This is a genomic window from Mariniflexile sp. AS56 (genome assembly GCF_030552475.1).
Lineage (GTDB): Bacteria > Bacteroidota > Bacteroidia > Flavobacteriales > Flavobacteriaceae > Mariniflexile.
On the sequence record NZ_JAUPED010000007.1, the window covers coordinates 1 to 230,686 of the forward strand.

General features: G+C 33.6%; 165 protein-coding genes, 1 tRNA gene and 5 pseudogenes (1 of these 171 cut by a window edge). 108 read left to right on the plus strand and 63 right to left on the minus strand.

Going from position 1 to position 230,686, the window contains the following annotated elements; genetic code table 11:
• Positions 1 to 1,711 precede the first annotated feature (1,711 nt).
• Both Q5N74_RS09750 and Q5N74_RS09755 read left to right on the plus strand, forming a co-directional pair.
• On the plus strand, positions 1,712 to 2,122 hold the full coding sequence (locus tag Q5N74_RS09750) for a BfmA/BtgA family mobilization protein (protein WP_304388604.1): 411 nt from the start codon (positions 1,712 to 1,714) through the stop codon (positions 2,120 to 2,122).
• A complete protein-coding gene (locus Q5N74_RS09755; RefSeq protein WP_304388605.1) occupies positions 2,122 to 2,811 on the plus strand; it encodes a hypothetical protein in 690 nt (229 codons plus the stop codon). Before Q5N74_RS09750 ends, Q5N74_RS09755 begins: the two co-directional genes overlap by 1 nt.
• A 4-nt stretch (positions 2,812 to 2,815) precedes the next feature.
• Here Q5N74_RS09755 and Q5N74_RS09760 read toward each other — a convergent pair whose 3' ends face one another.
• A complete protein-coding gene (locus Q5N74_RS09760; protein WP_304388606.1) occupies positions 2,816 to 4,012 on the minus strand; it encodes a site-specific integrase in 1,197 nt (398 codons plus the stop codon).
• Positions 4,013 to 4,684: 672 nt separating this feature from the next.
• Here Q5N74_RS09760 and Q5N74_RS09765 point away from each other — a divergent pair.
• From Q5N74_RS09765 to Q5N74_RS09935, 36 genes and pseudogenes are all read left to right on the plus strand, one after another.
• Positions 4,685 to 4,819, plus strand: coding sequence for a hypothetical protein (locus tag Q5N74_RS09765; RefSeq protein WP_304388607.1), 135 nt, complete (start codon positions 4,685 to 4,687; stop codon positions 4,817 to 4,819).
• 842 nt (positions 4,820 to 5,661) lie between these two features.
• Positions 5,662 to 6,672, plus strand: coding sequence for a zinc-binding alcohol dehydrogenase family protein (locus Q5N74_RS09770; protein WP_304388608.1), 1,011 nt, complete (start codon positions 5,662 to 5,664; stop codon positions 6,670 to 6,672).
• A 6-nt stretch (positions 6,673 to 6,678) separates the two neighbouring features.
• Positions 6,679 to 8,331: a UxaA family hydrolase gene (locus Q5N74_RS09775; protein WP_304388609.1), complete on the plus strand. Its 1,653-nt coding sequence runs from the start codon at positions 6,679 to 6,681 to the stop codon at positions 8,329 to 8,331.
• Between the two features lie 28 nt (positions 8,332 to 8,359).
• Positions 8,360 to 9,853 carry a tagaturonate reductase gene (locus Q5N74_RS09780; protein WP_304388610.1) on the plus strand — a complete coding sequence of 498 codons (1,494 nt, stop codon included), beginning with the start codon at positions 8,360 to 8,362 and terminating at the stop codon, positions 9,851 to 9,853.
• On the plus strand, positions 9,843 to 10,670 hold the full coding sequence (locus tag Q5N74_RS09785; RefSeq protein WP_304388611.1) for an amidohydrolase: 828 nt from the start codon (positions 9,843 to 9,845) through the stop codon (positions 10,668 to 10,670). Before Q5N74_RS09780 ends, Q5N74_RS09785 begins: the two co-directional genes overlap by 11 nt.
• 1 nt (position 10,671) lies before the next feature.
• Positions 10,672 to 11,463, plus strand: coding sequence for an SDR family oxidoreductase (locus tag Q5N74_RS09790; RefSeq protein ID WP_304388612.1), 792 nt, complete (start codon positions 10,672 to 10,674; stop codon positions 11,461 to 11,463).
• A gap of 34 nt (positions 11,464 to 11,497) precedes the next feature.
• The gene (fucP, locus tag Q5N74_RS09795; protein ID WP_304388613.1) at positions 11,498 to 12,835 is read left to right on the plus strand and encodes an L-fucose:H+ symporter permease; all 1,338 of its coding nucleotides are present in this window, start codon (positions 11,498 to 11,500) and stop codon (positions 12,833 to 12,835) included.
• Positions 12,825 to 13,169, plus strand: a complete 345-nt coding sequence (locus Q5N74_RS09800) for an L-rhamnose mutarotase (RefSeq protein ID WP_304388614.1) — start codon at positions 12,825 to 12,827, stop codon at positions 13,167 to 13,169. The genes fucP and Q5N74_RS09800 overlap by 11 nt, the downstream gene beginning before the upstream one ends.
• Positions 13,170 to 13,865: 696 nt before the next feature.
• Positions 13,866 to 15,752, plus strand: a complete 1,887-nt coding sequence (locus Q5N74_RS09805; RefSeq protein ID WP_304388615.1) for a glycoside hydrolase family 97 protein — start codon at positions 13,866 to 13,868, stop codon at positions 15,750 to 15,752.
• A gap of 29 nt (positions 15,753 to 15,781) precedes the next feature.
• Positions 15,782 to 17,266, plus strand: a complete 1,485-nt coding sequence (locus tag Q5N74_RS09810; RefSeq protein ID WP_304388616.1) for a sulfatase — start codon at positions 15,782 to 15,784, stop codon at positions 17,264 to 17,266.
• 21 nt (positions 17,267 to 17,287) lie between these two features.
• Positions 17,288 to 17,416: an alpha-L-fucosidase gene (locus tag Q5N74_RS18970; RefSeq protein ID WP_369686027.1), complete on the plus strand. Its 129-nt coding sequence runs from the start codon at positions 17,288 to 17,290 to the stop codon at positions 17,414 to 17,416.
• Positions 17,394 to 18,710 carry an alpha-L-fucosidase gene (locus Q5N74_RS09815; protein WP_369686028.1) on the plus strand — a complete coding sequence of 439 codons (1,317 nt, stop codon included), beginning with the start codon at positions 17,394 to 17,396 and terminating at the stop codon, positions 18,708 to 18,710. Before Q5N74_RS18970 ends, Q5N74_RS09815 begins: the two co-directional genes overlap by 23 nt.
• A gap of 19 nt (positions 18,711 to 18,729) precedes the next feature.
• The gene (locus Q5N74_RS09820) at positions 18,730 to 20,601 is read left to right on the plus strand and encodes an alpha-L-fucosidase (protein ID WP_304388618.1); all 1,872 of its coding nucleotides are present in this window, start codon (positions 18,730 to 18,732) and stop codon (positions 20,599 to 20,601) included.
• 46 nt (positions 20,602 to 20,647) lie between these two features.
• Positions 20,648 to 22,930, plus strand: a complete 2,283-nt coding sequence (locus Q5N74_RS09825; protein ID WP_304388619.1) for a right-handed parallel beta-helix repeat-containing protein — start codon at positions 20,648 to 20,650, stop codon at positions 22,928 to 22,930.
• Between the two features lie 62 nt (positions 22,931 to 22,992).
• Positions 22,993 to 24,588: a sulfatase gene (locus Q5N74_RS09830; RefSeq protein ID WP_304388620.1), complete on the plus strand. Its 1,596-nt coding sequence runs from the start codon at positions 22,993 to 22,995 to the stop codon at positions 24,586 to 24,588.
• Between the two features lie 335 nt (positions 24,589 to 24,923).
• Positions 24,924 to 27,941 (plus strand): T9SS type A sorting domain-containing protein, encoded by a 3,018-nt coding sequence (locus Q5N74_RS09835; protein ID WP_304388621.1) that lies wholly within the window; start codon positions 24,924 to 24,926, stop codon positions 27,939 to 27,941.
• Positions 27,942 to 28,237: 296 nt separating this feature from the next.
• On the plus strand, positions 28,238 to 29,668 hold the full coding sequence (locus Q5N74_RS09840) for a sulfatase (RefSeq protein ID WP_304388622.1): 1,431 nt from the start codon (positions 28,238 to 28,240) through the stop codon (positions 29,666 to 29,668).
• A gap of 49 nt (positions 29,669 to 29,717) precedes the next feature.
• Complete coding sequence (locus tag Q5N74_RS09845; protein WP_304388623.1) at positions 29,718 to 32,129, plus strand: right-handed parallel beta-helix repeat-containing protein; 2,412 nt, start codon at positions 29,718 to 29,720, stop codon at positions 32,127 to 32,129.
• 147 nt (positions 32,130 to 32,276) lie between these two features.
• Complete coding sequence (locus Q5N74_RS09850; RefSeq protein ID WP_304388624.1) at positions 32,277 to 34,721, plus strand: right-handed parallel beta-helix repeat-containing protein; 2,445 nt, start codon at positions 32,277 to 32,279, stop codon at positions 34,719 to 34,721.
• 156 nt (positions 34,722 to 34,877) lie between these two features.
• Positions 34,878 to 36,299 carry a DUF1080 domain-containing protein gene (locus tag Q5N74_RS09855; protein ID WP_304388625.1) on the plus strand — a complete coding sequence of 474 codons (1,422 nt, stop codon included), beginning with the start codon at positions 34,878 to 34,880 and terminating at the stop codon, positions 36,297 to 36,299.
• A gap of 17 nt (positions 36,300 to 36,316) precedes the next feature.
• Complete coding sequence (locus Q5N74_RS09860) at positions 36,317 to 38,230, plus strand: c-type cytochrome (protein WP_304388626.1); 1,914 nt, start codon at positions 36,317 to 36,319, stop codon at positions 38,228 to 38,230.
• A 63-nt stretch (positions 38,231 to 38,293) separates the two neighbouring features.
• Positions 38,294 to 39,778, plus strand: coding sequence for an alpha-L-fucosidase (locus Q5N74_RS09865; protein ID WP_304388627.1), 1,485 nt, complete (start codon positions 38,294 to 38,296; stop codon positions 39,776 to 39,778).
• 126 nt (positions 39,779 to 39,904) lie between these two features.
• Positions 39,905 to 42,361, plus strand: a complete 2,457-nt coding sequence (locus Q5N74_RS09870; RefSeq protein ID WP_304388628.1) for a glycoside hydrolase N-terminal domain-containing protein — start codon at positions 39,905 to 39,907, stop codon at positions 42,359 to 42,361.
• 101 nt (positions 42,362 to 42,462) lie between these two features.
• On the plus strand, positions 42,463 to 43,938 hold the full coding sequence (locus tag Q5N74_RS09875; protein WP_304388629.1) for a sulfatase: 1,476 nt from the start codon (positions 42,463 to 42,465) through the stop codon (positions 43,936 to 43,938).
• Positions 43,939 to 45,143: 1,205 nt separating this feature from the next.
• Positions 45,144 to 45,338, plus strand: a complete 195-nt coding sequence (locus tag Q5N74_RS09880; RefSeq protein ID WP_304388630.1) for a hypothetical protein — start codon at positions 45,144 to 45,146, stop codon at positions 45,336 to 45,338.
• A 167-nt stretch (positions 45,339 to 45,505) separates the two neighbouring features.
• A pseudogene (locus tag Q5N74_RS09885) lies at positions 45,506 to 46,297 on the plus strand (sulfatase-like hydrolase/transferase); the annotation flags it as partial.
• A gap of 1,064 nt (positions 46,298 to 47,361) precedes the next feature.
• On the plus strand, positions 47,362 to 48,240 hold the full coding sequence (locus Q5N74_RS09890; RefSeq protein WP_304388631.1) for a T9SS type A sorting domain-containing protein: 879 nt from the start codon (positions 47,362 to 47,364) through the stop codon (positions 48,238 to 48,240).
• Between the two features lie 541 nt (positions 48,241 to 48,781).
• A complete protein-coding gene (locus Q5N74_RS09895; protein ID WP_304388632.1) occupies positions 48,782 to 50,638 on the plus strand; it encodes an FISUMP domain-containing protein in 1,857 nt (618 codons plus the stop codon).
• 44 nt (positions 50,639 to 50,682) lie between these two features.
• The gene (locus Q5N74_RS09900; RefSeq protein WP_304388633.1) at positions 50,683 to 53,835 is read left to right on the plus strand and encodes a TonB-dependent receptor; all 3,153 of its coding nucleotides are present in this window, start codon (positions 50,683 to 50,685) and stop codon (positions 53,833 to 53,835) included.
• 13 nt (positions 53,836 to 53,848) lie between these two features.
• Positions 53,849 to 55,633, plus strand: coding sequence for a RagB/SusD family nutrient uptake outer membrane protein (locus tag Q5N74_RS09905; protein ID WP_304388634.1), 1,785 nt, complete (start codon positions 53,849 to 53,851; stop codon positions 55,631 to 55,633).
• A 25-nt stretch (positions 55,634 to 55,658) separates the two neighbouring features.
• Positions 55,659 to 58,643, plus strand: coding sequence for a SusC/RagA family TonB-linked outer membrane protein (locus tag Q5N74_RS09910; protein WP_304388635.1), 2,985 nt, complete (start codon positions 55,659 to 55,661; stop codon positions 58,641 to 58,643).
• A gap of 17 nt (positions 58,644 to 58,660) precedes the next feature.
• A complete protein-coding gene (locus tag Q5N74_RS09915) occupies positions 58,661 to 60,364 on the plus strand; it encodes a RagB/SusD family nutrient uptake outer membrane protein (protein WP_304388636.1) in 1,704 nt (567 codons plus the stop codon).
• A 46-nt stretch (positions 60,365 to 60,410) separates the two neighbouring features.
• Complete coding sequence (locus Q5N74_RS09920; protein ID WP_304388637.1) at positions 60,411 to 61,331, plus strand: DUF1735 domain-containing protein; 921 nt, start codon at positions 60,411 to 60,413, stop codon at positions 61,329 to 61,331.
• A gap of 272 nt (positions 61,332 to 61,603) precedes the next feature.
• Positions 61,604 to 62,020: a sulfatase-like hydrolase/transferase gene (locus tag Q5N74_RS09925; protein WP_304388638.1), complete on the plus strand. Its 417-nt coding sequence runs from the start codon at positions 61,604 to 61,606 to the stop codon at positions 62,018 to 62,020.
• 98 nt (positions 62,021 to 62,118) lie between these two features.
• Entirely contained in the window at positions 62,119 to 62,400 is a 282-nt protein-coding gene (locus Q5N74_RS09930; RefSeq protein WP_304388639.1) for a sulfatase-like hydrolase/transferase, read from the plus strand.
• A gap of 172 nt (positions 62,401 to 62,572) precedes the next feature.
• Positions 62,573 to 63,004 carry a hypothetical protein gene (locus tag Q5N74_RS09935; protein WP_304388640.1) on the plus strand — a complete coding sequence of 144 codons (432 nt, stop codon included), beginning with the start codon at positions 62,573 to 62,575 and terminating at the stop codon, positions 63,002 to 63,004.
• A 597-nt stretch (positions 63,005 to 63,601) separates the two neighbouring features.
• Here Q5N74_RS09935 and Q5N74_RS09940 read toward each other — a convergent pair.
• On the minus strand, positions 63,602 to 67,690 hold the full coding sequence (locus Q5N74_RS09940) for a two-component regulator propeller domain-containing protein (RefSeq protein WP_304388641.1): 4,089 nt from the start codon (positions 67,688 to 67,690) through the stop codon (positions 63,602 to 63,604).
• A 605-nt stretch (positions 67,691 to 68,295) separates the two neighbouring features.
• Here Q5N74_RS09940 and Q5N74_RS09945 point away from each other — a divergent pair.
• From Q5N74_RS09945 to Q5N74_RS10010, 14 genes are all read left to right on the plus strand, one after another.
• A complete protein-coding gene (locus Q5N74_RS09945; RefSeq protein WP_304388642.1) occupies positions 68,296 to 70,779 on the plus strand; it encodes a glycoside hydrolase family 3 N-terminal domain-containing protein in 2,484 nt (827 codons plus the stop codon).
• A gap of 39 nt (positions 70,780 to 70,818) precedes the next feature.
• The gene (locus Q5N74_RS09950) at positions 70,819 to 72,282 is read left to right on the plus strand and encodes an alpha-L-fucosidase (RefSeq protein ID WP_304388643.1); all 1,464 of its coding nucleotides are present in this window, start codon (positions 70,819 to 70,821) and stop codon (positions 72,280 to 72,282) included.
• Positions 72,283 to 72,430: 148 nt separating this feature from the next.
• Positions 72,431 to 74,767, plus strand: coding sequence for a right-handed parallel beta-helix repeat-containing protein (locus tag Q5N74_RS09955; protein WP_304388644.1), 2,337 nt, complete (start codon positions 72,431 to 72,433; stop codon positions 74,765 to 74,767).
• Positions 74,768 to 74,803: 36 nt separating this feature from the next.
• On the plus strand, positions 74,804 to 77,005 hold the full coding sequence (locus Q5N74_RS09960) for a right-handed parallel beta-helix repeat-containing protein (RefSeq protein ID WP_304388646.1): 2,202 nt from the start codon (positions 74,804 to 74,806) through the stop codon (positions 77,003 to 77,005).
• Between the two features lie 76 nt (positions 77,006 to 77,081).
• A complete protein-coding gene (locus Q5N74_RS09965; RefSeq protein ID WP_304388647.1) occupies positions 77,082 to 78,206 on the plus strand; it encodes an alpha-L-fucosidase in 1,125 nt (374 codons plus the stop codon).
• 2 nt (positions 78,207 to 78,208) lie between these two features.
• Complete coding sequence (locus Q5N74_RS09970; protein WP_304388648.1) at positions 78,209 to 80,179, plus strand: alpha-L-fucosidase; 1,971 nt, start codon at positions 78,209 to 78,211, stop codon at positions 80,177 to 80,179.
• A gap of 41 nt (positions 80,180 to 80,220) precedes the next feature.
• Positions 80,221 to 82,662 carry a glycoside hydrolase N-terminal domain-containing protein gene (locus Q5N74_RS09975; RefSeq protein ID WP_304388649.1) on the plus strand — a complete coding sequence of 814 codons (2,442 nt, stop codon included), beginning with the start codon at positions 80,221 to 80,223 and terminating at the stop codon, positions 82,660 to 82,662.
• 396 nt (positions 82,663 to 83,058) lie between these two features.
• Entirely contained in the window at positions 83,059 to 86,529 is a 3,471-nt protein-coding gene (locus tag Q5N74_RS09980) for a carbohydrate-binding protein (protein ID WP_304388650.1), read from the plus strand.
• Positions 86,530 to 86,568: 39 nt separating this feature from the next.
• The gene (locus tag Q5N74_RS09985; RefSeq protein ID WP_304388652.1) at positions 86,569 to 87,261 is read left to right on the plus strand and encodes a hypothetical protein; all 693 of its coding nucleotides are present in this window, start codon (positions 86,569 to 86,571) and stop codon (positions 87,259 to 87,261) included.
• Between the two features lie 330 nt (positions 87,262 to 87,591).
• A complete protein-coding gene (locus Q5N74_RS09990; protein ID WP_304388654.1) occupies positions 87,592 to 89,892 on the plus strand; it encodes a right-handed parallel beta-helix repeat-containing protein in 2,301 nt (766 codons plus the stop codon).
• A gap of 50 nt (positions 89,893 to 89,942) precedes the next feature.
• Complete coding sequence (locus Q5N74_RS09995) at positions 89,943 to 90,176, plus strand: hypothetical protein (protein ID WP_304388655.1); 234 nt, start codon at positions 89,943 to 89,945, stop codon at positions 90,174 to 90,176.
• Positions 90,177 to 90,740: 564 nt separating this feature from the next.
• Positions 90,741 to 90,920, plus strand: a complete 180-nt coding sequence (locus Q5N74_RS10000) for a hypothetical protein (RefSeq protein WP_304388656.1) — start codon at positions 90,741 to 90,743, stop codon at positions 90,918 to 90,920.
• 93 nt (positions 90,921 to 91,013) lie between these two features.
• On the plus strand, positions 91,014 to 91,439 hold the full coding sequence (locus tag Q5N74_RS10005; RefSeq protein WP_304388657.1) for a hypothetical protein: 426 nt from the start codon (positions 91,014 to 91,016) through the stop codon (positions 91,437 to 91,439).
• Positions 91,440 to 91,660: 221 nt separating this feature from the next.
• Complete coding sequence (locus tag Q5N74_RS10010) at positions 91,661 to 93,016, plus strand: hypothetical protein (protein WP_304388658.1); 1,356 nt, start codon at positions 91,661 to 91,663, stop codon at positions 93,014 to 93,016.
• Between the two features lie 378 nt (positions 93,017 to 93,394).
• Here the strand turns inward: Q5N74_RS10010 and Q5N74_RS10015 are convergent.
• The 4 genes and pseudogenes from Q5N74_RS10015 to Q5N74_RS10025 all read right to left on the minus strand — a co-directional run bounded on the left by Q5N74_RS10015 (position 93,395) and on the right by Q5N74_RS10025 (position 95,446).
• A pseudogene (locus Q5N74_RS10015) lies at positions 93,395 to 94,441 on the minus strand (transposase).
• 44 nt (positions 94,442 to 94,485) lie between these two features.
• The gene (locus tag Q5N74_RS10020) at positions 94,486 to 94,671 is read right to left on the minus strand and encodes a tyrosine-type recombinase/integrase (RefSeq protein ID WP_369686025.1); all 186 of its coding nucleotides are present in this window, start codon (positions 94,669 to 94,671) and stop codon (positions 94,486 to 94,488) included.
• 29 nt (positions 94,672 to 94,700) lie between these two features.
• A complete protein-coding gene (locus tag Q5N74_RS18975) occupies positions 94,701 to 94,922 on the minus strand; it encodes a hypothetical protein (protein WP_369686029.1) in 222 nt (73 codons plus the stop codon).
• Positions 94,923 to 95,323: 401 nt separating this feature from the next.
• The gene (locus Q5N74_RS10025) at positions 95,324 to 95,446 is read right to left on the minus strand and encodes a hypothetical protein (RefSeq protein WP_304388659.1); all 123 of its coding nucleotides are present in this window, start codon (positions 95,444 to 95,446) and stop codon (positions 95,324 to 95,326) included.
• A gap of 270 nt (positions 95,447 to 95,716) precedes the next feature.
• Between Q5N74_RS10025 and Q5N74_RS10030 the strand changes: the two genes are divergently transcribed.
• The 3 genes from Q5N74_RS10030 (at position 95,717) to Q5N74_RS10040 (ending at position 100,966) form a co-directional block, all read left to right on the plus strand.
• On the plus strand, positions 95,717 to 98,044 hold the full coding sequence (locus Q5N74_RS10030) for a T9SS type A sorting domain-containing protein (protein ID WP_304388660.1): 2,328 nt from the start codon (positions 95,717 to 95,719) through the stop codon (positions 98,042 to 98,044).
• A gap of 369 nt (positions 98,045 to 98,413) precedes the next feature.
• A complete protein-coding gene (locus Q5N74_RS10035) occupies positions 98,414 to 99,502 on the plus strand; it encodes a glycoside hydrolase family 105 protein (RefSeq protein WP_304388661.1) in 1,089 nt (362 codons plus the stop codon).
• Positions 99,503 to 99,847: 345 nt separating this feature from the next.
• Positions 99,848 to 100,966, plus strand: a complete 1,119-nt coding sequence (locus Q5N74_RS10040) for a hypothetical protein (RefSeq protein WP_304388662.1) — start codon at positions 99,848 to 99,850, stop codon at positions 100,964 to 100,966.
• Positions 100,967 to 101,310: 344 nt separating this feature from the next.
• Here the strand turns inward: Q5N74_RS10040 and Q5N74_RS10045 are convergent, their stop codons facing one another.
• From Q5N74_RS10045 to Q5N74_RS10055, 3 genes and pseudogenes are all read right to left on the minus strand, one after another.
• On the minus strand, positions 101,311 to 103,170 hold the full coding sequence (locus Q5N74_RS10045; protein ID WP_304388664.1) for a glycoside hydrolase family 36 protein: 1,860 nt from the start codon (positions 103,168 to 103,170) through the stop codon (positions 101,311 to 101,313).
• 10 nt (positions 103,171 to 103,180) lie between these two features.
• Positions 103,181 to 103,849: pseudogene (locus Q5N74_RS10050) on the minus strand (trehalase family glycosidase); the annotation flags it as partial.
• A 12-nt stretch (positions 103,850 to 103,861) separates the two neighbouring features.
• Positions 103,862 to 104,518: a hypothetical protein gene (locus tag Q5N74_RS10055; protein WP_304388666.1), complete on the minus strand. Its 657-nt coding sequence runs from the start codon at positions 104,516 to 104,518 to the stop codon at positions 103,862 to 103,864.
• Between the two features lie 836 nt (positions 104,519 to 105,354).
• Here Q5N74_RS10055 and Q5N74_RS10060 point away from each other — a divergent pair.
• The 20 genes and pseudogenes from Q5N74_RS10060 to Q5N74_RS10155 all read left to right on the plus strand — a co-directional run bounded on the left by Q5N74_RS10060 (position 105,355) and on the right by Q5N74_RS10155 (position 128,905).
• Positions 105,355 to 108,666: a DUF5107 domain-containing protein gene (locus Q5N74_RS10060; RefSeq protein WP_304388667.1), complete on the plus strand. Its 3,312-nt coding sequence runs from the start codon at positions 105,355 to 105,357 to the stop codon at positions 108,664 to 108,666.
• Positions 108,667 to 108,806: 140 nt separating this feature from the next.
• Entirely contained in the window at positions 108,807 to 110,015 is a 1,209-nt protein-coding gene (locus Q5N74_RS10065) for a glycoside hydrolase family 88 protein (RefSeq protein ID WP_304388668.1), read from the plus strand.
• 10 nt (positions 110,016 to 110,025) lie between these two features.
• Complete coding sequence (locus Q5N74_RS10070; protein WP_304388669.1) at positions 110,026 to 111,648, plus strand: hypothetical protein; 1,623 nt, start codon at positions 110,026 to 110,028, stop codon at positions 111,646 to 111,648.
• Between the two features lie 38 nt (positions 111,649 to 111,686).
• The gene (locus Q5N74_RS10075) at positions 111,687 to 113,177 is read left to right on the plus strand and encodes an alpha-L-fucosidase (RefSeq protein ID WP_304388670.1); all 1,491 of its coding nucleotides are present in this window, start codon (positions 111,687 to 111,689) and stop codon (positions 113,175 to 113,177) included.
• A 10-nt stretch (positions 113,178 to 113,187) separates the two neighbouring features.
• The gene (locus Q5N74_RS10080) at positions 113,188 to 114,531 is read left to right on the plus strand and encodes a BNR-4 repeat-containing protein (protein WP_304388671.1); all 1,344 of its coding nucleotides are present in this window, start codon (positions 113,188 to 113,190) and stop codon (positions 114,529 to 114,531) included.
• A 61-nt stretch (positions 114,532 to 114,592) separates the two neighbouring features.
• Positions 114,593 to 115,987 carry a sugar porter family MFS transporter gene (locus Q5N74_RS10085; RefSeq protein ID WP_304388672.1) on the plus strand — a complete coding sequence of 465 codons (1,395 nt, stop codon included), beginning with the start codon at positions 114,593 to 114,595 and terminating at the stop codon, positions 115,985 to 115,987.
• A gap of 248 nt (positions 115,988 to 116,235) precedes the next feature.
• Positions 116,236 to 118,473, plus strand: coding sequence for a c-type cytochrome (locus Q5N74_RS10090; RefSeq protein ID WP_304388673.1), 2,238 nt, complete (start codon positions 116,236 to 116,238; stop codon positions 118,471 to 118,473).
• A gap of 397 nt (positions 118,474 to 118,870) precedes the next feature.
• Positions 118,871 to 119,056, plus strand: coding sequence for a sialidase family protein (locus Q5N74_RS10095; protein ID WP_304388674.1), 186 nt, complete (start codon positions 118,871 to 118,873; stop codon positions 119,054 to 119,056).
• Positions 119,053 to 119,301, plus strand: a pseudogene (locus Q5N74_RS10100) (UDP-glucose 4-epimerase GalE); the annotation flags it as partial. The gene Q5N74_RS10095 and the pseudogene Q5N74_RS10100, both read left to right, overlap by 4 nt.
• A 649-nt stretch (positions 119,302 to 119,950) precedes the next feature.
• On the plus strand, positions 119,951 to 120,178 hold the full coding sequence (locus tag Q5N74_RS10105) for a hypothetical protein (RefSeq protein ID WP_304388675.1): 228 nt from the start codon (positions 119,951 to 119,953) through the stop codon (positions 120,176 to 120,178).
• Between the two features lie 63 nt (positions 120,179 to 120,241).
• Positions 120,242 to 120,586: a single-stranded DNA-binding protein gene (locus Q5N74_RS10110; RefSeq protein WP_304388676.1), complete on the plus strand. Its 345-nt coding sequence runs from the start codon at positions 120,242 to 120,244 to the stop codon at positions 120,584 to 120,586.
• A 77-nt stretch (positions 120,587 to 120,663) separates the two neighbouring features.
• Positions 120,664 to 121,044: a DUF6876 family protein gene (locus Q5N74_RS10115; RefSeq protein WP_304388677.1), complete on the plus strand. Its 381-nt coding sequence runs from the start codon at positions 120,664 to 120,666 to the stop codon at positions 121,042 to 121,044.
• An 11-nt stretch (positions 121,045 to 121,055) separates the two neighbouring features.
• Positions 121,056 to 121,253 carry a hypothetical protein gene (locus Q5N74_RS10120; protein ID WP_304388678.1) on the plus strand — a complete coding sequence of 66 codons (198 nt, stop codon included), beginning with the start codon at positions 121,056 to 121,058 and terminating at the stop codon, positions 121,251 to 121,253.
• Between the two features lie 428 nt (positions 121,254 to 121,681).
• On the plus strand, positions 121,682 to 122,062 hold the full coding sequence (locus Q5N74_RS10125) for a BfmA/BtgA family mobilization protein (protein WP_304388679.1): 381 nt from the start codon (positions 121,682 to 121,684) through the stop codon (positions 122,060 to 122,062).
• 11 nt (positions 122,063 to 122,073) lie between these two features.
• Complete coding sequence (gene mobB / locus Q5N74_RS10130; protein ID WP_304388680.1) at positions 122,074 to 123,105, plus strand: MobB family relaxase; 1,032 nt, start codon at positions 122,074 to 122,076, stop codon at positions 123,103 to 123,105.
• A gap of 9 nt (positions 123,106 to 123,114) precedes the next feature.
• On the plus strand, positions 123,115 to 124,695 hold the full coding sequence (locus Q5N74_RS10135) for a type IV secretory system conjugative DNA transfer family protein (RefSeq protein WP_304388681.1): 1,581 nt from the start codon (positions 123,115 to 123,117) through the stop codon (positions 124,693 to 124,695).
• Positions 124,696 to 124,914: 219 nt separating this feature from the next.
• On the plus strand, positions 124,915 to 125,859 hold the full coding sequence (locus tag Q5N74_RS10140; protein ID WP_304388682.1) for an SMEK domain-containing protein: 945 nt from the start codon (positions 124,915 to 124,917) through the stop codon (positions 125,857 to 125,859).
• Positions 125,856 to 126,359, plus strand: a complete 504-nt coding sequence (locus tag Q5N74_RS10145; protein WP_304388683.1) for a hypothetical protein — start codon at positions 125,856 to 125,858, stop codon at positions 126,357 to 126,359. The genes Q5N74_RS10140 and Q5N74_RS10145 overlap by 4 nt, the downstream gene beginning before the upstream one ends.
• On the plus strand, positions 126,347 to 128,266 hold the full coding sequence (locus Q5N74_RS10150) for a hypothetical protein (RefSeq protein WP_304388684.1): 1,920 nt from the start codon (positions 126,347 to 126,349) through the stop codon (positions 128,264 to 128,266). Before Q5N74_RS10145 ends, Q5N74_RS10150 begins: the two co-directional genes overlap by 13 nt.
• A gap of 129 nt (positions 128,267 to 128,395) precedes the next feature.
• Positions 128,396 to 128,905 carry a hypothetical protein gene (locus Q5N74_RS10155; protein WP_304388685.1) on the plus strand — a complete coding sequence of 170 codons (510 nt, stop codon included), beginning with the start codon at positions 128,396 to 128,398 and terminating at the stop codon, positions 128,903 to 128,905.
• A 49-nt stretch (positions 128,906 to 128,954) separates the two neighbouring features.
• Here the strand turns inward: Q5N74_RS10155 and Q5N74_RS10160 are convergent.
• From Q5N74_RS10160 to Q5N74_RS10195, 8 genes and pseudogenes are all read right to left on the minus strand, one after another.
• Positions 128,955 to 129,124, minus strand: a pseudogene (locus Q5N74_RS10160) (IS110 family transposase); the annotation flags it as partial.
• A 52-nt stretch (positions 129,125 to 129,176) separates the two neighbouring features.
• Positions 129,177 to 129,539, minus strand: coding sequence for a hypothetical protein (locus tag Q5N74_RS10165; protein WP_304388686.1), 363 nt, complete (start codon positions 129,537 to 129,539; stop codon positions 129,177 to 129,179).
• Between the two features lie 7 nt (positions 129,540 to 129,546).
• Positions 129,547 to 130,404: a DUF4138 domain-containing protein gene (locus tag Q5N74_RS10170; protein ID WP_304388687.1), complete on the minus strand. Its 858-nt coding sequence runs from the start codon at positions 130,402 to 130,404 to the stop codon at positions 129,547 to 129,549.
• 31 nt (positions 130,405 to 130,435) lie between these two features.
• Positions 130,436 to 131,365, minus strand: a complete 930-nt coding sequence (gene traM / locus Q5N74_RS10175; RefSeq protein WP_304388689.1) for a conjugative transposon protein TraM — start codon at positions 131,363 to 131,365, stop codon at positions 130,436 to 130,438.
• A gap of 29 nt (positions 131,366 to 131,394) precedes the next feature.
• Entirely contained in the window at positions 131,395 to 132,009 is a 615-nt protein-coding gene (locus Q5N74_RS10180) for a conjugal transfer protein TraK (protein WP_304388690.1), read from the minus strand.
• Between the two features lie 11 nt (positions 132,010 to 132,020).
• Positions 132,021 to 132,863: a hypothetical protein gene (locus Q5N74_RS10185; RefSeq protein ID WP_304388691.1), complete on the minus strand. Its 843-nt coding sequence runs from the start codon at positions 132,861 to 132,863 to the stop codon at positions 132,021 to 132,023.
• A gap of 3 nt (positions 132,864 to 132,866) precedes the next feature.
• Positions 132,867 to 133,436 carry a conjugal transfer protein gene (locus tag Q5N74_RS10190; protein ID WP_304388692.1) on the minus strand — a complete coding sequence of 190 codons (570 nt, stop codon included), beginning with the start codon at positions 133,434 to 133,436 and terminating at the stop codon, positions 132,867 to 132,869.
• A 4-nt stretch (positions 133,437 to 133,440) separates the two neighbouring features.
• Positions 133,441 to 135,843 (minus strand): TraG family conjugative transposon ATPase, encoded by a 2,403-nt coding sequence (locus Q5N74_RS10195; protein ID WP_304388693.1) that lies wholly within the window; start codon positions 135,841 to 135,843, stop codon positions 133,441 to 133,443.
• 122 nt (positions 135,844 to 135,965) lie between these two features.
• On the opposite strand from Q5N74_RS10195, the gene Q5N74_RS10205 reads away from it, so the two are divergent.
• Positions 135,966 to 136,097: a hypothetical protein gene (locus Q5N74_RS10205; RefSeq protein WP_304388811.1), complete on the plus strand. Its 132-nt coding sequence runs from the start codon at positions 135,966 to 135,968 to the stop codon at positions 136,095 to 136,097.
• 47 nt (positions 136,098 to 136,144) lie between these two features.
• On the opposite strand, the gene Q5N74_RS10210 is transcribed toward Q5N74_RS10205, so the two are convergent.
• Positions 136,145 to 136,432, minus strand: coding sequence for a hypothetical protein (locus Q5N74_RS10210; protein WP_182205393.1), 288 nt, complete (start codon positions 136,430 to 136,432; stop codon positions 136,145 to 136,147).
• A gap of 188 nt (positions 136,433 to 136,620) precedes the next feature.
• On the opposite strand from Q5N74_RS10210, the gene Q5N74_RS10215 reads away from it, so the two are divergent.
• On the plus strand, positions 136,621 to 137,253 hold the full coding sequence (locus Q5N74_RS10215; protein ID WP_304388694.1) for an N-acetylmuramoyl-L-alanine amidase: 633 nt from the start codon (positions 136,621 to 136,623) through the stop codon (positions 137,251 to 137,253).
• Between the two features lie 103 nt (positions 137,254 to 137,356).
• Here Q5N74_RS10215 and Q5N74_RS10220 read toward each other — a convergent pair whose 3' ends face one another.
• The 7 genes from Q5N74_RS10220 to Q5N74_RS10250 all read right to left on the minus strand — a co-directional run bounded on the left by Q5N74_RS10220 (position 137,357) and on the right by Q5N74_RS10250 (position 143,070).
• Positions 137,357 to 138,019 (minus strand): ATPase, encoded by a 663-nt coding sequence (locus Q5N74_RS10220; RefSeq protein ID WP_304388695.1) that lies wholly within the window; start codon positions 138,017 to 138,019, stop codon positions 137,357 to 137,359.
• Complete coding sequence (locus Q5N74_RS10225) at positions 138,003 to 138,752, minus strand: hypothetical protein (RefSeq protein WP_304388697.1); 750 nt, start codon at positions 138,750 to 138,752, stop codon at positions 138,003 to 138,005. The genes Q5N74_RS10220 and Q5N74_RS10225 overlap by 17 nt, the downstream gene beginning before the upstream one ends.
• Before the next feature lie 3 nt (positions 138,753 to 138,755).
• Entirely contained in the window at positions 138,756 to 139,040 is a 285-nt protein-coding gene (locus tag Q5N74_RS10230; RefSeq protein ID WP_304388698.1) for a helix-turn-helix domain-containing protein, read from the minus strand.
• 306 nt (positions 139,041 to 139,346) lie between these two features.
• Positions 139,347 to 140,183, minus strand: a complete 837-nt coding sequence (locus Q5N74_RS10235) for an RteC domain-containing protein (protein ID WP_304388699.1) — start codon at positions 140,181 to 140,183, stop codon at positions 139,347 to 139,349.
• Positions 140,184 to 140,431: 248 nt separating this feature from the next.
• Positions 140,432 to 141,355, minus strand: a complete 924-nt coding sequence (locus Q5N74_RS10240; RefSeq protein ID WP_304388700.1) for a response regulator transcription factor — start codon at positions 141,353 to 141,355, stop codon at positions 140,432 to 140,434.
• Positions 141,356 to 141,499: 144 nt separating this feature from the next.
• Complete coding sequence (locus tag Q5N74_RS10245; protein ID WP_304388701.1) at positions 141,500 to 142,747, minus strand: site-specific integrase; 1,248 nt, start codon at positions 142,745 to 142,747, stop codon at positions 141,500 to 141,502.
• A 238-nt stretch (positions 142,748 to 142,985) separates the two neighbouring features.
• Positions 142,986 to 143,070 (minus strand) — tRNA-Ser (locus Q5N74_RS10250).
• 144 nt (positions 143,071 to 143,214) lie between these two features.
• Between Q5N74_RS10250 and Q5N74_RS10255 the strand changes: the two genes are divergently transcribed.
• Both Q5N74_RS10255 and Q5N74_RS10260 read left to right on the plus strand, forming a co-directional pair.
• On the plus strand, positions 143,215 to 143,844 hold the full coding sequence (locus Q5N74_RS10255; RefSeq protein WP_304388702.1) for an NAD(P)H-dependent oxidoreductase: 630 nt from the start codon (positions 143,215 to 143,217) through the stop codon (positions 143,842 to 143,844).
• 121 nt (positions 143,845 to 143,965) lie between these two features.
• Complete coding sequence (locus tag Q5N74_RS10260) at positions 143,966 to 145,159, plus strand: DegT/DnrJ/EryC1/StrS aminotransferase family protein (protein WP_304388808.1); 1,194 nt, start codon at positions 143,966 to 143,968, stop codon at positions 145,157 to 145,159.
• Positions 145,160 to 145,249: 90 nt separating this feature from the next.
• Here the strand turns inward: Q5N74_RS10260 and Q5N74_RS10265 are convergent, their stop codons facing one another.
• The 9 genes from Q5N74_RS10265 to tpx all read right to left on the minus strand — a co-directional run bounded on the left by Q5N74_RS10265 (position 145,250) and on the right by tpx (position 155,738).
• Positions 145,250 to 145,489 (minus strand): acyl carrier protein, encoded by a 240-nt coding sequence (locus Q5N74_RS10265; protein WP_304388704.1) that lies wholly within the window; start codon positions 145,487 to 145,489, stop codon positions 145,250 to 145,252.
• Positions 145,490 to 145,493: 4 nt separating this feature from the next.
• On the minus strand, positions 145,494 to 146,990 hold the full coding sequence (locus Q5N74_RS10270) for an AMP-binding protein (RefSeq protein WP_304388705.1): 1,497 nt from the start codon (positions 146,988 to 146,990) through the stop codon (positions 145,494 to 145,496).
• 21 nt (positions 146,991 to 147,011) lie between these two features.
• Positions 147,012 to 148,112 (minus strand): hypothetical protein, encoded by a 1,101-nt coding sequence (locus Q5N74_RS10275; protein ID WP_304388706.1) that lies wholly within the window; start codon positions 148,110 to 148,112, stop codon positions 147,012 to 147,014.
• Between the two features lie 346 nt (positions 148,113 to 148,458).
• Positions 148,459 to 149,604, minus strand: a complete 1,146-nt coding sequence (gene ribB / locus Q5N74_RS10280; RefSeq protein ID WP_304388707.1) for a 3,4-dihydroxy-2-butanone-4-phosphate synthase — start codon at positions 149,602 to 149,604, stop codon at positions 148,459 to 148,461.
• Positions 149,605 to 149,635: 31 nt separating this feature from the next.
• Positions 149,636 to 151,603 (minus strand): LptF/LptG family permease, encoded by a 1,968-nt coding sequence (locus Q5N74_RS10285; protein ID WP_369686026.1) that lies wholly within the window; start codon positions 151,601 to 151,603, stop codon positions 149,636 to 149,638.
• 81 nt (positions 151,604 to 151,684) lie between these two features.
• Entirely contained in the window at positions 151,685 to 152,326 is a 642-nt protein-coding gene (locus tag Q5N74_RS10290) for an outer membrane lipoprotein carrier protein LolA (RefSeq protein ID WP_304388708.1), read from the minus strand.
• Between the two features lie 10 nt (positions 152,327 to 152,336).
• A complete protein-coding gene (locus Q5N74_RS10295) occupies positions 152,337 to 154,739 on the minus strand; it encodes a DNA translocase FtsK (RefSeq protein WP_304388709.1) in 2,403 nt (800 codons plus the stop codon).
• Between the two features lie 110 nt (positions 154,740 to 154,849).
• Positions 154,850 to 155,218, minus strand: a complete 369-nt coding sequence (locus Q5N74_RS10300) for a diacylglycerol kinase family protein (protein ID WP_304388710.1) — start codon at positions 155,216 to 155,218, stop codon at positions 154,850 to 154,852.
• A 16-nt stretch (positions 155,219 to 155,234) separates the two neighbouring features.
• Positions 155,235 to 155,738 (minus strand): thiol peroxidase, encoded by a 504-nt coding sequence (gene tpx, locus Q5N74_RS10305; RefSeq protein WP_304388711.1) that lies wholly within the window; start codon positions 155,736 to 155,738, stop codon positions 155,235 to 155,237.
• Positions 155,739 to 155,962: 224 nt separating this feature from the next.
• On the opposite strand from tpx, the gene Q5N74_RS10310 reads away from it, so the two are divergent.
• Entirely contained in the window at positions 155,963 to 156,490 is a 528-nt protein-coding gene (locus tag Q5N74_RS10310) for a fasciclin domain-containing protein (protein ID WP_304388809.1), read from the plus strand.
• A gap of 208 nt (positions 156,491 to 156,698) precedes the next feature.
• Positions 156,699 to 158,903 carry a catalase/peroxidase HPI gene (katG, locus tag Q5N74_RS10315; protein WP_304388712.1) on the plus strand — a complete coding sequence of 735 codons (2,205 nt, stop codon included), beginning with the start codon at positions 156,699 to 156,701 and terminating at the stop codon, positions 158,901 to 158,903.
• A gap of 79 nt (positions 158,904 to 158,982) precedes the next feature.
• On the opposite strand, the gene Q5N74_RS10320 is transcribed toward katG, so the two are convergent.
• The 4 genes from Q5N74_RS10320 to nhaC all read right to left on the minus strand — a co-directional run bounded on the left by Q5N74_RS10320 (position 158,983) and on the right by nhaC (position 161,961).
• Positions 158,983 to 159,240: a hypothetical protein gene (locus Q5N74_RS10320; protein ID WP_304388713.1), complete on the minus strand. Its 258-nt coding sequence runs from the start codon at positions 159,238 to 159,240 to the stop codon at positions 158,983 to 158,985.
• Positions 159,241 to 159,320: 80 nt separating this feature from the next.
• On the minus strand, positions 159,321 to 159,629 hold the full coding sequence (locus tag Q5N74_RS10325) for a co-chaperone YbbN (RefSeq protein WP_304388714.1): 309 nt from the start codon (positions 159,627 to 159,629) through the stop codon (positions 159,321 to 159,323).
• A gap of 7 nt (positions 159,630 to 159,636) precedes the next feature.
• Positions 159,637 to 160,281 (minus strand): peroxiredoxin, encoded by a 645-nt coding sequence (locus Q5N74_RS10330; protein ID WP_304388715.1) that lies wholly within the window; start codon positions 160,279 to 160,281, stop codon positions 159,637 to 159,639.
• 210 nt (positions 160,282 to 160,491) lie between these two features.
• Positions 160,492 to 161,961, minus strand: a complete 1,470-nt coding sequence (gene nhaC / locus Q5N74_RS10335; protein WP_304388716.1) for a Na+/H+ antiporter NhaC — start codon at positions 161,959 to 161,961, stop codon at positions 160,492 to 160,494.
• A 92-nt stretch (positions 161,962 to 162,053) separates the two neighbouring features.
• Here nhaC and Q5N74_RS10340 point away from each other — a divergent pair, with 92 nt between their 5' ends.
• The gene (locus Q5N74_RS10340) at positions 162,054 to 163,076 is read left to right on the plus strand and encodes a metal-dependent hydrolase (RefSeq protein ID WP_304388717.1); all 1,023 of its coding nucleotides are present in this window, start codon (positions 162,054 to 162,056) and stop codon (positions 163,074 to 163,076) included.
• 19 nt (positions 163,077 to 163,095) lie between these two features.
• On the opposite strand, the gene Q5N74_RS10345 is transcribed toward Q5N74_RS10340, so the two are convergent.
• Positions 163,096 to 164,298, minus strand: a complete 1,203-nt coding sequence (locus Q5N74_RS10345; protein ID WP_304388718.1) for an aminotransferase class I/II-fold pyridoxal phosphate-dependent enzyme — start codon at positions 164,296 to 164,298, stop codon at positions 163,096 to 163,098.
• A 159-nt stretch (positions 164,299 to 164,457) separates the two neighbouring features.
• Here Q5N74_RS10345 and Q5N74_RS10350 point away from each other — a divergent pair, with 159 nt between their 5' ends.
• The 5 genes from Q5N74_RS10350 to Q5N74_RS10370 all read left to right on the plus strand — a co-directional run bounded on the left by Q5N74_RS10350 (position 164,458) and on the right by Q5N74_RS10370 (position 168,375).
• A complete protein-coding gene (locus Q5N74_RS10350; RefSeq protein WP_304388719.1) occupies positions 164,458 to 164,916 on the plus strand; it encodes an Lrp/AsnC family transcriptional regulator in 459 nt (152 codons plus the stop codon).
• A gap of 1 nt (position 164,917) precedes the next feature.
• Positions 164,918 to 165,544, plus strand: a complete 627-nt coding sequence (locus Q5N74_RS10355) for a CPBP family intramembrane glutamic endopeptidase (RefSeq protein ID WP_304388720.1) — start codon at positions 164,918 to 164,920, stop codon at positions 165,542 to 165,544.
• A gap of 72 nt (positions 165,545 to 165,616) precedes the next feature.
• A complete protein-coding gene (locus Q5N74_RS10360) occupies positions 165,617 to 166,123 on the plus strand; it encodes a hypothetical protein (protein ID WP_304388721.1) in 507 nt (168 codons plus the stop codon).
• Between the two features lie 3 nt (positions 166,124 to 166,126).
• Positions 166,127 to 166,891: a hypothetical protein gene (locus Q5N74_RS10365; RefSeq protein WP_304388722.1), complete on the plus strand. Its 765-nt coding sequence runs from the start codon at positions 166,127 to 166,129 to the stop codon at positions 166,889 to 166,891.
• Positions 166,892 to 167,556: 665 nt separating this feature from the next.
• On the plus strand, positions 167,557 to 168,375 hold the full coding sequence (locus tag Q5N74_RS10370) for a sensor histidine kinase (RefSeq protein ID WP_304388723.1): 819 nt from the start codon (positions 167,557 to 167,559) through the stop codon (positions 168,373 to 168,375).
• Between the two features lie 101 nt (positions 168,376 to 168,476).
• Here Q5N74_RS10370 and Q5N74_RS10375 read toward each other — a convergent pair whose 3' ends face one another.
• The 4 genes from Q5N74_RS10375 to Q5N74_RS10390 form a co-directional block, all read right to left on the minus strand.
• The gene (locus Q5N74_RS10375; protein ID WP_304388810.1) at positions 168,477 to 169,859 is read right to left on the minus strand and encodes an aldehyde dehydrogenase; all 1,383 of its coding nucleotides are present in this window, start codon (positions 169,857 to 169,859) and stop codon (positions 168,477 to 168,479) included.
• Positions 169,860 to 169,881: 22 nt separating this feature from the next.
• Complete coding sequence (locus Q5N74_RS10380; RefSeq protein WP_304388724.1) at positions 169,882 to 170,583, minus strand: RluA family pseudouridine synthase; 702 nt, start codon at positions 170,581 to 170,583, stop codon at positions 169,882 to 169,884.
• A 41-nt stretch (positions 170,584 to 170,624) separates the two neighbouring features.
• Positions 170,625 to 171,443: a 3-methyl-2-oxobutanoate hydroxymethyltransferase gene (gene panB / locus Q5N74_RS10385; RefSeq protein ID WP_304388725.1), complete on the minus strand. Its 819-nt coding sequence runs from the start codon at positions 171,441 to 171,443 to the stop codon at positions 170,625 to 170,627.
• 90 nt (positions 171,444 to 171,533) lie between these two features.
• Positions 171,534 to 172,958, minus strand: a complete 1,425-nt coding sequence (locus tag Q5N74_RS10390; protein ID WP_304388726.1) for an L-serine ammonia-lyase — start codon at positions 172,956 to 172,958, stop codon at positions 171,534 to 171,536.
• A 346-nt stretch (positions 172,959 to 173,304) separates the two neighbouring features.
• On the opposite strand from Q5N74_RS10390, the gene dnaK reads away from it, so the two are divergent.
• A complete protein-coding gene (gene dnaK / locus Q5N74_RS10395) occupies positions 173,305 to 175,212 on the plus strand; it encodes a molecular chaperone DnaK (RefSeq protein WP_304388727.1) in 1,908 nt (635 codons plus the stop codon).
• Between the two features lie 106 nt (positions 175,213 to 175,318).
• Here dnaK and Q5N74_RS10400 read toward each other — a convergent pair whose 3' ends face one another.
• Positions 175,319 to 175,843: a hypothetical protein gene (locus Q5N74_RS10400; RefSeq protein WP_304388728.1), complete on the minus strand. Its 525-nt coding sequence runs from the start codon at positions 175,841 to 175,843 to the stop codon at positions 175,319 to 175,321.
• A 168-nt stretch (positions 175,844 to 176,011) separates the two neighbouring features.
• Positions 176,012 to 176,695, minus strand: coding sequence for a Crp/Fnr family transcriptional regulator (locus tag Q5N74_RS10405; RefSeq protein WP_304388729.1), 684 nt, complete (start codon positions 176,693 to 176,695; stop codon positions 176,012 to 176,014).
• A 250-nt stretch (positions 176,696 to 176,945) separates the two neighbouring features.
• On the opposite strand from Q5N74_RS10405, the gene Q5N74_RS10410 reads away from it, so the two are divergent.
• A complete protein-coding gene (locus Q5N74_RS10410) occupies positions 176,946 to 177,893 on the plus strand; it encodes a nitronate monooxygenase family protein (protein WP_304388730.1) in 948 nt (315 codons plus the stop codon).
• 2 nt (positions 177,894 to 177,895) lie between these two features.
• Here the strand turns inward: Q5N74_RS10410 and Q5N74_RS10415 are convergent, their stop codons facing one another.
• Positions 177,896 to 178,261: a hypothetical protein gene (locus Q5N74_RS10415; RefSeq protein ID WP_304388731.1), complete on the minus strand. Its 366-nt coding sequence runs from the start codon at positions 178,259 to 178,261 to the stop codon at positions 177,896 to 177,898.
• A gap of 153 nt (positions 178,262 to 178,414) precedes the next feature.
• Here Q5N74_RS10415 and Q5N74_RS10420 point away from each other — a divergent pair, with 153 nt between their 5' ends.
• Positions 178,415 to 179,401 carry an aldo/keto reductase gene (locus Q5N74_RS10420; RefSeq protein ID WP_304388732.1) on the plus strand — a complete coding sequence of 329 codons (987 nt, stop codon included), beginning with the start codon at positions 178,415 to 178,417 and terminating at the stop codon, positions 179,399 to 179,401.
• 5 nt (positions 179,402 to 179,406) lie between these two features.
• Here Q5N74_RS10420 and Q5N74_RS10425 read toward each other — a convergent pair whose 3' ends face one another.
• Complete coding sequence (locus Q5N74_RS10425) at positions 179,407 to 181,467, minus strand: DUF3857 domain-containing transglutaminase family protein (protein ID WP_304388733.1); 2,061 nt, start codon at positions 181,465 to 181,467, stop codon at positions 179,407 to 179,409.
• Between the two features lie 109 nt (positions 181,468 to 181,576).
• Positions 181,577 to 182,149, minus strand: a complete 573-nt coding sequence (locus Q5N74_RS10430; RefSeq protein WP_304388734.1) for a GNAT family N-acetyltransferase — start codon at positions 182,147 to 182,149, stop codon at positions 181,577 to 181,579.
• Between the two features lie 110 nt (positions 182,150 to 182,259).
• Here Q5N74_RS10430 and Q5N74_RS10435 point away from each other — a divergent pair, with 110 nt between their 5' ends.
• The 14 genes from Q5N74_RS10435 (at position 182,260) to Q5N74_RS10500 (ending at position 200,248) form a co-directional block, all read left to right on the plus strand.
• Positions 182,260 to 182,685, plus strand: coding sequence for a PaaI family thioesterase (locus Q5N74_RS10435; RefSeq protein ID WP_304388735.1), 426 nt, complete (start codon positions 182,260 to 182,262; stop codon positions 182,683 to 182,685).
• A gap of 3 nt (positions 182,686 to 182,688) precedes the next feature.
• Complete coding sequence (locus Q5N74_RS10440) at positions 182,689 to 183,804, plus strand: chorismate-binding protein (protein WP_304388737.1); 1,116 nt, start codon at positions 182,689 to 182,691, stop codon at positions 183,802 to 183,804.
• Positions 183,805 to 183,855: 51 nt separating this feature from the next.
• Positions 183,856 to 185,616, plus strand: coding sequence for a 2-succinyl-5-enolpyruvyl-6-hydroxy-3-cyclohexene-1-carboxylate synthase (gene menD, locus Q5N74_RS10445; protein WP_304388738.1), 1,761 nt, complete (start codon positions 183,856 to 183,858; stop codon positions 185,614 to 185,616).
• Positions 185,617 to 185,718: 102 nt separating this feature from the next.
• Positions 185,719 to 186,057: a DUF2853 family protein gene (locus tag Q5N74_RS10450; RefSeq protein ID WP_304388739.1), complete on the plus strand. Its 339-nt coding sequence runs from the start codon at positions 185,719 to 185,721 to the stop codon at positions 186,055 to 186,057.
• 251 nt (positions 186,058 to 186,308) lie between these two features.
• Positions 186,309 to 187,139 (plus strand): S1 RNA-binding domain-containing protein, encoded by an 831-nt coding sequence (locus tag Q5N74_RS10455; RefSeq protein ID WP_304388741.1) that lies wholly within the window; start codon positions 186,309 to 186,311, stop codon positions 187,137 to 187,139.
• Positions 187,140 to 187,142: 3 nt separating this feature from the next.
• Positions 187,143 to 188,540 (plus strand): tRNA uridine-5-carboxymethylaminomethyl(34) synthesis GTPase MnmE, encoded by a 1,398-nt coding sequence (gene mnmE, locus Q5N74_RS10460; RefSeq protein ID WP_304388743.1) that lies wholly within the window; start codon positions 187,143 to 187,145, stop codon positions 188,538 to 188,540.
• A 435-nt stretch (positions 188,541 to 188,975) separates the two neighbouring features.
• Positions 188,976 to 189,218 carry a helix-turn-helix transcriptional regulator gene (locus Q5N74_RS10465; RefSeq protein WP_103191856.1) on the plus strand — a complete coding sequence of 81 codons (243 nt, stop codon included), beginning with the start codon at positions 188,976 to 188,978 and terminating at the stop codon, positions 189,216 to 189,218.
• On the plus strand, positions 189,190 to 189,507 hold the full coding sequence (locus Q5N74_RS10470) for a HipA N-terminal domain-containing protein (RefSeq protein ID WP_304388744.1): 318 nt from the start codon (positions 189,190 to 189,192) through the stop codon (positions 189,505 to 189,507). Before Q5N74_RS10465 ends, Q5N74_RS10470 begins: the two co-directional genes overlap by 29 nt.
• Entirely contained in the window at positions 189,504 to 190,448 is a 945-nt protein-coding gene (locus Q5N74_RS10475) for a HipA domain-containing protein (protein ID WP_304388745.1), read from the plus strand. Before Q5N74_RS10470 ends, Q5N74_RS10475 begins: the two co-directional genes overlap by 4 nt.
• A 186-nt stretch (positions 190,449 to 190,634) precedes the next feature.
• Positions 190,635 to 193,805 carry a DEAD/DEAH box helicase gene (locus Q5N74_RS10480; protein ID WP_304388746.1) on the plus strand — a complete coding sequence of 1,057 codons (3,171 nt, stop codon included), beginning with the start codon at positions 190,635 to 190,637 and terminating at the stop codon, positions 193,803 to 193,805.
• On the plus strand, positions 193,805 to 194,572 hold the full coding sequence (locus Q5N74_RS10485; protein WP_304388747.1) for a DUF4391 domain-containing protein: 768 nt from the start codon (positions 193,805 to 193,807) through the stop codon (positions 194,570 to 194,572). Before Q5N74_RS10480 ends, Q5N74_RS10485 begins: the two co-directional genes overlap by 1 nt.
• Positions 194,573 to 194,597: 25 nt before the next feature.
• Positions 194,598 to 196,463 carry a site-specific DNA-methyltransferase gene (locus Q5N74_RS10490; RefSeq protein WP_304388748.1) on the plus strand — a complete coding sequence of 622 codons (1,866 nt, stop codon included), beginning with the start codon at positions 194,598 to 194,600 and terminating at the stop codon, positions 196,461 to 196,463.
• 3 nt (positions 196,464 to 196,466) lie between these two features.
• On the plus strand, positions 196,467 to 199,496 hold the full coding sequence (locus Q5N74_RS10495) for a type III restriction-modification system endonuclease (protein WP_304388749.1): 3,030 nt from the start codon (positions 196,467 to 196,469) through the stop codon (positions 199,494 to 199,496).
• Positions 199,497 to 199,888: 392 nt separating this feature from the next.
• A complete protein-coding gene (locus Q5N74_RS10500; protein ID WP_304388750.1) occupies positions 199,889 to 200,248 on the plus strand; it encodes a hypothetical protein in 360 nt (119 codons plus the stop codon).
• 148 nt (positions 200,249 to 200,396) lie between these two features.
• Here Q5N74_RS10500 and Q5N74_RS10505 read toward each other — a convergent pair whose 3' ends face one another.
• The 5 genes from Q5N74_RS10505 to Q5N74_RS10530 form a co-directional block, all read right to left on the minus strand.
• Complete coding sequence (locus tag Q5N74_RS10505) at positions 200,397 to 202,466, minus strand: toll/interleukin-1 receptor domain-containing protein (RefSeq protein ID WP_304388751.1); 2,070 nt, start codon at positions 202,464 to 202,466, stop codon at positions 200,397 to 200,399.
• A gap of 655 nt (positions 202,467 to 203,121) precedes the next feature.
• Positions 203,122 to 205,047 carry a S9 family peptidase gene (locus Q5N74_RS10515; protein WP_304388752.1) on the minus strand — a complete coding sequence of 642 codons (1,926 nt, stop codon included), beginning with the start codon at positions 205,045 to 205,047 and terminating at the stop codon, positions 203,122 to 203,124.
• 157 nt (positions 205,048 to 205,204) lie between these two features.
• Positions 205,205 to 206,380 carry a serine hydrolase gene (locus tag Q5N74_RS10520; protein ID WP_304388753.1) on the minus strand — a complete coding sequence of 392 codons (1,176 nt, stop codon included), beginning with the start codon at positions 206,378 to 206,380 and terminating at the stop codon, positions 205,205 to 205,207.
• Between the two features lie 102 nt (positions 206,381 to 206,482).
• On the minus strand, positions 206,483 to 207,409 hold the full coding sequence (locus tag Q5N74_RS10525; RefSeq protein ID WP_304388754.1) for a hypothetical protein: 927 nt from the start codon (positions 207,407 to 207,409) through the stop codon (positions 206,483 to 206,485).
• Positions 207,319 to 207,708, minus strand: a complete 390-nt coding sequence (locus tag Q5N74_RS10530) for a hypothetical protein (RefSeq protein ID WP_304388755.1) — start codon at positions 207,706 to 207,708, stop codon at positions 207,319 to 207,321. The genes Q5N74_RS10525 and Q5N74_RS10530 overlap by 91 nt, the downstream gene beginning before the upstream one ends.
• A gap of 364 nt (positions 207,709 to 208,072) precedes the next feature.
• Here Q5N74_RS10530 and Q5N74_RS10535 point away from each other — a divergent pair, with 364 nt between their 5' ends.
• The 4 genes from Q5N74_RS10535 (at position 208,073) to Q5N74_RS10550 (ending at position 211,096) form a co-directional block, all read left to right on the plus strand.
• Positions 208,073 to 208,816 carry an SOS response-associated peptidase gene (locus Q5N74_RS10535; protein WP_304388756.1) on the plus strand — a complete coding sequence of 248 codons (744 nt, stop codon included), beginning with the start codon at positions 208,073 to 208,075 and terminating at the stop codon, positions 208,814 to 208,816.
• Positions 208,817 to 209,231: 415 nt separating this feature from the next.
• A complete protein-coding gene (locus Q5N74_RS10540) occupies positions 209,232 to 209,861 on the plus strand; it encodes a LysE family translocator (protein ID WP_304388757.1) in 630 nt (209 codons plus the stop codon).
• Between the two features lie 132 nt (positions 209,862 to 209,993).
• Positions 209,994 to 210,653 (plus strand): DUF4172 domain-containing protein, encoded by a 660-nt coding sequence (locus tag Q5N74_RS10545; RefSeq protein ID WP_304388758.1) that lies wholly within the window; start codon positions 209,994 to 209,996, stop codon positions 210,651 to 210,653.
• Positions 210,578 to 211,096: a Fic family protein gene (locus Q5N74_RS10550; protein ID WP_304388759.1), complete on the plus strand. Its 519-nt coding sequence runs from the start codon at positions 210,578 to 210,580 to the stop codon at positions 211,094 to 211,096. The genes Q5N74_RS10545 and Q5N74_RS10550 overlap by 76 nt, the downstream gene beginning before the upstream one ends.
• Before the next feature lie 346 nt (positions 211,097 to 211,442).
• On the opposite strand, the gene Q5N74_RS10555 is transcribed toward Q5N74_RS10550, so the two are convergent.
• The 10 genes from Q5N74_RS10555 to Q5N74_RS10600 all read right to left on the minus strand — a co-directional run.
• Positions 211,443 to 213,656, minus strand: coding sequence for a GH92 family glycosyl hydrolase (locus tag Q5N74_RS10555; RefSeq protein WP_304388760.1), 2,214 nt, complete (start codon positions 213,654 to 213,656; stop codon positions 211,443 to 211,445).
• The gene (locus tag Q5N74_RS10560; RefSeq protein ID WP_304388761.1) at positions 213,657 to 215,321 is read right to left on the minus strand and encodes a hypothetical protein; all 1,665 of its coding nucleotides are present in this window, start codon (positions 215,319 to 215,321) and stop codon (positions 213,657 to 213,659) included.
• Between the two features lie 10 nt (positions 215,322 to 215,331).
• Positions 215,332 to 217,629, minus strand: a complete 2,298-nt coding sequence (locus tag Q5N74_RS10565; RefSeq protein WP_304388762.1) for a family 20 glycosylhydrolase — start codon at positions 217,627 to 217,629, stop codon at positions 215,332 to 215,334.
• A gap of 2 nt (positions 217,630 to 217,631) precedes the next feature.
• Positions 217,632 to 219,785: a right-handed parallel beta-helix repeat-containing protein gene (locus tag Q5N74_RS10570; RefSeq protein WP_304388763.1), complete on the minus strand. Its 2,154-nt coding sequence runs from the start codon at positions 219,783 to 219,785 to the stop codon at positions 217,632 to 217,634.
• Positions 219,770 to 222,238 (minus strand): prolyl oligopeptidase family serine peptidase, encoded by a 2,469-nt coding sequence (locus tag Q5N74_RS10575; RefSeq protein ID WP_304388764.1) that lies wholly within the window; start codon positions 222,236 to 222,238, stop codon positions 219,770 to 219,772. Before Q5N74_RS10575 ends, Q5N74_RS10570 begins: the two co-directional genes overlap by 16 nt.
• Positions 222,239 to 222,251: 13 nt before the next feature.
• Positions 222,252 to 223,553 carry an alpha-L-fucosidase gene (locus tag Q5N74_RS10580; RefSeq protein WP_304388765.1) on the minus strand — a complete coding sequence of 434 codons (1,302 nt, stop codon included), beginning with the start codon at positions 223,551 to 223,553 and terminating at the stop codon, positions 222,252 to 222,254.
• Between the two features lie 20 nt (positions 223,554 to 223,573).
• Positions 223,574 to 225,907, minus strand: coding sequence for a GH92 family glycosyl hydrolase (locus tag Q5N74_RS10585; protein WP_304388766.1), 2,334 nt, complete (start codon positions 225,905 to 225,907; stop codon positions 223,574 to 223,576).
• 22 nt (positions 225,908 to 225,929) lie between these two features.
• Positions 225,930 to 227,417, minus strand: a complete 1,488-nt coding sequence (locus tag Q5N74_RS10590; protein WP_304388767.1) for an arylsulfatase — start codon at positions 227,415 to 227,417, stop codon at positions 225,930 to 225,932.
• A gap of 91 nt (positions 227,418 to 227,508) precedes the next feature.
• Positions 227,509 to 229,401 (minus strand): beta-N-acetylhexosaminidase, encoded by a 1,893-nt coding sequence (locus tag Q5N74_RS10595; RefSeq protein WP_304388768.1) that lies wholly within the window; start codon positions 229,399 to 229,401, stop codon positions 227,509 to 227,511.
• 8 nt (positions 229,402 to 229,409) lie between these two features.
• Positions 229,410 to 230,686, minus strand: partial view of a hypothetical protein gene (locus Q5N74_RS10600; protein WP_304388769.1) — the 3' portion only. It continues 154 nt past the right edge of the window; 1,277 of the gene's 1,431 nt are visible here — the last part of the coding sequence; its start codon lies beyond the right edge, outside the window — the gene reads right to left on this strand; its stop codon occupies positions 229,410 to 229,412.

Sequence of the window (230,686 nt, forward strand, 5' to 3'; positions counted from 1 at the left end):
AAATTAATAAATAAAAAAATCTCAGATTAAAATTTAACCTGAGATTTTAAAACTTACACAGTTTATGAGATACTGCCCTTATTACATGGTCTAGGCGTGTACTTACTTAATATTTTTGCCATTCCTTTCTAATTTACAACAATTTCCTTATAAATAGGATTAGAATATTTTAAACACTCCTCCTAAACAGTTTATACTTTTCAATTTGTTCTACCGCAGGCTCATTTTCCTTATATGCACTTTACGCAAGAATAGATGCTAGAGTTGAACATAAACTTAGATTTATAGCAAATAAAATGGATTTTATTCTGGGGTACTTAACGGGCGTAGTTGGAATTGGTAATTTCATTTTTATTCTCTACTTTATTTAAGTTATAAATTATTGAAAATTGTTACGCCACAGTCAGATTACTTTTAGCATGTAGGTACTTTCGAATAATTAGCTTGAAAACTCATCTATTTTTCTCAGCAACAGATTTAATTTTCAAACTCTTCTGAACAGATAATTATTCCTATTATTTATTAAAATTGTAATTCGGGTCTATAAGACATTCAGCACATTCCCCTGCATTTCGCGAAAGGCTATATTTCAGGAAAAGAGCTTCATTAACAGACGTCTTGGACACAATCCCCACTTTTGAATTTTCATTCCGGTTACCCTTTCCGCTCCGCTGGAAAGGAACACTATATTCCAAGTAAAAAGTGTGAATAAGTCCGCCTGAAATACTACTAAAAGAGAGTGACCCATTTTCACAACACGTTCAGCACATTACCCTGCATTACGTGAAAACTTCATTTCGGGAAAAGAGCTTCATTTAAAAAGTCTTGGACACAATCCCAAAGTTTTAGATTTCCACTTCGCTTTTTCCTACCGTAGAAGGCAAGAACGCTCCGTTCCCAATATAAAAATTTGAAATAGCGTCCGCTTAATACGTAAATGTAATTGTGTTTTGTAACACTTCCTAGGCTTTTGTATTTCACAAAGACTTTAGATCCACATACCAAACCAACACTGCTATACCTTTTTTTGACACCAAAACAATAATATTCAGTTTTGAACGACAGCATAATCAGGCTCATGCTTCGCACTTTTTATATGTCTACACAAACCTGAATATTGAAGGAGACCAAGCAACAAAAAAAGGTAACGTGACGGCACTATGGGAAGTAAATGGAATTAAATGAATTGCACGTTCATTGTTCTGATACAGTTGTTTAAAAATGGTTTTTAACATTAAAATTCTGTTTAATTAAGTTCATTTAAAAAGGAAAACGCTCTGGATATAATAAGTATATGGATATATGCCATTATAGCAACCAATTGACAGCATTTTAAATCAAATTATATGGCGTAAATATTGTGCTGTTTTAAGTAAAGGAAATGAAATTATAATCAATTCTTCGTCAGTTTTATTGAGGATAGCTTAAAAAAATAATATTAGTCCTGTTAAAAAATGGATTGTTACCAATCATCCAAATTTGGCTATTTAGCTTTTGGTAAAAAGTATGAAAGACCGAAATGAAATGAAGGAATGGAATAGCAAGAGGGTAACACGCTAACGCGATGTTACGTTTATTCAATTTTGTTGTAAACACATTGTTTATAGGGGTTTACAAGGATTTGTCCTTTTTTGGAGTTTGAATAAAAACGTCACTTTTTACTAAAAACATGTGGTAACCGCCGTAAATAGGCATTTTTTTTACTAAAATTATGGATAAAGCATTTAAAAAAGAGGAATTTGAGACATTAAAGATCAAAAAGTCTGTGGCTATTGAATTTAGAAAATTTAGTAAAATGCTATCGAAATCGCAATCGATGACATTGCTATTAATGATGGACTTTTTTAATGAAAACGGAATTTGCCCAACGGAGAGCTTGGGACCTAGAATGGAAACTCTGGAAAAAAGAATTTCTGTACTAATCAAAAAACGGATGAACGGAATGATTGCTATTATGAAGGGTATCGAAAAGACCCAAACCAAACCTACGGTAGCCATGCTGCAATCTCTTTTTGAACAAGCTGAACCGCCTAAAAAGAAATTGTTTCTAGAAAAAAATCCTCCAGAAAATACAGGAAATGTGCGTTTCAGAGAAATAAAAAACTTGGAAATTGATAAATAATGGAGACAATAAACTATATAACACATCTCAATACTATCTTGGAAACGTTTAATAACGATGAACGAATCAAGCAAGGACATATCACTTTGTATCTGGCATTCTTTCAGTTATGGAACAGAAAGTTTTTCGAAGAGACCTTAACTATAAATCGTGAGCTAATAATGGAACGTGCAAAAATCAAATCAAAAACAACTTATCATAATCATGTGCGCGATCTCGATGCCTGGGGATATCTTATATATTATCCATCAAATCATCCCTCAAGGGGTTCTAAAATTAGGATGGCCAGAGCTTGTCCCAAAAATGGTACAACTACTGGTACACAGGAGGTTCAAAATCTGGTCAACTCCGTTCCAAAACCTAGCCAAAATTTGGTATCTTCTTATAAACTAAAAACAAAAGAAAACTTTAATAAACTGGCAAGGCCAAAAAATGAACTAGTTGTTTTAGAGTTTTTTAAAGAAAACAATTGGCCAGCTATTGAAGGAAAAAAATTCTATGCATTTTATGAAACAAAAAATTGGAAACTTAGTAGAGGACTAAACATTCAAAACTGGAAAGAGAGCGCTAAAAATTTTGTTGAAAAAGGTTTTATAATAAAGGCGAAATACACTAGTCCATTTTCTGACTATGAGGATAATTTGCGAAAATATGATAATAGAGATAAAGATTATGGGATACCTCTTTAATCTCTCATTTGAATTTTGATCGCAAAATTGCCATGTCCTTACTAACTTTCATATCCAGAATTTTGGCGTAATGCTGTGTGGTTTTCAAATTGGTGTGCCCAAGCATTTTACTAACCGATTCAACAGGAACACCATTAGATAGTGTAACCGTTGTTGCAAATGTATGTCGGGCTAAATGGAACGTCAAATTTTTTTTGATACCACAGAGGTCTGCAATTTCTTTTATGTAGGCATTCATCTTTTGATTGCTCAGTACTGGCAATACCAGATTTTTTATTTTCATCGGCTCATTGTCTTTATATTTTTCAATAATCGTTTGAGCAATAGGCAAGATTGGGATATTACTTCGGGTATCGGTTTTGGTACGTCTTGTCTTAATCCATTGCTCACCATCAACACCTATAACAACATCATCTTTGGTAAGTTTCTTGACATCTGCATACGCCAGACCAGTAAAACAACAAAAAATAAAAATATCACGAACTTGATCCAAACGTTCCATTTTCAGTTCCCTATCAATTATTTTTTGAATTTCTTCTTGCGTTAAAAATTCGCGCTCTACTATTTTTAGTTTTCCTTTCCAATGGAGGAAAGGGTCTTTGTCGATCCAATCATTGGCATGCGCAATTCGAATAATCTTCTTGAAGTTCGTTATATACTTAATAGCAGAGTTATGCGCACAATTTCTTGTGGTTTTAAGGTAGTATTCAAGCCCTGAAATGAACTTATGGTTAACATCCTTTACAGGAATGTCATTTTTCTTGTATTTCATCTTAATGAATGCTCCAACGTGTTTTTTGCAAGTTCGGTACCGTTCAGCTGTTCCTGCGGAAAAATCTTTTCCAATCAAACTTTCAACTTTGTCGTTGTGTTCTTGAAAGATTTCGAGAAGCATCATTTTAGTTTTATCTTTTCCTAGTAGAACATCCCTAAGGTCTGTCGCCGTATATGATTCATTATCACGTTCGAAATTTTGCTGGATGGAGTAAACCTTGTTTTTTATAACACTTAAGTGCCTGTTGATTTCTTGAGTTTCAGCAGAATTTCCAAGAGCAAGTTGAGATTGAGTGTTCCACCAATCTAGTTTGATTTTACGGTGAACACTAAATTCGCAGCGATGACCATCAAGTGTTATTCTAAGGAAAATAGTGGCCTTTCCAGAGGAATTTAGAGCGCAGTTTAGAGGTGTCAGAGATGTCAAGTTCTTTCTCTATAGATTAACTAAATTATATGCATAATTTATACGGCTCCCCAGAAATATGACTTGATCCAGAATTAACTTTACTTTTTTTGATAAAAAATAGAAGGGAAAGTGATAGTGACATAATTTTTACGTTTTGATGTTACTCCAATGTAGTAAAAATATATGACTTCTTAATAAAGCTAAGTAACTAATATACAGTTAATTGTATTTCTCTGGTGGACCTTTTGAAAAAGTTACAAAGTCCACCGAATTAGCCCCTTTTTGTACGATATCATATGATACCATATGATATCGTATAAAATTAAAAACCCTGTAAATCAATAATTTACAGGGTTTTTGTTGTCGTTTGTAGGACTTTTCGCGGAGAAAGAGGGTTTAACCAAATAAAATTAAAGTATTGATATATAGCATTTTATATTTGTTTTTAAAAAAATACGCACCTAATTACGCACCTCTTAGCTAATATTTACATATTATAGCAAAATTTGAACTTTACTGATTAGTATTTGTACTATTCGATATTCTTATATAAGCAAAGTCCAATAGATTGAATTTTTAGTTCAATTTTGACCTCTGGATTATGCATTTAAAGCGTCCCAAATTTATTAGGTAGTCCAAATACCTTTAAAACTCATTAAAATCTGGGTTTGAGGTTTTATTTAAATCTAAATGAAATCAATTAATATTATAGAATTTTTAGTAGAAAATAGATGGGAAGAATCGTATATTTATTTTAATATCGATTATTATGGCATCAGTAGCACCTTTTTGCCAAACGACCTCCTCTTAAAATTAGAATTATGAAATCATCGTATATCTAATAAGTTGAAACATTGGGATGCCAAAAATCGACTATTACGAAAATCACACCCAGATCATTTAGAAATTAATCAAAGGATACTATCAAAACTATCTTTAGCTAACAGAAGTTTTGATTAATGCAGAGACTGAAGAGCTGAATTTATATTCAGAAAAGACAAAAAATCAAATTTGATCGGAATATGATAACGATTTTTTTAAAGTAGCCGAAAGTTACTTGATAAGCATAAGAAATAGAAAGTCGGTTCATACATTGGATATTTTAGCTGTTTTTAAAGAATTTCTAAAAAGGGATCAACTCCATTTTAAATATTTAAATCCTAAAATATTTTGAACATTTTCTATTAGGTAAAAGAAATTTGGCTTCCCGAACGGTGGCTAATTAAATGGTATCACTTCTAACTATTTATAAATAGGGAATTAGTGAAAATATTATTTAGAAAGGATCTTACCATTTTAGAAAAGTAAAATTTCATATAAAAATCCCTGAAACCAAAAATATAGGATTAAATAGAAAAGAATAAAAATTTTAGAGCATTTAACAGGGTTTATGAAAGCTCAATAATATATTTTATTTGCATGGTTAATTAGTTTTTACTTTGCTGGATTTGGAATAAGTCATGTACTGCAACTAAAGTGGTCAGATTTTTATGATAACCATATACATTACAGAATGGGTAAATATAGCTATTGTATAAAGTTTTGAACTATATGACCACCTAAATAAGCTATTTCTCCTCCATTATGTCACATAAAAATGAAATATTTGCTTAATATTAATTTTCATAAACTAGAATAGTTAGAAGATTTATTTTTAATACTTACACATGAAATACATAGTTTGCGAACATCCCGGAGAGTTTCAATTAAAAGAAAAAGCAGCTCCAATCAGAAAAGAAAACGAAGCATTATTACAAATCAATAAAGTTGGTATATGTGGTACCGATTTACATGCCTATAGTGGCAACCAAGCATTTTTCACCTACCCACGAATTTTAGGTCACGAATTGGCTTCAGTGGTTCTGGAAATTGGCAAAAATGACAAGGGTATTAAAGCAGGTGATAAAGTAGTTGTAATGCCTTATGTAAGTTGCGGTACGTGCATTGCTTGTATAAACGGAAAAAACAATTGTTGCACCAATATCAAGGTTATTGGGGTACATATAGACGGTGGTATGCAGGAACAAATTACCGTACCAAGTAATATTCTACTATTAGCAAATGATTTATCCGACGACCAAATGGCCATCGTAGAGCCTTTAGCCATTGGCGCACATGCCATTAGAAGAGCCAATATTTTACCAGGAGAAACCATTGCCGTGGTTGGTTGTGGTCCCATAGGAATCGGCATCATGAAACTAGCACAAATAGCAGGCGCAAAAGTAATTGCTATTGATATGAACGAACAACGATTAGCATATGCCAAAGAAAAAATTGGCGTAGATTATATCGTAAAAGCAGGAGAACATGCTGCAAGCAAAATTTCTACAATTACCAATGGCGATTTATGCACAGCAGTATTTGATGCTTCTGGCAATAAATTTGCCTTAGAGGCTTGTCCCGATTATATGTCACACGGCGGACGTTTTGTATTAGTAGGGCTTTCAAAAGGCGAACTTACCTATACGCATCCAAAAATACATGCAAAAGAAATGACTCTCATGTGCAGCCGAAATGCCACCACTGAAGATTTTGAGCATGTTATTAGTGTTTTAGATCAATTTCCAACAGAATCCTTCATAACACATAGCGTTCCTTTTACCGAAATGATATCAAATTTCGATAATTGGTTAAAACCAGAAACAGGCGTTATAAAAGCAACCGTAAATTTCAACTAGAAACCCATGTCTAAAAGTTGTGTACAAATAGACCCGAAAGACAACATTATTGTTGCCATTACGCCCTTACCCAAAAACACTTTTATAGACGTGGCTGGTGAAACATTCACCTTACAAGGGGATATCAAACAAAAACATAAATTCGCTTTATATGATTTTAAAGTGGGTGACGAAATTTTTATGTATGGCGTTTTAATAGGAAAAGCAGTACTTCCCATTCAACGAGGAACGGCTATTACCATTGAAAATGTAAAACACGCTTCCGCGGAATTTAATGATTCTAAAGAAAAATTTACGTGGACAGCCCCCGATGCTTCCAATTTTAAAGGACGTACTTTTAACGGGTATCACAGAGAAGATGGTAAAGTAGGAACCGCAAATTATTGGTTGGTTATTCCGTTAACCTTTTGTGAAAACAGAAATATTGACGTTTTAGAAGGTGCACTTTCAGAAAAATTAGGTTACGAAACCAAAAAAGATTTTGCTGTAGATACCGATGCGTTAATACAGCAATATAAAGCAGGTGTTTCAGAAGAAGACATCATGAATACACCTATTATCACAACCAAGGAAGACATCGAAAAAAACAGAGTCTTTCCAAATGTTGATGGTATTAAGTTTTTAAAACACGATGGAGGTTGTGGCGGAATCCGTCAGGATTCTGAAACCTTATGCAAATTATTAGCTGGTTATATTACAAACCCCAATGTTGCTGGTGCTACGGTTTTTAGTTTAGGATGCCAAAATGCCCAAATAGACATGTTACAAAAAGCGATTGATGCTATCGCTCCCAATAACAAAAAACCAATACATTATTTAGAACAACAACGTAGCGAAAGCGAACGTAAACTTATAGAAGAAGCTGTAAAACTTACCTTTTTAGGTTTAATGGAAGCTAACAAAATTGAACGCAAACCAGCGCCCTTAAGCAAACTTGTTTTGGGCTTAGAATGTGGCGGATCGGATGGGTTTTCAGGAATTTCTGCAAACCCCGCTTTAGGTTATGCATCCGATTTGTTGGTTGCTTTAGGCGGCTGCCCAGTACTTTCAGAATTCCCAGAATTAAATGGTGTCGAACAAGAAATTATAAACCGATGTGTGACTGATGAAGATTCTAAGAGATTTTATGGGCTCATGCGCGCTTATTCCGCAGCAGCGGTTGCCGTTGGCTCGGGGTTTGAAAACAACCCTTCTCCAGGAAACATTAAAGACGGTTTAATTACCGACGCTATGAAATCGGCAGGTGCCGCAAAAAAAGGAGGCACCTCCCCTGTTGTCCAAGTTTTAGATTATACCGAACAGGTTACAAAACCAGGTTTAAATTTATTATGTACCCCAGGAAATGACGTGGAATCTACTACTGGTTTGGTGGGTTCGGGATGTAATGTGGTGGTTTTTACCACAGGTTTGGGAACTCCTACAGGAAACCCCGTTGCACCTGTTTTAAAAATGTCTAGCAATACTAATTTATTTGAACGGATGAATGACATTATCGACATCAATGCAGGAACTGTAATTACTGGTGAAGACACGATAGAAACCATGGGAGAAAAAATATTAGATCATATTATTAAAGTGGCAAGTGGGGAAATACCTTCAAAAGCCGTTTTACACGGTAATAACGATTTTATTCCTTGGAAACGTGGTGTTTCTTTGTGATGCCTTTCAGATATTAAAAATTTAGAAGATGATAGAAGAACAATCAATAAAATTGAAAACATTAGATAGAGTCACAGCCAACAGACCCACGGTTCATCCTGTGCGCGTTATGCAGTTTGGTGGCGGTAATTTTTTAAGAGCATTTTGTGATTGGATCTTTGATGTTTTGAATAAAACAACCGATTTTAACGGCAGTGTTGCCATTGTAAAACCAACTAAAAGAGGTGATTATTCTGAATTAAGATCCCAAGACGGTTTGTTTCATGTAGCTTTGGACGGCGTAAGAAATGGCAAATTGGTTTCTGAAATAACTTTAGTAGAATCGGTTAGTCAGGTAATTCAACCTTATACCCAATGGGAAGATTATTTGGCTTTAGCAGAACAACCTGCCATGCGTTTTATTGTATCCAACACAACGGAAGCAGGTATTAAATTCTCTAACGCGGACAAACAAACAGATGTCCCTCCTCAAGAGTTTCCTGCCAAATTAACTTTATGGCTATATCACAGGTTTATTCATTTTAATGGTGAAGCAAACAAAGGCTGTATTTTATTGCCTTGTGAACTTATAGAAAACAACGGAGATGCTTTAAAAGAAAGCATTTTAGAATATGCTAAACTTTGGAATTTAACTGAAGAATTTCAAACTTGGATTATAAACCATAATTATTTTTGCAGCACTTTAGTGGACCGCATTGTATCTGGTTTTCCTGATGTGAGAAAATCTGAAATCTCAAAACAGATTGGTTTTAAAGATGATTTATTAGTCGCAGGTGAAGATTATCACAGTTGGGTGATTAAAGGACCTGCTTTAGTTCAAGACGAACTGCCTTTTTCTAAAACCGATTTAAACGTTCAATTTGTAAATGATTTATCGGATTACAGAGAAATGAAAGTTCGTGTTTTAAACGGAGCCCACACCTCACTAGTACCTGTTGGATATTTAGCAGGATTACGCACGGTAAAGGAAAGCATGGATGATGAAGTTGTAAAAAATCATGTATTGCAAGTTTTATCAACTGAGGTAAAACCAACTTTGATTAATTTTTCAGATAGTGATATTGATACCTTTATTGCTTCAGTTATTGATAGGTTTAAAAACCCTACATTAAAACATTATTTATTAGCCATTTCGTTAAATAGCACCTCTAAATTTCAGGCACGATTATTACCTGCTTTTAGAGAATATACTGCTCTAAAAGGAACTTTTCCGAAGCGTATTGCGTTTTCATTAGCGTGTATGATTCGTTTTTACAAAGGAGAATTCAATAATGAAACCATTGCCGTAAACGATGATCCTAAGGCTTTAGAATTCTTTCAAAACCAATGGGATAAAGTAGATTCAGGAGCGCAAAATTTGGCAGAATTGGTTGAAAATATTTTGACCAACGAAATCATTGTAGGCGATGATTTATCAACCTATAATGGATTAGTTCCTTTTATTACAAGCACGATTAAAGATATAGAAACTAATGGCATAGCAGCTGCTTTAACAACTTTGAACAACTCCTATGGTAATTGATTCACATCAACATTTTTGGCATTATAGCCCTGTAAAACATGACTGGATAGATGATGGTATGTCGGTTATTAGAAGAGATTTTACACCTTCAAATTTAAAGACCGTTTATAATGAAAATGGTATAGATGGTTGTATCGCAGTTCAAGCCGATCAAACATTAGATGAAACCGAATTTTTACTCGATTTGGCTTCAAAAAACGATTTCATCAAAGGCGTTGTGGGTTGGGTAGATTTAAGAGGTGAAGACATTGAAGATGTTTTACAAGAATACAGCCGTTATCAAAAAATAAAAGGATTTAGACATGTCGTTCAAGGCGAAGCAGATAATAATTTTTTATTGCGTCCTAACTTTTTACGAGGTATTTCAGCTTTAGAAAAACATGGTTTTACTTATGATATTCTCATATTTCCACATCAATTAGGAGCGGCTATCGAGTTTGTAAAGGAGTTTCCTAATCAGAAATTTGTAATCGATCACATCGCTAAACCCTATATTAAAGATGGCTTTTTTGAAGGATGGAAAGTTTTAATAAAAGAAATCGCAAAACATGAAAATGTATTTTGCAAATTATCGGGCATGATTACCGAAGCTGATTTTAAAACATGGACACCAATACAAATAGAACCCTACATGCAGGTGGTTTTAAATGCTTTTGGAAGCAAAAGAGTTTTATTTGGTTCCGACTGGCCCGTTTGTTTAGTTGCGGGAAATTACAAACAAGTTAAACATTTAGTAACACATTTTATAGCAGAATTAAGCACCAGCGAACAAGCCGATATTTTGGGCCAAAATGCTATAAAATTTTATAATTTATAATATGGATTTAGGATTAAAAAACAAAGTTGTTGTGGTAACAGGCGCTGCTGGAATTCGAGGAAGCATTGGGGAAACCATTGTTCAATCATTAGCGAATGAAGGTGCTATCCCTGTAATTGTTTGTAGAAACGACAGAGGTTTTACTTACGAGAAAGAATTACAAGACAGGGGCATTGATGCGCTATTTGTAAAAACAGATTTGTCTGATTACACGCAAATAGAAGCTGCTGCAAAGGTAATAGAAAAAAAATACGGTAAAATTGATGCCTTAATAAATAATGTGGGTGTTAACGATGGTGCTGGTTTAGATGCCTCGGTAGATGATTTTATGTATTCATTAAAATTAAATATGGTAAGTTACTTTGCTATGACTAAGTATTGTTTACCCATGCTAAAAAAAGCTAAGGGAAACATTTTAAACATTGGTTCTAAAGTGGCGCTAACAGGTCAAGGTGGTACTTCTGGGTACGCTGCTTCAAAAGGAGGTGTATTTGGGTTAACACGCGAATGGGCGGTTGATTTAATTAGCTTCGGCATTCGTTCTAACGCTATTGTTATTGCTGAAAGTTGGACACCAGCTTATGAAAACTGGATTAAAACATTAGATAATGGTGAAGAAAAACTTCAAGCTATTGTAAAGAAAATTCCATTAGAAAACAGAATGACGATGCCAAATGAAATTGCAGACCAATGTTTGTTTACTATTTCAGAAAAAGCATCACATACTACTGGGCAATTTCTTACCGTAGATGGCGGCTATGTTCATTTAGACCGGTCATTATTAACAGAATAATTCAAGCTTAAACCAATCAAACAAAAACTATAAAATGAGTCTTCCAAAGAAAATTCCAATTGTTAGAAAAGAACTTATACTTCCTTTTGTAATCATTACCTCATTATTCGCTTTATGGGGTATTGCCAATGATTTAACCAACCCCATGGTGTCTGCATTTAAAAAAGTGATGCCCGAATTATCCAATATGCAAGCCTCTTTAGTGCAGTTTGCATTTTATTTTGGATACTTTTTTATGGCGTTACCTGCAGCATTATTCATTAGAAAATACAGTTACAAATCAGGAATTATTTTAGGCTTGTCTTTATACGCCATTGGCGCTTTTTTGTTTTATCCAGCCGCAGCGAACCAAGAATTTAATTACTTTTTAATTTCCTTGTGGATCATCACCTGCGGATTGGCTTTTTTGGAAACCACATCAAACCCATTAATTTTAATGCTTGGTGATAAAGAGACGGCGACACAACGATTAAACTTAGCACAGGCCTTTAACCCAATAGGGTCGTTAACAGGAATGATAATCGCTCAGGTTTTTATTATTGGTGCTTTACGTTCCGATGATTATACTGTCGAAGCTTACAATGCACTAACATCCCAAGAATTAGCAACAATTCGAGAAAACGATTTAAGCATTATAAGTATTCCCTACATTGCATTAGGTGTTTTGGTTTTAGCAATTATGGTGATTATTATATTTACAAAAATACCAAAAACAGCTACCGAAGACAAAATGGGGCTTTCAGAATCTTTTAAAAAACTCTTTGCTAATAGAAATTATAAGCATGGCGTTATAGCTCAAGCTTTCTATGTAGGTGCACAAATTATGTGTTGGACCTATATTTTTCAATATGTAGATCATTTAAATGCTGCACTTGGTTTGGAATTAACAGCTACTTATTACAATGTTACTGCCATGGTTTTATTTTTAACTGGCAGATGGATTGGAACCGCATTAATGAAAACAATAAACCCATCTAAAATATTAATGCTCTTTGGAATTGGTGGGGTTGTTTGTTCCGCTGGAGCTATCCTGTTGTCTGGTATGGCAGGTCTGTTTTCATTAGTTGGCATCTCTATTTTTATGTCCATCATGTTCCCTACTATTTATGGTATTGCACTTAAAGATATGGGTGATGAAGCTAAGATTGGTTCTGCTGGTTTGGTTATGGCTATTGTAGGTGGCGCTCTAATGCCTGTTCTGCAAGGTGGTATTTTAGATATGGGTGGTTCAGGGTTTGCCGATGTTCAAATTTTAGGTTTTATACCAGAAGTGAAATTCTCTTTCATCCTGCCATTAATTTGTTTAGCCGTAGTAGCTCACTATGGGTTTGCTACTTATAAAACTTCTAATAAAACCACACATGAGTACTAAAAGACACTGTTTTTCTTGCGATTTAAAAGACGACTCCAAGTTGATTGCTGAATACAAAGCTTACCATGCTAAAGGAAAAGCTTGGCCAGAAATAACCAAAAGCATCAGAGACGCTGGCATTGTGGACATGGAAATTTACCTTGTAGGTAATCGTATGTTTATGATTATGGAAGTTGATGAAACTTTCGATCCAGCTAAAAAAGCCAAAATGGACACTAATAATACAAAAGTACAAGAGTGGGAAAACCTGATGTGGAACTACCAACAAGAACTTCCTTGGGCTAAAAATGGGGAGAAATGGATGGCTTTGGAACGGGTGTTTAAGCTAGGGTAAATTAATTCTAGGCTATTATAGGAATAGCTTAAGTTATAATGAGCTGTTTATAATTAGAATTAAAATTGAGTGATTTTTAGTTGATTTAAGATAATGTGATTTGACATATGTTTAGCAAGAAAAATGAAATACAGAAAGTAATGAGGAAACAAACTAGTATATTATTACTATCTATGTTGTTTTTTTGTATGGGATTGCAGAGTCAATGTACATCCAAAATGAGGAAAATGGGATGATGTTACTGAAAGTCCTAAAACAAGTGTTTTTAAAAATGCGAAACATTTTTTAGGGAAACCAATTTCAATATTATCAGCATCATTAGCCTTATAATATTCAACAATTAGCTATCGGAGATCCATTGTTTAAAAACTTATGGCGAGATATGGTTCAAAAAATACAGTTGAAGCAAAGGAATGCGAAAAAATCAAATAAAATAAAAATTTAAATAGAACCCAAAAATTAGTTTAATCATTATTTTGGATAAGTCCTTAGTTTATAGCGTATTTCAAATTTAATTAATGGATATATATTATAATTTCTATTACCTAATCTTCAATATGAACTATTTGTCTATTTTAAAAAACGATTCTTGCTCTTTAAAATCAGGTAAAAAATGAATATTTGTTACCAGAGTTGTTCTTCCAATGTGAAGAATAGATTTAAAAGTTAATATCAAAATTAATAAACCATATGAAAATGAAGATTACATTACCCGTATTAACAGTGCTTTCATTATTCCTTTTTATGTCTTGTAAAGAAGAAGGGCAGATTGTTTTAAAAAGTCCTAATAGTGAATTAACTTTCTTGTTAGATGTCAATGATGAATCCAAAATATCTTATTCAGTTAAATATAACGAGGTGGAGGTTATAGCACCTTCAGGATTAGGATTTGATATTGAAGGAGTAGAGGCTTTAGGTAATGGTATAAAAATAGGAAAGGTATCCAAAAAATCGGTTGATACTTCATGGGAACCATTTTATGGTGAAAAAAATGAATATTCAGACATCTATGAGGAAGCATTAATTCCTTTAGAAGGTAACGGAGCATTATTTAATATACGTGTTAGAATGTATAATGAAGGTATTGCGTTTCGATATGAATTTAAAGAAGATAAAAGCATTACAATAAATAAAGAATTAACAGAGTTTTCATTGCCAGATAAAGCAGAAGCGTGGGCGTCATCACTGGCTCAAAGTGAAATTGTTAAACGGCCTGTATCAGAGATAAAGGAATCTGTAGAAAGACCTTTGTTGGTTGAGTTGTCTAAAGATTTGTACGTTGCGTTAGGAGAAGCTGCCTTGGTAGATTATGCCCGTATGATGTTTATAGGTCACGCGACTAAATCAGGAACTTTAGTGTCTAATCTTAGTAGCGAAGTTAAAAAAGATAAAGCATTTAATACTCCATGGAGGTTTGTAATGGCAGGGGAGAACCCAAGTACATTATTACAAAACAATGGATTTATACTTAATTTAAATGAGCCTAACAAAATTGAAGACACTTCCTGGATTAGACCAGGAAAAATAATACGTGAAAGTACATTAACGACTCAGGGCGGTATAGCTTGTGTTGATTTTGCTGTTAAACATAATCTTCAATTTATTGAATTTGATGCTGGATGGTATGGTAACGAATACGATGATGCCTCTGATGCAACAACGATAACCATTGATCCAAAACGATCCAAAGGCCCTTTAGATCTTCACGGCGTTATTAAATATGCTAAAAGTAAAGGTATCGATGTTGTTCTTTACGTAAACAGACGTTCACTGGAAAAGCAGTTGGATGACGTGTTGCCACTTTTAAGTTCTTGGGGTGTTACAGGATTAAAATATGGGTTTGTTAATGTGGGGCCACAAGAATGGACAACTTGGTTACATGATGCAGTTAGAAAAGCGGCAGATTACAATTTAATGGTAGATATTCATGATGAATATAGACCAACAGGCTACTCAAGAACGTATCCTAATTTAATGACGCAAGAGGGTATTCGTGGGGATGAAGAATCTCCTGAAAATGCTATGGTAATTAATACGTTGTTTACTAGAATGATTGCAGGAGCAGGAGATCAAACAAACTGTTATTTCGCTCCCCGAGTTACTGAAAAGATGGGCTCTCATGTGTCTCAATTAGCCAAAGCAGTTTGTATTTATAGTCCTTGGCAATTTTTATATTGGTATGACCGACCAGAAGGGTCGCACGCTGGTGAAGAAGGAGCAGGAGGTACACAAACGTTTATACAAGAAGTGCCTGAATTGGCTTTTTATGATGCCTTGCCAACGGTATGGGATGATACAAAAATTATTGATGGTTATCCTGGAGAGTTTGCAATTGTAGCAAGAAAGAGTGGAAAGGATTGGTTTGTTGGTGGACTTACAGGTAAAGTGGGGCGCGAATTAAGTGTATCATTAGATTTCTTAGATAAAGGCAAGACCTATGAAGCTACTATTTATTCTGATGACCAAAGTATGGGTACAAAAACCAATGTTAAGATTGAAAAAATTAGAGTATCAAGTGATGGTGTCATTAGTAAAAAACTAATTGAACAAAATGGATTGGCTATTCATATTCGATCAATCTAAACAGAAAGAGACTTTAAATTTATTTAATTATGAAAAATATATTCATACCCATTTGTAGCCTATTTTTTTTATTAGGATGTAAAGGAATTAAAAAGGACGATGTTGTTCAAAATTCAACGCGTAGTCATCAAGAAAGTAAGAGGCCTAATATTGTATTTATTTTAGCCGATGATTTAGGTAATTCGGATTTAGGATTTACAGGTAGTGATTTACATCAAACTCCTAACTTAGATAAATTGGCAAAAGAATCGATGTATTTTGACCATGGTATGTCAGCGCATCCAACCTGTCAGCCTAGTCGTATCGCTATTCAAACGGGTAAATTTCCAGCACACGTAGGGGCCGTTAGTCATGGTGATTTACGTCAGGTTACTGGTAACGGGAATGAGTTGCCAAAAGAAGAGGTAACCATTGGAACTGCTTTAAATATGGCGGGTTATAACACTGGTCATATTGGGAAATGGCATGTAGGAACAGGTGAAAATAGCCCGGAAAATCGTGGATATGAAGTAGATATTGCTTCTAATCAATTTTGTTGTCCACCTAATTATTTCGCTCCATTCATAACTACAGCTCATGGTGACTATCGCGATGAATTGGCTAATATTCAAGGCTTGGAAGAATATCCGGATGGTTTTAATTTAACGGATGCCTTATCAATGGAAGCTGCTAAATTTATTAAATCTCAAAATGGTGAAAAGCCTTTCTTTTTGAATTTGGCATTTTATGCTGTTCATACACCAATACAAGGTAAAAAGAATTTAGTCGATAAATATAAAAAGCTTATAAAGCCAACATCAAGACATCGTAACCCTACTTATGCCGCTATGGTAGAGACACTGGATGATGGTGTAGGTCGAGTTCTTAAAGCATTAAAAGATGCTGGTTTGGAAGATAATACAATTGTAGTTTTTACAAGTGACAACGGTGGAGCCAACTATATGAATATTACTGATAATTATCCATTACGCGAAGGAAAAGGATCTTCGTACGAAGGTGGTTACCGTGTGCCAGTAATTGTAAAGTGGCCAGGTGTAACTAAGCCTAATTCTATTTCTCATGAAAGGATTATTGGATATGATTTTTACCCTTCCTTCCTTTCGATTGCACATGCCGAGGGTAATAAAAAATATAATGAAGAACTTGATGGAATCGATATAACGCCAGTTTTAATTAATCCAGCTTCCAAATTGGCTACGCGAGAGTTTCACTTCCTTAAATACCTGTCACTTATTCATTATAAAATTCCAATTGTAGATCGCAATCGTTGTGTTGAAACAGTAATAAATGGAGATTGGAAATTAATGGAGTTTTTACCTATGCCTGATAATTATGAAGGACATTTTGAACTTTATAATCTGAAAAATGATCCAGCAGAAACAACCAATTTGGTTTCAATACATCCGGAGAAAGTAGAAGAGTTAAAAGCTTCAATGGAGGAGTGGAAAGTTAGAATTGATGCACCCCGATACGATATGGAAAAATTTTATGGGGAGAACAAAACTAATGACTAGTAATTTATTTACTAAGCAACAATAGAATCCTTAAAACAGTATGAATGTCCCGAATGGTTTCGCGATGCAAAGTTTGGTATTTATTTACATTGGGGAACTTATTCAGTTGCGGAACAAGGCGAATGGTATGTATGCCCGACGATTGTATGAACAGGGACGTCCGGAATATGAACATCATTTAAAAACATATGGACACCCTTCAGAGTTTGGTTATAAAGATTTTATACCCATGTGGAAAGCAGAGAATTTTAGTCCAGATGCTTTAGTCGGATTATTTAAAAAAGTAGGAGCTAAATATTTCACACCCTGTGCCGTACATCATGACAATTTTGATTTGTGGAATTCTAAATATCATAAATGGAATTCTGTAAATATGGGGCCTAAAAAAGATTTAGTAGGTATGTGGCGCGATGCTACTTTAAAAGCGGGGTTACGTTTTGGGGTTACCACACATTTATCTCGAAGTTATAGTTGGTTAAATTCAGCCAACGGATCCGATAAAGAAGGGCCAATGAAAGGAGTTCCTTATAAAGGAGCACAGGTAGAAGATAAAGGGCTGTATCCTCCAACACATGATGATACACAAGCAAGGGCTCCTTATAATGTACCTAAGGCGTGGCGTGATTTATGGGCAAATCGGATGAAAGATTTAATTTATAATTACAATCCCGATTTGTTGTATTTCGATTGTGCGATACCTTTTAGAGGCGATGACGAAGGTAAGACAGGAATGGATGTTATTAGTCATCTATATAACCACAACACCGAAATTCATAATGGAAAAAATGAAGCTGTAATGACAATCAAAGACCGCCCATGGCAGAGGATGTACGCCGATGGGGTTGCAACTTTAGATTTTGAAAGAGGAAAATCCAATAGTATCCTTAATGAACCTTTGCAAACCGATGATAGTATGGGGTCTTGGGGATATGACATAAACAAACCCTACACAACCAGTGGATTATTAATAGATAAACTCATAGACATTGTAAGTAAAAATGTAAATTTATTACTGAATGTGCCTATTAAGGCCGATGGGACTTTAGATAAAACAGCCATATCTATTTTAGAAGATATGGGTAAGTGGTTGGCAGTATATGTAGAAGGGATTTATGGAACAAGACCTTGGTATAAATTTGGTGAAGGCCCTACAAATGAAATTCCTCATTTTACAGTAAAGTCACCTTTCGGAAAAAAAGATATTAGGTTTACTGATAAGGATAATTATGTATATGCTTTTGTTTTAGATTGGTCAAGGGCTAACAAAGAAGTGTTAATAGAACAGATTACCAAATTAAATACGCGTGTAGGCACCATTAAATCCATTAAACTTTTAGGGTATAATGGTGATATTAAGTGGGAAGCACATCCAGATGGTTTAAAAATAACAACACCAGAAAAAAAGCCTAATGATTTTGCTTATACTTTTAAAATTGAACTTTAAAAAACAAAAACAAAAAATTATGAGAAAATATTTTTTAATTATAATGTCCATTGCCTCCGTTTTTTTTGTCAATGCACAAAATGAATCCAATAAGCCCGAAATGAGTTGGGAAACATTGAGTCAACACGAAGTGCCGGATTGGTTTAAGGACGCTAAGTTTGGTATTTATGCCCATTTAGGGGTGTATTGTGTCCCTGCTCATGAAAACGAATGGTATCCTAGATATATGTATACTAAAGATCATCCCGTACAAAAATATCATGAAGAGACCTATGGGCCGATAAGCGAATTTAGCTATCATGACTTTATACCTCAGTTCAAATTAGAAAAATTTAATGCCAAAGAATGGGCTGATTTATATAAAAGATCGGGAGCAAAATTTGCCGGTCCTGTAGCTGAACACCATGATGGGTTTTCCATGTGGGATAGTAAAGTAAACCGTTGGAATGCTAAAGATATGGGGCCTCAACGAGATGTTGTAGGCGAACTGGTAAAAGCCATTCGCAAGAATGACATGAAAGTAATTACCTCGTTTCATCATGGCTTTAATTTAGAAGGTTATTATCCTACAATGGAAGGAATGGCAACTGCAGATCCTAAATATGGCGACTTATATGGGAAGTTTGAAAACATGGAAGATGGTTACAATCGCTGGTTCCAAAAACTTAAAGAAGTTATAGATAACTATCAACCCGATCAAATTTGGTTCGATTGGGGGCTAAGAGCCATCCCGATGGAATACCGTCAAAAATTTGCATCATACTATTATTCTAAAGAAAAAGAATGGAATAAAAAAGTTATTATTACTCGAAAATTAGATCAATTACCTGATGGGGTAGGTGTGCTTGATTTTGAAGGCGGTAGTGCACGTGATGTAACTCCTTTTATTTGGCAAACCGATCAATCTACAGGAGGGCATATATGGAGCTGGAGAGACGGTATAAAAATACGTTCACCACGAAGTGTATTGCATGAACTAATAAGTGTCGTTAGTAAAAATGGTGTGATGCTTTTAAATGTTTGTCCCAAAGCAGATGGAACCATCTCAGATGACCAAAAAGAGATGTTGTACCATATGGGAGATTGGCTAAAAATAAACGGAGATGCTATTTATTCTTCACGACCTTGGAGAGTAAGTGGCGAAGGCCCTTCTATGTATGGTAATCGTGGGTATTATATGGATTACAGTACGGCGCCTCAAAAAAATTCAATAAATATACGTTATACCAAAAAGGGCAATACCGTGTATGCTATTTGTTTAGATTGGCCAGAAAAAGGACTCACTTTTGATAAAATTCAGGTGAAAGGAAAAACGGATAAATCTAAAATAACGCTATTAGGTTATGGAGAGGTTCCATTTCATGTCGACAATGAATCGTTAACAATAGAAGCACTTTCAATTAAAAAAGAAGATTTTGAAGTAAAAGATGCTTATGTTTTTAAAATTGAAGACTTTAACTTAGAAGCCGATCCGTTCTCAAAATTAGAGGTTATTACTTTGAATGCTCGAAATGCCACCCCAACAGGACAAATAGTAGTACGTCCTAAGAATGAAAAAATTAAAGACGAACGAGATTATTTATACCAATGGGCAAACCCAAGTGATAAAGTGTATTGGTTGGTTAATGTAAAAGAGGCTGGTGAGTATCAAGTACGTGCTGAAATAGCAACTAGATTTAAAGCAGCGAGAATGATTTTAAGTAATGGGGAAGATCAATTGAAAATGGTGACCGAGCCACGTGATAAGTATGGAGAAAGTGTTTTAAAAGATTACGGTATTATCCGTTTCAATAAAACTGGTTTGTATCAAATGGAGTTGAAAATTGAAGATCTGAATGATTTTCCAGGAGTTCAAGCTCTTAAAGAAATTGAGTTGGCGCCAGTTAAGTAATGTATTTTAAAAAAAAAATAATAAGAAGAGTATGCGAAAAATTAGTTTGATAATATTTATAATGTTGTGTGGCATTGTTGTAAATGCTTTAGAAATTTATACATCTCCAAGTGGAGGAACCAACAATAAGGGGACAAAAGAAGACCCAGTGTCGTTTGAAACAGCTATAAAACGAGTTTCAGAACAATTAAAACAAAGTGGATTACCTGATGGAGGTGTCATTATAAATGTTATGGGAGGTTTGTATCGCTTTGATGTACCTATTGTTTTAGGAGAAGAATTTACAGGAACAGCCCAAAACCCAATTATTATTAGAGCTGTTGAAGGAGAAAAGGTATTGTTTGATGGTAGCATGCTTATTCCAGCTAAAGGATTTTCAAAAGTAAAAGATAAAGAAGAACGTAATCGTGTGCCAATTTCAGCAGCCGATAATATTGTTGTTACTACCATTACAAACAAAACGATGTTGAAACGTTTTTCTGAAAATCTTATGCTTAATTTAAGTTTTAATGAAGTAGAGTATTTACCATCGGTTTTTCCAAATGAGGGGTACGCTTTTTTTAAAGAAGAAACAGTAGCGTCGGAGGTGTCACCACCAGGTGTACCTGTGGGTAAAGAGGCCCATGGGGTTCGTGCGGGAGCAGTTCCGTTTTTAGAACCAGGAAGAGAAAGAGGTTGGAAGGGTTCTTTAGAGGAACCTCGTGGTGCGCAAGCAGGATTTTCTGAAAAAGAAAGCGAAATGGCTGGTACATGGTATCAATGGGAAAATGAAATAAAACGAAATAACAAACGTAATCAACTTACTGGTTTTATTGAGGCCAATTGGTTACTAAGTTCACAACCTATTTATTCAGCAAATGGTGTAACTAAAAGTGTTCATCTGTCGAGAGCACTTTCTTATGGCTGGGCATGGAAAAAGAACGATAAACCATTTCGTGTATTTGGATTGTTGTGTGAATTAGATCAACCAGGTGAATGGCATTTTGATCCAATGACCAACCGCCTTTTCCTTTATCCACCAGAACCAATTAATAAAAAATCAAAAATAAGTCTCTCTGTAGCTGAGGGTTTTGTGCATCTTAAAGGTGCCAGCTACGTTCAAATTGTCGGCTTGTCTGTAAAAAATGTAGGTGGTGGTACTATTTATAATATAGAAGGAAGTCATAACCTTGTAGCCTCGGCTACCATTAGTAATTCTACAGCAAATGGAGTTAGTATAGAAGGTCAATTTAATAATTTAGAAGGTTGTAATCTCGTAGATTTAAATTCGCATGTAAGTTTGGCAGGTGGTCATAGAGGGCCTAATGAAATTGTGGAAGGACATAATTTGGTGCAGAACTGTCATATTTATCAAAAGAAATATAAACATGAAAAAGTAAATATAGGCATGTCCGGTGCAGGGAATACGTTTAGAAATAATCTGGTACATAATTCATTAGGACAGGCAATGGTTGTAAATGGGAATAACCAGGTAATAGAATTAAACGAGTTTTTTAATATTGGTTACGATGAAGGAGACGGTGGTGCTGTGTACTCTGGAGCCGATTTAGCAGGGTACGGAAATGAATATCGAAATAACTTTTTTCATCACTTAATGCATAGCCCAGGTAAAGTTGAGCGATCTGGAATTCATTTAGACGATGGACAATCGGGCGCAACATGTGTTGGTAATATTTTCTATAAATCAGCAGGGAAAGGGTTGTTTGCTTTTGGTGGATCAGGCCACACTATGACTCATAACGTGTTTCTTGAAGGGTATAGAGGTGCTTATTTTGTTAGAAGTTTAGGAGATAAAATGCAAAACATAGAAAAGGAGATTCGTGTCGATAAAAATCACCATAGAAGAGGGACTAAAGAAGATTATGTAGGCAGGGTTGAAGCTAGCATTGGAGAAAATGGTTGGGCCAATTCTATGTGGGTAGAAAAATATCCAACTTTTAATAAAGTGATGAGCGATACTGCTAGATTTGGACGCTTTTGGCCAATTAAGTATGTTGTTAAAAATAATTATTCATACAATAATAAAATTACGGCTATTGCAGATCCTAGAGTTGAACCAGAAGCTCTTTTGAAGTCTGAAGTTGAACAATATAAAGAAGTTGAACCTAATGATTTTGAGGATTATGATAATTTAAATCTTCAGTTTAAAAACACTCAAAAATTTCCTAATATCCCTTTCAATAGTATTGGATTAAAAAAAGACAAGTATCGCCATTCGGTTCCTGATAAAGAACATTATAGAAGAGGTGTGAAAGATTTTTTTGAAGGAATAAGTAGTATGCCTGGAACAAAAAAAATTATTGATACCTCTATATTAGTTGAAGAGTAGTTTTTTTAGAAGAAAAATTACTTTAAAACTTTAAATAAGATTAATCAAGAATTATAATAGCAATGAAAACACCTTTTCTCACATTAACCGTTACGGTTATATTTTGTATATCCTTTTGTAACGCTCAAAAAAGCAATAAAAAACCAAATGTTATTTATATCATGACCGACGACCATGCAGCTCAAGCAACTGGGCTGTATGGAGGGCGTTTGGCAAACCTAAACTTAACACCTAACATAGATAAGTTAGGCAAAGAAGGGATGGTTTTTGAAAACTGTTTTGTTACTAATTCCATTTGTACACCTAGTAGAGCATCCATTATAACTGGACAATATAGTCAAACCAATGGTGTTTTAGATTTATGGGGAGACTTAGATGTTGAAAAGCAATACTTGCCAATGGAAATGAAAAAAATGGGGTATGAAACAGCTATTATAGGTAAGTGGCATTTACATAACGAACCTGTTGCATTCGATTATTATAAAGTGTTGCCAGGGCAAGGGAAATATTTTGATCCTGAGTTTAGAGAAAAAGGCAAAGGAACTTGGCCAGATAATATCGTAAAGTATCAAGGTCACGTTACAGATGTGGTTACAAACAATGTGATTGAATGGTTCGACAATAGAAAAGAAACAGAAAAACCATTTTTCTTAATGTATCATTTCAAAGCACCTCATGATATGTTTGAGTTTAATCCAAAATATGCTAATTATTTAAAAGATGTGCATATTCCGGAACCCGAAAGTTTATACAATCAACCCTTTTGGGGATCTGAAGCAACACGAGGTAAAAATGATAGTTTGATTCATGATATAGGGTCGTCAATTTCATCCAGACATAGAAATCGAAATTATGTAGATATCTATAAAACTGGGGATAGACCAACAGAAAAGGAAGCAACGAGTGCTGCTTATCAAGAGTATTTAAAACGCTATTTACGTTGTGTTAAAGGAGTAGACGATAATTTGGGAAGGTTTTTTGAGTACTTAAAAAATAACGGATTATGGGAAAACACGATTATTATATATACCTCCGATCAAGGTATGATGCTGGGCGAACATGATATGGAAGATAAACGCTGGATGTATGAAGAATCTATCCGTATGCCTTTTATTGTTCATTACCCTAAGATGGTAACGGCAGGAACCAGTTCTGATGAATTAATAAATAATACCGATTTTGCTCCAACTATTATAGACATGGCAGGAGGAAAAGTACCGGATTATATGCAAGGAAAAAGTATGGAAAGGATAATAAAAAAAGGTAAAGACAAACATTGGCGTAACTATACTTATTACCGCTATTGGATGCATATGATACATCATGATATTCCTGCTCATTTTGGCTTACGAAGTAAGGACTACAAACTCATTTTTTATTATGGAAAGTATCATGATTTAGAAAAAGAAGGATCACTTACCATGTACTGGAATGATGAAGACCATTCTAACAAAGTGCTACCTACACCTGTAGCTTGGGAATTTTATGATCTAAAAAACGATCCATATGAATTAACAAACGCCTATAAAAATGCTAAATACAAAAAGGTTATTGCAGAAATGAAAACGCAATTAAAAATTGAAAGAAGAGTTTTAAATGAAGAGGATGAGAAATATCCATTTCTTCAAGAAATTATTGAAGGGCACTGGAATGATTAGGTATTTATAAGTATTATTATAAATAAATTATGTTTTAAAGACTCAGGATTGGCCTCAATCCTAAGTCTTTTTGGTTTATTTGTATTCTTGTTTTGTATATTCAGTATGTTTTTTTTTTAATAGAAGTATTAGCTCAATAGAAAATTATCCAGTTCAAATTGAACAAATTATCCGCTTATAAAAACAAATTGCCAACCAATAAAAGTGCATTAGATTGTACATTGTGATCATGAAAATTGAGGTTACTATTAGTAATAGATCAAATAATATAGAATCTCTTTAGTTTTTTACGTATAAACACTTTATAACTTAAACTAATAACCAAAATCAAAATTATGAATCAAAAAAAAAATGTAAAACGGGCGTTATTATTCTATGCCTTTTTATTTTGTTTAATGGCTCAAGCACAAACAGAGTTATACATAGCTCCAAGCGGCAGTGATTCAAACAATGGAACTATCAGCAGTCCTTTAGGAACACTAATAGGAGCTAGAGATAAAGCAAGACTGACAGGGGCTAAAACCGTTTGGATTAGAGGAGGTCGTTATGATTTTGATGCAACATGCTATTTAGGAGCGCAGGATAATGGAGTTACTTTTAGCGGTTATAACAATGAGACTGTTATTTTCGACGGAAGTAAATTTGTAGAAACACAAAATTTTGAAACCGTAACCGAGCAATCCAAAATAGATAAATTGAACCCCACTGCAGTTGGTAACGTAAAATCTTATAAAATTACAGACCCCCAAATCATTGAGTTATTAACAAAACCTACTGCACAAATTTCTATTAATGACGAAATGAAAACGTTGGCTCGTTTTCCTAATGTTGGTTTTGCACATGTTAATACAAGTACAGTTAATACAAGTCAAGAAGTAAAAAATACGACTGGTACTTACGATAGCCCAGTTGGAGCTACTTTTAAAATGATTGAATCTATAAATATTCAAAAATGGAATGCAGAAATTAATAGAACTAAACGTGTAGAAACCAATGGGTATATCTCTGCCGTATGGTTAAAAGAAATCAATAGAATTCAATCTATTGATGCTTCTGGAAATGTTCAATTTGTAGATGGAACTAAATATGGTTTAAGTAATGATGTTAGTAAGCCAAAACGGTTTTTTGTATATAATATGTTATATGAATTAGATGAACCTGGTGAGTGGTATTTTGATACGCAAGATTCTAATTTGTATGTATGGTTCGATAATCCTATTGACAGTGATACAACAATAGGTATCTGGGCTGGGCCTCAGTTGTTTGAAGTTCGTGATGCTAGTGATATTATAATTAAAAAGATGACTGTTCAAAATATAGGCAAAGGGGTTAATGGTGATGGTGCAATAAACATTATAGGAAGTAGCGATAATATTGTTGTTGCGGGAGTACGTTTTAGATTTATTGCAGCGCCTATAACAGCTGCTAATATTTGGCACGATGTGACAAATAGTAGCATACAAAGTTGCGATTTTTATGACATTCCAAATAGTACAAGACTTTATGGGGGAAAAGTAACCTCTACTTCTATTAGTTATGGAAACAATAAAATTGAGAATTGTCATTTTACTCAAATATTTTCAAAAGATTTTTACGGTAAAGCCTGCGGAATGAATGGTGCAGGAAATATATTTAGAAATAATGTAATTCATAACATGAATGGGCAGCCACTAACCCATGCTGGTGTAGACCATATTCTTGAATTAAATGAAGTTTTTAATGTTGGTATAGAAGAAGGTGATGGCGGCGCTTTTTATACAGGAAATTCTATATGGTCTTACGGTAATACCATTAAACACAATTTTGTACATCATATTATGAGTGTGCCAGAATTATTAGGGCGTGCTGGTTTTTTCTCTGATGATTTTGATGGCGGAGAATCAATTATCGAAAACGTATTGTACAAAGGAGGATGGGAAGCAATTAAAATGAATAAGGGTGCGGGACATTCCGTGTTTAAAAATGTGCTTTTAGATTGTTATACAGGTATTAAGAACTCAGATGATAGTGGTAGTAGTTATCAAACTGCTATGGGGTATATCACTAACAATAATGTTTTATCAAATGATAAAAATAACTATATCGGTAGAATGTTAAAAGCTATAGGCGTACCAAACTGGCAATCTGGTTTAACAGTCGATAATTGGAGCGAAAGGGCAGAACCTTTTTGGACAGATAGATATCCGTATATGAAAACAGTTTTTAATAAATACAATGAGAACAATACAATGCGAGCGTTTGAATGTCGTTTTTACGATAATATGTTTTGGAGTAACAATAATAACGTAAGCAGTGGCAGCACTGTAACGGTAAGTGATAGTAAAAACGTAGATTTAAATTTATTTAAAGATCCCGATAATCTTAATTTTAAATTTAACGAACCACGTCCAGCTTATGCTCCAGATATTCCTTTTGATAATATAGGTCTTTATTTAGATCAATACCGTTGCGCTGTTCCCAACAAAGATATCTATAGACGAAATATTAAATTACGTTTTGATGGTCAAGCATGTCATACTAGTGATAATTACAGTTATTCTAGTATCAATGATAGACTTTATTACAATACGGGAAAAATGGTTTATGAAACAATACCTTGTGCAGATGTTTTGCCAGAAATAGCTGAAGAACATCAATATAAATTTGATTTAGGGTCTCCAAACTCTAAAGTTTTTGCTGGGTATACGCGTTTGTCTAATATTACCAGTGGTATAAATTATGGTTGGGTTAATACCACATCATTAAGGTCAGAAGATCGAGGTTCAGATTCAGGAGTAAACGATTTAAATAGAGATTTTATTTATTCAGATGATGTAAAACTATTTGAAGCACGAGTACTTAATGGTAATTGGGAGGTTTTAATAACTTTTGGAGACAAAGATTTAGCTCATGATAACATGCAAGTAAAAGCTGAAGGAAACATCATTTTTAATAATGTTGATACAGAGCCTAGTAAATTCTTTAATAAAATAGCAGATGTAGATGTATTGGATGGTAAACTTTCATTAGAGTTTTCAGATTTAGGAGGGAGTAATTCTTCGTGGCAAGCTACAAGAATTATATTAACTCGAAAAGGGGAAGCTTTATCTACAGATGTGCAGGTTTTAAATTCACAAATAAAAACAATGCCTAATCCTACCAATGGTAATTTTGAAGTTTTATTTGCCTTACCATTGAATCAAGTTAGTATCGATATTTATAATATGTACTCTCAATTAGTGTCATCAAATGAATATGTTATTAAAAATAATAAAGTGCAATTAGACTTGAAAAATAAACCGGATGGGGTTTATTTAATACATATTAAAATAGATAATATTAGAAGTAAGACAATAAAAATAATTAAAAAATAAATAAGATAGATTTCAATTAATTCGTTCTTTTTCTTAATACGACAGGTTAGGAAGAGGAGCGGTTTTTGTGTTTTAAAACTGTAGTAATATTTTAATAGAAGTATAATACGGTTTATTAGTATTAGGTATTTATCAACTAGAACTTAATATGTTTAAATAAAACATAGGATTGAACAATTTACAACCTTAATATGATTATTTTATTGGTAATCATCAAAGAACAAATAAAGTAATTTTAACAAAAAAATATTATACATATGTTAAAAAAAAATGTGTTCCTTATTAAAGATGTTAGCATGATTAACACTTTTCTATTTTTGTTATGCTTTTTTGTGTCTCATCCAAATCAAGCACAAAATTCTGAAAAACCAAATATCGTATTTATATTTGCCGATGATTTGGGATTTGCAGATTTAGGTTTTACAGGTAGCGATTCTCATTTAACACCTCATTTAGATAAACTAGCTAAAGAGAGTGTGTATTTTGATAATGCATATTCATCGCATCCAACATGTTTGCCAAGTAGACTTTCTTTAATGACAGGAAAATACCCAGCTAGAATAGGGGCTGTTAGTCATGGCAAATTTGGTGGAGTCACTTCAGGCGATAATTCTTTGCCTTGGTCAGAGGTTACTATAGCACAAGCGCTTAAAAATGGCGGATATTATACAGGACACATAGGGAAATGGCATATAGGTAAAGGAGATAACAACCCACATACTCGTGGGTTTGACGAAGATATAGCCTCAAATGAGTTTTGTTGTCCGGGCAATTATTTCTACCCTTTTGAGTCTCATCAAGAATGGCAGAAAGAAATGTCTAAGGTTCCAGATTTAGAAGATCACAAACCTGGAGACCATTTAACCGATGCTCTTGGAGAAGAAGCTGTTAAGTTTATATCAAAACAATCAAATAAAAAACCTTTTTTCTTGAACCTGTCGTTCTATGCTGTACATACACCTTTAGCGGCTAATAAAGAAAAAATTGAAAAATACAAGGCATTGATAAATGAGAATACACGCCAAAATAATGCAGTGTATGCTGGGCTAGTAGAGCATTTAGATGATGCCGTTGGTAATGTGTTAAAAGCTTTAAAAGAGTATGGCTTCGATAATAATACCGTGGTTATTTTTACTAGTGATAATGGTGGAGAAATTACTAATAATATAACAGATAATTACCCGTTGCGAGCAGGAAAAGGGTCTTCTTATGAAGGAGGCATTCGAGTGCCTTTATTGGTGAAATGGCCTGGTGTTACTCCAAAGGGGCGTGTTAGTAATGAACGTATAATAGGTCTCGATTATTACCCTACCTTATTGTCTATATCTGGAGTTAAGGGCGACGCCAATCACAACAAACATATTGATGGTTTAAATTTTTCAGGGTTACTTAAAAATCCGAATAAAAAATTAAAAAAGAGAGATTTACATTGGTTAAAATATATTTCTTTAATTCATTTAAAATATCCAGTTGCTGATAGGAATAGATGTGTGGAAACTGTAATAAGTGGTGATTGGAAATTAATGCAATTTTTTCAAATGCCAGATAATTATCCGGGTCACTTTGAATTATACAATTTAAAGGAAGATCCTTCTGAAACTACCAATTTAGCCAATAAATTTCCAAATATGGTAGATAAATTATCTAAATCCATGAGAGACTGGGAAAAAGAAGTTGATGCTCCTTTGTATGATATGGAAAAATTTTATGGTTCTACTCAACCTTAAAAGGTATCAATTAAATAGAGGTTCAAAAATTAACAAGAATATATATTAAATGAGAATAAATACAATTTCGTTAAAAACTCTAATATTAGCCATGGCTTTTATTAATCAAGTTTATGCCCAAAAAGAAGGCGTAGCGCCTAAACAATTTGCACATTCTTTTAAAGAATATAGTGCTAAGTATACTAACAATCAACTAGCGCCTATTTTAAAACCTGCTATAGAAATTTATGTTTCTGTAAAAGGAAATGACAAAAATAGTGGGACTAAAAAATCACCTTTTAAAACTATAGAAGCTGCTAGAAATAGTATAAGAACATTAAAGTCAACGAAAGGCTTGCCTAATGGAGGTGTACAAGTTATATTATTAGATGGCACTTATCATATTGATGAAACCATTAATTTTAACAAGGAAGATTCTGGTACGAATAAGGCACCAATCGTATACAAAGGTGTTACTTCTAGTGGAGTTGTTTTATCCGGTGGTTTAAGTATCGATACCAATGAATTTAACGTTGTAGATGATAAGGAACTGATTGAAAGATTAAACCCAAAAGCAAAAGGGAAAGTTATTAGTCTCGACCTTTCTAATAACCGTAGTATAGCAAATTACTTTCAAGGCTTTGGGGATTATGGTCAAATCTCTATGGATGGTTATATGTTGCAATTAGCACAATGGCCTAATAGAGGTTATAACCAAATAGGGGAAATTATTGAAAGTGGCCCAACAACACGATGGTTAAAACCAGGGGAAGAGCCAATGCCTTTTAGTAGGGAAAACCCTACTGGCGGACAATTTGTTTTTAAAGAAGCTTTATCTCCTCTAGTTCAAAAAGAATTTGAAAGAACGGCAGACATGCAAGCTCAAGGATATTTTCATAATGATTGGTATTTTCAAGACGAACCAATAGGAGCAATTATAGAAAACTCTATTCAATTATTACATCATACTAGATACGGTATTTTAGACAAAATTAATAGTTTGCCACGCCGTGTTAGACTTTTTAATGTTTTAGCAGAATTAGATGAGCCAGGAGAATGGTATTTTGACAAAATAGAGAAACGTCTTTATGTTTGGCCAATAGATGGTTTTAAACGGGGAAAATCTACGTTAACTGTTATTGGGAGGCAACTAGAAGAAGGCGATAACCGTGGAGGCGAATTATTAAAATTAGAAAATACATCCTATTTAACGTTTCGTGATTTAATATTTGAAAATACCGATGATTTGGCTGTTAATATTAACGGTGGAGAATATAATTTATTAGCTAGTTGCATTTTTCGAAATGGAGATAGAAGTGGTGTGCGAATAAATAACGGAAAATATAATGGGATTTCAGGATGTGATTTTTACGACTTATACAATGCTTTTAGCATTACAGGCGGTGATTTTAAAACTTTAGAAAACAGTTACAATTTTGCTACTAATAATATTATTAGAAACTGCCGTTTGCGCGGTTATGGCGTCATTGGACTTTCGGGAGTAGGTTTATACTTCGCAAATAATTTATTACACAGCATGAATGGTGCAGTAAGTTATAATACCGTAAATCTTTTAATGGAATACAACGAGTTTTATAATATAGGCTACGAAATGGGTGATTTTAATGTTGCTTATTGTGGAGCACAATGGTACACAATGAATAACGTCGTGCGTTATAATTTTGTACATCATTTGTTTGAACCAGGCGGGCATCCAGTAATGGCATTTCGTAATGATGACAACGGCCAAGGAATGAAAGTTTATGGGAATGTTTTTTATCGTTCGGGTAGAGGAAGCGTACAATTTGACGGGGCATTAAACGATTTTCAAAATAATATTAGTCTAGATGTTCCTGTAATGTGGTGGACTTTAAAAAAGAAAAGCACTCGCGAAGCGATTGATGCACAATGGGGTGAATTGTCAAAATTCGGTAAAGAACTTCCTAGCGGTGACAAAGGAGATTACTTATATATTACTGAAAAACTTATAGGAGAAAAAGGTTGGGAAAAAAGTCCTTGGATCGACACATTTCCAGAAATGAAGCTTACAATGGAAACTAATCCGTTCTCACAAACATACTGTAATGTAAATCTTAATTATGCCTATAAGGTACGAGAAGAGTTTCATATACATGGAGGTTCAGGCACTGTTGAAGGCATGGAAAGTAAAGCTGTGGGAGAATTTGATGATCTTCCAAAAGAAGGTGAATTTAGGTTGCCTAAAGCCATTTCCCTAAACGACTTTAAAGATATTAAGTCGTTAGATTTTAATTTTAATAAGAATTTTAAACCCATGGATGGTTTTAAAACGATCCCGTTCGATAATATAGGTCTAATTGATAATGATTTTCGTGTTACTCCTTTTAATACGAAGGAGAACAGAAAATCAATATATAAACGTTTTGAAAATGAAGTTTCAGGAAGATATAACCCAGAAGTAGTTAATGCGAGGTATCCTATACCAGGATATTTAAATCGCTAGTTAATAATAAATAATAGGACAGGTTTGGAGCTTGAAAACCGAATAGAAGAATGAATATGTTTGTATCTATCATAAGGTTTTTTTGTAGACAGTTAGATGTCATAAATTATAAATAAATAAATAAATAAATAAAAAAGTAACTTGAATATGAAATTATACGCAACAGGTTTGTTAGGAGCCTGTATGGTAATTATACTAGGAGCTACAAAAGCAGATGCTCAAGTAAATGTAGCAAACTTGAAAAATAAACCCCATTTTTATGAAGGGTATAGTGATACCTATACTAAAAATCAATTAGCTCCCATTTTAACACCAGGAAAAGTATTTTATGTTTCTGTAAATGGGAAAGATAAAAATAAAGGAACAAAAAAATCGCCTTTTAAAACAATTGAAGCCGCAAGAAATGCTATAAGAATATTAAAGGCTTCAACAGGATTGCCTAAAGGCGGGATTCATGTGGTGCTATTCAATGGAACATACAGAATAAATAAAAGTATAATATTTACAGATGAAGATTCTGGAACCAAGGAATCTCCAATCGTTTATCAAGGACTAGAGCAAGGAAAGGTTGTATTAACTGGAGGGTTAGAAATAAATACAGAACAGCTAAAAACGGTTTCAGAGAAAGCATTAATCAATAGATTGCACGATAAAGCCAAAGGACATGTTATGAGCATTGACCTTTCAAATGAAGGTGTTTCATCTTATTTAAAGGGTGATGGTAAATACGGACAAATAGCTATGGATGGACATATGTTACAATTGGCACAATGGCCTAACCGAGGATATAATCATATTGGAAAGATTGTGGAAGAAGGCCCAACCACCCGTTGGTTAAAACCCGGAGAATCCGCTATGCCGTATACTAAAGAAAACCCAACAGGGGGTAAATTCACCTTTAAAGAAAGCTTATCGCCTAAAGTTTTAAGTGAGTTTAAGCGAACAGGAGATATGCGTGCACAAGGCTATTTTCATAACGATTGGTATTTTCAGGATGAGCCAGTTGGAAAAATCGATGATAATATAGTTCAGTTATTACATCACATGCGTTACGGCATTGTAGATAAAATTAAAACGGTTCCACGTCGGGTTAGACTTCTCAATGTTTTAGCAGAATTAGATGAGCCCGGAGAATGGTATTTTGACACAAGTGAAGAGCGTTTATATGTTTGGCCCATAGAAGGTTTTAATACTAAAAGCTCATCATTAACGGTTATAGGTGAAAGTGAAGAGTCTATAGATAAAAATTTAGAATTGCTTTTAGAAAGCACTAAGCCACCAAAAATACAGGCACTTATTAGTTTAGAAAACACCGCGTTTTTAACGTTTCGTGATTTTGTATTAGAAAATACCGGCGAGTTGGCTTTTAGCATATCGGGAGGCCAATATAATCTATTGGCAGGAAGTGTTATACGAAACGGATTGGGCAAAGGCGTTTCCATTAGAGGCGGACAGTATAATGGTATTTCAGGATGCGATTTTTACGATTTATACTCGGCCTTTAATATTGATGGAGGCAATTTAGTGTCGCTTGAGTGGAGTTATAATTTTGCTACCAATAATAATATACATCATTGTAGATTACGAGGTTATGGGGTTATAGGCCTTTCGGGAGTTGGTATTTATTTTGCTCATAATTTAATACATGACATGAATGGCGCTGTAAGCTATAAAACAGTAAATCTGTTAATGGAATATAATGAGTTCTATAATGTAGGTTATGAAATGGGCGATTTTAACGTGGCGTATTGCGGTGCACAATGGTATACGATGAATAACGTATTACGTTATAATTTTGTACACCATTTAATAGAACCAGGAGGTCATCCCATTACAGGATTTAGAAATGACGATAATGGCGCGGGCATGAAAGTATACGGAAATGTGTTTTACCGTTCCGGAAGAGGAAGTTGCATTTTTCATGGCTTCTTAAATGATTTTCAAAATAATATAAGTATGGATTCATCAATAATGTGGTGGACGCTTAAAAAGCCAATCACCCCAGAAGGAATTCAAGAAAGATGGGATGGCTTATCTCAGTTTGGCACCGATTTACCAAAGGGAGATAAAGGCGACTATATATACATTATGGAACAGGTTATAGGAAAAGAAGGCTGGAAAAAAGGCGCATGGAAAGAACAATTTCCAGAGTTAGAAGCAGCTATAGATAAAAACCCATGGGCACAAACGTTTTGTACGGTTGCAGATAATTACGCATTTGATATTAATAAGCCTATATATATTCACGGTGGTTCAGGAACTGTTGAAGGTTTAGAGAGTAAAAAAGTTGGTGAATTTAAAGATTTACCAAGTGATGAGATTTTTGAATATCCACAGCGTATTGATATGGATGCTTTTAAAGATGTTAAAAGTTTAAATTTTAGTTTTAAAGATGAATTTAAACCAATGAAAGGCTTTAAAACCATTCCATTTGGCGAAATAGGATTAAAGAAAGATTCATTTAGAACTCAAGTGCCTAATAAAGAGGATTACCGAAGCAAAGTTTACGATCATTTTAAAAATGATAAAGGAGGGAATTACAACGCAGAAGTTGTTAATGGTAGATACCCAAAACCAAGTTATTCTAATTAATTAAAAATAAATTATGCTGCTGCGATTGTTTATTCCGTTTGGGACATAATAATTTAAATGTCTAACAATTGTAGTGGCTGTATTTTTAAATTATTAGGTAGTGTTTGGTTTTAAAAATGGGATTGAAAATATAATTACTTTAAAAATGTTAAATAAATGAAATTTTTAAAAATACACCAAATTCGTTTGCTTCTCATGTGTTTGGCCACTTTCAATCTGTCCATGGCGCAAGAAGCGGAGCTTAGCAATCTTTCATTAAATGACCTAAATGCCTTTGATAGTCCAGGGGAAAATTGGGAGATTACTTCAGCCTTTATTTCAGATTTCGCTAAGCCTTGGGGTATTAAAAAATTAGATAAAGGCAGCGGTGTACTTGTGAATAATTTAACTAAAGTTCACCGGTCTCATTTAATTACTAAAAAAGAATTTGGTGATATTTATCTCGAATTAGATTTTATGATGGATAAAGGCTCCAATGCGGGGGTTTATTTACAAGGACGCTATGAAATACAATTATTAGATAGTTGGAGAAAAGAAGATCCCATTTTTTCAGATTGTGGAGGAATTTATCAACGTTGGAATTCAACAGCAGAAGTAAAAGGCTTTGAAGGTGTCGCTCCTTTACAAAATGCAACGCGTGCCCCTGGATTATGGCAACAGCTTCGTATCCGTTTTCGTGCACCGCGTTTTAATTCTGATGGAAAAAAAATAGCCAATGCTCGTTTCGAAGAGGTTTACCTTAATGATGTTCTAGTTCAGCAGCAAGTGGAAGTTTTAGGACCAACTAGATCTGCTAAATTTGGTGATGAAAAATCAATGGGGCCTTTAATGATTCAAGGAGATCATGGAAAGCTCGCAATTCGTAATATAAAATATAGTGACTTTACATACGACGTGCCAAGTAATAATAAAAGAGCTAATGGCTTAATTATTTTAAATCCAGATAAAAAACCTTATTTATTAAGGAGTTTTCTTGATTATCAAGGTGAAAAGTTAAACTATGTGGTGTCCATTGGAACACATGAAGGTATTCATTATTCTTACGATGTTTCTCAAGGGTCTTTGTTACAAGTTTGGAGAGGACGCTTTATGGATGTGACCGATATGTGGCATAGTCGCGGTATTTCGCAGGTAGCAATGCCTTTAGGAAGTGTAGTTCCGCTTTTTAGAGGACCTTCAATAGCTTATTTATCAAATAAAGATGCTGAGTGGCCAGAAAACGTTAATTTGGAAGATATGCACGATACGAGCTATATACTCGATCAAAAAGGAATTCCTACGTTTAAATATAAGTTAAAGGGTGTTTCTGTAAGGGATAAAATTGAGTTAGAAAATAACGGAGAATCCTTAAGAAGGAATTTGGCTATAGAAAACTCTACAGAAAATTTGTATTGTAGAGTAATTTCTGCAAAACAATTAGAACTTGTTAGCAAAAATTTATATCGAGTAAACGGTATGTATTATGTGCGCTTAAATCAAAACTCTAGTCCTATAATTAGGGAAACAGCAAAAGGGCAAGAGATGCTTTTAACTCTTGGTAAGTACGAAAAATCATTCTCTTATTCCATTATTTGGTAATTAAAAACCTAAACTTAATGACTACAGATACGAATATGTTTTGTAAAAAAACAACATTATTATGGGTGAGTATCTTAACGATTGCAATGACATTCGTTGGACAAGCTCAAGATAAAAAAGATCTTCCAGTTGAACCAATGGAAGATGATTATTATAAAATTAATAGTATTCCAATCCCAGAAGGTATGATGTTGGGAATTGGTGGTATTGCTTTGTTGCCAAATGATAAATTGGCAATAAGTACACGTCGAGGTGAAATTTGGACAATCTCTAATCCGTATATGAAAAACGGACAAAAACCTAGTTTTAAACTCTTTGCAAAAGGATTGCACGAGCCTTTAGGTTTAGCTTATCGTAATGGAGCGCTTTATACCGCACAACGTCCAGAACTAACCAGATTAAAAGACTTGGATGGAGATGGGGTAGCAGATGAGTACAAAACAGTTTACTCATTACATCTATCTGGAAATTATCATGAGTATGCGTATGGTCCTGTATTCGATAAAGATGGTAATATGATAGTTACGCTTAATTTAGCTTGGAATAAAGGCATGCAAAGTTTGGTGAAATGGCGTGGTTGGATGCTTAAAATTTCAGAAGAAGGAAAAATGGAACCTTTTGCTACTGGTTTACGTTCTCCGGCAGCATTTGGACTTAATAAGGATGGAGATATTTTTTATGCTGAAAATCAAGGTGGTTGGATTGGTTCTGGCTACATAACAGCGTTGGAGAAAGGAGATTTTGCGAGTCACCCAGCAGGGTTAAAATGGTCGAGTGAACCAGGATCTTCTGTTAAATTAAAAGTAGAAGATATTCCTGATACAGGAAAACCACAATTTGAAGTAGCAAAAAATATTGCAGGTATTAAAACACCTTCTGTATGGATTCCTCATGGAAATATGGGGGTTTCAACTTCCGGTATGCTGTTGGACAGTCGTGGAGACTTTGGACCTTTTAAAGATCAAATTTTTGTTGGTGATCAGGGAAGAAGTTTAATTAATAGAGTATTTCTTGAAAAAGTACAAGGCGTATACCAAGGAGCTGTATTTTCTTTTGTCAAAGGTTTTGCTTCAGGAGTATTTCGTATGTGTTGGGGTTCTGATGGAAGTATGTTTGTTGGTATGACCGCAAGAGGTTGGGGCTCTACCGGTGGTGATATTTATGGTTTACAAAGACTGGTTTGGAATGGAAAAGTGCCTTTTGAAATAAAAGAAATGCGCGCGATGCCAGATGGTTTTGAACTTGAATTCACAAAGCCAGTAGATAAAACTACAGCATCTGCCATAGCGTCTTATACTTTTAACAATTTTACTTATAAATATCATAAAACCTATGGAAGTCCTGTAATACATAAAGGGGATTGTAATGTTACGGCAATTAAAATTTCTGATGATGGAACTACAGTGCGTATAGCCATTGATAATATGAAAGAAGGTTTTATTCATGAAGTTAATGTAAACGGAATTCGCTCGGAAGATGAAAAACATCCGGTACTTCATCCAGTTGGTTATTATACATTAAATAAAATACCAGATGGAAACAAATTGGAAACTCAGATTTTTAAAGCGGCAATACAAAAAAACAAGCTACACGTAGTTGACAAGAAAGAAAATAATACGAAAACGAAACAGGTTTCTGAAATTAATAAAAAGAAAAACTTAAAAGAAAACAATACAATAACACTCGAACAAATTCGGCCATTACTCATAAAACATACTTGTGTAGCCTGTCATGATACTGACAAAAAACAAGTAGGACCATCATTTAAAGAAATCGCTAAACGTAAGTATTCCGCAGATAAGATGGCAAAACTTATTTACGAACCACAGCCAGAAAACTGGCCAGATTACGCAACACCTATGCCTCCGATGACTCATGTTCCTAAGGAAGATGTGGACAAGATTGTGTCGTTTATAAAATCTTTAGAGTAAATTTTAATATGGAACCCGTTAGTATTGCTGAAAAAAATAAAACTGAATAATAAATCGAAAACTATGAATTTAAACAATATTAAAAAAGCAGCTATTAATGTGTTAGCTATATGTATGTTAGTATCGTGTAGCGACTCTAAAGTTAATAAGGATTTACCACAAGCCAATAATGAAAATGAATCCACTAAAACTTTAGCCGAACTACAACATGAGTTTGTAAATACTAGATATCAGGCATATTTTCATTATAACATGGCTACATTTAAAAACTTAAACTCTGATACTTATCAAGGTAGGGCAGATGGTACAGAGCCTGTGTCAATGTTTGCTCCAACTGGGTTAAATATAGATAATTGGGTAAAAGCAGTTAAGGTCGCACGCATGGAAGGTGGTTGGTTAACCACAAAGCATCACGGTGGGTTTTGTTTGTGGGATAGTGAATTTACCGATTATGATGTAGCGTCATCAGCAGTTAAAACGGATATCGTTCGTGAGTTTACTACTAAATTTAGAGAGGCAGGCTTAAAAGTAGGTTTATATTATTCTATTTTAGATTATCATCATAGCGTTGAAAATGGCAAAACTTCAGTCAAGGACGTGCAGTTTTTAAAAAATCAAATAACAGAGCTTTTAACCAATTATGGTAAAATTGATTATATCAATTTTGATGGATGGAGTTCATGGCCAACCACACCAAATTTTGATGATGTTCAATACGGAGAAATTTTGGCTTTGGTAAAAAAAATACAGCCAGAGTGTTTAATTATTTCGCATACTTATGAGTCCAACTTGTCTCATGCCGAAGTGCCATTTGCAGATGCAGCAGGTCGAGATTACCCGTATCACCCAGATTATTTACGTCCAACCGCGGCATCAGATTTTTTACAATACGATTGGTGGTGGGATAATTCCGATGAAATGGGAGTTAGAAAAAGTGTAGACTATATTTTAGGAAAATTAAATAGTTATAACTCTCATAATTCGGTTTACATTCTTAATATATCTCCAAATATAGCAGGTGATATTGATGATGACGTGTTTGTCCGTTTAAAAGAAGTTGCTAATGTTTGGGAGAAACCAGAAGATATTCCAATGGATGCCAATTGGGGGTATCAATACGATACCACAAAAAATTTGGCATTTATGAAACCGTGCGAACAGTCTAGCATGAATAAATTTGTTCGTGATAAACGAGCTTATCCACGTGCTGAAATTGCTGTAGATGGTGTAACTGAAGGTAACGCTATGATGGAACAAACTTCTTGGACGCTTGAAGAAGACACTCCATGGTGGCGTGTAGATTTAGGGGATCATCACGTCGTTAATGAAATAACTATTTATAATCGTACAGATATCGATGCCAATCAATTAAAAGATTTTACGGTGTCACTACATGATGCTGCAGGTAATGTCGTATGGAAATCGGTTCAGAGGCAAGTTCCAACTCCTTCAGTTAAAATCCCAGTAGAAAGTAAAAAAGGACGTTTTGTGAAAGTACAATTAAATGGAACTGGTGCTTTGGCCTTGGCGGAGGTTATTGTGAAATAGCTGATTGAGTTATTCAGAAATAAAAATCCGAATTAAATTTTTTCGAATAGAGGGATATTCGAATTAAAGTTTCTTATGATTTACAGGTTATAGTTTTTGAAATAGAAAATGATATAATATTAATAGATGGCAATAATAATGAATTTTAAAGTTTTAGGTTTAATTTTTTTAGGCTTATTGATATCGTGTTCGGCATCAAAACCCAAAGATGTTTTATTGATAAGTAAAGAACCGGCCCAAAAGTGGCAAGATGGACTTGTTGCGGGAAATGGAATACAAGGAATAATGGTTATGGGAGACCCCCTTAACGAATCCATAATTCTTAATCATGAGAGATTATGGGTACCCGCTCAGGATGTAGCTTTTGACGTGCCTGACATGACTAGGGTTGTTGATGAGGTTAGGGAGATGGCTAAAAAAGGAGATTTTGACCAAGCAGGAACTAGGTTATATACTGCTTTTGGAGAGGAGAATGCTAAACTGTTCCCAGAGACTGCTTTCAAAAGAATAGGTGGTAAACAAAGCCCTCGTTTTGGAATGAACTATGTACACCCAGGGGCCTATCTTAAAATTAACATGACAAAAAATGGGGAAATATCTGATTATACACGCTCTGTTAATTTAAGTAATGGAGAGATTACTGTCCGCTGGAAGGACGATAAAGGTTTTTGGTCTAGAAACGGTTTTGTTTCCAGAAGTGATGATGCTACCATCATGAAAATTAAAAATGAGAGTGGAGCTAAAATTAGTTGCACTTTTTCAATTAATGAAGTCCCTGGCTATGATATAAAAGATATTAATAAACCACAAATAGTTGTGGATGTTGATGGAATTTATTTTCATACAAGTTATAAAAACAAGTATTGGCTTGATGAACCTGAAGGGTATCATATTTTAACAAAAATTGATGCTCAGGGTGGAACAGTGATTGTAGAAGATAATCAAATTATCGTTGAAGGAGCGGATGAAGTTGTTTTAAAAACAATCACTGACTTTCTTCCTAAGTATTCTCTAAAATCAAGAACGGCATTGAGCGATAAATTGGATGCAGTATTGTCTTATGATAAAAGTTTATTAAGTCATGATAAAATTCACCGAGAATTATTTGAACGTGTGGGTTTCAGATTAACAGATCATGAAAATCAGACATATTATAGCGAAGAGTTAATTGAAAATGCGAAAAATAACGGCCCTTCACCTGAGTTCTTAGAGGCTATTTTTGCAGTAGGTCGATATGCGCTTATTTCCTCTTCAGGTGAGTTGCCACCATCGTTAATGGGGATTTGGGGTAACACTTGGGAGCCCGCATGGTGGGGCCATTATACCAATGATTCTAACGTAAATTTAGCAGTTTCCCATGGTAATACTGGTAATTTACCGGAGATGATGGAGTCATATTTTTCATGGGTTGAATCGCTTTATCCGTATTGGGAACGTAATGCAGAAAGATTATATGGGGCTAGAGGTTATATGGGGGCGATCGCACATGATTGGCGACATGGACTCGCAATTGCCGGCTGGCACGAATGGACTGGTAGCGCAGGCTGGCTTGCTGCATATTTTATTGAAAATTATGCTATAACTAATGATGAAATATTTTTAAAAAATAGAGTAGTCCCTTTACTTGAAAATATTGCTTTGTTTTATGAAGACTTTTTACAAGGTATGGAAGGTGATGATGGGTATTATTTAATATATCCAAGTGTGTCTCCAGAAAATAGGCCCTCTAATATGGGTGGTATACCTGAATTTAGAACGGCTCCTAATGCAGCTTCCGAAATAGCGATAATCAGACAGACTTTGGTAAGTTTAATAGAAGCATATGAGGTATTGAATATTAAAGATGAACGAATCGCTGTCTTGCAGTCAATTATTAATAAGTTGCCTCCATATCGCATAAATAAAGATGGGGCAATTGCAGAGTGGAGCCATCCTGATATTGCTGACAATTATAATCATAGACATAATTCACATCTTTATGCAGTTTATCCAGGAATTGATATTAATCCTGCAACTCCAGAGTTGTATGATGCTTCAAAAATAGCTATTAAAAAACGCCTAGAGACAGGTCAAGGTGATAGATCAGCACATGGTTTTATGTATCAAGGTTTTTTTGGTGCCCGCTTGCAGGACCCTTCCATTCCTTGGAATTCATTTAATACCATAGCAAAAGAATCATTTTTGTTTTCTAGTTTTATCACATCACACAATCCCAATCATAAGGTTTATAATTTGGATGCGACTTTATCAATGCCCGCTATTTTAAGTGAAATGTGTGTTTATTCCCGTCTTGGCGTTTTGAATATTTTACCGGGAATTCCGTTAGACAAAATACCTACGGGAAAACTAACTGGTCTGCTTGCTAGAAATGCAATAGTTGTTGATGAATTATCATGGAATGACCTTGATAAACAGGTGATTATGAAGCTGAGAAGTTCTATTGATCAATCTGTAATTATAGAAAGTAGACTAGATATTTCTAACATTAAAGGAAATGGAGTAAGTCTTAATGAGGCTGGTTGGTCTATTAAATTAGATAAGAATAAATTAACAACTATTGAAATTTTATATTTAAATAAGTAGATTATTTTTAATAGAACAGGTAGTATTATGTTTAAAATAAGAAAACACTTATTAATGATGGCGTTAATAAAGTACACTTTAATTTAATAAATATCATATATATGAAAACAACAAACAAAAACAAATTAATTATCTTATTAATACTTGTGGCTCAATTTGGATTTGCAACTAACAGCATAGAGAAACCTAAACCTAAAAAAAAGCCCAATATCATTATGATTTTGGCCGATGATTTAGGTTTTACAGATCTAGGTTTTACAGGTAGCGATTTATACCTAACTCCTAATATTGATAGATTAGCCAAAGAGGGCATGTATTTTTCTAACGCTTATTCTTCACATCCTACATGCCAACCTAGCCGTTTGGCATTGCAAACAGGGAAATATCCCGCACGTATTGGTTGTGTTAGTCATGCCGCACTTGGAGGTGTGTCTGGAGGACCTCTTGAAATACCTAAAGGTGAGGTGACTATTGGCGAAGCCTTAAAAATGGATGATTATACAACTTGTCATATAGGAAAATGGCATATAGGTATGGGGGATAATGCTCCAGGAAAAAGAGGGTATGACTATGATATAGCTTCCAATGATTTTTGTTGTCCTGCAACGTATTTTTATCCCTATAGTGATCCTAATCACAGAAGAAATAATCTAGCAGCTGTACCCGATTTAGAAGATTATCCTGTAACTACCATTTTGGGAGAAGCCGTTTCAAACGAAGCAGCGAAATTTATAGAAAGTCAAAAAAATAAAGAGAAACCTTTCTTTTTAAATATGGCTTATTATGATGTGCATACGCCCATTGAAGCACAAAAAGAAAAGGTGGATAAATATAAAAAGCGACTTAAACCAGGATTGATGCATAAGAATCCAACCTATGCCGCCATGGTTGAAAACCTTGACGAAGGAGTAGGTAAAATTCTAGCAACTCTTGAAAAAAATGGGATGTTAGAAAATACAATAGTAATCTTCATGAGTGATAATGGAGGTGAAGCCGATTTAGGAATTACAACAAACGGAAAACTAAGAGACGGAAAAGGATATGCTTATGAAGGAGGGGTACGTGTGCCATTAATTGTTCGTTGGCCGGGTCAAGTAAAACCAAATACAGTAAACAATCAACGTGTAATTGGTTTTGATTTATATCCTACGATTCTTAAAATGGCAGATGCTAAAGGAGATAAAAAACATAATAAGAATGTTGATGGGTTGGATTTAACACCTTTGTTAAAAAATCCAAATTATAAATTACCTAATCGCAAACTTCATTTTCTTAATTTTCTTTCATTGGTTCATTATAAATTACCTATTTCTCATAGAAATAGATGTTTTGAATCTGTAATGAAAGACGATTGGAAATTAATTGAATTTTTTGATATGGGTGCTGATCTTGTACATTATTATGAATTATATAATTTAAAAGAAGACCCATCTGAAAAAAACAATTTGGCACAAAGTATGCCTACAAAGGTCGAAGAATTAAAAAAATCGATTGCAAGATGGAACAAAGAAGTAAACGCACCACCTTATGATTATGAGAAATTTTATGGCAATGCAAAATCAATAAAAAACGATTAGTTTTTAATTATCTAACAATATATATATGCGTTGACTATTAATGGGTTGACGCATTCGTGTTTTATAAATATGTTGTTGACTATAAAAGCAATACCTCCTTGAAAAAATATTAAAAGAATTCAGAAATAAATATTGACCATTATAAAAAGATTATATTTAGTTTCATTGCTATCTTATTTTCTTGGGAATATATTATTCGCCCAACAGAAAAGCAGAAACATTATTATAGACATTCAGGAGGAAAAAGGATTTTTAATCAATGGATTAAAGAATATACTAGTGGCGCATGTGTAAAAGGACCCTAAAAATAAAGCAACTAAATGTTTTTATTAAAGAGGAACTATTTGTAATCTAATAGAAATGTTTGTTGACTTAGTAAAAAAAAGGGATTTATTATTTTGGATTTCATCAGAGTATTAAGACGATTTTAAAGTTCTGCATATAATGTTTGCAGCTTTATTTTAAGTAAAAGCAAGTCATAAATTAGCTTACTTCTTTTTATATTAATTTAATAAAGAATACATATTAGAGTGAAATTAAACAGAATGGATGTTTAATAAATTAAAATTATCATTACTAAGTTTGGTTTCATACTGCAGGTCCATGGCGTGTTAAGCAATGGCAATAAAATTGAAAATAGCTTGAAAAAATAGGATTTTTATTCCGTTGAATCTAGACTTGAGGATTGTATTGGTTTTTCATGGTTTTAATCTTTTTGGTAATTGGAATTGGCTAAACCAAATTAGATTACTGGGTTTTAGTAATTTGTTAAAGGTGTTTGAAAGTTATTCTTAAAATTATTTAGAAATCAAGAAACAGCATAAGAGAATTAAAACCGTCTAACGATTTATTGTGAATACAAAAATTAAAATAATTTAGATATATATATATAAATAGTTCGGCTTTTTATAGAAGTTTAAAAGTATTATTAGGTTGTGTGTTTCTTTTACTATTAATTGTGATGTTTTCTGCCCATTCAAAATTAAACAACATTCAAAAGCCAAATGTGTTTTTCCTTATTGTTGATGATTTGCGACCAGAATTAAATTGATTTGGGAAGACTCAAATTATTTCCCCAAATATAGATGCACTTGTCAAAGATACCATGGTTTTTAATAGAGTTTTTTGTAATGTTTAAGTATGTGGAGCATCAATAGCAAATTTGTTAACTGGGCTGTACCCAACCTAATCGATTTACTAATTATGTGGCGAGAGTGGAAAAGGATGCACCAGGCATTATTACTTTACCCGCACATTTTAATAACAATGGGTATTTTACTACGGCAATAGGTAAAATTTTTCATCACCCTGATGATGCACTTCAAAGTTGGTCTGAAATGACTTATCGTTCCGATTATCCCAATAGCTTAAAACAGCAGGAACTATGGCGTGATTATTAGTCTCTCGATAATAATTGGACAAAAGAAAAAGATCTTCCTCTGGGTGCTGCAGGTCCAGCTTGGGAAGCAGCTGATGTGGCAGATACTATATATTACGATGGTAAAACTACCAAATTGACACTCAATAGGTTGAGAGAGCTTTCTAAATCTAAACACCATTTTTCTTAGGAGTTCGTTTTATTAGACCACATTTGCCTTTTAATGCACCTAAAAAATATTGGGATTTGTATGAGAAAGAAAATATTGAATTCGCAGAAAACCCTTTTATGCCTGTAAATTCACCTCGTGATGCATGGTTTAATTATAGAGAGCTACGCGGATATTCAAATATTAGAAAAGATACATTGCCCATACCAGATGACCAGGCCAAAATGCTACGTCATGGGTATTATGCATGTATTAGTTATATTGATGAACAAATAGGTCAGATTATTAAGGCGTTCAAAAAACTCAAATTATACGACAACACTATAATTGTTGATATTGGCGATCATGGTTGGAGTTTGGGCGAACACTCATTATGGTGTAAGCATTCCTGTTTTAGTAATGCTTTGCGTACACAGCTCATTGTTAAATCTACCAATACCAATGCCGGAAAAACAGATGCAATGACTAGTTTTGTCGATATTTACCCTTCATTATGCGAATTGGTTGGTCTTGAGAAACCATCTCATCTCGATGGTCAAAGTTTTATTCCAATTTTAAAAAATCCGAAGATAGAAGTAAACAAGTATATTTTTTGCAGATGGGAAAATGGAGAAACTGTAAAATCCGATAAGTTTATTTATACCGAGTATTTCGATAAAAAGGGAAATGTTAGATCGCAGATGCTCTATAATCACGAAAAAGATCCAAATGAAAATGAAAATGTTGTTGATGATGGAGAAAACATAGAAATAGTGAAAGAATTAAAGAATGTATTGTCTAATCATTTTCAGAATAGATGCATTTATAGGTAAATAAAGAGAATTGTTCTTATGAAAATAGGTACACAAAACTGTCTTTTTTATTTTGTAAAACGATAATAATTAATGCACAAAACAACCCACGTGATCTAAACGCTTTGTTGGCCGCCAACGCTACTTCATGAAATTGGGGAGATAAAAACATTGGATTGTATTCATCATTCCATGTCCTTTGTTCGGGAAGCTAGCTATTCAGAAAATGAATGATTACCAATTTTTCTTTTTATTTCATCAAATAGTGGTACATAAGAGACAGACTATGGCAGTGTATTATCATTTGATAAATTAAACCAACAAGTATGCAATGCATGGGCTCCAGAGTGCATATTTAAAAATGAAATATGCTATTTTTTTTTACAGTGAAGAAAATGGGAGTATTAAATCTCGATATGACAATTTTAAAAGAATAAGATGTCGTGAATTTTTACGATGTTGCACCAATTCCTTTTAAATATTATGGAGGGCTCCTCCTTTTTTAACGATACGAACATTATTATTGTGTTTGTTCTTCGGTGGGATGAAAAAATTAAATCTATTATACGAGTGATAATCCGCTTGGGGAGTGGAACTATAAGGAAATCTTTAAGGAACCAATTTCACAACCAGCGAAGAATATTCCTCGTTCCATAGTATAATTTAAGGAAAATGGATATTGTTTTATCATCTTATGGTTGTGGTAAAGCACGTAAAAAATACAGCGATTATCTTTAATTTAATGATGATGGTACTATAAAGGAAGTACAAAGAACCAATTGGCAGATTTCTTTTAAGAGATATTGTTTGATTTTAAAAAACATAAACTTAATTCTGTATAGCGCATTTAAAATCAGTCTGTAAATACATTTTGAATAAAGGGAGTTGTTTTTATAACAAAAAATGTAATAAAAAACGACACTATTAATGTTAAATAATACTATTCATGTCAATAGAACGGTTTATGCACCTATTAAGAACATTTTGAGGACTATAAATAGCGTGATATTTTATCAAATTTGTTAAGTAGTTTTTAATGAAAAAGAAACTATTTATTAAAATTCAACTAATCTAAAAACAAAATCATGAAAAAACCATTACACAAATTAACTTTAATTTTAACTGTATTATTAGCAGCTCAAATTTCTTTTGGGCAGCTGGTAAATGTGACTTTGGATAATGCAATAGCTGGAACGGCTCATTACACGGTCGCAGGCAAGCGAGATAATCCAAATAATGCTATTAATGACACATTTGGTGGAGTTGGTTACGACCCAACGGCTCCAACAAATAATTATCCAGATTGTGAAGGAAGTGGTCTTGCTAATTATTTTTTGCCAAAAGCAAATAGGGATGAAAATTATTGGGGTTGTTATGTCTCAATTCCTGCAACAAAGTCTTTAAAATATCTTGATTTTTATGCGACTGAAGGCGTGCAGACAAGTAGTGGGGCATGGGATAGATTTAGAGATTTAACAATTACATTGTCAGATGGTGTTAACACAGAGGATCATTATTGGGAAGGTGTTTCGCCAGTACTAGCACAAGATGCTGATCCTCACAATTATGCTCGAATGGATTTTGTCGAACGTGGTTTTTCTGCTGGTATGCTCGCAAGTGCGACTTCTATACGTATAGATCATTCGAATGCTGATTCTGATGCTTTTTTACAATTTATGGAATTACGTTTAGCTGCAGATAATACGCCTACAGCCGGAATTAATGATTTAAAAGCTGCTAAATTATTAGTAAGTCCTAACCCATTGCAAGAGGGGGAATCATTAAAAATAGATTTTACGAATGCTACCACTAATTCAGTGCAGGTATACTCTATTCTAGGAGAATTTGTATATGAAGAGATGTTGACAGGAGTTGAAGTGTCAATAAATTATAATATATTTCCTTCATCAGGGATTTACATTGTAAAAATTGGGTCTTCAGTTTCTAAAGTCGTAATTAAGTAACGATAATAGCATTAATATACGCTTCTTTTTCGTGAACAATAAAGGAGCGTAATATTTTTTTAGTCTTTATTTTAGTCCAGATTACTTTCTACATTATCGTCTTATTTTAAAACTAAATGAAACAAGAAAGAAATTTAAAATATATAAATTAATTAGGAAGTCACGTTGTAAGTTTTATTTCCAAAATACAGTAATACGTTGATTTCATGAGGGCTTTGAACAAAATTTTAACGAAAAAGAAAGATATGTTATACTGGTAATTGAATAAAAATAGCATCTTTGAAGTAACTAAATGTTAAGATTCTGTTAAGCCAATCTTATATTTGAATTTAATTTTTAAAAAAAAAACATCACATAATAAAAATAATATTAACTAAACTAAACAAAAATGAATTTGAAAAAAAAAGATACGTTCTTACAGAGAACGTGTGTAAAAAGGAAGGCTACAATGAAGCCCTTTGGGAGTAATATTTCTAAACTTCCATAAATTAAAATAGTATTAACCAAAATCAATTAAAAAGAAATTAAATACAGAAAAATTATGAAATACGTCAAAAAGTTCTTCTTGCTATTTGTGGTTTTTATGCCCTTGATATCATGTGATGAAGAGGATGCATTTGTTGATAAAAAACCAAATGTAACCCTACTTTCACCAAGTGATAAAACAAGTGGAGTAGATATTGCGCCTTCATTCGAATGGCAGGGCTCAGACCCAACTGGAAAAGAATTAACCTACGATTTTTATTTAGGTTTAGATAGTACCAAATTATTTATAGAAGCAAAAGGGTTAAAAGAATCTAATTACAAACTTGCAGACTATAAATTACGTAAAGATGTCACGTTTTATTGGAAAGTTGTTGTAAGTAATGGCATTCAAGAAAACGAAAGTGATATTTGGAGTTTTATGTCTATTCCAGCACCTGCGGCTCCTAACTTAGTAGCGCCAGAAGCCAATGTATTTATTCGTGAGAGTTTAGTCTTGGAATGGGAAGCAGTACCTGCAGGAGAAGGAGAAACCATAAGCTATAATGTGTATTTAGGTAAAGATAAAAACCCTAAAGAATTAGTGGGTACGGTTGATGATGGAAGTACCTCTTTAACTATTGATGCTTCACCTCTAGAGGTTGGTGCTAATTACTATTGGAGAGTGGATGCCACCGACTTAATTAATAGCTCTTCTAGTGAAGTGCGTACTTTTAAAAAGCTGGCATTAGGATCACCTGATGAGCCCATGCTTGTAGCTCCTTTAGACAGAACAGGCGTACCATCTGGTGTAGTGCTAGATTGGACGGATGTTCCCGATCCAGAAGGAGACCTCGTAAGTTATGATGTGTACATGGATAAAAGTAATACCCCAACAACGTTGGTAAGTAGTTCTAACGCCAGTCAATTTACAACTTCAAATTTAGATGTTAACGCGGCTTACTACTGGTATATTATTGCTAAGGATCCAGCTGGAAATAGTACAAAATCTAAAACCTATGGTTTTTCTGTTACAGGAGTGGGTGTTGGCTTTCCAAATATTCACAATTTTGAAGTAGAAGATATGTTGTCTTTAGATGAAAAATTGGTCTGGGATTCAGCTTCAGGAGCGACTTCTTATGACGTTTATGTGGGTACATCAAATCCACCTGTTAATAAAATAGCAAGTGATATTACTGAAACGGAGTTTCAAATTAAGAATGCTGATATTCCAAGTGATATTACAGATGTTAAAACTTACTACGCCCTTGTTGTAGCTAAAGATGGTACTGGTGGAGAAACAAACTCCTTTCCTGTAGCATTTACACCACAAATGACAGGAACTGTAACTGATGTTAGAGGTGGAGTTAGTGAAGATTATACATGGGTTCGAATTGGAACTTCCATTTGGATGTCCCAAAATTTAAGAACCAAAAAACTATCAAATGGAGACGATTTATCTTTAATTATAAATGATAATTTAGGGCTTGCAACTGATATGTATTATGATGAGCATCCTGAAAATTTACCTGGATTTACACCTAATTGGTCTGAAGTTCATGGGCGCGTTTATTGTAGTGCACTTGTAGCCAATTCTCAAATGGCTCCTGAAGGATGGCATGTTATGGAGACTGAAGATTATAAATACTTGGAAAGTTATGGAACAAAGAAAACTGGAGATTTCATGGGTAAATGGCATGATGGTGGTTTAGATACCTATGGTTTAAATTTAGTTACCGCTGGATATCGTTATGAGTCTAAGTCTAAGTTTGAGAATGGTTTTAGAACAAGTCTTGAAAAATCTAGATTAGAAATATGGGTTAATGATGGTATACCAAGTGTTTGGGAACTTAATAATAGCTATAATAAAAAATTCAGAATTTTTAATAATCAAGCTAATAAAATGTTTGCAATACGTTTAGTAAAAGATGAATAGTACGATGAAATTTTATTTTAAAAACCGATAACTAAATATAACATATGAAATATAAAATAGCATTTTTCTTTAGTTGCTTTATTTTTCTAAGCCAATCCATAAGTGCTCAGAACATTAAAGTATCTGGAAAAGTAACCGACGAAAATGGTGCGCCATTAATTGGAGCTAACATTATAAGTACCGACTCAAGTAATGGTGTAAATGGAACTGTTGCAGATTTTGATGGTAATTATACTATTAAAACGAGTGCTGGTAGTAACTTAGAAATCACTTATGTAGGATACATTACCCAAAATATTGCTGTTAATGGAGAAAGCACTATTAATGTGATGTTATTACCTAATCAAGAAGCTCTAGACGAGATTGTAGTAACAGGATATAGTAAAACCAAAAAGGCTAATATTATTGGAGCTGTAGCCACAGTAAAAGGTTCTGAATTAATGGAAACAGGCGTTACAAATATGTCTCAAGCCATTCAGGATCGTTTACCAGGTGTTTATACCGAAATCCCTTCAGGACAACCTGGAGCAGATGACGCGAAAATCACCATACGTGGTGTGTCTACTTTTAATGGTGATAATTCACCTTTAATATTAATAGATGGTGTAGAGGCTGCTGGTGGATTCTCTCAATTAGATCCAGGTGAGATTGCTAGTATATCTGTATTAAAAGATGCAGCATCTACTGCGGTTTATGGTAATCGTGGTGCCGATGGTGTTATCCTTATTACTACTAACCGTGGTAGTGAAGGTCCTGCCAAAATTAGTGTAGGGGGAGGTGTTACAGCTAAAACCATGTCTGGAAGAGCTGATAAGTTATCATCTTATGAAGTTTTAATGCTGGGGCAGGAAGCTATTAAAAACTCAGGTGATTATACAGGGCTTAGACCTCAAAGTTATATCGATAATTTTTTAGATCCTAATAGAGACCAAATGCTATATCCCGATGTGGATTGGTATGATACTTTAATTCGCGATATTGGATGGGAAAATAACGCTAGAATAAACGTTTCTGGAGGGACTAGTTTTGTAAAATACTTTAGTTCTTTTAGTGTAAACCATGTGGGAGACATTTTAAAAACTGAAAAAAGTGATAATGGATATTATGATCCTTCATTTTCTTATGACAAAATGAACTTTAGAACCAATTTAGATTTTAATCTTTCTAAAACAACACAATTAACTGTTGATATTTCTGGACGTTCAGAAACAAGAAAAACACCTAATACTGATGTGGGAAGTAATGATTTTGGCAATATATTTAAATTTTTAGATGAAGCAACAGCATACTCGTATCCTGTATATTATACTGAGGAATTTGTAGCAGCGCATCCAGATCCATTATCTCCATACCCTGCGAGTATACGTTATTCTGGGGCTGATAAGGAAAACCCGTATCAATCTAACCCTTATACGAAATTAAATACTTCTGGTATGAGAAAGTACCGTAAAGATGTTGTAGATATTAGAATAGGTTTAACACAAAAGTTAGATGTTATAACTAAAGGATTAAGTTTTTCTGGGAAATATAATTACAGTACGGCTTTCGATTATACCAAAACAGAAGGGTTAAATACTCAATATTGGTTGTATGATGTGTTGGCAAAAGAATGGAGGCCTCAATCTGACCAAAACTATAATTCATCTCAAGGACTATTTCATTCATCGGGAGGCGAGAGTTATAGTGATGCGTTAAGAAATACATTTTACCAAGGTCAGTTAGATTATAGTCGTGGTTTTAATGGGCATAATGTTAGTGCTTTAGCGGTTTTTAACAGAACAGAACGTAATACTGGAGCAGGAGGCTTACCATCTTATAGTGAAGACTGGGCTGGTCAAGTTAACTATGATTATAAAGGTAAATACTTAATGAAGCTTACAGCAGGATACAATGGATCGGAGAAATTTGCTCCTGGAAAACGTTTTGGTTTCTTTCCTGGATATGCTGTAGGATGGAATATTGCTAAAGAGAAGATTATGCAAGACAATTTACCATGGTTAAATACCTTAAAAGTGCGTTATAATTATGGTGAATCTGGAACAGAAAATGCGGCTAGATTTTTATATTTAGGTGGTTACGCTTCTAAAGGAGATAAGTTTTCACATGCTGTGTTTGGTCTTCCTGCAGGATCAGCAGGAAGTAGATGGGCAGAAACAAAAATAGGAAATCCAGAAGCTACTTGGGAAACAGCAACAAAACACAACTTAGGTTTCGATATCGATTTATTTAATTATGAGCTTACTTTTGGCTTAAACTTATATAAAGAGCATAGAGAAAATATTTTTGTAAATATTCCAGTTCCGTCTTATTATCATCCAAGTTTTGGGAGCTTGTCTGGAGGAAGTATAACGCTTCCAAAAGTTAATTTAGGAGAGGTTAAAAATCATGGATTTGAGGTTGAAACCAATTATAAACATACTACAGTAAATGGTTTACGTTATTCCATAGGGGGTAGTGTTACTGTTGCCGATAGTAGAGTAATATATCAAGGGGATAAAGTTGGAACTCCAGATTATCAAAAAAATGCAGGAAAACCAATTGGCTGGTTACAAGGTTATCAAAGCAATGGGTATATTAATACTTTTGAAGAAGCTATAAATTCTCCCGAAATAGCTAAGGGGAATAGACCAGGGTTGTATTCTTATGCCGATTTTAATGGAGATGGTGTAATAAATAGTAATGATAATGTTGTTTTAGATGGTACAAGTCAACCTCAGTTCATTTATGCTTTCAACGGGAGTTTAAGTTATAAAGGTTTTGATTTAAGTGCACGCTTTTTTGGTAAGGAAGGTGTTATATATAAGGAAAGTAGTTTGTTTCCAAATTTTAACACATCATTGTTAGAAGGTAAGACTGCTCATTTAGATACTTGGAGTCCAGATAATCAAAATGCAGCTTTCCCTGCTTTTGGAAATACTTCAAATTCACAAGGTTATCAGGCTAGAAGTAGTGCTACAACCATTAACTCTTCGTACTTAAAATTACAAAGTTTGAGCTTAGGGTATAGCATCAAATCTGAACTACTAAAGAGAGCTTTAAGAATTCAAACAATGAGATTGAACCTTTCAGGATATAACCTGTATTCATGGTCTAAAGCACCGTTTGGAGATCCAGAAGGGGGGAATGGTACCTCTGGTGGTTATGGACAATACCCACTTGTGAAACGCTTTATATTTGGTGTAAATATTGATTTTTAATAAAAAAAATATTATGATGAAAAATAAATATATAATACTTTTTCTTTCAGTCTTATTGTTTATGAGCTGTGAAGACTATTTGGATAAACAAGATCCAGAAAATGATTATGCCACCGAAGATGAAGTTTGGCAGGACAAAAATAAGATAAACAGTATGGCATTTAGGTTGTATGATACCACAGAGTGGATGTTTGAAACCCGCTATGATTATGGAGGAAGGCAAGGTGCTGGTCCAGGAAAAAATTATGGTAATACGATGGCATTTTCGGGCGAGTTAATTAATACAAGAGCTTTAGCTGTAGTAGATGCTGTAAAAAGAGGTGATTATTTTTCGGCCCTAAATAATGATTTTGCTAATCCAGACTTTGATATGGTTTGGGAAGATGAGTGGGAAGCTATTTATGTAGCTAACAGTATTTTAGATAGAATTGATGATGTGCCAGCAACAGTGTTTACAGATGATGAAAGGAATCAAGTAAAAGGGGAGGCTCTATTATTTCGTGCCTTTGCATACCATGAGTTATCTAAACGTTGGGGACCTTTACCATATTTTAAAGAGAAAATACTTCCAGAAACAGATTTAAACTTACCAAGACCAACATATCTAGAACAAATAAATGATATAGTAGCAGATATTGATGCAGCTATAGCCGTGTTTCCAGAAGTTAGTTATTTAGATCATCCTCAAAATATGGGGCGTATGGGTAAAGCCGCAGCTATGGCTTTAAAATCAAGAGCGCTAACTACGGCAGCTAGTCCTAATTACACTCTTAATAATCAGAAAGATAAAGCCCTATGGGAAAGAGCGGCAGCTGCTGCTTGGGATGTTATTAAATTATCTGAAACATCTGATAAAGTAGGATTGTATGAAGGGCCATATAACGAGATCTTTCATACACTACCAGGGACTATTGAAGGTCTATGGCCACGTTATTTTGCGCCAATTAATTCTGGTGGTGGTATTTATACGCACTGTTTTGCTTGGAGGAATATTGGGGGAGATGGAGGATATGGACCTCCACAAGATTTAATTGATAAGTTTGAAACTGCTGATGGTTATCTTGTAACCGATGCAAGTGCTAGTTATAATGAGCAAGACCCTTATAAAAATAGAGATCCTCGTTTTTATGCAGATATTTTGTACCACGGTGCGTCATGGGCAAAAAATACAGAGAATGATAAAATGGATTTAAGAACAACTCCTTTAGGTGCAGATAGAACAGATCCGAACAGTTCTAGTTATGGGAATTCGATAACCGGTTACTTGCCTAAAAAATTATTACCAGAAAAGTATAATAGAACGGCGTATATAACTACAAAATATATTAATGCACCATATATTAGAATGGCCGAAATGTATTTAAACTATGCAGAAGCTGTAAATGAAGCTTATGAAGATCCTAATGCGGCTTTAGCGGGAGCCTCATTAACAGCAGTACAAGCACTTAATACTATTAGAAATCGTGTAGGGCATGTGGATGTAAGACCAGAATATGCATCGAACTACTTAACTTTTCAAAAAACAGTAAGAAACGAGTTTGCTGTAGAGCTTTGTTTTGAGTATCATTCTTGGCACGATATGTTAAGATGGAGAACAGCGAAAGAGGAATTAGATGGTCGTATATTTCATGGCGTTTTAATTACTGATGACTCATCGCAACCTACAGGAGTACGTTATGAGAAATTTCCAATAGATCAAAACAGGACCTTTGATGATAGAAACTATATGTATCCGATAAGACAAGGAGATTTACAAACCTTTGAAGTTCCAGAGCTAACTCAAAATCCAGGATGGTAGTATGTTAATAATTAATGATTTTACAATGACAAAGACAAAAACATTATATCTAGTACTAGTTGCCATTTCCTTAATGTTACCTTTTTCGGGTAAAGCACAGGAAGTTAATATTTTAAACGATATTACAGCAGCTATTACAAATAGATCAGGAGATAAATTGAGCGGTGTATTAGTATCGGCGACTAAAGCAAAAAATACAGCTGTATCCAATATTGATGGAACATTTACTGTTCAAGCTCAAGATAAGGACGTGCTTATTATTACGAGTTTAGGTTACGAGAAAATGGTAGTTTACGTTAAACAAGGCCGTCTAGAGAATGAAACTATTGTATTAAAAGAATGGGGTGTTATTAATCCAGAAGAGAATATTAATATTGCACTACGAAGCCTACCTTTTGAAAGAATAACAGGTTCTGTTGAACGTATAACAGGAGATGAACTAAGTGATTTTCCTACAAGGTCTGTTCATGAAGCTTTAGCAGGGAGGTTATCTGGCGTCTCTACATCTTACGGTAGTACAGAAACAGTAACGGAAAATTTTGGAAACAATATTCGTAATCAAGGTGGATTGCAAATATATGTAGATGGTATACCAACAGGAGAAATTGTACTTACACCAAGCGAGGTTGATGATGTTATAATAGCTAAAGATTATGGTTCTAGTTTTATGTATGGAACTCTAGGAGCAACAGGAGGTATTATAGTAAACTCTAAGCATGGAGCTCCAGCAGGGCAATCTCTAAAGTTTAAATCTAGATCGGGTGTACGTACGTCTGGGTTTTTACCTAGTTTGATGAACGCACAAGATTATGCAACAAATTATAATATAGCTTTAACTAATGATGGGTTTTCTCCTATTTACTCAGAGAATGATATTAACGATTACAAAACGGGTGCAAATCCAATAAAAAATCCTAATAATGATTATTATAAGGATTTTGTAAACGGAATCGCTAATTATAATCATATTACTGGTGATTTTTCTGGAGGTAGTGAAACGGTTCAATATTTTTCACATTTAGGGTATTATGGTACAGATGGTATTGAAAGTGTTGGAGCAGGACGAAGCGTATCACGTTTAAGATTGAATAACAATGTGCAAATTAAATTTAGTGACGCTGGCAATGTAAATATTGGTATTGGTGGTAGTTTTACTAAAAGAAAAGTGCCTACTCTAACATCTGATGCTCTTTTTAGCACCATGTCTAGCTACCCTGCAAATGCTTTGCCTTATAAAATAAATGATTCAATTTATGGAAGAACTTCAGAGTACGGAACAAACCTGTTAGCGCGGTTAGATGATAACGCACCAGTGACTGAAGATTCTCGTAGAGATGCCTTTGCTCGTATTGGACTAGATTTAAATTTGGATGATCTTACAGAAGGATTATCGTTTAAAAGTTTGGTAGGGATGTATACTTTTAACGTTATATCTAAAACTAGAAATTATTCTGTTAATATGGCGCAACCTGTATTTACTTTAAATAATGATGGGTCGTACACTACAACATACAGAAATTATAGCAGTGGGAATACAAGTGCTACTTGGGGTAAAGCAGGGGATCGTGTGGATAGAACACAATTTATTAATGCTAATTTACATTATGATCGTGATTTTTCAGAAGATCATAAGGTTATTGCTGATTTAGTGTATTCTAATCAGAAATTAACTGGAAATAATCTAAATCAAAGTACTATTTTTAGAAATATAGGACTTACCGTGAACTATTTATTTAAAAACAAATATGTGTTGGAAGGTAAAGTGTTAAATTCACCAATACGTCAATTATCTCAGGATGAAAGAAGTAAAATTAATTATGATGGTGGTGCAGCCTGGTTGATGCACAAAGAAGATTTTTTAAGCCATGCAACTTGGTTAAATTTCTTAAAATTAAGAGGTAATTTTGGTGTTCAATCTAGACCAGTTAGTCAGTTCTTTATTTCTGAAAATTTATACGGAGGCTCTGGTGGCGGTACTTTTGGAACACGAAATCAAAATTCTGGTGCTGGGGGAGCAAATAGAATTTTTACGGGTTCAAGCTTAGTTTCTCCTAAACAAGAATATTTAAGTTTAGGTGCCGATTTTCAGATGTTTAACTCTAAGGTAAATGGACAGATTAATTATTTTAATATTCGTAATTACGATCAGGTTGTTGTTCCTACAAACTTGTATGCACTCATACCTACGAGTTATGTGGAGTTAGAAAACTATGGTGATTCTAGATTACGTGGTATGGATGGCAGTATTTCATATAAAAGTAAAGTAGGAGAGGTGTCATACAGGTTAGGTATAAACGCTACTTATAGTTTAAGTTATGATACAGAATCTAATTCTGTTATTTATCCAGAAGCAGAAGCCCAACGTAATTCTATGGGTAATAATGGTGGTCGTATTCTTGGTTTACAAGCAGTAGGTATTTTTCAAAATGAGGCAGAAATAGCTGCAGCTGCACCACAATTATTTGGTGAAGTTAAGCCGGGAGATATCCGTTATAGTGATTATAATAGAGATGGTTTTATTGATGAAAGAGATTATCATGAGATTGGAAATTCATCACGAGTTTTTTACGGAGTAAATTATTTTATGAGTTATAAAGACTGGAGCTTTAGTATTCATGGAAATGGAGAGTTAGGAGGCAGTTATGTTGAGAATTTAAACTGGAGTCCGGGCACAAATAACTATACGAATAGCTTATCTCAAAGTTGGCCAGTAACTAATAGTTTGCCTAGACTGACTACTTTGGATAATACTAATAATTATAGAAATTCTTCATTTTGGTTAAAAAATGCAGGGTATTTTAATTTTAGAAGCGTTATGGTTTCATTTGCTTTACCTGATACCTTTTTAAAGAATGTTGGTATAGAAGAATTAAAATTCTCTGCTTCTGGAAAAAATCTTTTTATAATATCTTCAAATAATGATGATAGATTTATGCCAAATAGAAGCGCTGGGTATACTCAAGCTCCTGTTTTAAAAGCATTTGAATTAGGTATGGAAGTGACATTTTAATTAAAAAAATTTAGAAGATGAAAAAATATAGAATACTTTGTTTAATAGTAATGTCGGTTATAGGAATTTCTTGTTCCGATGAGTTTACTGTAATAGTACCGACTAATGACCTGACTGAAGGCGAAGTTTTTAATGATGTATTGAGAGTTCGTACTTTTTTAAACCCCGCATATTCTGGAGTAAGCAGTACACCATGGTTTTCGCTTGAATATTACACTAATAATGCAGTTAATGTTACAGGAGCTGAAAGTGCTGCTGTTTCTGGAGCTACGGCGGAAGCTTCACCCGTTAGTGGACAATGGAGCTCTGCCATGAATCAAATTTTTAAAATAAACGAATATTTTAAATCGGGATTCGATATTAAGTATGATACTTTTAGTGAGGAATATAGTAATGCTTTAATGCGAAGATTAAGAGGTGAGGCGTTTGGTTTAAGAGCTTATTATAAATGGTTATTGCTTAAAAATTTTGCTGGCCCATCCGCAACCAATGGTGAGATGTTGGGTTTCCCTATTGTTGATGAGTTTATAACTCAAGAGGAGGTGAATAACGTACCAAGAAGTAGCTATTTAGAATGTTATAAAAACATTCAGAAAGATTTAGATAGTTCGTATAAATATATAGATGTTTTACGTTATTCTGGTAGCGGTGATATAGATGGTGTTAGAGAAACAAGTAGAATATCAAGAGAAGTTATTTTATCCCTTAAAGCTAGAATGGCTGTATTTGCAGCAAGTCCTGCATATGCTCAAATTTCATGGCAAGAAGCAGCAGAAACCGCTTATGAGGCTATTATAGAAATAGATGGTGGTGTTTTATCCGACCTTCAAGCTTTTGGTAATTTTAATAATACAGAAAATAGAGATCATTTATGGCGCAGAAGCTACAGTTCAAGTGGTAGTTTAGAACAAGAGTATTATCCACCATCAATGTTTGGTAGAGGTACTTCGAATCCTAGTCAGAATTTAGTAGATGCTTTTCCAGATAGTAATGGTTATCCAATTAATCATCCTAGTTCTATTTATAATGGTATCAATCCATACCAAAATAGAGATAACCGTTTTGAACGATTTATTTTTCATAATGGATTAAATGATTTTAGAAATTCGTACATTGAAGTTTTTCCAGGAGGACAAGATGCCAATGGAGCGTTACGTAAGCGTGCTACACGTACAGGATATTATATGAAAAAGTATTTGAGTGATCAGGTTAATTTGGATACAGATCAAACATCAGATGGCAGATCAGATTACAAGGTGTATGCTGTGTTTACTAGGGCTGGTTTGTATTTAGATTTTGCTGAAGCTGCAATAGAAGCTTATGGGGTAAATGGTAAATCTGGTACTATGATGTTTTCTGCTAAGGATGCAATAACTAAAGTTCGTACTAGACCAGGAACAGGCTTTTCCAACGATGTGTATATTGATGAAGCGGATGATTATTTAAACTCTTTTAGAGATTTAGTACATAATGAGCGCCGTTTAGAATTTGCATTTGAGGGAGAATACTTTTATGATGTAAGACGTTGGAAATTATCAAAAGGGGATTTAAGTACGCCAGTAATGGGTATTTCGGTGAATAAATTGGCAGACAATACCTATACATACGAATCTAAAGAAGTGGAAGCAAGAAATTTTACAGACCGTATGTACTATAATCCAATTCCAAGAAACGAGGTACTAACATCTAAAGCATTAGTTCAAAATGCTGGATGGGAATAATAAATAAGTTACGCTTAAAAAATTTAAAAATTTAAAATTTAAAAACATGAAATATAAAAATTGTTTATTCTTTGTGCTTCTGCTATCAGTAGTTGTGTCTTGTGATCCTTATGAAGACTATATTGTTGATACGGCAGGATATAAAACGGTGTATTTTCCTTATCAAAATTTAGAGCGTTCAGCTGTCTCTGGTGAAGGATTAGAGATCCAATTAGGGGTGTTCCTTGGTGGGGTTAGAGAAAATAATAACAGTGAAGAAGTTACTTTTGAAATCGACGAAACGCTTTTAGATGGAACCGATTATACATTGTTGCCTAGTGATTATTATACTTTAGGAAATAATTCTAAAATAACTATTGAAAAAGGAGAGTATTTAGGATTATTAGCAGTGAAGTTTGATTCTTTAAAATTGGCTGGAGACACTAATTTAAAAGAATTTAAATACGCTTTACCTTTAAAATTGTTAACTTCATCTACCGACTCAATTTTGGATGGTAAAGGGCATGCTGTTTTTCCTATTAAACTCATGAATACTTATGCAGGAAACTTTTATCAAGTAGGAAGCTTAAAGGAGTTTTTTACTGCTAGTAAAGTACTTGATACCGCCTATGTTTATGGTGATTATGGTGATTTAACTTCAGATATAAATATACGTACTTTAAGTTCAGATATGATGAATACCGTAACGGTAGATGGTGTTTCAAATCGTGGTGGAGATAATTACTCGATGCAATTACGAGTAAATCCTCAAGACAATTCGGTTGAAATTCTTCCAGTGGCTTCCTCAGATTACCAGGTGGCGTCTAATGGAGCAAGTACTTGGGATCCTGTAAAACGAATTTTTAATTTAAAATATAAATATAGTTTTGGAGATAAAGATTTTGAAATAGAAGAGGCATTAACATTTCGAAATAGAATTCGTGACGGAATTAATGAATGGCGTTGGGAAGGTTTTCCAGGTAATTAATTAAGGTTAATAGAAAATTATATTAGTTAGTTTTTTGAGTTAGTTTGTATTGAAGGCTGTCTATTAAAAGACGGCCTTCTTTTGTTAATATCTAGTGTCATTTAACTTTGTAATGTCTTGAAAATTAATTTACATCTTCTGTAAAAAGAAATTAAGTCGTTTATGTTTATCAATAAATTTTATCATATTAATACATTATTATGTCAAAATTTTATATAGTTGTTATAGTAATATTATTTTATTCTGGTAATATTAAAAAACAAACGAATGAAATGGCAAAGCCGAATATTGTATTTGTTTTTACAGACGATCAAACCTATTCTTCCATACATGATTTAGGTAACGATGAGATAATCACTCCTGCAATGGACAAAATGGTTCAAGAGGGTACAACTTTTACGCACGCTTATAATATGGGGTCTTGGAGCGGTGCTGTTTGTGCAGCTTCTAGGGCTATGTTATTTTCTGGAAGATTAGTATGGAGAGCTAATGTATTTAGACAAAATTGGGCTAAAAATGATTCGATAGAAAAAAGTTGGGGAAAATTGATGGAAAGCACTGGTTATGATATATATATGACAGGTAAGTGGCATGTAGATGCTCCAGCCGATAAAGTGTTTCAAAACACCATTCATGTATGTGCAAGAATGCCGAGTGATGCTTGGATGCAATTAAAAAATAGGAGCTAAAATAGACTCCCTATTAAAAAAAATTAATACTAATTTTGAAAGTATAATGCCAAATGGCTATAATAGGTCCTTAATTAAGTGAAAGTGATTCAACATGGATGCCTTACGATGTAAGTAAAGGAGGCTTCTGGAAAGGAGTGAAACATTGGAGTGAAGTATTAAAGGATGATGCCATTGGTTTTATTGAGGCAGCTAAGACAAAAGACACGCCGTTCTTTATGTATCTAGCTTTTAATGCACCACATGATCCTGGACAAGCTCCAAAAGAATATCAAGATATGTATGCTTTAGAAAACATATCTGTTCCTAAAAGTTTTTACCATAATACAAGTATAGAGATGATATTGCTAGTGGGAATAAAACGAGGGATGGAGCTTTAGCACCTAGTCCTAGAACTGAATACGCTGTGAAAGTTCATACTAAAGAATATTATGCCAGTATTACACATTTAAATGATCAAATATCACAAATAAAATAGCTTCAATAGACCCTTACCAGTGCTTACCTGTTGACCTTGTCATTGAAAAGACGAAAGACTGTGAATATGAATTGGTGATTTTAGGCGATCATAATTACGATGAACTTTGGGCAAAACTGGATGACACTTCTCATGCAGTAAAATTTAAGGGCTCTTGGGAACGAATAGAAGCGATTTCGGCATTTTTTAATTCTGAAATGGTAAGCAAAACTACCGGAGATGCTGCTGAGTTTTCTTTTATAGGAGCACGTTTTAAAGTTTTTGGACAACTGGGACGTCAAATTGGTTCTTTTGAAGTATATGTCGATGGAAAATATATTGAAACTATTCGTTGTAACTATCCACCAGTTCCACAATCACCAATTTACCCGAGTTGGGTATTAACCAATGGCAAACACGTTATAAAATTGGTGAAAACAGAGACCGAATTCAACAGACAAGTTACGATAGAAGTTTTTGCTGTGGAGGTGCGAAGTAATAATTATAAAACTAGGTGCAAGTTCTAGTAGAGTTATAACAAACATAGTAAAAGTGAGTAGTAATTAGTTTCCTTCACATAAAAACTCGAAAAAGTTTATTTGCACTGTGTCAAAAGAGTTGAAGATATTCTGAAAATACTTAAGTAATTGATTGTTTTAATGAAGAAATTCTCTTTTTTAGATGAGACTTGTTTAAGTTTTAAAATCTCAGGTATATTATAACCTGAGTTTTTTTATTAATTACAAATCACTTTTGTAGAATAGGTTTACATCGCATAATAAAAGCAACACCTCAAATCATAGAAATAATTATACCAGAAAGTACCTAAAAACTAATTTAGGAGAGTCTTAGCTACTCGTTTCATGTTATCTAAAAGTTCATTCAAGTCCACAATTATTTTTTAAAAAAAAGTATTAATATTACCATTTTCCAACACATCATTGCATAGAAGAAAAGATCTTTGAATACTACAGAACTCATAGTCTGAATGGATGAGCTTGTGCTCAAAGTTAGGGAAAACGTTAAAGTGCTACATATAATCGTTTACACGGATATATGTAGCACAGGTTTTAGGATAGCTTCTTTTTAAATTGCCATGAGTAAAAGAATTACTTGAAAAAACATTAAGTGTTTTCGAGCTTTTCGTTGTTATCTTTAAATTTTTTAGCGAAATCAGTAGGAGACATGTTGTAAGCTTGTTTAAAACATTTACTAAAATATTTAGGGTCGTTAAAGCCCGTCATTATGCAAATTTCAGAAATTAATAAACCAGAATTTTGTTCTATAATTTGAACAGCTCGCTTTAGTCTATAATTTCTAATAAACTCATTTGCCGATGTACCCGTTAATTGAGTAAGTTTTCTGTAAAGAACAGAATGACTCATATTCATTTCTTTTTTAAATGTATGGGCTGTAAAATCAGGGTCATTGAAGTTTTTGTCTAATACTTCATAAGCTTTATGCACAAATACATCATCAATAGAATCTAAATTTGTGTTTTCGGGATTGAAATCAAGCTTAACTTTAGATTTTTCTGATATCTTTTTATTGGTTTCAATAATGTTTTTAATTTTTGATTCTAAAATATTGTAACTAAAAGGCTTTTTAATATAGTCTATAGCTCCAATATTTAAACCGTTTATTTTAAACTCATCAGAAGACCAGGCACTTAAAAATAAAAATGGAATATGGCTAGTCGTTTCATCCTTTTTTATTTCTTTACAAAATTCTATTCCGTCCATAACAGGCATCATGGTATCGCTGAGAATTAAATCTGGAATGTGTTTTTTTGCCTTTACAAGACCTTCTTTGCCGTTTGGAGCATCAATAACTCGAAACTTTTGTGATAATGATTGTACCAAGTATGATCTAATGTCAAAATCATCTTCAACAATTAGAAGTTTAGGAATACTTTTGTTATGGCTTTTAATTTGATTTTTAATTTCTGATTGTTCCGCTTTATCAATGGTTATGGGATCTAAAGGCTCGCGTTTAGAAGTGTATTTTCTAATATTTTTCGACTTGTAAGCACCTTTTTTTATTGGAATAGTTAAGGAAAATATGGAGCCTTTATCTATTTGACTCTCAACGTTAATAGTTCCTTTGTGTAGTTTTGTTAATCTGTTTACATAATCTAAACCAATACCAGCACCGTTAGGATTTAAGGATTTGGCAGATTTCACTTGATAAAAACCTTCAAAAATTTTAGATAATTTGTCTTCAGGAATTCCTATGCCACTGTCTTTTACACTAATAACGACTTTCTCCTTTGCATCATCGTAATAATTTACTGAAATAGTTATATTTCCTTTTTTTAGGGTAAATTTAAAGGCATTAGAAAGTAAATTGTAAATTATTTTTTCAATTTTATCTTCATCTACCCACCCCATCATTACCTCTTGTTCTTTATTGAACTTAAAGGAGATATTGTTTTGTATGGCAAATTCATGAAATACCGTTGTGGTATCTTCAATGCATTTAACAATATTTTGTTTAGATACCTGTAAGTTTAAAGTATTACCCTCAATTTTACTAATATCTAATATTTGATCCACTAAGCGTAGTAGTCTAAAAACATTTTTATTGATTAATTTTAATAAATGGTAATCATGGTCATCTTTGTCTACCTTGTTATTGATTAGCTGGGAAACTGGATCGGAAATAAGCGTTAACGGTGTTCGTAATTCGTGTGATACATATGTAAAAAATCGAAATCTCATTTGGTTAAAATCTTCTTCGTTTTTAAGCTTTTGGCGTTGAAGTTCATTTTCATTTTTCTGTTTAGTGCTTATTATAGTATATTTTTTATAGTAATATAGAGCAGTAATTAGTAGAATTGCCATAAGAACTTTAAACCACCAAGTAGCGTAAAATGGAGGTGCAATGTTTATTTTTAAAGACTTTACGATGTTTTCGTTATTACTGTTAATTAGTTTTACTTTAAAAATATAATTCCCGTGATTTAGATTTGTAAAACCTACAGATCTAGAAGCACCTAGATTAGCCCAAGTATTCATATATCCTTCTAAAATATAAGCATATTTGTTATTGCCTTGATTGTTAAAATCTAGTGCGGCAAATTCTATGGTAAAATCGTTCTGATTTGCTTTAAGATTTAATTGAGCGGTACTATTTAGACTTTCCGTTATTGGTGATCCAGTTTTATTTATATCAATAATTTTATTATCTATTTTTAAAGATGAAAAAACAATATTAATTGGTTTGGTAATTTTGTTAATACTATCAGGATTAAAAACGACCAATCCTTTAGATCCACCAAAACCAAAAGTATTATCAGGTAATATGACACTCGCTTTAGGTTGAAATTGATTTGAAGGTAATTTGTGGATAGTGGTAAAATTTTCAAATTTCTCAGTGTTTTTGTTAAATTTTACTAAGCCTTTAAATGTGCTGACCCAAAAGATATTTCCTTGTGGAATTAAGCTAGAGACAAAATTACTAGATAACCCATCCTTTTCCGTGAAAAATTTGAAATCTTTGGTGCTCGGTACTAAGTATCCTATTCCTTTTCCTTGCGAGCAAAACCATATTTTATTTTCTTTATCATTAATATAAACTTCACTCACGGGAGTTGAAATTAATGTGTTCGAATAGAAATTTGAAAACATTTGGGTTTTTGGATTAAATATAGAAATACCACCCATGGTTGCTATGATGAAGTTGCCATTTTTAGCTAATTTAATATCTCTCACTTCTAAGTTTCCAAATGTCGTAAAACTATTATTTTTAGAGTCATATAGATTTAAACCTTTTTGTGTGCCTACCCATAAATTTTTCTTATTGTCTTCCATTAAAGCATAAATTTTGTCATCACTGATACTGCTGGACGAACCATAAATATGTTTGTATTGAGTAAAAAATGAATTTTTTCTCTCTAACAAATTAAGACCACCAGAGTAAGTTCCAAACCACATGCGTTTTTCATGGTCTTCCAAAATGGTTGTTACGGTATTGAAACTAAGTGAGTTGTCGTCTTGGTATTTGTGTGAATAGGAATTGTAGGTTTTGTTCTTAGGGTTATAGACACTTATACCGCCTAATGTGCCGAACCACAAATGTTCTTCGCTGTCTAGGTATATACTTCGCACCCTGCTCTCAATAATGCTATTAGGATTATGCGTTTGATGTGTTATTAATTTAAAAGCGCTTTTTTTGGATGTGTTAAAACTTACACCTTCTCCATAGGTTCCTGCCCATAAAATTCCATCTTGATCTTCGTAAACCGAATATATAGCATTCGTTGCAATACTTTTTAGGTGATTAGAATTATATAAGTAGTTAGTAAAGGTATTGTTTAATTGATTTATTTTTGTTAATCCACCTCCATTAGTAGCTACCCATATATAATTGTCGTTAGTTTGAAAAATATCATAAATTTCATTGTGTTGTAGCAAGCTGTTTTTTGTATTGTAATTAGTGAATTTCTCACTAGAGTAAGGTAGGTACGAAACACCTCCAAGGATCGTTCCTATCCATAAGTCACCACTTTTATTAACTGAAAGTGTTCTAATTGTGTTTCCTGGAAGGGTGTTGTGGTTGTCAGTTTTATGAAAATAATTTACAAACTGTTTGTTTTGTTTATTGAAATGATTCAAGCCATGGTTTGTGCCTACCCATAATTCATTTTTATAGTTAGCTAAAGATAAAACTTCGGAGTTTGATAGCGAATTACCCATGCTGGAGTTATATCTGTAATGCTCAATGACGCCTTTAATCTTATGATATAAAACCAAACCTTCAGAAGTTCCAAGCCAAATTTGAGTTTTGTTTTCTTTTTCAATACAATTCACCTTAACGGGTAAGCTGAAATTCTGAAATAAATTATGCTTAGTGACTTTTTCAGTTACTGGATTATATGATTTGAGTCCATCATCAGTTCCAATCCATAGTATGTTTTCATTATCTTCATAAAGGTCAAAAACCTTATTTCCAGTTGAAACCTTTGAATTGCTATCTCTTATATTAATAATTTTAATATCATAGCTGTCGTATCTGTTTAGTCCGTCATCTGTCCCAAACCAAAGAAAACCTGATTTGTCTTTTAAAATAGTATTCACCGTATTCTGAGATAAACCTTCAGCAGTAGTAATGGTGTTGAAATTAAATTCAGATTGATCTTCAATAAACTGCGCATTACTTATTGATATGTAAAAAAGTGCTAAAATAAAGAGTCTTAGAGAGTTGTTGGACATTTTAAAGAATGAATTATTTTTAGATGCTTGCAAGCATAAATGAAATTATAGACTAATGATATTCTGTCTACAATTAATGTTTATAATGGATTTAATTCTTACGGAAATAAAAGTATATAAAGATACAAATTAATCTTAATTTAATTAAAAAGAATAAAATTTTATAACAATAAATGTGGGTCTGTAATTTAAACCCTGTTTGCTCATTTTTTTAAAGGATTAGGCCCGCATTTTAATTGTCTTAATGTTATAATTTTCCAAATAAAAACTAACCATTTTGTTAACTAAAATTTGTAATATAATTCAGAAATGTGCTATGGTTTCCACTTGATAAGGTTTACTTAGAGTTCATTAATATTGAAATTTTGAACATACAAACCCCCTTTTGTTTCTTTATTTGAACAAATTTTATACCATTTAAGATGTTAAGTCTACTTTGTTTATCGGATTTATCAGGTTATTTGAAGTTCGTTATGAAGTTATTATGTCGTTTGTATTTTTATTCGGTAAATGGCATTTATAAATAAAAGGGTGGAATGGTTCCAAAAGGGTATTCCATTATTTTGATAATTAATTTTAATACAAGGATTTTTCCGTTTTTTATTATGAAAATTTATACGTTTTTTAATTATTTACTAATAGGTATGTTCCCATTATTTATTGGAATGAAGGTGTTCTCGAATGAAACCATTCAAAAAGAAAAACCTGATAAAATTTATCATAGCAACTGGATAGATTTCAATAAAAATGGTGCAAAAGATATTTACGAGAATCGCGAGGAATCTATAGAAAAAAGGGTTGAAGATCTATTGTCACAAATGACTTTAGAAGAGAAAAGTTGCCAAATGGCAACATTATATGGTTTTGGAAGAGTATTAAAAGATGAATTACCTACTGCAGATTGGAAAAATGAAATATGGAAAGATGGTATTGGTAATATGGATGAACAGCTTAATAATTTAGCATATCATCCAAATTCGGCTACAGATAAAGCTTGGCCACCATCAAATCATATAAAAGCATTAAATGAGATCCAGAAATTTTTTATTGAAAATACACGTTTAGGAATTCCTGTTGAGTTTACTAATGAAGGTATTCGGGGTTTGTGTCATGAAAAAGCAACTAGTTTTCCTTCTCAAATTGGTGTGGCATCTAGCTGGAACAGAGATTTAGTAAGCCAAATTGGACACATTACAGGAAAGGAAGCAAGATTATTAGGTTATACAAATGTATATGCTCCTATTTTAGATATTGCAAGAGATCCAAGATGGGGTCGAGTTGTAGAATGTTATAGTGAAGATCCCTATTTAACAGGTGAATTAGGTTATAATATGGTTAAAGGAATCCAAGAAGAGCGTGTTGTAGCAACTCCTAAGCATTTTGCTATATATAGTGCTCCAAAAGGTGGCCGTGACGGCGATGCTAGAACAGATCCACATATTACAGAAAGAGAATTGTTTTCATTATATCTATATCCTTTTAAAAGAGCTATTAAAGATGCTGGTGCTTTAGGGGTTATGAGTTCATATAATGATTATAATGGTGTGCCCATTACATCCTCTAGTTATTTTTTAAGAGATATTCTTCGTGATTCATGGGGCTTTAAGGGATATGTTGTTTCAGATAGTAGAGCGGTTGAGTTTATTGCTGATAAACACCGTGTAGCTAAAAACCATAAAGATGCCGTTTTACAATCAGTTAATGCTGGTTTAAATATTAGAACGGATTTTACTATGCCTGAAGATTATATTTTACCAGTAAGGGAATTGGTTAAAGAAGGTAAATTGAGTATGGAAACTATTGATAATTGTGTTCGAGATATTTTAAAAGTAAAGTTTTGGCAAGGCCTTTTTGATTCACCTTATGGAACAGAATTTGAAAAAGCAGACGCTACGGTCTCAAATGAAAAATCTCAAAAAATCTCATATCAAGCTTCATTAGAGTCAATTGTTTTGTTGAAGAATGAAAACAGAACTTTACCTTTGGATTTTAGTAAATTAAAATCAGTATTAGTTACCGGACCAAATGCAAAAGCTGTAGATCACTCTGTGAGTAGATATGGACCCTCAAATATAGACGTCGTATCAGTCTATGAAGGAATAAAGAAAAAATTCCCAAAAAATATAGAAATAAATTATGCCAAAGGCTGCGGTTTTTTTGATGAAAACTGGCCTGATAGTGAATTAATTCCTATGGATCCAACAGCTTCAGAACAAGCTGAGATTGATAAAGCAGTTGAGATGGCCAAAACAGTTGGTCTTGCAATTGTAGTAGTAGGGGATGATGAAGAAACCGTAGGAGAGTCAAGATCAAGAACTTCTTTAGAACTTCCAGGAAACCAACAAAAACTAGTTGAAGCTATCTATAATACAGGGACTCCTGTTGTGGTAGTTTTAATAAATGGAAGACCATTAACGATAAACTGGATTAATAAATATGTTCCAGCCGTTGTAGAAGGATGGTTTCAAGGTAAATTTGGAGGAGCCGCCATTGCAGATGTTTTGGTTGGGAATTACAATCCAAGTGGAAAACTACCAGTGTCATTTCCTAAAACAGTAGGACAACTTCCTATGAACTTTCCATCAAAGCCAGGAGCTCAAGCAAACCAACCAACAAACGGACCAAATGGTTCTGGTAAAACTCGTGTGGGAGGTTTCCTCTATCCTTTTGGATATGGATTAAGTTATACAACCTTTAAGTATAGTAATTTAAACGTAAGCTCTAAAATAAAATCAGGAAAAGGAGAGGTGATTGTTACTTTAGACGTTACTAATACAGGAGAAGTTAAAGGAGATGAAATTGTACAATTATATTTTTCAGATTTACATTCTTCTATTACAGTTTATGAAAAACAACTTAGAGGTTTTGCGCGTGTTTCATTAAATTCTAAGGAAACAAAGTCAACAACATTTATTTTGAAACCAGAGGATTTTGCGTTATACGATCTAAATATGGATTTTGTTTTGGAAGCAGGAGATTTCAATATTATGATTGGAAGTTCTTCTGAAGATATAAAGTTAAGTCAAAAAATAAATATAGCAGACTCTGTGGTATTAAGCAAACAGATTAAAATGTCTACATCTAAATAATTTAAAATTAATATTTAATAATCATAAATAAATTATAGAATGAAAAAAATAGTTATCGTTTTGGTGTTTGCCCTGTTTGTAATTAAAGGATTTGCACAAAAAAAGTATGAAGCCAATTGGGAATCTATAGATAGTAGACCTATACCAACTTGGTATACAGATGCTAAGTTTGGTGTTTTTGTTCATTGGGGACCTTATTCAGTGCCTGCATTTTCAAAAGTAGGCGCTTATTCTGAGTGGTACTGGGAAAATTTAACAAACCCAAAACGAGTTTCAAATGGTTATAACGAAACAAATGAGTTTCATAATCGTGTGTATGGTGAAAAATTCACATATCCAGATTTTGTGCCTTTATTTACTGCCGATTTATTTGATGCTGATCAATGGGCTGATATATTTAAACAATCAGGTGCTAAATATGTGGTGTTAACTTCAAAACATCATGATGGTTATACACTTTGGCCAAGTAAAGAGTCTGATAAATCGTGGGGACGCCCATGGAGTTCTACCAATTCTGGTCCAGGAAGAGATCTTGTAGGCGAATTAACTACAGCTGTAAGAAAAACAGATGTAAAAATGGGGCTTTATTATTCGCTTTATGAATGGTACAACCCATTGTACACAAGTGATGTTGATTTGTTTGTTGATAAACACATGATTCCTCAGTTTAAAGATTTAGTAAATAATTATGCACCTTCTTTAATTTTTACAGATGGTGAATGGGACTATCCCCATACTACATGGCGATCTACTGAATTGTTGTCTTGGTTATATAATGACTCTCCAAGTAAAGACGACGTTGTGATTAATGATCGTTGGGGTAAAGAAACGAGGCATCACCACGGGGGGTATTATACTACAGAGTATGGTTCAGGTATGCCAAATGCCGATGTGCCTTGGGAAGAAAACAGAGGGATGGCGCATTCTTTTGGATTTAGTAAAACCGAAAATTTAAAAGATTATAATTCTACTCAACAATTGGTTTATATGTTGGTTGATATTGTAAGTAGAGGTGGTAACTTTTTATTAGATGTTGGACCTACTGCAGATGGAAGGATTCCTGTGATTATGCAAGAACGATTAATTGAAATGGGTGACTGGTTGAAAGTAAATGGTGAGGCCATTTATGGAACTACTTTATCGAATAATACATGCCAATGGACCAAAGGAAAAGTAAGAGATGCAGAAAGAGGAAGATATAAGGTGGTATACGATGTTATGAAGCTAACTGTAAACCCAGATAAAGGGTATGCTACTAAAGAGGTTTTCTTTACTAAAAAAGGAGATGTTCTATATGGTATCTGTCCTATTTATCCAAAAAATGAATTGGTTATAAAAGATGTAAGTCTTAAGTCAGGTGCTAAAGTTGAATTATTGGGCTATGATAAAAAGTTAAAGTGGAAACAGAAAGGAAGTGATGTAGTTATTGAAGTGCCTGCTTTAACACCGTCTGACGCACCTTGCAATCATGCTTGGACATTTAAACTTGATGGGGTAAAATAAAATTTTTAGAGTAATTAAATCAATAAAACCCCATAAAACCTTGATTTGTTTAAGTGGTTATAGGGGTGTTTTGCTTTTGTAAGGGGAAGATTTTTATAGATGATTTAGTAAAACTATAAAACAAAATATATTAATGTTTAAAGTTTTTATGAACAAAATAAGTTTCTTATTAGGTTTAGTATCATTGCTACTATTTCTTCAATGTAAAAGTGCAGTAGTGGATAACCACATTTTTTACGTTTCAAAACAAGGAAACGATAGCTGGTCTGGAACATTGTCTGAACCTAATGCTAATGGAACGGATGGGCCTTTTTTAACGATAACTAAAGCATCCCTGAATTTAAAGCCAGGGGCAATCTGTTTTATTAAAGAAGGAATTTATAGAGAAACTTTAAAGCCTCTTAAATCAGGTAATTCATTACATAAAATTGTTTATTCTAATTTTAATAATGAAAAAGTAATAATTACTGGAACAGATTTATTGCATGGTAAGTGGGTTAAAGATAAAGGTCACATTTATAAAATACCTTTTAAAAAGCAGTCTGCGGGAATCATGATTTATTCTCAAGGTAATTTAGCGCCCGAAGCCAGTTGGCCAAATAGTTCTGGCGATTTATTAAAGCCAAACTATGGTAAAGTTAAAGGAGGCACCTATTTAGCCATGGCAGCAGAATATTTACCTGAAGGAATAGATTTAAAAGGAGCTATTTTATATGGTTATTTTGGAAAGGAATGGGCGTTGCAAACCATGGCAGTATCTGGCTATGATTCAGAAACAAAAACAGTGTCGTTTCCAGAGCCAAAAAGGCGGAAAAACTATTATGGAGGCCATGAAAAATGGATGAAAAATTATGGTCCAAGAGCGGGTAATCGGTTTTATATAAAAGGGCATTATGATTTGTTAGATGAAAATAATGAGTGGTATTTAAATGAGAAAACGAATACACTTTATATGTTTTCTAACGAAGAAATACCTCTGCAAGAACAGAATATTTCAGTAAAAGTAAGAGATTATGCTATTGATATCTCTAACGTGTCATATGTTGATATTTCAGGAATTGAAATTTTTGGAGCCGGAGTTAAAACGGATAGTGCAACCACTTTTTGTATAATTAAACAAGTAAAAGGGTATTATGTTGATCCTGGGATTTCAATTGCCGGGAGTTATAATGAAGTTAATAATTGCGAATTTGCTTATAGTAAAAAAGGCATCTTAAATGTGTCTGGTAATAGCAATCGTATCATAAACAACTACATTCATGATGGGAATTATACAGGAGACTGGGGAGAAATTTTAAATACTACAGGGTATGGTCATTTAGTGAGTCATAATACGGTTGCGCGATCTGGAGGTGGTAGCATAGGTCCTGGAGGACGTAATATGCGATTTCAATATAATACAGTTACAGATGCAGGCTTAATTCGTCATGATATAGGTGGTTTTTATATTGCCAATAACGATGGAGGCGGTACTGTAATTTCACATAATCGTGTTCAAAACATCTACGGTATTGGAATTTATTTAGATAATAGTACAAGTAATTATATCATACATCATAATGTTGTGTGGAATTGTGGTTGGCAGTATGTTTTGTCTAACCCACCAGCGTCGTTTCTTGATATAGGAGCATACGATGCTATTCGGTTAAATACGCCAAGTAATTTTAACTTAGTTTACAATAATACGACTTTTGGAGGACCTGGTTTGGGTTATTGGGGACGTAATTTTAAGCGCGATATGTATGGCGATTATGTTATCAATAATATATTTCCAGGCTCATTCCGAATAACAGAATCTGCAATTGCTGGTCCTAATTTAAATCAAGATGTTAAGCCCGATTTTATAAATCCAGAACAAACTAATTTTGAATTAAAAAGTAGCTCTCTAGCCATAGATAGTGCATATAAATTAGCAAATATACATAATGACTACGTTGGGGAAAGTCCAGATTTTGGTGCATACGAATTTGGTAGAAAAGCATGGAAGTCAGGACATGATTTTAACGCTTCACCGAAGCCTGAATTTATAGCATTTAAAACCGACTTTATGAACTTGATTCAGAACAATGGTTTTGAAGATGGAGTTAATAGCTGGAATAATACCAGTTCAAAGCTAATTAGTTTAGTAAAACAAGATTCTTGGGGAATTGAAACAGCAGATACTAGAATGCAATCGCATGCCATAAGCTTATTGAATTCTGATGTTGAAATCAATCAAGCAGTTTCTGGTTTAAAGACTAAAAAACGTTATACACTATCTGCTTGGATAAAAACAAAAAAACAAGGTGTTGGAGAAATTAGTATTCAATTTGGAACATTTAAAAAAAGTATTAAAACTTCAAAAATGGATACTTGGGAATTTATAAAATTCGATTTTGAATTGCAAAACAGTGTGACGTCAGCAAAAGTTAGTATAAAAAATATTGGTGAAGGTGGAAGTGAAATATATTGTGATGATGTGGGATTGATTCAAAGCATAAATTAATCAGATTTAAATTAAAATAGTTTTAAATGAATTATTATGAATAGAATTACTAGAATAATACGTTTATTATGTGTTTTAACCATGCTATCTGGTTGTGTACAAGAAGAGAGTGTCATTAATGTTTTTATATCTCCAAGTGGTTCCAATATTAACAATGGTAGTAAAGAGGCGCCTTTTGCAACATTAGAAAGGGCAAGAGATGAAGTAAGAAAATATATTAAAGAAGGACTTAAAAATAACGTTTCAATAAATCTCAGAGCTGGAGAGTATACGTTGTCCGAAACATTGGTTTTAGGTCTGGAAGATTTTGCTCCTAACGGATTTACAATTACTTACCAAAACTATAATAATGAAGATGTTACTATCAGTTCTGGAGTTCATATTAATAATTGGAAAAAAGTAAATACCAAAATATTGGGTTTGCCAAAAGCGGCAGAAGGAAAGGTTTGGGAAGCTAAAGTGCCTTCAGTATTAAAAAAATTTTACACCTTGTATAAAGGCGATGAGCGTTTGCCTAGAGCCCGTACAGAAGGTTTTGTGCCTGATACCGATATTCACCCAAGAGACAACCCCGATCCTAATTTAGATAAATACACGCTGCATTATCCAGAGGGAGCTCTTAGAAATTGGGATAATTTGAGTGATGTAGAATTATTTATTATTCCGGGCTACCCATGGTGGATGAATATTTTGCCGTTAGCATCTGTAGAGGAAGAAAAACGTATTGCAAAAACAGCAATTATAGGCACACAAAAACTGGTAGATATGGTTAGTTATTCTAGAGGCAAAGAAGGCTACGAAAAAACAACTTGGATTGAAAATGTGCCCGAAGGCATGCTTAAACCTGGGAATTGGATGCTTAACACAAAAGAAGGCAAAGTGTATTTGTGGGAAGAAAACGGGAAACCAAACAACAATATTTTTGCACCAGCACTTAGAGAACTTATTAAAGTTGAAGGTAAGAATGACGAGTGGGGAGAGAACGATATCCCTGTTCAAGGTATTATTTTTAAGGGGTTATCATTTACAAAAGCCGATAGGGGTGTTTGGGAAAAGGGAGATAAAGGTATTCAACACGATTGGGAAATGTTAGATAAAGACAATGCTATGTTAAGGTTTAGGGGCGCTAAAGATTGTAAAGTAGAGCAATGTCACTTTTTTAATGCTGGGGGAAATGCCATACGTATGGATTTATACGCTCAAAATATAAGTGTGGAAAACTGCTTGTTTAACAACTTAGGCCAATCGGCAGTAATGATGCTGGGCTATGGGCTAGGGAAAGAAGATGTCAATAAAAACAATAGGGTTTATAATAATCATATTCATGATTGCGGACAAATTTATTGGCATTCGCAAATGATAACGGCTTGGCAAAGTGGTGATAATTATATAGGTCATAATTATTTACATGATATACCTCGTAAGGCGATTTGTATCAGTGGTATCCGATTTCATTTTTTAAGTGAAGAAGAAAAAGACCGCCGCGAGTGTGTTAGTTCCATTCGCTGGAAAGAGATTGGTTCACCTCAAAGTTTTGAGGAAATGATACCATTTTTACATTCTAGAAATAATATTATAGAATATAATGATATACACCATGCTCTAGAGATGCTTGGTGATGGCGCAGCAATAAATTTATCTGGAGGGGCACTTGGTAATATTGTCAGGTATAATTATGTACATGATATAACGGCTTTGAACCCTTCTTCAGCAATCAGGACAGATAATGATCAAAACGAAACGCTTATTGAAAATAATATTATTTATAATATTAGTGTTGCAGGAATTTCTCCAAAAGGCAAAAATACAGTTCGTAATAATTTTATCATCAACGCTTGTGCACGAAAGAATTATGGGATTTATAGAGGCATGGGACAGCATCAAGGAGGTTTGTCAAACATAGAGCACAATATTGTTTATAATGCTTTTGAAAACAGCGACTTTTATTCCTATTATAAATTTGATGACTATAACGAAGCGGTTTATAAAACAAAAACAATTGATTATAACCTGTATTACAATCCGTTAAGACCTGAGTCTAATTGGGAAGGTCTATCTGTACTCAAATCAAAAGGATTTGATGCACATTCAAAATATGAAGACCCCATGTTTGAAGATTTTGAAAATGGGAATTTTACATTGAAACACAATTCACCAGCATTAAAAATGGGGATTAAACAAATTGAGATTTCTGGAGTTGGATTAACCGATGTCTTTCCTCAAAAGTGGAAGAATTAATAGTAGGGGGTGATGTTAAAATATTACAGGATACTCGGTTGTTTAAATAATTACTAATTAAATTAATAAGAAAAAAATGGAGCAAATTCAGAAAAATAAACTTTTACTTTCTCTTTTATTTATATTACTGGTTTTTATGCTTACTTCATGTAATTATAGGATTGACTCTTCAAATAAAGATAAACAGGGTACTATTTACTCGCAAAGACTTTCTAAAGAAAAATTAGAGGAATGGCAGAACCTTAAATATGGGATGTTTATTCATTATGGTATGAGTACTTTTTTAGGAGAAGAATTGCCAGATGGTAAGGCACCTATTGATGCGTATGCTCCAACAGATTTAGATGTTTCACAATGGATTCAGGTTGCAAAAGATGCGGGAATGAATTATGCCGTGTTAACAGCTAAACATGTTGCGGGGCATTGTCTTTGGCCTTCTAAGTATACAGAATATGATGTAGAAAACAATAAAGACAATACAGATGTAGTTGGTGAATTTGTAAAAGAATGTAGGAAACAAGGTATTGCTCCAGGTATTTATTATTGTGCATGGGATAATCATCATGATTTTTTTAGTTTAATGCCCGACAAAAGTGAAAATTATTCGGGCGCTTTAATTACACCATCAGAAAAAGATCTTCATTTATCACCCCCTCCATTTACTACCTCATTATATCAAAATTTTATGACGGCACAAATAGATGAATTATTAGAAAATTATGGGCCTTTAGTTCAGTTCTGGATAGATATTCCAATTATTCTAGGGAATGGCTATAGGGAATATATTTATAAGCATATTACAGATAAGTACCCTGATATGTTGGTAATAATGAATCATGGTAAAAAACAAAAAGATGGTGAATTAGTTTTTCTGGAAGACAAAGCCTGGCCTAGTGATGCGCTTACTTTAGAAAGATATTACTCAGATAATCCGTATAATCCTATATGGACCATAAAAGGAAAGAAAACCTATTTTCCTGCAGAATCAAACCTCCCGATAGGTAATGAATGGTTTTGGGAAGACGATGATGAAGTTAAGCCGATGGATGATTTAGTGAAAATTTTTAATGGAAATTTAGATAATAAAGTGAATTTCCTTTTAAATGTACCACCTGATAGGTCTGGACAAATTCCTGAAAAGTGGATAAAACCCTTAATTGAATTGAAAAAGAGAATGAATCATAAAATTAATAATAAATAGCAGTGAGAATATTTAAGTTTTTAGCTTTTTTTTGCATAGTTACATTACTACCCAATTTAATAATAGGGCAATCTATATCATTAGCAAAGCCAACCCAACAGCAAATTAATTTTGCAGATTGGGAAGTTGGAGCATTTATTCATTATGGATTAAACCCTTTTACAGATCAAGAACATGGTGATGGTCAAGAGTCGCCATCAAAATTTAATCCTACAAATTTAGATGTAGAACAATGGGTGCTTACCGCCAAATCCATGGGGGCAAAATATGTATGTCTAACAGCACGTCATGAAGGAGGTTTTTGTTTGTGGCCTTCAAAAACTACAGAATATACTATCGCCAACAGCTCATATAAAGATGGAAAAGGAGATATTGTACGGGAGTTTGTCGATGCTTGTCGTAAACACGGTTTAATACCAACTTTATACCATACTGCAGCTTTTGATGCCAACGCCACTTTAGGAAAATATAAAGGTGATTTGAAACTACCTCTCGACTGGATGACAACATGGGGACAAGCAATGGGGGAAGCGCATCGGGCTGATCCGGGACTAAAAAAACGTTTAATACAGAAGCAAGTTGAGCAAATGCGAGAATTACTTACCAATTATGGGCCTATTGGTTTTATGTGGTCAGACCACTGGGATGCCAAAGATCCTAATGGTGTATGGAGAGCTGTCACCGATTTAGCAAAAGAGCTTCAACCAGAAATGGTTTTTATGGGGCCAGATACTTGGGTTCCGGGAAATGAAACAGGTCATGTAGTTTACCCTATGTGGAATGCAGTACATACCGTTGATGGAACAAATAACACAAGACCAGCAGCTAATAGTAATGACATGACCACAGAGAATAATTATGGTTTATTAGAAGGCGAAGTACGAACAGGGCATCCGTTAGGAGAATTTTGGCGTGTAAGAGAATGTACAACAAATAATGCATTTAGCTATGGAGGTTGGTTTTGGCATCCAGATTCAATAATGAAAACCTATCCTAAAAAACATTGGGAGCATCTTGATCTTTATTATAGAACCGTTGGTTTAGGGGCAAATACAATAATTAACCTACCTCCAAATACAGAGGGGGTAATTCCAAAGGATATTGCAGATGCAGCAAAAGCTTTGGGTGATGACATTCGTAAACGTTTTTCTAACCCAATTGCAGAAGTTAAAACAGTAACTAAAGGCGATATAGTTGAAGTGTCTTGGAAGAAAGCTAGAGAAATAAATACCATTGTTACCATGGAGAATATTGTAAACGGACAAAAAATATCAAAATATATTCTAGAAGCTTTTGTTAACGGAAAATGGGAAAAGCTTGAGCCTAGAAATAAATTGGTTGGATTTAAACCTTATAGTAACAATCCGGGATACGAAACTATTGGCCATAAAAAAATTGATAGGGTAAAACCTGTAATTACAAAACGTATTCGTTTTCGTTGTTTAGAATCTGTCGTAAAACCAGTAGAAATTCGTAGCCTATCTGTTTATAATTGTGACCCAATTGTTCGTAACTATGCATCTAAGTACCCTTATTTAAGTGGTGTACAAACCATTTCCGAATCTGCGCATGGAGGTGTAAGACGTGATAAGGATTATGAAGGGAATGGTATTGAAATTAACGGAAAAAGCTTTGATAAAGGATTAATGATTTGTCCTGTTGGAAGTGAAAAAATAGGATATGCTGAATTTGATAAAACCGAATTTAAAAAGGCAAAAGGTATGAAAGCTTTTATAGGAATAGAGGATATGACAAATGATAATGGCTCATGTGTTTTTATAGTTGAAGCTTTTAAATATGATAAATGGGAAGTAATATATAAAAGTGAGAGACTTACAGGAAAAGATGATGCGGTCTTAATTAACGTGGAATTCCCAAAAGGAACGGATAAAATTCGTTTAACAACAACAGATGGTGGGGACAATGGTAGTTCAGATCATGCGGTGTGGACAGATGCTCAGTTTGTCAGGTAAATTATAAAAGTAAATAAACTTAAATATTAAATATTAAATAAATGAAAAAGATAATCACAATTTTAGTCTTGTTTTTCCAACTTGTTTCTTTTGGACAATCGAACAATAAATCATCTATATTAACTAGTAGTGCCCCAGCCAATCGCTGGGATGATGCCTTAATTGGAGGTAATGGAGTTCAAGGAGTTATGGTTTATGGGAATCCATTAGAAGAAACAATTGTTTTTAATCATGAAAAATTATGGGTTCCTGCACAGCCTGTTAAACCCAATGTGCCTGATATGACTAAAGATTCTCGTACGCTTAGAGAACTTGCTAAAACAGGAGAGTTTGCTAAGGCTTCTAAAGGCCTTCATAATGCTTTTTCTAGCGGAAACAGAGCTATTTACCCAGAAGAGGCACTAGTACGACCAGGGTCAAGGTTGGGTTTAAATTATGTGCATCCAGGGCTTTACTTAAAATTTTCTATCCCTAAAGAAGGAGACATTGAAAAATATAAGCGTTCGGTTAATTTAGAAACAGGAGAAATCAACGTCCAATGGGAAGATGAAAGAGGGGCGTGGAAGCGTGATGTATTTGTTTCAAGAGCTAACAATATTATTGTTACGCGTATTACAAAACCTGAAAAAGCGAAACTTTCAATGTCTTTTCGTTTTGCAGCCCGTCCAGGTTGGAATGAAGATGATATAGCTGCTCCAGTTATAGAGCATAAGGATGGACAAATTTATTTGCATACTTACTATAAAAAATTACATGGACTTAAGGAACCAGATGGCTACCAAGCTATGGCTCGTGTTATTGTAAAAGGTGGACACAGTAAAGTGGAATCTGACCATATTGTTGTTTCTGAGGCAGATGAGGTATTGCTAATTTCTAGAGTTGAATATTTACCCGCTGCATCAAAAGGAACCCCAGAAATTTTAAATGCAGAACTTAATGGGCTTTCAGGTTCTTATGACCAATTGTTAAATTCACATATTCTTATTCATAAGGAAAGATTCAATCGTGTTAGTCTTGATTTGGGTGGAAATCATGGGATTGGAAAAACTACAGAACAGATTATAGCAGAATCGGCAAATGGACCTACTCCAGAATTATTAGAATTATTGTTTGATGTAGGGAGGTACAGTTTAATTTCTAGTAGTGGCGAACTTCCTCCAACCCTTATGGGTATTTGGGGTGATACATGGAATCCACGCTGGTGGGGGCATTATACTAATGATTCAAATTTAAATCTTGCAATATCTTTTGGAAGTGTAGGCAACCAGCCAGAAGCTATGGAAAGTTATTTTGGTTGGATAGAATCACTTTATCCAGATTGGGAGCTAAATGCAAAAAACACATACGGCTGTCGTGGGTATATGGGGGCAATCTCTCATGGTTGGAGACATGGTACTACCATAGCAGGCTGGGAGCAATGGACAGGAGCATCAGGTTGGTTAGGTGGTTATTTTTGGCAACATTATTTATTCACTGGTGATAAAATTTTTCTAGAAAATAGGGTAGTGCCATTATTAGAAAATGTAGTGTTATTTTATCAGGATTTTTTAAAAAATATGGAAGGAAAAGATGGTAAATTTTTAATTTTTCCTAGCGTATCCCCAGAAAATTCACCTGGAAAATATGAAGGCATGGATCCTAATCTTGCTATATCGGTTAATGCGAGTTCAGAAATCGCTATTATTCGAACATCAGTTAATTCATTAATTAAAGCTTATAATGAGTTGGGGATAAATCAAGATAAAATTGTGGCGTTAGAGCGCTTTTTGGCTAAAGTGCCCGATTATCGCATTAATGAAGATGGTGCCATTGCCGAATGGAGCTATCCAAATATAAAAGATAATTACGATCACCGACATAATTCCCATTTGTATGCGGTATATCCAGGTAACGATATTAATCCAAGTACGCCAAAACTTTACGAAGCAGCTAAAATTGCTATTAATAAGCGTATTGAGTCAGGTCAAGGAGATAAGTCAGCACATGGGTTTATGCATCTTGGTTTTATGGGAGCACGCCTTCATGCTCCAGAGATTTCATGGAACTCTTTAGATGTTTTTGCTAAGAATAATTACCTAAATAGCAGTTTAATTAGTTCTCATAATCCAAACAAGAATACTTATAACTTAGATTCAACATTATCCCTACCTGCAATTATTACAGAAATGTGTTTAATTTCTCGTCCGGGTACATTGGATTTATTACCAGGGATTGATGTTGAAAAATTACCAACAGGAAAAATTAAGGGAATACTTGCTCAGAAAGCAATTATTGTTGATAGCATGGAATGGAATTGGGAAAACAGGGAAGTTAATCTTGTTGTGACCAGTAAAATTGATCAAACCATCGCAATAGAAAGTCGATTGGCAATAAAGTCTATCAATGATAAAAATATATCAAAAAACAGGAAGGATAAAAATGAAATTGATTTGCCAGCGAATGTTAAAGTACATGTGAAAATAGGTTTTGCCAAAAGTAAATAATGGAAGAATTAAACCTGTATTGTATTTATAACTTTTTATGGATGAGCTAGAATTAAATAAACATAGCGTTTTTCTGTAAGTTTAAAACAATGATTATTGGTAATAAAGACTAATCTGAACCTATTAAAACCAATTCCGTTTTAATAGGTTTTTTTTGATAAAGTGGCATTGTATGTCAAAGAGTTTAGTAATGTGATTAATTAAATATTAAAAAATAAGACTCTAAAAAGTTTATTTAATAATAGAACTATAGATTTTTTCATCAAATATAGAGAACACCACTGTTTTGAACAATTTATACCCTAAATCAGGTTTATAAATAGTGTCTTGAAGTGATGAGGTGTAATATATTTGATTTTTAATTTCAAATATAAATGCACAAATAATCTTCAAATTATGAAAATATTTAAATTCCGTTTAGTTGCTTCCATTTTAATTGTTTTAACTTTTTATGGCGAAATTTCAGGGCAGGCTATTTATGTGAGTCCTAATGGGAATGATTCTAATTCTGGTGGTATTTCGACACCAGTTAAAACTTTAAAAAAGGCTTTTGAAATGGTAGCTTCTAATAGCTCTATAAAAGGAGTGAATTTAAGAGAGGGGGTTTATAATATTGATCAGACTATTGATTTGAATAGCAATCATTCAGGAGCTCTGAACGATCCTTTAAAAATAAAAGCGTATCAAGAAGAAAAAGTTACAATAACATCTAATAAAGAGATTCCATTTGCTTCTTTTAAAAAATTAGAGGAGACGCCTTATATGGATAGATTACCAGTAAATTCACAAAGTCAGGTTTATGTAGCTAACCTTGCTAACGAAAGCTTTTTTGCAGGTCTTGATGAAGGTGACTATGGGTCATTATCATGGGATGGGTATGCGCTTCCTGTTGCCCAATGGCCAAATAAAGGTTTCGGTTATATAGAAACAATTACAGACGGAGGTCCTTTTGATAGATTTTTAGCTCCGGGAGAAAGCCCACCTGCCTATAGTTTTGAAAGCCCTTCGGGTGGAAAATTTATCATGGAAAATGGATGTGCAACAGATTTGACACTGTTAAATAATGATCTTATGGATTCTGAAGATATTGCTGTAGAAGGATATTTAAGTAATGACTGGTTTTACGATCGTAATTTTTTAGCTCGTGTAAATACTGAAACAAGAGAAATGCAACTGTTAAAGCATACAAGATATGGTATACAAGAACTTGGAAGTGTCCCTAGACGATTTAAGTTGATAAATGCCTTGTCTCAATTGGATATGCCAGGTGAGTGGTATTATGATAAAAAAAGAAAACAGTTGTTTATTTGGCCCTTACAACCAATTACACAGAGTAAGCCTATAGTACAAATAAATAATATTGTTTTGTTTAAAGGAAGTGGAATCAAGCATCTCAATTTTGAAAAAATAAATTTCACAGGCTTTGGTTTAGTTGCAATAGAAATTGATAATTCAGAATATATTAGTGTAAAAGGCTGTAGTTTTTCTTCATCAAAAAAAGGCCGTGGGATAAATTTAAAGAGAAATATATACGCTAGTATTACTGGTTGTGATTTTTTCGATTTATTTAATGCTTTTGCTATTGGTGGACGCGATGAAAATATATTGAGTTTGACTCAGGAACATAATGTGGCTACAAATAATCACATTTATAATTGTGAAATTAAAGGTTATGGGTTAATAGGCTTTGGAGGAGTAGGTGGTTATTTTGCTAATAATTTAATACACGATGTTAATGGAGGGCTTAGTTTTAGTGGAAATGACCATGTAATTGAATACAATGAAATATATAATGCAGGTTATTCTATGGGAGATTGGAATTCTATATACTTTGGCGGGGACATTGCTTTTTTTGGTAATAAAATTCAATATAATTTTTTTCATCATTTCCCTGAAACACCGGGAGCACATCCTGTAACAGCTGTTCGTGGAGATGATGGATGTTCAGGATTGTCAGTGTTAAATAATATATTCTATAAGACAGGAAGAGGTGGGGCGTCTGGTTCAGGACCTGATGTTCATATAGAAGGAAATGTTGGGATAGGGATTAATTATATTTGGGGATTAACTCAAACGCCTTATGAAAAAATATCTAAAGAGCAATTTCTTGCGGATAAAGTAGCAGAACACGAACAAATGCAATTGGATATTGCAGCAGGAACACTTTCGGTAAATGAGAAAAATAATTATTTAGGAAGAGCACAACTAGTCTTTGGTAAGGAGGGTTGGAAGAGCAATCAAATTTGGATTGATAAATATCCTAATTTTTCTAAAATATTTGATTTAACAGACCCAAATTCTCATCCATGGACACAATCCTATTCTACATTAGATAACAACTATATTTCTGGAGGTAAAGTACCTTATATAGATTATCATGGATATAATCCTAATAAAACATTAAATGATATTATTAATGGCATGCCAACAACTGCAAGTGTTGAGTCTCCGATTGCCTTCGATCCTGCTGTGGCCTTTGAAAACCCTTCAGTATTAGATTTTAGATTTAAAGATTCATTTGCACCCATGGCAGGTTTTGAAAAATGGGATTTTCAAAAAGTAGGTTTGGTAGTTGATGACTTTAGAAAAGAAGTACCTAATAAAAGTGAGTATAGAAATACAGTTAAAACAAAATATAATAATACGCCATCTTCAGGCGGAACTTTAGATTTGGCAGAAATAAATCTTCGTTATCCAGACCCAGCCTATTTAGGAGTCGTGACTCTAAGTAAAAATAAAATACCAGGTATTATTGAAGCAGAAAGTTATGATGAAGGATGCAATGGCGTCGCTTTTTTTGATGTTGATACTGCAAATAAAGGGAAGCAATATCGTTCTAACGCCGTTGATATAGAGGCTACTAATGATACAGATAGCGATTATGTGATAAGCTATATTTCTGATAACGAATGGCTTAACTATTCCGTAAATGTAGAAACAGCAGGAGAGTATAAGTTAGATGTTAGAGTTTCTTCACCGGTTTCTACAGGACAGTTTGTAATAAAATTTGATGATGTAAATAAAACCAATTCAGTAGTTGTTCCTTCTTCAGGAGGTTTTCAAAGTTGGAAAACTATTAGTGAGTTTGTAACACTTGAGGCAGGTACACAGATAATGCAATTTTATGTTGAAAAAGGTGGTTTTAATCTTAACTGGATAAAGTTAACTAAACTATCTGATGCAGGGGATGAAAGCTATAATATTAAAACAATAGGTGAGACCTGTTTAGATAAGAATAATGGACAAATAATAATTGTGGCTCAAGACCAGGGGGATTATGTTGCAAACTTTAATGGTTCTGATAATGACTTTACAAGAGAGTTGAGCTTAGAAAATCTACCTGCAGGAACTTATGATTTATGTATAACCAATACAGCAACAGGTATACAAAATTGTTATAGTTTAGAAATTGAATCTGGTACTTCCATTTCAGGAAAAACAAGTTCAGATAAAGGAAAAGTCTCAATAGAAATGACTCAAGGAACGGCTCCATATAACGTATCGGTAAATGGAAGATCTGTTCTGCAAACATCGTCCACACTTTTCTCTGTTGATGCTGGCTTTGGAGATGTTATAGAAGTTAAAACTAGTGTTCTGTGTGAAGGGACTTTAACCAAAGAAATAGACGGTATTATAAATGCCACCCCAAACCCAACAAAAGGTCGTTTTGAAATAGCATTATCAATATCATTAGATGTCATAACTGTAGAGCTTTACAATGTATATTCTCAGTTACTTTCAACGAAAGCATACAATGTAAAAGGAGGAAAGGTTGAGTTAGATATAAGTGATAAGCCTGCCGGAATATACTTTGCTGTTGTTCAGTTTAATAAAAAGCCTAAGACAATTAAAATAATAAAAGAATAAATTATGAAAAATATTATATTAAGATTTCTAGCTATTAGTTTGATAATTACTTCATGTAGTGGAGGAGGAGACGATCCGGATACATCAAATCCTGGAACAGATCCAGATCCAGGTTCAACTGTAAATAAAGCTCCTAATTCCCCTGTTTTAATAGGACCGACAGATAATCAATTGTGTATAAGCAATAATCTTGAATTTGATTGGTCAAATTCGATAGATCCAGATGGTGATGCTGTAAAGTATACGATGGAAGTTTCGAAGAATGCTGAATTTACACAAATAACACATAGTTTTAGTAATCTTTCTACTCCTACAAAAACAATTTCATTAGAAAAAGGAGTAGCTTATTACTGGAGAGTAAAAGCAGTTGATAGTAAAAATGCAAGTAGTTCATTCTCATCAGTATTTAACTTTTACACCGAAGGTTTTGGTAAAGAGAACCATTTACCGTCCTCTCCAACGTTAATTCAACCAGCTTTAAACATAACAACTCAAGGCACTTCAGCTTCATTAGTATGGGGAGCAACAGATGCGGATGGAGATGCACTTACTTTTGACGTGGTTTTAGATACTAGCAACCCTCCAACAGCAAGTATTGTTACAAATCATCCAGAGAAAAGCTACATAGCTTCTTCTTTGACTTCAGGAACAACATATTATTGGAAAGTAATAACTAAAGATAGTCATGGAGGAATAGCAGTAGGGCAAGTTTGGAGCTTTAAAACGGAGTAATCACAAGGTTGGAGACAATTGTATATTATATGAGTACAGTTTTAAGTTCTATCTACTTGAGATGCATTTTTTGTGGCGTCTATTCTGATATCAATCCTGCGGTAAACAACAGGTTATTTTGATTAAAAGATGTTTTCAACGAAATATTACTCCTTAATTTGAAATAAATAAAAATAAACCCGTCTAAATTAAAGCCATACGAGTCGAACGGTGATAGGCAATCTCTTTCAGAGAAAAACTACTGTACAGGTGAATTTTGTATTAGTTTATAAAAACAATAAACAATAAACAATGAAAAAATGTAATAGTAATTTATTAATGTTTCTATTTATGAACATGTTACTCGGGAATGTATATTCTCAGGAAGCATTAAATATATACCTATCTCCTAAAGGGAATGATTTTAATAGTGGTACAGTGGATTCTCCTGTAAATACATTGTCGGGTGCCAAAATACTTATTCAAAAATCAATTCAAGAAAAAAAATATAGAGAAGTCAATGTATTATTGGCAGATGGGGATTATAAAATTAAAGAAGAGGTTGTTTTTGATAGTTTATTGATGATGTCCAAAGATATTAAATTAAGTATTAAATCTAATGGCAAAGATAAAGCAACGATTTCTGGTGGTATGCGTATTCCGGCTTCTCTGTTTAAACCTGTTCGTTCTGATGTTTATGCGCGTTTGCACAAAAGTGCTGCTGGTAAAGTATATGTTGCTAATTTAAAAGGGGATGCTGCTGCTGGTGTTTTTAACGTGCTAGGAGAAGAAGGTGAAATTCATAAGAATCAGTCAGGCGATTTAATTTTACCTCCAAAATCCTCAGATTATAGTCTTTTAACTTGGAATGAATTTTCATTACAACTTGCACAATGGCCTAATCGAGGCTATTCACATATTAAAGAAGTTATTAAGGAAGGTCCTACAACGCGTTGGTTAAAACCAGAAGAAAGCCCAGCTCCTTATTCCTTAGAAAACCCTACAGGTGGTAAATTCAAAACTCATGAACAGACTGATTGGGCTAAGTGGGATGCCGAATTTAAAAAAAATGGACAGGTGGTAGTGCAAGGTTATTTGCATAATGATTGGTATTTTCAAAGCGAACGTATAGGAGCAATTGAAAATGGAGAAGTTCAGTTATTGCATCATACACGTTATGGTGTGGTGGATAGTCAAAAAGGGATACCACGTCGCGCTCGCGTAGTTAACATGTTGTGTGAATTGGATCAGCCCGGTGAATGGTATTTTGATATACAGGAGAAGAAGTTGTACTTATGGCCAATTAGTGCTATGAAATCGTCAGTTAATATCTCCGTTGCAGGAGGCGGTAATATGTTACGTTTCGACCAACTTAGTAATGTGAGTATTGAGAATATTGTATTTCAGAATGGTGGTGAACTCGCTATCGGTATTAATGGAGGTGAAAATAATAAAGTTGTAGGATGTGATTTTCGCAATTTTGTAAAAAAAGGAGTTGATATTAATGGCGGAAAGAATAATGGTATTGTTGCATGTACATTTAAAGGTTTATACAGTGCTGCCTCAATTAGTGGAGGCGATCGCAAAACATTAGAAGCATGTAATAATTATTTCATCAATAACGAAATTGCCGAATGTCGTTTACGTGGTTATGGAGTCGTGGGTATTCATGGTGTAGGTATTGAGTGTTCTCATAATTTATTTCACACAATGAATGGAGCACTTATTTTTAAAGGTAACGATATTACTATTGAGTATAATGAGTTCTATAATATGGGTTGGGAAATGGGTGATTGGAATGCTTGTTATACAGGATCTGACTGGGCCTCTTTTGGGAATAAATTTCAATACAATTTCATTCATCACTTGATGGAAACCCCAGGAGCTTACCCAGTGGAAGGTGTGCGTAATGATGATCTTGGAATGGGTGTGGCATTTAATAGTAATGTATTTTATAAATCAGGTAGAGGAAGTATTGCCTTCTCTGGTGCAGGTAACGATTGTAGGAATAATATAGCTTTAGAGACAACAACTGTATGGCAAGCCTTTTATGCGTCAAAGGACGTAGATAAAGTTAGAGCAGAATGGGAAAAACGACGTGCTTATGATGATGGTATAAAGCGTCGAGGTGATAAGGAAGATAACCTTTGGCGTGCAGAACAGAACTATGGTAAGATGGGATGGCTATTTGAACCCTATAAATCTAAATATCTTACTCTAAAAAAAATCATGAATGACGGGAATCCTTTTGCCCCATCATTTGGAGTAATCAATAAAAACTATGTACAAGAGTCTAGTATGTCAACTAGTGGCTCGAACAAAGGAGGATTATATATGCACGGTTGTACAGTGGAAGATTTACCTATAACTACTAGTTGGGAATATCCTAAACCCATTACTATGGACGCTTTTGTAGATGCATCGACACTTAATTTCAAGATGAAGGATGATTTTCAACCAATGGTAGGGTTTGATAAAATTCCGTTTGAAGAGATTGGTTTGTTTATTGATAATTACCGTCGTTCAATGCCCGATAAAGATAAATATAGAAAAGCCATTAAAAAGCGTTTCGATGGTGTAAAATCTAACGGTGGTCGTTACGATATGAAGACAGCGTATAAAAGATATCCATTGCCAATCTATTTAGAATAAAGAAAATATAATACAATCTGAATTTAAGTTAAACTCTTTTTTATTTTAATATGAAATCACAATTTTTATTTTTCATTTTTATCGCTTTTTGCTCACAAATTGTAGCAGCGCAAATAACGTCTCAAGTTTTCTATGTAGAGTTGAAAAAAGGACAAACTGTTTCGCAAAATCCAATTAAGGAATACCATCAAGAATCTATAATTAAAGCAGACAAGAAGATTGTTGTTTATCTAGAAATTCAATTCCAAACCATTGAAGGCATAGTAGGGGCCTGGAATGTCTAATTTTGTTGGTACACTTTTAAGTGAATAAATTAACTTAGCAAAATGGGTAGAATAGTTTATAATCAAAGCTTTAAAAAAGGACTCTCCGTTCTATGATTATGAAATCGATCACATTGAAATCTTAGGCTCAAACGAAAAAATTGAATATAAAATTACTGCCGATGGTCTTAAAATAACAATTCCAGACGAAGTGAATATTTCAGAATATGCGACTTCCTTTAAAATTGTAGCAGGCGATTTAATGTATGCTTCTTTAAATGAGAGATAAAAAATTAATTAAATTGTTTGAGAGACATAACAAAGAATTTATTAACATTTATATTAGTAAGTTTTTTTACTTCGTGTAGTGTTAGAAATGACATAAAAATTAAAACATTTCATTTAGAAATCGTATTCAATGCTAATGAAACTATAATAAGCGTGAAATTTGATAGTAGAAAAGAAATACCAGATATAGCAGGTTCATCAACATTCATACTCTGTGGTATTAATTAAGTCCACATTACAATACGTGGTATAAGGGGAATGCTCTTTACTTATCTGGTAAATGGAAATTGTTTGAACATGGCTTATTTAAATTTAGGAAAACAGACACAATATGGTCATGCTATTTCGGTCACTGAAGCTCCTTTGGAACTTTTTTTAGATAACAAACCGATGACTTTAGAGAGATATCCTAGTAAAGGAAGTTTTGTTTTGGATATTGAAACAGATAAATTAAATAGAAGAAAATTTAAGCAGTAAATAGAAGTAGCTCTTGGATTATGCCATTGGAGTTATAAAAATGTTGTAAGCAGGCTAACTAAACCGATAAAAACTATTTTAAAAAATCACAATATGAGTTCAAAAAGAAAAAAAATACTTTTGATTTTAACTGGAATTATATTGTTGATTTCTTTTAGTCCAATAACTTACTTCAATGCTCGTACTAATATTGAAACTAACAATAAGAAAAATCACAAACATTACGGTTCAACAACAAAACATTATACTTATAAAAAAGGAATATCCTTTAATGAAAAAGAAAATGAATTGGAAAATGACGGTAGATTTAAAGTCACTAAATCTTCAATGCTAAATTTTGGAATTTATTCAATATTCGCTAAAGAAATATCTTTTGAAAGAGTGATTAATAATGAAACGGTCAAGACACTTATAAAAGCAGAAAGTGAGATTTGGGGGTTAGGACAATCAAATCTAAAAAAAAACAATTTTAATGACATTATTAAAGATAGAATTGACGAAATATACCTAGAAAACTGAATGAAGTGCGTTTGACCAATTAAAGTCCAGCTTACGAGACAGTATATGAAAAATTGCTACTTTTTGCTTAATCAATGTGAATTGCTTGTTTGCTTGCATCTGATTTTCCTTCGGAAAATCCTCGCACATAAACACGCAACTTTCCAAGATATTATACATAAACGATAGTCACAAGCTTGAACTATGGCTCAATTTTAAACTAAAACTAAAGCAATAAAAAAATGATAAAAACGTACGCCATATTTATACTTTTAATAGCAGAAATTATAATGTGTAATGTATCTTATTCACAAGAATTAGTTGTACCTATTGATTGGGGAAACTTTAAAAAAGATAATCCTAGCCAAGAGTTTTTATTGAGTTCAAAACTTATAGCAAATGCCGGTAGATACTCCTATACATGGGCAAACGATTTCTACAAATCTTCTGAAACTAATGACATGTTTATTATTGAAAATGTCAATAAAGAACAACCGATTCGTACACCATCAAGTGCCGCATTAGGATTAGCTGTAGCAATTAAGACAGGAATAGAACCACAATTAATGGGAGGTTCTTATTATGAAATTGAAAAGACAATTATAAAACTCGTTAAAGGGGTTGTCATAAACCACAAAGCTAATGGAGGAAAATGGGGAGACCACTGGCAATCAACTTTATGGGTAGCGCAGATTGCACGTGCGGGCTGGATGCTTTGGGATAAATTAGATAAAAACACTCAAGAGATGCTATGTAAAGCATTGATATACGAAGCAAATAGACATATTTTTCCTGCTTATAAAATTGAGTACTGGAACGGAGAAGGAGGAAACTCTCGTGCAGAAGAAAACTCCTGGGATTCTATGCCGCTTCAGTTAGCCATTGCCATGATGCCCTATCATCCAAATGTAAAAGACTGGAAAGAAGTTTGCAGTAGATTACTTATTAGCGCTTATTCGGTAAAGAATGATATGAGTAAAACCAAGCCTAAATTAGATGGAAAATCACCAAAAGAGTGGTTAGACGGCTACAATGTTCGTGAAGACGGTATTGTTATAAATCACAACATATTACATAATGACTATATGGTTTCTATTGCTCATTTACAGATGTCTGGATTTCTAGTGTTTTCCTTAGCACAACAAAAAGTTCCTCAGACATTGGATCACAACTTTAGATTTATTTATAAAACCCTAGTTAGCAAGAAATTTATGGCCCCGCCTTATAAGGCACCAGGAGGAACGATGTATATCCCGGAAAGTCCTGAACAATATTACCCCGAAGGAACAGATTGGTCAAAGTATAGATATGCTTGTTATTATGGTATGGATGCTCTAGTGGATATTTTAAAATATGACAAGAAGTTACCAAAAGCAGCAGAATGGAGAAAATTAAGGGCGGAAAGAATATTAGAACTACAATCTCGACATGAAGACGGCCGAATGTATGAGAAAGGGGAATATGATAATTATTGGGGTAAAGAACAAATGGTATTCTGGATGATGGCAGATGCTCACATGTTACAATGGCTGGCAGACAAGGACGCATTGTCGAAAAAAAGTAATTGGCTTAGGCACAAATACTTAATGCTTAACTAAAAAATGATAAACAATCTTTATCGTTTAAAACCGTCTGTGCCTAATAACTAAGATTTCGTTTTGCCAATAGGCTAAAAATGAATTCTGCGTTGAGGAATCTGGTTAATTTGACGTACTATGGGTAAAACGATGCGTTTAGGGAAGGCTATTTGGTGGTCTTGATGGAATTGATGTGATCAAAATGTTTAACGTTCACTTGTTTACTAACATTTTTGGGTGATTTTTTTAGTGGTTTTAATTTGCGTTTTCTGCGTTTTATCACTTCGTTTTATCACTTCGTTTTAAAGTTAAGCCATAGCAGAGCTAGGCCGCTTTTGCAGATGTAATGGTAGTTAATTAGTTAGTTATATTCATTAACTTAGGCTTTAGTAAAACGTGCTAATTGTCGGTTGGCCCACGGTCATTAAACAACAAAATGGTATGCAGTCTTCCCTTTTTACAAACAGGACATTGGCGGTGTAAAACGGGGTTGTCTGTTTTAATTGGTTCTATTTTTACGGTAGCTAGTTCAGCTTGTAGTTTTGGCAATTTCTTTTTCTTCCAACTGCTGCTTAAAATCCCATAATGCCGGATGCGGGTAAATCTTTTTGGTAAAATATGTAAAGTAAAACACGTTATAAACTCCCCACTCAATACCGTTAAATTGGTTTTCTTACCACCACGACGGTAATCTTTGGCAGTGAAGGAGACTTGCTTATTTTTACTATCAATATTTGTATCCCTATGGTTTTCAATGGCTCTTTGGTGGATATAACTGCATAAGTATTCTATCACATATTTTGGACTTCTAAAAGGCTCTTTGGCATAAACCACGCACTTTTTTCGGAATACGTCATTGTAAATTTTCTGAGGAATTTTTAAATCACTTTTTCTGAGATCTGCTATATACTTAGCTCGAAACACCTGGCTCATGGATTTAACATTGAAGAGGTATTTGCCCTTGTTCTTGGCTGTTTTTCATTGTCCCGATTGACTTAAATTACCTCTTGGAACCATGCAGTACAAGTGCGGGTGTAAACTCATGATCTGACCTCAAGTATGCAGTACCGCAATCATGCCAATGCTACCACCCAAGTGTTTGGGATTGTTACCAAATTGCTGCAAAGTCTGCCATGCTGCCTTAGACAAATTGCCATACACTATTTTGCAGTGGTTTAGCGCATAGCTATTAAACTCGCTTGGAAGGGTAAATACTAGATGAAAATAAGGTACATTTAAAAGTTCGCCTTCTCGTGCCCGAATCCATTCTTCGCGTTTATGTCCTTGGCAAGTTGGGCAGTGTCTGTTCCTGCAACTGTTGTAACTAATCTGTAAGGCGTGGTAACAATCGCATTTATCAATGTGTCCGCCCATCGCTTTGGTACGGCACCTGGTCTACAAAGCTCGGTAATGCCACGAAGTTAAGCTCAAACTTTTAAGTTGCAGCTATTCCATCTCTAAAATGTCCGCCACCGTATGTCGGGGACTCATTAATCGTAGAGTTTGTCCAGTGCAGAATACTTCGAACCACTGGGCGGATTGTCCACCCCGAAAATACGGAGCAGGCTATGCAGATAGGTTAGCGTCATTTCAATATGCGCATGCCCTAAAAGTTCTTTTAGGCAAACAATATTAACGCCATATTCCAACAAATGTGTGGCAAAAATATGGCGCAAGTTGTGGTCGGTTATTTTCTTTGAGCTGCCTATTTTACTGCGGTTTCCCTAATGATCCAGCCAATACCATTGGTGGTTAATCCTTGAGTTTCTCCATCTTTGGTAACCTGAAGGTTGAAAAGATATATTTGAGAATTTTCAATTTTAATGTATGTTTTAAGTCTTCTAATTAAGAATATTCTTAAAGGTCCATAACGGTCAATCTTCCCTGTTTTCTTGGGAATAAATACTGTTTTTCGAGCAAAATCAATGTCTGACCACTTTAAGTTGCAAAGTTAGTGGCTATGAAGTGTGCAACCCTAAAGCATCCCAATAATTATTTTCTTGAACTATAAGTAAGTGGCTTTTAGGGTTCTAAACAACCTATCTTCCCACTTTAACTGTGTCTAATTCAGCCTCTAATAAAAAATATAATTTTCGAGTATCTAAGCGTGGAATCTTTATGCGCAATTAATGACTTGTTGGGCTAAATGTTTCTTAAGTATTCTTGCTTTTTCGTCCTATAATAAACCTGTCAATTCATTCCCCAAGTAATCTGCGGAAGAAACAATTGTTTTTTGTGTTTGTTAGCGATAGTATTCGACAACTTTGGTGTGTAATTTATTTTCTTATTTGGGTAACGTATTTATTTTCAATCATTTCAACGATCGTATCAAAAAATAATAACTTTTTTATCGGCTCTCTCAGCAAGATGTTCTGCCCTAGCTTTTTTCTTTTCAAGAGGCTTCACTTTACTCTCTAATTCAATAATTCTTTGTTCTGATGTTTTTGTCATGGTACTTAAAGATAAATTTTCCCAATCAAAGGCGCAATTTTTTTATTCCATTGAGTTATTTGGCTCGTAATTGAACATCATCAATGAGATGAGCATCTAATCGATTTTTTGAACCACTTGAAGCTTAAAAGAAAACGATTAATCTTTTTAGTTTTTTTTTAAATAGAAACCGAACAAATTAGTAGTTAAATTAGGAATATTTGTCTCTATATATAAAGTTCTTTATTAGTTTCTTTGGTAACTATATTCAACATAAATTATACAAATATTATGACAGTAAAATTGATATCTCTAAAAGGTTTATTCTTATTATTTATTTTAAGTTTTAATAATTTAATAGCAAAAAACAATTTAAATTATGAAAACACATATTATCAACAAGAGTCTTTAATTATCGAGGCTTTACCTAATAATTTATCCGATAATTTATCAATACCTATTACCTATTTAGGAGAACTATTGACTTTAGAACTTGAGAGAAGTTCTGTTTATGGTCATAATACTAGAATTTTAGTAGATAACGGGACAGGAAAGTTAATTGAAGTGGAAAAAACTGAAGAATGTACATACACAGGGTATGTTAAAGAACATTTAGGATATTATGTTAATGCTGTTATTACTCCAAAAGGTTTAATTGCTACTATAATTAAATCTAGAGATGAAAAAATAGAAATAAGACCGCTATTAGAAGATAAAAAGACTCATGAAATTTTTACTATTAAAACAGAAAAACCACACACACCTACTTATGAAGTTGTAAAAAGGGAATATTCTAATTCTGTAGTTCAAAATAAAAATTTAACGTGGGATCTTTTTTCCAATAATTTAAAGAAAATAATATTAGAAAAAAAACCAAAAACGCAGGGTGCTACTTTAGTCCCAACAACAGTAATGGATGTTCTTGAATATGAAATAGGAGTAGAAATTGGATCGAGATCATTCCTGGCGGAGGCTTATAATGGAGATTTAGCCATTGCTCAAGCTTCTGCACAATCAATTATTGGAAACCTTAATAGGCGTTATCTTCCTGGTGCTGGAGTTAAATTCACACTTGGTACTGTTATAATTAGAACAAATGCGAGTACTGATCCATTAAGAGATTTAGTGACAGGTACTGGAACAGCCTCTACTGCAAATTCAAGTCTTGCAGCTTTTAAAGATTACTGGAATAATAATCCAGACGAAGTTGGCACAACTCACGATATAGCTGTATATCACGTAAAATCAGCTCCGTCTGGTTTGGCTTATGTTAATAATGTAGGAACTTCTAATAGATATGGTACTATGGGAGGAAATGGAGCTACCAGTTGGGCCGATGGAACAGCCGTGCATGAAGTAGGTCATATTTGGAACCTCAGACACACGAGTAGTTCTGGTATCTTTTATGAAAATAGACCAAGAGTTGATGCCGGTGCGACTAGTTCAGGAGGAAGAGATTATACTATCAGCGTTATGCATGGATCAGGAAATCATAATATAGGAAGGTTCTCTACAGAAGAAGCTCAGGTTGTTAGAGAGGTGCTTAATAGAAAACGCGCTATTGGAAACTCACCATCAAACTTAGGTGAAATAAAACCATTTGGTGTATACGATAGGTTTTTTATGGAATCTAATGACCCTATTACTATAGATGTTGTTTCAAATGATTATGATGTTAATAATGATGTTTTAGATGTTAGGGTTTTAGATCAAGTTAGTAACTTAGGGGGCACTATTAGTCTCTCTACCGGTACTGGCCCAGGAGGAAGAAATGAGCTTATTTATACACCACCTGTATCTGGCCTTAATGGGCAAGATTTTTTCCATTATACCGTTTTTGATACATCGGGACTTACCGATTTTGGAGCTGTTTATGTCACACGTGAAGCCTCCCTTTTTAATGAGAATAGTGATGAATTCAGATTTGATTTAGGTACAAAAACATCAGCTCTTTGGCCTGGTTATGATAGAGTACATGCAACAACTTCTAATGATTTATACGGATGGGTTGATTCTACCAATTTAAGTGATAGAGATAGAGGAACTGATGGAGGAGCTAATAACCTTAATAGAGATTTGTGTCATTCTTCTGAACCTGCAACATTTGAAACAAAAGTGCAAAATGGTAAATGGAAGGTACTTATTACATTTGGAGATACTTTTTCTCATGATGAGATATATGTTAAAGCAGAAGGTGTGGATAAAGTAGTAGGTGTCGATGTCACACCAAATATATATTTTAATGAAATATTTGAAGTAGATGTAGCAGATGGCAAGTTGTCGTTAGAGTTCTCAGATCGAGGAGGCAGTGATAGTAATTGGGTGGCTACTAGAATTTGGTTAACTTATTTGGGTACTTTAAGTGTAGAGAATAATGGTATTGAAGATGTTTTTTCTGTTTATCCAAATCCTACAAATTCCATTTTGAATATAAAAATTAACGGAAATAGAAGTGGTTCACTGTCAATTGTAGATGTATTAGGCAATGTGGTGTATACAAAAAAAGAATTAGAAAATATGGAAACAGTAATAGATGTCAGCCATTGGGCAAAAGGAACTTATTTTATCACTTATGAAAGAGAAGCAATCGAAATCACAAAAAAAATTATAATTCATTAATTATTTTAAAAAGCCAAAGTAAAGGAGGTTGTTCCAATGATTATAAAGATTAACTAAGAATAAATGATAAGCAAAAATTAATCAAGTAAGCAATAATGTAATTGCTAAGCTTTAATTAGTAACTTTAAATAATAAATTATCTGTATCGCTTTTCTAGAAAGTGACAGTTGTATTTCTTGAAAATTGTTTAGTAATCCAAATAATGGTGATATTTGTTTATAAATATAGATTTGCTGATTATGAAGAATCCAGTACGGTGGGAGGTTTTTAAAATCTTAAAATGAATTTATATAATTTATAAAAATGAAAGATATACAAAATAAACTTAATAGAATATTAAAGAAAATGAAAACATTAAAAATTGTCATCATGTTTGCAATATTTGCCATTGCAAGCTCATCGCAAGCCCAAGAAATAAAACCACTAGAAGTAAAAAAAGTCATGGAAAAAGTGGCTGACTGGCAAATGGCACATTTTAATGATTCGTACAGTGGAAATAAAGAGCCTCATCATCAATTAGATTGGACCAATGGCGCTTTATATGTGGGTATGGTGAAGTGGGCAGAAATGACTGGTGACGAGAAATATTATAATTGGCTTAAAGAAATTGGAGAAAATAATGAATGGAAATTGTATTTCCGTAAATACCATGCAGATGATCACACCGTAGGTCAATTATATATTGAATTATACCGTAAGTTTAAGGATGATAAAATGATTAAACCAACAAAAGATCAGTTCAATTTTATTATGCTTCATCCTGCACAAACTTTAATGAATTGGAAGACTCCTTATCACCAAGACCGCTGGAATTGGTGTGATGCGCTATTCATGTCTCCGCCTGTTTGGGCTAAACTTTATAACATAACAAGAGAGGAAAAATACCTTGATTTTTTAATGAAGGAATACAAAGCATCAACAGATTTTTTATTTGATAAAAAAGAAAGTCTTTATTACCGGGACGAAAAATATATAGGGAAGTTGGACAATGGTACAAAAATATTTTGGGCACGCGGTAACGGTTGGGTATTTGCTGGTCTTGTAAATATTATGAATGAATTAGATTCAAATAGCAAAGAATATAAGTATTTTTTGAAAATTTACAAAAAAATGGCGAATAAATTACTTAAAACTCAAACACCACAAGGGCATTGGGCAATGAGTATATTAGGTCAAGACTTTTATACTACACCTGAAACAAGTGGTTCATCATTTTTTATTTATGGTTTAGCTTGGGGATTAAATAATGGTGTTTTAGATAAAACAACCTACGCACCTGCTGTTAAAAAAGGATGGAATGCCATGGTGGGGCATGTTACAGAAGATGGTATGTTAGGTTATGTTCAGCCCATTGGAGCTGCTCCTGGAAAAGCGTGGCCTGACAAAACTGAAGTTTACGGAACTGGAGCTTTTTTAAGTGCCGGAACAGAAGTATATAAATTGTATGGGGGAGAATAAAATATTTAGTTTGTTCATATGACTATGCCCAGTAGTAAACTTATTTACATAGAGTAATATAAGTAAATTCAGGGTGTGTAAAACACCTAGCTATTGCATCTAAAGTAACAACGTAAATCATTTTCAACCTGTAGCCATATTTTAAAATTAAAAATTAAAAGAAATTATTAAAAATGAGAAGGACAATTTTTATTACTATTTGGTCTGTTTTTTCAGTTTTCCTGATGAATGTATTTGGACAAGTTCTTCCACAATGGAATAAATTAAATTTAGAAAGCACAGAAGACACTCTAACCTTAAAAATTAATAAACTAACAAATAATTCATTAAAATTCATTCTCAACAATGAAAAAGGATTCTCTTGGTTTATACATTTTTAATGGCGTTAGCGAACATTCAATACGTCCACCAGCACAAACAGTTATGGCGCTAGGTATTGCACTATCAATTAATATCTATGATGAAAAAATTGTAGGAATATCTAATATTGAAGCAAAAGAAATACAAACAAATTTAATTAAATCACTTTTAAAAGAGCATAAAGCCAACGGAGGCAAATGGGGAAATTGTTGGCAATGCGCTCACTGGGCATTTTATAGTGGTTTTGGTGCATGGCTTTCTTTAGATTTATTAGACACGGAAACAGAAGAACAGTTACTGAAAATGATTGTTATGGAAGCTAATAATTTTAATAAAGAACCTCCATATTGTAACGATTGCACCAATGATACCAAGGCCGAAGAAAATGCTTGGAATGCAAACATTTTGACTTTGGCTTTGGCTACAATGCCAAAACATGAAAATGCAAAATGGTGGAAAGAGCGAGCTAGCCAATGGATGCTTTCGGCGTATTCTCGTGAATCTGATTTATCCAATAATCCAATTATTGATGGTAAGCCTATAAATCATTGGATATCTGGATGGAATATGCATGAAGATGGTTATGTTTATAATCATAATCGTATACATCCTTATTATACAGCTGCTGCAAACATTAATTTATGGAACCCATTGGTTTTTACTTTAGCAAACCAAAAAGGCTTGCAGGCCGCATATTGGAATATGAGCTATGTATATAAACAACTTATAGATTTTAAATGGCAGAATCCTCCTTATCAAGCTCCAGGAGGAACAATTTACCGACGTGACTCAAACACACTTCATGCAACGGTTTATTACCCAAACGGTACAGATTGGTCAGTGAATTTAGTTGATAATTTTTTTATGTTTGACGTTCAATGTTCTGTTATGGGTTTAGATAATTTGGTGGATATTTCAGCAGTAAAATGGGCTAATACGCGTGCAGATTATATGCTGTGGATGCAATCTCGATCAACAACTGGACAACTTTATACGAAAGAAGACAATTTAAATTTCCCTCCAAAGGAGAGTAAAGCGGCATCCATGTTTGCGCTCGCCAGACTTACTATTATGTTAAAACAAGACATTGGAAAAAAACTATAGTCAATGCGTTGAGGTTATCTATTAACTCAATGCTAATAGATACAATTAAAGTTTAACTCAAGATTTTAAATATGGTATATATGAATGGTATGTCGTTGACTTGTTGATGTTTACAATTTGATACGTCCTGTCTCACGTTGTTTCAATATAATAAATGCCGAATACCATGCTTAATTGACTCTAGATAGCTTTAAAGTTTCTATCTCAAGTAAGGCAGCACAGGCTTTGTAAAATGGCTCAAATAAATTAGCTCAGAGTATTTATAAATATGCTAAAAAAGCAAAAACAGGTTTAAACTATTTATAGTTTAAACCTTTTTAATTTACAGATATTTGAGGATAGTGTTATTTTAAAATAAGCATTCCAGATTCTGGAATGTTCAAGGTATTAGTTCCTTTACTTAATTCAATTTCTTTTTCAAACAAATGTTTGCCTTTGCAATCTATAACATTTAAAATACCTTTAAAATCTTTTTGTAGTTGAAACGTGACGCTAGTAGTTGCTTTTGCATTTATAATGTCTAGTCGTGTCATTTCATCTTGAACTTCAATAACAACATTTTCGTAAACTGTGGTAATTTGATGCTTATTATTTATTGCTGTTAATGATGGATAATTTGCTCCTGGATTTGAGGGTATAAACGTGCCGTCTATTAATACTTCTCGATTTTTGTTCCAATAATTAAACCAATAGCGAATCATATTTAAATGTTCTTCGGGAATGTTATCTAACTTTACAGACAATTGAGGCACACTATATAAAATATTTAAAATTTGAAGCGCCGCTTGTTCTACCGTTTCTTCTGGTCGCCAAATAAACATATCGCTGTGTACGGCTGTATTTTGTGCCATAATACGTAAATTAGTGACTTCAACTTTATTAGCAACAGCATTATTTGGTGCATCGATGCCTCTAAACATGTTACCATATTTGCGCATTAATGGTCCTATATAAGGTTGTCTAAATTCAATTAATACTTCTGGTTTTAATGAGGTTAATTTTTGAGTTATTTCGGTCATTAATGCATCTGTTGCATTATTTACGCTGGCGAAATCTCTTCCATCTGCTTTTGTTAATTGAGTATCTTCTGTTGCTGTAAACCAACCAATAAAATCAAGCTTAAAACCATCAAGTTTCCACTCCTGCATTGCTTTTACATAAGTGTTGATCATATATTCGCGCACTTCTGGATAACGAGGGTCAAGCACATAAGTTCCTTGGCTTTTCCAATATTGCAGATACTTTCCTTTAAATTTCAAATGGTTTTTGGCTTTTTCTCCCATAAACGGCAAAGAATACCATAATAAAAATTTCATGTCTTCTTTATGAACTGCTTCCACAAGTTCTTTCATATCAGGAATACGATCTGGATTCCAATCTCCAGTATAAGCATACCCTCTATTTCCATCTTTTGTTTGCCAACCATCATCTACAATGACGGCGCCACAGCCTAAACTCTTTGCTATTTTACATTCCTTTATAATCTCTTCACTAGTAATATTTTGATGATAACTATACCATGTAGAATACATTGGTTTTTTAGCTTCATCAGGTACTTGCATTGGTTTATAGGAGGTATTATTTGCCCACCAACTGGCTACATCGTCTATAGATTTATAATATGGAATTGTTCGGGTATCTATTCGTAATTGAACCTTATATTCTTTAGTCTTAGGTAATTTTTCATCAAAGAGTTTTATTTTAGGGTAAAAGTGAACGTCTTCTTCTTTTAAATAACTTATAAATTCCGATTTATTTAAGGCATCGGATAATGCTATTGTTATACGATTGTTTAACGCATTGTCATAAAATGCTAAAATTGGAGCATTTCCTGATGCTTTTGCTGAAAAACCACTGTGGTAATAATTTACTTTATCGATTGCTATTTTTGGATTCCAATACCCATTAATAGCTAATGATGGAAAGCTGAATTTTATAGTGGCTGGCTGTAACTCTGAAAGTGTGTTGGCTGTAAATGTAAAAGTAATTAGTTGGATGCCGTCAGCTTCTTCTGTGATCTCTTTATGTACTTTAAAGTTTCCTAAATCGCCTTCAACCTTAATACTATCTTTAACAATTTTTAATGGCTGAATAGCTTTGGTTTCAGGTATTGTATAATTTAGTGTTTTATTTTCATTACAAGAAAAAAAGGCTAAAGTTAGTAGTAATACGGCTATAGATTTTTGGAATATTGTATTTTTCATTTTTAAAATATTAGTTAACTTCCAATAATAAAGGGGTATTTTCGGCTTCTCCCATAAGTATATTTTGTACTAATAAATTCCAACCAACAAAACCAGTGAAAATTCCGCCTTTAGATTGGTTTGCTGTAGGAGCTAAAGTAGCACCAGTATCGGCATGATAATTCTCGTGCATTGAACCACAAGTAGCAATATCATTTAAAACTAATGTTCCTAATGTAGATGCCAATTGTTTACATTCTTCTGTAAAACCATAATTTTTAAGTGCTACATAATACATGTAATTCGCTACAGGCCAAACGGGACCTTGCCAATTGGAGTAAGGCACAATAATGTTTTCGTTATTATAATCAGGGTCTTGTTTAGAAAGTGATCGTAAACCGTATTTTGCCAGTAAATGGTCTTCATTCCATAAATAACGTTTAATCATTTCTCTGCCGTTTTCTTGACTTAATAAATCAGAATCCATTAAAGCTATGAAGTTTGAATAGCTTACACGTTTATATAGTCTTCCTGTTCTATACATATTCCAGAAACTTTTTGCTTCATCGTCCCAAAGGTGTTTCTGTATGTTTGTCTTTAATGTATTGGCTTTAACAGCATAGCTATATGCGTCATCGGTTTGGCCTAGATTGGTAGCCACCTTTTTCATTGCCATATATTCACGATACATAAATGCAGATAAATCTACTGCTTAAATAGCACCTGGTTGATTTTTATCGTTTGTTAGTACCACATTATTATCACCTCCACTTGACATCGCATCATCCCAATAGAATAATCCGTATGTTGAATCTAAACTTATATTTTCACGATACTTGATTATGCTTTTTATTTGGGTATATACATCTGGGGTAATCCAACTATAATCGTTTAATTTTTCTGAAGCTAAATAAGTGCCCTGACCTATGAATGGTTTCATGGCAAATTTTCCAAATAAAGGTCTTGGACCTTTGGTTGTTATACAACCAGGAACGTAACCTTCTTCGTCTGCTGATGACGCAAAATTTAATACCCAATATTTAAGATATTCTGGTTTTCCAATACTCATTAAATGAGCCCCGATATAAAAACCATCCCAATCCCACATTTGTTTGTAAAATCCGGCGGGAATTAAATAGTCGTATTTTATATATCCTTCCGCAGGACGAATAGATTGTGGCCTTAATTGAGCAAAAGCTTTCTTTACCTCAATGTTTAGAGAATCTAAATGGTCTTTCGATATACTTTGCTCTAAGCTACTGTCGTGATTTGTTTTTCCAGAAGAGTCCATTCCGTTTTTCGAATTTTTGTTACAAGAAATAAGCAAACTCATATTTAAGAATAAAAATAGTAAAAAGGTTGATTTCATATGTGATCATAATTTAGTAGTCATTTTGACTTTTAAGTATATATTTTTTTAATCTATTTGCATTAATGGTAAAAAGTGGTTTTGTAATACTATATAGTACCATAAAACAAATTTTCAACAGGTAAATAGTTTCATTACACACCTATTTTTCCTTATAGCAGGGATTGTGAATAATTTGTAAATAGCCGCTTTCGGTTTAAAGCTCCCTTTCTTGACTATAGCGGTTATGGTACAATTTCTAATCTTACTATAGGTTTTTTTAGAAATTGAAGCACTCGATTGTGGTCTCTATGTTTCTCAAAACAACTTACTTTGACCATCTTGAAGACATGAAAAAAAGACAAAATAACTTCAAGATATGATTTACGCTACTAATAACAAAAATGGAACAATCTAATGATCTTCATGGTAGGTATATCTTTCAAATTATGGTAATAAATCGTTCTTTAGTGATTTCTAAGCTTAATTGAAGGAATGTAATGCTTAATGGCTTGAGTAAATCAAATACACTATTAAATCTTGAGGGTTATCAAAATAATAAATATTTAAAGACACTTGAGGGTGTTGTTAAAGTAGACATAAATCAAAAATTAACGATATGGTTCCATAACATTCGTTTTAAAACCATTTATTGTTTTTCAAACTTTGAATAGAGACATCTGATTTTAAGTTTTATTCACATAAAGAGTATGCCATTGGTATTTTTAAATGCTGTTGAACAATTTCTCACCATAATTTGAAATTTATGAAGAAGCGAGTTGTAAAGGGATACGCTATTTTTAACTTTTTAAAAGCGAACTATATCGTTCGTTCAAAAATCCGAGAAATAAATTAATATGGAAGTAAAAGCTTGGTCTGAAAAAGTAATAATCCCAACTTATGAAGTGGGAGCTGCTGAAAAAAATCCAATATTCTTAGAAAAAAGAATTTATCAAGGAGCTAGTGGAAAGGTGTATCCTTTTCCGGTTGTCGAAAAAATAAGTGATACCAAAATTGATAAGGAGTGGATAGCTTGCTATCTAGAGAATGATTATGTCAAAATAATGATATTGCCTGAACTTGGTGGTCGTGTCCAGATGGCATATGATAAAGTAAAAAAGAGACATTTTGTTTATTATAATGAGGTTATAAAACCAGCACTTGTTGGGTTAACGGGGCCTTGGATTTCTGGAGGAATTGAGTTCAATTGGCCACAGCATCATCGTCCAAGTACTTATAGTCCTGTTGATTTTAGTATCGAAGCGCATGAAGATGGTAGTAAAACCGTTTGGTGTAATGAGATTGAACGCATGTCAAGAACGAAAGGTATGGCTGGTTTTAGGTTGTACCCGGATAAAGCTTATTTAGAAATTAATGTAAAATTATATAATAGAACCTCGCAACCTCAAACATTTTTATGGTGGGCAAACCCTGCGGTAGCGGTTAATGATGATTATCAATCGGTATTTCCACCAGATGTAAATGCGGTGTTTGATCATGGAAAACGTGATGTATCAGAATTCCCTATAGCTAAAGGGATTTATTATAAGTTCGATTATTCTCCGGGAACCGATATTTCTAGATATAAGAATATCCCTGTACCTACATCTTACATGGCTATAAAATCTGACTACAATTTTGTTGGAGGCTTTGAACATGATTCTAAAGGCGGGTTGTTGCACGTAGCCAATCATCACGTATCTCCAGGAAAGAAACAATGGACGTGGGGTGATGGTGATTTTGGTAGAGCTTGGGATAGAAATCTTACAGACAAAAACGGGCCATATATAGAGTTAATGTGTGGTGTGTATACAGATAATCAACCCGATTTCTCTTGGTTGATGCCATACGAACAAAAGTCTTTTACTCAATACTTTATGCCGTATCAAGATATAGGCGTTGTAAAAAATGCTTCTAAAGATGCTATGTTAAATATTGAATTTCTTGAAGGAGAAATGGCTATTAAAGCATATGCTACGGGCGTGTTTCCCGATGCATCTATAAAAATATATAACCAAGGAAAAATAGTATTTGAAGAAAAATTTAGTTTTAAACCAGGCATTAGTTACTCTAGAGAAATAGATTTAAATAAAAAACTAAAAAAATCTGATTATGAGGTTGTCATTGAGGCTAAGTCGGGTATTACATTAATCGATTGGAAGATAACCGAAGAGGGTCATAAAGAAATCCCTAAAGCAGCAACAGCCGCAAAAAAACCTGAAAATATTGAGACTAATGAGGAGCTATTTCTAAATGGTCAGCATTTAGAACAATATAGGCATGCTACTTACAGTCCTTTACCTTACTATAAAGAGGCGTTAAAAAGAGATCCTGATGATATACGTTGTAATAATGCGATAGGTTTAATGTTGTTACGCAGTGGTAATTTTGAAGAATCAGAACTACATTTTTTAAAAGCCTATAATAGACAGTTACAACGTAATCCGAACCCTTATGATGGAGAACCCTTGTTTAATCTTGGGCTGGCATTACGCTATCAAGGTAAAATAGATAAGGCATATGATGCTTTTTACAAATCGGTATGGAATGCCGCATTTATGGATGCAGGTTACTTTCAAATAGCTTTAATTGATGCAAAACGTGGTGATTGGGTTTTAGCCTTAGATACCGTTGAAAGATCTTTAGTTCGAAATTGGCATAACCATAAAGCGAGGCACTTAAAAGTAGCAATTCTAAGAAAATTAGGAAAACAAGTTGAAGCCAATACTTTAATAGAGGATTCATTAGCGATTGATTTGTTTAATTATGGCGTTTATTTTGAGAAATATCTTTTAGGAGACACGAAAGCAAAAGATGCTCTAGTAACCTTAAGTAGAGACGATATTCAAAACTATATTGAAATTTCTTTGGACTATGCCGATGCAGGTTTATATAAAGAAGCTATCCAAATTATTGATTTAGGAATTGATCAGCAAACGGTTGTCTATCCTATGGCTCAGTATTTTAAAGCATGGTTTTTGAGCCTTTTAGGAGATGATAATAACGCTAAAAAAGTTGTTAGTGAAGCTGAAAATTGTATTCCAGATTATTGCTTTCCAAATAGATTAGAAGCCGTTCATGCTTTAAATAAAGCCATGGAACTATGTCCAGAGTGCGCCAAAGCGCCATATTATTTAGGGAATTTATTTTATAATGCTAAGCGTTATGACGATGCTATAATATGCTGGGAGCGATCCGTTCTAAACGATGGCACATTTGCCACTGCCCATAGAAATTTGGCTTTGGCATATTTCAATAAATCTCATGCTTTTGAAAAAGCACAAGTTTCTATGGAAACCGCATTTCATTTAGATTTAACTGACGCAAGGGTTTTTATGGAATTGGATCAATTATACAAAAAGTTCAATAAATCAATTGATTTTAGACTGGCATTTTATAATGAACATAAAGCGTTAATAGATAAACGAGATGATTTGTACATTGAGTGGGTTTATTTAAATATATTAAGTAGAAATTTTCAATATGCACATTCGCTTATAAATGAAAGAATTTTTCATCCATGGGAAGGTGGAGAAGGTAAAGTTACTACAGCATACGTTACCGCATTATTAGGACTTGCTCAAATAGCTTTTCAAGAAGATAATTATAAAGTAGCCATAAATTATTTAGAAGCTTCGAAGGTGTTTCCTCACAATTTAGGAGAAGGAAAATTAGATGGTGCACAAGAAAATGAGATCGATTATTGGTTGGGCTGTGCGCATGAAAAGTTAGGCGATAATGAAAATGCGTATCAGTACTGGACTAAAGCATCACAGGGTTTAAGCGATCCTGCAATAGCTTGGTTTTATAATGATCAACAACCGGATACTATTTATTATCAAGGATTAGCATTGTTAAAATTAGGAAAGCCAGACGAAGCTTATACAAGATTTGATAAGCTTATTGAATTTGGTAAAGTACATTTAGACGATACTGTAAGTGTTGATTATTTTGCAGTGTCATTACCAGATTTAATGGTGTGGGAAGAAAACTTAAACCAAAAAAACGATGCACATTGTTATTACATGATGGCATTGGGGTATAAAGGAAAAGATGATGAAAATGCTAAAAAATGTTTTGAAACTTTATTTTTTCAAGAACAGCATCACCTTGGAGCAGCAAAGAATAATATTAATTATAACTACAGGAAAATAAACCAAAATTTATAATGAATGAGGTTGCTTGTGATAGGTTAATTAGCCTAAAACTTATTAAAAATCAATTAATCTGAGAATATAAATATCTATTAATAAACATGCATTCCAGTCTTAGTTTTGAAGTTGAAAAAATAAAATTATTAAAATATATTATGTCGTATTTAAAAGGAAAATTAAGATTGTCAATGATAGTTTTGGTTTGTGTCGTTACATATAGCTGTAAAACGAAACCATCAAAAGAGTTCAATTTAGAAGCTGTTGTTTCAAAAACAGAAAAGCAATTAAGTTATCATTATGGCATTGTTGAGAAATATCAAGAAGATAATTTATTACCAAGATCTATAGATGAAAAAGGATTGGTGATGGTGCCTTCAGACGATTGGACAAGTGGCTTTTTTCCAGGTGAATTGTGGATGATGTATGATTTAACAGACAACGCTATATGGAAAGAAAGAGCCATAAAGTACACGGAGTATTTAGAAAGCGAGCAGTTTAATACGGGCACACACGATGTTGGTTTTATGATGTATTGCAGCTATGGCCATGGGTATAAAACAACGGGTAGTTCTAAATATAAAGATATTCTTATTCAAACAGCCAAATCATTAGCGAGTCGGTATAATCCAACATTAAAAAGTATTCGTTCTTGGGATCATAGTACTTCACTGTATACATTTCCTGTTATTATAGATAATATGATGAATATGGAATTATTGCTATGGGCAAGTCAGGAAACAGGCGATCCTTACTATAAAAATATCGCAATAAATCATACAAATACAACACTTAAGAATCACTTTAGAGGTGATAATTCGTCATACCATGTTGTAGATTATTCACCCGAAAAAGGAGAGATTATAAAAAAAGTAACCAACCAAGGTTATGCAGACGAATCAGCTTGGTCTCGTGGGCAAGCTTGGGGTTTGTACGGATTTACAGTCATGTATCGCGCCACAAAAGATGAAGCATATCTTAAACAAGCAGAACGCATTGCTAAATTCATTCTATCTCACAAAAATTTACCAGAAGACAAAATTCCTTATTGGGATTTTGATGCTCCTAAATTACCTAACGAACCCAGAGATGCCTCTGCTGCCGCTATTATAGCTTCAGGTTTGTATGAACTTGCTGGGTATTCAAAGAATAGTATAGAATATTTAGAAGTTGCTGATACTATGTTAAAATCATTATCTACTGAAAAATACTTGAATAAAAAAGGAACAAAATATGGTTTTTTGCTATCGCATTCTACAGGAAATTGGCCTAGAAATTCAGAAATAGATGAACCCATTGTGTATGCGGATTATTATTATCTTGAAGCCCTAAATAGAAAAAAAAGATTGAATGCAATTACTTACTAAATTATATTAAATGAAAATAGCACACCTAAACAGAATCCTTAAGAGAGTTTTTATTATTGTAGCTTTTTATCTAACATTAACAGTGTGTGGACAACAAATTCCTAAAGGAGCTTGGCAATCATCAAGAGTTTATTATAATAATGATAAACTTGAATATGTAGCAGATAAACAAGGAAATAGAATACCTGATTTTAGTTATTCAGGGTATAAAAACAGTGAAGTTGCTATTCCGGAAATTCCTGTTGTTCTCTCAATAAAATCGATATCTGGTGATAATACAAAGCACATTCAGGAAGCCATAGATAAAGTAGGTGCTTTACCTTTAAATGAAAATGGATTTAGAGGTGCTTTGTTACTAAAGGCAGGTAGTTATAGTGTGCACGGGACTTTATACCTGAACTATAGTGGCGTTGTACTTCGAGGTGAAGGAGATGGTGCAGATGCAGTAAAAAACACAGTAATTAATGCTTTAGGCGATGCACCTGAAAATAGAACGGTATTGATAGCAGGAGGTAACAAAAATAATGAGTTGGATGATGATTGGGAATGGGGTACACGTAGTTTTATTACGAGTGATTTTGTTCAAGTAGGCGATTTTACTTTTGTAGTTGATAACCCATCACTTTATCAGGTTGGTGATAATATTATTATTAATCATCCCTGTACTCAAAAATGGTTAGAGGCGAATGATTGGGGGGTTAATAATGATAAAACTAAATTTTGGCATGAAGGAGAATTACCATTATTGTATAATAGGTTTATTAAGAAAATTGATGGAAATCAAATAACCATTGACGCTCCTATATTTAATCATTTAGACAAAAAACTATCACAAAGTTTTATCTATAAATACAATAGAAAAGGATTATTAACACATATTGGTATAGAAGATTTACGTATAGATATTCATACGCTTGGCCGTACAGATATAAAAAATCATGCAGAAAACGCTATTGCATTGCGTCAAATTGAAGATTCTTGGGTGAAAAATTGCTCAACATTACATTTTTGGAAATCTGGAATTATGACTCAAACGGCTTTTAGGATTTCGGTAATTAATAGTAAAGCCCTAGAACCATATGGTGTAGTTACAGGAGGACAACGCTATAATTTTAACGCTTCCACATTTTCACAACAAATATTATTCTACAAATGTCAAGCTTCCGATGCTCGTCACGGTTATGTTTCTAATGGGAGAGCTTCAGTATCAGGAATTGCTGTGGTAGAAAGTACCAATTTAAGGTCGTATACAGCCAGCGAAGGTCATCAAAAATGGAGTCAAGGACTTTTATTTGATAATTTAAAAGAAACAGAAACTAGGGTAGAAAGCGAAGGAGGCAATCGTGTAATGGGGTTTTACAATCGTGGGAATTGGGCTAATGGACATGGGTGGTCCGCAGCTCACTCAGTATTATGGAATTGTAATGCTAATGGTAAAGCCATCACACTGCAAAAACCTCCAACAGCTCAAAATTATGCTATAGGGTGTTTCGGAGAAGTTTCAGGGAACGGTCCCTTTGAAGGTCCCGAAGGTTTTATTGAAGGAAGTAATAAAGTGGGCTTGTATCCTAAATCGTTGTTTAAGGCCCAATTTAAAGAACGAACAAATAAAGTTTTCGACGACCTTCAATAAAAAGTAAACATCAAACTAAAAAGAATACAATATTTATTATGAAAAAAATAATTGTTATAATGTGTATAAGCTTATCACAACTGGTATTAAATGCACAAGAAGCACCTTATAAACCCACATTGGAATCATTGTCTAATCATGTAAATGCACCAGAGTGGCTAGTAGATGCCAAATTGGGAATATACTTCCATTGGGGATTGTATAGCGTGCCTGCTTATTCGAATGAATGGTATCCTTGGTATATGTATAAAACTGATGATAATGAAGTAGCTAAGTATCATCGTGAAACCTACGGGGATCCTACTAAATTTAATTATCACGATTTTGCTCCTATGTTTACGGCAGAGCATTTTGATGCAGCTAATTGGGCTAAATTGTTCAAGGAAGCTGGAGCTAAATTTGCAGGACCGGTAGCCATTCATCATGACGGTTTTGCTATGTGGGATAGTAAAGTTAATCCGTGGAATTCTAAAGATAAAGGTCCTAAAAAAGATATTACTGGATTATTGTTAAAGGAACTTAAGAAAGAAGGATTGAAAACTATAACCACATTTCACCACGCTAGAACACTGCAACGAAATGCTGATAATCCAGCAGAGTGGGAAGGGTTTACCAGTCATTTTGCTTATAATCCTGAGTTTGTTACAGCTTCAACTGATCCTAATTTAAGAAAATTATATGGCAATATGCCTGCTTCTGAATTTCACGATTATTGGTTTGCAGAGTTAAAGGAGGTTGTAGACCAATATTCACCCGATATTGTGTGGTTTGACTCTTGGTTAAACATGATTCCTGAGCAGTATAGAAATGATTTCGCTGCTTATTATTTTAATGAAGCTAATAAAAAGAAACAAGAGGTGGCACTTGTAACTAAACAGTACGATTACCCAAAAGCGTTTAGTGTTCTGGATATTGAACAAGGGGGGAAAAAAGATTTGTCAGAGTCGGTTTGGATGACTGATGTTACTTTAGGATTAGGCTCTTGGTGCTATACAAACGGTTTAAAATATAAATCGGCTGATTTAGTACTTCGCAACATGATTGATGTGTGGAGTAAAAATGGTATTGTTCTATTGAATCTTTCTCCTCGTAAAGATGGGGTGATTCCTCAAGAACAGCGCGATGTTGTTTTAGAAGTAGGGGAATGGTTAAAAACGTATGGAGAATCGGTATATGGTACACGTCCTTATAAAGTTTATGGTTTTGGAAATGCGAATGTGGCAGATGGACATTTTGGTGGGCAATCTGCGGAAACTCAGTACAGTGCAGACGATATACGTTTTACACGGTCTAAAGACGAAAAAACAGTGTATGTTTTCTTTTTAGGTAAGCCTGAGATAGGAAAAACAGTAGGCTTAAGGATATTGGGTCCACATCGTTACCCTTTGTATTCAAAATTAAAGCGTGTCACCCTTCTTGGTAGCGATGTTGAAGCAAAATTCAAAGTAGATTCCGATAATGTATTTATAACTATTCCAGATGCCAAAATGGATGATTTGGCAACCGTTTTTAAGTTTGAATTAGAATAAAATAAAATTTATGTTCAAAATATTAATAAATAATTATACGATCATATTTTGCTTATTAGTAGGAATGTTAAATTCTTGTAAAAAAGAATTTAAACCTAATTTCTCACTTCCTATAGGAAAGATGCAAACACTTACTGAAGATGGAGCTTGGTGTTGGTTTTCAGATCCTAGAGCTATCTATGTACATGGAAATCGAAATGGTATTCAAACAGGTTGGGTTACTGAAAATGGAACCATAGAAGCTGGTTTTATTGGTGAAAATGGAGAAATAAAAAAACAGATTTTGGCAGATACTTTGGATAAAGATGATCATGCTAATCCTGCTTTTGTTCAGTTATTAAATGGGGAAACCATGGTGTTTTATACCAAACACTTTGATGAAAAAATCCGTAGTCATAAGATGAAAAATAATTCTAAAGATAGTTTATTCGGAAAACTTATTGGTATAAATCCGTTCGACTCCTTTGAATTAAAAAAATTCCCGTTAAAGCGAACTACCTATGCAAACCCATTTGTGTTGGAAGATGAAGCTGGAAAGCTATTTTGTTTTGGAAGATGGACTGGCTTCAAGCCAAACATGATGTGGTCTACAGATCATGGTAAAACGTTTTCAAAATCAAAAGTTGTAGTTACTAATTATCCTTTTGATGGAGAAAATCGTCCTTATGTAAAATACTATTCTGATGGAAAATCTAAAATCCATATGGTTTTCACAGATGGACACCCTAGAAATGAACCTTTAAATTCAGTCTATTATGCTTATTATGAAAAAGAGGCTTTTTGGCGCGTAGATGGATCAAAAATATGCAATGTAGACGAATTGCCTTTTGAACCTAAAGACGCATCTATTGTTTATAAAGCTGATGAAAGAAAAGGAAGGAGCTGGATTTATGACTTGGCATCAGATGAAAAAGGGAATCCCGTTATATTATATGCTAGATATCCAAATGAAGAAACACATATCTACCATTATGCCAAATATACTGGTGATAATTGGCTAGATGTGAAAATATGCAATTCTGGGAAATGGTTCGAAAAAACACCAGAAAACAAAGTAGAACCAGAGCCTCATTATTCTGGTGGGATGACTTTAAACCCATTAAAGACCAATGTTGTATTCACTTCAGAAACGATTAATAAAGTTTTTGAAATAGTTAGATATAAGTTTAATACTCAGGGAGAAGTAGAGAAAAGAGAGCTTATAACAAGCAATTCTAAAAGAGACAATATCCGTCCATTTATTCCTAGAAATATGAAAAAAGAAGATCCAGAAGTGGTGTTATGGATGGAAAACGAAAAATATGTGCATTATACAAATTACAAAACGGCCATAAAATACTATAGTTACAAATAATTAGGATTCATCAAATAGGAAGTAGAAACCAAGATAACAATAATAATTTAAATAAATAAATATGATTAAATCGGATGGATTGAATTTTAAATACATATTAACCATTTCAATGATTTCTGCATTGGGTGGCTTACTGTTTGGCTATGATTGGGTAGTTATTGGAGGCGCTAAACCATTTTATGAAAGGTATTTTGAAATTTCAGATATTCCTACTTTACAAGGTTGGGCCATGGGAAGTGCTTTAATAGGTTGTGTTTTTGGTGCCATGGTGGCAGGTAAAATAACAGAACGTTTTGGGCGGAAAAAACCTTTAGGTCTTGCAGCTTTATTATTTATTATTTCTGCCGGAGGAACGGGATGGTTTAGTGCTTTTAACTTATTTATCATTTTTAGAATTATTGGAGGCATTGGTATAGGTCTAGCTTCTACTATTTCACCTTTATACATTGCAGAGGTAGCTCCATCTAATTACAGGGGGCGTTTAGTTTCTCTTAATCAATTAGCCATTGTTGTTGGTATTTTGGCAGCCCAAATAATTAATTTTTTAATTGCGGATATTGTCGCAGAAGGTATGTCTAATATTGATATTGTAAACTCATGGAATGGTCAAATAGGTTGGAGATGGATGTTTTGGGCAGAATTAGTGCCAGCGACTTTGTTTTTTGTGCTTATTTTTATAATTCCAGAAAGTCCGCGTTGGTTGTCTAGTCATAATAAAATAGATGAATCTAAAAAAATTCTAGTAGATATTGGTGGACAAAATTACGCACAAAAAGTACAACAGCAAATTACGGAAACTTTAAAGATTACTACCGAAAATGTGAGCTTTAAGAGCTTGTTTACAGGTAAAAATCGTAAGCTTGTTTCTATAGGTATTATACTTGCTTTTTTGCAACAATGGTGCGGAATCAATGTGGTGTTTAATTATGCTGAAGAAATTTTTGCAAATGCTGGTTATGGAGTAAGCGATGCCTTGTTTTTTATTATTTTAACGGGTGTAGTCAATTTAGTATTTACACTAATTGCTATGCAAGTGATTGATAAGTGGGGTCGTAAAAAATTATGGCTTTTAGGGGCATTAGGTTTAAGTTTATTGTATGTCTTAATTGGACTGTTTTACTTTTTTGATTTCCAAGGTTTTTTCCTTGTTGTATTAGTAGTAGTCGCTATTGCTATTTATGCGCTTACGCTCGCTCCTGTATTTTGGGTGTTAGTCTCTGAAATATTTCCAAATAGAATACGTGGTGCTGCCTTGTCAGTTACTACAACAGCCTTATGGACTGCATGTTTTTTACTTACCTATAGTTTTCCTACCCTAAATGATATGCTAGGTGCATATGGTACTTTTTGGGTGTATGGGGTTATTTGTCTCATTAGTTACTTTTATGTGAAATTTAAAATTCCTGAAACTAAAAACAAAACTTTAGAGGAGTTGGAAGCTATTTTTGATAAATAAGTAAATAAGTACCCTAACAAAAATATGTTACTTTAGTTTGCATATTGTATTCGTGCAACCAAAAAAACAATTGATATAGTCATCTAATGACTTCTATTTATTCACATTACCAAAACTTAACGAAATAGGGTTTAATGGAGAAAATATAAAATTTGCGCGAATTATAAGGGAACATATATAATAAATTTCAAATATTTAGAGGTTAAAAACATATAATTAACATCATTGCATTCAATAAAAATAATAACATGATAAACAAAAAAAAATATTGCCTATTATTAGTTTTTTTAGCATTTTTAAATTGTGATAAAAAAGTGTATTCAGAAAAAATTTATGAAAAACCCGAAATCGTAATGGAAGCTTCCTCAGATTTTCTTTCACCAGAAGAAAGTATGAAAACATTTTATTTACCTGAAGGTTATAAAGTGGAGTTAGTGGCAAGCGAACCTATGATAGATGAGCCAGTAACTATTGCGTGGGATGGTAACGGGCGTATGTATGTTGCAGAGATGAATACCTATATGCAGGATGTTGACGGTACAGGAACCGATAGATCTATTAGTAAAATAAAATTGCTTGAGGATACAGATGGTGATGGTAAAATGGATAAGAGCACTGTATTTATAGATAACTTGGTTTTGCCAAGAATGATTTTACCTCTAGAAAATGAGTTGATAGTAAACGAAACCTATTCATACGACTTGTGGAGTTATAAAGATACAGATGGCGATGGTGTTGCTGATAAAAAAGAACGCGTATATTATAATCCAGAGCGTCGTGGTGGAAATTTAGAACATCAACAAAGTGGACTTATTTGGAATTTGGATAACTGGGTATACACAACTTATAACCCCATCCGTTTTAAATTCAAAAAAAATGAAGTTATTGTCGATTCTTTAGATAATATGCCAAGAGGTCAATGGGGATTAACTCAAGATGATAGAGGGGTTATGTACTATGCTTCTGCTGGTAGTGAAAATCCAGGTTACGGTTTTCAACAACCGGCCGTTTATGGAGACTATAATCCTAAAGGAAGGCTTTCTGAAGGTTTTATGGAGCCTTGGCCAATAGTTGGTACTCCAGATGTGCAAGGTGGGCCTAAACGTTTACGTGGAGATAATACATTAAATCGCTTTACAGGAGTTGCGGGACAGGAAATTTTCCGCGGACATAAATTGCCGCCTTCAACTTATGGTGATTTATTTATCCCAGAACCTGTTGGGCGTTTAATTCGTCGAGCTAAAATAAAAGTAGAAGATGGTAAGCGAGTATTATATAATGCTTATGATAAAACGGAATTTATGGCTTCTACGGATTTAAACTTTAGACCAATACAAGCCAAAACAGGCCCAGATGGTGCGCTTTATATTGTTGATATGTATCGTGGAATTATTCAAGAAAGTAACTGGACAAAAGAAGGAAGTTCGCTTCGTCCTGTAATTATTCGTAAAGAATTAGATAAAAATATTGGAAAAGGACGTATTTATCGTATTGTTCACGAAGATATCAAGCCTGATGGAAAACCAAATCTTATAGGGAAAAAAGCATCGCAATTAATTCAATATTTAGGACATCAAAATGGTTGGTATCGTAATACAGCTCAGAAATTAATTATTTTAAAAGACGATCAGTCTGTAATTCCAAAATTACAAGCAATAGCGAGAGATAATTCATCGTTTTTTGATCGTTTTTTTAGTAGTGATAAAGATTTAGGTCTCGAACGTGTAACGGTACTTTGGACGCTAGAGGGTTTGGATAACGTTGACAAAGCTTTAATTAAAGAAAAACTAGCTGATCAAGACCCTAGAGTACGAGCTACTGCTATCAGATTGAGTGAAAACTTTATGAAATCCGGAGATGCGGATATAATTTCTAGTTTAGAAAAATTGGTTTCAGATCCTGAAATTGACGTTGTAAACCAATTAGCATTAAGTTTACGTTATAGTAAAGATAAAAAAGCGACGGAAATACTTGATGCAATATATGCAAAATATGAAAGCAATGATATTGTGTCCCATTCTGTAAAAGAAAGTTTAAAGAAAGTCGATTCAAAATTAGCTCAGTTAAAAAAGCGTTTAGCTGGTAGGAGTTTAGATGAAAAGAAAAGTATTATTAAAGGGTACGATTCCTATAATCAACTTTGTATTACCTGTCATGGTATTAATTTAAAAGGAGTGCCACTTGAGGCAGGAGCGTTGGTAGCGCCTTCGTTAATTGGAAGTCCTCGGGTAATAGGAGATGACAAAGATAAACTGAGTAAAATATTGTTAAACGGCCTTATTGGGCCTGTAGACGGTGTCGATTATGGTATTATGATGCCATTAAACTCTAATAGCGATGAATGGATTGCAGATGTGCTTACCTATGTTAGGGCTATGAATGATGTTGATGGAGTTGATAAGACGTTTGTTAAAAACGCCAGAGCACAATCAAAAGACAGAAAGGATTATTGGACGTTGAAGGAACTTGAGTCAGAGAAGAAATAGGTGCAATTCAATGGCATAAAAAGGTTGTAATATTCACTTAAAAACAGTTCTTTTATTTTTTGCAAATGCCGTTCGCAATGTAGAAAATGGAAGAGCTGTTTCATTTAGAATAAATAAAATTCTCTGAATCTCAAAAATTGCTCTAAAGAGTAATGAAATAATCGCTTTATAAAATTGGACTTTCTCTATCCAGACATAAAGTTGCTAGATTCAGATTTACATAAATTAACGTTAAATCATGAAGAAACAATACAGAAATTACAGTACAATATTTAAGCAAGAGGCAGTAGAGTTAAGTTATGCTCGAGGTCGTAAAAAATGAAAACGGGGAACCACAATCAGTGCAACTCTTTTCAAATCCAAATTCAAAATACAGTAGAATAGACAAACTATTAAAGTGAGTTATGATGATGGAAATAGTTCGCCAGAAAAATATTGGATAGAGCTTGGCGCCAATCGTAGAGCTGGATATTCTTGCTTAACTTCTGTAGACGAAAATACTGTAGATATTTTATATGAAGGTATTCAAGCACAAGTGACCTTTCAAATAATTCCTTTAAGCAACCTACTGTTAAGACGTTAAAACCATTGATTTATGTTGACAACAATGAGAATTTTGAAGTTTTTAATATAGGGACAGGAAAAGGGGCTTCCGTTTTAGAAGTAATTCATGCTTTTGAAGAGGTTTCAAACACAAAATTAAATTACAAAATTGTAAACCGTCGAGAGGGCGATGTCGTTTCTGCTTACGCCGATACAGATAAAGCATACGCTGTTTTAGCCTGGAAAGCGGAATTGAGCTTAAAAGATGCTTTATTCTCTGCCTGATAGTGGGATAAGAAGTTGAAATATTTATGAAAAGGAAATCAACATAAAATACAGTTTACTAACTTAATCTGCTGGTAAAAATATAATTATAGTCATCAATTAACAATTTGATTATTAGTGGTTTTTTTCCAATAAGCGTTCAGCCCATTCCCCTGCATTCCGTAAAAACATCATTCCGAGCAAAGCGCTTCATTAAAAAAGTCTTGGACAGAACTTCAAAGATTCCGATTTCCATTTCACTTACCCGCTCATTCCCGAGAAATGTCGGGAAGCTATCAATAGCCATTACAATCTCCATCTTTAAAGTTAAGTCCGCTTAATATACTGCTAAACGAGAATAATCCGTTTTCATAACCCACTCAGCACATTTCCTTCCATTCCGTAAAAACTACATTCCAGAAAAAGAGCTTCCCTTAAAAAGTCTTGAACACAATCCCCAATTTTAGCTTTCCATTACGTTAACCCCATCCGCTGCGCTGGAACGGGACACTTCATTCCTGAGCTAAAACTGTGAATAGCGTTCGCCAAATGGAAATTCCATTATTCATTTGGTACCGCTTCCTATGTTTTTGTATTTCACAAAAGCCTTTAGACTTGCATCCGCACCCTCGCCGTTATACCCTTTTTTCGACAGCAAAATACCAACATTTTGAAGTTGAACAGACTGCATAAACCGTTCTCGCTGCGCTTCACTTTTTATAAGTCCTTATCAATTCCAAATATTGAAAATGTATCAGCAACAAAAAAAGGTAACAGCGAGAGCACTATGGGAAGTAAATCTAAAATGAATCTTATGAAATCTTACAAAAACATCAAAAAGGAAGCGGCACCAAAAAAAACAAACAAGGAAAACGCTCCAGATATAATAAGTAAATAATTTAAAAAAATAAACGTTCTGAATGGTTCAGATACGGTTTAATTAATCTTTAAATATGTTATTATGAGTACTTTAAAAAATCATGTACAGTTAATCGGAAATGTTGGACAAGAGCCAACGGTTACAAACCTTGAAAGCGGAAAAAAAGTTGTCCGTTTTTCATTAGCAACTAACGAGTATTACAAGGATGCCAAAGGCGAAAAGCAAACGGAAACCAATTGGCATACTGTTGTAGCCTGGGGCAAAACTGCAGAGATCATTGAAAAATATGTAAGCAAAGGCAAGGAAGTAGGTGTTACTGGGAAACTGAAATCCCGAAGTTATGAGGACAAAGACGGTACAAAACAATATGTTACTGAAATTGAAGCAAATGAAATTCTACTGCTTGGAACCAAAAACGACAAGTAATACTTAAAAGCCAAAGAGGGCGTACCGTCTAAAAATGCGCCCTCTTTTTCATTATTAACCCTTTAAACTAAATTAAAATGAAATTACAAGTTAACGAAATTAAAGCAGGTTTACAACATTTTCATGGTACAGAAATGTTTTACCAAATCCCATTATTACGGACCCGATTTACAGATGGTTTAAAATATTTAGCTAATGTGGCAGATTGTTATTGGCTCATTACAGATACTTCAATGGTAGCCAAAAGTTTGATGAATCGAAGCGAGTTCATTACCATAGACTTTAAAAGATTCTCGGAAGAAAAACAAATTATAACAGGTTATGAAGCAGAGATAATTTACACCGATGGTGACGATACTATTTTGGATAAACAAGGCTATCGAGTTACCGATTTTCCACTCGATGAATTACGATTGTTCTTTGTGAATGATACACTAATGTTACCAAGCGAATACTAAAATCTAAAGCTATGGTATATCTAAATTTTACAGACCTAAACGAGGAAGCTCAAAACCGACTTTTGGAGGCTTCAAAAAAAGATGTGGAACGTAAATTTGGCGACGATATTCGCAAATACGTAAGGGAAAATTACACTTGTTTTGAAACGATGATAGAGGAAGAAGCATTACGAAATTTGTATTCCTATAAATTTGTATTTAATGTCTAATTTTCTAAACTTTATAATCAAGCACCTCTAAATTTTAGAGGTGTTTTTTTGCAAATCATTTAATTCAATAAAAAAGTGTATCTTTATTTTGCTGAAAATTAGCATTCAAATTTACGTATGGTTATCCATTTTTCGACTTTCGCCGATAACCATACTCATCAAAAAATAACATATCGGAAAATCATTTTCCTAGAAAATGGCAATCGGTTTTTTAACCGGATTGAATGGATTTTTGTCACGCTTGCGCGTGACGAAAAGGAATAGCAAGAGGGTAACACGCTGCGCGATGTTTCGGATTCCTTTTCGTTTTTAAGTAGTTGAATATTAGTGATTTAAATATGTATTAATTTCCTAACTATCAACGATTTGCGACAAAGGGGCTGTAACTATCCATTTTTAGGGAAGATTTTGCGACAAAACGGCGAATTATGGACTCATTTATTGGTATTAGATTTAAAAAGGAAACAGCTATACGTTTTCAAGAATTTTCAAGAACACACTTCAAATCACATACAGAAGCGATGGCAGCGATGCTCGATTTTTTCCTTTACAATGAAATTTCTCCGAAGGAAAAATTTGGTCCAACAGGACGCACCATCGAAGCGAACTTGTTGAAACGCATCAATGCAGTAATTGCCATAATTCGGGATATAGAAAAGACGCAGACCAAACCGACGGTAGCCATGATGGAAACTCTTTTTCAGACCGACGCACCAACCAAAAAATCTTTGATTTTAGAAAAGAAATTTGTCGAAGAAATGAAGGAAGTAAGCTTTCGTGAAAAACAGAATGATACCAACTCACTTTAATTTTTAGAACCATGTATATCACAATAACAGCACAAAAATTAGGAGGCACATACTCCCAAAGTTCCGCAGATTTTGTAGGTTATCTTGAGAAAGAAAACCAAAGTCTGGAGCAAGAGCATATAGAAAACTTTTTTAATCAATATGGAGATGAGATTTCCGCCGAGGAAGTGGTAAAAGATATTGATGGAAATACAGCTAAACTGAAGAAGACCGAGCCCAAATTTTATTCTATTACGGTTAGTCCTTCCAAATATGAATTATCCAAATTACAAAATAGCAGCGAAGACTTAAAAAAGTATACACGTGAATTGATGAAGGATTACGTGATGTCTTTCAACAGAGAAATCAACAGTCGTCCGCTTACCATGGATGATATTAAATATTATGCAAAAATTGAACACGAAAGAACTTTTAAGGGTACTGACATTCAAGTTAAAGAAAATCAACCTTTCGCCACCAAAATACTTCAGCTAAAAAATGACATCCGTAAAATAGAAAGCGGAAAATTAGAAGGAAATGCGAAGATCAAAGAAATGGAAATAGCAAAATTGGAACGTGAAGCTCCCCATCAGCAAAACGGGAGGCGCATAGTTCAGGGCATGCCAAAGGCGGGAAATCAAAGTCATATCCACATTATTGTAAGCCGTAAAGATGCTTCCAATAGGTTTAGCTTGTCTCCGGGAAGCAAATACAAAGCTTCCGATGTTGAACTAAACGGAAAAACAGTAAAACGTGGATTTGATCGCGATTCATTTTTTCAGAATGCCGAAAAAACATTTGATAAGACCTTCGGCTATCAAAGAAATTTTGCAGAAACCTACAAAGCAAGAAAGGATTTTATCAAGAATCCGAAAATATATTTTGCATCCTTGATGAAATTGCCCACTAATGAGAAAGCATTGGCCTTTAAAATTATGGGTAAAGCTGGTATTCCAATAATGCCCAGTATTCCAGTAACGCAAGCACAGGTGGCTATGAAAATATTTAATAGACTACGGCGTGGGGCAGAAGTGGCGATTAAATCAAGTTCTATAGGAATCTAAATTAAGGATATGTTACAAGATCATTTTTTATTACTGCTTTTTATTGTTGGAATGTCCAGTGGGGTATTTTACGTGGTTTTCAGAATCAGTAAATATGCTTTTTTTCTCAATAATTTAATGCTCGGAATCCTGATGCTATTTTTAAATCAGCAATTCGAACTTATCTTAATTGTACTCTTTATAGGCTGCCCTCTACTATTAATTAACGTAGGAATGTATGTGTTTCTACATAAGGTAGATGCCTCTAGAAGCGGAGATAAAAAATATCAAGTGAATTTTACTACCGACAACGGAAATTTCAAATTAGAAAATATTAAACGTGGTGCATCGGTCATAGGTTCTGCTGGAAGTGGAAAGACCGAAAGCGTGGTTTATGGATTTTTAAAACATTTCCGGAAAGAAAGCTTTTGCGGAATTATCCATGATTACAAAGATTTTGAATTGACCGAAATGGCATACCCACTTTTCAAAGAGAGTGATATGCCTTTTAAAACTATTTCCTTCGATAAAATTATACATCGGGTAAACCCCATAGCGCCTCGTTATGTGGAGAACGAGGAAAGCGTTAATGAAGTTTCGAGGGTGTTGATTGAAAATTTGTTGGAACAGCGTGAATCTGAAACATCAGGCACATCCAAATTCTTTAATGACGCGGCGGAAGGCTTGATAGGTGGGCTTATTTGGAAATTGAAAACAAGTTATCCGAAATTCTGTACATTACCGCATTTGATTGCGATTTATCAATATTTAGATACCGATAGCCTTATTAAGTTTTTAGAAAACAACACTACTTCCAGAGCTATGGCAGATGCCTTTATTAGCGGAAAAGATTCGGAACGACAAACCGCAGGTGTAAAAAGTACTTTAGCGAATGCACTGAAACGAATTAGTACACAACGTATTTTTATGGTATTATCGGCAGATGAAGTACCTCTAAATATAAACAGCCCTGAAAACCCCTGTGTTATTTCTGTAGTAAATAACCCCAAATTTGAAACGTCTTATTCGCCAGTGATTGCTACCATCATTCACACGATTACCAAACAAATGAGTGTTCGAAATTCTAAACCGTCTTTTCTATTAATGGAAGAAGCACCTACCATTCGATTGCTGAATATGCACCGTATTCCTGCAACATTGCGGAGTTATAACATTTCTACCGTATATGTGATGCAGGATAAGATTCAGAATGATATGATGTATGGAGATAAAGCCAGCAAAGCGATTTTAAGTAATCTCTCTTATCAATTCTTCGGCAAAGTCAACGATCCAGACACCGCAAAATATTACGAACGCTTTTTTGAGATTGTGAAAGATTCCACAAAAAGCGTGAGTCGTGGTCACAATTTAGATTTTGATACAAGGATAACAACGGGAGAAAAGGAAATTCCAAAAATTAGGGCAGATGTTTTTTTTAGGCTGAAACAAGGTGAGTTTATAACGTATGCTGATGGAAAGGATAAAAAAGTTCAGTTTAAATTACAGAATATTGAAAGAGCGCTTCCTAAAGAGTCTAATCAATTTTCAAAGGCTGATTTGGAAGCTAATTTTGAGAGAATTTATAAGGAAGCTAAATCAATTTTTGAATAGAGAATTTATTTAAATTACAAAAATGCCAACCTAGATAAATATAAAAATTTTATAAGAAATTATGAGTCTCTTTTGAAGATTAACAAAATATTATTTTTTAAATTGTACAACAAATAAATGATGACGCTTGTAATACAGACTTACCCAAAATTACATGGATTTGTATGATTTTAGTATGCATATAAGCGATTTGTGGGCAATTTTAAAAAAAAAAACTGAATGGCAAGAGTATCTACCGACATAATAACTAGTGCATTTGCTTTGTTAGAAAGTAAAATCAGCTTGAATTCTCATTTGAATCTTCAAGATATAAATATTCATTTGGAAAATATACTTAGGGATATACTGAATATTATTTACACTGACCGACAGTTTATTAATTTAAACACAGAAAAAGGTAATTATACTTCTATTGATTTAGGAGATAATATTAATGATATTTCTTTTCAAGTTACATCCACTACAACACCTAAAAAAGTCCGTGAAACAATTTCGAAATATAAAGATGATTACAATTTCAAAAAAGTAATAATGTTATATGGAAAAATACAAAAACCGAAAAGAACTATAGATTTCGAAACAGAAATTGATGGACGATTTAAGTTTGAAGAATGGGATTTCAGTATGTTAGTTGAAAATATTAACGACTGCAAAAGTCACGAAATCAATCAAATTCAACAAATTTTAATAAATGAAGTAATCCCTAAAATTTCTGATAACTTTAAAATAGAAGATGATTCAGGTACTGAACTCTGGGACAATCTCGAACAAAAAGATATTAGAAATTTCAAAGATAAATTACTAGATGTAAACTCTAATATTCGAGATGCTAGAATTGAAATGTATTGTAGAGAAATAGCTTCAGGAAAGGTAGAATTAAGCAACTATTCAGAAAGAGAAATCAGTGCTATGAAATACCGAGTTTTTGAAATTTGTCAAAAAGAACTTTTAGACTTCTGTGATGAAAATGAGAAAAAAGAATTAACACATAAAGAAATTAATAACCTTATTACAAACTATACAGAACAAGCATATAAGATAATAGAGGAAAGAACAAAAGATTACTCTTATCCATTTAAAAATAAAGACACATTAAAAAAAATAGTATTAGCATTAATAGATGAGTGCTATCTTTCTTTTGATGAAAAAGGTATTTACTTATGATAGCGACAAAAGAAAACGCAAAAAGGAGGTTGATGTATATTCAGAAAGAGGATTACAACTTTCTGGCGTATAATATATTACTTGTATTAAGTCAATTTAATGCCAATTCGGAAAGTTCAAGTTTCAAAGACTTTAGGAAAATTGCTTATCTAGTGCATTTTATAAATTTGAATCCTGATTTTAATAGTTATGACCAAAATGAATTAGCTAAAATATATTCCCAAGCTCAATTAAAAAAACAATTAATGTCTCATCTTTTAATTATTTTAAGAAACAGAAAGTTTATAGGAATGAGTATAAATCACATTCACCAATCATTTGACATTTGGATTAATGAAGAAAATATTCCAAAAGATTTTTTGGATAAAAACTTCTTTGAAAAGGAGATAAATAACATCCGATTTTTACAATCAAATATTAGTAGATTAAAAGGGGTTACGGTAAAAAAAATGGTTGACACAATTTTTACAAAAAACAATATTATTACATGGGAAGTTTAATAATAGAAAAAGTTAAGTATTCTGGTGATAAATATGTTTATGAATCGCCATTACTTACCCGTGGAATAAATTTAATTGTTGGTGATAATGGCTCAGGTAAAAGTACGTTCACGTATTTTATAGAATATTGTTTAGGTAATAATATTAAGTATTTTGAAAAAGATAACAATAAAGAATATACCGAAATAGTTAATGATACAAATAATTTTGTAGAGCTAGATATTCTAATTAATTCTAAAAAATATCAGCTTAAAAGGTTCATTAATAAAAATGATATTTTTATTAATGACGATAGTGAAATTAGCATATTCCCTATTAAGAGAAATCAAAATAAAATATTTTCCGATTGGTTATTGGAAAAATTAGATATTTCTATTTCCGAACTCAATATGGGTACATATTCTTGGAAATTAAACTTTAGCGATTTATTAAGGCTAATAATTTATGACCAAGACACAGAATCTAAGAAAATTTACAAGGCACCAATAGATTCAAATTTTGTTTCGGATTCACTAATCATCAGAAAAACAGTTTTTGAAGTTTTATTAGGTATATCATCTGATGAATATTTCAAAAAACATGATGAATTAAAAGTAATAACTAAGAAAAAAGATTCTGCTTTATCTTCATTAAATGATTTCAACGAAAAATATAGTGGTGTAGATTTAGAAAAAAATGGAATTGAAAGTAATTTAAAAACTTACAATGAAACATTAGAAAAAGTATATTTAGAAAGAAAATTATATTTAAGTTCAAACACAAAAATTGACGAAAAAGCTGAATTTATTAACGGAGTGCAAGAAGAATTAATACAGACAGATTTAATAATTTCTGAAAAAAATTTATTGGTTAATAATTCCCAAATTGAGTATAATAAAATCTCAAAATTATATGAAAATCAACAAAATGAAATTAAAGAAATTGAAAAAATAATCTTCACTAATGATAAGTTAAATTTATTCTCATTTAAATTATGTCCTTTTTGTATGTCAAATCACGAACCGACAAAAAATCATTGTCTATGTGGTTCTGAAATTAAAGATGAGAATTATGAGAAGTTTGTATATAATTCTAACGAATATGATATTATTTTAAAACATAAATCTAAAAGTATAGAAACTATTCAAATTGCCTTAGATTCATATTTCAAACAGATAACAAGTATTAAAAATGAATTAACCGTTTTATCTAAAAAATCAAGTGATTTAACTATAAAACTAAAAAAACTTATTAGTTCAATAGAATTTTCTGGAAATACTGAGTTAGTTGATAGTTTAAATGATAAAATATTAGATACAAAAAAGGAGTTAGATAAGTTTGAATATCTTTTAGAAATTTCAATTAAGAAGGAAGAGTTGGAAGAAACATTTGATTCAATAAATGAAAAATACAAATCTATAAATAAGGAATTTAGAACACTTCACCTTGATTTTGTTTCTCAAAACAAATCGTTAATTAATGAATTTAACGAAATCTATTGTGATTTACTTCAAAAATCTTCGGCAGGTGCAGAAATTGCAGAAATTGATGATGATTATATGCCAATTATTGATGGAGGTGTTTATAAAAATAAAAGTGCTGATGTTCCTCTAAGGTTAATGTATTATTTTACAATTTTAGCTTTATCCTTAAAAAATGAATCTGTAAAACATCCAGGTTTATTAATAATAGATACACCAGAGGATTCAGGTATAGATGAAGATAATTTAAAAAAAGATTTAGATTTACTCAATTTTGCAATCCAACAAGGAGCAAGTAGTAAAAAAGAATATCAAATAATTCTAACAACTGGTTTAGATAAATACCCTGAATCCTTCAAGGAAAACATTAAAGATGAATTTATTGAAAGTGAAGGAATATTTATACTAAAAGAGAAAACGGCCTCCGACAATGGATATGAAAAATAGCGGTTTTGTGCTTAAACAAAAGATAAGTAATTAAAAAAAGGTCAGTTATAAATTGAAAAGATAGAACCTGAAAATCCGCTATTTTTCAAGATATACAAAGCCGTTAGGCTTAATTTTTTAAAAAAAACTATGGATTCTATAACTTGGGGTTTTATTGGAACATTGATTGGAACGATCGTTGGAGCTTCTGCAAGTATATTTACAACAAAAATAAACAATAAGAACGCTATTCGAATTCAGGAAGGAATTGAAAGAAATGAGCGCGATGAACGATTTAGGAAATTTCAAAGAGACAATCTCCTCGAGCTTCAGGACAAGCTATCCAACGGAATGCGATTAGTTGCTAGAGCTTATGTAAAGGATCTAGAAAATTATAAAGCAGCAAGTGACTGGACTTCTTCAAATTTGAGCTCGGAATTGAACAATGAAATTGCAGTTTGCTTTAGGGAAGTGTCAATCCGAACGGAAAGAGTTGACGATGACAAATTAAGAGATGAAATTGCTCAGTTTAGAAGAAAAATGACGGAATGTTTGATAGCAAAATCTTTTGAATCTGCTAATGAAAGAATGGCTGATTTAACCTTAATTTTCGACCAAAAAATGCCGAAATTAGGTGTTGCCCTTAGAGAGAATTATTAAAATAACTAAGCCTAACAAAGCACAGTGGTGAATAACCGGTAAAAATCACCTAATTTCTTAATAAATCACGTCTGTAGTTATTATTATTATTATTATTATTATAGGTTAACCCTGATTTAGCAATAGAAAAAGCTTGTTTTAATAGTTTATTACAAACCGCTATCAAGACTAGTTTTTGCTTTCTCCTTTGGCTACTAATAGATCGTATATTGTCTTACAACATTATAGAAGCCAGTAAGTACGTTTTCCTTAGATAAAAATGCACAACTTTTTAAAAAGGTCCTTTTTCCCTGGGTCCATTATAAGTAACCTTCCATTGACCATCTTCTTGAACCAATTTAAAAACTCCGGGTTTTTCATCATAGGACGTTTTATATTTTACCCAAACGATATCGCCATCAATAGCTTCATCTAATATTTCGACTTTCACTTTTTCGTTAGAATCTGGCAGCAAATTTAGAAGAGTAGTTAAACTGGCATATCCTTCTGAAGTTGTATGCCTTTTTAAGGCAGATTCATCCTTTGAGAAAAAGCTTTCTGCAACAATTTTTGTGGTTTCAGACGGGGACATACTCTTATTTCCTGAACATGAAATGAATAGTAGTACTAACGAGTAAATGACGATTTTTTTCATAACGCTGTTAATTTGGGTTATTGATATACTTATGTGATAGTTTCATCTCCATGTTTCTTTCTCCATGTTTTTCATTCAACTCCAAAATGACTCTACGGTCATTGGATAATGAGAACTTAGGCATCACATAAACAAAGCGAGCAGTTTCATTTTTTGCAATTTTTGAAGGTAGATCAAGTATGTAAATTGGTTCTTGTTCCAAACGTTGTAAAGACTTCCTTTTTCCTTTTTGTCGCGTCTCAACAGAAAGTTTTAAGAAATTCAAGTCGTAATCCAAATTTGAACTATTTTCAATTTGAATAACAAAATATAATTCTTCTTTATCGAAAACAACATTCTCTACCTTGAGTTTAATTTTCGATTGACGTCCCCTTTTTAATGTAGGGCCATGTTTTTTTTCAAGAAGATAAGAACAGAATTTTTCATAATAATAGTTTTTGTTATTTATGAATGCTTCGGTCGAATCTCTAACAATGGAATCAACTATAACCGGTTTTTCATTACCTATACTACTTGACAATGGAATGAAATAGTTTAGCTTGGATAATTGTTTTTTATATCTTACAATATACGAAAAAATCGCACCATTTATATTGATTACCAGTAGATTGCTTTCTTCGCCTGGTTTCGCCTGGAGTAAACCGAAGTACTGCTCTTTTTCTCGGTTGTATGTAAATATAAAGTTATCTGCACCAGTGACGCCTTGCCGTATGGGATCTGGAAAAAATAGAACCACATTTTTAGTATCATTGGCGTAAATGGTGTCAAGGACTGAGTTTGTTTGTATGGTAGCCTGTGCCCAACATAATCGAGGTGCGACCACTGACATAATTATAAGAGCTGATAAAATGATTTGCTTTTTCATAAGAGTGCGTTTTTAAATGCCCATTATGGGCTCATAATTTTGGTTTTAAGATGAGTTCATAATTATTAAGTACGGTTATTTTTACGTTCCTATTGGTTCTTTTAAGTATTTTGGTAATGCCTCCAACTTGCGGAACGGCGGGGATATTGATATCTCCTATAATATCGTCGAGCACTTCTGTGGTGGCTTCTGCACGAAAATTATTTTCTACATAAATGCCTTCGCTACCATCTAATAAATCGTAGGCTTTAAGTTTGGTGGGATGGTGCTTAATATTTTCAATGTCAATGATGGCACGATTGGGCTGAAAACTGATAAACCCAAATACTAAGGTGTTTCTATTCATTCTTTTGCCATTTACCAAAGCCGCTTTAGTAAGGCGCATTCTTAAACGTGTATTAGCTCTTACAATCTGGTCACCATCAACTACGACATGAATGGCCGCATCTGTATTTTCGAAATTTGAATTTTCACTCGGTTTAGGAGAAGCTGCAAAGAATAATTGATGTTCTAGACCCAGTTCTTTTGCGTGAATTTCTTGTTCTCTTTTAAAATCTGTTGAATCGATTTTTTTGTCCTTCTGTGATGCAGCTTTTTTGTAGCCCAAGTTTTGATAGGGTTTTTCTGAATATTGAATTCTACCAGCGTCATAAATACTATCTACGATACGCTCTTTTTCGCGTTCAGGAAAATCGGGGTCGTAGAAACCTAAGGAGTCAATTAATTTTTCGTCATAGATGCTGGGTGCATTGTTCTCACGAATTTCCTTCAAATCGTTAATAGCCTCCAGTTTAGAATCATATTCTTTTTGATTTTCTTCTAAATCTGGAATTAAAGTCTGTTCCAAGTTTTTACTTTCACTTTCATCATTGCCCCATATCATTATGGAGTAAAAAATCAGAAATATGAAAATCACAACCAATACAGATGCAAACACAATTTTGTTCTTTTCTATTTTCATGATTCTATTTATTAATATATGTTAGTGACTTAATTTTCATTATTTAACTTTTTCAATGTGTTTTCAAAGTAATTGGTGATTAATAATCCATGTGGATTATTGGGGAAATTTCGGTCTACTAATATTAAGTTTCCAGTAGAAACTAATTCGTAAGTATCAACAGTAGTACCTCTGTTTATTTCAAAAACGGTACGTGTTTTAAAACTATAAGAACCATCAATTTCAGTAATTTCTGAATGAATGCTTATTACTTTTTGAACTAATGAATATTGCAAGAGCCTATTATAAACGCCATCGGCTTTTTTCTGACGGTATAGGTTATCCACGGAACTATTACCAAGCCAAAGTGACTTTTCTAGATTGCGTTCGTAATTGCTCGCATCAATATTGTAGAAGTAGTTGTGGAACAAATCTAAATGCGCTAGTGCTTCAATTTGAAAGTTTTCTTTTTGGGTAACAAATTTTAGAGGGATGATACTTCCATCGGTATTTATAGCAAACGCACTATTATTCGCTTTTTGATTTGTCTGGAATGCCATCCAAAGGGAGAAACTACTTGATAGCAATGAGAAGGCCACAACGGCAAAAACAATTAACCGATTCCATTGTAATACTTTATAAATATTTGCATACGGTGTTTTCATTATAAATGATGTTAGTTAGTGAATAGTCTAAGTGTAAAGGTGGTGGCGCGGCTATATAGTTTGAATTTTAAGAACACGATAAACCCAACCGAACCCAATTGTACTACAGGTGCAAAAAAGGTTTGAGCGGTATCAGTTCCAAATAGATTTACCCAAAAATTTGTGTTGATTTCTGTGTATATAGCATTTACAAATATGTTTACTAAAAAGAATGCTGGTACGAGCATATAGACCGCAGCGTACAATTTGAAAAATGAGTAGGCGAGTGACCTAAATTTTTCAAATACGGCTAAACTAATAACTAAAGGGAAAAAGGCCTGCATAATACCCAAGAGGAAATAGCGTTCTGCTAGGAACAATGGGTAAATGAACAAATCAAGAATCCATAAAAATAAGCTAATAATAAAAGCCAAGACTTTAAATCCATACAGTGGTGTAACTAAGGCTTCATATAAAAGGGTCATGGCAGCCTTTGCCACTTCAATGACGCTCACCTCTTCTTTAATAGGGATATCCTGCATTTGTAAAGGCAGCAATGCTGGAGCCGTTCCACGGTATTGTGACTCAATGGCTACTAAAATACCATCAAAAAAAACCAAAACCTGTGTAGAAAAAATTACTACGATGACTATGGCAAAATTCTTAGCTAATTCACCAGGACTAAGTCCCCAGGTATAACCATCTTTATCAGCAATGCCTTCATTATATTTCTTAAGGATGTTAACCAAAAAGAAAAGTACCGCAAGCGTTTTCATTCCTGCAATAGTGTATTGAGAAAAACTGCTATTCTTTATAGTTTGGAAAACAGTATCAATGTATTCCAGTCCGATCCCTAAAATAATTGTTGCGGTCATGTGCTAATATGCTGTTTCTCTGTTATTAATTTTATCCTGCAATTTTCTAAAGGATATAATATCCTTATACCTTTTAGTCTTCGTCTTAACATTGGAAACCATTTCTTTCGATTCCATTTCTTTTTCTTTAATAATAATAGCTCTTTCAGCATCTGTCATTTTGAGATAATCACTCGAAAGAATTTCATCTATAAAATCAAGAGACTCCAAGGAATGATCTACAATGGCGGTGAAAGATGCTGATACGTTTGATATTTCACTTGGTTTGATATAAGGGCTATTTAAAATGTCTCTTAAATCATTTTGCATCATTTGAATAAGTCGCTGATTGTTGCGTCCTATTTCGCGTACTGCTTTTAATTGCCTAACCACATTATTGACTTTTTCAATATTGTCTTTTTGGGTTTTCAAGAATTGAACGGTTTTAATGATGTTTGCAGTTTGTTTCCCAGATTCTATTAGTTGTTTTACCAAACTAACAAAATTGGTATTGTCATAAGTAGGTAACCCCTGAGCTTGAATTCTTAAACAGAATAGAAGTATCATGACTACGGTTAGAACTCTTGTTTTCATAATTTTAAGTTTTAGAAATGTATTCTTTAATAGCCAGTTCCATATTATTGGTTTTCCTATAAATAGCCATGATGGCCTCGTTTTCCTGTCCATCCGTTAAATATGCGGCATAAACTTCTTTAGGAACTTCAAGCCTAAAAATGTTACTTTCCTTTCCGATCTTAATGAATATTTCAGTGTACTTCCGTGGTCCAGAAAAATTGTTTTTAATGGATTTTAACTGATTCAAATCGTGGCTGGACAGGTTAAGACGTTTGACTAGTTCCTCATATCCTTTCTCGTTATTCAGGCTGTAGATAACCTGTGTGTTTTCTAAAATACTTGCCGATGTGGAGTTATTTGGAAGCTGATTGATGGATTGAAGAATAATGCCAATAGCACCGTTTTGTTTACGGATAGCTTGGTAGTAAAATTCTACACTTTCCAATACGTTTTCGAACTTCAACTGCTTAGCAAACTCGTCAAATAGGATAATTCCTTTTTCATCTCTATTTTTCCAAATGGTTCTTTGTATTGCTGATTTTATCAGCTTTAACATAACGGATAGAATTTCTTTATTGTCCTTGACTTCATCTAATTCAAAAACAATTAATCGTTTGTCTTCTATTTTATAGATTTGGTCTTCGCTGACTTCGAACAAGAAACTATATAGACCATCTCCGACGTACTCGGACATGACGTGCAAAAAGCTTGTGACATTGAAGTAGTCGGGATGGATTTTGAGACGATCAAGAAGATGCTCCTGATTTCCTTCTATAAAATTATAAAAACCTTCTAGAGAACGATTATCAAAAGTACTATCGTAATAGTGGCGTAGTATTTTTTTTACCGAAACGGATTGTGCTTTGCTCACTTTTAAATCTGACGCAAACAATTCAAACAAAAAGATTGATAAATCCTCCAAACGTTCTGGAGTTAAATCATCGGAATCTGCAATGTAAAATGGGTTGATGCCTAAGTTCTTACCACTCTCATAGCGAAGCACCGTGTATTTTTCAGGGTAGAGTTTAGCAAATTTGGTGTACGACCCTCCTAAATCAATAATGACTAGGCGAACACCACTCTCAAAATATTGTCTTAGAATATTATTAGCTAAAAAAGATTTTCCTTCACCTGTTGGTGCGAAAATGGCAAAATTCCGTGCTTTTACACGTTTCTTCCGTTCGTCCCAAACATCTTTTAAAACTGGAATATTATGTTCACGGTCATTAAAAATGATGCCAGTAGCATCCGATTTGTAATTAGTGTTATTGATAAAAAGACATAATGCGTGTTTTAAATCTGTTACATACAAATCATAATTTGAAAAATTTGAAGAGAAGCAGCAGTAGCTATTTAATATATAGTTCTTGCGTTCTTCGCCTCGTGGATAGTATGGGATGATATCCAGTTCCTTGAATTCTGTTTTAATCTTTGATGTTATTTTATCCAACTCTTTGGCATCTTTTGACCAATAGACGATATTGAGATGACCACGGACAATCCGAGCATTATCATCTGCATTGATTTGGTCGAGAATGTGTTGAGTCTTTCCAAGTACCACTTTATTCTGTGAACCGAAATTGGAACTCTTGTTAAGTTCCTCGATTTTCTTATCAAGCAACTTGCGCCACTTTTGTTTGTCGTCTAGATATAGAATCTGATTAACAATATGATTTTCATTAAGCGTAAGCCCTAAGCCATCAATAAACCCTTGATGAAACACAAAATCGTCCGAAGTGAATTTCTCATTGGTCTTGCTACTCTGTACACTTTCGCCAAAGCACAGTTCGCTATTGATGGCAAGGGCATCAAAATGGTTTTCGCCAATATTGACGCTTTTTTTATCTAATAATATATCTGTATCAAAACCTTCATTGAAACCGTTGAAATAGCCATTGGTCAACTGCTGAATCTGTTCCGTTTTAAGCGGAAGGAATGCCATTTTTCTACTATTGTTTATAAAAGAAACCGAATCGCTTACCGAATTGGCGAAGCTTTTAATATTATCATCTAGTTTCTGTACAATTCCTTTTGAAACTTTACGGAAGGGATTGACATATTTTGGATTGTTGAGTGCCTTGTTTTTAGTTAAAATGAAGAACAAATAGCACTTGTGATCAATATGTCCGCGACCTTTGAAATGCTCGTGTGTGGCTTGTTCTAAAAAGGTTTTATTCGGAAGTTGTTCTGAAGAATAAGACTTCTTCAAGTAGATATCCTGTTTGTGAACCACTGTTCCAACTGGTAACGATTTCAAAGATTGAAACCAGGCACCGTGCATATCCTCAAAATCCTTTTCGGATAAAGAGTATATTTCTGGAAGAATCCCTTCAAAGCATAAAACCACATTGCCATTAGTGGCAAATACGATATTGTCCTGAATATCTGCAATGGGCCCGTATGCCGAAAGGTTAATCTTGTTCATAATTGAAGCCTGAATGTCTTTTGTTACTTATGGTTCTTGGAAAGGCCTTGGCCATCTGAAAAAGTTGTGGATTTTGGTTGATTCTTGTTAATGCGATATATAATCCAGCATTGAAAATCAGTATGGCGATAATCATTGCGAAGCTAAAAGAGAATATGATTATTAAAAGCGAAGCAAGAATGGAAACCATCATTAAAGCAAATAGAGAAATGGACAGGCCAAATATGACTGCTCGTTTTCTTATGTTTTTATAGACCTCAAATTTTTTCATAGTGCTTGGAAATTATAACATCTTAGAGGGTTAAACTACGATTGAAATCAGATAAGTAAATATGCCAACAACTGCACCTGCAATAAGCACAAATACCAGAACTCTAGTAATACCTTTTTTCAGGTCTGCATTTTCCCCAAAGAAGTGTCCCGCATTAAAGAGGAAACCAACAAGGAAGATAACCCCTAATATTATTGGGAAAATTGTTCGGATGGTATCAGAAACATCATTAACGGAATCTTCAATACCTCCAATCTGCGCAAAAAGTGAAGTGGAGAATAATGAAATAATAGCTGCGAAATAGTTTGATTTTTTCATAACGTAACAGTTTTATTTTTATGTTGTTTTCGTTTATGTAAATTTACATATATTTGTTTACAAATATCTGATAATCAAATATTTATGAATATAATATTATTTAATATCGTTTGATTTCCTTTGCTATTATTTGGCATCAAATTATATGATTTTTGAAAGTCTAATTGTTAATAACCTGAAAAATAGAAATGAAAAAAGTACTCAAAAACGTCAGTTTTGTCATTTTGCTTCTAAAAGTGTGCATCATGTTTGGACAGGAAACTGCAAAGCAAAAAAGAATAATTATTGACGTCGGACACGGTGGAAAAGATTCTGGTGCCATTGGAATAAATAAAATTCAAGAAAAAGATGTTGTACTCGATATTGCATTGGAAATTTTAAGCTTAAACAAACAATCTAAAACGCCGTTGAATATTTACTTAACGAGATATAGTGACACACCTATTTCGTTATCGGATAGATCTAAGTTGGCTAAGGTTCTAAACGCAGATGTGTTTATTTCTTTGCATTGCAATCATTCGAATAATCCAAATGCTAGAGGTATTGAAGTTTATGTGTTTAATGAAAAATCACAATATTCTGAGAATTCCATTTGGTTGGCTTTTGAGTTGCAAGCTTCATTCAAAAGGCAGTTAGGATTTGAAAGCAGAGGTGTGAAGTTTGCGAATTTTCAGGTGTTACGAGAAACTCTAGATTATTTTCCAGCTGTGCTTTTGGAATTGGGTTTTTTGAGTAATCGAGATGAAAATAATTATTTTTCAAACCTCAATAATATTCGATTGTCAGCATTATCAATATTACTAATTATTCAAAATTATTGAAAATATGAAAGATATATTTGTAGAACTAACTAAAAGTCTTAAGGCTATCATTGAACATTTTATTTCAGAATTGATTTTGTTATTTAAATCTTTTTGAAGTTGATTACTTTCTTTTATCCCCAGCGCCATCATCAAAAGACACCAAATTAAATAATTCTCGCATTCGGCTACGAACTCGATGGCCATATCGTTCTTCTAGTTCATCGGCACCGAGGTTAGTAGTCGCATGTGTTTTGATTTTATGTTTGGTCTCAAGATAAAGCTCGTATCGAGATAAAAGTACTTCTCCCATCACATTAAGATCCTTACCATAAAATCTTCCAGTAGGCTCAATTCCTAAATCATCGAAACAGAAAAATTTAGTGTTTCCATAGTCTTCAATCGTTTTAAAGCCGAGGTGGTTAAAACTGAAGGCAACGTTCCGGCAAGGGATCATTTCGTAAGGTCTATGCTGTGGAACGATATGCCGAAGAAGTTTCATTAAAGTAGTTTTTCCACACCCTACTGGTCCAGAAAGAAGAATTCCTTTGTTTGGATCAATATTATTCTTCTGACAATTTTCTTTGTCTTTAATGAAATAATAGCACAGTTTACGAATGATAATCTGGTCTTCGTCATAGATTCTGAACTCTCTGCCGAAAAGTAATTTCCCTTTCGCATTCAAATAAATTAGAATCTTATCGAAATCATAGAGAACGCTATTTCCATCAAACTCCCCAAGAGAATATTCCATGACACCTTCGGTAATTTTAGAGGGGTTGTCCATAGTTTTTGTTTTTAGTGGTTCGCAAGTTGTCCTTAATTTGGGACGCTTGTTTTTTATTTGTTTTGTTTTCTTCGTCGAAAAGCTCGGTTCTATCCATCCAGTTGAGGGCTAAGGAGCGCCAATCTCTAATCGCTTTTCCATCGCTCGTTTTCCAATTCCGAGTTTCATAATGTTCGAAGAATTTTTTTCCTTCATCAGCATTAAAACTTTTTTCAATAAAAAAATCAATAACGGCCTGCCAGCCCTTTTGTTTTATATTGTTTACTTGTTTGGTATTGTTTATAGTAGATACCAATGCTTGTCCACTGGTGGGACGGTGCGAGTCCACAACTTGTCCATTTATGGGATGGTGCTGTCCCATAATCGGTACATTTATGGGATGGTACCGTTCCGCAACCTGTTCTAATATGGGACTGTACCGTCCCATATCAGGTTCATCACTTGTCCCGATAATGGCCATCTTAATTTTACTGCCTTTATATGGATTGTTGGAAGGAAAGTAGGATAAGTAGTTCCAAGAACCTAAATCGGTCACACATCTATGGTATGTGGATTTTGAGCCTATTTTTGAAGCAAGCATTAAATCCCTGCGGTTCACATAGAATTCGTCAGCAAATCGACTACTGTTCCATTCGTGGAACAGTGCCATATACAAACTGATATGGGTAGGATTAAGGCGGTCATCAAAATAGAACTTTTCAAAAGCCGCATTAAGTAGCTTTATATAGTTCATAACTTATGAATTTGTACCGTGTTGAACACGATTGGCATTCATCACATTTTGAATTTCTTCGGCATCATAGTATAAGATACCACCCATTTTAGTGTAAGGTAGTGTACCATTGATACGCAGCGTTTGAAGAGTTCCTGGACTGACTTGCAGTAAGTCCATAACTTCGGAAGATTTGAGATACTTTTTAAGTTTTCCAGTGGCTTGTTTGGATAGTAATTTTTTAATGTCATCGAGCAATTCCATTTTGAATTCTCGAAGGTCGTCTGTGGTAATAATATTTGCTGGCATAATAGAACGGTTTTAAAGAAAGGGACTATCTGGATTTATACTTTTAATTGATAGTCCCTGACCTGATTTGACTTTCGTTCTACAAATTTGGGGAGTATTATTGGGTTTTCTACCCCAGTACGACCGTACTACGGTTAAAATTTAACATCTTGAAATTTGATAGATTTTGACGTGTTTTGAGAGTAAGGTTAAAGAATTAGGCTATCAAATAACCCTAAATTAAATGGAAAAATCATTTTAAAACAGATTACCGTAGGTTAACCGTACTACGGTCTTTTTTAGAGTTGTATAATATTGATTAACAGGCTATTCTTCACTTTTTTTCATTTCTGATAATAAGTTATTTGCGAGTTCATCTAAAAATAAAGTTTTACTGTTTTTGCGATTTTTAATATACTGATATGTTTTATAAATATCCTTGGGTGTAAAATCAAATATTTCTTGCATAGTTTTGGAAACTTTCATTATGCTGTGGTCATCTTTTGTGCCCAATCCTTTTGCGTATAGTGCATATAGCATTTCTACGTAATCAGTATTCGAAAATGGCCAATGTATTTTTTCAATAGATTTAGCATCTTGTAATTTATAATTTATGCCTTTTAGTATTTTTTGCTTTTTTTCATCTAGGTACATAATCAACGAATCGTATGCTTTGTATTTGCCTAATAACATGTCTCGAGGAGTGCAGAATTCTGGGTCCTGAAAATAAAATTTTGAGGTAATGATGCGAAACGTGTCACTATTATCTCGGGTGTAATATTCCTTGTCAAAATGAACAGATCCCGAATCGACATAACGCCCAAAATCAATATTGTACAAAAAGAAACGATTGAGTTTGTTGACTTTTTTCTTTATGAACTTCAGTTGATAATCTTTATCTGCTTTTGGAAAGTGGGTTTCAAAAGAATGGATTTCTGAGAAATAAATTAGTTCTATAAGCAGAATTTGCTTGGTTTTTTTGAAGAATGTTATTTCGTCTTTGATGGTATTGAATCCATTATTGAGTATTTCTTTCTTAAAAGTGGATAAGAGGTTGCTGCATTTTTCGATAGATTGGCAGGCTCTTTCTAAAATATCGTCATTTTGAATTTTTATTTCATCAAGATCTTTTAATAATTTGTTTGATAATAATTGGAAATCCATATGTAGGAGATTTTAGTTTGGAAATCATAGAAACGGATTTTTATTGACGTGGTTAAAAAGTAGATTTTCCTCTTTTTTTAAATTTCAGTAAAATACACGTAATAAATGAATTTGTTTTAATACAATTCTCGTTAAAATAATTTTTAAATTAAAGAGAACCAAGAAAATGAACCGTACATATTTACGGAGTACACCGTATTTTTCTACGGAACTATTATTAAACATTGTAAATAGAGTAATTCAAAACTTCAATCAGTCTCACTTTTCTTATGAAACCTTTTTAAGAATTCATGTCTATCCTTTACGCTTGTCTTTTTGAAGATGTTTGAAGCGTGTTTCGATACGGTACTTTCTGCGATGAACAAATCTTTAGCGATGTTTCTATAGCTCAGATTACTTAAAATTGAAACCGCAACCTCGATTTCTCTACGGGTCAAATCTTCATAGATAATTTTATTCTTTATCAATTCGGTTCTATGTTTTTTCTTCAACTCAAAAACCTGGTACATCCTGTTTTTGTTTTCTAAGAAGTAAAGATACCTATCAATCTCTATAGCTGTTATTGCATAGAATGCAATATTCATTATACTAAAAGTAAGCCATTGATAATCTCCAATTAAAGTGCAGATTGGTAACAGGGCAATACTACTTACACTAATTAAAGACAGCTTATTTCTTCTTAAAATAAATGGATTTGGATTGCTTGGGTTTGAAATGCGACGATAGAAAATGAAAAGAAAAACAAACGCTATTAATGAAATAGGAACAGTAAATAGAAAGCGTGCTGAGTCCAGGGAGTTGGTAATTAAATAAACTATTAAAAATAAAAGTAGGAAACTTAAGCTACTAATTATTGCAAGATTTTTAATTGAAAAATGGTGTTCTAAAACTAAGATATCATATTCCTTGTAGAGATAATATATCATATAAACGCATAATGAAATAGCAACTCCGTAAGTTATAACATATTGCAGAATATAAGGCCCCGGGAAGCCTTTAATGGGGAGAAATCCGCCAGTTACATTGTAAGTAATTAAAATAAAACCAAGATAAAGAAAGTTTTTTAAACTACTACAGTTCCTTCTTTTAGACAAATACAATGTAATCAACACGATAAATATATCTACTAATAGATAGAAAAATGTAGTCCAGTGTATTGATGTCTCGAACATGAATTTTATAGATCATTATATTACAATGAAAATTGATTCTAGATTTTATACAAATCATTTTAATTAAATACATAGTTCGTTAATATTATTTTAAAAATTTGTAATAGCTTCTGCCTTGCCAATTTATAATACTTTAGGAACTTATTAAATTATAGAATTTTCGGATTTGTTTTCAACAAATTTTTTCATTTTCAACCTTAAATCATTCATGTCATTACTTACTTTTAAGTCAATTATTTTGGCATAATGTTGAGTTGTCCTTAAAGATTTATGACCAAGCATTTTGCTCACAGATTCAATTGGTACTCCATTTGTTAATGTGATCGTGGTTGCAAAAGTATGTCTTGCAAGGTGAAAAGTTAGATTTTTATTGATACTGCACAAATCGGCTATTTCCTTGAGGTAAGCATTCATTTTTTGATTGCTTAAAACAGGTAAAATTAATTCTTTATTTAAAGAATTATGAAGCTTGGAATATTTATTAATAATGGCTTGTGGTATTGAAAGTAGAGGGATGTTACTGCGCGTATCAGTTTTTGTTCTTTTGGTCTTAATCCAGTTTGTACCATCCATTCCGATTACTATATCATCGTTATTAAGTTTTTTTACATCCGCATAAGCTAAGCCGGTAAAACAACAGAATATAAATATATCTTTAACTTGATTTAATCTAGTTGCTGAGAATTCTTTATTAATAATATTTTGAATCTCAATTTCAGTAAGAAACTCTCTGTCTACAATTTTAAGTTTTGCCTTCCAATTTAAAAAGGGATCCTTGCTAATCCAATCATTAGCGTATGCGATTCTAATTATCTTCTTAAAATTTGTTACGTATTTTATTGCTGTATTATGAGCACAGCCTCTTTCTTTTTTTAGATAATATTCGAAGCCCGTGATAAATTTATGATCTACATTCTTAATAGGTATGTCGTTAGTGCCATAATCTAGGATAATATAATTTTCAACATGCTTTTTAGCAGTTTTATAGCGTTCTACGGTGCCTGGAGCAAATTCTTTACCAACTAGCTTTTCAGTTTTATCATTATGTATTTGAAAAATTTCTAAAAGCATTTTTTGTTTCGATACTTTGCCCAGGTATATATTTTTAATGCCTTCAGCAGTAATGAATATCTCATCTTCTGTCAATTTTTCGTGAATTTTGAAAACCTTATTTTTAATTGAATCCATATATCGGTTCAATTTTCGAACATCATCAGTAGTTCCTCTCAACTTACCTGCTTCAGAGTTCCATTTATTTAAAGTTACTTTCCTTTTAATACTGAATTCGCTGCGTTTTCCATTAACCGTAATTCTTAAATAAACAGGAGCATTTCCCATTTTATCAATGTCATTTCCACGAGGGTAAAATAGTAGAGAAAATGTATTTTGCATAGGTGCGTAGAATTTTATTTAGCTCAATATACAAAATTTAAATTCATAAATAAAATATAAACGCTTGTTTTTCATGTGTTTGAGAGGGATTCGGTGCGTAAATTAATATTAAAAATTACGCACCGAATACCGCTCCTTTTATTTGATATAATACGCTATTATATGACATTAATCAAAATGAAAAAAGCCTATAAACATCATGTTTATAGGCTTTTAGTGGAATTTGATACATTCCTTGCGGAGAAAGAGGGATTCGAACCCCCGGAGGTGTGACCCTCAACAGTTTTCAAGACTGCCGCATTCGACCACTCTGCCATTTCTCCTTGAGTGTCTCATCAGGTATGCCCTGATTGCGGGTGCAAATATAGAACCCTTTTTTAATTCTTTCAAATAAATTTCCATTTTTTTGAAAATAAATTTTCACTCTTTTAGTATTAACGTATTTTTGTAAAAATTAAAATTTATAAATGAGTATTATTAAGCAACTTAAGTGGCGCTATGCAACTAAAAAATTCGATACCAAAAAAAAATTATCTTCAGAAAAAATAGATATTTTAAAACAAGCATTCAATTTAACTGCTACATCATTTGGTCTGCAAACCATTAAATTAGTGATTGTCGAGAGCGAAACCCTAAGGCAACCTCTTGTAGCACATGCATATAACCAAAAACAAGTAGTTAATGCCTCTCATTTATTGGTTATTTGTATGCAAGAAGACATTTTGGATGTAGATGTTGTTGCATTTTACGATAATATAAAAAATACGCGAAAAACGCCAGATAACATTCTAAAACCCTATAAAGACGACTTAGTGAACATGATGGGGAATATGACAACGTTAGAGCGTCAACAATGGTCCAAAAATCAAGCTTATATCGCATTGGGCAATTTAATGACCGTGTGCGCAGTAGAAGGTATCGATTCTTGCCCAATGGAAGGTTTTTCACCACAAGCCATCGACAAGGTCTTAGAATTAGATAAAATGGGTTTAAAATCAGTATTATTGCTGCCTGTTGGTTATAGAGATGAAACCGATATGTTTGCCAGCTTCACCAAAGTAAGAAAATCAATAACCGAAGCAGTAATAGAATTATAAATAATACATAATATTTGGGCGTTACCACAAGGGTCGGGCTTTCGGCAGTCGCTCTCTGTGAGGAGCTCCAACAATGCCTCAATCCCTAACGCAAGCGTACCAAGTACAAAAATATAGAAATATGCCAGGATTTGAATTATTCGGAGATTTAGAAAAAAAAGAAGTAAATGATGTCTTAGAAAACGGAGTGCTTATGCGTTACGGGTTCGATGGCATGCGTAATGGCCATTGGAAGGCTAAAGAGTTAGAAAAAGCATTAGAAAGCACCTTTCAAGTTAATCATGCACAATTAGTATCAAGTGGTACTGCTGCCATATCAGTTGCCCTAGCAGCTGCAGGTATTGGAGCGGGCGACGAGGTTATTTTACCAACCTTTACGTTTGTAGCGAGCTTTGAAGCCGTTATGATGCTTGGAGCAATTCCTGTTTTAGTGGATATAGACGATACCTTAACACTTTGTCCAAAAGCAGTTGAAAATGCCATTACCTCTAAAACAAAAGCAGTTATGGTGGTGCATATGTGCGGTAGTATGGGGCACGTAGACGCGCTTAAAGATGTTTGCGACAAACATAGTCTAACATTAATAGAAGATGCCTGTCAAGCCATTGGGGCCACCTATAAAAGTGAGCCACTAGGAAGTATTGGCGATCTAGGTTGTTTTTCATTCGATTTTGTTAAAACCATTACCTGTGGAGAGGGTGGAGCCGTCATAACAAATAATAAAGAGTATTATATTAATTCAGACCATTATAGTGACCATGGTCACGATCATGATGGTAATGATAGGGGAGCGGAAACACATCCGTTTTTAGGGTATAATTTTCGAATTTCCGAGCTTCATGCAGCGGTTGGTTTAGCACAAATAAAACGTTTACCTGAAATCTTAAGAATTCAAAAAATAAATTACACCATTTTACGTGAGGCTTTGTCACACATACCAGAAGTGACTTTTAGAACTGTACCAGAAGGTGGTGAGGAAAACTATAGTTTTTTAAACTTCTTTCTACCAAATTTAGAAACGTCACTAAAAGTGTCAGATGCATTTAAAGCTCAAGGTGTAGATGCATGCTTTCAGTATTATAATAACAACTGGCATTACATTCGTAAATGGGATCATTTAAAAGAATTAAAATCATTATACCCCATTCCAGGAGAAGTGAAAGCAGGATTAGAATACCTTAAAACCAAAGAGTTTTCACAATCTGATCATTTTATAGGAAGAAATATTTCTTGTTTAATAAAACTATCATGGACTGAAGAAGAAGTAAAAGCGAGAGCGTTTAAAATGGTTGAAATTATTAAAAATTCATTATAATATTTTGAAGAGTTCCAGTGTTTAGTAGAGCTAAAAACTTTTGAAATAAAGAAGAAGCCCAAGTAAATTGTTACTTGGGCTTTTTAGTACTTATATTTCTGACTGAATGACATCAAGTAAATCACCAACATTATTCATATTCATTAAATCCATAAGTTTGAATTTAATACTAAATACTTTTTCAATTTCAGATATTATCATCATGTGTGTTATCGATTCCCATCCATCAACATCATCTGTTGTTGTTGTATCTGTAAGTTTAAAGTTATTGTGCTCTAAAATAGTAGCAAAAGCACTTGTTACTTTTGTTAATACGTCTTCTCTAGTCATAATTTCAATTTATATTAAAATGTTTTTTTAATTCTTTTCGGTCTATTTTACCATTCAAGCTATGAGGAAACTCTTTTAGAAATGTAACATGCATGGGTATCATATAATTGGGCATTTTAGTTTTCATATAGTCAAATAATTCTTTAGTATCAAAGGGGGCAGATTCAATAGCTAAGCCTAATTCCGCATTTCCAAGTTTATTTAAAATGTCTAAGGCGACCATATTCACTTTAAGTTTAGATTTCGCTTTGGCATGAAATTCAATTTCAGATAATTCAACACGATAACCTCTTATTTTTACTTGAAAATCGGCTCTTCCAACATAGAGAAAGTCTCCGTCATGATCTTTCAAACACAAATCACCAGTTTTGTAATAGCGTATTTTTTTGTTCTCTACTTCCTTAATAAAAAAACTTACTTTATTTCTTTCTTCATTTTCCCAATATCCAGGAGTAATTTGTGGTCCGGCCAAGCAAAGTTCTCCAGTTTTACCAATAGCGACTTCAGAATTTTCATTGTCCACTACAAGGTATAAGGTGTCTTTTTGTGGTGTTCCAATAGCAATTATTCCGTTATGAGCTTTTGTGTGTGTCTCTTTATGGTATGGGTAAAAGCCACTATAAACGGTAAACTCTGTTGGGCCGTAATAATTAAATATCTTGCAATTAGGTAAACAATCGCTCCATTCTTTGGCAATATCACTATGCAGAGCTCCTCCTCCAAAGCTACAATACCTCACTGATGGTTCATTAATTTCATTAAAATAAGGGCGCAAATAGTTGATTATAGAAGGAACCATAGTTAGCACCGTTAACTTTTTACTTTTTATTAATTTGAAAATATAAAAGTATTTTATAGCTTCCTTAGGAATTGTGTACATACAAGATCCAGAAAGTATGGGGAATAAGTAAGTGACTACCGAAAAATCGAATGTTAACTCGAACATTTGAAGACATCTATCGGAATTAGTTAAATTAAACTCAGGTTCAGCATCAATAGAATCAACTAGAGCTTGAACATTGCTAAAAGTTATAGGAACGCCCTTGGGAACACCCGTAGTACCAGATGTAAATAAGATATAGGCTAAATCATTTTCAGGTATTTCTTTAGGAACTAGATTAGGGTATTCTTTTGTTAATGTTGTTGAGTTAATAATATTTAAATCATTGTAAACCAGTTCTTTTGAAGAATCTATAACATATTTTGTTTTGGTTAACTCGAAAATATGATAATTTCTATCTATGGGTGTGTCTGGGTTTACAGGCACATATGCTTTTCCTTCTAGCCAGAGGGCAATAATACTAGCGTAGGTTTGAATATCATCATTCGTAACTAAACCAATTAGTTTTTCAGATGCCGCTATATCATTTTCAATGGCAAATCTGATTTTTTTTATTTCGGTAGCGAATTCTTTATATGTGTAATATGTGTTATTTATGCAAAGAACATTATTAGTTGAATTGGATTCAATGGAATGTTGTAAGTTTTTAATAAACCTCATTATGTTTTAGAATAAATGTAGTTAGTAAAAATGGCCGTCACTATTTTGTAGAACTAAACCTTTATTAGTTGTACTTAGATTGATATCATTATGGACCAGCCCTTTCTTTGAAATTTTATAGTTATAAACTGTTATGTATTTTTTTACTATTGCGTCTGACAGTTTTGTGTCATCGGTAAATATAAACTTAGCTTTGGTAGCATAAAGGTTATCTATTAATGCACTAACGCAATAATCGTAATGGTCTTCATTAGCCCCTAAAAAATACTTTACATTGCATTCACCGTAGTTTATAGTGTAAGATATAAAACCAATAATGTTGTTGTTCTTTAAAACTTTTAAATTGTATATGTGTATGTTCGAGCTTATTCCAGCATGTAATGTGGCGTAAGTTTGTCTTGAAGCTGGTGTTTGGGTGTATTGAGCATTATCTATGTGCCAATTGATGTATTCTTTGGTTTTGAGAATAAGATCATTTTGACAAAGGGGTTCAATAAATTTCCAAGTATCTTCATCTAATTGATTAAGATATTCATAGTTTAGGTCTTTAATATCGTTCTTTAATTTTGATTTGTTAATTAATCTTGTAACGAAGTATGTAAAGTAATCATTAATATCTATAATGAATTTTAGTCGCTTTAAAAAAGGAAATCTTCCAATAATAGAAGATGTGTTTAAACTAAAAAAAAGAGTATGCCTAAGTCTAGTGGTGATTGTTCTGTATGGCTGTTTTCCGTAGAAGGCATCCACATTTTGAGTGTACGCTTTTATTAGAATTTGATTATTAGTTAAATTAAGTGCATGGCTATATATATAATTACCTAATACAGTATTTTTATAAGCGGAATCAACCCACCATAATATCATCCAATAAACTTTTTTTATTTCAGTATTGTTGGTGTTTAAATAATCAGGAATTAGGTAAATAAAAGTAACAATTTTATCATTTTCATGAACAATGACGCCACAATAATCATCCTCTTCTATTCTAGAATTGGATACTAACCAAATAGCTTTACTCTTAGGGAATGGAGATAAAGAGGTTTTCCAAAAGGTGTTTTCTTCGATAGCTCTTCGTAATACCTTTTTTGTTATATCGGTTATTTTAATATTCTTGTTCATTGGTTGGTTTTACAGGTAAATATATATAAATTCGAATAATAGAAAACAATTAATGGACTGTTTTTAAAGTGTTTATTGTGTTTTTGAATTATCCTTAGATTGAAGAAAGGTAATTTTAATTTTATTCATTAATCATCTAGAATTTCAAAAGAAATTTTGATGATTCCATTTCTCATTCAGCTTGAATAAATTAAGCATAACATTTACATGAAGGGGTACAGGAGTTTAGTTCACTTATAATTAGAAAATCTCAATTTGTTTTAAATTAATTGAAGCCTAAAAACTATGCGAATATTCACTAAAAAAATGAATTAGACCAGTTATAAAGTAAGTAAAGGAGTTATTATTAATAAGTCACATACTCAACAATTTCTAAACCATAACCAATTAAACCAACACGTTTGGTTTGTTTGGTGTTAGAAATTAAGCGTAATTTATGAATGTTTAAATCGTGTAATATTTGAGCGCCAATTCCAAAGTCACGGGTATCCATGTCAATTTTAGGAGCTCTAAAAACGGTGTTTGGCTGTTGATTTTCTTTTAAAACAGCTAATCTATTCAATATATTCATAGATTGCGATTCCTGATTAATAAAGATGATGGCGCCTTTACCTTCGTTATTAATTACCTGAAACATATTTTCTAATTGAGCATCTACATTATTGGTAAGTGTCCCTAAAATATCGTTATTAATTAATGTAGAATTTATTCTTGTAAGCACCTCTTCATTATCTTTCCAAGTACCTTTTGTAAGTGCTATATGTATTTGTTTATTCGTGGTTTGTTTGTAAGCTCTTAATCTAAAACTTCCAAAGCGGGTTTCTATTTCAAAATCTTCTTTTTTCTCAATTAATGAGTCGTGTTGCATTCTGTAGGCAACCAAATCTTCAATAGAAACGATTCTAACATTTAGTTTTTCAGCAACTTTCATCAGTTGTGGTAAACGCGCCATGGTACCATCTTCATTCATGATTTCAACAATAACACCTGCGGGTTTTAAGCCAGCAAGTCTTGCAAAATCTATAGCAGCTTCGGTATGCCCAGTACGTCTTAATACACCACCTTCTTTAGCAACTAAAGGAAAAATATGTCCTGGTCTTGCTAAGTCAAATGGTTTGGTATTGGGGTCTATAAGCGCTTTTACGGTTTGAGATCGATCACTTGCAGAAATACCAGTAGTAACTCCTTGTCCTTTTAAATCTACTGAAACAGTAAAAGCAGTTTCCATATGGTCGGTATTGTTACGTACCATCATTTCAAGATCTAACTCTTTGCAACGGGTTTCTGTAAGTGGAGCACAAATTAAACCACGACCTTCAGTAGCCATAAAGTTGATCATTTCTGGAGTCACTTTTTCAGCAGCAGCTAAAAAGTCACCTTCGTTTTCACGATTTTCATCATCTACAACGATAATAACTTCACCATTTCTAATGGCTTCAATGGCATCGTGAATAGTATCAAGTTTAAACTCTTTGTTGGTGTTTTGTGTCATGGTATCATTAATAATTTAGCAAAGGTATTGCTTATTTTAAAGACTCTAAACAATTTAGCTTTAAGTCTTCATTCATTTTACTGTTTAAAAATAGATAAGCAATAAAATATAAAGGGATTCCTATAATTAAAAGAATCAGATTTGGTGTTTTTTCTTTTTTGTTTATTCTGAAGTAAAAACTGAACACATTCAGTACAGATTTAACATAGTAAGTCATGTATAAAACCAATGACACGATGCTAAGTTGAATGGAAGCTGATGCTAGAGATGGTAATTTATTGTTCTTAAAAACGAAATGGAGTACCAGTAAAATGACGCCCACACAGAAAAGTATGAGTGCGAATTTGGCATGGTCTTTATAATCTTTTGCAATACGTATGGAATCATCAAAATTAGGATGAAGCGATAGCCCGTCTTCTCGTAATTGGTTTGTTGTTATGCCACGTTCCTGTAAAATTTTGAAAGCTTCGTAGCGACATGCTTCTGCATGCCCAAGAGTTTCATAGTTGTTAATTAATTCAACTAATTCGTCGTTTTTATATGAAAAAAGGAATTTATAATCAACACTATCCTTTTCCTTTATATTTAGCATTTTTTTCAGAGGATCAAGAAGGCTGTCAAATTCAAATAAGCCTTTGTCAGCTGTTGCTCGTCGTGTTAAAAAGATACCCAATGGGAGCATTACCAGTGTTGAAAACCAGCTAGCGAGTATAGGACTGAAACTGCCGTTTTTGGCACTGTTTGTTGCGAAAATACCAATAAAGTGATAGGTTAAAAAGAGTACAATAGCGATAACCATGGGTAATCCAATACCTCCTTTACGAATTAATGCGCCAAGTGGAGCCCCTACAAAGAATAAAATAATACATGCAAATGCCAAAGCAAATTTCTCGTGAAACGAAATAATGTGTTTATTAAGCCATTCTTTAGATATTTTACTGGTAGCTTGATTGGTTGTAATTACTTGCTTAGAACTTGCTGTACTTTTTAATGAAGCATCTACGAGTTCGAATTTTTCTTGGGTATTGAAAATATCTAGAAGAGGCGCTAAGTATATAGAATCTGTTTCTGTTTTTTCAACCTTCCTGTTTAAAACAATATTCGACCGTTGAAATAAGTTTTTAGTTAATATTTCTTGGGTTGTTACTTTTTTTGCTTTTAATGAATCGATGGTTTTATGCAAACCAACAACATCGAGCATGTTATATTTATCGGTTTGAGACTGTTCGTCAAAATCGACATTACTCATTTCAGATAAATCGATATTTATAATATACTTTTCAAAGGTGCTTTTAGCAAATGGTTTTTTGTTCCTAGATTTTTGGTTGGTCGAAGACACATCACTATAGTAATTCCCATCTAATAAAATAAGTTTTAAAACGTTGGAATCCTTTTCACTGGCAAGTTCACCACTTTTAGATTTTATAGTTGTAGCGTTGCTTCTGCCATCATTCCCTTTTATATGAATAGTAACATTGTCTAGAAATTGATCTTGATCGCCATATTTATCATCAAACTTTATATTGTACGCAGTGCCTTCAATTTCATTAAATTGCCCTTCTGCGAGTAACATGGCAGGTTTTAATTTGGCAATATTTCGTCGTAAATTGTAGGAGTTTAATTCTGCCCAAGGAATGACATTGTTAGAAAAGAAGAAGGTGACTACTCCTAAAATAACAATAAAAATACTAAGTCCAGACATGGCACGTTGTAATGAAATCCCTGTTGATTTCATGGCGGCAAACTCATAGTTTTCGGCAAAACTACCAAATACCATGATGGATGCTAATAGGATGGTAAGTGGTAAAACGAGCGGTATCAGTTTTGGTGTGAAATAAAACAAAAACTTAAAAATGATACCGATATCTAAATCTTTACCAGATAATTCTCTAATATAAAGCCAGATTGTTTGTAAAACAAAAATCAGCATGAGTATAATAAACACGCTGAAAAAAGTTTTAAAATATGTAGTTAGTATGTAACGGTCTAGTATTTTCACCCTATAAATTTCAATAATCTAATTATAAAATCGGCTTTTTTCAGGCAGATTTCTATTTTAATTAAATACAATAATATCTAGTTAATTAAGCTTGTTAATATAATACCCTTTGTATTTATTAGCATCAAAGGTAAATAAGGTTTTTGATAAAGGCTCGTTTGTTTTAAAAGAATTCACCGTAAGTGTGGTTTTTGTGCCGTTTTTACCAATTTGAATTAAATTATAGATATGCTTGGTTTGGGTGTCTATACCTAAAAGAATATATTTTATTTCAGATTTTGAGTCTATGGGAGTAAGCTTAACCAATTGTATTTTTCTGCCATTAACATTTTGCTCAATATCCATAGCGTAAGTGTATCCATCTTCATAAAATGATAACATTTTACTAGGTGTAATAGCGCCTTCTTCGTTATTTGTTTCAGATGAAATGGTTACTTCTTCATCTTCGGTACTAATACTATAAAGTTTCTTTCCATCAAAAAGACGAGTTACACCAAGGATGTTTAATTTATACTTGTCACCTTGCATCACCACATCACCTTTGGTTTCTTGTTTTATTTTTTCAGTAGTATTTTCTAAAACATACTTAAAATCAATAGAAATATTCGTGTAACTTTTAACCTTCTGTGATACTTGATTTAACAGTGTTTTAGCCTTGTTTTGAGCAAAACCGTTAAAGGATGCTGTTATTATTAGGGCTAATATGATATTCTTAATTTTCATAAAATTTTTATTATAAAGTTTCATTTTCTAAATGTTTATCTAATGCGACTAAGTCGGTAACCAACACCATTCTAGCTTTACTACCTTCAAACGGCCCAACAATACCAGCGGCTTCTAATTGGTCAATTAATCTACCTGCACGGTTGTAACCTAGTTTTAATTTACGTTGTAATAAAGATGCGGAACCTTGTTGTGCTGTAACAATAACTTCGGCGGCTTCTCTAAATAGTTTATCACGGTCTGAAATATCTATATCAAGACTTGTGCCACTTTCCTCACCAACATATTCTGGCAGTAAATAGGCGTCTGGATATGCTTTTTGCGAACCAATATAATCGGTTATTTTTTCAACTTCAGGAGTGTCTACAAAAGCACATTGTACTCGAATTAAATCGTTTCCTTGTGTGTAAAGCATGTCTCCACGACCAATAAGTTGGTCGGCACCCGAGCCATCTAAAATGGTTCTAGAATCTATTTTAGAAGTTACCCTAAACGCTATACGTGCCGGGAAATTCGCTTTAATAATACCGGTGATAACGTTAACAGACGGACGTTGCGTGGCAATAATTAAGTGAATACCAATGGCACGCGCTAATTGCGCTAAACGAGCAATGGGTGTTTCAACTTCTTTACCGGCAGTCATAATTAAATCGGCAAACTCATCAACCACCAACACAATATATGGTAAAAATTGATGACCATCATTCGGGTTTAATTTACGGGCTTTGAATTTCACATTGTATTCGGCAATGTTTCTACAAAGTGCATTTTTAAGTAACTCGTATCGATTATCCATCTCAATACAAAGTGAATTTAACGTATTGATTACCTTGGTGTTATCTGTAATAATAGCGTCTTCACTATCTGGTAACTTTGCTAAATAATGGCGTTCTATTTTATTAAAAAGTGTAAGTTCCACTTTTTTAGGATCTACCAAAACAAATTTTACTTCGGCAGGGTGTTTTTTATAAAGTAACGAAGTTAGTACAGCATTTAACCCAACCGATTTACCTTGTCCGGTAGCACCAGCCATAAGTAAGTGAGGCATTTTAGCTAAATCGACTACAAAGGTTTCGTTACTAATGGTTTTACCCAAGGCAATTGGTAACTGCATATCAGAGGTTTGAAACCTTTTAGACGCAATAACCGAACGCATGGAAACAATGGTTGAGTTTTTATTAGGTACCTCAATACCAATAGTTCCTTTACCCGGAATAGGGGCAATAATACGAATACCCAAAGCAGAAAGCGATAAGGCAATATCGTCTTCTAAGTTTTTAATTTTTGAAATTCGGATACCAGCATCTGGCACAATTTCATAAAGTGTTACAGTTGGCCCTATGGTTGCTTTAATACTAGCAATACCAATATTGTAATTTTTTAGGGTGTCTACAATTCTGTTTTTATTTTCTTCTAATTCTTCTTGGTTGATGGTAATCCCTTCAGAATCATATTTTTTAAGTAAGTCTAATGGCGGAAATTGATATTTTGATAATTCAAGCGTTGGGTCGAATTGCCCAAAATCTTCCACGAGTTTATTTGAAAGGTTATCACTTTCAGAGGCTTCTTCAGCTACTTTTTCAACTTCTATTTCAATATCTAAATCGTCATCATCTTCAACTTCCTCTTTAATAGGAGTTTTAACCACTAATGGTGCCGATTCCACTACGGGTTTGGGTTCTCTTTTTAAAACAGGTTCATTCTTTCCTACAGGAATTTCAAAAGCCGATTTTATAGCTGCTGCTTCTTCCGAAAGGTTATTATCAAAAGCTATAACAGGCTCGTCGTTGTTTATATTTTCTAAATCGTCTTTAATATTGTTTTTTGCCGATTTGAAAATAGCAGAAATACTCTCAAAAGTTACTTTAAAACGAATGGCTAAATAGGTGATCAACCCAAAAAGGAGTAGGAGGATAGTACCTATTTTTCCAATATAATCTTGCAGATACATGTTTACTTCGAAACCAATAGTGCCTCCAAGAATATCGGTGGTATTTCCGAAAAAACCGAATAGGACAGATAGCCAAATAACAATAAGCATACCCCAAAACCAATGGGTTCTTAGTTTGGCTTTACTTGAATTCATCAACACGTAAACTCCCGATAAAAAAATAAGCCCAGAAATGATAAATGCTGAAATTCCAAATCCGCGTTGAATAAAGAAATCGCTTAACCACGCTCCCGATTTGCTTACCCAGTTTTCTGTTTTTACATCACGCGATGCAAAATCAGATAGGGTACTTTGGTCTGCTTCACCCGTAAAAAGGTATGAAAGGAATGCCATGAAAAGGATTATACCAAAAATGACTAAAAAGCTACCAAACACCAGTTTTTGCTGGTTTGATAACTTAAAATTCGGCATTTTAAATTGTTTTCTAGGTGGTTTTTTGGTATCGGTTTTTTTCTTCGCCATTAATGCTTTACAGTTTCAAATTGAGATCCCGAAAAAAGTTCGGGGTTGAATCGCAAAAGCGACGCAACAAAAATACAAATTACTAACGTTTAACCTACAGGTTATAGTATTTAAAAAATCTTTGGTAAATAGATAATAAGTCCGATAATAATAGCGAAAATAGAAGAAAAAAATACAGCACCTGCAGCAATATCTTTTATTAAGCCAATTTTTGGATGGTGCTCTGGGTGAATAAAATTTGCCATTTCTTCTATAGCGGTATTTACACCTTCCATACTCATAACCAGGGCTATGGCTAAAAGTTGAGTAATCCATTCGGTTGAAGAAATATGAAAAAAGAATCCTGCGGCCGTAACTATTAAAGCTATTGTAAGTTGCACTTTTACACTAGCTTCATTTTTTAAAAGCAAGATGGCGCCTTTAAAAGCGTAACCAACACTTTTTATGCGGTTGGCAACGAAGGATTCTTTTTTGGTCATTTAATTGCGTAACTAATTAAGCGTATAAAGCTTCTAATGCCGCTTTATAATTAGGTTCGTCTACTGTTTCAGCAACTTGTTCGGTATATAAAATAGTACCGTTTTCATCTAAAACAACCACACTACGAGAATGTAATGCTTCTAACGGACCTGTAATAAAGTTTACGCCATAACTTTTTCCGAAGCTACCATCTTTATAATCAGATAAGCTTACTACGTTGTTTAAACCTTCAGCACCACAAAAACGGTTTAATGCAAATGGTAAATCGTGAGATATACAAAGTACAGTTGTGTTTTCTAATTCACTAGCTTCTTGGTTAAATTGTCTCACAGATTGAGCACAAGTTCCTGTATCAACACTTGGGAAAATGTTTAAAACTAATCTACTTCCTGTAAAATCACTTAATTTTTTCGAAGATAAATCGGTTGCTGTTAATGTGAAATCAGGTGCTTTTGTACCAACTTTAGGTAGTTCGCCAGAGGTTTCTATTGGTGTTCCTTTTAATGTTACTGTAGCCATTTTAATGTCTTTTAAATTTTGTTAAAAATAAGTAATTATTAAGTGCTAAGCTCAAATTGACCTTATATTTTATAAATCCATTTGTTAATACTTTGTTAAAGGAATGATTTTCAAAAACCGACATTTACAAAGATGCGTTAGTAGGGTATAAACAAATAAAAAAAAACGTTAACATGAAAAAATCAAATTTAATAGCCACTACTGTTTTTGCAATCACACTTTTTATGGGTCAAGGTTTAATAGCCCAAAACAAGATGATGAAAGAAGATACTAAAATGGTTGGTGGTGCTGCGATGTACCCAAGTAAGAATATTGTTGAGAATGCCGTAAATTCTAAAGATCACACCACACTAGTTGCTGCTGTTAAAGCTGCAGATTTGGTTGATGTTTTAATGAGTGAAGGTCCATTTACTGTTTTTGCTCCAACAAATGCAGCATTTGATAAGTTACCAATGGGCACTGTAGACACACTTCTAAAGCCAGAAAATAAAGAAACATTACAAACTGTTTTAACGTACCACGTTGTGGCAGGAAAATGGAATGCAAAAGATATTTTAAAAATGATTAAAGATGGTAACGGAAAAGCATCTATAAAAACGGTAAGTGGTGGTACTATTACCGCGTGGTTAAAAGGTAAAGACGTATTTATTACAGATGAAAATGGAAACGCTGCTATGGTTACTATTGCAGACGTAAATCAATCTAACGGAGTGATACATGTTATTGATGCTGTATTATTACCAAAATCGTAAATAAGTTCATAATTATTTAGTTGTTAAGTTAATTTTAAGGAGCCGCTTCATTTTTTATGAAGCAGCTTTTCTTATGTTATGGAGTTAGTAGCATGTGTAAATAAGTTTTATCAATTAAAACATAATTTATATAGATAGGGTTATGCTGTTTTTTATTTAGTAATTCATAACTTTAGGGTATTCAGAATAACATAAAAACTATATAATAATGGAAAATAACATGCATTCAAGTGCCTCGGGTGGTAAATGTCCGTTTGCCGGTGCTGCTCCTAAGCAGGTTGCTGGCGGTGGAACAAAGAATCAAGATTGGTGGCCTAATAGGTTGAAATTAAATATTTTGCGACAACATTCGTCTTTAACGAACCCATTGGGAGACGATTTTAACTATGCTGAAGCTTTTAATAAATTAGACCTAAGTGCATTAAAAAAAGATTTAACTAATTTAATGACCGATTCGCAAGATTGGTGGCCGGCAGATTTTGGTCACTACGGTGGGTTATTCATCCGTTTGGCATGGCACAGTGCAGGTACATATCGTATAGGTGATGGTCGTGGTGGTGCGGGTGCAGGGCAACAACGTTTTGCGCCACTTAATAGTTGGCCAGATAATGCTAGTTTAGATAAAGCAAGGCGCCTACTTTGGCCTATAAAGCAAAAATATGGTAATAAAATATCTTGGGCAGACCTTATGGTTTTGTCTGGTAATGTGGCTTTAGAATCGATGGGTTTTGAAACTTTTGGATTTGCTGGAGGTCGTGAAGATGTATGGGAACCAGAAGAAGATGTGTATTGGGGTTCTGAAACGACTTGGTTAGATGATAAACGCTATTCAGGTGAACGTGATTTGGAAGATCCTCTAGCCGCTGTGGTTATGGGTTTAATTTATGTAAATCCTGAAGGACCTAATGGAAATGGTGATCCACTTTCGGCTGCTGTAGATATTAGAGAAACCTTTAAGCGTATGGCTATGAATGATGAAGAAACCGTAGCGCTAATTGCTGGTGGTCACTCTTTTGGGAAAACTCATGGTGCAGCAGATCCAGGGCAGTATATAGGAGTAGAACCAGAAGCAGCCTCTATAGAAGAGCAAGGTTTTGGTTGGAAAAACACCTATAAATCTGGAAAAGGTGCAGATGCTATTACAGGTGGTCCTGAAGTTATCTGGACACAAACACCAACAAAATGGAGCAATCTCTTTTTTGAAAATTTATTTGGTTACGAATGGGAACAAACAAAAAGTCCTGCAGGCGCTATACAATGGGTGGCTAAACATGCAGAAGCTTCTATTCCAGATGCTTTCGATGGTTCTAAAAAACACTTGCCAACCATGTTAACCACCGATTTATCTTTACGTTTTGATCCTGCATATGGAAAAATATCAAAACGATTTTTAGAAAATCCAGATGAATTTGCAGATGCTTTTGCACGGGCTTGGTATAAACTAACACATCGTGATATGGGGCCTATAGTTCGCTATTTGGGACCAGAAGTGCCTAAAGAAGAACTTATTTGGCAAGATCCTATTCCGGCTGTAAACCATAAGTTGGTAGATCAGAATGATGTAGCGAGTTTGAAAGCTAAAATATTAAGTTCAGGTTTATCGGTTTCACAATTAGTTTCTACAGCTTGGGCGTCCGCATCCACTTTTCGTGGGTCTGATAAACGAGGTGGTGCCAATGGGGCACGTATTCGTTTAGTACCTCAAAAAGATTGGGAAGTTAATAACCCAGCTCAATTAGCACAGGTTTTATCTATACTTGAAGGCATACAAAAAGAGTTTAATACAGGTGATAAAAAAGTTTCTATAGCAGATTTAATTGTGTTAGCAGGTTGTGCGGGCGTTGAAAAGGCTGCAAAAAATGCAGGACATGCTGTAGAAGTGCCTTTTACACCAGGACGTATGGATGCTTCGCAAGAACAAACTGAAGTTGATTCGTTTAAATATTTAGAGCCTTATGCAGATGGATTTAGAAATTACCGTAAAACGAAATTCGATGTATCAACCGAAGCGTTATTAATTGATAAAGCACAATTACTCACTTTAACAGCACCTGAAATGACAGTGCTTGTTGGAGGAATGCGTGTTTTGGGAACCAATTTTAATGGCTCGAAGCAAGGTGTGTTTACCACTAATTCTGGGGCGCTTACTAATGATTTCTTTGTGAATTTACTTGATATGAGAAATGAGTGGAAAAAATCTTCAGATTCTGATGAAGTTTTTGAAGGTCATGATCGCAAAACTGGTGCTGTTAACTGGACAGGGTCGAGAGCCGATTTAATTTTTGGTTCGAACTCGGAGTTACGTGCCATAGCAGAAGTGTATGCGAGTGAAGGTTCCAAAGAAAAATTTGTGAATGATTTTGTTGCTGCCTGGAATAAGGTGATGAATTTAGATCGTTTTGATTTAGCCTAGTACATCATTATATAAAATAAAAAAGCCACTTTTCAAATTAAGAAAAGTGGCTTTTTTTATGCTTTTAAAATACTCAGTATTATTTATCTATAGAGCCTAAAACTCTGCTCATAAAATTGTTTAGAGCTTCTTTTTTAGGGGTACCGTCTTTAATCATTTTATTAACTTCAACAGCGCCATACATATTGGAAATAAGTTCTCCAATAACATCTAATTCTTCATCTTTTAACGAAGACACTTCTGTTAATGCCTCTAAAGTTTCAATGGTTTCGATAACGAAATCTTCATCATTGTCTTCAATAAACTGTGTTAAATGTTTAATAACAGGTAACTTCATGGTAATGATTTGTTTTGTTTCATCAAACGCAGTTGAGTTGTTTGTAGCCTCGACTGCGCCCGATTAAACATTAATATAATTTAAATAACTTCGTTAACGAGTTCTTTTAAAACTTCGAATTTATTTGTTTGAACCTGATTTATAAAAGCGCCATTTTTGAAAGTAGCAAACGTAGGTAAATTATCTACAGTTGCTAATTTTCTTGATTCTGGAAACTTTTCGGCATCGGCCATAACAAACGTAATGTTTTCATTTTCTGTTGCCAATTTTTTGAATTTTGGCTTCATAATGCGGCAATTACCACACCAGCTAGCAGAATATTGAACGATTACAGTACCGTTACTTGATACTAATTCGGTTAAATTATCTTGTTCTAATTCCTTAACCATAATAGAATTAGTTTGAGTGTGCTTTTAGGTATTCAGCAGTTCCTTTAGCATTTGGTTGCATGGCTATCTTACCTTCTTCCCAGTTTGCAGGACATACTTCACCTTTTTCTTGCACGTGTGTTAGCGCATCAATTAAACGTAAATACTCATTTACATTTCTACCAAGTGGCATGTTGTTAACACTTTCGTGTTGTACAGTTCCTTCTTCATCAATAATATAAGTAGCTCTGTAAGTTACGTTATCACCATCAACAGTTACAACTCCAGTTTCGTCGTTGTATTGTTCGTTTGTAATATCTAGAATACCTAAAGTAGAAGCTAAGTTTCTGTTAGAATCTGCTAATAATGGGTATGTAACACCTTCAATACCACCGTTATCTTTTGCTGCACTTAACCATGCGAAATGCACTTCTGCAGTATCACAAGATGCACCAATAACCAAAGTATTTCTTTTTTCAAATTCACCTAAAGCTGCTTGAAATGCGTGTAATTCTGTTGGGCAAACAAAAGTAAAATCTTTTGGGTACCAGAATAAAACTACTTTTTTCTTATTGTTTACTGCTTCTTCAAGAACGTTTACTTTAAAAGTATCGCCCATATCATTCATTGCGTTAACGCTTAAATTCGGGAATTTTTTTCCTACTAATGCCATATTCAAATTTTAATTATTAATATTTTATTTGATGCAAACTTAATACTAGTTCTAGCAACTTTAATAATTTATCAATTAGTAAAACCTATGGAGTAATAGCTATTAAAAATGGATTTAGAATTTTGAGGTGTTTTTTGTTAATTTGGCAAAATAGAGTCTACTATATTGTCAACTTCACAATAAATTAAGTAAAACGATGTGTTTTAGAAGTTACTTTTTTGACAATTCTCTTATTTTTATTCGTAAGCCTGCAAATAGGAGTGTCATAAACGGGCTTAGCCAGTTAAATACGGCATACCCCGCATAATGAAGTGTGTCTACACCTAAAACACCGCTTTGGTAGGCGCCACAGGTATTCCAAGGGATTAAAACAGAGGTTACTGTACCAGAATCTTCTAAAGTTCTACTCAAGTTTTCAGGAGCTAAACCACGGTCTTCATAGGCTTTTTTAAACATTTTTCCTGGTATTACAATGGCCAAATATTGGTCTGATGCAATAGCATTTAAACCTAAACAGCTAATTACGGTGCTTGCAAATAATCCGAAAACGGTATGAGCAAGTTTTAATAATTCTTTAGTAACTCGGGCCAGTGCACCAATAGCGTCCATAATACCACCAAAAATCATGGCACAGGTAATAAGTAAGATGGTCCATATCATACCTTGCATACCCCCTGCAGAAAAGAGATCGTTTAATTTGTCATTATCGGTAGTAATTTGTGTGTCGGTAATTATGGCTGTGAAAACGGCTCCAAGTTTAGAATCAGAAAGATTGTTTAAAACATCTGCTTGAAATATAAAAGCAAAAACACCTGCCAGTAATACACCAGTAGTTAATGCTACTAATGGTTTTGTTTTTAAAAGGATGAGTGCAATTACAACTACGGGCACTGTAAATAACCAAGGGGTGATGTTAAAAGTGGTATTAATAGTAGCAAGTAGGTCGCTTAAATCTGCATTTCCAGAAGTCTCGATATTCATACTTATAACACTAAAAACGATAAGTGTTACTATAAGTGTTGGCACCGTTGTGTAGGTCATGTACCTAATATGTGTAAACAAATCGGTACCGGCCATAGCAGGGGCGAGGTTGGTGGTGTCGCTTAGTGGTGACATTTTATCACCAAAATAAGCGCCCGATATTACAGCACCTGCAATCATACCTGTGTCTATACCTAAGGCAGTTCCAATACCAATTAATGCAATACCAACGGTTGCAGAGGTGGTCCAAGAACTTCCTGTAGCAATCGATATAACGGCACAAATAATAATAGAGGCTGGTAAAAATATGGAAGGATTCAATACTTGCAATCCGTAATAAACCATCGCTGGGATTACGCCGCTTATTAACCAGGTTCCTGCCAAGGCTCCTACTAAAAATAAAATCATGATAGGAACAAATACACTTTTTAAGTTTTCCCAAATCTCTTTCAGCATACGTAGAAAAGAAACTTTGTTAAAAAAACCTATAACAGCAGCTACTAAGCCACCAAGTAAAAGTATAATTTGGTTGGTATAGGCGCCAAACCATTCTTGATCTTCCACAAAAAAGATGTTATACACTAACATACCCATTAAAATAATTACAGGAATTAAAGCTTCGCCGATACTGAGTTCCTTATTTTCAATAATATTTTGGTTCTCTATTTTAATTTTGGAAATGTTTTTATCGTCTTGCATTGTGGAAAATTAGTTTTGTAATGTTACGATTTTAGATGAATCTATGCAAATGGATTTAATGTGTACTTTTGTTTTATCAATTTAAAAAATTAATGGATTCACTTACCCAAATTGTTTTAGGTGCTGCTTGTGGTGAGGCGGTTTTAGGAAAAAAAATAGGCAATAAAGCTTTGTTATTTGGTGCTATTGGTGGAACCATACCAGATTTAGACGTTTATATAGGTAACCTTATTTATAATAATAGCATAGATGCCATGCTTTTTCATAGAGGGTTTATGCATTCTATTTTGTTTTCTGTTTTGGCAGCTTTCATTTTAGGGTGGATTGTTTTTAAATGGTATAATTCGGGAAAACGCCTAGGTACTACGACCTTAAATAATTGGGTGTTACTGTTTTTCTGGTCGCTGTTTACACACCCTATTTTAGATTGTTTCACCCCTTACGGAACACAGCTTTTCGCTCCATTTAGTAATTATAGAGTTGCATTTAATAATATTGCTGTGGTCGATCCCTTTTATACATTGCCATTTTTGGTGTGTATGATTGTTTTAATGTTTTTCAATAGAACACATCTAAAAAGACGGTTTTGGTTGAAACTAGGTATTGGGATGAGTTCTTTTTATATGTTGATAACGGTAGTGAATAAGTTATATATAGACACAATATTTAAAAAATCGATGGCTGAAAGTCAATTAAAAATGAATCGATTTAGTACCCAAGCATCCATTTTTAATACCATTTTATGGTATGGGATTGCAGAATCGGAAACCAGCTATTATGTTTCCTATTACTCGTTATTTGATACTAAAAACCGATTTGTGAATTTTATTGAGTTGCCAAAACAACGCGATTTAACACCCGAAAATAGTGATGCTATTAAAAGGCTCGCATGGTTTAGTAACCATTATTATAGTATTTATAAAATAGGAGAAAACGAATACAGGTATAACGATTTGCGTTATCCTTTATTAGATGAAAGGAATCCTAACACATCAGTATTTAGTATGTTACTTTTTAAAGAAAATAACCAACTAAATATGAAGCCATTCAAAGCTAAAAGAAAGGATGTTAGCAAAGCAATGGCTTATATTTGGAAACGACTAAAAGGGATTTAGTAGTTATAGTTGTTTAGTTTTAAGCTAAAATACCAAGTTCTTTCATACATGTGTGCATCATGTGGTAGGTGCGTTCTATATCGTCATCTAGCCCAATAGAAAAACGAATTAAACCATCAGTTAAACCCATAGCTTTTTGTTCTTCTAAAGGTATTTCAGAGGATGTAGAAGTTCCTGGAGCGCTAAACAATGTTTTGTAGAAGCCTAAACTTACAGCTAGGTAGCCTAAGTTACGATTCTGCATAAGTTCCATCAATTCATTGGCTTTTTCAATAGAGCCTACATCCAAAGTAAGCATACCACCAAAGCCATATTGTGCATTCATCATGCTTTTAAATAATTCATGAGAAGGGTGTGATGGAAGTCCGGGATATACCGTTTTTAAACCATCAGACTCAAATTTTTCAGCTAAAAACAAACCGTTTTTACTGTGCTGCTGCATTCTAATATGTAGAGTACGCAGGTTTTTTAATACTGAAGCAGCTCTTAAGCTATCCATGGTAGATCCCAATAACATAGAGGCCCCTTGGTTTACGTTACGTAAATCGTTTATAAATTCTTGAGTTCCACAAACCACACCTCCAACGGTATCACTAGACCCGTTTATAAATTTGGTTAAACTGTGAATTACCACATCAGCACCCAAAATTACAGGAGAAATGGATAAAGGTGAAAACGTATTATCTACCACTAATTTTAGGTTGTGCTTTTTCGCTATGGCGGCTAAACCTTTAATATCAGCAACTTCTAAAAGCGGGTTGCTAACCGATTCACAATACAACACTTTGGTGTTTTTTGTAATAGCGGCTTCAACCACATCTAACTTGGTAATATCAACAAATGAAGTTGCTACGTTAAATCTAGGTATGAAATTCTTTAAGAAAGCATAAGTACCTCCGTAAATAGTACGGCTAGACACAATATGATCGCCAGCACCACATAATTGCATTAAAACAGGAGTGATGGCACCCATGCCCGATGCCGAAACATTAGCTGTTTCAGTGCCTTCCATGGCAGCAAGAGCTTCACCTAAATATAAATTTGATGGGGATGAGTGACGTGAGTATAAATAACACCCATCAGCATTTCCTTCAAATGTATCAAACATGGTTTTTGCTGATAAAAAGGTGTAGGTTGATGAGTCGGAAATGGAAGGGTTTACGCCTCCAAATTCCCCGAAGTACTGTAAATCTTGTATGTTGCTTGCTGGTTTAAATTCCATAGTGTGTGCTGTTGTTTATATAACAAAATTCAGAATTAATAGATAAAAAAACAATAGGAATGAGTTTATTTAGGTTATAAAACAGGATATCATTCTTATTTTAGAAAATATAATTGTAAATTCCCCTGAAGTTGCTGTTTTAACGAAAATTTTTCAATTATGATATTTGATGATACAGATAAAAAGCTATTGGCATTTTTGCAAAGTGATAGTAAACAAACTAATAAAGAACTTTCAAATAAGTTAAATTTATCGGTAACGGCAGTTTACGAGCGTATTAAAAAGCTTGAAAAAGATGGGTTTATAAATAAATATGTAGCTTTAGTAAATAAAGACCGTGTCGATAAATCGTTTGTAGCCTTTTGTCACATTAAGCTTATTCAGCACACACAAGATTATGTTGTAAAATTTGAGAAAGAAGTAGCTAATTTACCAGAGGTACTTGAATGTTACCATGTTAGTGGCGATTACGATTATTTATTAAAAGTGATTGTGAAAGATATGACTGCCTTTAGGGAGTTTTTGGTTAAAAAATTAACCTCCATCAACCATATTGGTAGCACACATAGTATGTTTGTAATTAATGAAGTGAAACACACTACAGCCATGGGGTTTTAATATGAAGTCAAAAACATATAAAAGTATCGAGCTCTTTATCATATTTATACTGTTACCAGTTAGTTTTGTGTTTTCGTATGCTCCAATTATAAAAGGATCGCTTGGTCTTATCGGGTTTTTATACGTAATCTATATTTTGTTGAAAGTTGAGAATCAAAAATTTAAGATAGCACCCAATCTCAATTGGACCCGTTTTTGGAAACTTACACTGGTTAAACTTGTATTTATTGCTTTGTTAACTAGTCTTTTTGTGTGGTTTACAGATAGGGAGGACTTGTTTGAAGTGGTGATTAATAAACCCAAAATGTGGATTTTATTTCTGTTGATATACAGTTTCTTTTCCGTGTATCCTCAGGAATTACTCTACAGAACCTTTTTTTTTAAGCGTTATAGCTATTTGTTTAAGAGTGAATGGTTATTTCTTTTTGTGAATGCTATTTTGTTTTCATTAGCACATCTGTTTTTTAAGAATGGTTTAGTACTTGTTATTACTTTTTTAGGCGGATTTATGTTTGCTCTAACCTTCAATAAAACAAAATCCACTCTTTTAGTATCTATAGAACATGCTATTTATGGAAGTTGGTTATTTACGGTTGGTATGGGAGCTATGTTGGGTTTTCCAACATAGTTTGGTCTTATTCTTACAGTTGAAACTTTTTTTACTATTTTAGGCATATATTATTCACTAACCATAATTAATATGAAAAAATTAAGTTACATTATTTTCGGGGCCATTATTGGTGTATTAATAACCTATTTCTTTTGCCCAAGGCAGTTAGAAGACGAAGAATTCGTGAAATTCATGAAGCCTAAAGGTGTTATTACAGCAGAAAAAGCAAAAGAGTTAAATGCTAATTGGACTTTACACAGAAAAGCAGCGGTAGATTCTGCGGCGAAAAAACAAGGAAGAAACCAAGACGACCGCTCTACATATTGGTCTTTAGACGATATTGAAAATTATTTAGGTTATGCACAAAATCAAGCAGATAGTTTAGGGTACACCATGACGGGTGTTCGTGTCTATTTAGGTGTTTATGGCAAAAATGCAGGACAAGCCAAAAAAGATTTAACAACCATGTTTATTGTGCCAACAGGGAAAAAATCTAAATCTCAAGCAAGTTTTATAAGTTTACCACCAAATGATGAAGATTTACCTGTTGATCCATTAAATGATGGAGTTGGAGGTAATGGAGGATACCCTCAATAAGGAATGAACGAATTTTTATTACAGAACTATTTAATTATAACACATTCTGTTGAAGTTATTGCAGCTTTAACAGGTGTGTTTCTTCTTCGGAACTATAGAAATGGAACCACTAAATATTTTATATTTTTTTTGGTTTACTTAACTATTTGTGAATTTATAGCAGGCTATACTAGGTATGTTTATCCAGGTAAATTTTTAGATATATTAATTGGAACAATATTTCAGAAAAACCATTGGTGGGCTACTTTGTTTTGGAAGATTGGAGCCATCATGTTTTTCTCCTTTTATTATAGGAAAATTTTAGAAACTAAATTCTTTAAGGATGTTATTAAGTATTGTAGTTTTATTTTTTTAATAATTTCAGTTAGTTGTATTATACTTAATTTTGAAGAATTCTTTTATAGATTTTTTCCCGTAATAAGTATTTTGGGAGCTGTTATAGTGTTTTTATGTACCATATTCTATTTTGTAGAAACCTTGCAAAGTGATAAAATACTGACTTTTTATAAATCAATAAATTTTTATATTAGTGCCGCAATATTTATTTGGTGGCTAATTATTACGCCAATTACTTTTTACGATGTGTATTTCGTATATGAAATAGGGAATCCAAACCGAGATTGGAATTTTATGTTTTTAAGGTGGCAAATCTATTTATTTGCTAATGTGTCCATGTATTTAACCTTTACATTTGCTTTAATATTTTGTAAACCAGAAGCTGAAATTAAAATAATACCTAGTGATAGAATTTTTAGCCAAAAATTTTAATTTTATTACCTATAGTTTAGAGTTTTTAGCAGCTTTAACGGGGGTAGCCTGTTTAAATAAATATAGAAATTCTACGACTCGCTATTTTATATTTTTTTTATTTTATATATTCTTTATTGAGATTATAGGTGCCTTGTTGGTTTATGCTCCTAACAGCTTTCCTATTCATTTATTAAGAAGTATAGGAGTGAATATTATAAATTGGTATAACGTATTTTGGTTTTTTGGAAGTATATTATTTATAATGTTTTATTTCCATGCTTTGTTAAAATTAGAGCCATATAAACGTCTAGTTAAAATAATAGGGGTGTTGTTTTGCATAATGATGCTGGGGCATTTTACATTGTATTTTGATGTCTTTACAACTTTACACCCTAAAATGTATCAGTTTCTAGGGCTTTCAGCAACTTTTATTTGTATAACTCTGTATTTTATCGAATTTCTACAAAGTGATTCCATTTTAAGTATATTTAAAACATTCGGGTTTTATGCGAGTATCGGACTCTTGTTCTGGTGGTTGATAATAACCCCCGTTATCTTTTTTGACTTTTATAATACGGTAGCCGATTGGAATTTTGTTAATTTAAAAAGACTCATATTTTTATTTGCTAATATATTTATGTACACTTGCTTTACCGTGGGTTTAATAATCTCAAAACCAGTAAATGACTAACTTTATAAATACTTTATTACTTTTTGAACAGCTCCCTGCATCCACATCGGCAGAGCGCTACTTGTTGATATATATGATTGCTGTTTTAGTCATTGTTACTTCCTTGGTTATTATCTTTTTCGTGGTTTTTTTAAAGCGGAAAAACAAACTATTATTCGATAAAATAAAGCAACAACAGGCCTTTGAAGCTGAAATTACACAAGCACAAACTGAAACGCAAGAACAAACCTTGAAAAATATTGGTTGGGAATTACACGATAATATTGGTCAGTTATTATCATTCGCAAACATGCAATTAAGCATTTTAAAAATGCAGGTGGACGACGATGTGAAGGAAAAATTTAAAGACACGACTGATGCACTTAAAGATAGTCTATCCGAAGTGCGAGCGCTTTCAAAAACTTTAAATAATGAAGTCGTTTTGAATGTTGGTTTTGAAAAATCTATTACGAATGAGTTGAATCGTTTGAAGAAAATGAAATTCCATTCAGCAGAACTTAAAACCATAGGGGAGCGTATCAGTTTTAAAGATGCTAAACATGAAATTATACTTTTCAGAATTATTCAAGAATTTTTATCAAATTCGGTAAAATATTCCCAAGCAAAAAACATTGATATTACATTAAACTATCAACCTAATAATTTAAAAATTACGGCAAAAGATGATGGTATTGGTTTTATTATGGAAGAAATAGAAAAAGGATCTGGTTTAATTAATATGAAAAGTAGAGCGACCTTAATAAAAGCGGACTTAGAATTAACATCTAAACCTAATGAAGGTGTGAAACTATCCTTAAACTATCCTTTTTAGCGTTAGTGCACGGTGCGAAACATTCTCTCTATTATGTGATGTACTCAAAGTATGTGTGATAGTTTATATTTAAAGAGTTATTCTCGAGTCTCTCTCTATGATTAACCAAAATATTTAAATATTTTTTTAATAATAGTTACTTTCTGGTTATAGGGTGCATAGCGTAAAGAAGGATCTAACCAATTCCCTCTTTTTATAACGGCTTTGTGATGAGAAAAAGTGTCAAACCCATATTTACCATGGTATGCTCCCATGCCACTAGGTCCTACGCCACCAAATGGTAACCTATGGTTTCCAAAATGTATTAAAACATCATTAACCACGCCACCACCAAAACTGTAGGTGCTTAGTATGTGGTCAATAAATTTTTTATCATTTGAAAAGGCATACAAAGCCAACGGTTTCTCGAAACTTGAAATAATGCGGTCTAAATCATTTTCGGTTTCATAGGTTAGAATGGGCAAAATGGGTCCGAAAATTTCATCTTGCATTACTTCACTGTCTAAAGCTGGTTCATCAATTAAAGTAGGGGCTATATAGTTGGTTTTTTCATCTATAGTGCCTCCAAAAACGACATGACAGTCTTTTAACATGTTGGCTAAACGTGAGGTGTTTTTTGTATTTATAATTCTAGGAAAATCTTTGGATTCTTCTGGATTTTTACCATAAAATTGAGTGATTTCAGCCTTTAAAAGTGTAATAAATTCTTGTTTTAGGGCGTGTTTAATTATAATATAATCGGGTGCGATACATGTTTGTCCGCCATTAAAAAATTTACCCCAAACTATGCGTTTTGCTGCTAGTTTTAAGTTCGCCGTGTCATCAATGATACAGGGTGATTTACCGCCTAGTTCTAAAGTAACGGGTGTTAGATGTTTTGCTGCTGCTTCCGCTATTATTTTACCAACAGATACGCTTCCTGTAAAGAAAATATAATCCCATTTTTTTGACAATAACTCTGTCGCTACCTGTACATCACCTTGTATGGATGCGACATAGTTTTCTGGAAAAACAGCTTTTACGATATTTGTTAATAGTTGCGATGTATGTTTGGTGAGTTCACTTGGTTTTAAAATTACCGTATTTCCTGCGGCAATGGCTATAATTAACGGTTCTAAAGCGAGCAGAAATGGGTAGTTCCACGGGGAAATAACCAATACGTTTCCATAGGGCTCTTTATAAATAAAATCTTTGGATGGAAATGTTAATAGAGACGATTTAATCCGTTCTGGTTTTGCCCATTTTTCTAGATTTTTAATAACAAGGTTTAGTTGAGAAAGGACAAGTCCAAATTCACTAATAAAACTTTCAAACTCCGACTTTTTGAAATCCTTATACAAAGCATCATAAACAGCTTGTTCTTTTGAAAGAACCACTTCTTTTAAGGCTTTCAAATAAACCAATCGGTCTGCAATTGGTTTTGTTTTTTGTGATTTAAAAAATGTTTGTTGAGAATAAAGAATGTTGCTAATGCTATCCAAAATGTTTTTTCATAAAGATATGAAATTAACCGTTGCAAGCATCCCAAATAGGATCTATAGGTAGTGGAGCAGTAACATGTACAGTTTCTAGCTTTACCGGATGCATAAAAGTGATGTGTCTAGCGTGTAAATGAATACTAGCATCTTTGTTACTTCTATCAAATCCGTACTTTAAATCGCCTTTTATAGGGCAACCAATTGTTGATAATTGCGAACGAATTTGATGGTGTCTACCAGTCTCTAAATTGACTTCAAGTAGCATGTAGTTGTCTAAGTTCTTTACTGTTTTATAGTGAAGAATGGCTTTTTTACTGCCGGGAACTTCTTTGGAATATGCTGTCGATTTGTTGTTTTTCGGATTTTTCTTCAGCCAATTAACCAAAGTGTCATTAATTTTTGGAGGTGTATTTTTTACAATGGCCCAATATGTTTTATCAATATCTTTTGAAACAAACAAGGCATTTAACCTTGGGAGTACTTTACTGGTTTTGGCAAAAATAACAAGGCCTGTAGTAGGGCGGTCTAAACGGTGAACAACACCTAAATATACATTGTTTGGTTTATTATACTTTTCCTTTATATAGTCTTTAACAACATCGCTTAGAGGCTTATCCCCAGTTTTATCGCCTTGAACAATATCACCAGCACGTTTGTTTACGATAATGATATGGTTGTCTTCAAACAGAACCTGAAGGTTATTTTTATTAGATAGTATTTTTTCTGCCACTGATATTCAAATATTATTTTTGTCTACTGTCTACTGTCTACTTAATACTGCTCATTATCATTTGGGAAATCTACTGCTTTTACATCATCAACATATTGAGAAATGGCATTAGTCATATCTTCATATAAATTCATATAACGGCGTAAAAAACGTGGGTGAAATTCGTGAGTCATGCCTAACATATCATGTAAAACAAGTACTTGGCCGTCAACGCCATTACCAGCACCTATACCAATAATAGGGATACTAACACTTTCGGCAACTTGTTTAGCGAGTTTGGCAGGGATTTTTTCTAAAACAATCGCAAAACAACCAATACGCTCAAGCAATTTGGCGTCTTCAATTAAATCGGCTGCTTCTTGTTCTTCTTTAGCACGTACCGTATAGGTTCCAAATTTGTAAATAGATTGAGGCGTTAAACCTAAATGGCCCATAACTGGAATTCCAGCATTTAAAATACGTTTAATGGACTCTTTAACTTCTTTACCACCTTCTAGTTTAACAGCATGTCCGCCACTTTCCTTCATAATTCTAATGGCAGAGCGCAAGGCTTCTTTTGGGTCACTTTGATAGCTTCCAAAAGGTAAATCTACCACAACCAACGCACGGTCTATTGCACGAATTACTGAAGATGCATGATAAATCATTTGGTCTAAAGTAATAGGTAATGTGGTTTCGTGTCCAGCCATAACATTACTTGCTGAATCACCAACCAAAATAACATCGATACCTGCTCCATCTACTATTTTAGCCATGGTATAATCATAAGCTGTAAGCATAGATATTTTTTCACCACGGGCCTTCATATCGACCAAGGTTTTTACGGTAATGCGTTTGTACTCTTTTTTTGCTGTAGACATGGTATTTTATTTGATAGGTTGTAAAAGTAATAAATTAAAGTGTTATGTACTTATGAAAACGGTGTTTGTACGCTTGATTATGATTAAAACTTAGCAATCTGAAATATGAACGCCAACTGCTAAACCACCCTCAGAGGTTTCTTTATACTTTGTGTTCATATCTTTAGCGGTTTCCCACATGGTAGAAACGACTTTATCCAACGGAACTTTTACGTTTTTAGGGTCTGTATCCAAAGCCATTTCAGCAGCGTTTATGGCTTTTATGGCACCCATAGCATTCCGTTCTATACAAGGAATTTGAACCAAACCACCAATTGGGTCGCAGGTTAAACCTAGATGGTGTTCCATGGCTATTTCGGCAGCAACCAATACCTGTTCGTGCGTACCACCCATAAGTTCACAAAGAGCAGCAGCGGCCATGGCTGATGATACGCCAATTTCTGCTTGACAACCGCCCATAGCAGCACTTATAGTAGCGCCTTTTTTGAAAATACTTCCAATTTCTCCTGCAACTAATAGAAATTGTTTGATGTGACTAAAATCGGCTTCATGGTTTTCAATTACCATATAATACATTAAAACAGAAGGTATAACGCCTGCACTTCCATTAGTTGGTGCCGTAACAACGCGACCTAAAGAAGCATTCACTTCGTTAACAGATAAAGCAAAACAGCTTACCCATTTTAAAATTTGCCTGAATTTAACATCAGTTTTCCGAATGGTTTCAAGCCATTCTTGAGGTGAGTTGTATGGTAATTCACCTTTTAAGGTTTGGTAGGTATCAAATGCGCGTCGTCTCACATTTAAGCCTCCAGGTAAATTTCCTTCGGTATGGCAGCCAATGTAAATGCATTCCAACATGGTATCCCAAATACGTTGAAGCTCAAAATCGATGGTTTCAATGGAACGGATTGATTTTTCGTTTTCTAGTACAACTTCTGAAATAGGTTTGTTTAATTGGTTACAAAATTTTAGTAAATCATTGCCAGTTTCAACTGGGTAAGGAAAGGTACAGTTGAAAATAATTTTATTTGCTTTTGAATTTTTTCGTTCTTCTTGAACCACAAAACCGCCTCCTATCGAGTAGTAGGTAGATTTCGATTTTCTACCTTTTATAGTGGCTGAAAATTGGATGCCATTAGAATGAAAGGGCAAGAATTTTCTATTGAAAACAATATCGGTTTCTGGATTAAATGGTAATTCTTTTTCATTATTGAAAAGAATGGTTTTGTTACTTTTTATTTCGGAAATGATGGATGCAATGGTTTCTGTTGGTATGGTTTCTGGGTTTGCGCCTGTTAAACCCAACATAATAGCATAATCTGTGGCATGGCCTTTACCTGTTAAGGATAAAGAGCCATAAAGGTCTATGGATATTTTTTCGACCTCATTAAATTTTTGAGCCTCTTTTAGTTCTTTTATCCAGCGTTCGGCTGCACGCCAAGGTCCAAGAGTGTGAGAGCTCGAAGGGCCAACACCAATTTTTAACATATCGAAAACAGAAATACATTCCATGTGGCTAATTCTTTTTACACAAATATAGAAGACTTGGTTGGGTATAAGTCTTAAAAAGGCTAATAAATTATTAAGCGGCGAACGGTTGCGCAAGGGATTGAACGGCCTGTTTGAGCTCCCCGACGCAGGAGGGAGCGAGTAGTGAAAGCCCGACCCGACAGGGATGCGCCATTAAAAATGACAAATGATTAAAATTTTGTAAAGATGAAGCGCAACTGCTAAGCATGTTTGTGACTGAATAGGAGAGGGAGGTGACACTGTGTCAGTATTTCTTTATTGGCATAATCATTGACTTTAAGCTACCGAGATTAAAAATGAATTTTCAACACAAATTAAAAAATATATTATGAGTAAAATTATTGGAATCGATTTAGGAACAACCAATTCTTGCGTTTCTGTTATGGAAGGTAACGAACCAGTTGTAATCCCAAACGCAGAAGGTAAAAGAACAACGCCATCGGTTATTGCATTTGTTGAAGGCGGCGAGATTAAAGTTGGTGACCCAGCTAAAAGACAAGCAGTAACAAACCCTACAAAAACAGTTTATTCTATTAAACGTTTTATGGGTAATAGATTCTCTGAATCTAGTAAAGAAGCAGGTCGTGTACCTTATAAAGTAGTTAAAGGAGATAATGATACACCTCGTGTAGATATTGACGGACGTTTATATACGCCTCAAGAATTATCGGCTATGATTCTTCAAAAAATGAAGAAAACTGCTGAAGATTATTTAGGAGTTACAGTTACTGAAGCGGTTATTACGGTACCTGCTTACTTTAACGATAGTCAACGTCAAGCTACTAAAGAAGCTGGTGAAATTGCAGGTTTAAAAGTACGTCGTATTATTAACGAACCAACTGCAGCTGCATTAGCTTACGGTTTAGACAAAAAAGGAATTGATCAAAAAATTGTTGTTTTTGACTTTGGTGGAGGAACACATGATGTATCTATCTTAGAATTAGGAGACGGTGTATTTGAAGTATTATCTACTGATGGTGATACACATTTAGGTGGTGATGATGTTGATGAAAAAATCATCAATTGGTTAGCTGATGAGTTTAATGCTGAAGAAGGTATGGACTTACGTAAAGACCCAATGTCATTACAACGTTTAAAAGAAGCTGCTGAAAAAGCGAAGATTGAATTATCATCTTCTGCACAAACAGAAATTAACTTACCATATATTACTGCAACTGCTAGTGGACCAAAACACTTAGTACGTTCATTAACAAAAGCTAAATTCGAGCAATTAATTGACGATTTAGTAAAACGTACTATCGCACCTTGTGAGTCTGCTTTAAAAGCAGCAGGTTTAAGCAAAAGTGATATTGATGAAGTTATTTTAGTAGGTGGTTCTACACGTATTCCAGCGGTACAAGCTGCAGTAGAGAAATTCTTTGGAAAAACACCAAGTAAAGGTGTAAACCCTGATGAAGTAGTATCTTTAGGAGCAGGTATCCAAGGTGGTGTATTATCTGGTGATGTTAAGGATGTATTGTTATTAGACGTTACTCCATTATCATTAGGTATTGAAACTATGGGTAATGTAATGACGAAGCTTATTGAAGCAAATACTACGATTCCTACTAAGAAATCACAAGTATTCTCAACAGCTGCTGATAACCAACCATCTGTAGAAATTCACGTTTTACAAGGTGAAAGAGCAATGGCTGCTGATAACAAAACAATTGGTCGTTTTCACTTAGATGGTATTCCACCAGCAAGAAGAGGAACACCTCAAATTGAAGTAACGTTTGATATTGATGCCAATGGTATTATACACGTAACAGCTGGAGATAAAGCGACAGGTAAAACTCAAGATATTCGTATTGAAGCATCTTCTGGTTTAACTGAAGAAGAAATCCAAAAAATGAAAGCAGATGCTGAAGCAAATGCAGAATCTGATGCTAAAGCAAGAGAAACTGCTGAAAAATTAAATGCTGCTGATGCTATGATTTTCCAAACTGAAAGTCAATTAGCTGAATTTGGTGATAAATTATCTGATGATAAAAAACAACCAATTGAAGAAGCGCTTGCTGAATTAAAAACAGCTTTTGAAACTAAAGATTTAGCGGTAATAGACCCTGCTTTAGAGAAAATTAACGAAGCTTGGAAAGTTGCTAGTGAAGAAATGTACAAAGCACAAGCTGAAGGACAACAAGGTGGTGGACAACCAGGACCTGATGCTGCAAGTCAAAATGGACAAGCAGAATCTAGCGATGTTGAAGATGTAGATTTCGAAGAAGTGAAGTAATTAGGTTTATACTAACTTAATTTTATATAATAAAAACGCAATCATTTAATTATGGTTGCGTTTTTTTAGGTTAAAAACCGTACTAGAAATACTAATAGAAATTTTATCATATAATATTACCTTGAGGGTCAATTTTTAAAGATTTTGTTTCGCCATTTCTTGCAATATTCAATTTATAAAACTTTTTGGATACGCCTTTATCTGAATAATTAACTACGTAAACGTTGGATTGAATAATAAAACCATAATGTGTTTTAGTAATGGTGTTTCTTACTTCGAATGGTAATTTTACGTTTTTAAACCTTTCAGTTGTTCTAACTATTTTTCCATTAGCATCATAAGTCGCCATGATTGTGCCTTTATAAGCTTTGGCCTCTTTAAAAGTAACAGAGTAGAATTCAGTACCTGCTTTGTATGCAGGATCTTCTTTTATATTGTATTCTGCTACTTGACTTTCTAAATAGTCTATACGTTTTGACATATCTGCTTCGAATACCGTATTAATGTAGGAGGCATTTGTAGATGTAAGGGCTTCTACTTTAGTTGAAAAACTATCAGGTTCGAATGCTGCTTGTGGGTACATAAGGGTGGTAAACCCTAAAAAAAAGATACCAATTAAAATTTTTTTCATGATATTAGAATTAAATTAAACAAAGTGTAGCTTAAAACTAATTGCTATGGAGGGAATTATTTTGTAACAATGTACTTGTACTTAATTACAACATAAAAGTAGTAATTACAATAAAGAGGCGATGCTACCTAGGTAGCATCGCCTCTTTATTTAACATATTTTATGATTTTAATTTTTCAGTTTGTCCAATAGCAAGCTCATATTAATAATTTCAAGTTGCTTATTTTCAATTTTTAAAATACCCGCTTCTTTAAATTGTTGAATGGTTCTATTTAAAACAGCTCGTGTTGTTCCAATTAATTGTGCTAATTCTTTATGTGGCAAGTCGTTTATTAATTCTATCTTTTTCGAACTTTCGTTGGTGTAGTCTAGCAGTAATCTTGCCAATCGGGTAGAGGTGTCATCTAGGTTAGAGCTGGCAACGAAGGTTTCTAAAAATGTCATTTTAACTATAATGTATTGCAATAAACTAATGTAAAAACTAGGATTTACCTGCATCCATTTTTTTAGTGTTTCTATAGGAATACTTATAACCTCAGTCGTGTCTAAAGTTTCATAATATACGGTACGTTGTGGTAGGTTGAAGATCGTGTACACATCGAAAACGTCATGTTTTGCTAATAAGAAAAGCGTTATTTTTCGATCTTTATTGTGATTAAAATGGTACACTTTAAGCCGTCCCGAAATAATAAAATGGAATTTATAACTTGTTTTGTCAGTATCCAAAAAGCAAGTTTTTTTAGGCCAATTTTTAAATGAAAAATCTTTAATTAAATGTTTTAAATCTACATTTTTAAATAAAGGGTTTTCAGAAAGTTTGGATAGGCAATATTCTTCATGATTTTCCGCCATTGCTCCTGTTTTTAAAGGTTATTAGAGAAATGATGTAGAGAGTGCTAGCGAAAAGTTAGTAAGGAAGTTTAAAAGTAGGAATATTATTGGTAAAATGCTAATTTTTAATAGTTTAATGATTATTTTGGAAGATGAAATTAAATCATTCATTTTGTTTTTTCTTCTGGAATACTGCTAATTAAGTATTTGTTATAGTAATTTTACTATGCATGCATAATATTTTGTTATATTTGTAAAAATCAATAGAAACATGGAAACCAAACTAACTCAACTTTTAAAAATAAAACATCCCATTATACAAGCACCTATGTTTTTGGTATCTAATACAGCCATGGTGATTGAAGGGATGAAAGAGGGGATAGCAGGTTGCATTCCAGCTTTAAATTATAGAAGTTTGGAAGCGTTAAAAGCAGCCATTACGGAGCTTAAAGCAGCTAAGGTAGAAGGAGGGTCTTTTGGTTTTAATCTTATTGTAAATAAATCGAATATCAAATATAAAGAGCAGTTACGTGTTATTTGTGAAGAAGGTTGCGATTTTATAATTACGTCTTTAGGAAGTCCTGAAGAAACTATTAATCAAGCCCATCAAGTAGGTATTAAGGTGTTTTGTGATGTGGTCGATTTAAAATTTGCACAAAAAGTGGAAGCTTTAGGGGCCGATGCTATTATAGCTGTAAATAACCAAGCAGGAGGTCACAGAGGAAATTTGTCGCCTAAAGATCTCATAGTCGAGCTAGTTTCTAATTGTAATATTCCTGTTATTTCTGCAGGTGGTGTGGGCTGTAAGGCAGATATTGATGCCATGTTAAGTTATGGCGCCGATGGTGTTTCAGTAGGAAGTCCTTTTATAGCATCCACTGAAGCTAATGTAACAGATGAATACAAACAGGCCTGTGTAGAATATGGCGCTGATGATATTATTATGACCGAGCGTATTTCTGGTACCCCATGTACCGTTATAAATACACCCTACGTTAAAAAAATAGGCACAAGTGCAACTTGGATAGAATCTGTATTAAATAAGCATAAAAAGTTGAAAAAATGGGTGAAAATGGTTCGTTTTTCAATAGGAATGAATGCAACTAAAAATGCTGCTACCAAAGCCACTTATAAAACGGTTTGGGTTGCTGGACCCAGTATAGAACATACCCATGCGGTTTTACCTGTAAAAGAGATTATTAAGGGTTTAGTAGAGTAATATTAATGCACTAAAGCCGTCTTTTTCTGTTTTTTATTTCCAACAAATAGACATAATGTGGTGCTCATTGTAAACCCTCCTAAGGAGCTAGCAATGGCTTCACCTGTATCCCAATAATAATAGCCTTCTTTATCTTTTCTAAGGCTGTCATAAAGTTCTTTTGATACACCTGCAAACACAGAAGTTCCTAGGCTATACCAAAAGGCTTTTTTCTTGTTTTTAGTAGTTCTGTAAACAATGGAATAAGTAGTTGCAGAAATTATGGCACCAGCGGCTAAGTGTAATTTGTCATCGGCAGATATTAATTGTCCGAAACTGACATTAGAACTTAAAAAGCAAACAATTACTGTGGCCGTTGTAAATTTCATTAGATCTAAATTTTGTTGACTTATTAATTTAAGACTTAAAATACTGAATTTGTTATATATTCGTTTTTTTTAATATTTATACGATTAAGTGAACTTATTAATACTTCGTAAGTGTTATTAGTTCTTATTTAGAAGTTAATTAGAATACATTTAATGAAGAATAGAAAATTAGGAGGTGCTGGTTTTAGTGTTAGTGAAGTAGGTTTGGGGTGTTGGCAATTAGGTGCCGATTGGGGTAAAGACATGTCAAAAGAAACTGCTTTTAGTATATTAAATGAAGCGGTAAAAAACGGCATTACGTTTTTTGATACGGCCGATGTATATGGAAATGGTAAAAGCGAAAGCCTTATAGGTGATTTTTTAAAAACCTGTGATGTTCCTATTCGTGTTGCCACAAAATTTGGAAGAGCAGGAGATGCTTATCCAGATAAATACTCAAAAGATACTTTAAGAAAATCGGTTGAAGGCTCTTTGCAGCGTTTAGGAGTAAACTCCATAGATTTACTTCAGCTTCATTGTATTCCAATACATTATTTAAAAGAAGGGCAAATTTTCGACTGGCTTCGTGAGTTGCAGCAAGAAGGACTTATAGAGCATTTTGGAGCTAGTGTTGAAACTGTTGAGGAAGGCTTAATCTGTTTAGAACAAAAAGGGCTACTGTCATTGCAAGTCATTTTTAATGTTTTCAGACAAAAACTAGTAACGGAATTATTTCCGCAAGCGGAAGCAAAAGGTGTTGGTATTATTGTAAGGTTACCTTTAGCAAGTGGGTTACTTACAGGAAAATTTAATAGTAGCACTAGTTTTTCAGAAAACGATCATAGAAATTATAATCGAAACGGAGAAGCTTTTAATGTAGGCGAAACTTTTGCAGGCTTACCATTTGAAAAAGGTTTAGAATTTGTTGACAGTATTAAAAACAATATAATACCAGATAATTTAGCAATGGTACAACTGGCTTTACGATGGATATTAGACCACCAAGCGGTTAGTACCATTATACCCGGAGCAAGTTCCGTAAATCAAGTTATAGGTAATGCTGAGGTTTCAGGTATCGAAGCCCTATCTAAAGAAACACATACAGCATTAATTAACGTGTATGAAGAACAAATTAAGCCACATATTCGGGGCGGTTACTAATCCTATTATTTGGATTTCTTTTTATTAAAATACCAAAATAAAAATAATGCTAAGATAACGAGCGTACAAAGTGTTAATGAAAATTTTACAATTGTAATGATGCTAGCAAATAGGTTGGTATTACTTGTCGTCCCTATAGTTTTAGAATAATTTTCAGGAATGTAAATTTGGTATGAGGTGGTTTGGTCTATTTTTTTAACATCTTGAATGTACTGTTTATATTCACTTTTGGTGATGTGATCTTTTTGGCTTTTTAAATAGTAATGTAGGTCTATTATTTTTTGTTTTCTATCATATTTTACTTTCCATTCATAATAAAATCCAGGTGAGTTAACAAATAGGTTGTCGTTTTCAATTCCCCAATCTGTCGGGAGGTTAATTTTAATTTGATGTTCTCGAATAATAGGATATGCAATAGCCAATTCAGAGACTCTTTTATCATTAGTGGGTATGTACAAAGAGTTTAGTAAACTACTAGGGGTGAAGGTTGCAGAAATATAATTTTCTTTTTCAACCATAGGAGCCCAAATACTATCTAATTTGTATTCTTCGTATACCTTGAAAATGTTACTGTTTAAGTTGTCTTCAAATCGTGGCGATTTTAAAGACGTTACATTGTAATAATAATTAGAGTAGAATTTTTCATATTCCTTTTCAATAGAATTAATACTGTTGGTTTTGAAATAGTATCGCATTTCATCTGCTTCACCTTCATAATAAGTTGAAACTACGTTTAAAGAAGCTCCTTTTCCAATTTCGTCTATAGTGTATTCTTCAAGAATCTTAATTTTATTTTCAGAGTACGGCTTAATTTCATCAAAAGAGTCGTTGTTCTTTTTAAGGACCAATCCAAATCTATAATCAGGAAAGTAGGTGCTATCATGTTCACCACCTTGATTTGTAATTGTTGGGTCGTACCAATGTGAAGTTCCATCTTCTACTTTTACAACACAATGGTCAAACAGTTTAGGCGAGGGTAATAATTCTTTAATACTTTGCTTTAGTGAGGTATTTACAAACATAGGGTATGCTTCAATATTCATTTTATTAAGCATCGTTGTCATTAATAAACTTTTGTCTTTGCAATCGCCAAATCGCTGTTTAAAAACCTGATTTGGCGTAAAAGGTTTGTAGCTTCCTATGCCAGATTCTAGTCCTAAATATCTAATTTCATTTTGTACAAAATTTAAGGTAGATTTTATTTTTTCACCATTTGTGCTAGAATTTGAATTTATCTCATCAATTTTTGCCTGCAATTCAGTGCCTATAGGTTCATTAATTTTATAAACATCTAAACCCCAATTCACCACCTCTTTCCATGTTTTAAATTCGGTTACAGAAACCGATTCATAAATTAATTTCCAAACAGGCGTGTTTTCTTCATAATCTAACTTTGTTGTATTACGAGATACCCAATTGTATTTTATAAGATTATTTACTTTAGAAATTGTTGGCTCTACGGAACTATTGAATCCCTTATGTTTTAATTCGTTTTGTGATAGAAGGGTGATGTTTATTTTTCCATAAGATTCCATGTCATTCAAATAAAAATGACTTGAAAATATGTTTTTGTGTATGGGGTTAAAGCCAATAATGGAGTAGGAGTAATCAATAACATCATCTGTTCTTACGTCAGAAATATTCATGACTGCAGATAATGAACCATCATATAAGTGGTTTTCGGCATTTAATTCACGCCTCATTACTTGAATGTCAGAAATAACCAATTTGTCTATAATTTGATTATTTCTGATAATATTTATTTTGTGGAATTTTAATTTTTGATAGCTAGGGTCATAACTCACATTAATGGTTGAAGCATTTTGAATACCAACATTATCTGTAACTTTAGTTGTAAGTCTGTTAAAAACAATCTGTTTAGGAATGTTTATTTGAGTATCGAATAGTAGAATATGTGTGCCAGCTGTTACATCATTTATATCTATTTCAGATTTGGAAAAATTTACAACATCTAACCATAAAGGCTCTTTTTCCTTAACTACTTGTGCATATATTTTTGAATGAAAACAGAAAATAATAATTAAACAGGTACATATGCTTCTCATAGATTGTAGTATTTTATCGAGATAAATGTAATTTTTTGTAATTTACTTACAAACTTAATATGATGAAAATCATTTTTATTCGTTTAATACAAAATATAACTATCGTGTACTAGAAGCCCTCAAAGACACGATTCTTAATAGCGGGCCATTCTTCTTTTAAAATGCCATAACAACAAGTGCTTCGTTTAAAACCGTCTAGCATCAGTGTGTCTTTTCGTAAAACACCTTCCAATTTAGCCTCTAGTTTTTCAATGGCTTTTCTTGATTTTATATTACGTTCATCAACTCGAAATTCCACTTTATCAAAATTTAAAGTTTCAAAGGCATATTGTAGCATTAAAAATTTTATGTGTTTGTTAAGTCCACTTCCTTGAAATTCATTGCCTATCCATGTCCAACCAATATGAAGTACTTTGTTTTTCCAATTAACCAGTCCGAAACGGGTAGAACCAGCATATGTATTGGTTTTTTTATCAAAAATGATGAAAGGTATGGCTGTTTTACGTTTATATCTATCAACAGCGTTTTCTACATAGGTTTTTAAATCGTTTGGGGTGTCAATTTTACTAGGGGAGTAGAAAACCAAATCAGGTTGTTTTGCAACCTCTAACAGGTGTTTGTAATTGTCTAAATCTAAAATGGATAGCTTAACGCGTTGGTTTTCTAAGGGTAATGTAAGCATATGGATATTGTGTTTTTATTTAAAGAGTCCTTTTAATTGAAACTAATTTTTTATAGTGTTTCACTACGTATTTTGTACTTTTACAAGCACGATTAAAAATACACTATTTTATGGCATTAACTAAAGAAAAGGTATTGGAACAAGCCAATGCTACTTGTAAAAACACCTTAATGGAAACTTTACAAATAGAGATTGTAGATTATGGTGACGATTTTTTAGTAGCACGCATGCCTGTTAATTCAAGAGTACACCAACCCGATGGTGTGCTGCATGGAGGAGCAACGGCAGCCTTAGCAGAAAGCGTTGGTAGTTTTGCATCACATATTTTTATTGATACCGAGACGTTTTTTGTAAGAGGTATAGAAATTACTGCAAACCATTTAAAAAGTGTTAAAGAGGGGTTTGTATATGCAAAAGCAACCTTTATTCATAAAGGGAAAACAACACAATTACTAGATATCAAAGTAACCGACGAAGCCAATAATTTAATATCAGTTTGCAAACTAACTACTATTTCGTTGCCAAAAAAGAATTAATTAATGACTTTGGAAGATTTTTTTACACGTATTGAAAACCAATACCATAACCAATTACCATTTACTGTTTATAGAAAACCTCGAGAAAGTAAATTAAACGCTTTACTTCAGTCTACCAATCAATTACATATTGTGAATGATTTTACTGAAAAAGGGTTTGTTTTCGCACCCTTTGATGATGTTGATAAGGCCGTTTTAATCCCTTTTGATGGTGCTGAATTTATTTCTTTAATTGCTGAAACACCTCAGAATATTGAAACTTCTAGAAAAGATGGTATTCCAAATGAAAATGAAAAACAGCATCACATAAAACTAGTATCGAAAGCCGTAGAAGCCATTAAAGAAGGTGCTTTTAAAAAAGTAGTACTATCAAGAAATGAGGAGGTTGTAATTGAAGAAAATAACCCTATTTCTATATTTAAAAAACTTTTAAGTACTTACAATTCTGCTTTTAATTATTGTTGGTACCACCCGCAAGTAGGTTTGTGGTTGGGTGCAACACCAGAAACACTTATAAAAATTGAAGGCAATCGTTTTTCCATCATGGCACTTGCTGGGACGCAGGTTTACAAAGGTCATTTAGATGTAGTTTGGAAAGATAAAGAAATACAGGAGCAAAAATTTGTAACCGATTTTATTGTTGATAGTTTGAAACCTTCGGTTGAAAGTTTGAATGTATCGGAAACGGAGACAGTGAAAGCCGGTAATTTGGTGCATTTAAAAACGATGGTTTCGGCACGATTAAAATCTGATTCTACTTTGAAAGATGTTATTTCAACGATACATCCAACACCGGCCGTTTGTGGTGTGCCAAAGGAAGCAGCGAAGCAATTCATTTTAAATAATGAAGCCTATAATCGTGAGTTTTATACAGGGTTTTTAGGTGAATTAAATTTTGAAACTACTACGGCACCGCGTTCTGGCAGACGAAATATTGAGAATAGAGCATACGCAATCACCAAAAAAAGTACGCAATTGTATGTTAATTTACGCTGCATGCAATTAAAGGAAAATACAGCTATTTTATACGTAGGAGGCGGTATTACAGCCCATTCGAAGTCTGAAAGTGAATGGAACGAAACAGTGTCCAAATCTTTAATAATTAAAAATATACTGTAATTAGCTTATTTTAAGCCCTATTTATTACATTTACATATAGATTTCAATTTTATGATTTACCCAAAAATTCCTCTCGCACAAACCGTTATTGAGCTTTTTAAAGCAAAAGGCATTAAACATATTATTATTTCACCGGGTAGTAGAAATGCACCTTTAACCATCGGTTTTACTAATAATCCGTTTTTTACGTGTTACAGCATTGTAGACGAGCGCTGTGCTGCATTTTTTGCTTTGGGTATTGCCCAACAGCTAAAAGTACCTACGGCGGTAGTGTGTACATCGGGGAGTGCTTTGGTAAACTACTATCCAGCAGTTACAGAGGCTTTTTTTAGCGATATCCCATTGGTGGTCGTATCTGCCGATAGGCCAAAACATTTAATTGGTATTGGCGATGGGCAAACTATCAATCAAAAAAATATATTCGATAACCATATCTTGTATTCTGTTAATTTGAAACTGGATATTAAAGATGAAAATAACATTCCTGAAAACGAAGAATTGCCTATGCTAAAAAACTTAGAAGGCAAGTTAGAACGTTTTTTAGGTTTGCAGAAGGACATCCAAACACATAATGAAGAAGAAATTAATGAAGCTTTAAATTTTGCATTGGTAAAAAAAGGACCGGTACACATTAACATTCCTTTTGATGAACCACTTTATGAAACGGTTGAAAAATTAAGGGTGAACCCGAAAGCTAAGAAACCAGCGGTTAAAACAAAGACTATTGAAGACTATGTGCTTAACGAGTGTTTGGAAGATTGGAATTCGGCATCAAAGAAAATGATACTTGTTGGGGTAAACCAGCCTAATGCGATAGAGCAAAAGTGGTTAAATGAATTGGCGGAAGATGATAGTGTGATTGTGTTTACAGAAACAACGTCTAATTTATATCACGAAAGTTTTTTCCCTTCTATAGATCAAATAATTTCTCCTTTAACTGAAGAAGAAAAAAAGGCATTGCAACCAGAGATTTTATTAACCTTTGGAGGTTTAATAGTGTCTAAAAAAATAAAAACGGTATTAAGAAAATTTCAACCTAAATACCATTGGCATATCGATGAAAAAATGGCGAACGACACGTTTTTCTGTTTAAGTAATCATATTGATGTAACGCCTAATCAGTTTTTCTCGGCCTTTTTACCGAAAATAACGCATTATGTAAAAAGTAATTACCATGCCAATTGGAATGCTGTAAAAAATAGCCGTTTAAAAAAGCATGACGAGTATTTAAAAACCATTCCTTTTTCCGATTTAAAAGTGTTCGATATTTTGTTTAAAAACATACCGAACGAGCATATTTTGCAAATAGGGAACAGTTCGGCCATTCGTTACTCGCAGTTATTCAATATCAACAAAAACAACACGATATTTTGTAATAGAGGTACAAGTGGTATAGATGGTAGTACATCTACCGCCATTGGTTGTGCAGTGGTGAACGAGAAACCAACCACTTTAATTACGGGCGATTTAAGCTTTTTATACGATAGTAATGGACTTTGGAATAATTACATTCCTAGTAATTTCAGAATTATTGTTATTAATAACCAGGGTGGAGGTATTTTTAGAATTCTTCCTGGGCATAAAAACACCAAGAATTTTGAGACTTATTTTGAAACCAGCCACAATTTAGATGCTAGACATTTATGTAGAATGTATGGTATTACTTATAAAAGTATTTCAAAAGAAAAACCGTTGGAATACTCTCTAAAAGAGTTTTTTATGGAAGATGAGCGTCCAAAACTGTTGGAAATTTTTACACCAAAAGATGTTAATGATGAAGTATTACTTCAATATTTCGAGTATTTAAAATAAAATACTTTGCAAGTTTCTTTTTTATGGTGTCGAAAAAATAGTTATCTTTAAAACGGTTATCAATTTAGATATTTTATAAACACATTAAAACAAAAATTTATTATGAGTAAACGTGATGAACTAATTGCAAAATATGCTGCCGATTTAAAAGATAAGTGTGGTGTAACAGCAGATATGGATTTATTAACTAAAGTTACAATTGGTTGTGGTCCATCTATTTACAATGCAGATGCTGCAACGGTTTCAGGATCGGATGCTGGAGAATTAGCAACTGTTAAAAATAATTTCTTAATTAAAAAATTAGGATTAAAGGATAGTGCTGATTTAGATAAAGGTATTGACGCAGTGATAGAGCAATATGGTAAATCGAATCGTAATAAATACAGAGCGGTTGTTTATTATTTATTAACGAAACATTTCAAGAAAGAATCTGTTTATTAATTTAAACAAACTTTATATATACAGAGCGTTGCAATTTTAATTGCGACGCTTTTTTTTTTGAAATTACCATTACAAACGAACCAACTACTAGGTGTTGTGCTTTTTTATAGCAAATGGACCCGCGTTAGGGAGTGTACTGGAAAGCCCACAGCGACGCAGGAGCGAGGACTTGTAAGGAAACGCCCGACCCGATAGGGGAACGCCCAATACATTTATTTAAAAATTATGATGAATATTGTTACCTTTGCGGCATGATAAGAATTGGTGAAGTTAATACATTAGAAATACTACGCGAAACCGACCACGGTGCGTATTTGGTAGACACAGAAGATAACGAAGTTTTATTACCAAATAGGTATGTGCCAACGGCGTTTAAAATTTACGATAAATTAGAGGTTTTTGTTTATTTAGATAACGAAGAACGCCCAGTGGCAACTACAGATATGCCACATATTAAAGTGGGTGAGTTTGCTTTGTTGCGTTGTAATGCCGTGACCGAATATGGCGCGTTTTTAGACTGGGGTTTAGTAAAGGAATTATTTTGTCCGTTTAAAGAGCAAGCCTTCAAAATGAAGCCTAAAGGTTGGTATTTAGTGTATTGCTATTTGGATGAAAAAACAGGCCGATTGGCTGCTTCTAGTAAAACCAATAGTTTTTTAGATAATAAGGAGCTTACTGTGAGCCAGTTTGATGAGGTTGATATTATTGTATCGCATCCATCGGACATTGGAATGAACGTTATTGTAAACAAAGCCCATATGGGATTAATTTACAACGACCAGATTTTTACCGATTTAAGTGTTGGCGATAAGTTGAAAGGTATTGTAAAGAAGGTGCGTCCAGGAAATAAATTAGATATTTCGTTGGGGCAAATAGGTTATAGAAATATAGAGCCGAATGCAGAACGTATTATGCACGAACTTCATGATAATAGTGGGTTTTTAAACCTGACCGATAAATCGGATCCAGAGGTTATAAAAGACGTACTTCAAATGAGTAAAAAGAACTTTAAGAAGGCTGTAGGTACTTTATATAAGCAGAAACAAATTGAGATTAAACCAGACGGTATTTACTTAGTTTAAAATATGATTCATCAAGATACCATAGTCGCTTTAGCAACTCCATCTGGTGCGGGTGCTATTGCTGTGATACGTTTGTCTGGAAAAGATGCCATTTCTATTGCAGATGGTAGTTTTAAGTCCATAAAAAGTAAAAAGACACTTAGTAACCAAAAAACACATACTATTCATTTAGGGCATGTTATTGATGGAAATAAAACCATTGATGAGGTGTTGGTTTCAGTATTTAAAAATCCGAACTCTTATACGGGTGAAGATGTGGTTGAGGTGTCGTGCCATGGTTCTAATTACATTCAACAGGAAATTATACAATTATTTCTAAGGAAGGGTTGCCGTATGGCCACGGCAGGAGAGTTTACTTTACGTGCCTTTTTAAATGGTAAATTAGATTTAAGTCAAGCTGAAGCAGTTGCCGATTTAATTTCATCGGATAACGAAGCATCGCACCAAATAGCGATGCAACAAATGCGTGGTGGTTTTTCATCTGAAATAGCAAAATTACGTGAGGAACTTCTAAATTTCGCTTCGTTAATAGAATTGGAATTAGACTTTGCGGAAGAAGATGTTGAGTTTGCAGATAGAACCCAATTTAAAGATTTAGTAGAACGCATCAGTTTTGTTTTAAAACGTTTGATAGACTCCTTTGCGGTTGGTAACGTTATTAAAAATGGTATTCCGGTAGCGATTGTAGGAGAGCCTAATGTTGGAAAATCGACGCTTCTAAATGCGCTTTTAAATGAAGAACGCGCCATTGTTTCGGAAATAGCAGGAACTACAAGAGATACTATTGAAGATGAAATTTCAATTGGTGGTATTGGTTTCCGGTTTATTGATACAGCAGGTATTCGTGAAACGAAAGATGTGGTTGAAAGCATAGGTATTAAAAAAACTTTTGAAAAAATAGACCAAGCACAGGTAGTTGTTTTTCTTGCCGATAGTTTGAATTTCAAGGAGGATGTGTTTATTAACTCCTTTAAAATTGAAATTGAAAAAATTAAAAACAAGTACCCTTTAAAACCTTTGCTAATTGTCGCAAATAAGGTTGATAAATTAGATGCCAATCAGATTGAATCTATTAAAAAGGAGATTCCTCAAATTCACTTTCTGTCTGCCAAAAAAAGTATTGGGGTCGACGAACTGAAAGATAAACTTCTAAGTTTTGTAAATACTGGTGCATTAAGAAATAACGATACCATAGTCACAAATTCAAGACATTACGATTCCTTATTAAAAGCATTGGATGAAATTGAAAAAGTAAAACATGGCTTACAGTCTGGGTTGTCTGGCGATTTATTAGCCATCGATATTCGTCAAGCATTGTATCATTTTGGTGAAATAACAGGAGAAATAACCAATGATGATTTGTTGGGTAATATTTTTGCTAATTTCTGTATTGGAAAGTAATGAGGGATAGCAAAGGATAGTAAAAGAATATAAATAGCTAATAACTAGTGTTTTTATAAAAATTAATTTTGTTTTCTTTCCTTTCAAAACAATTTGTTGGTAGTTTTGGTACTCCTAAAGTACAGCTACATCATTTTATTTTTCGCATATCGATTTTTAGTGGTTCACTTTAATCCGCTGTGGGTGGTATACTATACCCGTTTATTGCGATTAACACATTTATATAAATGTATTCTTATACTTTTATAGGCTTACTATATTTATACAAAAATATCAGTTGATTTTTAACGCTTGCATATGAAGAAAAAATCAACTGATTTTTAAAACGAAAAAATTACACCTTAAAAGGTATAAAAACTACAAAAAAAAACAACATACACCCTTAAAGGTATAATATAAATATATTTTATTATATTGTACCCATAAAGGTATATTATGAATAACTGGGATAGAGAGAACGGGATTGCCCAATTTGTGAGGGATAGACGTAAAAAAGCAAAACTAACACAGGTAGAGTTATCAGACTTTACAGGAGTAGGATTGCGTTTTGTGCGCGAACTTGAACAAGGAAAACCAAATCTAATGTCAGATAAAGTAAATCAAGTACTTTTATTTTTCGGACACACATTAACTCCAACACCTATAAGCGATGAGACAAGGCGAAATATGGGTAAATAATAGACTAGCAGGTACCTTAACAGAATATGACAATGATTATAATTTTGAGTATAAAAAAACATACTTAGAAGACGAAAACGCTATACAAATTAGCGTAACACTACCATTACAAAAAGAACCTTTTAAATCTGAACAATTATTTCCCTTCTTCGATGGTTTAATTCCTGAAGGGTGGTTATTAGATATTGCACATAAAAATTGGAAAATAAACCCAAGAGATCGTATGGGATTATTATTGACGACATGCAGAGATTGTATTGGTAATATTAGTATTACAGAGAAAATATGAACTATTGCTTAGCCTGCCATAAAGAACTAAATAAAGGTGATACATATTATCACCAAAATTGCCTTGCAGATTTTTGGCAAGAAGATGCACCGGTGCTAGAACTAGATTATGAATTATCTCAAATCGAAGACTTAGCAAAAGCAAACGTAGCACAACGTATTATTGTAACAGGTGTACAGCCCAAATTATCATTGGGTTTTACAGAAGAAAATACTCAAAGCCGATTAACTATTGTAGGTGCTTTAAACGGGCGCTATATCTTAAAGCCACCTTTTGAGTTATATCCACAAATGCCAGAAATTGAAGCCTTGTCTATGTTACTAACACAAGCTTGTGGTATAGCAACAGTTCCTTTTTTACTAATTCCTTTAAAAGACGGATCATTAGCTTATTTAACAAAACGTATAGATCGTAATGCGAAGGGAGATAAATATCCTATGGAAGATGCTTGTCAATTTACAGAACGCCTAACAGAACATAAATATCGGGGTTCTTATGAGCAAATAGCAAAAGGAATTTTTAGGTATGCTCAAAATCCTTTACTGGAAACCGTAAAGTTTTATCAGCAAGTGATTGTATCTTTCCTGATTGGAAATAATGATATGCATTTAAAGAACTTTTCTATAATAGCCCATGATAGTAAACATTATGAACTGTCACCTGCTTATGATATGGTGGCAGTAAAATTGTTAATTCCAGACGACCCAGAAGAACTAGCATTAAATCTTAATGGAAAAAAGCGAAAACTAAATCGGCGAGATTTTAATGAAGCGATGTTAAAAGCAAATATACCTGAAAAAGCAATTGAAAACCTTTGGAAACGTATAGAAAAAGGAATGGCGAATTGGAAAGCGTTAATTGATAGTAGTTTTTTAAGTGAAGAGAATAAAAACACCCTAAAAACATTAATAGAAAATAGAGCAAAACAAGTAGGGCTTTAAAATAGTGAGAAATATTTCGCTTTATAATTTGTAATAAATTTTTATGGATAAAAGCGTGGATACAATAAGGGATATTAAAAGAATATTATAACATAAGGTTTTATGGAAATTTATAGTTTTAATATCTTTAAAGTTCATCTAGTATAAAAGTGTTTAATGATTAAAGTATCTGACATTTAGTGATATATGAAAATAATTAATAACCAAGATTCTTTTTTAATAAAGGAATTAGACCACTTAATAAGTGAAACATCAAAAATATACCTAAGCTGTAATTATTTTACTGCATTTGCAGTTTTTGAAATATTAGACATATTAAAAAAATCTAGCTCGATTAATGTATTACTTGATTTTCAAGCACAAGAGGAAGATGATTTTAAATTTATTCAAAATGAAGCTGAAAGTAAGTTAAATTTAAAGTTAAACAGAAAGTTTAAAATCAATCAAGTCATAAGTTTAATTGAGGATAAATTACAATTACGAAAAGGAGGTATAGGAAATCTAAATATAATGTTAGTTGAAAACGAAGGGGTTTCAACTTGCTTTATGTTAACGCCTATGAATTTAGATTCTGTTTGTTTGGGCTTACAAGCATCGAAAACACCTATTTTTATAAGTGCAGTAGAGGATACTGGAAATCAATTTTTGGGATTATTTAAAAACGCTTGGGAAAACAGCATCCAATCACTTAACTCTACAATAATCGAGAAGCTTGAAAAAGGTACTAAAGATTATACTGGAGAAGAAATTTATAAATATTGCATCCGTGAAATATTCCATTACTCGACTATAAATGAAAGAGCCGATGAAAAATTACAGAAAATAGGGTTTAAAGATTCTAAAATTTGGAGCTTACTTTACAACTTTCAAAAGGATGCTGTTATTGGTGCTATCGAAAAAATTGAAACCTATGGCGGTTGTATTATAGCAGATTCTGTTGGTTTAGGTAAGACTTTTGAAGCTCTGGGAGTCATTCATTACTATTCAATTCAAAATAAAAATATTTTAGTTTTAGCTCCAAAAAAGTTAAGAGAAAACTGGACACTTTACTCCAGAAACACCGATAAAAGAAACATTTTAGCTCAAGATAGACTAAATTATGATGTGCTAAATCATACAGACCTTTCGAGGCTACGAGGTAAATCTGGAGATATAGATTTAGACACTATCAATTGGGGTATATACGATCTTGTTGTTATAGACGAATCTCACAATTTCCGTAACAACCCCACGAGAAAAGGGATGACACGCTACAAGCGGTTAATGACAGATATTATTAAAGCGAACGTAAAAACTCGTGTATTAATGCTATCTGCTACTCCCGTAAATAATAAAATGAATGACTTAAAAAATCAGGTGGCATTTATTACTGAAGGAAACGATGAAGCTTTTATGAGTCATGGTATTGATAGTATTTCTCAAGTTATGCGTGATGCACAACGAAGGTTTACACAGTGGTATAGGGATAGTGACCCAGATGACTTGAATGTTAACGATTTAATGGACAGTTTAGATGGGGCATATTTTAGAATATTAGATATGTTAACCATTGCAAGGTCTCGTAAACATATTGAGAAATATTATGATACTTCTAATATTGGCAAATTTCCAACACGTTTAACACCAGAAACGGTAAAACCTGAAATTGACACCAAAGGAAAGTTTAAAGATATTGGGGAGATATATGATGAAATAAGCACATTAACACTGGCTTCTTATTCACCGCTCGGATACGTACGTTCAGAAAAACGTGAGTTTTACGAGCAAAAATATGACATGGAAACCCATACAGGTAGCGTTTTCAAACAAGTAGACCGTGAACAGAGTTTAATTTATTTAATGCGTGTAAATCTCTTAAAACGCCTTGAAAGCTCTATACATTCATTTAAGTTGACAACCGAAAGATTAATAGCATTAGTTAACGCTAACCTTAAGCAACTTAAAGACCATAAGAACGGAGAAACAGATTATGATATTAACATTACTGATGTTGATATTGACGATGTAGAATTCGAAGACTTACTAATTGGAGGAAAAACAAAAGTATTAATTCAAGATATTGACACCATTCGTTGGAAACAAGATTTAGAGCATGATAAACATATATTAAAAACTTTATTGAGTACCATTGAGCTTATTGACGAGGAACGTGATGCCAAACTAAAAGAATTAAAAACGCGTATTTCAGATAAAGTAGATAATCAGCCTTATAACCAAGGCAATAAAAAAGTTATTGTTTTCACTGCATTTTCAGATACAGCGAATTACCTGTACGATGCATTAAGCGACTGGTTAAAAAATGAGAAAGGGCTTTATAGTGCTTTAGTTACGGGTTCTGGTAAAAATAAAACAAATTTGAAAGGGTGTAAAAACGACCTTAACACGGTTCTTACTTATTTTTCACCACGTTCTAAAAACAGAAAAGATATTTATCCAAATGCGACAAGTGAAATAGATATCATGTTTTGTACAGATTGTATTTCAGAAGGGCAAAACCTTCAAGATTGTGACTATTTAGTTAATTACGATATACACTGGAACCCTGTTCGAATTATTCAACGATTTGGACGTATAGACCGTATTGGTTCTATCAATAAAGAAATACAATTAGTTAACTTTTTTCCTAGCATGGAATTAGACCAGTTTATAGATTTAGTTGGAAAAGTACAAGGTCGTATGGTCATGCTAGATGTATCTGCTACAGGAGAGGATAACGTGATAAGTAAATCGAGTAAAGAAATGCAAGATCTCGATTATCGTAAACGCCAGCTTAAGCAATTACAAAATCAGGTTTTAGATTTAGAAGATATTGAAGGTAGTATTTCAATTACAGATATGACTTTTAATGATTTTAAGATTGACCTAGAAAAAAGCTCAGACCAGCAATTATTAGATTTAAAAGACATTCCCCCAGCATCGTATGCCGTAGTGAAATCTAATTTATCCGAAATTAAAGAAGGTGTAATTTATTGTTTAAAAGATACCAATTCAGAATCTAAGGAGAAATTGAAGAATAATATTCTTTATCCATTTTTCTTAGTATATGTTAGTATAGATGGTACGTATATGGTAAAGCCTACACAATCCAAAAAGGCTTTAGATTATTTTAGAAAACTATGTATGGGGCAAGATGTTATTTTACCGGAACTTATAGCTCAGTTTGAAAAAGAAACTCGAAATAATAAAAACATGACTGCGTACACTAGTGTTTTAAAAAGCACAATTCAAGAAGTTGTAGGAGTTCAAGAAGAAATAGGTTTGGACTCTTTGGCAACTAGAGGGGCTATTAACTTATTAAGTAAAGCTATAAATGAAGATGAAAGTTTAGAATTGGTAAGTTACTTAGTTATTAAATAATGAGTTTAAACTATAACAACATATTTAAAATTCCAGATATAAACCTGAGTGGGCAAAAGTTAACTAAGGCTTACTTTCTTCGAAACTTCGATCTGTCTGCTGGTGAGAAAAAACTATTAAATTTAGGAATTGAACAGATGGAGTTTATTGCTCAAATAATTCCTCAACGTAGTAATATACCAGCAGTTATTAACGAAAAAGACAGTTTTGAGCAGATATTAATTTTGCTATGTACGGTTACAGATAGCATATTAGATAGTACTGCCGATAATTGTATTCAACTCATTCAAAAATATATTTCGCATCAAGTACTTTTGATTGTAGAAGATAAAAATGATTTTATATTGAACGCTACCGAAAAACGCATCAATCAAGTAGATAAAAATAAGTTAACGATAGAACGGTATTTTACAACTAAAAAACTTTCTAAACTGTATAAAGACGCTGTTGTAGATGCATTTTTTAATGCATTAGATTTTACCACCCTCGACAAAACAAATTTAGAATTATTATATAAAAATTACATTCAGGCAATTGTTCAATTTCAAACCACTAGTATTACAGGTAGCTTTCAAAAGCGAACGCACACCAGAACTAATGAAGATATGGCTACTATGGAATCCATAGAAACATTGGAAAATGAAATAACTACATTAGCCAACCAGATGAAGAAATTAAGTCAGATGAATGAAAAAATTCAGCTGAATATTAAAATACATAATAAACGTAAAGAGATTCAATCTCTAAAAGATGCACTCTTGCGTTGAGAGGAGTCGAAATGAAACTTTAAGTATGGAACAAATTAAACAAGGAGACCACTTATCTCAAAGTGAAAATATAGTAGAAACAAATATAGATAAGCTAAAAGCCCTATTTCCTGAGATTGTAACCGAAGGGAAAATAGATTTTAAAGTGTTACAGGAAGTTTTAGGTAACGAGCTTGAAGAGGGCGAAGAATATTACCGTTTTACGTGGGCTGGAAAAGCCAATGCCAGACGTGAAGCCCAAAAACCAAGTACAGGTACATTACGACCAGCACCAGAAGAAAGTGTAGATTGGGATACTACACAAAACTTATATATTGAAGGGGATAATCTAGAAGTATTAAAACTCTTGCAGAAGAGTTATGCTGGTAAGGTAAAAATGATTTACATAGACCCACCATATAATACAGGTAAAGACTTTGTTTATAAAGATAATTATAAAGATAACTTGCGTAATTACCAAGAAATTACAGGTCAAGTAGATGAAGAAGGTAATAAACTAAGCACTAATAGTGATAGTGATGGTAGATTTCATTCTAATTGGTTAAATATGATGTATCCTCGTTTACGTTTGGCTCGTAATTTATTAAAAGAAGATGGTGTTATTTTTATGAGTATTGATGATAATGAGTTTCAAAATTTAATAAAATTAGCTAATGATGTTTTCGGAGAAAATAACTTTGTCGAAAATTTAGTTTGGAAAAGGCGAGCAACACCACCAAATGATAGAATAATTGGAAAAAATCATGAATATCTTGTTATTTTTGCTAAAAGCATTGATAAACTTTCAATAAACCTACAGCCAAGAAGTGAAAAACTCAATAGTAGATATTCCAATCCTGATGAAGACCCTAGAGGTAATTGGGTTGCTTCAGACTTAAGTGCCAACGGGAAAGGTGGGAGATTGACAGAGAGTTGTATTTTCGATATTAAAAACCCTGAAACGGGTAAGCTCTTTTCACCACCAGCAAATAAATGTTGGCTATACAATAGGGAGAAAGTAGAAATGCTCATTTCTGAAAATAGAATTGGATTTAGAGAGAATTCTGGTTCCCCCTTTTTGAAGAGATACCTTTCTGAAGTTCGGCAAGGTTCAACATTAGCTACGATTCTTGATAATCACGGTTATTCTCAGGATTCAGCTAAAGAAATAAAAACACTTTTCAGTGCAGATGTGTTTGATTTTCCTAAACCAACGAAACTTTTAAAAACGATTCTTACTACAGGAACTAAAGATGATGAAATTGTTCTCGACTTTTTTTCAGGTTCTGCATCTAGTGCAGTTTCTATTTTAGAATTAAATTCTCAAGACGATAATAAGAGGCGATTTATTCAAGTTCAATTACCAGAGCAAACTGATAAAAATAGTGAAGCCTTTAAGGAAGGGTATAAGACCATTACTGAGATAGGAAAAGAACGCATCCGCAGAGCATCAAAAAAAATAGCTGAAGAATATCCAGAAAAAGCAAAAGACTTAGACTTAGGTTTTAAAGTCTTTAAACTAGATACCTCAAATATTAAAGCTTGGGATGGTAATCCAGCCAATCTAGATGAAAGTCTTTTTGATGCCCAAGATAATGTTAAAACAGACCGTACAGAACACGATGTATTGTACGAGATATTATTAAAATATGGTTTAGACCTTACCTTACCCATAGAAGAACAACAAATAGAAGGCAAAACGGTTTTTAGTGTCGGTTTTGGTGCCTTGTTTATTTGCTTAGCAGATACTATTAGCAGCAAAGTAGCAGAAGGTATTGGAGCTTGGAAAGAAGAATTACAGCCAGAAGTTTGTAGGGTAGTGTTTAAAGATACTGGTTTTACAGACGTAGAAAAAACGAATAGTATCCAGATATTAAAACGTTTTGGTATTACAGAAATTAAAAGTATCTAAGCTATGAAAATTAAATTTGAAAGCAGTTTAGATTATCAAAACGATGCTATAAAAGCGATTACTAATATATTCCAAGGTCAAGAAATATGCGAGGCTAATTTTACGGTGTATTCTCCAGAATTTCTAGCAAAGCAACAAAATATAGCTTTTAACGAAATAGGCTATGGAAATCGCTTAATGCTTACTGAGGGGAAATTAATCGAGAATGTACAAAACATACAATTAGCAAATGGATTAAAACCTAGTAACCGTAATGAGGTAGACAGAAATCATTTAGATTTTACTATTGAAATGGAGACTGGTACAGGAAAAACCTATGTGTATTTACGTTCCATTATGGAAATGTATAGACAGTATGGGTTTTCAAAACATATTATAGTGGTACCCTCTATTCCTATAAAAGAAGGGGTTTATAAATCGCTTCAAATCACCGAAGACCATTTTAAAGAATTGTACGATAACATTAACTACAATTTCTTTATATACGATAGTAGTAAACTTAACGAAGTAAGAGACTTTTCTACTAACGATGGTTTATCCATTATGGTCATTAATATTGATGCCTTCAGTAAAAGTTTTAAAAATCCAGCGAGTAAGGGAAAAGAAAATATAATCCATAGGTATAACGATAAGTTAGGATATAAACCTCTAGACCTTATTAAGAATACGAATCCAATTGTATTTATAGACGAACCTCAGACTACAATGAGCACGCCTATTAGAAAAAAGGCGGTTCAGGGATTAAATCCTTTAGCTGTATTGCGTTATTCTGCGACTCATAAAAAGGATGAGAAAATCAATATGATGTATAAGCTGGATGCTGTAGACGCTTATGATAAGAAATTAGTTAAGCAAATAGAAATAGGTTCTGTTCAGACTGAAGGGATGAATAATCAAGCCTATATACGTTTGGTTAAAGTTAATGTTGGTAAAGGGAGTCCGACAGTAAATTTAGAATTAGATGTGCTGGTAAAAGGAAAAATAAAACGTGTTGTAAAAAGCAATCTTCAACAAAATCAAGATTTGGAAGAGCTTACAGGACGTTTAGAATACGAAGGTTATATCATTAAAGATATTTATGGACATGCTGGTAATGAATATATAGATTTTACCAGTAGAACTGAAGAATTAAAGCTAGGTGAAGCTATTGGTAGTGTAGATGATAGACAAGTAAAAACGGCACTTATAAACAAAACCATTGAAGCCCATCTAGATAAAGAATTAGTGTTAAACCCACAAGGTATTAAGGTTTTGAGCTTGTTTTTTATCGATTCGGTTGGAAAATATCGTGTTTACGATGAAGAAGGAAATCCATCACTAGGTGAATATGCCGAAATCTTTGAGAAAGAATATCAGAAGCTTATCAGAAAAACTAAATACGCAAGTCTATTTGGTGAAATGAAAGATGTTGAAGTTGATGCTTCAGTAGTTCATAATGGTTATTTTTCTATTGATAAAAAAAGTAAAGTCAGTAATAAAAAAGAAAAATACGAATACTTTAAAGATACTTCAGGTTCTGTAAATGCAGATGAAGATACTTATAGTCTTATTATGCGAGATAAGGAAAAGTTACTGAGTTTCGATTCTAAATTACGCTTCATATTTTCGCATTCAGCTTTAAAGGAAGGTTGGGATAATCCAAATGTGTTTCAGATTTGTACGTTAAAAGATGCTGGTAATTCTGAGATTAGACGACGACAAGAAATTGGTCGTGGTTTACGTTTATGTGTCAATCAGGAAGGAGAACGTGTCTACGGTTTTGAAACTAATACACTAACCGTAATGGCTACAGAATCTTATGTAGATTTTGTAGGTAATCTTCAAAAGGAAATTGAAACTGAAACAGGTATTAAGTTTGGAGTTCTAGAATCGCATAGCTTTAATAACGTGGTGATGAGTATTGATGATGAAGTTGTTAATTATCTTGGTCAAGAAAAGTCTGAGCAACTATTCGATTACCTTATTTTAAAAGGTTACATAGATACAAGAGGGAAAGTACAAGATTTATTACGTGTAGCCATTAAAGAAGATGCAGTGGAATTGCCAGAAGAGTTTACCGAAAATGAGCATATAGAAAAGCAGATTTTAAGTCATTTAAAAGATGCAGCTGGAAAACTACAGATTAAAAATCAAGACGACAAAAAGAAAGTCAAGGTAAACAAACGCATATTAAATAGCCCTGAATTTAAAGCACTTTGGGAGCGTGTTAAATACAAGACCACGTTCTCTGTAGATTTTGATTCTGATAGCTTGGTGAAAGAATGTATTAAGGCTTTAGATGATAGATTGAAAATTACAAGAGGAAAACTACATTATAGCAAAGTAAAAATTGCTATGAATATAGGAGGACTTCAGGTTAACGAAGACCCAAAAACCTATTCCGAAAACATAAATGATGAAGTTCAGGTTTTACCAGACATTGTTGGGTATCTTCAGAACGAAACACAACTAACACGTAAGTCTATTGTTAAGATTCTAACAGGAACTAATAAGCTACCTTATTTTAAAATTAATCCTCAGAAGTTTATCGAAGGGTGTATCGACATTATAAATGAACAAATGCGTTTACATATAATTGATGGTATCCAGTATAAGAAAATAGGTGATTCTGAATATTACAGTCAGGAGCTATTCGAAAACGAAGAGTTATTCGGTTACCTGAAAAGTAACTTAACAGAATCTGAAAAATCACCATATGATTATGTAGTATATGATTCTTCAGTAGAGTCTAAGTTAGCTGTAGAATTTGAAAACAGTGAAAACATTTCTGTATATGCAAAACTTCCAAATTGGTTTAAAATAGATACACCACTTGGAACATATAATCCAGATTGGGCTATACTTTGGAAAGATGGTGACGATGAGAAATTATTTTTCGTTGTAGAATCCAAAGGAACAACCTTATTTGGTGATTTACGTCCGAAAGAACAGGGTAAAATTGATTGTGGTAAAAGACATTTCAATGCTTTAGGAGCAGAAATGATTGTAGCCGTTAATATGGATGATGTTAGTGGTCATGCTTTAATGAAGTAAAATAGGAGCACAGTAATTTAAAAGTTTTACACCCAATCCTAATAGAATTGGTTGTAAAACTTTTAAATATTTCCATTGCTTTGTTTAATTACGCATCAATATGGATAGAAAAAGCATAATGTTAAAGGCTAGATTTAGGAGAAACATAAAAGTTTTTATTATCCTTTAGTTCTCTTTAGAACCCTACTTTGTACCGCATATGTATTACACAGGTACCCTAACCCCTTAGAAAACAGCAGTAATTACATATTGTATTGGAAAATAGATTTAGAAGTCTGAGTTTTTGAAATTAGGGAATTGAATTATTAAAATTCGTAATGCAGACTTTTTCACGACGAATCACTAACCATAAAAGTAGAATAAGTACTCTTAACCCATCAACAGTAAAACAAATGACAATTAATCAACTACCAGGCAGCTATAACATTATTGGAAGTAATCAAGATGCAGAGGAGGCGGTTTATAAAGGAACCTTAGAGTTGGCATTAGATGTTAATAATAGAATTAACGCTAAATGGATTATAAATAATGATCAAAACCAATCAGGTACAGGCTTTTTTAAAGATAATATTTTGGTTATTAATTTTAATTACAAAGGTGAGGATGAGCTTGTTTACAAAGGTGTCGTTGTATATAAATGCATTACTAAAGACGTTTTAGATGGGTTCTGGTCAGAGAAACATGGCAACCCATTATATCTAGGAGAAGAACGTTGTTTTAGAGTTGGAACACACAAAGAGCTGGTTGATTGAGATTGGTTACTTTCATTTACTTCTCAAAAAACTGATGCTTGTATTTTTAAACCTATGTTTAAATTTAATACTAAAAATAAACCAGTTTAATTACACGAACTGTTATTTTGGATTCAAATATTCAGTTTCCATTTTCAAGAAATTAATATTACGAACTTAATTCACGGCAAGTTTTGCAATAGGGTTTGTCTTTTATATAGTGATTCCAATTTTCTTTAGTTAAATTAGAAAGGAGTCTTTTACAGACTTCATCAATTAAAAAATCACCTTTTAAGTATTCTAGTTTTGATTCATTTTTCCAGATTTTCGAAACATCCCAACCTATTAGATGTCCATTAATATCTATCCCAAATAAAACCCTGTCAAACGAGTTAAAATATAATTTGATTATTTCAGTAGGGCTTAAAATTCTAAAAATTTCTTTCACTTGAGCTGTGTATGTATACATCTGCATAAAGTGTATAACATTAGGGCCTCCAATTTCTGATGAGAAATAAATCTCACTATCTAATAGTCCAAAACCAACATTTCCAATGCCATAATTGTAAGTGAAAGTTTGCTCATTTTCTTTCGAAAACCTAAAGTTAAAAGGCTTGTTAAAGTACATCTTATTTATTGAGCCTCCTAGGCTCAAGCCAGCGAGGTCTGATCCGTTGACGACAAAATTTCCACCAGAGGAATAGTGCATGCTAGAAAACAAATCATAAGGAAGGAAAACATTTCCTTTTTCTTTTCCAATGTTAGGATTCAAATCAAAAAACAGGATGGAATCACCTTTCCATAAAGCAATTTCGTTTGTCTCAATAGGAGATCCTGTAGTTAAACCAGTTTGGGTTTTATTAATAGCAAAATCAGATAATTCTGTCTCAATAAAGACTTCTTTCTTTTGTTTCCAATCATAGCATAGTAATTTACCATTAAAGTCCATTATATATAGAAGAGACATGCCTTCATCAAAATCTAATTTCTTGCATCTTATAGGTAAAACGAATGAGTTTTTTAGTTTTGATTTATGGTTATACCTTATGATTTTAGTTTGATTTGGTAAATTTTGAACAATGAGTAATTCATCACTGTTTATGAAAAATATTTTTGACGCCTGCGGTGCATTAATTAATTTCTTTAATTTAAATGTTTTATTTGCCTCAGATAAATAGATATCGCCATTTTCGAGTATAATTGAAAAGTAATTTTCCGAAAAAGAAATGGGACTCATTGACATATCAACAACTTTTTGATCAAATATTCTTTTAAATTTTTGGACACCTAAAAAAGAGAGACTATTGTTGAGTATTATTTCTGCATCTTTATTTTGGTTTATTTTGTATGATTCAATAGCTAATAACATCCTTAAATTGATGTTAAATGGGTCAAAATTATTTGACTTTATATTGTTGCTAAGCAATTCTTCGTTTTTTAATAAACCAATTAAATTGGAGGCATAAAGCGCTTGAGCAGAATCGTTTAATTTCTTTAAAACTAGTGTGGATATTTTAAGTTCTTTATTCAAATTTACGATAGAGCTGTCCAATTCAGTTATTTTGTAGTTACGTTGAAATAATAAATTGTTTTTAATGCTGATCGAGTCAGATAAACCAGTGTTTTGAAATTCTAAACTTGTTTTCTCGTTAATTAATAATTTTTGATCAACTTGTAAATTATCAATATCTTTCTTGAGAAGATATGAATAGGTGCTTCCAACTAAAATTCCTGCTGCAATAAGTATCATTGTAGCTATAGCAAGATTTCTCAGTACCTTAATTCTCTTTCGATAAGTGAATGATCCAATAATCCTATTAATAATCTTTTTAGAAGGTTCTGAATTTTTCCAAATATTTGTACTTTCAATCGTTATAGCCAGTCCCTTTAGAACGTCTTCATATTGCCCAAGATTTTCAATATTATCAATTTTAATTGGTATAATCAGTCTTCCCGTTTTTTTAAATTCAATAATTTCTTGAAACATAGCTTGTGACAAAAAAGCTTTAGGAGAAAGGATTATAACCATTGCAGAGCAGCTTTTCAAAGCATCTAAAAGCGCTTTTGGAATCTTTTCCCCAGGATGGTTATGATATTGATCTAAGTAGCAAAAATATTGCCTAGTAGATAATTTGTTTGCCATAGTTAGTGCATAGTCTAAAGAATCTGCCCGAGAATATGATATAAAAATATCGTTACCTCTAATCCTATTAGTCCTGTCCTTAAGCTTTTTAAACATTGTAAGTTTCAGTAATTTAAATTGAATTTTGAAAAATAAAATCTTTTAGGTTGTGATTGCTTTTAACGGCAGTCTGGCTAATGTTAAAAGGGAAGAATTGTATTTTACTTATAGTAAGTAATGTAGTATAAATATATGAAAAATATATTTAGTCCATTTCACGGTGAATAATAAATTGACAATAAATATTTTAAAAATCTACAATAGGTTAGGAGTTAAGGAGTATTAAGAATGCTTGTTTTACAAGTGAAAGTATACATGGTAATTATGATGGCTAACTAATGGTATTGGCTGAGGTAGAGATTGTAAAATGTGCAACCAAAAACTATGTAAATTATTATTCATGAATAGTTTTAATGTTTTTAAATACTACAAGGCGTGTAGAGAGGTTTATGAGCGGCTAGTGAATAAAGAAAGAGCAAAAAGTTGCGTTAATTACAGTGGCTAATAAGTTGCTTAAACAATGCTTGGCTATTGCTAAATCAGGTAGGCTGTATGATGAAACTTATGTTTCTGTATTGCTTAAATAATTAGAGAAAAAAGCATAAAAAAAGCTTAGAAAATCAACTACTTGAATTTCTAAGCCCAACATAATAGTGTCTAATAATTTTGAAGAAATGACTTGTTTTTTACCTCAGTTCTTTGTCATGTGCTTTTAGTTTAAGTTTCTTTCTAAGAATTCAGCAACTCTTACATAGGCAGTTATTCGATTATTCATTTTGTAAATAAAATGTCCTTCATCCGGAAACCTTAAATATTCAGCTTCTCCACCATTATTTCTAATACCTTCAACAAATCTATCAGACTCCGTTACGGGATCTCTAGTGTCATTTGCTCCGTGCAGTACCATCACTGGTGATGTAACTTGATCAATGTAGGTAAATGGAGAAATGGTTTCAAAAAACTGTCTATCCTCTGGATTATCTATGTCTCCATATTCTAAGCGGTCTGAAGCTTTTAATTCTGGTGAAGCAGCCTCTAAAGCAGTTACCCAATTAGAAACTCCCACAAAGGCAACACCACATTCAAAAACTTCTGGTAATCTAGTCATTGCCGCCATGGTGAGATATCCACCGTATGAGGTTCCCATTATAGCAGTTTTTTCAGCATTACCGATGTTGCTTTCTGATAGATATTTTACGGCATCTTCAAGGTCATAAAGTTCATTTTCTCTTTTGCGAAGGTTGTTTTCTCGTGCATAGGTTTTACCATACCCCGTCGAACCGCGAAAATTAAGATCAAAAACGACAAAGCCTTTTGCAACTAAGTATTGAGAAAGCGCATTAAAATAAGGTCTTGATTGCATAGTGGGGCCGCCGTGCACTCTTAAAACTAGAGGAGAGCTCGCACTTATTTCTTTAGGAGCGTAGAGTAAACCATGTACGGTCAGGCCATCCCTAGCTTTAAAGCTGTGTGCCTCTGGCAATACCATTTTGCTTAGATCTAATCCTGCATTGCTGGATACAGTAATACGAGAAGTCTCTTTAGTTTTTGGTGCCCAAGCCCATAAATCACCGGGTGTTTTAGGGCTTGAAATATTAGCTATAAACTTGTTACTGTTAGAAGTAGTTAATTTTATTATACCTTCTGGCCATTTAGGGGATGCAACTACTTTTTCTTTAATAACATCAGTAATATAATGCTTGGAATATCCAGCTTCATTAGACACCCAATGAAGCATTGCATCTTTGTCTGAAAGTAATATCTGCTCAATATCAAATTCCTTCTGAAGTATATAGTCAAAGGAGGTATTACCTATGGTGTACATCGCAACTCCAATATACTCCTCATCTCTATTTGTACGTAAATAAAATGCACTATTATCTGCTTTCCATTGTATGTCCCCAAAAAAGGAGAAGTCGTTTTGTTTATTTAGTTGCACGAGTGACTCATCAGTCAGATTAAGTAAAAACAGATTGTTTGCGTCTTCACCAATTGATTCTGAAATTATGATATACTGCCCATTAGGAGAAAATGATACTGGGTAATACCCTAATTTTCCCAAATGCACTTGCTTGTCCGTGTTGCTTTTTAAATCATACACGTGGATGTCAAAATCAACACCATTTCTTTCGGTTGTAGAATAGGTTATTAAAGAACCATCCTTATTAAAGTTACCAAAATACCGATACGCATCAGAAGGCGGTAAAAGTTCCTTTTCATTTAAACCATCGCTAGAAATGAGGTAGAAAGCTACTTTTTCGTTGCCTTCTTTGTCAGTTCCGTATAGAATTTCATTAGTAGTCGGAGACCATTTATGAAAAGTTACGGAGTTTCCAAAAGTTATTTGTTTTGGTGCACTCAGTTGATCGGTACGTGTTACCCAAATTTGGAATTCACCAGTTAATTGTGTTCTGTAGGCAACCAGAGAGCCATCTGGAGAGAGTGAGGGAGCAACAGCCTCTTGTACTTTTAGAAACCTAGTGATGTCTGGCTCCGAAGACCCAGCTAGAGAAATTTTATTGGAGACTGCTATTGGCACATCATTCTCGAAAATATTTGAAGATTTAGAATTTGATTGCTTTTCATTACATCCATAAATCAGAAAAAGGATGATTAGACATTGAATTAAATTTCTCATAATTAGTATTGATTTAGAATGTGTGGTAACGTCTGGGCTATGAGTAGTTGCGAGGGTTAGCACTTAACTTTGCAAGTACACACTAAACTGAAAATCCGCAAGGATTTTCAGAAGTAGGCGAGAACAAGCAATTACTTACAGCGATTTTTATACCCAGTTATTTATTATTAAGTATAGGGATTATCCTGTCTTGCAAAACTCTCCAAGTCGACTTTTCAGGCTCATCATTAATATTCCAGCCATTAAAGACAATTATTAAATTGTATTCAGGTGCCATCATTAAATACTGTCCGCCATATCCATTACCTGCATAAATACTGGATTCACCTTTATTAGTATATTCCGGAATCCACCATTGATAGCCATAACCCATATCACGTCTCCAGTCAGGTTTTACGTCTTGTATTAAAGGGCTCGTGGATGTAGAGACCCAATTTTCTGATACAATTTGTTTGTCATTCCATTTCCCTTTATTCAAAAATAATGAACCAATTTTCACTAAGTCTTCCGCCTTAAGGTATAAACCTCCTTCTGTATCAATTTCTCCATTAGGGGTTTCTTTCCAATAGTAATCTGTAATGTCTAGTGGCTCAAATAATTTTTCTTCTGCCCAATGGTCAATACGTTTGCCTGTAATAGTTCTAATAATTTCACCTAAAAGAACAGTACCGCCACCATTATACACGAATTTTGTTCCTGGTATTGTGTCCATAGGTTTGCTTAAAACATATTCTACCCAGTTGTCACTTGATTCCAGTAAAAAACAGTCATTAGTATTGTCATTATGGTCGGTCTCCTCATTCCACTTTAAACCACTTCTCATTGTTAACAAATCCTCAATTGTTATATTCTCTTTTTGTTTATCCAGAAAACCAGTACCATAACCTTTCAATAAAGGCATTGCTTTATTGTCTACGTTATATTGCTCATTCAAATCTAACGCAATGCCAAACAGGATTGAGGTAATACTTTTGGTTACAGATTGAAGTGTGTGTAATTCACTTTGCTTATAGTAAGGATGCCAATTCGTACTATTGAAATTGTATTGATGATTGGTTGTGTCATATTTTTGAACAACGAATTCATAGTCCTGCTCATATTTATAATCTGCCAATAACTCGTCATTTTGTATCAGCATAAAGCGATCTATTAATCCATAATCTCCATTATTTATTTCTGAATTAATAGAATCAATCACAGCAGAAAGGACATTTGGGGAAGTTACTTTTTGTTGGTCTTTAGTTGAGTCTTTATTTTTTGAGTTACAACCAATAACTACACCTACAAGCAAAATTGAAAATGCTAGCGTTTTAATTTTATTTATTATTCTCATAATTTTGTTCTAATTGGGTATACACAATGGTGTATATTATAGATTTAAAAGAAAATTTAATTTTTATTTAGCAAATAGATTCAACCTTTTAACAAAACACAATTAAAATAATTCTGCCATAACTGGCAAATGATCCGATTGCCAAATGCTATTCATTATAGAGCTATCATTACAAGCGCCATTAGGCGCAAAAACATAATTGCTAGGAACAACTATTTTAGCTGCATTGCCAGATGAAAAAACATAATCACCACCTCTATCTCCATTTTCACCATGCCAGCAACCATTACTTTTGTTGCAACTAAAGATAATATTTAAAATTTTGGCTTCAGTTGAAACATCTGCATTGCCTAATGGTTGCCACTCCATTTTTCTTAAATTCTTCGTTTTCCAATTCCATCCTGTCTCATTAAAATCACCAGTCATTATTATCCTATAATTTGTTGTTGCATCAAAGTGTTTCATTGTTTTCGCTGCTGCACTCAAATCATAACTAACGGCTTCAAAACATGAGTATTTATATGCTGGATGTTTTGTGTTATGACTGTCACCATGTGGTGAATGTACATTGATAAATATGATCTTATCGCTTGTATTGATGTCTTCTAAGAGCAAAACATGAAATGGACGATCCGTTTTCGAGCTATTAAATTGGCTACAAACATGTTCAATTAAATTATATTTTGATGCATCATAAAAACTAGCCATCTGCATTGCATGTCCTCCATTTGTAGCGTGTGTTTTACTTTTAATCATTTTAAGTTTTGATAAAGTTTGTTTCGCTTCAGCTTGAAGGTATTGTATTTTATTGGCCTCTTGTATTCCGACAAAGTCAAAATTTGAATGCCCAAGAGATGCTGGTGCTCCATCTAAGAAACCTGCCATATTTTGTGCGCAAATTGTTAACTGGTCTTCGACAACCCACACACAATTTTTTCCTAAATCATAGGCAGATCCACTTGCATCATGGCACATCGCTTGGAAACAAATATTATAAGATAAAACGAGAATTGATTTGTTTTGAGCCATTTGAAATTTGTTTTTTTATTGGTTATAAATGTTATCGAGATTTCAATTGTGTTTATTTTATATAATAGAATTTTAAGAAACTGATAATCTTTTGAGTATTGAGATAGGGTTGTTTGAATAAGGCTATCAATTGCTGGTGAAAGATTACCGACCACACCTCCACCTATGGCGTAATTTGGTTTGGAATTTTGATTAATCCATCCCGAAACATCGACGCCTTTATCTAGTAATGATTTTATATAATCAAGATCCTCTTGCACATAGTCTATGTCCTGTTTTGTACCTAATGGGTAAGTCATTGTACTAATTTAGTTTGATTCTACATATTTAAAATAGAGGAAGTCTATTTTTATGTTCATCTTAAAATTTGTTTGATATTAATTAAATCATTAAAAAGTTTAAGAAAGCATTTCTCTTAAATAAGAATGATAAAAATTCTTTAGGGAAGAATTGTATTTGATTAAGAATAAGTAGCTTATTATAAATATATGAAATTATTTTTAGACACTTAACTTTATAAATAAGAAATTTTGAATTATTATCATTTTTTATACCTCCTAAAAATATGTCTATATTAATGTCTATTAATAAAAATAGTGGTAATTAATTTATTGTTTTGAAGTGGTTAGACTATTTTTTAACTTTATAAAAAAAGTATATGTCATGTGTTTTCATACCAGTACAACTCATAAAACAAAAAAGTTAGAGGCGCATTTTAAGGTGGAATTGAATAATGAAAATATAAGGACCGTATTTGATAAGCCAAATTATCACCTAAACGGATTTGCGCATCCCAATATGCTGGTGATTCCTCAGGAGAAAAACCAAGTATTAGCTCCTGGGGTGTGGGGAATTGTGCCAACAAATAAAAGTAGTCAAGAAATTAAGGATTACTATAAAGAAGCGGTCAAGTATGGAGGTGGATTAAATGCGAAATCTGAAAAATTATTTGATCACTATTTATATAGAGAATCGGCTTTAACTAGACGGTGTGTTATTCCTGTAACTGGCTTTTATGAACCCCATGAACACAATAAAAAGAAATACCCTTTTTATATTCAAGGAAAAGACCGTCAACCTTTGGGCTTGGCAGGTATCTATTCCGTTATAGATACTTATATCACATTTAGTATTTTAACTAAAGCTGCATCACCTTTATTTGAAAAAATACATAATCTTAAAAAAAGGCAGCCAGTTATATTAGATGAATTACAAATAGGGGACTGGTTGGATGGTAGTATAAACCAAAACGATGTAAAAGATATTATTTTTAGTAACTATTCAGAATCCAAATTGGAGGCATATACTATTAGTAAAGATTTATTCAGTCCAAAAGTTGATAGTAACATTGAATCTATAACAACTAAAGTCGAATATGCTGAATTAAATAAAACCATGCTGGATTAAGTTTAATTAATTATTGTATTACAGTTGTAATATCCAAGGATTAGATTGGAATTTGTTTTGAGTTTTTTTCAACTTCGTCGAGATAAAGAAAATCCGATGAAATACATGAATTTTCAATTTGAGATAAACATTTCGAAGTTGAGATCAATATAAATATTACAGATGTAATATTTAAGTATCAAGAAGTTATATTTTGATTTGATTATTTTATTGGCGGGAGTGAATTAATTTTGGTCATATCTATAATTAAAAGAAAGTGGAATTAATGTTAATAGTGCAAGTTCTATTTGTAGAATGTGCAACCAAACACTACGTGAATTATTAAATAAGTGCGGTTTTAATTCTTATAATTATTTTGAATGTTTCTAATATGAATTAACTTTCTAAGTTGTTTATTTGTGCTTCAAAATATATTATGTTTTTTTTCACCTATTTACTTTTAGGATTTTTTATTGCGGCTTCGGGTAGTATTGTACCTAGTTTTCTAAATTTAACTGTTGTTAAATTTAGTTTAAAAAGTGGTAGAAAATCGGCTTATTATCTTATTGCTGGTTTCGCCACAGTACTGTTTCTTCAAGCAAATATTGGAGCCTATTTATCAAGTGTTTTAATGAAAAATTCAGAATACATTACCATAATTCAAAAAGTGGGTACAGGAATTCTATTCCTTTTGTCTCTAAATTTTTTCAGAATGTATTTTACTTCAAAAAAACGAAAAAAGAAAGAAGACATTGATAAATCGAAAGCGTATTTACACGGTATAGGTATGTCTTTACTAAATACTTTTGCTATTCCATTTTATTTCACTTCTATTTCTTTTTTAATAGGATTAGAGTATTTCGAATATTCTATTCTGAATAGTTTATATTTTTCAATAGGTTCAACTGTAGGCTCATTTTCATTGTACGCAATGTATGCAACAGTTGCTAGCAAAATTGAACACAAACTCACTTTTATAGCAACCAAAATGGATTTTATTTTAGGTTGTTTAACAGGTGTAGTAGGTATTGGTAATCTAGTTTATTTACTTTTATTCAAAGGGTGATATTGTAGTCTTACTTAAAACTGAAGGCTTCCTCATTTTAAGAAGTTCTTTTTTAATAATGAGCCGATTAATTTTGTTAATCGGCTCATTATTTTATGTATTTTTGAGCCAATAAAACAATCTAATCGACTCATGACTTATAATTGGCAACAAAAAGATTGGACAAAATTCAGCTATGATATAAGTAAACTAGAGGATAAACTCTATGCTTTTGCTGAAAAATCAGGACGTATTAGTGGGATTTTGAAAGCCATGACAAGGGAAGATCATGTTCAGACGATGATAAATATTATGGTTGCAGAAGCCATTAAAACTTCTGAAATTGAAGGGGAGTATTTAAGTCGAATCGATGTGATTTCCTCAATCCGTAATAATTTGGGGCTCAATGCTAATCCAGAACGTGTTAAAGATAAAAATGCAGAGGGTATGGCAACCCTAATAACAGATGTGCAAAACAGCTATGCTGAAAAACTGACTAAAGAAAAGCTTTTTGATTGGCATAAAATGATATTTCCTTTGGCCTCAAATATTAATGTAGGTGGCTGGAGACTACATGAAGACCCTATGCAGGTTGTGTCTGGTAGAATAGACAAACCAGTTGTTCATTTTGAAGCACCACCATCTAAGCTGGTACCGTTAGAGATGGATAACTTCATCGCTTGGTTTAATCAAACAGCTCCCAATGGTTCTAGAACGATTAAACATGCCGCTATACGATGCCTATCTCTCACCTTTATTTTGAAACAATTCATCCATTTGAAGATGGCAATGGACGTATTGGACGTTCTATAGCCGAAAAAGCATTATCACAGTCTGTAGGCTACCCTCTTCTTTTAAGTCTTTCGGCGACAATAGAAGCAAAGAAAAAAGAGTATTATAATGCATTAAAACAGGGGCAAAGCAGTAATGAAATTACACCTTGGCTTGAATATTTTATAGATGTTATATTGAAATCGCAAGATGAATCTGAATCCTTAATTCACTTCACTCTGAGAAAAGCTAAGCTTTTTGACCACTATGAAAGTAAATTAAATGAAAGGCAATTAAAAGCTATTAAGCGCATGCTCGAAGAAGGACCAAAAGGGTTTGAAGGAGGCATGACTGCTAAAAAATACATGCGAATTACCCAAACGTCTAAACCAACAGCTACAAGGGATTTACAAAAATTAGTGGAGTTAAAAATATTTGGAGTAGAAGGTGATGGACGTAGTACATCTTACCAAATTATTTTATAAAATATTTCTATTCTTTTATAAATTGTAGTTTTATTAGATAGATACTTTTTTAGTAAAATTTTGAGTAATTCTTATTATTGAATTATCACTAATTATTACCTTTGAAATCATAGTGCGAATTTCCGTGGAGTTTCCGGGCCCATTTGTACCCCATTATCTGTTAAGCCTTGTAAACAAAGGGAAGTTTAATTCTGTATTGGAAAATAGATACACATAACAACACACATAGAAACAAAGAAAACCCTTATTTTATAAGGGTTTTTTCGTTTTATACTTTTCCTTATTCATCAATTACGTAAAATCTATCTTGCCTGTTTTAAGTAATGATTGGTAAGGTTATTGAGGTTTACAAGTTCTTATTTGGAGTTCTACCTAATACAAAATGAAGTGTACCTCCTTCTAAAATTTGTTCATGAGTTATAGTGAATTTATTATAAGCCTTCCCGTTTAAAGTAATAGCCTGTACATAACAATTCTCTTCTGATTGATTTTCGGTAGTTATTACAAACTGTTTCCCGTTTTCCAATTGAATAGTCGCTTCTTCAACAAAAGGAGATGTTAAACTATAAACACCATCAGCGGGATTTATGGGATACATTCCAACAGATGAAAACACCAACCATGCCGACATTTGCCCACAATCTTCATTTCCACAATAGCCATCAGGTTTAGTGCTGTATTGCGTATTTATAATTCTACGTACCATTTCTTGTGTTTTCCAAGGTTGCCCAACATTATTATATAAGTACGAAACATGGTGACTTGGTTCATTACCATGTGCATATTGGCCAATCATACCTGTGCTGAAAATGGGTAATTTATCTTCGGCGGTAGGGTAATATGTAAACATAGAATCTAACTTTGTGGTAAATTGTTGCTTTCCAAGAGTATTTATTAAGCCATCCATGTCTTGCGGTACAAACCAGAAATATTGCCATGCATTGCTTTCGCAAAATTCTCTGGTATATGCTTTTGCTGAAAATGAACTTTCAAACACACCCGCTTCACTTTTTGGGCGAAAGAAGGTCGATTTAGAATCGTATAAGTTTTTCCAATTATTGGCTCTTTTTGAAAATGTTTGTTGGATATCATTTTCACCTAAAGCTCCTGCCAATTGTGCAATACACCAATCGTTATACGCATATTCTAAGGTTTTTGAAACGGACCAACTTTCGCCTTCTTCAGATGTTGGTACGTAGCCTAATTTCATATAAGTATCTATTTGTCTACCCTTTTCTGTTGCAGATGCTACACAAGCTTCTAAAGCCTTTTTAGCGTCCAAAGGAATGCCTTTAAAATAAGCATCTACAATTACAGGAACCGCATGGTAGCCAATCATCATATTGGTTTCGTTTCCTGCTAACGACCATACGGGTAATAAGCCTGTTTCATCATAATGTGATAAAAACGACTTGATCATATCTCCAGTTTCTTTAGGTGCTAAAATAGTATACAATGGGTGAGTGGCTCTAAAAGTGTCCCAAAGTGAAAAGGTATCGTATTTATTATAGCCTTCTGCTTTATGAACTACTCCATCGGCGCCTTTGTAATTTCCATCGACATCACTGTGTAACGAGGGTGTTAAAAAAACATGGTACAAATTGGTGTAAAACAATTCTTTTTGTGCCTTTGTACCTTTAATTTTAATTTTAGAAAGATAGGTTTCCCAGGTGTGTTCTGTATCTTGAACGGTTTGCTCAAAATTCCAATGCGGTAATTCAGCCTTTAAATTTTTGCGTGCTCCTGCTATACTGGCTGATGATAATGCCACTTTTACTTGTATCTTATCTTGCTCCTGTGTTTTATAATGGGCTACAATGCGCGTGAATTTCCCATTTATTATGGTAGTGTTTTTTTCTTCTGAATTTTCAAACAGTAGTGCCTTATCAAAAGGTTTTGAGAATTTCATCACGAAATAGACACGCTGATCTGATGCCCAACCTTTAGATTTTCGATATCCCGAAATGGTTTGATCATCTTCTATGGTTATTTGAGTGTCTACAGGGGCATCCCAATTTAAACTATAGCCTAAATCAAGAATGATTTGGCTTTTTTCATCTTCTGGAAATGTATATTGATGAAACCCAACACGAGATGTCGTGGTTAATTCTGCTTTTATACCTGAACTTAACAAATCTACGGAGTAATATCCAGGGCTTGCTTTTTCACGATCGTGTGAGAATTTTGAGTAGGGGCGGTAACGACCTTCAGGTGTTAGGCTTTCTGTAAACTTACTATTCAATGGCATCACCAATAAATCGTACATATCGCCTGCACCCGTGCCAGAAAGGTGTGTATGACTAAAACCAGCTATGGTAGAATCTGGGTAAAAATAACCCGCAATCCTATCCCAACCTGGTAATCCATTATCCGGACTTAATTGCACCATACCAAATGGTACAACCGCACCTGGATAGGTGTTTCCTGGGCCATCGGTTCCGGTAAACGTATTCACATAACTGGTTAGTTTCTCTGTGGAGGCTACGTTTTTATCCGTTTTACTTTCTTTACAGGAAATAATCCCCAAACATACTAGTAATAAATAACTGTAATATTTCATTTATTTCGTTCTTAATTTATTCACTTTAAGATCTGCATAATTTGCAATATGTCTTTTATAGTCTTGTGTATATAGCGTTGCAATGGTACTGTATTTTTCTGCAAGCTTGTTGTAGTCCTTCCAAGCCTTATCATAGGCCTTAATCCACTTTTGAACTTCTTTAGTATCGCCTTTACTTACCGCATTATCCATATAGACAAGTGTTCTATATATATTATACAACTTCAAACCGTATTCCGATGACCCTATAGCGTGACTTTTAGTTTCTTTATTTTGCCAATGAATTGATTTAGCCAACTTCACAATTTTTTTCCATTTTGTGATAGATTCATCTTTTTGATCTAAGTTTCTTTGATGCTCTAAATCACCTTTAACTACCATTGGCCAAGCAATTCCTTGGTCTCTGGTCCACCATGGATTCATATCTCTATACGTACTGTTTCTGCCTCTTACTACGGCTTCCGCAGAAAGCAAACATAATTTCCTGAATTTTGCAACGTCATCACCTTTTAAATGTAAACGCTCTGTGGCATATCTGTTAAAAATAAACGCTTCACTCTTATCTATATTTTGTCCCCATTGTGCCACAACCCAAGAGTTTAAATCGCACCACAATTCGTCTTTTATATATGGGCCATCCCATCCACCACCACGAGACCATGTCCAAACACCTGCATATAATTCAGGCTTCGTATCAACAAACTCTTGAATACTGTTAATTTGATCTTCTGGCATCCTCGCATGCTCCTCAAAACCATCTATAACACCATTAGCAATATAATTAGGGTAAGCGCCTTTACCTTCGTATTCACGAGCAGATTGCACTTCAATAATTTGGCGGTGACGCCCTTGACCAATGACTTTGCTAAACTCGTTTGATCTATGAAAATCACCTTCACAATGTTTGATACTTATAATTAAGTTGTCGTGTGGTTCTACCGCGTTACTTACTGCCAAATAATCATCCATATCTCTATCAAACGCTCCCCAAGTACGAAAAATAAGTTGTTTATCTCTTTTCTCGCAAATCTCTTCTTTTAAGATATTTATTAAAGGAATAATTGTTTTCTTCGGATTTGTTTTATCCTCAATAGCTCCCAGGTGATAGGGTGCATCGTGCAAATAGGTTTCACCAATACGAACTACCAATCCATCCAAATCAGGAAACTGATCGAACATTTCATTAATTTGAGCACGAATTAATTTTTCGGTTAAAGCATCATTAGGATTACCAAAAGTTTTTTCAATATGGTATTTCTCAATCAATCTTTTAGGAAATAAAACAAGATCAGACATCGCATAAATAGCCATATCTTCAGCTTTACAAGCTGCATGCATTTGTTTTATTTGCGCTGCTTTTTCATCTACCCATTTACGATCTTCAGAACCTTTAGGCAAAATATCTGCATCAACGGATTCCCAGTTTATAGCTAATGCGGGCGATTCAAAAAGAAAATACACTTTTCCATTATATCCCATTTCTTTAATAACCGCTGGGTTGTTGTATTTAGAATCATACGGAGTCTCACCTGGATTGTGATGTACCATATCTAAAATTAAAGGCGCATTCTGGTTCTGACTTATCAGTTTTGCACCCATAATACTAAAAAAAACTAAAATGGATAGCACTAATTGATTACTTAAATTTGATTTATTTATCTTCATTATCTATTGCTTAAAAACGTGTAACCGAACCACTCATTGGGGTTAACTCTTCACCTTGTATGGCATACTTAACTTCTATGACTCTTGGTTTATCGCTTGGTCTGTATTTAATGGTTATAGGGTGCCATCCTTGTTTTAAAGCTGCTTTTCCATAACTCTTTCTAGGTCCGTGCCATCCACTATTATCAACTATCACTTCATCACCAATAAATAATAAATCTCCACCATCAGAACGTGTTTCAAATTCATAAATGGCGTCTTTATTAGCCTTAAAATAACCTTGGTAAATGATTGAGAAATTCTTTTCATCTTTAAAATCTCCCAATGCAATTGTATCTACTTTAGTAAAGTTAGATGTGGAGGGCGTTTTAAGATCTTCTACCTTTTTAAATTTCCCTTTGATAATCCACCTTTTTAAGCCTGTTTCTACTGGATTCACTTCTATAGGGGTTATATAGTTTTTTTGAATAACCTTGGTTGTTTTTAGGTCGTTAAATTTTTCGCCACGATAGGCACGGGCTTTAATAGTAATGGTGTCGTTTACTAGAAAAGGAGCTTCATATTTTATAGTTTCTTTTGTTGGAATACTGCCGTCTAAAGAATAATAAATATCTACACCCTCAAGTGGATAAGCTAATTTTAAAGAGACTTCGGTATTATCAACAAAAGCGATGTCTTTTTGAAGACCTTCTACCGCAGGGATGTAATAATACACATCAAGAACATCTAATCGGTCATACTGTTTTTCTACTCTTTTATTGAATGATTCAAAATCGCGTTCTTGATCGACCCATGCATTTTCTGCAACGGCTAACATTCTAGGAAACGCTTGATATTGCAAACGCTTAAAACTAGGAATCCATTCAGACCATAAATTGGCTTGAATTCCTAAAACGTGTTCAGCTTCTGCATCTGTGAAATCTTCGGGAATAGGTTCATAATTGTAAACACCTTCTAGAGTGTTTCCTTCGTTTAAGTAATCGAAATAATATGCAGCTGTTGTAGTCACTACAATATCATTTCCATTGGCTGCGGCTTTTTTTGGTGCATCTGGTGCCCAGTTTCTCCACCACATAACGTTGGCTTCTTTGGTTAATCCACCTCTTACAATTTCATCCCAACCCATAAATTGTTTCCCTTTAGATTGTAAAAATTGTTCGATGTCTCTATTGAAATGCGATTGTAATTCGTGTTCGTCTTTAAGATTATGCTCTTTGATGGCTTTTTGACAATGTGGGCATTTTTCCCAAGATTTTATGTTGACTTCATCACCTCCAATATGAACGTACTTAGCAGGAAATAATTCCACAACTTCACTCAGTACATTTTTCATAAAATCATAGGTTGTTTCTTTTCCTAAACAAGTTGGGTAAGTAAAAACAGTATCCCAACCTGATTCTTCATTACAAGATAGAAAAGGATAATTATCTATTGCCGATTTAAAATGACCTGGCATATCTATTTCAGGAATCACAGTGATGCATCTAGCATCGGCATACGATACAATTTCTTTAATTTGATCTTGGGTGAAAAAGCCACCATATTTACGTTCGCCATCAATGGTCTTAAAGTTAGATTCGTCTATAGTATAAAGCTTATTTTCTTTTGCTCTATCCATACAAATGGTGTCTTGATTGTTTGGTGTTCTCCAAGCTCCTTTTTCTGTTAATAAAGGGTATTTCTTTATTTCAATACGCCAACCTTGGTCATCGGTTAAATGCATATGATAGGTATTTAACTTGAACAGAGCCATGTAATCTAAAAAGTCTTTTACCTCATTTATATTAAAAAAATGACGACTAAAATCCATATGCATGCCGCGCCACTCAAAACGAGGCGCATCTTCCACCATGGCACATGGTACAAACCAATCGGTATTTGTTTTTTCTTTACTCTCAATTTCATTTGGCAATAACTGGCGAATGGTTTGAACGGCATTAAAAAAACCACGTTCTTCTGAAGCTTTTATGTTAATTGATGTTGGGTTTATATCTAATTTATAAGCACCTTCTTTTAAACCTTCCACGGTTTCAAAAACAACTGCATCATCAAGCTTTGTATTTGAAACTTGTAAATTGTAACCTGCTGCATTTTTAAATAAACCTATTAAATAATTTGCTGCTTTTTGATGACTCTCATCATTAAGTATAATTTTTGTACTAGATTCAAACTGAAATGAACTTTCTTTTAATTGAAAACTCAAGGGTTTAGGTAGTAATGAGATTTGCTCTTGTTTAAAAGTAGGTTTTGTTTGCGAGCATGACACCAAAAGCAATGTTACTAATAGAAATGTAATATGTTTTTTCATAATCATCTTTTTATATTCTTTTTCATGTTTTCTTCAACAGCTTTATCAAAAGCTATTGTTATAGATTCGGTTAGTTTTGCTTTTTTAATCCAATCACCATCACCGTAAATCCCTGATTTTGTATAATCGAATGGTTTAAAGTTTATTTTTTTGAAATTTGCTTTCCGCTCAAATTTGAAATCGAAATTTGAAGCATCCTTAAAATAAGGATCCCCTATGATACTATTATTATCATGTCCCAATTGTTGCCAAACTTTAAATGTTTTACCATTGAAATTGTAAGTGCCAAGACTCGTATTCCAATACAAATTAGTATCCATTTTAGCTATAACCTTGTCCCAAGCGCCTTTTAGCAACATGCCTTCTTTAAAAATAACAATATTATTTGTAAAAGTGAATGATGTGTGTGCCTCTGCTATGGTACACTGCATCTGATACTTTTTAGCAAAGGCCAAAATGTTATTCTGTATTAGATTTTCCTTACCATAATTTTGTTGAAATCCCCCCGTTTTGGTATTGTATACTACATTGTTTTTAAAAACAATTCCTGTAGAACCTTCATCGGCATACATACCCCAACCTCCGTAGGAATACGCATGAATATCATGAATCACATTATTTTCAATACGGGTTCCTTCAGATTCTCCAAGCGTATAAATACCAGCCATGTCGCTTAACAAATCCCATCCTATGTGATGAATATGGTTATAAGCTATAGTATTTCGTTTTGCAAGACTTGGTGCATACCCCCAAACCCAACCCACAGAGATACCTGTGTAATAGAAATTACCAATATCATTATGGGTTACTTTATTATCTGAACTATGCCCAACCCATATTCCTACTGCAGCAGGAAACTCTTTGCCACCAGACTGTATAATATTGTTATGAATATTTATATTGTGAGTATGTTCTTTGCCTTCTAAAGCCTTAAAATCTCCCAAATAAATACCACCACCTCCCAAATTGTGCAAATAGGTGTTTTCTACAAAAGCATTACTACAACCTTTACCAAACCACAAGGCATGCTGTCCTGTCTTTGAAATTTCACAATGAGAAAATGTTATATTTTTTGCTCCTTCTAAATAAATAGCTGCATTTAATTTTGCCGCTGCTTGGTTGGGTTCTGAACCCGATTTCGGGATTTCGTAATGACAATACTCAAAACCTAAACCTTCAAAACGAATGTATTCTACATATTTATTTTGAATAGCACTTCCTTTTATACTTATTAATTGTTGCAATACGGGGGCTATTACCGTACTGTTATCTGGAGATTCATTGGGTTGTGGTACATAGTACAAAATTCCCTTTTGATTTAAAAACCATTCACCAGGGGTATCTAAAGCTCCTTTATAATTTTCAAAAACAATGCGTCCACCTTTCTTTATTTCGTTCCAAGGTTTCATACCTTTTCCTGATGTTGTAATTGATAAACTATCAGTATCAATAGCATCGATGTGCCTTAAGGTGTAATCCCATTTGTGATAGGCTTTGAACCTTACTTCTTCAATTTCATCCTTGGTGATATCTACTAAAGCCGCGAACATATTTTTATCAAAAAATAATTTTTGTTGTGCCTTTGGAGCGACCTTACCAGGGCCTTTTTCCCAGATGTGTTGTTGCACAGAATCTATTTCCAAAAAACCACTATTAGGTGTTCGAGCTAAAACGGCTCTTTTACCATTTACATATAATTGATCAAATTGCCATTTGTAATAAGCGCTTTCTGGAATTTTAACTTCCCAAACACCTTTTTCATTGACTGAAAATCCAGTAATTATTTTTCCGCCACTAAAAGTTGGTTTGGCATTTTTAGCGGCTTTATAGGTGATGGGGGAATTTTTGGTCCCACCATCTTCTGGAAATAATTCCAAAGGTTCTTTCATCGTATAATAACCTTCCTCTACAATTACCGTATAAGCATGTTGTTTTTTTGATAAGGTTTTATGCTGGCGTATGGCATCGCGAGCAGCCGTTAATGTTGCTAAAGGAGCTTCTTTTGTTCCTGGGTTTATATCATTCCCTATGGGCGAAACATGAAAATACTGTTGTGCATTTAACGATAAACTACAACAAAAAAGCAAGCTTAATATATAAATAACCCTCATCAATATTTTTATTCTTTTAGAACCTTTAATTAGTTGTCCTGCCATTCAATCTCGCCATTTTCCAGACTCCAATCATTTCCAAAATAACCAGTTGCTTTAATACTTTCTATACCGTTTTGGTAAATAGTAGGGGTGAAGATCATCATATCTGGGATATCGGTTCCAGATCCAAAATACTTGTTGGGAACCATGGCTTTAAAGCCTTCAATACCGGTTCCAGATATGGCCGCAACCGATGCTGTTTTGCTGTCTTTCCTTGGATAAATTAAATACGTACCGTAGTTATTTCCTTTTAAAATTTTATGACCAACTTTAACTTCATCACGTTTAACTTGAACAGGGCTTTCTGATAATAGTAATTTCCATGCAGCATTAGTGGTAGCGTTACCATACAGAATAACAGACCTGTCTTTAAATTTTTTAAGTGAAAATTCTTTATCTGAAATAATATCTATAGAACCATTCCCTCTGTAATAAAAGGTTTCAGCATCAAAGCGCACTTTGTTAATAGCCCATTGGTTTTCTTCTTGAGTTCCCTTAGTTCCATACACAAACACCATGTTATTTTTAAAAGCATCTTTAAAATTACCATAGCGTAGCGGATTTTTTTCAAAGCTACTTGTTGGTTTTTCAGTTAAAACCCATGTATTATTTTCTTTTTCAAACCATAATTCATCTTTTTTATAAGATGCTATGTTGTTAAAAGAAACACTATCAACCATCACTTCAATGGTATCAGATGCCATAGTGTGTTTTATATCTAGCTTAAACTTTTTTAAATTTTCAGTTTCAATAGAAATGTGTCGCTTTCTTAAAATGACGTCGTTTTTTATTTGTTTTTCATTACGTACATTTTGAGTGACTTTAACACCCGAAAATTCAAATAGTTTTTCTTGTTGATATAAGGTTATATATCTACTTTCTGAGGAAACACCGGGACTTGCTGTTCTAAATTCAAATGTTTTTACATCATCATTATTAGGAATGGTATGCCATTTAAAGTAATCGAATATCGAGCTGAAATCAATACCAAACCAATGTTTTTTATCTTCATACTCAAGGTAAGCAAAATCAGGATGAAATTCTGCTAGATGTTTACGCATAAAACGGGCTTGGTCTACAGGTACTACATCATCGGCATCACCATGTTGTATGTACACACCTTGTTGAAGGTAATTTCTAGACAATTCCAATGTATGACTTGCATGGTTGGCTCGAACAAACATATTTTCTAGAGCTGTTGGGTTTTCCAAGGCCTCTTTATTGGCATAAGAAAACAAAGAATACCACCCAGACATAGGTACAATAGCAGCCCATTTGCTAGGAAACGTGGCGCCTACATGCCAAGTACCATGACCACCCATAGAATGTCCTGTTAAATAGGTTCGGTTGGGGTCTGTACCATACATGTTTTCTGCAAGTTCTTGAACTTCCATGGCGTCCCAACGGCCCCAATCTTCCCAATTAAAACCATAATCTCTTCTGTTTGTTGGTGCAATCACGTGTCCCCAATCTTTAGCTTTATATTGAACCGCCTGATTTTTGGCTTCTACATTGGCTCCATGTAATGAAAGAAACATGGCTGGTTTATCTCCTGGTTTTATAAGGCCTTCTTTCACAGAAAAATATTGAACGCTCCCATCTATTTTAGAAATGAATGTTCTGGTATAACGTTCTTCAGGTGTTCTTACATGATACAAAACAGACGTTTCATCTATAAGTTTTAATCCTTCAAATAATTTAATTTTCACTCTTACTGTATCTTTTTTAGAATAAGCGTCTTTTACCAAATAGGGCACTTTTCGCATAGACAATGGAATGATGGTCGATACGTTTGTTTCTAGTGTTTCACCGTTTGCTTCAGATACAAGTCTGAGGTTTCTTAATGTTTTCGAGGTTGAATTTAATATTCTGATGGATCCTGTTTTTGTATCATTTTCAGTGGTTAAAAAATCAGGATTCGTCATATCTCTCTCTAATAAAGCGATTGGTTTTTCAATAGATAATAATTGCATAAACACTTCACCACGACCTCCTTTTACTAAGAAGGTATTCTTACCTTTTAGTAATTCTACGGGGTGAAACGTAAGGTGTTTATTATACACATCGCCACCACGGGGAATACCATTTACAAATACTTCATTATGACCAGAAATTTCTAAAATTTTAATTTCTGATATGAGTGAATTATAAGTGACATACAAATAACCACCCCTTAATTTTCTGGTTTTAAAAACACCTTTTTCATTTACTGTTAATGGCTCCCAACGCTCCACTTCACCTTGTCTGCCAATGCCAACAGAATCGGTTTCAATAGGTTCATAGTCCTTTTTTGTAATGAGATTATAAAAAACGGGATCGGTATAAATAATGGACCGGTTTCCCTTACTAGTTGATCCTGTTACCAATCCGTTTTTTAAAGCAATCGTGTCTTGGGCGTTAAGGGAACTGCTTATAAAAAAAACAAGGAGAATAAATTTTAATGTGAATTTGGTCATATTGAAATAGCTGCTATTTGATTTTAAGTTTTATAATTTCATCTATTTCATTTAAAGAATTACTATCTACGTAAATAAATGTACCTTCTTTTAATTGCTTGAATTTGATTTTTGTTTTACCATCGAATGATGTCGCCGAAGATATTTTTTCTTTAAATTCAGGAATGAAAATATAAGGATCGTGGGTTGGGTTTAAAATATGAACGTACAATGTTTTATCTTTTTTGGTAATAGTTCCCCAATCTTGAGTTTGTATAACATCGCCTCTAGTGCCGTAAATACTTTCACCATATTTAGAAGTCCATTCGCCCATTTCCTTTAAAGTATTTACAAACTCTGGTTGTATTTCTCCATTGGGCATTGGCCCTACATTCAATAATAAATTACCGTTTTTACCAGCTGCTTTTACTAAAAAATGTATCAGTTGTTTTGTAGATTTAAACTTGTTGTCATAAATACTATAGCCCCATTTACTTGCCATAGTGGCACAAGATTCTAAAGGTAATTGACTTACGTGAACACCATCACTAAAACCACCATGGTTTTCTCCTGGTAAATCACGCTCAAACGTTTGTATATCATCACCTGGTATGGGTTGTATGTGGTGATTGTTTGCAATTAAAGTACTTGGACTTAACTCATGTATTAAAGAGTATATTTCGTCATATTTCCAGTTTGCTTCTTTTCGATCCCAATGTCCGTCAAACCAAATCATACCTATTTCTCCATAATTGGTAAGCAATTCTGTAAGTTGGGCTTTCATAAAATCTACATATTTATTCCAAGCTTCTTCATCTCCTTTTTTACCATCTTTGTAATCATCACGTTTCCAGTCTAGTAAAGAATAGTAGAAATTTAATTTAATTCCTTCTTTTTTACATGCTGCGGCCAGTTCCTTTAAGGGATCTTTTCCGTAAGGGGTAGCATCTACTATATTGAAGTCACTCGCATCAGTATCAAACATACTAAAACTGTCGTGGTGACGCGATGTAATGGTTATGTATTTCATCCCTGCAGATTTTGCAATTTTAACCCATTCTTCCGCATTAAAATCTTGTGGATTAAAAAAGTCTGCCAAACGTTCATAGTTATCTGCTTTAATCTTTTTCAATAACATCACCCATTCACCATCGGCCAAAACGCTGTAAACCCCCCAATGGATAAACATACCGAATTTCATGTCTTGAAACTCTTTACGCGCATCTAAGTTATTTTGAGTAGGTGTATACTCTGGCATAGGGAATTGGTACTGTTTTTGTGCATTACTTGTAAATGCAAGTAGGCCTAATAGGCAAATAATAGCGATCTTCTTCATGTTATTAGTTTTTGTTTTTCTTAATTTATTACGGGTTGCGGTCCCATTTCCATTTCTAAAATACCTCCTTGAGTTATTTCTTTATGTGTTATCCAAAAGCGATTTAATGATTTCCCGTTTAACTTTATGGATTGTATATAAATGTTTTCTTCTGAATTATTTTTAGCAATTATTTTAAAGGTTTTTCCTGAGTAATAATTTTGGTCTAATTTTATTTCAATTTCATTGAAAACAGGACTCGTTATTTGATATTTATTATCCCCAGGATTTATAGGGTGAATACCAATAGATGCTAACACATACCAGGCGGACAATTGCCCAACATCTTCATTACCGCATAATCCGTAAGCATCGGTACCATAGGCTTTACTACAAATTTTACGTGTTATTTTTTGGGTTAAATGTGGTGCACCTGCTTCGTTTAACATAAAAGGAACGTGGTGTACCGGTTCATTGGCGTGATTGTAATAATTGTTCCAAAGGAAATGATCTGGAGTGTTTTCAAAGAAAGCAATCAATTCGTTTTTAAAAGCTTCTTCGCCACCCATTAAAGTTTTTAGCCCCTCAATATCGTGAGGTACAAACCAACCTTGTTGGTAGGGGTTACTTTCTATGCATCCTTGACCGTGCACTGTTTTTCCTTTCCATTCCAACCAAACTCCGGTGCTGTCTTTGGCTCTAAACCAATTCACTTCATCGTTCCAAATATTCTTGTAATTTTTGCTTTTTTTGAAATATGCTGTAGCGATGTTATTTTTTCCTAAGGATTTTGCAAAGGTTGCCAATGCCCAATCGGAATAGGCATACTCCAAAGTTTTAGATATATGTTTATGGGAATAACCTAATTCACCATTTCCAGTATTATCTACGGTGTTTTTAGAATACTTAAACGCTTTCTCTATATCGTAATTTCGAATGCCTTTTTGGTAGGCATCATTAATAACTGAAACAGCAGGGTTACCTAACATAACGCCGGAATAAGAGTTTAGCATTTCCCAACGCGGTAAGTATTCTTTGCCACTTAACTCAGCGATTTGTAAAAGGGAGTTAATCTCATCATTTACCAAGGTTGGATTGATAATGGTTTGTAAAGGAAATTGAGATCGAAACACATCCCAACCACTAAAAATAGTTCGGTAGGTGAAATTTTTGGTTTGATGCACTTTTTTATCAGCTCCTATGTAATTTCCATTGACGTCTGAAAAAGCACGTGGATCTATTAAAGTATGATATAATGATGTGTAAAAAATAGTTTTATCTCTATCTGTAGCGCCTTCAACCGATATGTTGTCAATAGCTTTACTCCAGCTATCACGAGCTTCCTGTTTTGTTTTATCGAAATTCCAATGGTTAATATCGTGTTCTAAATTCTCTTTAGCTCCAGCAATACTTACAAATGAAATGCCACTTTTAACCAACACTTCTTCGTCTACTTTGGTACTAAAATTGGTGTAAAAACCTAAATGCTTGCCTTGCATCTCCGTTTTACCTTCAAAGATTTCAGCATTTTTAATTGAATCTTGATAGTTATCTCTTCTAATAAAACGCATTTTTCTAGGCACGTCCGGAATATCGGCACTCCAAATACCATAATCTTTTAACGGCTTGCTAAATTCACAATAGAAATACACCACGTAATCGGCATTTCCTGCACCAGCGCCCCAGCCACCACCTTCGGGAGGACATTTCATCCAACCTTGTATGGTGTTTTCGTTTACTACTTTTATGTATTGTTCTGTTGAAGTTCCACCAACACGACGCGCTAAATCAATTTGAACGCGCGAACTATCAGATTCAGGATAGGTAAAACGAATAATACCTGCTCTTGGTGCCGAAGTTAATTCTGCTTTCACATTATAATCATCTAAAGTTACAGCATAATATCCTGCCTCTGTAGTTTCAGTATCATGAGAATATCGAGAACGGTAACCGCTTTCTGGATTTTCGGCAACACCCCGATTAGTTTGTAGTTTTCCTGTTGTAGGTGTTACTAAAAAGTTGCCTAAATCGCCAAACCAACCCACGCCACTCATGTGTGTAAAACTGAAACCTTCCATGGTTGGGTGTTCATAAGAATACCCAGAACCATTATCACCATCAGAAACCGTATCCGGACTTAATTGCACCAAGCCAAATGGCGTTGCAGTACCCGGAAATGTTTTACCAAAACCATGAGCATCTTTAGATTTTTCACCATAAGTAATAGCACCAATTATAGGGTCTATATAATCTACGGGCTGCTTTTGGGTTGTTTTGGTTTCTTTTTCAGATTTTGAAGATTTACAAGAACCCGCCACAAGAACCGTTAATGCTAGACAGAAATAAAATGATATGTTTCTTTTTGTTCTACTCATGAAATGGGCTGCTTTTAGTCTATTAGTGCGCTGCTGTGTTTTGTGCGCTTTCTGTTTTGAAAATATCTACGGGTACATCATTTTCTTGTGATTTTCCAGTGGTTGTTCTACCGTTTTCAACAATACGTTTTAATTTTTTTGTCAATTTGGCAACAACTCTAGGATGCTTCTTATAAACATTAGTCGTTTCTTCAGCATCGGTTTTCATGTTATACAATTGAATTTCTGGTAGGTTTTCTGCTTTAGCTTTATTATCATTTGGATTAGACCAACCACCAGAACCAGGTGTTAATTCCAATTTCCATTTTTTATTCCTAATAGAAAATTTACCATGTATAGAATGATGAACCACTAAATTATAATCCGTTTTTGCCTTTTTGTTTTTCAGCATTGGTAGAATACTATACGAATCTACACCAGCATTATCATCCACATTTAAACCTGCAATTTCAGCACAAGTCGCCATTAAACTCGTTTGGCAAATAAGCTTATCGTTTATAGAGTTAGCCTCAATATGTTCTGGCCATCTTACCATAAAAGGAATGCGGTGTCCGCCTTCCCAAATATCAGATTTGTAACCTCTAAAATCAGCACTTGGGTAATGTCCGAATTCATTTTCTAACTTACCAACTTTTGCAACAGGGTAGGAGCAACCATTATCACTTGTGAAAAACACCAAAGTATTATCCTCAATGCCATTTGCTTTTAAGGCTTCAAGCACACGACCAACAACATCATCCGTTTCCATAACAAAATCGGCATAAGCGCCCATACCACTTTTTCCTTGCCAAGCTTTTGATGGTACCACAGGACTATGCGGTGAGTTTAATGCCAAATACATAAAAAATGGCGTATCGTTTTTAGATTCCTTAGCGATATAATCTTCGGCATGATCACCTAAAAATTGTAACATTTTCACAGGTTCCATTGTATCAACAACCTTATCGTCTTTTATAACCGTTTTCATAACTCTAGAGTGGTGAAAGCCAATATAAGAGTCAAAACCACGAGAAACTGGTCCGTTTGGTACCGTAGAACCAATCGCTGGGCCAATTACTTTTTTACCATCGTAAACTTCAACAGGATTTCCTTCGTCGTCAACAAACTTAAACCCAAGATGCCATTTACCAATAGCTGCGGTTTTGTAACCTGCCTCTTTAAGCATTTTCGGAACCGTCATTTGGTCTTCTGCTATTAAAGGTTCTAATTCTTCACCTCCAGCTAAAACACCTTGTTGCAGTCTAGAACGCCATGAATAACGTCCTGTTAAAATAGCGTATCGGGATGGCGTACATACTGAAGAAGCAGAGTGCGCATCGGTAAACGTCATAGATTCTTTCGAAAAGGCATCTATTTTAGGAGTAAGTATTTTTCCTTTTTCAGGATTTAAAACTTGTACATCGCCATAGCCTAAATCGTCACAAATGATGTAAACAATATTTGGTTTTTTTTGAGCTGAAGCTGAAGCAACAACGAACATAAAAAGAGCTACTAATTTTGATAGTTTCATGTGTTATTTCTATTGTTTTTTATTGGTCACATGGCTCTTCCTTATAATCATTTCCTTGTGGTTTAAATTTAGTAATGGAAGTTTCATGATTTTATTTTAATCGTATTTCTGTTATTTCACCTAGTAATTCGCCAGCATCGTTAAATAAACCAGCTTTTAAAAGGGTTTTAGGTTTTGTTTTAAAATCGCCTTCATACTTAATGGCGTTGGTTGTTGGATCGCTACCATCAAGCGTGTAATAAATAGAAAAGCCAACGGTTTCTGTTTTCAAAAACACAATAGCTTCTGTATTTAATTGATCGATAGCAAAGGCAGGATATACAGTAAACATGCTATTTGCATAATTGACGTCATCTCTTTCTAAACGTTTAAAATGATCGGTTTTTAATGCATTTTGAAAACGTTCCCAATTTTTTACTTTTGGATTGCTCCAAGACACCTCGGCACTTGCTAAGGTTCTTGGGTAAAGCATGTATTCAAAATGTTCTTCGGTTGGTGTAAATTCGGCCCATAAACAAGTTTGATTTCCTAATACACGGCTCGCTTCTTCCGCAGTTAATTCAGCAGGAATAGGTTCATGATTATAAACTACAGAGAGCGGTAATACTGAATTTGGTCCTTCTGGCTCCATAAATGTTGGACCTTGAACACGACTGATGTATGAGTGTAAATACGACGTCATAATGGTTGGGTAACCTTCACGAGGTGCTTGTAATTCCGGTGTATGCATGCCTCTTCTCCAAGCCATAATAGTAGCACCTTTGGCTCCTTTTCCGCTTAAAATTTCATCCCAACCAATCATTAGTTTATTTTGGGCGGTTACTATTTTATTTACTTTTTGAATAAAATGACTTTGTAATTCTTCCTCATCAGCAAGATTGTGGTCTGTCATTACCTTTTGGCAATGCGGACATTTTTTCCAATTGGTTTTGTTGCATTCATCTCCACCAATATGGATGTATTTTGAAGGAAATAACTCGGCTACTTCTTTTATCACATCCTCTAAAAAAGCATAGGTAGTTTCTTTTCCTGCACAAACTGCGTTATCGGGTGCTTTTCCACCAGTGGCTAATTCAAAATTAGCATCAGTTTCACCGTCAAAACAAAACAATTCTGGATACGATGCTACTAAAGCTTTACTGTGTCCGGGAACATCAATTTCTGGTATTACTTCTATATTCCTAGCCGATGCATAAGCAATAACTTCTTTAATATCTTCTTGGGTATAAAAACCACCAACGGTTTTAGGTTCATCTGCTGTAGCATGCTCACGAGACCACCAAGCAATGCCTGTTCTGTCTGCTCGCCAAGCTCCTTTTTGAGTGAGGTTTGGATATTTTTTAATTTCAATTCTCCAGCCTTGATCGTCGGTTAGATGCCAATGAAATTTATTTATTTTATATGAAGCTAATACGTCAAGCTGCTTTAAAATAAAAGCTTTGGTTTGAAAATTACGAGAAACATCGAACAACACACCACGCCAATGGAATCTTGGATTGTCGGTAATAGTCAAACTTGGTATGGCTGTAGTTCCATTAGAACCGGCAGGAATAGCCTGTCTCAAAGTTTGGAAACCATTAAATAATCCAGCATAATCAGTTGCTTTTACAGTAATTTTAGAAGCATTTACTTCTAAAATATAACCTTCGGCTTCAATAGATGCGTTTTTTACTTTTTCAAAAACAATAACGTTTTTAGACGCTGAGGTTCTTCCTGTGTTTACAGTAAGCGATAAACCGGTGTCATTTGTAAGTGTTGATGACACCATAGGTGCTAAAGCTTTGCTGAATTTCTTCGGAATAAAAACTTGCGTGTTTTCATCTAATTTAAATCCGCGTGAAGCGTATACAACAGATTCTGGTTGCGGAATAAAAGTATTCTGAACATCTTGAGCATAAATACTTACTGAAAACATGAGACATACTAAAAGTAATGCTATTGTTTTTGCTCCGTAAATATTCGTCTTATATGAAGTGTTTATCATGTGTTATTCTAATTTAAACTTACAGCAAGCGTGTTAAAAGATTTTCCGTCTAGAGTTACTTTTACAATCTCGTTATTGATGTTTAATGCTAATTCTTGTGCTTCCGAAGTATTGTTGTAAGCCAAAACAGTTACCTCATTATTCGCTTTGTTATAAAAGGCAAGTGCGTTATTAGTATCTCCAGAGGCCGCTAATTTTACCGAACCTGGCGCTACAAAAGCACTTAAATGTTTCATTAAATAAAACTCAGGATTGTATTTTATAGCTTTAGTTTTGCTATCAATAGAAATCATAGAATTTTGTTTCCATCCCCATTGGCTTTTTCCTGTTTCATCTAAAACCATATTCCAATACATGTATGAGTTGGCACCGTTTTCAAAGTAATGCTTCATTAAGTTGAAGGTGTATTCTGCCGCTTTCCAATCGTTAGAACCGTCACCACATTCTGTTTCAGTTTGCATTAATTGCATGTCTGGATATTTAGCATGTACAGCTTCAATAGCGCCTTTTCCTGCCCATTGAAAACCAACACCTGTAACATAATCTTCAGTGTTTTTGTATTGTAAAATAGCATCTACACGTTCTATTTGCGGACGCTCAACAGTACCTAACCAGATATCTGTATCTAAATTTTCAGCTTTAAGTTTCGGACCTAAATAGTCGGCTATAAAAATGCCTAAATCTTGAGGTTTCCAAACGCATGATGGAAAGTTTTGAGCCGAATTTGGTTCGTTTTGAACATGAACAGCGCTAATTTCAATACCTTCATTATCATAAGCTTTTATGAATTTTGAAAAGTATAAAGCGTAAGATTCTAAATATTCTGGTTCCATAATGAAACGAGACACTAATTCTTCCGTAGAACTCCATTCCTCTGGTAAATCGTTAAATTCAGGATTAGATTTACAAGCGTAATGTTTGCTATGTTTCATCCAAGATGGCGGACACCAAGGTGAAGCCCAAACTTCTATGTCCGGATTTATTTTTTGTGCTTCCTTAATGTATGGAATTAAACGTTTTTTATCACGATCGATAGAGAAGTTCGACATTGCGAAATCTTCCGCAGTTTCGTTATGGCTATACCAATCTACAGCATAATCATTAGCGCCAATAGGCATTCTACAAACGTTGAATTTACAACCCGTTTCCTGACTAAATAAATCGTTTAAAATTTGTTGTTTTTCTTCTGGAGTTACCATAGCTAAAGCATCCCAACCTAATTCGTTGAAACAGCCGCCAAAACCTGTAACTTCTTGTTCTTGGTTTTGTGTATCAATAGTAATGG

Excerpts from the sequence above, each read along its gene's own strand:
- traM (WP_304388689.1), bottom strand. The coding sequence starts at position 131,365 with ATGAAAATAGAAAAGAACAAAATTGTGTTTGCATCTGTATTGGTTGTG.
- Q5N74_RS09930 (WP_304388639.1), top strand. The coding sequence starts at position 62,119 with ATGCCTTACGATGTAAGTAAAGGAGGCTTCTGGAAAGGAGTGAAACAT.
- Q5N74_RS10485 (WP_304388747.1), top strand. The coding sequence starts at position 193,805 with ATGAGTTTAAACTATAACAACATATTTAAAATTCCAGATATAAACCTG.
- Q5N74_RS10465 (WP_103191856.1), top strand. The coding sequence starts at position 188,976 with ATGAATAACTGGGATAGAGAGAACGGGATTGCCCAATTTGTGAGGGAT.
- Q5N74_RS10080 (WP_304388671.1), top strand. The coding sequence starts at position 113,188 with ATGTTCAAAATATTAATAAATAATTATACGATCATATTTTGCTTATTA.
- Q5N74_RS10190 (WP_304388692.1), bottom strand. The coding sequence starts at position 133,436 with ATGAAAACAAGAGTTCTAACCGTAGTCATGATACTTCTATTCTGTTTA.
- Q5N74_RS10245 (WP_304388701.1), bottom strand. The coding sequence starts at position 142,747 with ATGCAAAATACATTTTCTCTACTATTTTACCCTCGTGGAAATGACATT.
- nhaC (WP_304388716.1), bottom strand. The coding sequence starts at position 161,961 with ATGCAAGACGATAAAAACATTTCCAAAATTAAAATAGAGAACCAAAAT.
- dnaK (WP_304388727.1), top strand. The coding sequence starts at position 173,305 with ATGAGTAAAATTATTGGAATCGATTTAGGAACAACCAATTCTTGCGTT.
- fucP (WP_304388613.1), top strand. The coding sequence starts at position 11,498 with ATGAGTCTTCCAAAGAAAATTCCAATTGTTAGAAAAGAACTTATACTT.
- Q5N74_RS10155 (WP_304388685.1), top strand. The coding sequence starts at position 128,396 with ATGGATTCTATAACTTGGGGTTTTATTGGAACATTGATTGGAACGATC.
- Q5N74_RS10215 (WP_304388694.1), top strand. The coding sequence starts at position 136,621 with ATGAAAAAAGTACTCAAAAACGTCAGTTTTGTCATTTTGCTTCTAAAA.
- Q5N74_RS09925 (WP_304388638.1), top strand. The coding sequence starts at position 61,604 with ATGGCAAAGCCGAATATTGTATTTGTTTTTACAGACGATCAAACCTAT.
- Q5N74_RS10410 (WP_304388730.1), top strand. The coding sequence starts at position 176,946 with ATGGAAACCAAACTAACTCAACTTTTAAAAATAAAACATCCCATTATA.
- Q5N74_RS09950 (WP_304388643.1), top strand. The coding sequence starts at position 70,819 with ATGAAAAAAATAGTTATCGTTTTGGTGTTTGCCCTGTTTGTAATTAAA.
- Q5N74_RS10470 (WP_304388744.1), top strand. The coding sequence starts at position 189,190 with ATGAGACAAGGCGAAATATGGGTAAATAATAGACTAGCAGGTACCTTA.
- Q5N74_RS09790 (WP_304388612.1), top strand. The coding sequence starts at position 10,672 with ATGGATTTAGGATTAAAAAACAAAGTTGTTGTGGTAACAGGCGCTGCT.
- panB (WP_304388725.1), bottom strand. The coding sequence starts at position 171,443 with ATGTCTACAGCAAAAAAAGAGTACAAACGCATTACCGTAAAAACCTTG.
- Q5N74_RS10340 (WP_304388717.1), top strand. The coding sequence starts at position 162,054 with ATGGATTCACTTACCCAAATTGTTTTAGGTGCTGCTTGTGGTGAGGCG.
- Q5N74_RS10555 (WP_304388760.1), bottom strand. The coding sequence starts at position 213,656 with ATGAAATATTACAGTTATTTATTACTAGTATGTTTGGGGATTATTTCC.
- Q5N74_RS10415 (WP_304388731.1), bottom strand. The coding sequence starts at position 178,261 with ATGAAATTTACAACGGCCACAGTAATTGTTTGCTTTTTAAGTTCTAAT.
- Q5N74_RS10425 (WP_304388733.1), bottom strand. The coding sequence starts at position 181,467 with ATGAGAAGCATATGTACCTGTTTAATTATTATTTTCTGTTTTCATTCA.
- Q5N74_RS10120 (WP_304388678.1), top strand. The coding sequence starts at position 121,056 with ATGGTATATCTAAATTTTACAGACCTAAACGAGGAAGCTCAAAACCGA.
- Q5N74_RS10520 (WP_304388753.1), bottom strand. The coding sequence starts at position 206,380 with ATGAGAATAATAAATAAAATTAAAACGCTAGCATTTTCAATTTTGCTT.
- Q5N74_RS10525 (WP_304388754.1), bottom strand. The coding sequence starts at position 207,409 with ATGGCTCAAAACAAATCAATTCTCGTTTTATCTTATAATATTTGTTTC.
- Q5N74_RS10300 (WP_304388710.1), bottom strand. The coding sequence starts at position 155,218 with ATGACCAAAAAAGAATCCTTCGTTGCCAACCGCATAAAAAGTGTTGGT.
- Q5N74_RS10295 (WP_304388709.1), bottom strand. The coding sequence starts at position 154,739 with ATGGCGAAGAAAAAAACCGATACCAAAAAACCACCTAGAAAACAATTT.
- Q5N74_RS10560 (WP_304388761.1), bottom strand. The coding sequence starts at position 215,321 with ATGAAGATAAATAAATCAAATTTAAGTAATCAATTAGTGCTATCCATT.
- Q5N74_RS10060 (WP_304388667.1), top strand. The coding sequence starts at position 105,355 with ATGGAAGTAAAAGCTTGGTCTGAAAAAGTAATAATCCCAACTTATGAA.
- Q5N74_RS10550 (WP_304388759.1), top strand. The coding sequence starts at position 210,578 with ATGCCTATCTCTCACCTTTATTTTGAAACAATTCATCCATTTGAAGAT.
- Q5N74_RS09850 (WP_304388624.1), top strand. The coding sequence starts at position 32,277 with ATGAAATTATACGCAACAGGTTTGTTAGGAGCCTGTATGGTAATTATA.
- Q5N74_RS10290 (WP_304388708.1), bottom strand. The coding sequence starts at position 152,326 with ATGAAAATTAAGAATATCATATTAGCCCTAATAATAACAGCATCCTTT.
- Q5N74_RS10000 (WP_304388656.1), top strand. The coding sequence starts at position 90,741 with ATGGCTTATTTAAATTTAGGAAAACAGACACAATATGGTCATGCTATT.
- Q5N74_RS10405 (WP_304388729.1), bottom strand. The coding sequence starts at position 176,695 with ATGGCGGAAAATCATGAAGAATATTGCCTATCCAAACTTTCTGAAAAC.
- Q5N74_RS10275 (WP_304388706.1), bottom strand. The coding sequence starts at position 148,112 with ATGAACAAGAATATTAAAATAACCGATATAACAAAAAAGGTATTACGA.
- ribB (WP_304388707.1), bottom strand. The coding sequence starts at position 149,604 with ATGACACAAAACACCAACAAAGAGTTTAAACTTGATACTATTCACGAT.
- Q5N74_RS10270 (WP_304388705.1), bottom strand. The coding sequence starts at position 146,990 with ATGAGGTTTATTAAAAACTTACAACATTCCATTGAATCCAATTCAACT.
- Q5N74_RS10365 (WP_304388722.1), top strand. The coding sequence starts at position 166,127 with ATGAACGAATTTTTATTACAGAACTATTTAATTATAACACATTCTGTT.
- Q5N74_RS09900 (WP_304388633.1), top strand. The coding sequence starts at position 50,683 with ATGAAATATAAAATAGCATTTTTCTTTAGTTGCTTTATTTTTCTAAGC.
- Q5N74_RS10265 (WP_304388704.1), bottom strand. The coding sequence starts at position 145,489 with ATGACTAGAGAAGACGTATTAACAAAAGTAACAAGTGCTTTTGCTACT.
- Q5N74_RS09965 (WP_304388647.1), top strand. The coding sequence starts at position 77,082 with ATGGAGCAAATTCAGAAAAATAAACTTTTACTTTCTCTTTTATTTATA.
- Q5N74_RS10075 (WP_304388670.1), top strand. The coding sequence starts at position 111,687 with ATGAAAAAAATAATTGTTATAATGTGTATAAGCTTATCACAACTGGTA.
- Q5N74_RS10030 (WP_304388660.1), top strand. The coding sequence starts at position 95,717 with ATGACAGTAAAATTGATATCTCTAAAAGGTTTATTCTTATTATTTATT.
- Q5N74_RS10440 (WP_304388737.1), top strand. The coding sequence starts at position 182,689 with ATGACTTTGGAAGATTTTTTTACACGTATTGAAAACCAATACCATAAC.
- Q5N74_RS10500 (WP_304388750.1), top strand. The coding sequence starts at position 199,889 with ATGACAATTAATCAACTACCAGGCAGCTATAACATTATTGGAAGTAAT.
- Q5N74_RS09920 (WP_304388637.1), top strand. The coding sequence starts at position 60,411 with ATGAAATATAAAAATTGTTTATTCTTTGTGCTTCTGCTATCAGTAGTT.
- Q5N74_RS09865 (WP_304388627.1), top strand. The coding sequence starts at position 38,294 with ATGAATTTAAACAATATTAAAAAAGCAGCTATTAATGTGTTAGCTATA.
- Q5N74_RS10045 (WP_304388664.1), bottom strand. The coding sequence starts at position 103,170 with ATGAAAAATACAATATTCCAAAAATCTATAGCCGTATTACTACTAACT.
- Q5N74_RS09810 (WP_304388616.1), top strand. The coding sequence starts at position 15,782 with ATGAAAAATATATTCATACCCATTTGTAGCCTATTTTTTTTATTAGGA.
- Q5N74_RS10220 (WP_304388695.1), bottom strand. The coding sequence starts at position 138,019 with ATGGACAACCCCTCTAAAATTACCGAAGGTGTCATGGAATATTCTCTT.
- Q5N74_RS10165 (WP_304388686.1), bottom strand. The coding sequence starts at position 129,539 with ATGAAAAAAATCGTCATTTACTCGTTAGTACTACTATTCATTTCATGT.
- mobB (WP_304388680.1), top strand. The coding sequence starts at position 122,074 with ATGTATATCACAATAACAGCACAAAAATTAGGAGGCACATACTCCCAA.
- Q5N74_RS09785 (WP_304388611.1), top strand. The coding sequence starts at position 9,843 with ATGGTAATTGATTCACATCAACATTTTTGGCATTATAGCCCTGTAAAA.
- Q5N74_RS09860 (WP_304388626.1), top strand. The coding sequence starts at position 36,317 with ATGACTACAGATACGAATATGTTTTGTAAAAAAACAACATTATTATGG.
- Q5N74_RS10205 (WP_304388811.1), top strand. The coding sequence starts at position 135,966 with ATGGCGATAATCATTGCGAAGCTAAAAGAGAATATGATTATTAAAAGC.
- Q5N74_RS10490 (WP_304388748.1), top strand. The coding sequence starts at position 194,598 with ATGGAACAAATTAAACAAGGAGACCACTTATCTCAAAGTGAAAATATA.
- Q5N74_RS10225 (WP_304388697.1), bottom strand. The coding sequence starts at position 138,752 with ATGAACTATATAAAGCTACTTAATGCGGCTTTTGAAAAGTTCTATTTT.
- Q5N74_RS10320 (WP_304388713.1), bottom strand. The coding sequence starts at position 159,240 with ATGAAGTTACCTGTTATTAAACATTTAACACAGTTTATTGAAGACAAT.
- Q5N74_RS09915 (WP_304388636.1), top strand. The coding sequence starts at position 58,661 with ATGAAAAAATATAGAATACTTTGTTTAATAGTAATGTCGGTTATAGGA.
- Q5N74_RS10235 (WP_304388699.1), bottom strand. The coding sequence starts at position 140,183 with ATGGATTTCCAATTATTATCAAACAAATTATTAAAAGATCTTGATGAA.
- Q5N74_RS10505 (WP_304388751.1), bottom strand. The coding sequence starts at position 202,466 with ATGTTTAAAAAGCTTAAGGACAGGACTAATAGGATTAGAGGTAACGAT.
- Q5N74_RS10115 (WP_304388677.1), top strand. The coding sequence starts at position 120,664 with ATGAAATTACAAGTTAACGAAATTAAAGCAGGTTTACAACATTTTCAT.
- Q5N74_RS10535 (WP_304388756.1), top strand. The coding sequence starts at position 208,073 with ATGTGTTTTCATACCAGTACAACTCATAAAACAAAAAAGTTAGAGGCG.
- Q5N74_RS09800 (WP_304388614.1), top strand. The coding sequence starts at position 12,825 with ATGAGTACTAAAAGACACTGTTTTTCTTGCGATTTAAAAGACGACTCC.
- Q5N74_RS09960 (WP_304388646.1), top strand. The coding sequence starts at position 74,804 with ATGAATAGAATTACTAGAATAATACGTTTATTATGTGTTTTAACCATG.
- Q5N74_RS10435 (WP_304388735.1), top strand. The coding sequence starts at position 182,260 with ATGGCATTAACTAAAGAAAAGGTATTGGAACAAGCCAATGCTACTTGT.
- Q5N74_RS10530 (WP_304388755.1), bottom strand. The coding sequence starts at position 207,708 with ATGACTTACCCATTAGGTACAAAACAGGACATAGACTATGTGCAAGAG.
- Q5N74_RS09820 (WP_304388618.1), top strand. The coding sequence starts at position 18,730 with ATGAGAAAATATTTTTTAATTATAATGTCCATTGCCTCCGTTTTTTTT.
- Q5N74_RS09940 (WP_304388641.1), bottom strand. The coding sequence starts at position 67,690 with ATGTCCAACAACTCTCTAAGACTCTTTATTTTAGCACTTTTTTACATA.
- Q5N74_RS09955 (WP_304388644.1), top strand. The coding sequence starts at position 72,431 with ATGAACAAAATAAGTTTCTTATTAGGTTTAGTATCATTGCTACTATTT.
- Q5N74_RS09855 (WP_304388625.1), top strand. The coding sequence starts at position 34,878 with ATGAAATTTTTAAAAATACACCAAATTCGTTTGCTTCTCATGTGTTTG.
- Q5N74_RS09770 (WP_304388608.1), top strand. The coding sequence starts at position 5,662 with ATGAAATACATAGTTTGCGAACATCCCGGAGAGTTTCAATTAAAAGAA.
- Q5N74_RS10090 (WP_304388673.1), top strand. The coding sequence starts at position 116,236 with ATGATAAACAAAAAAAAATATTGCCTATTATTAGTTTTTTTAGCATTT.
- Q5N74_RS09910 (WP_304388635.1), top strand. The coding sequence starts at position 55,659 with ATGACAAAGACAAAAACATTATATCTAGTACTAGTTGCCATTTCCTTA.
- Q5N74_RS09830 (WP_304388620.1), top strand. The coding sequence starts at position 22,993 with ATGAAAACACCTTTTCTCACATTAACCGTTACGGTTATATTTTGTATA.
- Q5N74_RS10150 (WP_304388684.1), top strand. The coding sequence starts at position 126,347 with ATGGGAAGTTTAATAATAGAAAAAGTTAAGTATTCTGGTGATAAATAT.
- katG (WP_304388712.1), top strand. The coding sequence starts at position 156,699 with ATGGAAAATAACATGCATTCAAGTGCCTCGGGTGGTAAATGTCCGTTT.
- Q5N74_RS09845 (WP_304388623.1), top strand. The coding sequence starts at position 29,718 with ATGAGAATAAATACAATTTCGTTAAAAACTCTAATATTAGCCATGGCT.
- Q5N74_RS10590 (WP_304388767.1), bottom strand. The coding sequence starts at position 227,417 with ATGAAACTATCAAAATTAGTAGCTCTTTTTATGTTCGTTGTTGCTTCA.
- Q5N74_RS09815 (WP_369686028.1), top strand. The coding sequence starts at position 17,394 with ATGTATGCCCGACGATTGTATGAACAGGGACGTCCGGAATATGAACAT.
- Q5N74_RS10240 (WP_304388700.1), bottom strand. The coding sequence starts at position 141,355 with ATGTTCGAGACATCAATACACTGGACTACATTTTTCTATCTATTAGTA.
- Q5N74_RS10325 (WP_304388714.1), bottom strand. The coding sequence starts at position 159,629 with ATGGTTAAGGAATTAGAACAAGATAATTTAACCGAATTAGTATCAAGT.
- Q5N74_RS10330 (WP_304388715.1), bottom strand. The coding sequence starts at position 160,281 with ATGGCATTAGTAGGAAAAAAATTCCCGAATTTAAGCGTTAACGCAATG.
- Q5N74_RS10495 (WP_304388749.1), top strand. The coding sequence starts at position 196,467 with ATGAAAATTAAATTTGAAAGCAGTTTAGATTATCAAAACGATGCTATA.
- Q5N74_RS10040 (WP_304388662.1), top strand. The coding sequence starts at position 99,848 with ATGAAAAAGGATTCTCTTGGTTTATACATTTTTAATGGCGTTAGCGAA.
- Q5N74_RS10570 (WP_304388763.1), bottom strand. The coding sequence starts at position 219,785 with ATGGCAGGACAACTAATTAAAGGTTCTAAAAGAATAAAAATATTGATG.
- Q5N74_RS09765 (WP_304388607.1), top strand. The coding sequence starts at position 4,685 with ATGAAATCAATTAATATTATAGAATTTTTAGTAGAAAATAGATGGGAA.
- Q5N74_RS10260 (WP_304388808.1), top strand. The coding sequence starts at position 143,966 with ATGCCAGGATTTGAATTATTCGGAGATTTAGAAAAAAAAGAAGTAAAT.
- Q5N74_RS10310 (WP_304388809.1), top strand. The coding sequence starts at position 155,963 with ATGGGTCAAGGTTTAATAGCCCAAAACAAGATGATGAAAGAAGATACT.
- Q5N74_RS10350 (WP_304388719.1), top strand. The coding sequence starts at position 164,458 with ATGATATTTGATGATACAGATAAAAAGCTATTGGCATTTTTGCAAAGT.
- Q5N74_RS10055 (WP_304388666.1), bottom strand. The coding sequence starts at position 104,518 with ATGAAATCAACCTTTTTACTATTTTTATTCTTAAATATGAGTTTGCTT.
- Q5N74_RS09780 (WP_304388610.1), top strand. The coding sequence starts at position 8,360 with ATGATAGAAGAACAATCAATAAAATTGAAAACATTAGATAGAGTCACA.
- Q5N74_RS10035 (WP_304388661.1), top strand. The coding sequence starts at position 98,414 with ATGTTTGCAATATTTGCCATTGCAAGCTCATCGCAAGCCCAAGAAATA.
- Q5N74_RS09755 (WP_304388605.1), top strand. The coding sequence starts at position 2,122 with ATGGAGACAATAAACTATATAACACATCTCAATACTATCTTGGAAACG.
- Q5N74_RS10475 (WP_304388745.1), top strand. The coding sequence starts at position 189,504 with ATGAACTATTGCTTAGCCTGCCATAAAGAACTAAATAAAGGTGATACA.
- menD (WP_304388738.1), top strand. The coding sequence starts at position 183,856 with ATGATTTACCCAAAAATTCCTCTCGCACAAACCGTTATTGAGCTTTTT.
- Q5N74_RS10400 (WP_304388728.1), bottom strand. The coding sequence starts at position 175,843 with ATGAAAAAAATTTTAATTGGTATCTTTTTTTTAGGGTTTACCACCCTT.
- Q5N74_RS09805 (WP_304388615.1), top strand. The coding sequence starts at position 13,866 with ATGAAGATTACATTACCCGTATTAACAGTGCTTTCATTATTCCTTTTT.
- Q5N74_RS10575 (WP_304388764.1), bottom strand. The coding sequence starts at position 222,238 with ATGACCAAATTCACATTAAAATTTATTCTCCTTGTTTTTTTTATAAGC.
- Q5N74_RS09945 (WP_304388642.1), top strand. The coding sequence starts at position 68,296 with ATGAAAATTTATACGTTTTTTAATTATTTACTAATAGGTATGTTCCCA.
- Q5N74_RS10390 (WP_304388726.1), bottom strand. The coding sequence starts at position 172,958 with ATGGAATGTATTTCTGTTTTCGATATGTTAAAAATTGGTGTTGGCCCT.
- Q5N74_RS10110 (WP_304388676.1), top strand. The coding sequence starts at position 120,242 with ATGAGTACTTTAAAAAATCATGTACAGTTAATCGGAAATGTTGGACAA.
- tpx (WP_304388711.1), bottom strand. The coding sequence starts at position 155,738 with ATGGCTACAGTAACATTAAAAGGAACACCAATAGAAACCTCTGGCGAA.
- Q5N74_RS10005 (WP_304388657.1), top strand. The coding sequence starts at position 91,014 with ATGAGTTCAAAAAGAAAAAAAATACTTTTGATTTTAACTGGAATTATA.
- Q5N74_RS10595 (WP_304388768.1), bottom strand. The coding sequence starts at position 229,401 with ATGATAAACACTTCATATAAGACGAATATTTACGGAGCAAAAACAATA.
- Q5N74_RS10585 (WP_304388766.1), bottom strand. The coding sequence starts at position 225,907 with ATGAGTAGAACAAAAAGAAACATATCATTTTATTTCTGTCTAGCATTA.
- Q5N74_RS09870 (WP_304388628.1), top strand. The coding sequence starts at position 39,905 with ATGGCAATAATAATGAATTTTAAAGTTTTAGGTTTAATTTTTTTAGGC.
- Q5N74_RS09775 (WP_304388609.1), top strand. The coding sequence starts at position 6,679 with ATGTCTAAAAGTTGTGTACAAATAGACCCGAAAGACAACATTATTGTT.
- Q5N74_RS10580 (WP_304388765.1), bottom strand. The coding sequence starts at position 223,553 with ATGAAGAAGATCGCTATTATTTGCCTATTAGGCCTACTTGCATTTACA.
- Q5N74_RS10145 (WP_304388683.1), top strand. The coding sequence starts at position 125,856 with ATGATAGCGACAAAAGAAAACGCAAAAAGGAGGTTGATGTATATTCAG.
- Q5N74_RS10540 (WP_304388757.1), top strand. The coding sequence starts at position 209,232 with ATGTTTTTTTTCACCTATTTACTTTTAGGATTTTTTATTGCGGCTTCG.
- Q5N74_RS10565 (WP_304388762.1), bottom strand. The coding sequence starts at position 217,629 with ATGAAAAAACATATTACATTTCTATTAGTAACATTGCTTTTGGTGTCA.
- Q5N74_RS09750 (WP_304388604.1), top strand. The coding sequence starts at position 1,712 with ATGGATAAAGCATTTAAAAAAGAGGAATTTGAGACATTAAAGATCAAA.
- Q5N74_RS10140 (WP_304388682.1), top strand. The coding sequence starts at position 124,915 with ATGGCAAGAGTATCTACCGACATAATAACTAGTGCATTTGCTTTGTTA.
- Q5N74_RS10125 (WP_304388679.1), top strand. The coding sequence starts at position 121,682 with ATGGACTCATTTATTGGTATTAGATTTAAAAAGGAAACAGCTATACGT.
- Q5N74_RS09875 (WP_304388629.1), top strand. The coding sequence starts at position 42,463 with ATGAAAACAACAAACAAAAACAAATTAATTATCTTATTAATACTTGTG.
- Q5N74_RS09995 (WP_304388655.1), top strand. The coding sequence starts at position 89,943 with ATGAAATCACAATTTTTATTTTTCATTTTTATCGCTTTTTGCTCACAA.
- Q5N74_RS10515 (WP_304388752.1), bottom strand. The coding sequence starts at position 205,047 with ATGAGAAATTTAATTCAATGTCTAATCATCCTTTTTCTGATTTATGGA.
- Q5N74_RS10360 (WP_304388721.1), top strand. The coding sequence starts at position 165,617 with ATGAAAAAATTAAGTTACATTATTTTCGGGGCCATTATTGGTGTATTA.
- Q5N74_RS09895 (WP_304388632.1), top strand. The coding sequence starts at position 48,782 with ATGAAATACGTCAAAAAGTTCTTCTTGCTATTTGTGGTTTTTATGCCC.
- Q5N74_RS10255 (WP_304388702.1), top strand. The coding sequence starts at position 143,215 with ATGAGTATTATTAAGCAACTTAAGTGGCGCTATGCAACTAAAAAATTC.
- Q5N74_RS10135 (WP_304388681.1), top strand. The coding sequence starts at position 123,115 with ATGTTACAAGATCATTTTTTATTACTGCTTTTTATTGTTGGAATGTCC.
- Q5N74_RS10180 (WP_304388690.1), bottom strand. The coding sequence starts at position 132,009 with ATGAAAACACCGTATGCAAATATTTATAAAGTATTACAATGGAATCGG.
- mnmE (WP_304388743.1), top strand. The coding sequence starts at position 187,143 with ATGATTCATCAAGATACCATAGTCGCTTTAGCAACTCCATCTGGTGCG.
- Q5N74_RS09905 (WP_304388634.1), top strand. The coding sequence starts at position 53,849 with ATGATGAAAAATAAATATATAATACTTTTTCTTTCAGTCTTATTGTTT.
- Q5N74_RS09990 (WP_304388654.1), top strand. The coding sequence starts at position 87,592 with ATGAACATGTTACTCGGGAATGTATATTCTCAGGAAGCATTAAATATA.
- Q5N74_RS10085 (WP_304388672.1), top strand. The coding sequence starts at position 114,593 with ATGATTAAATCGGATGGATTGAATTTTAAATACATATTAACCATTTCA.
- Q5N74_RS10010 (WP_304388658.1), top strand. The coding sequence starts at position 91,661 with ATGATAAAAACGTACGCCATATTTATACTTTTAATAGCAGAAATTATA.
- Q5N74_RS09890 (WP_304388631.1), top strand. The coding sequence starts at position 47,362 with ATGAAAAAACCATTACACAAATTAACTTTAATTTTAACTGTATTATTA.
- Q5N74_RS09980 (WP_304388650.1), top strand. The coding sequence starts at position 83,059 with ATGAAAATATTTAAATTCCGTTTAGTTGCTTCCATTTTAATTGTTTTA.
- Q5N74_RS10370 (WP_304388723.1), top strand. The coding sequence starts at position 167,557 with ATGACTAACTTTATAAATACTTTATTACTTTTTGAACAGCTCCCTGCA.
- Q5N74_RS10025 (WP_304388659.1), bottom strand. The coding sequence starts at position 95,446 with ATGACAAAAACATCAGAACAAAGAATTATTGAATTAGAGAGTAAAGTG.
- Q5N74_RS10195 (WP_304388693.1), bottom strand. The coding sequence starts at position 135,843 with ATGAACAAGATTAACCTTTCGGCATACGGGCCCATTGCAGATATTCAG.
- Q5N74_RS10420 (WP_304388732.1), top strand. The coding sequence starts at position 178,415 with ATGAAGAATAGAAAATTAGGAGGTGCTGGTTTTAGTGTTAGTGAAGTA.
- Q5N74_RS10450 (WP_304388739.1), top strand. The coding sequence starts at position 185,719 with ATGAGTAAACGTGATGAACTAATTGCAAAATATGCTGCCGATTTAAAA.
- Q5N74_RS10455 (WP_304388741.1), top strand. The coding sequence starts at position 186,309 with ATGATAAGAATTGGTGAAGTTAATACATTAGAAATACTACGCGAAACC.
- Q5N74_RS10065 (WP_304388668.1), top strand. The coding sequence starts at position 108,807 with ATGTCGTATTTAAAAGGAAAATTAAGATTGTCAATGATAGTTTTGGTT.
- Q5N74_RS10545 (WP_304388758.1), top strand. The coding sequence starts at position 209,994 with ATGACTTATAATTGGCAACAAAAAGATTGGACAAAATTCAGCTATGAT.
- Q5N74_RS10230 (WP_304388698.1), bottom strand. The coding sequence starts at position 139,040 with ATGCCAGCAAATATTATTACCACAGACGACCTTCGAGAATTCAAAATG.
- Q5N74_RS09975 (WP_304388649.1), top strand. The coding sequence starts at position 80,221 with ATGAAAAAGATAATCACAATTTTAGTCTTGTTTTTCCAACTTGTTTCT.
- Q5N74_RS10185 (WP_304388691.1), bottom strand. The coding sequence starts at position 132,863 with ATGACCGCAACAATTATTTTAGGGATCGGACTGGAATACATTGATACT.
- Q5N74_RS10070 (WP_304388669.1), top strand. The coding sequence starts at position 110,026 with ATGAAAATAGCACACCTAAACAGAATCCTTAAGAGAGTTTTTATTATT.
- Q5N74_RS09840 (WP_304388622.1), top strand. The coding sequence starts at position 28,238 with ATGATTAACACTTTTCTATTTTTGTTATGCTTTTTTGTGTCTCATCCA.
- Q5N74_RS10355 (WP_304388720.1), top strand. The coding sequence starts at position 164,918 with ATGAAGTCAAAAACATATAAAAGTATCGAGCTCTTTATCATATTTATA.
- Q5N74_RS10430 (WP_304388734.1), bottom strand. The coding sequence starts at position 182,149 with ATGCTTACATTACCCTTAGAAAACCAACGCGTTAAGCTATCCATTTTA.
- Q5N74_RS10345 (WP_304388718.1), bottom strand. The coding sequence starts at position 164,298 with ATGGAATTTAAACCAGCAAGCAACATACAAGATTTACAGTACTTCGGG.
- Q5N74_RS09835 (WP_304388621.1), top strand. The coding sequence starts at position 24,924 with ATGAATCAAAAAAAAAATGTAAAACGGGCGTTATTATTCTATGCCTTT.
- Q5N74_RS10210 (WP_182205393.1), bottom strand. The coding sequence starts at position 136,432 with ATGAAAAAATCAAACTATTTCGCAGCTATTATTTCATTATTCTCCACT.
- Q5N74_RS10170 (WP_304388687.1), bottom strand. The coding sequence starts at position 130,404 with ATGAAAAAGCAAATCATTTTATCAGCTCTTATAATTATGTCAGTGGTC.
- Q5N74_RS10480 (WP_304388746.1), top strand. The coding sequence starts at position 190,635 with ATGAAAATAATTAATAACCAAGATTCTTTTTTAATAAAGGAATTAGAC.